The following is a 227880-nucleotide window of genomic DNA, read 5'->3' on the forward strand; positions in this document are numbered from 1 at the left end:
CGATCAGGTGTACAGCAATACGCCGAAAATACCGCAGATGGGGGCCTGTCAGCTAGAGAACCGCGAAGGTTCCCTGCGCCTTGGCCACCAGCTTGTCGTCCTGAAGCACGTCGGCGTCGACCACCAGCGTGCGCCGCCCGGCGTGCAGCACCCGGGCGGTGCACAGCACCTCGCCCTCGCTGACGGCGCGCATGTAGTTGATCTTGCACTCGATGGTCACGCTCTGCTGGTCGAAGCCATGGCTGGCCGAGCAGGCCAGGCCCATGGCGATGTCCACCAGGCTGAAGATCGCCCCGCCGTGCAGCTTCTGGCCGCGGTTGCGCAGGTGCGGCTCGAGCGCCAGGGCCACCTCTGCAACACCCGTGTCCAGGCGTTGCAGGCGGCAACCCAGCAATTGGCTGAAGGCGCTCTCGACGTACGCTTTCGGTACGTCCATCACTTCTTCTTCAGCTGCTTGGCGTTGGCGAACAGTGCCGCCATGGCGTTGTTGGCCGGTGCGGTGGCGGCGCTGGTCTCGCGCTGGCGCGGCGCCTGCTGCTGGCGGTTGCCGCCGTTGCCACGGTTGCCGCCGCGGTTGCCCTCGACTTTCTCGCCGGGGGTGTCGCTCATGCGCATGGACAGGCCGACGCGCTTGCGCGGGATGTCCACTTCCATGACCTTGACCTTGACCACGTCGCCGGCCTTGACCGCTTCACGCGGGTCCTTGACGAACTTCTCGGACAGCGCCGAGATGTGCACCAGGCCGTCCTGGTGCACGCCGATGTCGACGAAGGCACCGAAGTTGGTGACGTTGGTCACCACACCTTCGAGGATCATCCCCGGCTCCAGGTCCTTGAGGTCCTCGACGCCGTCCTGGAAGGTGGCGGTCTTGAACTCCGGGCGCGGGTCGCGGCCCGGCTTGTCCAGCTCCTGGAGGATGTCGGTGACGGTCGGCAGGCCGAAGCTTTCGTCGGTGAACTTCTTCGGGTCCAGGCGCTTGAGGAAACCGCTGTCGCCGATCAGCGAGCGAATGTCGCGGTCGGTGTCGGCGGCGATGCGCTGCACCAGCGGGTAGGCTTCCGGGTGCACCGCCGAGGCGTCCAGCGGGTTGTCGCCGTTCATCACGCGCAGGAAGCCGGCGGCCTGTTCGAAGGTCTTCTCGCCCAGGCGGCTGACTTTCTTCAGCGCGGCACGGGTGGCGAACGGGCCGTTGGCGTCGCGGTGGCTGACGATGTTCTGCGCCAGGGTCGCGTTGAGGCCGGAAATGCGCGTCAGCAGCGCCACGGAAGCGGTGTTGACGTCGACGCCCACGGCGTTCACGCAGTCCTCGACCACGGCGTCCAGGCCACGGGCCAGCTTCACCTGCGACACGTCGTGCTGGTATTGGCCGACGCCGATGGATTTCGGGTCAATCTTCACCAGTTCGGCCAGCGGGTCCTGCAGGCGACGGGCGATGGACACGGCGCCACGGATCGACACATCCAGGTCCGGGAACTCGCGAGCAGCCAGCTCGGAAGCCGAGTACACCGAGGCGCCGGCCTCGGAGACCATGATCTTGGTGATCTTCAGGGCCGGGTATTTCTTGACCAGCTCGGCCACCAGCTTGTCGCTTTCGCGGCTGGCGGTGCCGTTGCCGATGGCGATCAGCTCGACCGAGTGCTTGGCGCACAGCGCGGCCATGATGGAAATGGTGCGGTCCCAGTCGTTCTTCGGCGCGTGCGGGTAGACCGTGGTGTGGTCCAGCAGCTTGCCGGTAGCATCGACCACGGCGATCTTGCAGCCGGTGCGCAGGCCCGGGTCGAAGCCCAGCGTTGCGCGCGGACCGGCCGGGGCGGCCAGCAGCAGGTCGTGCAGGTTGTGGGCGAAGACGTTGATCGCCTCGCCTTCGGCGTTGTCGCGCAGCTCGCCGAACAGGTCGGTTTCCAGGTGGGTGTACAGCTTGACCTTCCAGGTCCAGCGCACCACTTCGCCCAGCCACTTGTCGGCCGGGCGGTTGCGGTTCTCGATGCCGACCTGCTGGCCGATCATCAGCTCGCACGGGTGCAGGGTGCCCGGCAGCTCCTCGCCGACTTTCAGCGAGGCGCTCAGCACGCCTTCGTTGCGTCCGCGGAAGATCGCCAGGGCGCGGTGCGACGGCGCGGTGCGCAGCAGCTCGTCGTGGGCGAAGTAGTCGCGGAACTTGGCGCCTTCTTCTTCTTTACCGGGAACCACGCGGGCGGTCAGCACCGCTTCCTGCTTGAGGAAGCTGCGCAGCTTGTCGAGCAGGGCAGCGTCCTCGGCGAAGCGCTCCATGAGGATGTACTTGGCGCCTTCCAGGGCAGCCTTGACGTCGGCCACGCCTTTTTCGGCGTCGACGAAACGTGCCGCTTCGCTTTCCGGGTTCAGCTGCGGATCGTTGAACAGGCCGTCGGCCAACTCGCCCAGGCCCGCTTCCAGGGCGATCTGGCCCTTGGTGCGGCGCTTCTGCTTGTACGGCAGGTACAGGTCTTCGAGGCGGGTCTTGGTGTCGGCCAGCTTGATCTCGCGGGCCAGCTCCGGGGTCAGCTTGCCCTGCTCCTCGATGCTGGCCAGGATGCTGGCGCGACGATCGTCGAGCTCGCGCAGGTAGCGCAGGCGTTCTTCCAGGTGGCGCAGTTGGGTGTCATCCAGGCTGCCGGTCACTTCCTTGCGGTAACGGGCGATGAAGGGCACGGTCGATCCTTCGTCCAACAGGCCCACGGCCGCTTCGACCTGTTGTGGGCGCACGCCCAGTTCCTCGGCGATACGGCTGTTGATGCTGTCCATGAAAACCACCTGGCAAGGATTTAAAGCGGCGCATTATACCGATGTGGGAGCGGGTTTACCCGCGAACAGGGTCAAGTCCTTGTCAGGCACCGTGCTGGTTTCTTCGCGGGTAAACCCGCTCCCACAAGCCTGGAAGTGGCGCCGGGGGAAAAATCTGCTAACAATGCACACGGCACGCGCTGCAATGGCTACGCCATAATGCGCGGCGATATCAGAGGAGTTATTCATGACCAGCACCGCAAACGCCGCAGAAGGCGACAAGATTCTCATCGTCGACGACGACCCGGGCCTGAGCAGCCTGCTGGACCGTTTCTTCACCAGCAAGGGCTTCCGTGTCCGCACCGTGCCCAACGTCGAACAGATGGACCGCCTGCTGGCCCGTGAAGTGTTCAACCTGGTGGTCCTCGACCTGATGCTGCCGGGCGAGGACGGCCTGTCCGCGTGCAAGCGCCTGCGCGCGTCGAACAACCAGATCCCGATCATCATGCTCACCGCCAAGGGCGACGAGCTCAGCCGTATCAAGGGCCTGGAGCTGGGCGCCGACGACTACCTGGCCAAGCCGTTCAACCCCGACGAACTGGTGGCCCGGGTCAAGGCCGTGCTGCGCCGCCAGTCCCCGAGCGTGCCGGGCGCGCCGGGCAGCGAGGAAGAGACCGTCACCTTTGGCGACTACGAACTGTCGCTGGCCACCCGCGAACTCAAGCGCGGCGAAGAGACACACATGCTCACCACCGGTGAGTTCGCCGTGCTCAAGGCCCTGGTGATGCACGCCCGCGAGCCGCTGACCCGCGACAAGCTGATGAACCTGGCCCGTGGCCGCGAGTGGGACGCCCTGGAGCGCTCCATCGACGTGCAGATCTCGCGCCTGCGCCGGATGATCGAGCCCGATCCGTCCAAACCACGCTACATCCAGACCGTATGGGGTGTGGGCTACGTCTTCGTGCCGGACGGAAACGCCGGCAAATGAGCCTGTCGGCTCGTCAGGGTGCAGCAGGGCGACCCACGCGGGTCGCCCTGTTTGCGTCTGTGGCGGCCGGCCCTTTCAGTACAGTAGTTGATCGATGAAAACGCCTCTCTGGTTCCCGCAAAGCTTCTTCGCCCGCACCCTCTGGCTGGTGCTGATCGTCGTGCTGTTTTCCAAGGCACTGACGCTCGTGTACCTGCTGATGAACGAGGACGTGCTGGTCGACCGCCAGTACAGCCACGGCGTGGCCCTGACGCTGCGCGCCTACTGGGCTGCGGATGAAGAGAACCGTGACCAGATCGCCGAGGCGGCCGGGCTGATCCGGGTGACCGGCGCCGGCGTGCCGGAGGGCGAGCAGCACTGGCCGTACAGCGAGATCTACCAGCGCCAGATGCAGGCCGAACTGGGCGATGACACCGAGGTGCGCCTGCGCATCCACGCGCCGCCCGCGCTGTGGGTGAATGCCCCGAGCCTGGGCCCGGGCTGGCTCAAGGTGCCGCTGTATCCGCACCCGCTGCGTGGGCAGAAGATCTGGAACGTACTGGGCTGGTTCCTGGCCATCGGCCTGTTGTCCACGGCATCGGCGTGGATCTTTGTGCGTCAGCTCAACCAGCCGCTCAAGCGCCTGGTGTTCGCTGCCCGCCAGCTGGGCCAGGGGCGCAGCGTGCGCCTGCCGATCAGCGACACCCCCAGCGAGATGACCGAGGTGTACCGCGCGTTCAACCAGATGGCCGAGGATGTCGAGCAGGCCGGGCGTGAGCGCGAGCTGATGCTGGCCGGAGTGTCCCATGACCTGCGCACGCCGCTGACCCGGCTGCGCCTGTCGCTGTCGCTGATGGACAACGACAGCGACCTCAGCGAGGACATGGTCCGTGACATCGAAGACATGGACGCGATCCTCGACCAGTTCCTGGCGTTCATTCGTGACGGGCGCGACGAACCGGTGGAGGAGGTCGACCTCAACGACCTGATCTACGAAGTGGTGGCGCCCTACAACCAGCACAAGGAGCAGGTACGGCTGTGCCTGGAGCCGATCCCGCCGTTCCCGCTGCGCCGGGTGTCGCTCAAGCGCATGCTGGGCAACCTGATCGGCAACGCCCTGCATCACGCCGGCAAGGGCGTGGAGGTGGCGGCCTATGTGTCGGGCGAGCAGAGCGCGCCGTATGTGGTGCTCAGCGTGCTGGACCGAGGCGCGGGCATCGACGAGTCGGAGCTGGAGACCATCTTCAACCCGTTCATCCGTGGCGACCGGGCACGGGGCGGCAAGGGCACCGGGTTGGGGCTGGCGATCGTCAAGCGCATTGCCGCGCAGCATGGCGGCAATGTGGAGTTGCGCAATCGCTCCGGTGGCGGGATCGAGGCGCGAGTGAGGTTGCCGCTGGGGTTGTTGTTGCCGCGTAATGCCGTGTGATTTCCGGGGCCGCTTTGCGGCCCTTTCGCGACATCAGGCCGCTCTTACAGGACTGCGCGAGTCCCTGTAGGAGCGGCCTTGTGCCGCGATGGGCTGCGCAGCAGCCCCGGAATCTCAACCCTTGCCCTTGGTCCGTGTCTGATTCGGCCCGCTGTTCTTCTCCAGGTGCTCGATGATCATCCCGGCCACGTCCTTGCCGGTGGTCACCTCGATACCCTCCAGCCCCGGCGATGAATTCACCTCCATCACCAGCGGCCCGTGATTGGATCGCAGGATATCCACCCCCGCCACGCTCAGGCCCATGACCTTCGCCGCGCGAATCGCGGTCATGCGCTCTTCCGGGGTGATCTTGATCAGGCTGGCCACGCCGCCACGGTGCAGGTTGGAGCGGAACTCGCCCGGCTTGGCCTGGCGCTTCATCGAGGCAATCACCTTGTCGCCCACCACGAAGCAGCGGATATCGGCGCCCCCGGCCTCCTTGATGTATTCCTGGACCATGATGTTCTGCTTCAGGCCCATGAACGCCTCGATCACCGACTCGGCGGCCTTGGCGGTTTCGCACAGCACCACGCCGATGCCCTGGGTACCTTCGAGCACCTTGATCACCAGTGGCGCGCCGTTGACCATCTGGATCAGGTCGGGAATGTCGTCCGGCGAGTGGGCGAAACCGGTGATCGGCAGGCCGATACCGCGCCGAGACAGCAGTTGCAGCGAGCGCAGCTTGTCCCGCGAGCGGGCGATGGCCACCGACTCGTTGAGCGGGTAGACGCCCATCATCTCGAACTGGCGCAGCACCGCGCAGCCATAGAAAGTGACCGATGCGCCGATGCGCGGGATCACTGCATCGAACCCCTCCAGCGGCTTGCCGCGGTAATGGATCTGCGGCTTGTGGCTGGCGATGTTCATATAGGCCCGGAGCGTGTCGATCACCACCACTTCGTGGCCCCGCTGGATACCGGCCTCGACCAGGCGGCGGGTGGAATACAGACGCGGATTGCGCGACAGCACAGCGATCTTCATGCAGCACCTGTGACAGGGGAAAGGGTGGCCGGGAAGGCCGGTTTGTCCTGGACGTACTTCAGACCTGGGTTGACCACCAGCTGGCCATGGATGAGCGCTTTCGAGCCGAGCAGCAGCCGATAGCGCATGCTCTTGCGGCAGGCCAGGGTGAATTCGACTTCCCAGACCCGGTCACCGAGCGCCAGGGCCGTGCGGATCACATAGCGGATCTGGGCCTGGCCATTGGAGCTCTTGATGGTCTTCATGGTCACCAGCGGCGCCTCGCAACGTCGGTGGCGCAACTGCACCACCGAGCCCAGGTGCGCGGTGAAACGCACCCATGGCTGGCCATCGCGCTCGAACGGTTCGACCTCGGTGGCGTGCAGGCTGGAGGTGCTGGCACCGGTGTCGATCTTGGCGCGCAGGCCGGCGACACCCAGCTCGGGCAGGGCGACCCACTCGCGCAGGCCGATCACAGTCAGGTGGTCAAATGTCTTCACGAAGCGTGCCCTGGGGATATGGAGGTGAACTGTAATGACGGCACGGACTTTTTGCATCCGTCAGTCACGGTAGTACAGTTCCGTGAAAGACAGAATTCGAGGAAAGACCATGGCACAAAAGCCTGAAGACGACGACAAGGTACGCCTGGACAAATGGCTGTGGGCGGCGCGCTTCTACAAGACCCGCGCCTTGGCCAAGGCGGCGATCGAAAGCGGCAAGGTGCACTGCCGGGGCGAGCGCTGCAAGCCGGGCAAGGAGCCGCGGGTGGGCGACGAGTTCGTGCTGCGCACCGGTTTCGACGAGCGCACCGTGGTGGTCAGGGCATTGTCGGTGGTGCGCCGCGGAGCGCCCGAGGCGCAGACGCTCTACGAGGAAACTGCCGAGAGCGTGAAACGTCGCGAACAGGCGGCCGAGATGCGCAAGGCGGGCGCGCTGGGCATGACCAGCGATGGGCGACCGAACAAGAAGCAGCGGCGGCAGATCCACCAGTTGCAGGGCAATTTCGAATGATCGGTGCTGCTGTGCAGCCCTCGCAATCAGCCCCTTGCAACATCCGGTAACTCCTCGACAGATGAGCAGGAAAATGGGATTCACTACCATTTACACTTCTCAATCCAGCGAGGAGTACCCCCGATGTTGCCCCGCAAGCCCCTACTGGCCGCCCTGGCCCTCACTCTGTTCGGCGGCACCGCCCAGGCGGCGGATGAAGTGGTGGTGTACTCCTCGCGCATCGATGAGCTGATCAAGCCGGTGTTCGACGCCTATACCGCCAAGACCGGCGTCAAGATCAAGTTCATCACCGACAAGGAAGCCCCGCTGATGCAGCGCATCAAGGCCGAGGGCGAGAACGGCGTGGCCGACCTGCTGCTCACCGTCGATGCCGGCAACCTCTGGCAGGCCGAGCAGATGGGCATCCTGCAGCCGATCAAGTCGGCGGTCATCGACCAGAATATCCCTGCGCAGTACCGCGCCTCGTCCCATGACTGGACCGGCCTGAGCCTGCGTGCGCGGACCATCGCCTACTCCACCGAGCGGGTCAAGCCGGCGGAGCTGACCACCTACGAAGCCTTGGCCGACAAAAATTGGGAAGGCCGCCTGTGCTTGCGTACGGCGAAGAAGGTCTACAACCAGTCGCTGACCGCCACGCTGATCGAGAACCACGGCGAGGCCGAGACCGAGAAGCTGATCAAGGGCTGGGTCAACAATCTGTCCACCGATGTGTTCTCCGACGACACCGCGGTGATCCAGGCCATCGCCGCCGGCCAGTGCGACGTGGGCATCGTCAACACCTACTACTACGGGCGCCTGCACAAGGAAAAGCCCGACCTGCCGGTGAAGCTGTTCTGGCCCAACCAGGGCGACCGTGGCGTGCACGTCAACCTGTCGGGCATCGGCCTGACCAAGCATGCGCCGCATCCGGAAGCGGCGAAGAAACTGGTGGAGTGGATGACCGGCGAGGAGGCGCAGAAGCTGTTCGCCGACATCAACCAGGAGTTCCCGGCCAACCCGAAGGTCATGCCTTCGACGGAAGTCGCGGCCTGGGGCAGCTTCAAGGCCGACAGCATTCCGGTGGAAGTCGCCGGCAAGCGCCAGGCCGAAGCGATTCGCTTGATGGACCGGGCTGGCTGGAACTGAGTTTCAACGCTTATCCTTGCGGGGCCCTACAAGGGCCCCTTCGCGGCTAAAGCCGCTCCCACAGGTTCTGCGCTGCCTGGCAGGTTTGCGCGATTCCTGTGGGAGCGGCTTTAGCCGCGAACGACCGCGTAGCGGTCGCCACCTGCAACCGAGACTCCTGCATTGCCCCACACCCCCCAACGCCGCTGGTACCTGCCGGTCTCCCTGACCGCCGCCCTGGTCCTGCTCCCGCTGAGCGTCCTGCTGCTGTCCTGGCAATCGGTCGACATGCAGATCTGGTCGCACCTGCTCGACACCCAGATGGGCCGCCTGCTGGGCAACACCCTGACCCTGGTGCTGGGGGTGGGCCTCGGCGTGACCGTGCTGGGGGTGAGCCTGGCCTGGCTCACCAGCCTCTGCGAATTCCCCGGTCGGCGCTGGCTGGACTGGGCGCTGATGCTGCCGTTCGCGATTCCGGCCTATGTCCTGGCGTTCGTCTTCGTCGGCCTGCTCGACTTCGCAGGCCCGGTGCAGACGGCCCTGCGCGAGGTGTTCGGGCCCATGCGCCTGCCGCGGGTGCGCTCCACGGGCGGCGTGATCACGGTGCTGGTGCTGGTGTTCTATCCCTATGTCTACCTGCTGGCGCGCACCGCGTTCATGGCCCAGGGCAAGGGCCTGATGGAGGCGGCGCGGGTACTCGGGCTGTCGCCGCTGCAGGCGTTCTGGCGGGTGGCCTTGCCCATGGCGCGCCCGGCCATCGGCGCCGGCATCGCCCTGGCGCTGATGGAGACCCTGGCCGATTTCGGCGCGGTGGCGGTGTTCAACTTCGACACCTTCACCACGGCCATCTACAAGACCTGGTACGGCTTCTTCAGCCTGTCCAGCGCGGCGCAGCTGGCCAGCCTGCTGCTGCTGGCGGTGATGCTGGTGCTGTATGGCGAGCGCCGCGCCCGTGGTGCCAGCCGCAGCGGCAATGAGCGGCCGCGAGGCCAGGCGCTGTACCACCTGCGGGGGATCAAGGCATTGGCCGCCAGCGGCTGGTGCCTGCTGGTGTTCGCCTGCGCCTTCGTCATTCCGATGCTGCAGTTGCTGGCGTGGTTCTGGCAGCGCGGCCGACACGATCTGGATGAGCGGTATGTCGGGTTGGTCCTGCACACTTTGTACCTGGGCGCCATGGCGGCGCTGATCACGGTCAGTGTGGCCATGCTGATGGCCTTCGCCCGGCGCCAGGCGCCGACCACGGCCATCCGCGCCGGGGTCGGCCTGGCCAACCTCGGCTATGCCTTGCCGGGCTCGGTGCTGGCTGTATCGATCATGCTGGCGTTCAGCTACCTGGACAACCAACTGGTGGTGCCGCTGTCGCAATGGTTGGGCGGGGCGGGCAAGCCGTTGCTGCTGGGCAGCCTGTCGGCCCTGCTGCTGGCCTACCTGGTGCGCTTCATCGCCGTGGCCTATGGCCCGTTGGAAAGCAGCCTGGAGCGGATCCGTCCGTCGTTGCCGGAGGCGTCGCGCAGCCTCGGGGTCGCCGGGCCGGGATTGTTTTTCAAGGTGTATCTGCCGTTGCTGGTGCCCGGTGCGCTCAGCGCCGCCCTGCTGGTGTTCGTCGACGTGTTGAAAGAGATGCCGGCGACCCTGCTGATGCGCCCGTTCGGCTGGGACACCCTGGCCGTGCGGGTGTTCGAGATGACCAGCGAGGGCGAATGGGCACGGGCCTCGCTGCCGGCCCTGACCCTGGTGCTGGTCGGCCTGCTGCCGGTGATCGGCCTGATCCGTCGCTCGGCCCATCGTCCGGGCCACCCGCGCTGAGGGTGCCACGCAGCTTCCTTGCGGCTACAATGCGCGGCATTCGCAGCGACGGGTCCTACAAGAACAGGTGATGATTGAACATCGCCGACCGCCGCCGCCTCGCCACGCCCGGAAGGAGAAACCCATGGGACAGCGTACGCCTCTGTATGACCTGCACCTGGCGCTCGGCGCCAAGACGGTCGATTTCGGCGGATGGGACATGCCCCTGCATTACGGCTCGCAAGTCGAGGAGCACCACCAGGTGCGCAGTGACTGCGGGGTCTTCGATGTCTCCCACATGACCGTCATCGATATCGACGGTTGCGCCGCCACACCCTGGCTGCAACACCTGCTGGCCAATGACGTGACGCGTCTGGAAAGCCCCGGCAAGGCCCTCTACAGCCCCCTGCTCAACGCCGACGGCGGGGTGATCGACGACCTGATCGCCTACCGCACCGAGGACGGCTACCGTCTGGTGGCCAATGCCGCCACCCGCGACAAGGTACTGGCCTGGCTGCAAGCGCGTAGCGAAGGTTTCAAGGTCGGTTTCAAGGTGCGCCCTGACCTGGCCATTCTCGCCATCCAGGGCCCCCATGCCCGGGAAAAGGTCGCCGCCTTGCTCAGCGCCTCGCGTGCCGCGCTGATCCGCGAACTGCGCTCGTTCGAAGGCCTCGCCGACGGTGACTGGTTCATCGCCCGCACCGGTTATACCGGCGAGGACGGCCTGGAGATCATCCTTCCCGGCGCACAGGCCCCGGCGTTCTTCAACGACCTGGTCGGCGCCGGCATCGCCCCGAGCGGCCTGGGCGCGCGCGATACGCTGCGCCTGGAAGCCGGCATGAACCTGTATGGCCAGGACATCGACGAAGCCCACACCCCGCTGACCTCCAACCTGGGTTGGAGCGTCGCCTGGGAGCCGGCGGGGCGCGAATTCATTGGCCGTGCCGGCCTGCTGGCGGAAATCGAGCAGGGCGTGAAGGAAAAACTGGTCGGCCTGGTGCTCGAGGAGCGGGGTGTACTGCGTGCCCACCAGGTGGTCCGTGTATCCGGGATTGGCGAAGGAGAGATAACCAGTGGTAGTTTCTCGCCTACGCTGAGCAAATCCATTGCCCTGGCCCGCGTGCCCATGGCCACCGGCGACCGCGCCGAGGTGGAGATCCGCGGCAAGTGGTACCCGGTGCGGGTGGTCAAGCCGACCTTCGTGCGCCATGGCAAGATCCTGATCTGATTATTCAAATGGCGGGCCGACCGCTGACCCTAACGAGGAATACAAGACAATGAGCCAAATCCCCGCCGACCTGCGTTTTGCCGAAAGCCATGAATGGGCCCGCCTGGAAGCCGATGGCACAGTGACCGTGGGTATCAGCGACCACGCCCAGGAAGCCCTGGGTGACGTGGTGTTCGTCGAGCTGGCCGAAGTCGGCAAGGTGTTCACCGCTGGCGACGCCGCTGGCGTGGTCGAGTCGGTCAAGGCAGCTTCGGACATCTACGCGCCGGTGGGTGGCGAGGTGATCGCGGTCAACGATGCGCTGGCCGACAGCCCGGAGCTGCTCAACGAGTCGCCGTACGATTCGTGGATCTTCAAGCTCAAGCCGAGCGACAAGTCCGAGCTGGACAAACTGCTGGATGCCGCTGGTTACGCAGCCCTGATCGGCGAGTGACAGGACCGGCCTCATCGCGGGGCAAGCCCGCTCCCACGCATGGTACACATCGTGGGAGCGGGCTTGCCCCGCGATGAGGCCGGTATTGTAAAAGCAAGTTTTCCCGCAACATCGCCGATCCCTTCCTAGACTTGTAAGTCTCCCATGAGAACTGGTCCAGGAAGAGATCGTCGCCATGTCCCAGTCGCCATCCCTGCATCAACTGCAAGAGCCCAATCCGTTCCTGCGTCGCCACCTGGGGCCCGATGCCCAGGAGCAGCAGGCCATGCTCGACGCTCTCGGCGTCGCCAGCCGCAGCGAACTGATCGAGCAGACGGTACCGCCGGGCATCCGCTTCAACCGCCCGCTGGACCTGCCGCCAGCCCTCGATGAGCAGGCCGCGCTGGCCAGGCTGGCGAGCCATGCCGCGCAGAACCAGCTGTGGACCAGCCTGATCGGCATGGGCTACCACGCGACCATCACCCCTACGGTCATCCTGCGCAACGTGCTGGAGAATCCCGGCTGGTACACCGCCTACACGCCCTATCAGCCGGAAATCGCCCAAGGGCGGCTGGAGGCGCTGCTGAACTACCAGCAGATGGTCATCGACCTCACCGGCCTGGCCCTGGCCAATGCCTCGTTGCTCGACGAGGCCACCGCCGCCGCCGAGGCCATGGCCATGGCCAAACGTGTGGCACGCAGCAAGAGCAATGCCTTTTTCGCCGACGAGCACTGCCACCCGCAGACCCTGTCGGTGCTCAAGACCCGCGCCGAGGGCTTCGGCTTCGAGCTGATCATCGATTCTGTGGATAACCTGGCCAAGCACAAGGTATTCGGGGCGTTGCTGCAGTACCCGGACACCCACGGCGAGGTGCGCGACCTGCGTCCGCTGGTCGAGCAACTGCACGCCCAGCAGGCCCTGGCCTGCGTCGCCGCCGACATTCTCAGCCTGGTGGTGCTGACGCCGCCGGGCGAGCTGGGGGCCGACGTGGTGCTCGGCTCGACCCAGCGCTTTGGCGTGCCCATGGGCTACGGCGGGCCACACGCGGCCTATTTCGCCTGCCGCGACGACTACAAGCGGGCCATGCCCGGGCGCATCATCGGCGTGTCCCGCGATGCCCGCGGCAACACCGCGCTGCGCATGGCCCTGCAGACCCGCGAGCAACACATCCGCCGGGAGAAGGCCAACTCCAATATCTGCACGGCCCAGGTGCTGCTGGCCAACATCGCCGGCTTCTACGCTGTCTACCACGGCCCCGAGGGCCTGCAGCGCATCGCCCAGCGGGTGCACAGGCTGACCTTCATCCTTGCCGCCGGCCTCGAAGCCAAGGGCATCAAGCGCCTCAACCAGCACTTCTTCGATACCCTGACCCTGGACGTCGGCGGCACCCAGGCGGCGATCATCGAAAGCGCCGTGAACGCCCGCATCAACCTGCGCATCCTCGGGCGCGGGCATCTGGGGGTGAGCCTGGACGAAACCTGTGACGAAGCCACGGTGCTCAAGCTGCTGGATATCTTCCTCGGCGTCGATCATGGCCTGGATATCGCCACGCTCGACCAGCAGGCGCTGCCCGAAGGCATCCCCGGCGCGCTGGTGCGCCGTACCCCGATCCTCGGCCACCCGGTGTTCAACCTGCACCACAGCGAAACCGAGATGCTGCGCTACCTCAAGCAGCTGGAGAACAAGGACCTGGCTTTGAACCAGTCGATGATCCCACTGGGCTCGTGCACCATGAAGCTCAACGCCACCAGCGAGATGATCCCGATCACCTGGCCGGAGTTCGCCCAGCCGCACCCCTTCGCCCCGGCCGCCCAGGTGCAAGGCTACAAGGCGATGATCGACGAGCTGGAAAGCTGGTTGTGCGCCATCACCGGCTTCGACGCCATCTGCATGCAACCCAACTCCGGCGCCCAGGGCGAATACGCCGGGCTCATGGCCATCACCCGTTACCACCGCAGCCGTCACCAGCCCGGGCGCACCTTGTGCCTGATCCCGTCCTCGGCCCATGGCACCAACCCGGCATCGGCGCAGATGGCCGGCATGGAAGTGGTGATCGTCGAGTGCGACGAAGACGGCAACGTCGATCTCGACGATCTCAAGGCCAAGGTCCACGCCGCCGGCGAGCGGCTGTCATGCCTCATGGTGACCTACCCCTCCACCCATGGCGTGTACGAGGAGGGGATCCGCGAGATCTGCGAAGTGGTGCACCAGTACGGTGGGCAGGTGTACATGGACGGCGCCAACCTCAATGCCCAGGTGGGGCTGGCGCGACCGGCGGACATCGGTGCCGATGTCTCGCACATGAACCTGCACAAGACCTTCTGCATTCCCCATGGCGGTGGCGGTCCGGGCATGGGCCCGATCGGCATCCGCGCGCACCTCAAGTCGTTCGTCGCCAGCCACCCGGTGGTGCCGGTGCCGGGCTTGGAGCCGACCAACAGCGCGGTGAGCGCTGCGCCCTGGGGCAGTGCCAGCATCCTGCCGATCAGCTGGATGTACATCGCCATGATGGGGCCGCAACTGGCCGACGCCAGCGAGGTGGCGATCCTGTCCGCCAACTACCTGGCCAGCCAGCTGCGCGATGCCTTCCCGGTGCTCTACCGTGGGCGCAACCAACGGGTGGCCCATGAGTGCATCTTCGACCTGCGGCCGCTCAAGGCGCTGACCGGCATCACCGAGGAGGATGTGGCCAAGCGCCTGATGGACTACGGCTTCCATGCGCCGACCATGTCGTTCCCGGTGCCGGGCACGCTGATGGTCGAGCCCACCGAGAGCGAGTCGAAGGCCGAACTGGACCGTTTCGTCGAGGCGATGCTGGCGATCAGGGCGGAAATCGCCGAGGTGCAGGAGGGCAACTGGCCGGCCGAGGACAATCCGCTCAAGCATGCGCCGCACACCCTGGCCGACGTGCTGGCGCCGTGGAACCGGCCATACAGCATCGAGCAGGGCATCGCCCCCAGCGCTCACGCGCGCCAGCACAAGTACTGGCCGGCGGTGAACCGGGTCGACAACGTGTATGGAGACAGGAACCTGTTCTGTGCGTGCGTGCCGGTGGAGGCATATCGCAGAGAGGGGAACCATCCCCTGTAGGAGCGGCCTTGTGCCGCGAAAAGGGGTGCGAAGCACCCCCGGCGATTCGTGGACCAAGCTGATATCGCCGGAGCCGCTTTCGGCCCTTTCGCGGCACAAGGCCGCTCCTACAGAAGGGAGCGTTTGTTTTGAATGATTACTCGGCCACGGCGTTCTTGGCCAGGATCGCGTTGGCCAGTTCCATGTCGCTGGCCTGGACGCCCGGGTTGTCCGCGCGCACCTGGCGGATCGCGGCTTCCAGGAACGGCCCGCGGATGGCGCCTTCGCTGGCGACAAAGCTGCCGGCGTCGTCCTGGGCGGCGACGATCAGCTTGTGATCCTTGAAGGTCAGGTAGGTCGAGGCAGTGGTGGCACCGGAGGAGATGATGTTGCGCCAGAACGTGTCGGCCATGGCGGAGCCAAGGGGCAGCGAGCAGAGGACGGTGGCTGCGATGGCTGTTTTGAAACGCATGATGAATCACCTCGGTCGATGAGGGCTGTCGGAATGCCGGTTTGATCCGGTTTTCCGCTGCCAAGTTCCCGACCACACAGGGGATTTCTTACTTATCCACAGACCCGCAGCACTTCCTCGAGGGAGGTCAGCCGTTGCTCGGCCAGCCGGCGCCCGCAGCGGCGCAGGTCGTGCAGGCCATCGGCGGCCGCCTGCTGGCGCAGCGCCTCCAGATCGGCGCCCGGGGTAATGCGCCGGCGCAGCGCGCTGCCGACCCGGAGCAGCTCGAACAGCCCGGTGCGGCCATGAAAGCCGCTGCCCCTGCAGGTCAGGCAGGCCGGGCGATCAGTGTGCTCCATGCCTTGGCAGGACGGACACAGGGTGCGCACCAGCCGCTGGGCCATGACCCCGAGCAACGTGGCCCTGATCAGGTAGTCGGCCACCTTCAGCTCCTGCAGGCGGGTTATCGCCGCGCAGGCATCGTCGGTGTGCAGGGTGGACAGCACCAGGTGGCCGGTCAGGGCCGCTTGTACTGCCACCTGGGCGGTTTCCTGATCGCGGATCTCGCCGATCATGATGATGTCCGGGTCCTGCCGCAGCAGGGCGCGCACGCCATCGGCGAAGCCCAGGCCCAGGCCTGGTTGCACCTGCAGCTGGTTGATCGCAGGCTCCAGTCGCTCGATGGGGTCTTCGATGCTGCACAGGTTGACCTGGGGCGTGGCCAGGTGGCGCAGGCTGGCGTACAGGGTACTGGTCTTGCCCGAGCCGGTGGGCCCGGTCACCAGCAGGATACCCTGGCGTCGCTGCAGCAGGGCTTTCCACTGGGTGAGCAAGGGCGCCTCCAGGCCAAGGTGTTCGAGGGTTTCGTGGCGTAGCTGCGGATCGAACAGGCGCAGCACCAGCTTTTCGCCGAATGGCGTGGGCAGCGTGGACAGGCGCAGTTCGATCTGCGCGCCATCCGCCAGGCGGCTTTTCAGGCGGCCGTCCTGTGGCCGGCGTTTCTCCGCCACGTTCATCCGGCCCAGGTGCTTGAGGCGGCTGACCATGGCCAGGGCGACGCCGGCCGGGAAGGCATAGACGGGGTACAGCAGGCCATCGATGCGCAGGCGCAGGTGACCCAGTTCACGGCGCGGTTCCAGGTGGATATCGCTGGCGCGCTGTTCGATGGCGTATTGCAGTATCCAGTCGACGATGCGCACCACATGCTGATCGTCGGCGTCCGCCTGCGCTTGGCTAGCGCCGAGCTCCAGCAGTTGCTCCAGCTCGCCGAGCCCGGGTGTAGGGGGCTGTCCGGCACCGCGCAGCGAATGCGCCAGGCCGAAGAAGGTGGGCGTCAGCTGGCGGATCTGCCGTGGACTGGCCAGCACCCGTTGCACGCGCTTGCCCAGGGCTTGGCTCAGGTCGGCTTCCCAGTCACGTCGATAGGGTTGGGCGCTGGCCACGGTGACGCTGCTGTCGTCCACTGCCACGGCGAGAATGCCGTGGCGTTCGGCGAAGGCCGCGGACATCAGGTTGGCGATCTGTGTCAGGTCGACCCGCAGCGGGTCGATGTGCAGGAACGGTTGGCCCACCACGCCCGCCAGCCAGTGGCAGAGCGCGTCGAGGCTCAGGTGCTGGCCAGGGTGCAACGGGTCTGCCAGGGCCAGCTCGGCAATCAGCTCCAGGGGATGCTTGTCAGGGTGCAGCCTGGCCCGTTCGAGCGCCTTGAGCGCGTCGCAGGCGGCGATCCGCTGTTCGGCGAGCAAGGCGTCGAGCAGGCGGTTCAGGTCCAGGTCTTGGTTAGCGTTGGCGAACATGGCGATATCCCTGCCAGGTGATCCATGACGCTGGCAAGGCTAGCCAGAGGGCGCGGCGGTCGGGTGAATAAAGGGTTTCGGAATCTTGCCGGAGCGCGATCAGGCCGAGGCGGCCTGCGCCAGGCGTGGCCGGCACTCCAGGCTGACATCGGCCACGCAGACCAGGTTGCGCAGCTTCTGCGCGATGACTTCGGCGCGGTGCCAGCTCAGGCCGCCGATGCCGATTTCCATGTCCAGCAGGTCATCGCACTGGCTGACCTGCACGCTGTGCGGCGTGAGGAACTGCAGGGCGAACAGGTTGAGCACCCGGCACAGGCTGTCCGGTTCCGCCTCGGCCTGCAGGCGGTAGTGGACGGTGCTGTGGGCGGTGTTGGCGGCCCAGGCGTCGATCCTGGGATGTTCGGCTGCGTGCATGGCGTATCTCCGCGAAAGTGGAGAAATTCTTGCACGTTGGCGGTGGCATTTATTCGCTATGATTTGAGTGTTTTGCATCTATTGCGAATAATTCAATTCGCTAAGTTGAGCTTTGGAGAATTGATAATGCATGGCGTATTGGATGCCTATGATCGGCGGATCCTCGAATTGCTGCAGGAGGACGCGTCGCTGTCCAGTGCGCAGATCGCCGAGCGCGTGGGCTTGTCGCAGTCGCCGTGCTGGCGGCGCATCCAGCGCTTGAAGGAGGAGGGTGTGATCCGCGGGCAGGTGACCCTGCTGGATCGCAAGAAGGTGGGGCTGAACACGCAGATCTTCGCCGAGGTAAAGCTCAACGCCCACGGGCGTTCGAACTTCGCCGAGTTCACCGAGGCGATCCGCGGTTTTCCCGAAGTGCTGGAATGCTACGTGCTGATGGGGGCGGTGGACTTCCTGCTGCGCATCGTCACCTCGGATATCGAGGCTTACGAGCGGTTCTTCTTCGAAAAGCTGTCGAACGTGCCGGGTATCCAGGAGGTGAACTCGATCGTGGCCTTGTCGGAGATCAAGTCGACCACCAGCTTGCCGTTGAGACCCTGAAGCGTCGATCGTGGAACAAGCCCGCTCCCACGCAGTGCAGGAGCGGGCGGCGCGGACTCAGGCCTTGAGCAGGTGCTTCCAGGCGCGGTTCTGCTCGATGGCGCGGGCCTGCTCGATGCGGGCTTCGAGCAGTTCTTCCTTGCCTTCTTCGACCAGCGGCAGCTCGGCCAGCTCGTGCAGTTTGTTCAGCTCGCCGTAGAGACGGTCCTGCTGCGGCAGGTCCAGCACCTGGCGGGCGTGGTGCAGCCACGCCTGCACGCATTCGATGCGCGGCAGCTGCTCGGCCAGGTCTTCCGGGCGCTGCACGTACAGCGGCAGCTTCAGGGCGCGGGACTCCTCGCCCAGCAGGTGCTGCAGCCAGCTGGCCAGCTGCGCGTTGCCCTGGCGCTCGCCACGGCCCTTGCGCTCGGCGGTCCAGGCGCGGGCAGTCAGCCAGCGCGCGGTCTCCAGGGAGAACTGGCCCCAGCGCGGGTCTTCCAGCTCTTCGGCGAACTGCTCGGGGGCGGCGCGGCGAATGTCCTCGTCATCGTTGCCGGCCAGCACCAGCGGGCGCCAGTCTTCCAGCAGCGCGTCGAGGCTGGCGCGCAGGGCGCGGGTGGTCGGGCGCGGCGCGGCCTGGCCAAGGCTGGCGGTGAGGGCGCGCAGTTCGGCCAGGCAGCGAACCCAGTCCTGCAGCAGGCGCCAGTGGCCATTGTGGCGATACTGCTCGGCCAGGCGCTGGCTGCTGCCCAGCAGTTGCCAGGCGAGGGCGGCGTAGGCGTCGTCCAGCGGCATCTCGGCCTGCAGTTCGGTCACCGGCAGGCCCAGCTCGTAGCTGTCCGGATCGAGCAGGCGGTAGCCGCGCTCGGCCTTGCTGATGTCGCAGGGCATCAGGGCCAGGCTGGCGGACAGCTCGGCGGCCAGCTCCAGCAGCGCTTCCGGGGCCCCTTCACGCAGCTCCAGCTCCAGTTCGCAGATCTCTTCCTTGCGCTTGCCGGCGATGACGAAACCCTGGTCCAGCGCAGCCTCGATCACCACCTTCGCCTTGCCGCGGCCCCAGGAGATCTCGGCGTACTCGCGGGTGAAGTCGGTGGTGAACAGCGGCTTGATGGTCTTCTTGTCCAGCTCGGCCAGTTGCTCGGGCCAGCAGGCGGCGTCGAGCTTCTTCAGGTCGAGCTTGGCCTTGTCCAGGTGCCACTCGTGCTCGTTGCGCTCGGACAGCCCGGCGACGCTCTGGCCACGGCACTTGAGGGTCTGGATGATGACCTCGCCATCGCGACGCAGGCGCAGGGCAACACGGGCGGCGGACAGGTCGCGCTCCGGGGTGTCGAAGTACTGGTTGAGCAGTTCGCGGGTCTGCCAGCCGGACTTGTTGCGCTTCTTCAGCAGGGGGTGCTCGCGCAGCGCGGCAAGGGTCTCGCGGCTGGCGCGGAGTTTGAGTTCGGTTTCTTTGTGCATCGCGGGCTCGGAAGGAGGGGCATCGTTGTCGAGCAGTCTACAGGAGTCAGGGGATGACTGTCGGTCCGTGCCGCCCCCTTCGCGGGTAAACCCGCTCCCACAGGGTTTGCATTGTACTTGTGGGAGCGGGTTTACCCACGAAATGCGCGCACCTCGGTCCCGGCAATGGCTTGCTCTACTTAGGGATTGCATTGTTATGATGACCTTCGATGCCGTCTAGGAGTCCGCGCATGCCGTTGCCGTCGCTGAAAGACCAGTTCGCCGCCCTGATCGCCGCGCCCTCGGTCAGTTGCACTCAACCCGCGCTGGACCAGTCCAACCGCGCGGTCATCGACCTGCTGGCCGGCTGGCTGGATGACCTGGGCTTCACCTGCGAGATCCAGCAGGTCAGCCCCGGCAAGTTCAACCTCCTGGCCAGCCGCGGCACCGGCCCGGGCGGCCTGGTGCTGGCCGGGCACAGCGATACCGTGCCCTTTGACCCGCAGCTGTGGAGCAGCGATCCACTCAAGCTGACCGAGGTCGATGGCCGTTGGGTCGGGCTGGGTAGCTGCGACATGAAAGGCTTCTTCGCCCTGGTCATCGACGCGGTGATCCCGCTGCTCGAACACGACTTCACGCAACCGCTGCTGATCCTCGCCACCTGCGACGAGGAAAGCTCGATGTCCGGCGCCCGCGCCCTGGCCGAGGCCGGCCAGCCGCTCGGACGGGCGGCGGTGATCGGCGAACCCACCGGGCTCAAGCCGATCAGGATGCACAAGGGCATCCTCATGGACCGCATCGATATCCTTGGCCGCAGTGGCCATTCGTCGGATCCGAGCCTGGGCCGCAGCGCCATGGAAGCCATGCACGCGGTGATGGGTGAGCTGATGGGCCTGCGTCGCACCTGGCAGGAGCAGTACCGCAACCCGCAGTTCACGGTGCCGACGCCGACCCTGAACTTCGGCTGCATCCACGGTGGCGACAACCCCAACCGCATCTGTGGCCAGTGCGCCCTGGAGTTCGACCTGCGCCCGCTGCCGGGCATGGATGTCGAGCAGCTGCGCGCGGCGATCCGCGGCAAGCTCGCGCCATTGGCCGAGCGCCATGAAGTGCGTATCGACTATGCGCCGCTGTTCCCCGAAGTGCCGCCGTTCGAGCAGAACGCCGACAGCGAACTGGTGCGGGTGGCCGAGCGTCTGACCGGCCACCGAGCCGAAGCGGTGGCCTTTGGCACCGAAGCACCTTATCTTCAGCAGCTCGGTTGCCAGACCATCGTGCTCGGCCCGGGTGACATCGCCTGTGCCCACCAGCCCGGCGAATACCTTGAAATGTCACGAATCGAGCCTACCGTGCGTCTATTGCGTGACCTGATCCGGCACTATTGCCTGAGCCATTGATCTTTCCCTGACCAGAGGAGACCGCGCGTGACCGCAAGCCTGTTCCGACGATGACTTTCGAACGTTGTGCGCCTTTTCGTTCTCCGTTCACTTATCCACAGGCCCTGTCATGCCCGATTACGTCAACTGGCTGCGTCATGCGTCTCCCTACATCAACGCCCACCGCGACTGCACCTTCGTGGTCATGCTCCCCGGTGACGGCGTCGAACACCCGAACTTCGGCAACATCGTCCACGACCTGGTGCTGCTGCACAGCCTTGGCGTGCGCCTGGTGCTGGTCCACGGCTCGCGCCCGCAGATCGAAAGCCGCCTGGCCGCGCGCGGCCTGACCCCGCACTACCATCACGGCATGCGCATCACCGACGCGGCAACGCTTGACTGCGTGATCGATGCAGTCGGCGCCCTGCGCCTGGCCATCGAGGCGCGCCTGTCGATGGACATGGCGGCCTCGCCGATGCAGGGCTCGCGCCTGCGGGTGGCCTCCGGCAACCTGGTCACGGCACGGCCGATCGGCGTGCTCGAAGGGGTCGACTACCACCACACCGGCGAGGTGCGCCGGGTCGACCGCAAGGGCATCAACCGCCTGCTCGACGAGCGCTCCATCGTGCTGCTGTCGCCGCTGGGCTATTCGCCGACCGGCGAGATCTTCAACCTCGCCTGCGAGGACGTGGCCACCCGCGCCGCCATCGAGCTGGGTGCCGACAAGCTGCTGCTGTTCGGCGCCGAACCGGGCCTGCTGGACGCCCATGGCCAGCTGGTGCGCGAGCTGCGGCCACAACACATTGCGCCGCACCTGCAGCGCCTGGGCAGCGACTACCAGGCCGAGCTGCTGGATGCCGCCGCCGAGGCCTGCAAGGGCGGCGTGGCGCGCAGTCATATCGTCAGCTATGCCGAGGACGGTGCACTGCTGACCGAGCTGTTCACCCGTGGCGGTGGCGGCACGCTGGTGTCCCAGGAGCAGTTCGAGGTGGTGCGCGAGGCGACCATCGAGGATGTCGGCGGCCTGCTGGAGCTGATCAGCCCGCTGGAAGAGCAGGGCATTCTGGTGCGCCGTTCGCGCGAGGTGCTGGAGCGGGAGATCGAGCAGTTCAGCGTGGTCGAGCGCGAGGGCATGATTATCGCCTGCGCGGCGCTGTACCCGATTGCCGACTCCGAGGCCGGGGAGCTGGCGTGCCTGGCGGTGAACCCGGAGTACCGGCATGGCGGGCGTGGCGACGAGTTGCTCGAGCGCATCGAGGAGCGGGCGCGCAAGCTGGGGCTCAATACCCTGTTCGTGTTGACGACCCGGACTGCGCACTGGTTCCGTGAGCGCGGCTTCGCACCCAGTGGCGTGGAACGGCTGCCGGCGGCGCGGGCGTCGCTGTACAACTACCAGCGTAATTCGAAGATCTTCGAGAAGCCGCTCTGACAGCAAATACGGCCCCTGTAGGAGCGGCCTTGCCGAGGCGTCGGACCGGCCGGAAAGGGCCGCGCAGCGGCCCCGGCAATTTCAGAATTGATGCACAAATCTTGGGGGCGCTTCGCACCCCTTTCGCGGCGCAAGGCCGCTCCTACACATGGATGGGTGTATCTGCGGGCCAAAGAAAAACGCCGCCCTTGTGGGCGGCGTTTTCGTTTACACGGTGTGCAGGTACCAGTTGTACTCGAGGTCGGAGATCGAATGCTCGAACTCCTCCAGCTCGCTCTCCTTGCACGCGACGAAGATGTCGATGTACTTCGGATCGATGTACTTGTTGAGGATCTCGCTGTCGTCCAGCTCGCGCAGGGCATCACGCAGGTTGTTCGGCAGGCTCTGCTCCAGCTGCTCGTACGAGTTGCCTTCGATCGGCTCGCCCGGTTCGATCTTGTTGGTCAGACCATGGTGCACGCCGGCCAGCACGGCCGCCATCATCAGGTACGGGTTGGCGTCGGCGCCGGCCACCCGGTGCTCGATGCGCACGGCATCAGGCGAGCCGGTCGGCACGCGCAGGGCCACGGTACGGTTGTCCAGGCCCCAGCTCGGTGCGTTGGGCACGTAGAACTGCGCACCGAAACGGCGGTACGAGTTGACGTTCGGGCAGAGGAACGCCATCGAAGCGGGCAGGGTCTCGAGCACACCGCCGACAGCGTGACGTAGCGCGGCGTTCTGCTCGGGATCCTCGCTGGTGAAGATGTTGTTGCCATCCTTGTCCAGCACGGAAATGTGTACATGCAGGCCGTTGCCTGCCTGGCCCGGGTAGGGCTTGGCCATGAAGGTGGTGTCCATTTCATGGTCGTAGGCGATGTTCTTGATCAGGCGCTTGAGCAGTACTGCGTAGTCACAGGCCTTGAGCGGGTCGGCGACGTGGTGCAGGTTGACTTCGAACTGCGCCGGGGCGCTTTCCTTGACGATGGCGTCGGCCGGGATGCCTTGTTCTTTCGCGCCTTCGAGGATGTCCTGCAGGCAGTCGGCGTATTCGTCGAGGTCGTCGATCAGGTACACCTGGGTCGACTGCGGGCGCTTGCCCGAGATCGGCGAGCGCGGCGGCTGCGGACGGCCGTTCACGTTCTCCTGGTCGATCAGGTAGAACTCCAGCTCGAACGCGGCGCAGATGGTCAGGCCCATGTCGGTGAACTTGCTCACCACCTGGCGCAACACTTCACGCGGGTCGGCGAAGAACGGCTCGCCTTCGATTTCGTGCATGGTCATCAGCAGCTGCGCGGTCGGGCGCTTCTGCCAGGGTTCGTTGGAGAGGGTGCCGGGGATGGGGTAGCAGATGCGGTCGGCGTCGCCGATGTCCAGGCCAAGGCCGGTGCTTTCGACGGTCGAACCGTTGATATCCAGGGCGAAGAGGGAGGCAGGCAGGTTGATGCCTTTCTCGTAAACCTTGTGGAGGCTGGTGCGCTCTATGCGCTTGCCGCGCACCACACCATTCATATCTGCAATCAGAAGGTCAACGTAGAGAACCTCAGGATGTTCCTTAAGGAACGCGTTCGCTTCGTTAAGCTGAACGGCACGCGGGGGTACCGACATGATGCAACACCTTTGTTGTTAAAAATATCAATCAAGGGGGGCTTGCAACCCCAGTCAATCGGAAAGACCAGGTGAAGTCAAGCCAAGCCCATGATGCCCTTAAATGGCACATCTACGGCAGATTTGCTGCATATCGGGGCGTGCCATTATCCGCTATTTTCGCCCTGAAGGGTTATCCCGAGCGGGGCGTGTTTTATTTTTTACGGAGAGGTTGTGTAAAAAAATGAACGAGGATAAGCTCGGTCACAACCCAGAACACAATAATACGAGGGTCACATGGTCCGCTTGCCGAGACCTGTCAGCGCCGCATGCACGGTGCGTTCAGGTACATCTCCCGGTTGCCGTCCGGTCATCGCACGCCTGCATCGAAAGGGCGCCGCGCTGGCCGCAATAATTGACGGTTCGCGTAAAAAAGCCATACCTCGTAACGCTTTACCGCTACACCTCCTTTCCTTCTGCCCTTCGCTTTCTGCTCGGACACGCGCTCGCGGTGTGTATCCGCTGTGGTCCCGCGCGTGGGGTTTTGCTTTAGCCATGCACAGCATCCAGAATCAAGGCGCGGGCCTTTCCAGGCCCCTCGGCGCCCTGCGCGCCGACTTTGCCCGACGCCTGGCGTCAGTGGCCGCCGGTTGCCTGCAACCGCGCCACATTACCTCCTGAGGTATTTATGAGTCACAACCTCGACCAGCTCACCGATTGGTTGAAAGAGCACAAGATCACCGAAGTGGAATGCCTGATCAGCGACCTGACCGGCATCACCCGCGGCAAGATCTCGCCCACCAACAAATTCATCGCCGAGAAAGGCATGCGCCTGCCCGAGAGCGTGCTGCTGCAGACCGTGACCGGCGACTACGTCGACGACGACATCTATTACGAACTGCTCGACCCGGCCGACATCGACATGATCTGCCGCCCTGACGAGAACGCGGTGTTTCTCGTGCCATGGGCCATCGAGCCGACCGCCCAGGTGATCCACGACACCTACGACAAGAAGGGCAACCCGGTCGAGCTGTCGCCGCGCAACGTATTGAAGAAGGTCCTGAAACTCTACGCCGACAAGGGCTGGCAGCCGATCGTCGCGCCCGAGATGGAGTTCTACCTCACCAAGCGTAGCGAAGACCCGGACTTTCCGCTGCAGCCACCGGTGGGTCGTTCCGGCCGTCCGGAAACCGGGCGGCAGTCGTTCTCCATCGAGGCGGCCAACGAATTCGACCCGCTGTTCGAAGATGTCTACGACTGGTGCGAACTGCAGCAGCTGGACCTCGACACGCTGATCCATGAAGACGGCACCGCGCAGATGGAAATCAACTTCCGTCACGGCGATGCCCTGCACCTGGCCGACCAGATCCTGGTGTTCAAGCGCACCATGCGCGAGGCCGCGCTCAAGCACAACGTGGCCGCCACCTTCATGGCCAAGCCCATGACCGGCGAGCCGGGCAGCGCGATGCACCTGCACCAGAGCGTGGTCGACGTGGCCACCGGCAAGAACATCTTTTCCAACGCCGACGGCAGCATGAGCGAGCTGTTCCTGCACCATATCGGCGGCCTGCAGAAGTTCATCCCCGAGGCGCTGCCGCTGTTCGCCCCCAACGTCAACTCGTTCCGCCGCTTCCTGCCGGACACCTCGGCGCCGGTGAACGTCGAGTGGGGCGAAGAGAACCGTACCGTCGGCCTGCGCGTGCCGGATGCCGGCCCGCAGAACCGCCGGGTCGAGAACCGCTTGCCGGGCGCCGACGCCAACCCCTACCTGGCCATCGCCGCCAGCCTGCTGTGTGGCTACATCGGCATGGTCGAGGGCATCGAGGCCAGCGCGCCGGTGCAGGGCCGTGGCTACGAGCGGCGCAACCTGCGCCTGCCGCTGACCATCGAGGACGCCCTGGAGCGCATGGAGAACAGCCGCGCGCTGGTGCAGTACCTGGGCAAGAAATTCATCACCGGCTACGTCGCCACCAAGCGCGCCGAGCATGAGAACTTCAAGCGCGTCATCAGCTCCTGGGAGCGTGAGTTCCTGCTGTTTGCTGTGTGATCAACCCTGAGGCCGCCTGTGGGCGGCCACCGGAAAATGGAGAGGCACATGAGCGTCAACAACCCGCAAACCCGTGAATGGCAAACCCTGAGCGGCGAGCACCACCTTGCACCCTTCAGTGACTACAAGCAGCTGAAGGAGAAGGGGCCGCGCATCATCACCAAGGCGCAGGGCGTGCATTTGTGGGACAGCGAGGGGCACAAGATCCTCGACGGCATGGCTGGCCTGTGGTGCGTGGCGGTCGGCTATGGCCGCGAAGAGCTGGTGCAGGCGGCAGAAAAGCAGATGCGCGAACTGCCGTACTACAACCTGTTCTTCCAGACCGCCCACCCGCCGGCGCTGGAGCTGGCCAAGGCGATCACCGACGTGGCGCCCGAGGGCATGACCCATGTGTTCTTCACCGGCTCCGGTTCCGAGGGCAACGACACCGTGCTGCGCATGGTTCGCCACTACTGGGCGCTCAAGGGTAAACCGCACAAGCAGACCATCATCGGCCGCATCAACGGCTACCACGGCTCCACCTTCGCAGGTGCGTGCCTGGGCGGCATGAGCGGCATGCACGAGCAGGGCGGCCTACCGATCCCAGGCATCGTGCATATCCCGCAGCCGTACTGGTTCGGCGAGGGTGGCGACATGACCCCGGACGAGTTCGGCGTGTGGGCGGCCGAACAGCTGGAGAAGAAAATTCTCGAAGTCGGCGAGGACAACGTCGCCGCGTTCATCGCCGAGCCGATCCAGGGCGCGGGTGGGGTGATCATTCCGCCGGACACCTACTGGCCGAAGGTCAAGGAGATCCTCGCCAAGTACGACATCCTGTTCGTCGCCGACGAAGTGATCTGCGGTTTTGGTCGCACCGGCGAGTGGTTCGGCTCCGACTACTACGACCTTGCGCCCGACCTGATGACCATCGCCAAGGGCCTGACTTCCGGTTACATCCCCATGGGCGGTGTGATCGTGCGTGACAAAGTGGCCAAGGTGATCAGCGAAGGCGGCGATTTCAACCACGGCTTCACCTACTCCGGCCACCCGGTGGCGGCGGCGGTGGGCCTGGAAAACCTGCGCATCCTGCGTGACGAGAAGATTGTCGAGCGTGCCCGCACCGAAACGGCACCGTATTTGCAAAAACGACTGCGTGAGCTGCAGGACCACCCGCTGGTGGGCGAGGTACGCGGCCTGGGCCTGCTCGGCGCGATCGAGCTGGTCAAGGACAAGGCCACCCGCAGCCGCTACGAGGGCAAGGGCGTCGGCATGATCTGCCGCACCCACTGCTTCGAGAACGGCCTGGTGATGCGCGCGGTGGGCGACACCATGATCATCGCGCCGCCGCTGGTGATCAGTCGCGAAGAGATCGACGAACTGGTGGAAAAGGCGCGCAAGTGCCTGGATCTGACCTACGAAGCGGTGAAATGACAGTCTGCTAGGCTGGCGAGGTGACATTAATGTCGTTGCAAGGCCCTGCTTCTGTTGAAACAGCGCCTTGTAACTTGCCAGACTAACGGCTGTTTAGTCGCCCAACGCGCGTCCCGTGGTACCTGGCTGCTGAACAGATGGCTTGATAATAAATTCTGGAGCATTACGCATGAAGAAATTGGGCAAGACGTTGCTGGCCGCCGCCCTGATGGGTGCCATGGCCACCGCTGTTCAGGCTGACGACAAGGTGCTGCACGTTTACAACTGGTCGGACTACATCGCACCAGAAACCGTGGCCAAGTTTGAGAAGCAGACCGGCATCAAGGTGGTCTACGACGTCTTTGACAGCAACGAGACCCTGGAAGCCAAGCTGCTGGCGGGCAAGTCGGGTTACGACATCGTCGTGCCGTCCAACAACTTCCTGGCCAAGCAGATCAAGGCCGGCGTATATCAGGAACTGGACAAGAGCAAACTGCCGAACTGGAAGAATCTTGACGAAGACTTGCTCAAGGCCGTCGGCGACGCCAGCGACCCAGGCAACAAGCACGCCTTCCCGTACATGTGGGGCTCCATCGGTATTGGCTACAACCCGGAGAAGGTCAAGGCCGCGTTGGGCGTGGACAAGATCGACTCGTGGGACGTCGTGTTCAAGCCCGAGAACATCGCCAAGCTCAAGAGCTGCGGCGTGAGCTTCCTGGATGCGCCGACCGAAATGATTCCGGCCGCCCTGCACTACCTGGGCAAACCGACCGCCAGCAAGGACAAGGCTGATCTGAAAGCCGCTGAAGATCTGTTCCTTAAGATCCGTCCTTCGATTACCTACTTTCACTCGTCCAAGTACATTTCCGACCTGGCCAACGGCAATATTTGCGTAGCCGTCGGCTACTCGGGCGATCTGGAGCAATCCAAGGCCCGTGCTCATGAGGCCGGTGACAAGGTCAAGCTGGCCTACACCATTCCGAAAGAAGGTGCCGGTACCTTCTACGACATGGTTGCGATTCCGAAAGATGCCGAGAACGTCGACGCCGCCTATCAATGGATGAACTTCCTGCTGCAGCCGGAAGTCATGGCCGAGATCACCAATGCTGTGCGCTTCCCCAACGGTAACAAGGCGGCCACGCCGCTGGTGGACAAGGACATCACCAGCGACCCGGCCATTTACCCGTCGGCTGAAGTGAAGAAGCAGCTGTATGCGATCTCTGACCAGGATGCAGGCACCCTGCGCCTGATCACCCGCAGCTGGACCAAGATCAAGTCGGGCAAGTAAGCCCGATGCAAGGCCCTCTGGGCCGGGGGTTCCCGGCCCAGAGGCAGGTAACGGCAAATAAGTTTGCGGCATCCACGCCGTGAAGGTAAGTTGCGCGCCGGTTTTGCGTGTGCGGCCGAGTTTTTCCGCCACTTGAGGCACTGATTGTGAGGACCACCCACTTGTCTATTTCTGTTTTTCGCAAGGCCTTGATGGCCGGAGCGGGTCTGACGCTGGCTTGCAGCGTCCAAGCGGCGCCCACGGTGCACATCTACAACTGGTCCGACTACGTCGGCCCGAATACCCTCGCCGAGTTCCAGAAGGAAACCGGCATCACCCCGAAATACGACGTCTTCGACAGCAACGAGACGCTGGAAGGCAAGCTGCTGGCCGGACGCACCGGCTATGACGTGGTCGTGCCGTCCAACCATTTCCTCGGCAAGCAGATCAAGGCGGGCGCGTTCCAGAAGCTCGACCGCAACCTGCTGCCCAACTACGCGAACCTCGACCCGGCGCTGATGAAGCGCCTGGAAAAGAACGATCCGGGCAACCTGTACGCCGTCCCCTACCTGTGGGGCACCAATGGCATCGGCTACAACGTCGAGAAGGTCAAGGCGGTACTGGGCACCGACCAGATCGACTCCTGGGCGGTGCTGTTCGAGCCCGAGAACATGAAGAAGCTCAGCAAATGCGGCGTGGCCTTCCTCGACTCGGCCGACGAGATGCTTCCGGCGGTGCTCAACTACATGGGCCTGGACCCAAACAGTAGCAACCCCAAGGACTACCAGAAGGCGGAAGAGAAACTGCTGGCCGTGCGCCCGTACGTGACCTACTTCCACTCCTCGAAGTACATCTCCGATCTCGCCAACGGCGATATCTGCGTGGCCGCCGGTTTCTCCGGCGACGTGTTCCAGGCCAAAGCCCGCGCCGAAGAGGCGAAAAAGGGCGTGAAACTGGCCTACGCCATTCCCAAGGAAGGCGGCAACCTCTGGTTCGATGTGCTGGCGATTCCCAAGGACGCCCGCAACGTCAAGGAGGCCCACGCCTTCATCAACTATTTGCTGAAACCTGAGGTGATCGCCCAGGTCAGTGATTACGTCGGTTACGCCAACCCGAACCCCAAGGCTGGCGACCTGATGGACCAGGCCGTGAGGACTGACGCCGCGGTTTACCCACCGCAGGAAGTGCTGGACAAGATGTTCGTCAACGCCGAGTTGCCACCCAAGGTGCAACGTTTGATGACCCGCAGCTGGACCAAGGTCAAGTCGGGCAAGTAACAATCCAGGCCCGCCAGCGCAGTGGCGGGCACATAAATCTTGTTGGGAGTTTCACTCATGGCAGTTGCCTCCGGTGCCTATAAGAAAGCCCTCGAGGGTGGCCAGCAACCCAAGCAGGTGCTGGTCAAGATCGACCGGGTCACGAAAAAATTCGACGAAACGGTAGCCGTGGACGATGTGTCCCTGGAAATCCGCAAGGGTGAGATCTTCGCCCTGCTGGGCGGCTCCGGGTCCGGCAAATCGACCTTGCTGCGCATGCTGGCCGGCTTCGAGCGTCCGACCGAAGGGCGGATCTTCCTCGATGGCGTCGACATCACCGACATGCCGCCCTACGAGCGGCCGATCAACATGATGTTCCAGTCCTACGCGCTGTTCCCGCACATGACCGTGGCGCAGAACATCGCCTTCGGCCTGCAGCAGGACAAGATGCCCAAGGCCGAGATCGACGCCCGCGTGGCCGAGATGCTCAAGCTGGTGCACATGACCCAGTACGCCAAGCGCAAGCCGCACCAGCTGTCCGGTGGCCAGCGCCAGCGCGTGGCCCTGGCCCGTTCGCTGGCCAAGCGTCCGAAATTGCTGCTGCTCGACGAGCCCATGGGCGCGCTGGACAAGAAGCTGCGCTCGCAGATGCAGCTGGAACTGGTGGAGATCATCGAGCGCGTGGGCGTGACCTGCGTGATGGTGACCCACGACCAGGAAGAGGCCATGACCATGGCCCAGCGCATCGCCATCATGCACCTGGGCTGGATCGCCCAGATCGGCAGCCCGATCGATATCTATGAAACCCCGACCAGCCGCCTGGTCTGCGAGTTCATCGGCAACGTCAACCTGTTCGAAGGCGAAGTGGTCGACGACGCCGAAGGCCATGCGGTCATCGCCAGCCCGGAGCTGGAGCGCAAGATCTACGTCGGCCATGGCGTCACCACCTCGGTCGAGGACAAGCACATCACCTACGCCCTGCGTCCGGAGAAGCTGCTGGTCACCACCGAGCAGCCGACCTGCGAACACAACTGGTCGCGCGGCAAGGTCCACGACATCGCCTACCTCGGCGGTCACTCGGTGTTCTACGTCGAGCTGCCCGGCGGCAAGATCGTCCAGTCGTTCGTTGCCAACGCCGAGCGCCAGGGCACCCGCCCGACCTGGGATGACGAAGTCTACGTGTGGTGGGAAGACGACAGCGGCGTGGTACTGCGGTCATGAAACTTCGCAAGCTCAAGCGAGCCTTCCAGCGTCTTGTTCCCGAGGGACGGCACCTGGTGATCGGTGTGCCGTTCATCTGGCTGTTCCTGTTCTTCATGCTGCCGTTCTTCATCGTCCTGAAGATCAGCTTCGCCGAAGCCGACGTGGCGATTCCTCCGTACACCGAGATCTACACCTATCTCGAAGGCAAGGTGCAGCTGGTGCTGAACCTGGCCAACTACGGCCTGCTGACCGAGGACGAGCTGTACATCGCGGCTTACCTCGGCTCTTTGAAGGTGGCCTTCTTCAGCACTTTGCTGTGCCTGCTGATTGGCTACCCGATGGCCTACGCCATCTCCAAGGCCAGGAAGGAGTCGCAGACCGTCCTGCTGCTGCTGATCATGATGCCGACCTGGACCGCGATCCTGATCCGCGTCTATGCCTGGATGGGCATCCTCAGCAACAACGGGCTGCTCAACAGCTTCCTGCTGTGGCTGGGCCTGATCGACCAGCCGCTGCAGATCCTCAACACCAACCTGGCGGTCTATATCGGCGTGGTCTATTCGTACCTGCCGTTCATGATCCTGCCGCTGTACGCCAACCTGGTGAAGCACGACGAGAGCCTTCTCGAAGCCGCATCGGACCTGGGTTCGAGCACCTTCAACAGCTTCTGGAAGATCACCGTGCCGCTGTCGAAGAACGGCATCATCGCCGGCTGCATGCTGGTGTTCATCCCGGTGGTGGGCGAGTTCGTCATCCCTGAACTGCTGGGCGGCCCGGAAACCCTGATGATCGGTAAAGTGCTGTGGCAGGAGTTCTTCAACAACCGCGACTGGCCGGTGGCGTCCGCCCTGGCGGTGGTGATGCTGGCGATCCTGATCGTGCCGATCCTGCTGTTCAACCGTAGCCAGGCCAAAGAGATGGAGGGCCGCGCATGAAACGCTTCAGTTTCTCCAAGCTGATGCTGGTGCTCGGCTTGCTGTTCATCTACCTGCCGATGCTGATCCTGGTGATCTACTCGTTCAACGCCTCGAAGCTGGTGACGGTGTGGGGCGGCTGGTCGGTAAAGTGGTACGTCGGCCTGCTCGACAACACCCAGCTGATGGGGTCGGTGATGCGCTCGTTGGAGATCGCCTGCTATACGGCGGTCGCCGCCGTGGCGCTGGGTACCCTGGCGGCTTTCGTGCTGACCCGGGTCACCCGCTTCAAGGGCCGCACCCTGTTCGGTGGCCTGGTCACCGCGCCGCTGGTGATGCCCGAGGTGATCACCGGTCTGTCGCTGCTGCTGCTGTTCGTGGCCATGGCACAGATGATCGGCTGGCCGCAGGAACGGGGCATCGTCACCATCTGGATCGCCCACACCACGTTCTGCGCCGCCTATGTGGCGGTGGTGGTGTCGGCGCGCCTGCGCGAGCTGGACCTGTCCATCGAGGAGGCGGCCATGGACCTGGGCGCCAAGCCGTGGAAGGTGTTCTTCCTGATCACCATCCCGATGATCGCGCCATCGCTGGCGGCGGGTGGCATGATGTCGTTCGCCCTGTCGCTGGATGACCTGGTGCTGGCCAGCTTCGTCTCCGGCCCGGGCTCGACCACCCTGCCGATGGAAGTGTTCTCGGCCGTGCGCCTGGGCGTGAAGCCGGAGATCAACGCCGTGGCCAGCCTGATCCTGTTGTCGGTGTCGCTGGTGACCTTCCTGGTCTGGTACTTCAGCCGCCAGGCCGAAGAGCGCCGCCGCCGTGCGATCCAGCAGGCTATCGAAGAAGGCGCCGCGGCTAACGTCTCGCAGCCGCAGACCCGCCGTCCGGCCCAGGCCGCAGCGCAGGCCTGAGCCAACCCATCGCGGGGCAAGCCCGCTCCCACGCCAATGACCGGCGTGGGAGCGGCGGTGCGCCGATGCGACTTGCCCCGCGATCTTTTCAGCCTTGGTCCGGCCAGTACCAGGCCGGTTCATCGAGCATGCCCTGCCCGACGATCCCGGTTTGTCCCAGCGTTTTCTCCAAGTGGATCGAGTTGCAGCCCTCGTCCTCCTCCAGCGCCGCCACCAGCCGGGGCGCGTGCGATACCACCCACACCTGACATTGCTGCGCCGCTCGGCGGATCAGGCGCGCCAGTGCTGGCAACAGGTCCGGGTGCAGGCTGGTTTCCGGCTCGTTGAGCACCATCATGCTCGGCGGGCGAGGCGTGAGCAGGGCAGCCACCAGCAACAGGTAGCGCAAGGTCCCGTCGGACAACTCCGCAGCGCTCAGCGGCCGCAGCAGCCCGGCCTGGTGGAAACGCAGGCCGAACAGGCCGCCAGGCTGGGCGTCGACCGCGAGCCGGGCGCCGGGAAAGGCGTCGCCCACCGCGTCCTGCAGGGCCTGCAGGTCACCGATCTCGTCGATGGTCTGCAGCGCGGCGGCGAGGTCGCGGCCGTCGTGATGCAGCACCGGCGTGCGCGTTCCCAGTCGCGATTGCCGGGCTGGGGCTTCGGCATCGGTACGGAAATGGTCGTAGAAGCGCCAGCTGCGGATCTGCTCGCGCAGATGCGGCACCTCGGGGGAGCCCTGGAGACTGCCGACCTGGTCGAACAGGCTGTCGAATTCGGTCATGTGCTGGTGCAGCACCTGCCATTGGCGACCGTCACGGGCCTTGACCATCCCTGCGTTGCGTTGCACCAGCTGGCTGGAGGGGCGGCACAGGGGGCCGGCCCAGATCGTCTCCTGCTTGATCTGCGGGTCCAGGGCGAACTGCGACCGGCTGGGTTCGGGCAGGCCGAGGCTGATCGCGTAGCCGAAGTCTTCGCTGGCAAAGCCCATCTTCAGGCGCCTGGCCTGCTGGCGTGGCCCGCCCTCCACTGGCACCTCGCCGTTGAGCATGCGCCGGGTGAGCTTCTCGGGGCCGGCCCAGAAGGTCGACTCCAGCCCGCCCTCGGCAGCCAGCGCATTGACCACACCGCCGCGGGCGGTCTCGGCCAGCAGGCGCAAGGCTTTGTACAGGTTGGACTTGCCGCTGCCGTTGGCACCGGTGATCACGTTGAGCCGCCCCAGCGGCATCACCAGCTGGTTGATCGAGCGGTAGTTGGCAATGGCCAGGGTGGTCAGCATCGGCGGTGTCCTTGAGCGTCTGGCTGGCAGTATCGCCGATAGCGCTGTGCTTTGTTGAGCCGACATCGGTGTCGTTTGTCCATCCCTGATCTACGCTTCAAACGCATCCCTCTCACCCTTTGTCGAAGCAAGGAGCCTGCATGACGGTAACGCGTCCGCCGATGGTCGTTTGCCTGGGGCTGCTGTTCATGCTTTCGGGCTGTGGCAAGGAAGAAGCTGCCCCGGTATTGCCCCGGGTCGCGGTGCAACAGGTGCAGCCCACCGACTTTGCCGCCCGGGTCACCTTGACCGGTGACGTGCAGGCGCGGGTGCAGACCGACCTTTCGTTCCGCGTAGGCGGCAAGATCATCGCCCGCGGCGTCGATGTCGGCGACCACGTCAAGGCCAACCAGGTGCTGGCGCGCCTGGACCCCAAGGACCTGCAGAACAACGTCGACTCGGCCAAGGCCGAGGTGTTCGCCGAGCAGGCGCGGGTCACCCAGACCAGCGCCGCATTCGTGCGCCAGCAGAAGCTCCTGCCCAAGGGCTACACCAGCCAGAGCGAGTACGATTCCGCCGAAGCCGCGCTGCGCAGCAGCCAGAGCGCGCTGAAGGCCGCTCAGGCGCAGTTGGCCAACGCCAATGAGCAGTTGAGCTACACGGCGCTGGTGTCCGAAGCCGACGGGGTGATCACCGCGCGCCAGGCCGAGGTCGGCCAGGTGGTACAGGCGACCATGCCGATCTTCAGCCTGGCGGTCGATGGCGACCGTGACGCGGTGTTCAATGTCTACGAATCGCTGCTGGTGAAGTCCCCCAGTGATGAGGGCGTCGTCGTCAGCCTGCTGGACAACCCGACGATCAAGGCCGAGGGCCGGGTCCGCGAGATCACCCCGACGGTGTCCGCCGAGAGCGGCACGGTGCAGGTCAAGGTCGCGCTGCGCAACGTGCCGGCCGGGATGCAGCTGGGTTCGCCGGTCACGGCCACCGGCAACACCCAGGGCCGGCCCAGCATCGAACTGCCGTGGGCGGCCTTGACCAAGGCGCTGAAGGAACCGGCGGTGTGGGTGGTGGGTGAGGGCGACAAGGTCGAATTGCGCAAGGTCCAGGTGGCGCGCTACCTCACCGGCAAGGTGGTGATCGCTGATGGCATCAAGGGCGGCGAGACCGTGGTGGTGGGCGGTGGGCAGTTGCTGCACCCGGGCATGCAGGTCGAGAAGGTCAGCGCCAAGGACGGAGGGGCCGCGCCATGAACCGCCAGTTGCTGATAGTGTCCGCCAGCCTGATGCTGGCTGCCTGCGGGGGCGATGAGGCGCCGCCTGAGGCGATACGCCCGGTGCTGTCGACGCTGGTCGAGCCGCAGGTACAGTCGCAGCTGGGCCGCTTTGCCGGCGCCATCCAGGCCCGCTACGAAAGCACCCTGGGGTTCCGGGTGTCCGGACGCATTGCCCGACGCTGGCTGGATGTCGGCGCCCGGGTAAGCCCTGGCGACACCCTGGCCACCCTCGACCCTACCGACCAGCAAAACCAGCTGCGCGCCGCCGAAGGCGACCTGGCCAAGGTCCAGGCGCAATGGATCAACGCCCAGGCCAATGCCCGCCGCCAGCAGCAGCTGTACGACCGTGGAGTCGGCGCCCAGGCCCAGCTGGACATCGCCCAGACCGACCTGAAGACCACCGGCGCCGCGTTGGAGCAGGCACGCTCGGCGGTCAGCCAGGCCCGCGACCAGCTCGGCTACAGCACCCTGCGCAGTGATCATGCGGCGGTGGTCACCGCCTGGCAGGCCGAGGCGGGGCAGACCGTCAGCGCCGGTCAGGCCGTGGTCACCCTGGCCCGTCCGGACGTCAAGGAGGCGGTGATCGACCTGCCGATTCCGCTCGCCGAACAGTTGAACAAGGACCTCACCTTCACCGTCGCCTCGCAGCTCGACCCAGCCATCAATACCACCGCCACGCTGCGCGAGCTCGAGCCACAGGCCGACGCCACCACCCGTACCCGTCGCGCCCGTTTGACCCTGACCAGCACGCCCGATGCCTTCCACCTGGGCACCGCGGTCAGCGTCACCCTGACCTCGGCGGTGAGCCCGCGCAGCGAGTTGCCGCTGACCGCGCTGCTCGAACGTGACGGCAAGACCCAGGTGTGGGTGGTCGATCCGCAGCAGAAAACCGTGGCCACCCGTGACGTCGCGTTGATCGAGCGTACCGCCGACAGCATCGTCCTGGCCTCCGGCGTGCAGCCCGGCGAGCGCGTGGTGACCGCTGGAGTGAACAGCCTCAAGCCCGGCCAGAAGGTCACCTTCGACGAGGACGCGCAATGAAAGGAAGCTTCAACCTCTCGGAGTGGGCGCTGAAGCACCAGTCCTTCGTCTGGTACCTGATGTTCGTCGGCCTGCTGATGGGGATCTTCTCCTACTTCAACCTCGGCCGTGAGGAAGACCCGTCCTTTACCATCAAGACCATGGTCATCCAGACCCGCTGGCCCGGCGCCACCCAGGACGAGACCCTGTATCAGGTCACCGACCGCATCGAGAAGAAGCTCGAAGAGCTCGATTCGCTCGACTACGTGAAAAGCTATACCCGCCCGGGCGAATCCACGGTCTACGTCTACCTGCGCGACACCACCAAGGCCAAGGACATCCCCGAGATCTGGTACCAGGTGCGCAAGAAGATCCAGGACATCCGCGGACAGTTCCCCGCAGGCATCCAGGGGCCCGCCTTCAACGATGAGTTCGGTGACGTGTTCGGTTCGATCTACGCCTTCACCGCCGACGGCCTCACCCTGCGCCAGCTGCGCGACTATGTCGAGGTGGCGCGGGCCGAAGTGCGCGAAGTGCCCAATATCGGCAAGGTCGAGCTGATCGGTACCCAGGACGAAGTGCTGTACCTGAATTTCTCCACCCGCAAGCTGGCCGCGCTGGGCATCGACCAGGGCCAGGCCATGCAGGCCCTGCAGCAGCAGAACGCGGTGACCCCGGCCGGGGTGATCGAGGCCGGGCCCGAGCGCATCTCGGTGCGCACCACCGGGCAGTTCGCCTCGGAGAAGGACCTGCAGACGGTGAACCTGCGCATCAACGACCGCTTCTTCCGCCTGGCCGACATCGCCGATATCGAGCGCGGCTATGTCGATCCGCCGTCGCCGATGTTCCGCTTCAACGGCCAGACCGCCATCGGCCTGGCGATCGGCATGAAGGCCGGCGCCAACATCGAGGTGTTCGGCGCGGCCCTGAAGGCGCGGATGGACCGCGTCGTCCGCGACCTGCCGGTGGGCGTTGGCGTGCACAACGTGTCCGACCAGGCGGTGGTGGTCAAGCAGGCGGTCGGCGGCTTCACCAGCGCGTTGTTCGAAGCCGTGGTGATCGTCCTGGCGGTGAGCTTCGTCAGCCTCGGCATCCGCGCGGGGCTGGTGGTGGCCTGCTCGATCCCGCTGGTGCTGGCCATGGTCTTCGTGTTCATGGAATACAGCGACATCACCATGCAGCGGATCTCGCTTGGTGCGCTGATCATCGCCCTGGGCCTGCTGGTGGATGACGCGATGATCACCGTCGAGGTGATGGTCACGCGCCTGGAGATGGGCGAGACCAAGGAGCAGGCGGCCACCTTCGCCTACACCTCCACGGCGTTCCCCATGCTCACCGGCACCCTGGTGACGGTGGCCGGCTTCGTGCCGATCGGTCTTAATGCCAGCTCCGCGGGCGAGTACACCTACACCCTGTTCGCGGTGATCGCCGTGGCCTTGCTGGTGTCCTGGGTGGTGGCGGTGTTCTTCGCACCGGTGCTGGGTGTGCACATTCTCAGCAGCAGCAAGCTCAAGGCGCACGAGGCCGAGCCCGGGCGTGTCGGCCGGGCATTCGAGGGCGGGTTGCTGTGGTGCATGCGCCACCGCTGGCTGACCATCATCGGCACGGTGCTGCTGTTCGCCCTGTCGATCTTCAGCATGCGTTTCGTGCAGAACCAGTTCTTCCCGTCGTCGGACCGGCCGGAGATCCTGGTCGACCTGAACCTGCCGCAGAACGCCTCGATCGAGGAAACGCGCAAGGTCGTCGACCGCCTGGAGGCGAGGATCAAGGACGACCCGGACCTGGCGCGCTGGAGTACCTACATCGGCCAGGGCGCGATTCGCTTCTACCTGCCCCTCGACCAGCAGTTGCAGAACCCGTACTACGCCCAGCTGGTGATCGTCAGCAAGGGCTTCGAGGAGCGCGAGGGCATGATGCAGCGCCTGCAGAAGCTGCTGCACGAGGAGTTCGTCGGTATCGGTACCAACGTCCAGTCGCTGGAGATGGGTCCACCGGTGGGTCGACCGATCCAGTACCGGGTCAGCGGCAAGGATATCGACCAGGTGCGCCGGCATGCCATCGAGCTGGCGACCCTGCTCGACAGCAACGAACACATCGGCGAGATGATCTACGACTGGAACGAGCCCGGCAAGGTGCTGCGCATCGAGATCGCCCAGGACAAGGCGCGCCAGCTGGGCCTGTCGTCCGAGGACGTGGCCAATGTGATGAACAGCATCGTCAGCGGCGTGCCGGTCACCCAGGTCAACGACAACATCTACCTGGTCAACGTGGTGGCCCGCGCCGAGGACAGCGAACGCGGCTCGCCGGATACCTTGCAGAACCTGCAGATCGTCACGCCCAGCGGCGCCTCGATCCCGCTGCTGGCCTTCGCCACCGTGCGCTACGAGCAGGAGCAGCCGCTGGTGTGGCGCCGCGACCGCAAGCCGACCATCACCATCAAGGCCTCGGTGGTCGGTGACATCCAGCCCACCGACCTGGTAGCCGAACTCAAGCCCGGCATCGATGACTTCGCCGGCAAGCTGCCGGTGGGCTACGACGTGGCCACCGGTGGTACGGTGGAAGAGAGCGCCAAGGCCCAGGGGCCGATCGCCGCCGTGATCCCGCTGATGCTGTTCCTGATGGCGACCTTCCTGATGATCCAGCTGCACAGCGTGCAGAAGCTGTTCCTGGTGGTCAGCGTCGCGCCCCTGGGGTTGATCGGCGTGGTGCTGGCATTGGTGCCCACGGGCACGCCGATGGGCTTTGTGGCGATCCTCGGGATTCTTGCCCTGGCCGGTATCATCATCCGCAACTCGGTGATCCTGGTGACCCAGATCGACGAGTTCGAGGAGCAGGGCTATTCGCCCTGGGATGCGGTGGTGGAGGCGACCAATCACCGCCGTCGGCCGATCCTGCTGACGGCGGCGGCGGCGAGCCTGGGCATGATCCCGATCGCCCGGGAAGTGTTCTGGGGGCCGATGGCCTACGCCATGATTGGCGGCATCATCAGTGCAACGCTGCTGACGCTGCTGTTCCTGCCGGCGCTGTATGTGGCCTGGTACAAGATCCGCGAGCCCGAGGACAAAACTCCGCGACCACATTGACCCTTGTAGGAGCGGCCTTGTGCCGCGATGGGCTGCGTAGCAGCCCCAGGATCTGGGCATCTTGCAGAATTGTCGGGGCTGCTGCGCAGCCCATCGCGGCGCAAGGCCGCTCCTACAGGGTATCTACCTAAAGTTGGTTATATAAACATTCTTAAACAGTATTTTTAAGAATATCCGCGCCTCACTACTATTGCCTTCAAGCCAGGCGCTAATCCCCTTCAAACCTCTGCCCGGCACCCTTACTCACAGGAGAACGAGCATGAGTGCATCTCTGCGCAGCATCGACGGTCAGGACGAAGCCACCATTCTGCGTGAAATCCAGAGCGCGCTGCGCGACCTGCGCTTCGGCGCGGTGGAGATCACCGTGCACAACGCCCAGGTGGTGCAGATCGAACGCAAGGAGAAGTTCCGCCTGCAGCAGCCCGGCAACAAGTCCGGCTGACACCGCATCACTTCAAAAACTAGAAAAATGCCAATCGGGAGCTTCACCATGTCCATCCGCCGTTATGCGCTTGCCGCCCTGGCCAGTGCCGTTTTTGCCGGTTCCGCGATCGCCAAGGACTACGAACTGCTGAACGTGTCCTATGACCCGACCCGCGAGCTGTACCAGCAGTACAACGCCGAGTTCATCAAGCACTGGCAGGCCGCTCACCCGGGCGACAAGGTGAAGATCCAGCAGTCCCACGGTGGTTCGGGCAAGCAGGGGCGCGCGGTGATCGACGGCCTGCGCGCCGATGTGGTGACCCTGGCCCTGGCCGGCGACATCGACGAGATCGCCAAGCTCGGCAAGACCCTGCCGGAGGACTGGCAGAAGCGCCTGCCGGACGCCAGCACCCCCTATACCTCGACCATCGTGTTCCTGGTGCGCAAGGGCAACCCGAAAGGCATCAAGGACTGGGGCGACCTGATCAAGAAGGACGTCTCGGTCATCACCCCCAACCCGAAAACCTCCGGCGGCGCCCGCTGGAACTTCCTCGCCGCCTGGGCCTATGGCCTCAAGACCGGCGGCAATGAAGACAAGGCCAAGGCCTACGTGCAGGAGCTGTTCAAGCACGTGCCGGTGCTCGATACCGGTGCCCGTGGCTCGACCATCACCTTCGTCAACAACGGCCAGGGCGATGTGTTGCTGGCCTGGGAGAACGAGGCCTTCCTGGCGCTGAAGGAAGACGGCGGCGCCGACAAGTTCGAGATCGTCGTGCCTTCGCTGTCGATCCTGGCCGAGCCACCGGTGGCGGTGGTCGACAAGAACGCCGAGAAGAAGGGCAACGAAAAGATCGCCGAGGAGTACCTCAAGCACCTGTACAGCCCGGCTGGCCAGAAGATCGCCGCAGAAAACTTCTACCGTCCGCGTGACGCCAAGGTCGCCGCCGAATTTGGCAAGCAGTTCCCGAAACTGGACCTGGTGACCATCGACAAGGACTTCGGTGGCTGGAAGACTGCACAGCCGAAGTTCTTCAATGATGGTGGGGTGTTCGACCAGATCTATCAGGCGCAGTAAACGCCAGGGAAAAGCGGGGCCGCTATGCGGCCCTTTCGCGGCGCAAGGCCGCTCCTACAGGAGATCGCGTGCCGTTGTAGGAGCGGCCTTGCGCCGCGAAAGGGCTGCGCAGCAGCCCCGGGATTCAGAAGCTAGCACCAGCCCGGGAGCCTTTCCGGGCTTCGTGCGTTCAACCAGGGACCTTTATGTCACGTCGCATTTCCCCCGTCATACCCGGCTTCGGGCTGACGCTGGGCTACACCTTGGTGTACCTCAGCCTGATCGTGCTGATACCGCTGGCGGCCATGTTCATCCATGCCTCGCAGCTCACCTGGGAGCAGTTCTGGAATATCGTCAGCGCGCCACGGGTCATCGCCGCGCTGAAACTGAGTTTCGGCACCGCCCTGTTCGCCGCCATCATCAACGGTGTGATCGGCACCCTGCTGGCCTGGGTGCTGGTGCGCTATACCTTCCCCGGGCGCAAGATCATCGATGCGATGATCGACCTGCCGTTCGCCTTGCCCACTGCCGTCGCCGGCATCGCCCTGACCGCCCTGTACGCTCCGGCGGGCTGGGTCGGCCAGTTCGCCACCGACCTCGGCTTCAAAATCGCCTACACCCCCCTGGGCATCACCCTGGCGCTGACCTTCGTCACCCTGCCGTTCGTGGTGCGTACGGTGCAGCCGGTGCTGGCCGACATCCCACGTGAAGTGGAAGAGGCCGCCGCCTGCCTGGGTGCGAAGCCCTTGCAGGTGTTCCGTCATGTGCTGGCGCCGGCTTTGCTGCCAGCCTGGCTGACCGGTTTCGCCCTGGCCTTCGCCCGGGGCGTGGGCGAGTACGGTTCGGTGATCTTCATCGCCGGCAACATGCCGATGAAGACCGAGATCCTGCCGCTGCTGATCATGGTCAAGCTCGACCAGTACGACTACACCGGCGCCACCGCCATCGGCGTGCTGATGCTGGTGGTTTCCTTCATCCTGCTGCTGCTGATCAACCTGCTGCAGCGGCGCATCGAAACCCCTTGAAGGAGGCCGGCAATGTCTAGTCAACCCATGAACGCAACCGCCGCCGCCAACGCCGCTCGACGCAGCAGCGCCACCTCGCGCCGGGTGCTGATCACCCTGGCCTGGATCGTCTTCGCGCTGTTCCTGGCGCTGCCGCTGGTGATCGTGGTGTCACAGGCGCTGAAGAACGGCTTCGGCACCTTCTTCGAGGCGATCTTCGAGGCCGACGCGTTGTCGGCATTGAAGCTGACCCTGCTGGCCGTGGCCATCTCGGTGCCGCTGAACCTGGTGTTCGGCGTGTCCGCCGCCTGGTGCGTGAGCAAGTACACGTTCCGCGGCAAGAGCGTGCTGGTAACCCTGATCGACCTGCCGTTCTCGGTGTCACCGGTGATCGCCGGCCTGGTCTACGTGTTGATGTTCGGCGCGCAAGGCCTGTTCGGGCCGTGGCTGCAGGATCACGATATCCAGATCGTCTTCGCCCTGCCGGGCATCGTCCTGGCGACCATCTTCGTCACCGTGCCGTTTGTCGCCCGTGAACTGATCCCGCTGATGCAGGAGCAGGGCACGCAAGAAGAGGAGGCCGCGCGCCTGCTCGGCGCCAACGGCTGGCAGATGTTCTGGCACGTCACCCTGCCGAACATCAAATGGGGCCTGATCTACGGCGTGGTGCTGTGCACCGCCCGGGCCATGGGCGAGTTCGGCGCGGTGTCGGTGGTGTCGGGCCATATCCGCGGCGTCACCAACACCTTGCCGCTGCACGTGGAGATCCTCTACAACGAGTACAACCACGTCGCGGCCTTCAGCGTGGCCAGCCTGCTGCTGATCCTGGCGCTCTTCATCCTGCTGCTCAAGCAGTGGAGCGAGAACCGTATTAACCGCCTGCGCCACAGCGCCGCGGAGGAATGATTCATGTCGATCGAAGTTCGTAACGTCAGCAAGCGCTTCAACAGCTTCCAGGCCCTGGACAACATCAACCTGGATATCCACAGCGGCGAGCTGGTGGCTCTGCTCGGCCCGTCCGGCTGCGGCAAGACCACCCTTTTGCGCATCATCGCCGGCCTCGAGACCCCGGACAACGGCAGCATCGTGTTCCACGGCGAGGACGTGTCCGGCCATGATGTGCGCGATCGCAACGTCGGTTTCGTGTTCCAGCACTACGCGTTGTTCCGCCACATGAGCGTGTTCGACAACGTCGCCTTCGGCCTGCGCATGAAGCCCAAGGGCGAGCGCCCGAGCGAGAGCAAGATCGCCGAGAAGGTCCATGAACTGTTGAACATGGTCCAGCTCGACTGGTTGTCCGACCGCTACCCCGAGCAGCTGTCCGGTGGCCAGCGCCAGCGTATCGCCCTGGCCCGTGCCCTGGCGGTGGAGCCCAAGGTACTGCTGCTCGACGAGCCGTTCGGGGCGCTGGATGCCAAGGTGCGCAAGGAGCTGCGCCGTTGGCTGGCGCGGCTGCACGAGGACATCAACCTGACCTCGGTGTTCGTCACCCACGACCAGGAAGAGGCCATGGAAGTCGCCGACCGCATCGTGGTGATGAACAAGGGCGTGATCGAGCAGATCGGTTCGCCCGGCGAGGTGTACGAGAAACCGGCCAACGACTTCGTCTATCACTTCCTTGGCGATTCCAACCGCCTGGCGCTGAGCGAAGGGCACCACGTGCTGTTCCGTCCGCACGAGGTGTCGCTGTCGCGCCATGAGACTGAGGGGCATCATGCCGCCGAAGTGCGTGATATCCGTCCGCTGGGTGCGACCACGCGGGTGACGCTGAAGGTGGAAGGGCAGAGCGAGCTGATCGAGGCCGAGGTGGTCAAGGATCACGACAGCCTCACCGGGCTGGCGCGGGGGGAGACGTTGTTCTTCCGGCCGAAGGTGTGGCAGAAGGTGGCGGATATCTGAGCCGGCGCTTGTGATGGAAAACCCGGGCATGGTCCCGGGTTTTTTATTGCCTGCGAGATTGCCGGGGCTGCTGCGCAGCCCATCGCGGCACAAGGCCGCTCCTACAGGGCACCGCGATCTCTTGTGTAGGAGCGGCCTTGTGCCGCGATCGAGGGCGAAGCCCTCGCGGTGAATTGATGCCTTGAACGAATATTTTGAATGCCTATAAGGCATCATTCTTGAGCTGTTCTGCGGCAGGCCGCGAACGACGCGGGCTATGGGCAGACCATGAAAATCATTATTCCATTAAGGTCTAATTTTAAGTTTAAACATTTCTTTATGAGCTAAGCACCTGGCACCGATGATTCAGCCACACACCTGAATCAAGAACCCCAGGAGTTTTAGCAATGGGCAATGTCCAGACGGCCGTCAGGGCCTACGACCAGCCATGGCGCCCGGCATCGGGTGACCTGGTCGAGCTCGGACGCACGCTGCGCCTGCCGCTGGGCCAGTTGCGCCTGCAACGCACGCCGGTCAGCGGCCTCAAGCGTCGCGACAAGCTGGTGCTGGGCCTGCTGGTGCTGGTGCTGCACGGCGCGGCGGCGTACTGGTTCAGCCACCAGCCGACCCCCGAGCTGCCGGTCATCCCGCCGAAGATTCCGCCCATGACCATCGAGTTCGCCGCGCCCGCACCACCGGTAGTCGAACCGCCGCCGCCGGCCCCTGTGGTCCAGCCGCCGCCACCAGTGGTCGACGAACTGGCTGCCAAGCCCGCGCCCAAGCCGGTCCCGAAACCCAAGCCAGTGCCCAAGCCCGTGGCCAAGCCGCAGCCCAAGCCAGTCGAGGCGCCACCGCCGAAACCGGTTGCCGCGCCATCACCCCCGGCGCCGGCACCCGCGCCACCCGCGCCACCCGCGCCTGCGCCAGTGACCCCGGCCTCGGCCAACGCCGCGTACCTGAAGAATCCGGCGCCGGAGTATCCGCAGATGGCCCAGCGCCGTGGCTGGGAAGGCACCGTGCTGCTGCGCGTGGAAGTGCTGCCCAGTGGCAAGCCAGGGCAGATCCAGGTCCAGAAGAGCAGTGGCCGCGACGCCCTGGACGCCGCCGCATTGGCCGCAGTGAAGCGCTGGAGCTTCGTCCCGGCCAAGCAGGGCGACGTGGCCCAGGTGGGCTGGGTCAGCGTACCGATCGATTTCAAGCTTCGTTAACTTGCGACCGCATACAGGAAGGACTTCATCATGAGCTTGTTGGCATCCCCCCTCGAATCCGTTGAAAGCGCGGTCATCTGGCTGCTGGTCGGCTTCTCCGTCGCCACCTGGGCACTGGCCCTGGTCAAGGTCGTGCAGTTCGTGCGCCTGAAGAACCAGGACAAACGCTTCCACCAGCAGTTCTGGGCCGCGTCCAGCCTCGACTCCGCCGCCGAGCCCGCCCACGATCTGCCCGGCCCGGCTGCCCGTGTCGCCCAGGCGGGCTTTGCGGCGATCGCGGTTGGCGAGCCAGGCCAGGCCAGTGACCTCAGCCAGGCCATCAACCACCAGGATCGCCTGGAGCGCGCCCTGCGCCAGCAGATCGTCCGCGAGCGCCGTTCGCTGGAGACCGGCCTGGCAGTGGTGGCCAGTATCGGCAGCACCTCGCCGTTCATCGGCCTGTTCGGCACCGTGTGGGGCATCATGGAGGCGCTCAAGGGCATCAGCGCGGCGGGCTCGGCGAGCCTGGAAACCGTGGCCGGCCCGATCGGCGCGGCGCTGGTCGCCACCGGCGTGGGTATCGCCGTCGCGGTGCCGGCGGTGCTGGTCTACAACTACTTCCTCCGTCGCCTGAAGCTGACTGCGGCGGACCTCGACGACTTCGCCCACGATTTCTACAGCCTGGCGCAGAAGAGTGCCTTCCGCGTGCTGGTGCACCCGGCGGTGCAGCGCCAGCACACCGGCTTCACCCAGCCTGTGAAGGAGGCCTCCTGACATGGCCTTCTCGACCCAGGACAGCGATGAAGTGTTGAGTGAAATCAACGTCACGCCATTGGTGGACGTCATGCTGGTGCTGTTGGTGGTGTTCATCGTCACCGCGCCATTGCTGACCAATGCCATCCCGATCAACCTGCCCAAGACCGAGGCCGTCGCCCCGGTGGAGCAGAAGGACCCGCTGGTGGTGAGCATCGACGGCAGCGGCAAGCTGTTCATCAACAAGGACGAGATCCAGGCCGACTTGCTGGAGACCAACCTCAAGGCTGCCAAGGACAAGGACGCCGAGCTGCGTGTGCAGCTGCAGGCCGACGATGGTGTGAACTACGGCGAGGTCGCCCGCGCGATGGCGGCGATCGAGCGTGCCGGGATCAGCAAGCTGGCGGTGATCACCGCCCGCTGACCGGCGATACCCTCTTCAGGCAAGTGCTTAGGGGCCATTTTCCTTGGCAGGGGATGGCCCTTTTTTTATGCCCGCTGAAAGCCATGCATACCCCTGTAGGAGCGGCCTTGTGCCGCGAAAGGGCCGCAAAGCGGCCCCAATGTATTGGCGACATGCACAGATCGCGGGGCCGCTACGCAGCCCTTTCGCGGCACAAGGCCGCTCCTACAGGGGAGAGGCGCAGGGCTCGAACACTGTGGCTTTGAATTTATAGTTATTAATAAATAGCTTCTTATTCCTTTACGAATATAACCCCCTCCCTATACTTGCACCCAAGCACGCAAACTTCCGGAGGCGTCCCCATGCGCAATGAGTCGATTCGTTACCTGATTGTGCCGGGCTGGCAAGGATCGCCAGACAACCATTGGCAGAGTCACTGGCAGCGCAGCCTGCCCAACAGCGCCCGGGTCGAGCAGCATGACTGGCTGACCCCGCAGCGGCGCGACTGGGTCCAGGCGCTGGAGCAGGCGATTGCCGCCGAACGCTCGCCGGTGATTCTCATTGCCCACAGTCTGGGCTGTGTCACGGTCGCCCATTGGGCCGCCCAGGCCAGCCCCGAGCTGCTGCGCCGGGTGCGCGGTGCGCTGCTGGTGGCGCCGGCAGATGTCGAACGGCCGACCTGCGCACCGGCCTTGCGCAATTTCGCGCCGATTCCACTGCAGGCCTTGCCGTTCCCCAGCCAGGTGGTCAGCTCCGACAACGACCCGGCGGTGAGCGTGCCGCGTGCGCTGTACCTGGCCCAGGCCTGGGGCGCCGAGGCCGGGCTGCTGGCCGACGCCGGACATATCAACGTCAAGTCGGGCCACGAGCGTTGGGAACAGGGTTTTGCCTACCTCTACCGCTTGCAGGCCCGTATCGATCAGCGCGCGCTGCGCCGCGCCTGATCCGCCGGTTTTCATCGAACGAATCGAATCCCCGGCCGCCTGCGGCCGGGGCGGGAGCATTCCATGACATTCCACACTGCTTTCGGCCAGCCGCTGCTGACCTTCCCCGAGCTGGACAAGAGCCCGTTGAGCATCCGCGCCAAGGCGCTGGTGTTCGTCGATCCGCGTTCCCAGTCGCTGCGCCAGGCCTTGGAGCGATTGGCGCCACAACCGCTGCCGGTGCTGATCCGTGGCGAAACCGGCACCGGCAAGGAGCTCCTGGCCCGGCAGATCCATCGCGCCAGTGACCGCGGCGGGTTGTTCGTGTCGGTCAACTGCGCTGCCATCAGCCCGACCTACGCCGATGCCGAATTGTTCGGCTACAGCGCCGGCACCCAGGGCGGCACCGCCAGCAGTCGAGCCGGCTGGTTCGGCTCGGCCAACGGCGGCACGCTGTACCTGGACGAGATCGCCGACCTGCCCCTGGCGATCCAGGGCAAGCTGCTGGCGGCCCTGGAGAACCGCGAGGTAACCCGGGTCGGCGCCACCCAGCCGCAGGCGGTCGATGTGCGGCTGGTGGCCGCGTCCAGCATCGACCTGGCCCAGGCCGTGCGCGCCGGGCGCTTCAACGAGCGGCTCTACCATTACCTGCACGAGGGTGAACTCGAGCTGCCGGCATTGCGTGATCGGGTCGGCGATATCCTGCCGCTGGCCGAGTACTTCGTCGGCATCTACAGCGTGCGCCTGGATCGGCCGCTGCCCTTGATCAGCGAGGCGGCCCAGCAGGCGCTGGAGGCCCATGCCTGGCCGGGCAATACCCGTGAGCTGGAGAACGTCATCCATTTTGCCCTGCTGGTCAGTGATGGTGAGGAGATCCTTCCCGCGCATCTCGACCTTCCGGATACCGCACCCTTGGCCAGCCTGGCTCGCCAGCTAGCGCAACTGGGTGCCAGTCGGGAGCCGCAAACCCTGGCCGACCTGCGCGGGCTGCTGGGCGCAGCCTTGGCGCAATTGGGCGAATCCGCGCCGTAGAGCTGTGCCTGGCCGCTCATAAGCAAAGGCCGTGATGGCTATTTGTTTTTGGAATAAGCAGCTAATCAAAAGATATTGTTACGGAATAAAAAATCTCGGTATTGTCCGCTTACGCCCACCCGAACGGATGGGCATCCGACTCGCCATCTGCGATGGCCCAGCTTTAGAACAAGGATCACCATGAAAAAGACCCTGCTGACCACCGCCCTGGCCGCCGCCCTGTCGTTTGCTGGCCTGGCCAATGCCGCCGAGAAACTGGTGGTCGCCGCCACGCCCGTGCCGCATGCCGAAATCCTCGAACTGATCAAGCCGACCCTGGCCAAGGAAGGCGTGGACCTGCAGATCAAGGTCTTCACCGACTACGTCCAGCCTAACGTGCAGGTCGACCAGAAGCGCCTGGATGCCAACTACTTCCAGACCCTGCCGTACCTGAAGAACTTCAACGAAGGCAAGGGCACCCACCTGGAAACCGTGATCGGCGTGCACGTCGAGCCGTTCGGTGGCTACTCGAAGAAGGTCAAGAGCCTGGCCGAGCTGAAGGACGGCGCCACCGTCGCCATCCCCAACGAAGGCAGCAACAGCGGCCGCGCTCTGCTCCTGCTGCAGAAGGCTGGCCTGATCACCCTGAAGGACCCGAAGAACGCCCTGGCCACGCCGAAAGACATCGCCGAGAACCCGAAGAAGCTCAAGTTCCGCGAGCTGGAATCGGCCATGCTGCCGCGTGTGCTGGACCAGGTCGACCTGGACATGATCAACACCAACTACGCTCTTGAAGCCGGCCTGAACCCGGCCAAGGACGCCTTGGTGATCGAAGGCAGCGACTCGCCGTACGTTAACTTCCTGGTCGCCCGCCCGGACAACAAGGACAGCGAGGCCATCCAGAAGTTGGCCAAGGCGCTGACCAGCCCGGAGGTGAAGGCGTTCATCGAGAAGAAATACAGCGGTGCGGTACTGCCGGCGTTCTGATACGCGGCAAGACTTGCGCCTGAACGAAAAAACCGACGCAACTGCGTCGGTTTTTTAATGGCCGAAACCTGTAGGAGCGGCCTTGCCGAGGCGTCGGACCGGCCGGAAAGGGCTGCGCAGCGGCCCCAGAATTTTAGCGACAATGCAGAAAATGCCGGGGCCGCTTTGCGGCCCTTTCCGGCCGGTCCGACGCCTCGGCAAGGCCGCTCCTACAGGGAAAGGTATTCATCCCGATCGCTCTGTATGACAGCGGTTCCCACAGAGGGCTCAGCGCTGACTGGCCAGCGCCCGGCGCAGGGCCAGGAGCCACAGCAGTTGTTCATTCGAGGCAGGCAAGCAGGGGCTGTTCATCGTTGTCTTCCTTGTTGAATGTGATGGGCCGTGCAAGTCACAGTTTGAAACCCCTTGGAGGGGGATTTATTCGGAAAGATCCGTATGTCATGAAGGAAATTTCCGAAGGTCACGAAGCGGTGATATAGATATGCAATAAAGATATTTATAAAAATATTTTTATACCTTTAGAGTCTAGTAATCGTGCTTACCGGCACAGCGCCACTATTGGTGAAACGACGCCGAGCCACCCTCGTGCCGACCCTGGACCTGCCCCATGCCGTACCTTCGTGACCTCGTGTCGAGGCCCCTTCCATGAGCTTCGACACCGCTTTCATGCTTAGCACACTGCCGGCCTTCTTCAAGGCCGTTGGTGTCACCCTGCAAGTCGGGGCGATCGCCATCGTCACCTCGTTGCTGGTGGCCCTGCTCAACGCGACGATCCTGGTGCTGCGCACGCCGTACCTGTGGCGCCTGGTCAAGGGCTACGTGGAACTGGCCCGCAACACACCGCTGCTGATCCAGCTGTTCTTCGTCTATTTCGCCTTGCCCGGCCTGGGCGTGAAAGTGTCGGGCTTTGCCGCCGCGATCATCACCATGACCTTCATGGGCGGTGCCTATCTCACCGAGGTGCTGCGCGCCGGGGTCGAGGCCGTGCCGCGGGCGCAGCTGGAGTCCGGGCGCTCCATAGGGCTCTCCGAGGGCCAGTTGCTGCGCCATGTGATCCTGCCCCAGGCCGGCATCCTCAGCCTGCCGGCGCTGTTCGCCAACTTCATCTTCCTGCTCAAGGAGACCACCGTGGTGTCGGCGGTGGCGGTGCCGGAGATCCTCTACACCACCAAGAACTACATCGCCCTGTACTACAAGACCTACGAAATGCTCGCCGTGCTGACCCTGCTCTGCGTGCTGATCTTCCTGCCGCTGTCGCTGCTGCTGCGCTACCTGGAACGGAGGCTGCAACATGGCCAGTTCGGGAATTGAGCTGCTGCTGGTTTCGCTGCCGCAACTGGCCACGGGCGCCTGGCAGACCCTGGCGATCTCGGCCCTGGGCATCCTGTTCGCCACCTTGGGCGGCGTGCTCTACGGCGTGCTGGCGACCCTCGGCAACCGTTGGCTGAACATCCTGCTGCAGGTGTACCTGGAACTGTTCCGGGCAATCCCGGTGCTGGTCTGGCTGTACCTGGTGTTCTTCGGCTTGCCGATCTTCTTCGGCCTGAGCATTCCCAGCTTCTGGTGCGCGGTGCTGGTGCTGGGCCTGTGGGGTGCCAGCGAGGTCGGCGAGGTGGTGCGCGGCGCCTTGCAGTCGCTGCCACGCGGGCAGCGCGAGGCGGGGTTGTCGATCGGCCTTGGCGGCTGGCAGCTGTATGGCTACGTGCTGCTGCCCCAGGCGCTCAAGCGCATGACCCCGCCGACCATCAACATCTACACGCGGATCATCAAGACCAGCTCGCTGGCGGTGCTGATCGGCGTGGTCGAAGTGATCAAGGCGGGGCAGCAGATCATCGAGCGCACCTACGAATCGGTGCTGATCTACGGCGCACTGTTGTTGTTCTTCTTTCTTGTCTGCTATCCGCTGTCGGCCGCTTCCCGCGTGCTGGAGCGTCGCTGGGCCCACGCATGAATCCATTGATCGAATTCCAAGGCTTCAACAAGTTCTTCGGCCAGCACCAGGTGCTCGCGGACGTCGACCTCAAGGTCCAGGCCGGCGAGGTGGTGGTGATTCTCGGCCCCAGCGGCTGCGGCAAGAGCACCCTGCTGCGCTGCCTCAACGGCCTGGAGGAGGCCCAGGGCGGCAGCCTGCGCCTCGACGGCCAGGAGCTGCTCGGCCCCGACACCGACTGGCGCCAGGTGCGCCAGCGGGTCGGCATGGTGTTCCAGAGCTACCACCTGTTCGGCCACATGAGCGTGATCGACAACCTGCTGCTGGGCCCGCTGAAGGTGCAGAAGCGCGAACGCCGCGAGGCCCAGGCCCAGGCCGAGGCGCTGTTGGCCCGGGTAGGCCTGCTGGACAAGCGCGACGCCTTTCCCCGCCAGCTTTCCGGTGGCCAGCAGCAACGCATCGCGATCGTCCGCTCGCTGTGCATGAACCCCCAGGTGATGCTGTTCGACGAGGTCACCGCCGCCCTCGACCCGGAAATGGTCAAGGAAGTGCTGCAGGTGATCCAGGGCCTGGCCCGCGAAGGCATGACCCTGCTCATCGTCACCCACGAAATGGCCTTCGCCCGCGCGGTGGCCGATCGCATCGTGTTCATGGAGGCCGGCAGGATCCTTGAACAGAACCACCCTGAGCGCTTCTTCACCCAACCGCAGACCGCACGCGCGCAGCAGTTCCTGGAGAAATTCTCGTTCGTCGAAAGCCTGCCCAAGACACTGCACAAGGAACTGTCATGAAGACTGCCCCGTTCGCCAAACTGCTCGCTCCACTGCTTGGCCTGGCCCTGCTGGCCGGCTGCAACAAGTCCGAAGACCCGGCCAAGCCCGCCGCCGCCTCGCCGGCCACCAGCTACCTGGAAACCATCAAGGCCCGCGACAAGCTGATCGTCGGCGTGTTCACCGACAAGCCACCGTTCGGCTTCGTCGACGAAAGCGGCCGCTACGTGGGCTTTGACACCGACATCGGCCGCCGCTTCGCCAAGGACCTGCTGGGCGATGAAAGCAAGGTCGAGTTCGTCGCCGTCGAGCCTGCCAGCCGCATTCCGTTCCTGCAGAGCGACAAGGTCGACCTGATCCTCGCCAACATGACCGTCACCCCCGAGCGCAAGGAAGCGGTGGACTTCACCAACCCCAACCTGCGCGTGGCGGTGCAGGCCATCGTCGCCGACGGCAGCCCGGTGCAGAAGCTCGACGACCTGGCCGACAAGACCATCATCGTCACCACCGGCACCACCGCCGATATCTGGCTGACCAAGAATCACCCGGACTGGAAGCTGCTCAAGTTCGAGAAGAACACCGAGTCGCTGGCCGCCCTGGCCAATGGTCGTGGCGATGCCTATGCCCAGGACAACCTGATCCTGTTCAGCTGGGCCAAGCAGAACCCGGGCTACCGCGTGCTGCCGCAGCTGCTGGGCGACGAGGCGCCGATTGCTCCGGCAGTGAAGAAGGGCAACACCGAGCTGCGTGACTGGGTGAACAGCGAGCTGGCCAAGCTGGGCGAGGAGAAATTCCTGCTCAAGCTGTACGACCAGTACGTGCGCAAGGAACTGAGCGACGACACCAAGCCTGAGAGCGTCATCGTCGAAGGCGGCAAGTGGCAGGGTTGAGCCTCGTCTGCTGATCGCGGGACAAGCCCGCTCCCACAACTGGCAAAGGTCAAGCGTGGGAGCGGGCTTGCCCCAACAGATGGCAAAGGTCATGCGTGGGAGCGGGCTTGCCCCGCGATGGGGCGAATCAATTACCCGGCACTAGCCGCAACGTACTCTGCGCCGGAATCACCCCCATCCGCGCCTTGTGATAGCGCCCCTCGATATAGTCCTCGGCCTGATCGCCGTAATGCCGGTCGAACGGCACGCCACTCTGCCCTACCGGGTTGATGGTCAGCGCGGCGCCTGCGTCGGCAAAGTCGATCACTCGGCGGGTTGAAGGCCCATAGGTGACCGGCCAGGGCGCCGGGCCGATCTTCGCCGACAGGTTGTTCGGCACCTCGTGGGTGCCGGGGGCGGCGAACGGGCCGACATTGAACAGCAGGTTGAGCGGCTTCTTCACCCCCAGCGGATGGTTGTGGGTGAGGGTGTGGGTCTTGCCCCATTGCCAGCTGGCCGGATCCTTGCCGAACGTCTCGCGCAGGTGCTTGAGGCTGCGTTGCCAGGCCTGGCGCACGATGGCGCCACGGTCGGTGCGTTCGCTGGCGCCGCGCTGGTTCCACCAGGGCGATGTCGGGTCCGCGGCAAGGCGCGGCAGGGCGGCGTCGATGGCGCGGGTGCTGATCAGCACCGGGAACCAGGTGTCGCCCAGCTCGTCGTGCAGGGCGGCGAACGCCAGTTCGTAGAGGAACTGGTTGAACAGCGTGGCACTGGTGGAGTCCAGCGGATAATCACCGCGCCAGGCAGCCAACTGCTCGACCAGCTCCTTCTCCTCGTCGCCCTGGGCGATATTGCGCAAGGTGCCGAGCAGCGGCGCCAGGGTGCGCGGGCCATAGTCGGTGCTGGTGTCCAGTTGCAGGGCCTGGCTGTTCTGGGTGTCCCACTTGATGTCCGGGTCGCTCAGCTGGCGATCGAGCTGACGACCGCGATCGGCCAGGTTGTAGTAGCCGGGCACGGGGATTGCGCCGGGCGGCTGGTAGTTGGCCGAGACGATGTAGCCGCTCGCCGGATTCTCCTGCTGCGGGTTGGCGCTGAACGGGTAGAAGCCCGGCTTGGCGGCCTGGCCGCTGGCGCCATCGAGAATGAACGCCGGGTTGACGCCGTCCGGGCGGATCGGCAGGCGCGCCGCTGCCCACCAGCCAATGTCACCCCGGGCGTTGGCCCATACCAGGTTCAATCCAGGCGCCTGGACCTTGGCCGCCGCCTCGCGCATCTTGCCCAGGGTGTCGGCGCGGTTGATCTGGTAGAAGCCTTCGAGAATCGGGTTGTCGGTTTCCAGGAACGCCCACCACATGGCGATGGGCGTCGGGCCTGCGGTATCGCCGAGCACGCTGTTGACGATCGGCCCGTGGGGCGAGCGGCGCAGAGTGATGCTGGCAGGTTCCGCGCCCTTGACCGCGATCTTCTGCTCGGTCTTTTCCAGTGGCTGCCAGCGGCCATCGACCATCACCTGCTCGGGATCCTGCGGATGGGTCCGCTCCGCGATCAGGTCGACGTCGTCGTTCTGGAACATGGTCAGGCTCCAGCCGAAGTCGCGATTGTGGCCGAGCAGGGCGAACGGGTTGAGTGCCTGGAAGTAGCCATACAGGTTGAACCCCGGCGCCGACAGCTCCGCCTCGTACCAGATTGCCGGCACGGCAAAGCTGATATGCGGGTCGCCCGCCAGCAGCGGCCGGCCACTGCGGGTGCGGCTGCCGGCCACGGCCCAGGCGTTGCTGCCCTCGAACTGCGGGATGCCGGCGTCGCCCAGGGCGTCGTGACTCAGCCGCGCCAGCTGCTCGAGGCTGCGCCAGTCGGCGGCGGCCAGGGGCGTGGCCACGGCGCCGTCGGGCTGCCAGTCGAGGTCGAAGATCTTCAGGTATTCGGGGCCGAGCTGGTCGCGGATGTAGGTCAGCGCAGGGTCGGTACGGAATGCCGCGGCGAAGCTGTAGGCGAGGTAGCCGGCGATGCTCAGGGTGTCCTCGGCGGTGAAGGGGCGTGGCGGGATGCCGAGCAGGTCGAACTCCATCGGTTTGGGGTGGCCGGCCTGCCACTGGTTGATGCCGTCCAGGTACGCCTGCAGCGCCTGCCAGGCCGGCGACTGGCGGTCCTGGCGCTGCGCCATCAGGGCCGCCTGGTCGCGGATGCGCAGGCTGCGGAACAGGGTGTCGGTGGGCAGCAGCTTGTCGCCCAGCACTTCGGCCAGTTCACCGCGGGCCAGGCGGCGCATGATCTCCATCTGGAACAGGCGGTCCTGGGCATGCACGTAGCCCAGGGCGCGGTACAGGTCCTGCTCGTTCTGCGCCTGCAAGTGCGGCACGCCGCGGGCATCGAAGCGCACGCTGACCGGCGCCTGCAACCCGCCGACGGCCACCTCGCCGTCACGTTGCGGTTGTTTGCCTTGCACGTACCAGTAACCGGTGCCTGCGGCGGCCACGGCGATCACCACCGCCAGCAAGGTCAGGCTGCGCTTCATCGAGACTCCTTGTACGTTCGAGCGAAAAATGTGCGCCGATCATCGGCGGATGCGCGAACTGAGCATAGCCCCGGAAGGCACTTTCATGCCCCTCGGTAAAAAACAGCGTGGGCGCGTCATTCGGTCCAGGGGCAATAGCAGCCGACGGCCAGGGTATTGGATGCCTGCACCCGGCGGCCTTCATTTAGCGCCGTGAGGATCGGCTCGATGAAACTGTTACTGGAGTTGCACACCGCGCCTTCGCTGTAGGGGCCGAAGTAGGCGAGGTTACCGTCGCGGTCCCAGATCGCCACGGCGGGGGTGGCTGGCAGCTGCTCGCTGCCGGGCAGGCTGGCCAGGGGCTTGAGCGCGGCGAGGTTGGCCGGCAACTGGCCGTGGCTGCCCGGGCGCTGCACGACATGGAAGCTGACGCCCTGCGGCGCGAAGTGCTCGACCAGTTCGCCCAGGTGCTGCTGGTTGCCGACGTTGCAGGGGCAGGCCGGGTCCCAGAAGTGCACCACGCGGATCGGGCCCGGGCCTGCCAGCTCGGGGGGCAGGCGCAGTTGGCTGCCGTCGAAGAAGGTGGTCTGGTTGTCGAAGGTGCGCAGGTAGCGGGACTGGAAGCTGTCGTAGGCCCACCAGAGGACGGTGGCGCAGAGTAGCAGTACAAGGAGTGTGAGAAGTCGCTTCGCCATGGGGGCCTTGGCGCGATTTGCGTGGGAGCGGGCTTGCCCCGCGATGGCGCCTGTGAGTCTGGCGCTGCCATCGCGGGGCAAGCCCGCTCCCACGAGGTCGCATTGTTCGTCGGAGGGAGGAGCCAAGCTTGCCATGACGCAGCCCAGAGCTGAATATCGCAGATCAATACTTGCTGCACACTGGATGTACCGATGCCCGCCAGCTTCAATCCCGACCCGCTGCGTACCAGCCTGTCGCCCCTCGTCGATCGCCAGCCATTGTCCGCCCAGGGCCAGGCCTACCAGCGCTTCTACGGCCTGGATCTGCCCGCGCGCAGTTGGCTGGGTGGCTTCCAGGTGGCGGGCTTCGATCTGGTCGGCCAGCTCTGGCTGCCGGAGCAACCGGTGGCGACATTGTTCCTGCTGCACGGCTATTACGATCACATGGGCCTGTACCGGCATGTGATCGCGTGGGCATTGGGCCAGGGCTACGCGGTGATCGGTTGCGACCTGCCCGGCCATGGCCTGTCCAGCGGCGAGCGTGCCAGCATCGATGATTTCGGCATCTACCAGCAGGTGCTCGATGCGCTGTTTGAGCAGGCCCGTCTGCTGGAACTGCCGCGACCCTGGCATCTGTGTGGACAGAGCACCGGCGGGGCGATCGCGGTTGATCACCTGTTGCATCAGGGCGAGCGCAGCCCGGTCGACGGCCAGGTGATCTTGCTGGCGCCCCTGGTGCGCCCGCGTGCCTGGCACTGGTCGAAACTGAGCTATCGGGTGCTGCGCCACTTCGTCAACGGCATCGAGCGGCGTTTCAGTGAAAACACCAATGACCCGGCCTTCCTGCCCTTTCTCGAGGCCGATCCGCTGCAGCCACGGCGCCTGCCGACCGCCTGGGTCGGGGCGCTGATGAAGTGGGTCCGGCGTATCGAAGCTGCGCCGCGCAGCACACGCCAGCCCCTGATCGTGCAGGGCGAGGCGGACGGCACGGTGGACTGGCCCTACAACCTCAAGGTGCTCAAGGCCAAGTTCGCCGAGCCGCAGATCCTCATGCTGCCCGAGGCGCGGCATCACCTGGCCAACGAGCTGCCCGGCATTCGCCAGCGCTACTTCGACTTCATCGGCCAGCGCCTGGGTTGATCACTTCAGCTCGGCGGCGTTCTGGCCCACGGCCAGAGCCGCGCGTACCGCGGCCACTGCCGCCTTGTAGTAGGCCTGGCCGTCGGGGGACTCAGCGAAGGTGGCAAATTGCTCCAGCTCGGCGTCCGACAGGTCGCGATAGACGTACAGCAGGGTGTTGTTCAGGTCTTCGCCGACCTGGTTCATCAGGCGTTGGCGCTGGCCATCGAGCAGATTCTGCGCCTGGCCGCCGCCGAACAGGCCGGGCAGCATCGAACTCAGGCTGTCGGCCGCCACCCCGGCGATTGCCAGGCTGACCTCGGCGCCGGCTTCGCGGGCCGGCAGGGCCTGGGCCAGGTGGCCGACGATCAGCAGGCGGTTGTCGCTGGCCTGGACCTTCGGCAGGCCCTTGGCGTTCTTCGCCAGCTGGTCCTTGCGCGTGGCCAGCAGCTCGGCGGCCACCACCTTGCGCCCCAGTGGCGACTGGAAGAACGCCAGGGCCGGCGAGGGGTTCGCCAGGTTGGCCCGCAGCTGCGCCTGGGCCCGGCGGTCCATGGCCTGGGCCTGGAAGCGCTGGTTGCTGTTGTTGACCAGCGCCTGGTAGACGGCAGGCGGCAGGCTGTTGCGGTAGCGCTGCTGGGCGGCGCTCACGGCATCGTTGAAATGGGCGCGCTGGTCGGGCCAGCCGGCGGCCTTGTACAGCTGATCGAGGCTGTCTGCCCAGACAGGCATGGTGCAGATCATCAGCAGAAGCAGGGAAAACAGACGGCGCATTCAGGACTCCTGTCGGCAGGCCGCTATTGTCCTAGGCGTGGCGGGGCTTTGTCGAGTCGCCAGCGGCGCTTCCTGACCAAGTGGCGCTGTGCGAGCGATTAGCGAATGGCTATGATGCGCCATGCACACTCCTTTCGAACATCCTCTGCTGTCGACGATCGTCGACGACCTGGCCACCCGTGGCTGGTCGCAGCAACCTCTCTTCCTGCCCGACGAGCTGTCGCGCGCGCTGGCGGCCGAATGCCGTCGCCGTCACGCCGAAGGCGAGCTCAACCCTGCCAGCATTGGTCGCGGTGCCGCGCAGGAGATCCGCGAGGCGATCCGTGGCGACCAGATCCAGTGGCTCGACCCCGGCGAGTCGGCGGTCTGCGACCGCTACCTGGGCGCGATGGACAGCCTGCGCCAGGCCATCAATCAGGGCTTGTTCCTGGGGCTGGAGGACTTCGAATGTCATTTTGCCCTGTATCCGCCGGGGGCTTTCTACAAGCGTCATCTCGACCGTTTCCGTGACGACGACCGGCGCATGGTGTCGGCCGTGTTCTACCTCAATGAAGGCTGGCAGCCGGAGGATGGCGGGCAGCTGCGGATGTTCCTGCAGGACGGTGTCGAACACGACGTGCAGCCGGTGGCGGGCAGCCTGGTGGTGTTCCTGTCGGGTGAAGTGCCGCACGAAGTGCTCCCGGCCGGGCGTGAGCGCCTGTCGTTGACCGGCTGGTTCCGGCGCCGTGGCAATGACCCGTTCTGAGCGGCCGAAGGTGCTGGTCAGCGCCTGCCTGCTGGGCCAGCCGGTGCGTTATGACGGGCGTGCCAGCGGCCATCCCGACATCTTGCAGCGCTGGCAGGCCGAAGGCCGGGTGGTGCCGCTGTGCCCGGAGGTGGCCGGTGGCTTGCCGACGCCGCGACCGCCTGCGGAGATTCCGGGCGGGCAGGGCGGCCAGGTACTGGATGGGCAGGCACAGGTGCTGACGGTGACCGGCGACGATGTCAGCGAGGCGTTTCTGGCCGGGGCCCGACTGGCGCTGGAGCTGGTGCGCCGGCATGGCATCCGTGTGGCGGTGCTCAAGTCCGGCAGCCCGTCGTGTGGCAACCTGCAGACCTATGACGGCAGCTTCAGCGGTGTAAAGGTGGCGGGGGAAGGGGTGACCACGGCCTTGCTGCGTAGAGAAGGGGTGCAGGTGTTCAGCGAGCTGGAGCTGGAAGACGCGCAGCGAGCGTTGCTTGGTCCCCACCTGTAGGAGCGGCCTCGTGCCGCGAAAGGGCCGCAAAGCGGCCCCGGCTATCTCTGCGTCAACACTGCAATCCTGGGGCTGCTACGCAGCCCTTTCCGGCCGGTCCGACGCCTCGGCAAGGCCGCTCCTACAGGTCGGTGCAGACCTGCATTGTTAGCATTACTATTGTTCGGCGCTAGTCTCGCGCGCAGCCGTAAGCCATTTGCTTTCCAGCTCAGCCAACCGCCCATCGTCTTTGATCCGCTGCAGGGCATTGGTCACCGCCGTCTCGAAGGCTGGATTACCCTTCTGGTACGGGATCACCAGTTTCTGGTTGGCCGGGGTACGAATGGCGTCGAGCTTATCGCTCAGTTTGGCGTCTTGCTGGTTGAAGGTCATGTCGAACTTGCCGCTCTCCACCCCAGGAAGCACCTCTTCGGCGGCGATCTCGACGAACTCGGCCCGCACATCCAGCTCCTTGGCCAGGGCCTGGCCCAACTCGATCTCGAAGCCGGTCAGGTGTTCGTTCTCCTTGAACGCATAGGGTGGCGCGTCGCCAAGCACGGCGATGCGCAGTTCGCCACGGTCATTGATTTCGTCGATCAGTTCGGCCTGGGCCAGTGGGCTGAACAGTACCGCCAGCAGAATGCCAATGGTCAAACGCATGAGTGCCCCTTTCTTGTTCGGCAGATGAAGTGCATTCGCCGTGGCTTTCTCGTCTGCCCCGGTCGAACGCAGCCTATGACCTCCAGGTCGCGGCAAGGTTTTCTTCTGCCCTGAAATATTTCTGTCCCTGTTTTTGAACCTCTGCCGGCCGAGCTGGACTATGGTGAAGTACCGCCGTACTTCGTTTAAGTGATAGCGGTCAATTGAAGTGAATCACAGGAGAAGTGAATGAAAAGCCTATTTTCGCGTGCTGCCGTCGCCGGTCTGCTGATGGGGGCGTCGGTGTTCGCCAGTGCCGCGGATGCCCTGAAGAGCGAGCAGCCACCGGAAGGCGCCAAGGTCTTCATCGTTTCGCCCGCCGACGGGGCCACGGTCGACAAGACCTTCACCGTCAAGTTCGGCATCGAAGGCATGGACCTCAAGCCTGCGGGTGACCAGACCCCGCACTCTGGCCATCACCACCTGCTGGTGGACGTGGACAAGGCCCCCCTGGCCGACCAGCCGCTGCCCACCAGCCTGATGCCGGAGAACAACGCGCCGTTGCCGGCAGGTCCGCAAGTGCTGCACTTCGGCAAGGCGCAGACCGAGGCGAGCATCACTCTCACGCCGGGCAAGCACACCCTGCAACTGGTGCTGGGTGACAAGTACCACGTGCCGTTCAAGCCGAGCGTCGAGTCGCAGAAGATCACCGTCAACGTGAAATAACCCACTGCGCCATCGCCGGCAGGCCAGCTTGCCGGCGATAAGGTCATTGCAGGCCGTTTCAGAACTGCGAGCCAACCACTTCCTGCGCCACGCCCAGAAAAGCCGCCGGCAACCGCGCCTGGCGCCGCTCCTTCAGGCAATACAGGTACTCGTGCATCACCGGCGCATCCTCCAGCACCAGCACCCGTAGCTCCGGGTTATGCGGCACCTCGTGGCGGGCAATGATGCTGATGCCGATGTTGCGTAGCACCGCCTCGCGTATTGATTCGCGGCTGCCGATCTCTAGTTGCGCTCCAGCCTTCACGTTGGCCTCCTGCATCATCTGCTCGGTCAGCTTGCGCGTGGTCGAGCCCTGCTCGCGCATCAGCAGGCAATGCCCGGCCACCACGTCGATGGACACCGCCTGACGCTGGGCCAGCGGATGATTGCGGTGCACCGCCACCACCAGCGGGTCGGTGCCCAGCACCCGGCGCACCAGGCGCGCATCCTCGAGCAGTTGTGAGGACGCGGCGATATCCACCCGGTAATCCTCGAGCATCTCCAGCACCTGCTGCGAGTTGCCGATTTCCACTGCCACTTCCACCTGGGGCAGGCGCTCGCGGAAGATCTTCACCAGGTCGAGGATGTAGTAGGGCGCCGTGGCGGCGATGCGCAGGCTGCCCTGGGCCTGACCGCTGTTGCGCAGCTCGAACTCGATGTCGGCCTCCTGCTGCAGCAGTGCCTTGACCATCGGCAGCAGGCGCACGCCTTCCTCGCTCAGCACCAGGCGCCGGCCACCGCGGTAGAACAGCTCGACGTTGTATTGGCCTTCGAGATTGCGAATCTGCGTGGTCACCGTCGGCTGGCTGAGCCCGAGCTTCTTCGCCGCCAGGGTGATGCTGCCCAGACGGGCCACCATGTAGAAGGCTTTGAGCTCGGCGCTCAGCATTGTGGATAACCTCTGTTCTGCGCTGCGTGCGCCTATTTGCGCAGCAGGCGCAAGCCGTTGAACACCACCAGCAGGCTCACGCCCATGTCGGCGAACACCGCCATCCACATGGTGGCCATGCCGGCAAAGGTGATTGCCAGGAAGATCGCCTTGATCCCCAGGGCCAGCACGATGTTCTGGGTGAGGATCGCCGCGCTTTGGCGCGACAGCCTGACGAACGCCGGGATTTTGCGCAAGTCATCGTCCATCAGCGCCACGTCGGCGGTCTCGATGGCGGTGTCGGTGCCGGCGGCGGCCATGGCGAAGCCGATTTCGGCACGGGCCAGGGCCGGTGCGTCGTTGATGCCGTCTCCGACCATGCCGACCCGGTGGCCCTCGCCGTACAGGCGCTCGATGCTGGCCAGCTTGTCCGCCGGCAGCAGGTTGCCCTCGGCGCGATCGATCCCCACCTGGGCGGCGATGGCCTGGGCGGTGTGGGGATTGTCGCCGGTCAGCATGACAGTCTTGATGCCCAGCGCGTGCAGTTCGGCGATGGCCTGGCGGCTGCTGTCCTTGACCGTATCAGCCACGGCGAACAGCGCCAGCGGGCCGGAGCGGTCGAGCAACAGCACCACGGTCTTGCCCTGGCGCTCCAGCACATCGAGCTGCGCTTCAAGCTCCGGGGAGCACAGGCCGAGCTCTTCCACCAGGCGATGGTTGCCCAGGTGGTAGGTCTGGCCCTCGATATCACCGCGCACACCGCGACCGGCCAGGGCGGCGAAATCGCTGACCTCGCTCAAGGTCAGGCTCTGGTCCTTGGCAAACAGGGCGATGGCACCGGACACCGGGTGATCGGAGCGGGCAGCCAGGCTGGCGGCCAAGGCCTGGGCCCGGCCTTCGAACAGCGGGTCGAGTACCTTGCTGTCGGTCTGCACCGGCTTGCCGTGGGTGATGGTGCCGGTCTTGTCCAGGGCGAGGAAGTCCAGCTTGCGCCCGCCTTCGAGGTACACGCCGCCCTTGATCAGGATGCCCTTGCGCGCCGCTGCCGCCAGGCCGCTGACGATGGTCACCGGGGTCGAGATCACCAGCGCGCACGGGCAGGCCACCACCAGCAGCACCAGGGCGCGGTAGATCCAGTCGAACCAGGCGCCGGCCATGAACAGCGGTGGGATCACCGCCACGGCCAGGGCCACGGCGAACACTACCGGGGTGTAGATGCGCGAGAACTGGTCTACGAAGCGCTGGGTCGGCGCACGGGCGCCCTGGGCCTCCTCGACGGCCTTGATGATCCGCGCCAGGGTCGACTGGCCGGCGGCGGCGGTGACGCGGTACTCCAGGGCGCCGGCCTGGTTGATGGTGCCGGCGAACAGCTTGTCGCCCACGGCCTTCTCGACCGGCAGGCTCTCGCCAGTAATCGGCGCCTGGTCGACGCTGGACTGGCCACTGACCACCTCGCCATCCAGGCCGATACGCTCGCCCGGACGCACCCGCACCAGGGTGCCGATCGGCACCTCGCGCACGTCGAGCTCGCGCCACTGGCCGTCAGCCTGCTGCACGGTGGCCAGGTCCGGCGCCAGTTGCATCAAGCCGCCAATGGCATTGCGCGCGCGATCCAGCGAGCGTGCCTCGATCAGCTCGGCGATGGTGAACAGCACCATGACCATGGCCGCTTCCGGCCACTGGCCGATCAGCACGGCGCCGGTCACGGCGATGCTCATCAGGGCATTGATGTTGAGGTTGTGGTTCTTCAGGGCGATCCAGCCCTTCTTGTAGGTGCCCAGGCCGCAGCCGAGGATCGCCGCCAATGCCAGGGCGGCAACCACCCACTCCGGCGCCTTGCCGGAGAAGTGCACGATTTCTGCGGCGATCGCCGCGATACCCGACAAGGCCAGCGGCCACCAGCGGGTCTTGGCTGCCTGCGGCGCAACGGCGCTGCCGTCGTCCTCGGCGGCCAGCGGCTCGGCCTTCATGCCCAGGCTGTCGATGGCCCGCTCGATCTCGGCGGTGCCGGCCAGCGTGTGGCGCACGCCGAGCACGCGGTTGATCAGGTTGAACTCCAGTTGCTCGATGCCGGCCAGCTTGCCCAGCTTGTCCTGGATCAGCGTCTGTTCGGTAGGGCAGTCCATGGCCTCGATGCGAAAGCGGCTGAGCTGCGCCTGGGCGCTGGCCTTTTCGGTCAGCTGCACCAGGGCCGGGGCAGCCTTGCTGGAGCAGCAGCTGTGGGCGTGGGGCTCGTGGCCATGCGCGTGGTCATGCTTGTGGTCGGGGCTGACAGGCTGGTTCATGGAATCATCCTTAACTGAGCACTGGCCTCTGCAGTTATCCGCAGAGTGGGTTGTTGCCAAGTGAACACCCTGTAGCCACTATAGGGTCAAGCCCTCTGCTGGAGATTTGCCATGAAGATCGGAGAACTGGCCAAGGCCACCGACTGCGCCGTGGAGACCATCCGCTATTACGAACGCGAGCAACTACTGCCCGAGCCCGCCCGCAGCGACGGCAACTATCGGCTCTACACCCAGGCCCATGTCGAACGGCTGACCTTCATCCGCAACTGCCGCACCCTGGACATGACTCTCGATGAAATCCGCAGCCTGTTGGGCCTGCGCGACAGCCCCGACGGCTCATGCGGCAGCGTCAATGCGCTGATCGACGCGCATATCGAGCATGTGCAGGCGAGGATCGACGGGCTGGTGGCGCTGCAGGCGCAGCTGGTGGAATTGAGGCAGCAGTGCAATGCGCAGGGGGCGGAGTGCGCGATTCTGCAGCAGCTGGAAACCAATGGGGCGGTGACGGTGCCGGAGACCGAGCATTCCCATGTGGGGCGCAGTCACGGGCATTGATGCCAAAAGCATCGCGGGGCAAGCCCGCTCCCACGCCGGCTGTGTATAACCTGCGTGGGAGCGGGCTTGCCCCGCGATTGCGTCAGCTCAGGCGATGAAGATCTGTCAGACCGCCATCGGCGCCGTCATCGGCGCATGGTGCTCGTAGCCTTCCAGCCAGAAGTCGCTCGGTTCGATCTTCTCCAGCCACTCCGGCTCGTACCTGCCGGTTTCGGCAAATGCCGGCACGCGGTCGCTGATCACCAGCTTCGGCGCGGCCAGCGGTTCGCGTTTCATCTGCTCGCCCAGCATGTCCAGGTGGTTCTCGTACACATGGGCGTCGCCGATGAAGTAGGTGAACCAGCGCGGGGTGTAGCCGGTCAGGCGGCCGAACAGCGACAGCAGCGCCGCGCCTTCGGTGAGGTTGAACGGCGTGCCCAGGCCCAGGTCGTTGGAGCGGATGTAGAGGGTCAGGGAAATTTCCTTGGTCTCGACATTCGGGTGGAACTGGTACAGCAGGTGGCACGGCGGCAGGGCCATTTCATCCAGTTGGGCGCAGTTCCAGCCGTGGAACAGGATGCGGCGGCTGCCCGGGTCGTTGGCGATGGTGTCCAGGCACTGGCGCACCTGGTCGATGGCCTTGTACAGGATGACGAACGCCTGGCCGTCCTCTTCGTCCTGGGCGATGCGGCGAAAACCTGCCTGCTCGGCCATCTCGATGGCTGCCGGGTTGCTCAGCGGGATGCGCTTGTAGCCCGGCCACTGGCGCCACTGCACGCCGTAGATCTCGCCGAGGTCGTCATGGCCCTGGCGGAACGGGTTGGCCAGCCACTGGGCGTTCTCGTTGGCGTTCTGGTCCCAGACCTTGCAGCCCAGCTCGCGGAACTCGCCGGCGTTCTTCACGCCGCGCAAAAAGCCCACCATCTCACCGATCGCCGACTTGAACGCCAGCTTGCGCGTGGTGATGGCCGGGAAGCCTTTCTGCAGGTCGAACTTGAGCATGGCGCCCGGCAGGCTGATGGTGCGGATGCCGGTGCGGTTTTCCTGCAGCGTGCCGTTGTCGATGACGTCACGGACCAGATCTAGATACTGTTTCATGGCTTACCTGTAGCAAAAACGGCAGGGAATCACCCCTGCCGTGGAAATCAGACGGTGGCCTTGGCCGACGGTTTACGGTTGTAGGCCCACCAGATCAGGAAGATGCCGCCGACGACCATCGGCACGCAGAGCAACTGACCCATGGTCAACCAGCCGAAGGCGATGTAGCCCAGCTGGGCGTCGGGTACCCGCACGAACTCCACGATGAAGCGGAAGATGCCGTAGAACAGCGCGAACATGCCGGAAACGGCCATGGTCGGGCGCGGCTTGCGCGAGTACAGCCAAAGGATGACAAATAATGCCACACCTTCGAGGGCGAACTGATACAGCTGCGACGGGTGACGCGGCAGCTGGGCCGGGTCGCTGAACGGCGGGAACACCATTGCCCACGGCACGTCGGTGGCCTTGCCCCACAGTTCGGCGTTGATGAAGTTGCCGATACGCCCGGCGCCCAGGCCGATCGGCACCAGCGGCGCGACGAAGTCCATCAGCTCGAAGAACGACTTGTTGTTGCGCTTGCCGAACCACAGCGCGGCCAGCATCACACCGATGAAACCGCCGTGGAACGACATGCCGCCTTTCCACACTTCGAAGATCAAGGTCGGGTTGGCCAGGTACTGATGCAGATCGTAGAACAGCACGTAGCCCAGGCGCCCGCCGACGATCACCCCCATCGACAGCCAGAACACCAGGTCGGAGAGTTTCTCGCGGCTCCAGGTCGGGTCGAAGCGGTTCAACCGGCGCGAGGCCAGCAGCCAGGCGCCGCCGATGCCGATCAGGTACATCAGGCCGTACCAGTGGATTTTCAGTGGACCGAGGGCCACGGCCACCGGGTCGATCTGCGGGTAAGGCAGCATTGTCTTTCCTCTAGGTTCAGATAAGGAAGCTGAGTCCGACGCAGAACAGCAGCGCGGCGAACAGGCGCTTGAGCACACGCGGCGACAGCTTGTGCGCCAGACGCGCGCCGTAGCGGGCGAAGAACATGCTGGTGGCCGCGATGCCGACCAGCGCCGGAAGGTAGACGTAGCCCAGGCTGTGGGCCGGCAGGTGTTCCTCGTGCCAGCCCAGCCAGATGAAGCCCAGGGCACTGGCCAGGGCGATCGGCAGGCCGCAGGCCGACGAGGTGGCCACCGCCTGCTGCATGGGCAGGCTGCGCCAGGTGAGGAACGGCACGGTCAGCGAACCGCCACCGATGCCGAAGATCGCCGAGGCCCAGCCGATCACCCCGCCGGCGGCGGTCAACCCAGGCTTTGCGGGGATGCCGCGGCTGGCCTTGGGCTTGAGGTCCAGGGCCATCTGCGCGGCGATCACCAGGGCGAACACGCCGATGATCTTCTGCAGCATCGGACCCTGGATCAGCGAGGCGGTCTTGGCCCCGACCAGCGCGCCGAGCAGGATGCCCACGGTCATCCAGGCGAAGATCGGCCATTGCACCGCGCCCTTGCGCTGGTGCTCGCGCACGGCATTGATCGAGGTGAAGACGATGGTCGCCAGCGACGTGCCGACCGCCAGGTGAGTCAGCACCGAAGGGTCAAAGCCCTGCAGGGTGAAGCTGAACACCAGCACCGGCACGATAATGATGCCGCCACCGACGCCGAACAGCCCGGCCAGCACCCCGGCGCAGGCGCCCAACAGCAGATAGAGAGCGAATTCCATTCGTGGCCCCAGTGGAAAACAATCCGGCATGGTAACGGAAGCCAAGCCCGGCGCTCTAGTGAACTCTGTGTCAGATGATGGATAGCGGTCGGCGGCGCGGGTAGAGTGGCCGAAAACACAGGGGACAACCTATGTGCCTGATCGTATTCGCCTGGCGGCCGGGGACGGCCCGGCCGCTGATCGTCGCAGCCAACCGCGACGAGTTCTATGCCCGGCCAACCCAGGCCCTGGCCGCCTGGGAGGATGCCCCAGGCGTGCATGCCGGACGCGACCTGGAGGCTGGCGGAACCTGGCTTGGCGTGGGGCCGAACGGGCGCTTCGCCGCGCTGACCAACATCCGCGACCCGCGCCAGCCACCGGGGCCGCGCTCACGGGGCGAGCTGGTGGCGGCGTACCTGCAGGGCGAACTGGGGGTCGAGGCCTACCTGGACCAGGTGGCCAGCCGCAGCGAGCAGTACTCGGGGTTCAACCTGTTGGTGGGCGATGGCGGGCGGCTGGGCTACCTACATGCCCGCGAGGCCGCGCCGCGCTTGCTGGAGCCTGGTGTCTACGGGCTGTCGAATGCCGGGCTGGATACGCCGTGGCCGAAGCTGGTCAAGGCGCGCAGTGGGCTTGAGGGATTGCTCGAGGCCGCCGATCCGCAACGGCTATTGGCCCTGCTGGGCGATGCGCAGCCCGCGCCGGACGGCGAGTTGCCGGAGACCGGCGTGGGGCTTGCCACCGAAAGGCTGCTGTCGAGCGTGTTCATCGCCAGCCAGAACTATGGGACGCGGGCGAGCACGGTGCTGATCGTCGATGACCAGGGGCGGCGGCAGATGGTCGAGCGCAGTTTCGGACCGTATGGTGGGCACTTGGGCGAGGTGGATATAGACGTTTGAATGCAGGGGGCGCTTTGCGCCCCTTTCGCGGCACCAGGCCGCTCCTACAGGGGGCGCGTATGATTTGTAGGAGCGGCCTTGCGCCGCGAAAGGGCTGCGCAGCAGCCCCAGCGATTCAGCCTGCCAGCACTGCCGGCTCATCCTCCTCGAACCCCCGCGAAGCCCGCCCGACCAGCAGCGGATCCGGCGCATGCGCCACGCTGTGGTCCTTGCCCGGATAATCCAGCGAATGCAGGAAGTGGCGAATGCAGTTGATCCGCGCCCGCTTCTTGTCGTCCGACTTGATCACCGTCCATGGCGCATCGGCGGTGTCGGTATGGAAGAACATCGCTTCCTTGGCCGCGGTGTAGTCCTCCCACTTGTCCAGCGACTTGATGTCGATGGGCGACAGCTTCCAGTGCTTGAGCGGATCGTCACGGCGCGAGATGAAGCGGCGCAACTGCTCCTCGCGGTTCACCGAGAACCAGAACTTGAACAGCAGGATGCCGCTGTTGCACAGCATGCGCTCCAGCTCCGGCGCCTGACGCATGAACTCCAGGTATTGCAGGGGCGAGCAGAAGTCCATGACCTTCTCGACCCCGGCGCGGTTGTACCAGGAGCGGTCGAAGAACACCATTTCACCGGCTGTGGGCAGGTGCTGGACATAGCGCTGGAAGTACCACTGCCCCTTCTCCTGCTCGGAGGGCTTCTCCAGTGCAACGATGCGCGCGCCGCGCGGGTTCAGGTGCTCCATGAAGCGCTTGATGGTGCCGCCCTTGCCGGCGGCGTCACGGCCCTCGAACAGCACGACGATGCGCTGGCCGGTTTCCTTCACCCAGTTCTGCACCTTGAGCAGCTCGATCTGCAGGTCATGCTTGGCCTTCTCGTAGTCCTGGCGGCGCATGCGCGTGCGGTAGGGGTAGTTGGCCGGCAGGCGGGCCGAGGTGCTGTCTTCGTTGCTGCCTTTGCGGGCATTGGCCACTTCCAGGGCGGCGGGCTGCTGGCTGACCTGGGTGATGGTCTCTTGCGCGGCGGTGCTGGTGGCCGGCTTGCGCTGGCGTGGGCGACGAGGGCGAGGGGCTGGCTTGGGGCTGCTGTCGGCCTCGGCGGGCGCTGGCAGGAGGAGGGTGGCGGATTCTTCGCTCATGGAGGTCCTTGCGGGGGTCGGTCGAATGTCCACCTTCCATCCTATGCAGGCGCGAAGGGAGGCATTTTGATATCGATCAACCAGGGGCGAAGGATTCCTGGGGTAAAACTGAAGACAACAAAAAACCCGCACTAGGCGGGTTTTTTGTGTCGCTTCGGGTAACTTTGCAACCACCAGAAGCTTGAAGGTGGTGCCCAGAGACGGAGTCGAACCGCCGACACGAGGATTTTCAATCCTCTGCTCTACCGACTGAGCTATCTGGGCGACGGGGTGAATTAAATAGATTTTCTCAGAGGCCGTCAACGACTTTTTCAAAAAAATTTAAATTAATTCCGTCGCTTACGATTCGTGGGTCAATTCGAGGGCGGAACGTAGCCTTCGGCCTGGGCGTAATCCTCACCGGCGAAGAACTTGTCCATCTCGGCCTGGATGAATTTGCGGTCCTCGGCATTCATCATGTTCAGGCGCTTCTCGTTGATCAGCATGGTCTGGTGGTCCTGCCACTCCTTCCAGGCCTTCTGCGAGATGTTTTCGAAGATGTCCTGGCCCTTGGCGCCGGGATAGGGCGGGCGGTCCAGGCCGGGGAGTTCTTCGTTGTACTTGCGGCACTTCACGGTGCGGGTCATGGCTTCTCTCCTGCAATCAATTCGTCGGCCGCGCGTTGCAGCAGCTTCTTGACCGGGGCGGCGAGGCCCAGGCGCGGCGGGGTGGCGAGGTTATACCAGAGCCAGTCGGGCTCGGCCACGTGCGAGCCGACGGGCTCGACACGCACCAGCCAGGGCTCGATGGCCAGCTGGAAATGGCTGAAGGTGTGGGTCAGACCGTCCAGGGCCTGGCTGGCGCTCAGGCGCAGGCCGTGCTGGTAGGCGAGGTCGTCGAGCTGTTCCAGGCTGTCCAGCTCCGGCAGGCTCCACAGGCCGCCCCACAGGCCGGTGGAGGGCCGGCGATAGAGCAGGATCGCGCCTTCGTGGTTGGTCAGCAGCGGCATCAGGGTCTTGCGCTGGGGCAGGGCCTTGCGCGGCTTGGGCTCGGGATAGCGGGTCTCCTCGCCGTGCAGGTGGGCTTCGCAGCCGCGCTGCAACGGGCAGATCAGGCAACTGGGCTTGCTGCGGGTGCACAGCGTGGCGCCCATGTCCATCATCGCCTGGGTGAAGTGGTTGACCCGGGTCATCGGTGTGAAGCGCTCGGCGGTGGCCCATAGCTGGTTGGCTACTTTCGGCTCGCCGGGGTAGCCTGCCTGCGCGGTAAAGCGGGCCAGCACGCGCTTGACGTTGCCGTCGAGGATCGGCGCGCGGATGCCCATGCTGATACTGGCGATGGCGCCTGCCGTGGAGCGCCCGATGCCGGGCAATTCGGTGAGTTGCTCGACGCTGCGCGGGAACTCGCCGCCATGCTGCTCGACGACGATCTTCGCGGCTTTTTGCAGGTTACGGGCGCGGGTGTAGTAGCCCAGGCCCGTCCACAGGTGCAGCACCTCGTCCTCCGGCGCCTCGGCCAGGGCCTGCACGGTCGGCAGGGCCTGCATGAAACGGTCGAAGTAGTTGAGCACGGTGCTGACTTGCGTCTGCTGCAGCATGATTTCGGAGACCCACACCCGATACGGGTTGATGCCCTGTTGCCAGGGCAGGTCGTGGCGGCCGTGCTGGTCGTACCAGTCCAGCACGGCGCTGGAGAACTGCTGGGGGCTCATCGTTTGAACAGCCCCTTGAGCGCATCTTTGAGTTCCGGGCTCACCTTGTCTCCGAGTTTCTCTTCGAGTTTTTCATCGATCTTGTCCTTCAGGCGGTTGCCGGCCAGCTTCGCGGCGACCTTGCCCAGGCCGTCCTGGTCCAGGCGACAGGCCTTGGCGCCCAGCTCCAGCGGGCCACGGCAGCGCAGCGGCACTTCGACGCCGGTAAAGCGCTCGTTGACCTGGCAAGCCGGGTCGGGCATGGCGCGCTGGTCGCCCTCGACGATCACGCCGACGTTGTAGTCCATGCCCAGTACGCGCAGGTCGAGGTCGCCATGGCCATTGACGGTCAGGCCCGGGATGCGCGCCTTGAGGTCCGGGTTGCTGGCCACGCCGTTGCGCACCACCAGGCTGCCGCGCAGCTCCTGGAACGGTGTGTCCTTGCCCCGCTGTTCGCCGCTGAGCTGCTTGCGGTTGAGGGTGGCGATGGCCTGGCACAGTTGCTGTTCCAGGTTGGCGTTGACCAGCACGCCGTCGTTGATGGTGAAGCTGGCGTTGCCGTTGAGCGTATCGACCAGGGCCTTCTGGCTGTTGCCGGTGGCGGTGAGGTCGCTGTTCAGGGTCAGCAGGCCCTTGACCGGCGGCGCCTGGTCCGGGCTTTCGCGCTTGATGAAGTGCTCCACCGGCACGCGATTGATCTTGGTGTTCACGCCGATCTGCGGCACGGCGGGGCGCACATCGACAGTGCCCTTGGCCTCGAAGGTGCCGTTGTACAGGCCGCCGCGCAGGGTCTGCAGGGTGACCAGGCCGGCCTGGCCGCTGGCGGTCAGCTGTGCGTCGCTGATCGGCAGTTTGTCCAGGGTCAGCGCGCCGAACGACAGGTCGGCCTGCAGGTCCAGGGCGCGCAGGCGGTCGACCGGCAACAGCTTGTCGTTGCTCCAGGCCACCTGGGTCGGTGCGTCGGGCAGCGGTGTGGTGCCCGCGCCAGCGACGGCGGTGGCCTCCTGCTGCTTGACCTCGGCCTGGCGTGCCGCCGTGGCGCCCTTGGCCTGTTCGCTTTTGGCCGGCAGGTAGCGATCGGCGTTGAACGTGTCGGCTTTGAGGCGCACACGCAACGCTTGCTTGGCGAAATCGTCCACGGCGACACGGCCGGTGAAGGTGCTGTCGTCCAGCTTCACTGCCAGGTCTTCCAGGGCCAGGCTGCTCTGCGTGCCCTGCAGGCGGGTGACCAGCTCCAGTTTCTTGAACGCCGCCGAGTCGGCGGTGGCCGGCAGCGGGTGGCCGATGCCGTCGAGGAAGGTGCGCAGGTCGAACTGGGCGATGGACAGGCCGCCGCTGACCTGCGGGGCCTTGTCCAGATCACGCACGTTCAGCTCGCCCAGGGCGCGCAGCTGGTTGGCCGAGACCTTCAGGCCGCTCCAGGACGCGACATTGGCCGCCAGGTCGACCAGCACCTGCCCTTGGGCGACGAAGGTCAGGGTCTTGCCGGCCAGCGGCTCGCCCGAGGTCTCGCCGGACAGGCGCATGTCTTCCAGGTTGTAGCGCTTGAGCTTGCGGTCGAAGCGCAGCTCGCCGGTCAGCTCGGTGCGCGCCTTGATGTTCGGCTGGCTGGCACTGAGGAAGGCGCTGGCCTTTAGCGCGATGTTCGCGCCTTCGTGCACGGGGCCGGTGCTCAGCTGGATGCTTTCGGCGCCGTAGGTCTGCCCGGCCTTCTCGTCGGTGTAGAGCACGCGGGCGTTGTTGACGGTCAGGCTGTCGATATCAAGCTTGACCGAACGTTCGCTGGCCTCTGGTTTGGCGGGTACGGTGTCCGACGCCTCGGCGGGCGTGCTGGCAGGTGCGCCGGCGACGGTCGGCTGCGGCAGTGGCTTGCCGATGTCTTCCCAGTTGCCGTGACCATTGGCGTCGCGGGTCAGGGTCAGGTTGAGGCCTTCGACCCGCACATCGCTCATCTGCACTTCGCGGCGCAGCAGCGGCAGCACGCGCACCGACAGGCCGAGCATCTGCAGGTCGGCGAACGGCACCTTGGGGTTGTTCAGCGTGGCGATGCTCGCCTCGTGCAGCTCCAGGCCCAGCCAGGGGAACAGGCTCCAGCCGATGTCGCCGTTGAGGGTCAGCTCCACATGGGCCTTGTCGCGGGCCAGCTTGCGGATTTCGTCTTTGTAGTCGTTGGGATCGAAGAGGTGGCTCAGGGCGAAGCCCAGCGCCACGATGATCAGCAACAACCCGAGAAGCCCCAGCCCCAGGATTTTGCCGAACGCTTTCATGGGCGAGTCCTTGTAGTCCGATTTAGAAATTCAGCGGCGAGTATAGCGCCGTGGCACTTGGCTCTGCGTATCCGACATTTCGACAGTGGCAATGGCGACAGTTCATTTATTGCCTGCTCGGGCCTTATCGCGGGGCAAGCCCGCTCCCACGCATGACCGAGAGCGGCATGGACTTGCGTGGGAGCGGGCTTGCCCCGCGATGAGGCCCGAACAGGCGACACAACCTCACCTGAATACACGAAATACCGATTCAGCTAGCGAAAAAAACACGATATCAGATTGCTTTCATGTCACCCCCTGCTGGTAATCTTGCGCCCGCCCGTGGAGCCCCCGCGACCCATTGTCGCGGGGTGCCAGCCCAAGCGGCCGGGCTGCCTTGCGTGCAGCCAAAGCAGAGCCGTCCACGCGCACAGCCCACCTACAAAAGGAACAATCCATGAACAGCAGTATCACGGCGGGGGCGGCGGCAAGCGCGCCGGGCTTCCTGTCGAAGGAGCGCATCATCGCCCGCCCGGGCTTCAACCGCTGGCTGGTGCCGCCGGCGGCCCTGGCGATCCACCTGTGCATTGGCATGGCCTATGGCTTCTCGGTGTTCTGGTTGCCGCTGTCCCAGGCCCTGGGTGTCAGCGCGCCAGTGGCATGCGCCGCTGACATGGGCTTCATCGCCCGTCTGTTCAGCGCCGAGTGCGACTGGCCGATTTCCATGCTCAGCTGGATCTACACCCTGTTCTTCGTGTTCCTCGGCTGCTCGGCCGCAGTGCTCGGCGGCTGGCTGGAACACGCCGGCCCGCGCAAGGCCGGCCTGGTATCGGCACTGTGCTGGTGCGGCGGCCTGCTGATCTCGGCGATCGGCGTGAAGACCCACCAGCTGTGGCTGATGTGGCTGGGCTCGGGGGTGATCGGCGGGATCGGCCTGGGGCTGGGCTACATCTCGCCGGTGTCGACGCTGATCAAGTGGTTCCCGGACAAGCGCGGCATGGCCACCGGCATGGCGATCATGGGCTTTGGCGGGGGTGCCATGGTGGGCGCGCCGCTGGCCACCGCGCTGATGGGCCATTTCTCCAGCCCGACCGAAGTGGGCGTATGGCAGAGCTTCGTCGCCATGGCCGCGATCTACTTCGTGTTCATGACCGCTGGCGCCCTGGCCTACCGCGTGCCGCCGACCGGCTGGAAGCCTGAGGGCTGGACGCCGCCGGCGAAGAAGGCCAACGCCATGGTCACCGACCGTCACGTGCACGTCAGCGTGGCCTGGAAGACCCCGCAATTTGCCTTGGTGTGGTTGGTGCTGTGCCTGAACGTGTCGGCCGGTATCGGCATTCTCGGCATGGCCTCGCCGCTGCTGCAGGAAGTGTTCGCCGGCAAGCTGCTGGGCAACGAGTTGACCTTCAGCGAGCTGAACGCCGCGCAGCTGGCGCAGATTGCCGCCATTGCCGCCGGCTTCACCGGCCTTTTGAGCCTGTTCAACATCGGCGGACGCTTCTTCTGGGCGTCGTTCTCCGACTACATCGGCCGCAAGAACACCTACTTCGCCTTCTTCGCCCTGGGCGTGGGCCTCTACAGCCTGGTGCCGAACATGGGGCACATCGGCAACGTGGCGCTGTTCGTGGCGGCGTTCTGCATCATCCTGTCGATGTATGGCGGCGGCTTCGCCACCGTGCCGGCGTACCTGGCCGACCTGTTCGGCACGCAGATGGTCGGCGCCATCCATGGTCGCCTGCTGACTGCCTGGGCGGCGGCCGGCGTGCTCGGTCCTGTACTGATCACCTACCTGCGCGAGGCGCAGCTGGCGGCGGGGGTGGAGCGGGCCGCGGCCTACGACATGACCCTGTACATCCTCGCCGGCCTGCTGGTGCTGGGCTTCATCTGCAACATGCTGGTGCGGCCGGTGGCGGACAAGTACTTCATGACCGATGCCGAACTGGCTGCCGAGCGGGCGCTGAGCCATGACAAAGGTGTCGATTCGGCACGCTCACTGGAGTGGCATGCGGCGCCGGGCAGTCTGCCATTGGTGCTGCTGGCCTGGGCGGTGGTGGTGATTCCGCTGGGCTGGGGGGTTTGGATCACCTTGCAGAAGACGGCGGTACTGTTTCACTGATTGAGATCGTCGGGGGCGCCTTGCGCCCCTTTCGCGGCACAAGGCCGCTCCTAAAGAGGTGCGCGGTGCCATTGTAGGAGCGGCCTTGTGCCGCGAAAGGGCTGCAACGCAGCCCCGGGGCTCGGTTGTATAGACCTGTAGACCCGTCCCGCCCCCGTAATTACTAGCCTTGCCATATGTCATCCGCGTTTCAAGCCGGCGCATTCTGGGCCTATAATGGAGCCCTTTTCGCCCAATGATTTTGCGGAGCTGGTGATGGTCGAACGTAAGGCTTCCGTCGAGCGCAATACCCTGGAAACCCAGGTCAAGTGCTCGATCAACCTCGATGGCAGCGGCAAGGCCCGATTTGAAATCGGCGTGCCTTTCCTTGAACACATGCTCGACCAGATCGCCCGACATGGGCTGATCGACCTGGACATCGAGTGCAAGGGCGACCTGCATATCGACGATCACCATACCGTCGAGGACGTCGGCATCACCCTGGGCATGGCGTTCGCCCAGGCCATTGGCGACAAGAAAGGCATCTTCCGCTACGGCCATGCCTATGTGCCGCTGGACGAAGCGCTGTCGCGCGTGGTCATCGATTTCTCCGGCCGGCCGGGCCTGCAGATGCATGTGCCCTACACCCGCGCCACCGTCGGCGGCTTCGATGTCGACCTGTTCCAGGAGTTCTTCCAGGGCTTCGTCAACCACGCCCTGGTGACCCTGCACATCGACAACCTGCGTGGCCACAACACCCACCACCAGATCGAGACCGTGTTCAAGGCCTTCGGCCGCGCGCTGCGCATGGCCGTTACCCTCGACGAGCGCATGGCCGGGCAGATGCCGTCCACCAAAGGGTGCCTGTAAATGCAGACGGTAGCCGTAATCGACTATGGCATGGGCAACCTGCACTCGGTGGCCAAGGCACTGGAGCACGTGGGCGCCGGCAAGGTGCTGGTGACCAGCGACGCCGCGGTGATTCGTGAGGCCGACCGCGTGGTGTTTCCCGGCGTCGGCGCGATCCGCGACTGCATGGCCGAGATCCGCCGCCTGGGCTTCGACAGCCTGGTCCGCGAGGTCAGCCAGGATCGCCCGTTCCTCGGCATCTGTGTCGGCATGCAGGCGCTGCTCGACCACAGCGAAGAGAACGAAGGCGTCGACTGCATCGGCCTGTTCCCAGGCCAGGTACGCTTCTTCGGTAAAGACCTGAAGGAAGACGGCGAGCACCTGAAGGTGCCGCACATGGGCTGGAACGAGGTCGGCCAGACCAATGACCACCCGTTGTGGCACGACATCCCCGACCGGGCGCGTTTCTACTTCGTGCACAGCTACTACATCAACGCCGGCAAGCCAGGCCAGGTGGTCGGTCGCGGCCACTATGGCGTCGATTTCGCCGCCGCGCTGGCCGATGGCTCACGCTTTGCCGTGCAGTTCCACCCGGAGAAGAGCCATACCCATGGCCTGCAGCTGCTGCAGAACTTCGTCGCCTGGGACGGGCGCTGGTAAATGAGCCGATCGAAGACCAAGGCCCCCGTCATCACGCTGGCCCCGGAGCAGGAGCGCGACGCGCTCGACACGCTCAAGCGCTTCCTCGAAGACCGCTTCGAGCTGCAGCTGGGGTCGTTCGAGGTGGCCGAGGTCCTCGAGCTGTTCAGCAAGGAAATTGCACCCCATTACTACAACAGGGCGATTGCCGATGTTCAGCTGCACCTCAAGGAGCGGTTCGAGAGCATCGAAAGCGACCTGTGGGCGCTCGAGAAGCCCTGAACCCAACGAACAAGACAGGTTGCCAAGATGCTGATTATCCCCGCTATCGATCTCAAGGACGGTGCCTGCGTACGCCTGCGCCAAGGCCGCATGGAAGACTCCACCGTATTCTCCGACGACCCGGTGAGCATGGCCGCCAAATGGGTCGAGGGTGGCTGCCGTCGCCTGCACCTGGTCGATCTGAACGGCGCCTTCGAAGGCCAGCCGGTCAATGGTGAGGTGGTCACCGCCATCGCCCGGCGCTACCCGAACCTGCCGATCCAGATCGGCGGCGGCATCCGCTCGCTGGAAACCATCGAGCACTACGTCAAGGCCGGCGTCAGCCACGTGATCATCGGCACCAAGGCGGTCAAGCAGCCCGAGTTCGTCGCCGAAGCCTGCAAGGCCTTCCCGGGCAAGGTCATCGTCGGCCTGGATGCCAAGGACGGCTTCGTCGCCACCGACGGCTGGGCCGAAGTGAGCTCGGTGCAGGTCATCGACCTGGCCAAGCGTTTCGAGGCTGATGGTGTGTCGTCGATCGTCTACACCGACATCGCCAAGGACGGCATGATGCAGGGCTGCAACGTGCCGTTCACCAAGGCCCTGGCCGAAGCCACCCGCATTCCGGTAATCGCCTCCGGTGGCATCCACAACCTGGGTGACATCAAGGCCCTGCTGGACGCGAAAGCCCCTGGCATCATCGGCGCCATCACCGGCCGCGCGATCTACGAAGGCACCCTCGACGTCGCCGAGGCCCAGGCCTTCTGCGACAACTACCAAGGCTGAGGAACGACCATGGCATTGGCCAAGCGCATCATCCCTTGCCTGGACGTGGATAACGGCCGGGTGGTCAAGGGCGTCAAGTTCGAGAACATCCGCGATGCCGGCGACCCGGTGGAGATCGCCCGCCGCTACAACGAGCAGGGCGCGGACGAGATCACCTTCCTGGATATCACCGCCAGCGTCGATGGCCGTGACACCACCCTGCATACCGTCGAGCGCATGGCCAGCCAGGTGTTCATCCCGCTGACCGTGGGCGGCGGCGTGCGTACCGTGCAGGACATCCGCAACCTGCTCAACGCCGGTGCCGACAAGGTCTCGATCAACACCGCCGCGGTATTCAACCCGGAGTTCGTGGGTGAGGCGGCGGACCGTTTCGGTTCGCAGTGCATCGTTGTCGCCATCGATGCCAAGAAAGTGTCCGGGCCCGGTGAAACGCCGCGCTGGGAAATCTTCACCCACGGTGGGCGCAAGCCGACCGGGCTGGATGCTGTCGAGTGGGCGAAGAAGATGGAAGGGCTGGGTGCCGGCGAGATCCTGCTGACCAGCATGGACCAGGATGGTATGAAGAACGGGTTCGACCTGGGGGTTACCCGGGCGATCAGCGATGCGCTGGGGATTCCGGTGATTGCCTCGGGTGGGGTGGGTAACCTGCAGCACCTGGCTGACGGGATTCTGCAAGGGCATGCCAGCGCGGTGCTGGCGGCCAGTATCTTCCACTTTGGCGAGTACACGGTGCCGGAGGCGAAGGCCTATATGGCTTCGCGTGGGATTGTCGTTCGCTGAATTTTCAGGCGATGTGAGCAAACGTGGGAGCGGCGGTGCGCCGATGCGACTTGCCCCGCGATGCGATGGGACATTCACCATCGCATCGCGGGGCAAGCCCGCTCCCACGTTGTCATCCAACCGGCGTTCGCGTCACCCGTGATTCTTGCCGAGCAACGCGTGATACAGCTCGGTATCCCCCAGAATCCCCACCACCTTGTCGTTGTCCTGCAGCACCAGCTTGTTGCCGGTCTGGTAACGAATCCGCAGCGCCTCGCGCATGCCGATATCGGCGTGCACCACGGTCGGCCTGCGCTCCAGCAGCTCCACATCCTGCCCCGGTGCCCAGTTCTGCATGTCCAGCCCGTTCTGGCCCTGGCGTGCACGCTTCAGCGCGCCACCTTCGCCCAGGTCCAGCCACGAATCGATACCCGGGTCCAGGCACACCGAGCCATTGACCCGCTTGCAGTTGTCCAGGCTACGCATCAGGCTGCGGCCACACAACACGTTCAGCGGGTTGGTGTGGGCAACGAAGGTACGCACGTATTCGTCGGCCGGGTTGAGCACGATCTCCTCCGGCTTGCTGTACTGAATGATCCGCCCGTCTTTCATGATCGCGATGCGGCTACCCAGTTTCAGGGCCTCGTCCAGGTCGTGGCTGACGAACACGATGGTCTTGCTCAGCTTGGCCTGCAGGCCCAGCAGCTCGTCTTGCAGGCCCTGGCGGATCAGCGGGTCCAGTGCCGAGAACGGTTCGTCCATCAGCAGGATGTCGGCATCCATGGCCAACGCCCGGGCCAGGCCCACGCGTTGCTGCATGCCGCCAGACAGCTCGTCCGGCTTCTTGTTGCGCCACTGGGTCAGGCCCACCAGCTCAAGCTTCTCGTCCACCAGCTTGCGCCGTTCCTTTTCCGGGCGCCCCTGCATTTCCAGGCCAAAGCTGATGTTCTCGCGCACGGTCAGCCAAGGCATCAGGGCGAACTTCTGGAACACCATGGCGATGCGCTTGGTGCGCATCATCTTCAGCTCGGCGGGGGTGCAGTGGGCAATGTCGATGTGCTTGCCTTCGTGCTCGACGAACAGCTTGCCGCGGCTGACGGTGTTCAGGCCGTTGATGCAGCGCAGCAGGCTCGACTTGCCCGAGCCGGACAAGCCCATCAGCACGCAGATCTCGCCCTTGTTGATATCCAGGTTGGCCTTTTCGACGCCCACCACCAAACCGGTCTGCTTGAGGATCTGCTCGCGGGTCTTGCCTTGGTCCAGCAGCGACAGCGCTTCGCGTGGCTTGTTGGAGAAGATGACGTCGACGTCTTCGAAACGAATGATGCTCATGCCTCACCCCTTACCGGCAGTTCCGGTTGCTTGCAGATACGGTCGAGCATGATCGCCAGCAGCACGATCGCCAGGCCCGCTTCGAAGCCCAGGGAGATATCAGCGGTGTTCAGTGCGTTGACCACAGGTTTGCCCAGGCCGTCAGCGCCGACCAGGGCGGCGATTACCACCATCGACAGCGACAGCATGATGCACTGGGTGACGCCGGCAGCGATGCTTGGCATGGCGTGCGGCAGTTCGATGCGGGTGAGCAGCTGGCGGCGCGAGCAGCCAAACGCCTTGCCCGCGTCCATCAGCTCTTGCGGCACATCGCAGATGCCCAGGTAGGTGAGGCGGATAGGCGCGGCGATGGCGAACACCACGGTAGAGATCAGCCCCGGTACCACGCCCAGGCCAAACAGGGTCAGGGTTGGGATCAGGTAGACGAAGGTGGGCACGGTCTGCATCAGGTCCAGCACCGGGCGCATGGCGGTATAGAACATCGGCTTGTGCGCGGCGAGGATGCCCAGCGGCACGCCGATGACAACGCACACCACCGTGGCGAAGGTGACCTGCGCCAGGGTTTCCATGGTTTCCTGCCAGTAGCCCAGGTTGAGGATGAGCAGGAACGACAAGGCGACGAAGACGGTGAGCGCCCACTTGCGCTGGATCAGGTGCGCGAGGGCGGCGAACAGGGCGATGAGCACGAACGGGTTGAACCAGGTCAGGGCGCTGGTGACCCCATGGATCATGAATTCCAGGCCTGCGGCGATGGCGTCGAAGTAGCTGGCGCCGTTCTGGGTCAACCATTCGACGAATGAGGCGATGTACTGCCCCAGGGGTATTTTCTGATCGATAAGCATGATAGCGAGCTTCCACCTGCAAAGATTGAAATCAGTCCGGGGCGGGCACGGTCCCGCCCCGCGGTGTTGCCATTGCGTCTTGCGTTATTGCGTCAGTTTGGCCTTGGCCGCCTCGAGGCCGGGTTTGCCGTCCACGGTGCTTACGCCGGCCAGCCAGGCATCCAGCTTGCCGGGGTTGTCCTTGAGCCACTTCTTGGCCGCCGCCTCGGGTTTCATCTTGTCGTCCAGGACATAGCCCATCATGGTGCTTTCATCCTTGAGCTCGAACGACAGGTTCTTCAGCAGCTGGCCGACGTTGGCGCATTCCTGCGCATAGCCCTTGCGGGTGTTGGTGAGCACGGTGGCCTTGCCGAAATCGGGACCGAAATAGGCGTCCCCGCCGGTCAGGTACTGCATCTTGAAGCGGGTGTTCATCGGGTGTGGTTCCCAACCGAGGAACACGATCGCCTCGTCGCGCTTCTGCGCCCGGTCGACCTGGGCGAGCATGCCGGCCTCGCTGGACTGCACGATCTGGAAACCGGCGTCCTTCAGGCCGAAGGCGTTGTCGTCGATCATCTTCTGGATGGTGCGGTTGCCGTCGTTGCCCGGTTCGATGCCGTAGATCTTGCCCTTGAGGTCCTGCTTGAACTTGGGCAGGTCGGCGAAGTCCTTCAGACCCTTGTCATACAGGGCCTGGGGCACGGCCAGGGTGTACTTGGCGTTCTCCAGGTTGGCGCGCACGGTCTCGACAGTGCCGGCGTCGCGGTACTGCTTGATGTCGTTCTCCATGGTCGGCATCCAGTTGCCGAGAAACACGTCCAGGTCCTTGCCGGTGGCCAGCGACTTGTAGGTCACCGGTACCGAGATCATGGTGGTGTGGGTCTTGTAGCCCAGGGCTTGGAGCACGACGCTGGTGGTCGCGGTGGTGACCGTGATGTCGGTCCAGCCGACATCCGAGAAACGCACCGTTTGACACTGCTCGGGTTCGGCGGCCTGGGCCAGCAGCGGAGCGGACAGCAACGCGACCAGCAACAGCGAGGGTGAACCTTTCATGGATGGACTCCTGTGATTTTATCTTCGGGTTCGCGTGGGTCGCCGGGCGTTCTCAGGGCTCCGGTCGACCAGGCCTGCAGAGGGCAGGATGCGAGGCCGTGCAATACGAGTCGCTTTCGATAATCCTCCAGCGTTCGGCAATCGCCTACTGGTGGCGTCGTATCCAGTACAGGACGGGTCGCATCCAGTACGGACGATGTCGCAACTGGATTTTTCCACCCCCCGGCCTCGGTTTTTACGGCGTCCCGGCGCTGGAAAACGGCGCACGCAGGGCCGGTGCAGTGGCGGCGCTGCTGGACAAAAGTACGTCGGTTGCAGACGGCGAGGGGGTGGGCAAAAGCCCGATGATGCGAGCATTCCAAGGCGGCTCGAGCTTTCAGCCTAGCAGTTGCGCAAGGCGGTGTTCGGCGCTGCGAGACAAGCCCATCAAGAGGTGATGCGACAATGGCCATCAGCGTGTTCGACCTGTTCAAGATCGGTGTCGGGCCTTCCAGCTCACACACCGTCGGCCCCATGCGCGCCGGCGCGCTGTTCGTCCAGGGGCTGCGCGAACGCGGCGAGCTGGAGCGGGTTCGGCGCATCGAGGTGCGGCTGTATGGCTCGCTGTCGGCCACCGGCGTCGGCCACGGCACCGACAACGCCACGATCATGGGCCTGATGGGCGAATGGCCCGACGCCATCGACCCCAGCCAGATCACCCCACGCATCGCCGACCTGCGCGAAACCCGCGTGCTCAAGCTCGACAATCGCTTGCCCATCGAGTTTGTCTGGGGCCGCGACATGCTGCTGCTGGACGAGAACCTGCCGTATCACCCCAACGCCATGACCCTGATCGCCGAAGGCGAGGGCGGCGAGCTGCACCGCGACACTTACTACTCGGTGGGCGGCGGCTTCGTGGTCGATGCCGGCCAGGCCGCCAGTGGCGTGCTGGACGCCGACCAGACCGTGCTGCCCTATGACTTCAACAGCGCGGCCGAACTGCTGCAGCTGTGCAGGCAAAACGACCTGAGCGTGTCGCAATTGATGCTGGTCAACGAGAAGGTCTGGCGCAACGAAGCAGAGATCCGCGCCGGCCTGATCAGGCTCTGGAATGCCATGCAGGAGTGCGTGAACAACGGCCTCAAGCACGAGGGCATCTTGCCTGGCGGGTTGAATGTGCGCCGTCGCGCCGCCCGCCTGCACCGCAGCCTGCAAGAGCTGGGCAAGCCCAATGTGATCGGCTCGACCATGAGCGCCATGGAATGGGTCAACCTCTACGCCCTGGCGGTCAACGAGGAGAACGCCGCCGGCGGGCGCATGGTCACCGCGCCCACCAACGGCGCGGCCGGGATCATTCCGGCGGTGCTGCACTACTACATGCGTTTCTCCGATGTGGTGGACGAATCCAACGTGGTGGACTTCTTCCTCGGCGCGGCGGCGGTGGGCATCCTGTGCAAGAAGAACGCCTCGATCTCCGGCGCCGAGGTCGGTTGCCAGGGCGAGGTCGGTTCGGCCTGCGCCATGGCCGCGGCGGGCCTGGCCGAAGTGCTGGGCGCGACGCCCGCGCAGTTGGAAAATGCCGCCGAGATCGCCCTGGAGCACAACCTCGGGCTGACCTGCGACCCGGTCGGCGGCCTGGTCCAGGTGCCGTGCATCGAGCGCAACGCCATCGCCGCGGTGAAGGCGATCAACGCCGTGCAGATGGCCCTGCGCGGCGATGGCGAGCACTTCATCTCCCTCGACCAGGTGATCCGCACCATGCGCGACACCGGCGCCGACATGCACGACAAGTACAAGGAAACCTCGCGCGGCGGCCTTGCGGTCAGCGTCATCGAGTGCTGATGCGCCGTTCTGGCCCACGCCTGACCGATGCGCCACATTCTGGCGCATCGGTTGTCATCTACCGGCCGTCGCCTGTCGTTACCAGCAGGGTCATTGTCGGTGACACTCAAGTCTGTCGCATCTGGGCAACCTTCCCACAAGTGCTACCGAATTGCTCAGCGGTGACGCGCAGGGGCGCTGGCGCGCCCGTTTGCGTTTGACCTGACGCTCATCCCCCGGCCCGCTGGAAGGCGCATGCCGACGTCGTTTTTGGGTTTTATTGGATGAGCGTTCAATTTCAGGCATGCCATTTGCGTTGAGATTGGCAAAGCCCCTGCATACGAAACGGGGCCATTACAAGAACAGTGCTCGCCTGAGGCACACCCTGCATTGTGTGAGGAGAAATCGCGATGACGTCGTACACCTCCGGGAACCCAACCCAGAACCGCACAGCACCCCAGTCCATCGGCTTTCTCCTGCTGGACAACTTCACCCTCATCTCCCTGGCCTCGGCCGTCGAACCCCTGCGCATGGCCAACCAGCTGTCCGGTCGCGAGCTGTACCGCTGGCACACGCTGACCGTCGACGGTGGCCAGGTATGGGCCAGTGATGGCCTGCAGATCACCCCGGACGCGGCGATGCACAACGCACCGCCCATGGACACGGTGATCGTCTGCGGCGGCGTGGGCATCCAGCGCACCGTCACCCGCGAGCACGTCACCTGGCTGCAGGCCCAGGCCCGCCAGTCGCGCCGCCTGGGCGCGGTGTGCACCGGCAGCTGGGCGCTGGCCTGCGCCGGCCTGCTCGACGGCTTCGACTGCAGCGTGCACTGGGAATGCCTGGCGGCGATGCAGGAAGCCTACCCCCGGGTGAACATGAGCACCCGCCTGTTCACCCTCGACCGCAACCGCTTCACCAGCTCCGGCGGCACCGCGCCGCTGGACATGATGCTGCACCTGATCAGCCGCGATCATGGCCGCGAGCTGTCGGCGGCGATCTCCGAGATGTTCGTCTACGAGCGCATCCGCAACGAGCAGGACCACCAGCGCGTGCCGCTCAAGCACATGCTCGGGACCAATCAGCCGAAGCTGCAGGAAATCGTCGCGCTGATGGAAGCCAACCTCGAGGAGCCGATCGACCTGGACGAATTGGCGGTGTACGTGGCGGTGTCGCGGCGTCAGCTCGAGCGCCTGTTCCAGAAGTACCTGCACTGCTCGCCGTCGCGCTACTACCTCAAGCTGCGCCTGATCCGTGCCCGGCAGTTGCTCAAGCAGACGCCGATGTCGATCATCGAGGTGGCGTCGGTGTGCGGGTTCGTGTCCACGCCGCACTTCTCCAAGTGCTACCGCGAGTACTTTGGCATCCCGCCGCGTGACGAGCGCGTGGGTTCGAACACCACCCAGCAGGTGGCGATGATGCCGATTCCGCAGGCCATGGCCCTGTCGCCGCACAGCGGGCCGATGGCGGCGCTGAGTCAGGCGCGTAATGAGTCGACCTTTGCCAGCGTGCGCCTGTAGCTGAAAACTGGCCCCCTGTAGGAGCGGCCTTGTGCCGCGAAAGGGCTGCAAAGCAGCCCCAGCAATCTAGGCATCAACGCTAAGCTCCTGGGGCTGCTGCGCAGCCCTTTCGCGGCACAAGGCCGCTCCTACAAAGGGCCAGTCAGTGCTTCAGGCGCGCTTGTTGAACTGCGCCAACGCCGGCAGAAGCTGCTTGTCGATGGCTTGGCGCACGGCCGGCAGGATCGTCGCGCTGCCGGTGTACATCTGCTCGACCATGCCCTTCAGGGCCCGCGCATTGGGCTCGGTCAGCCCGCGTATCACCACCTCGCAGGCCTGCTCGGCGCTGGCGCCGGCCGGAATGTCGAAACCCCGCGAGCGCAGTTGGCCCAGCAGGTCGTCCTGGTCGATCAAGTCCGCATGCATCATGACTAATGTCCTTCGCCGCTGTTGTTTGTCATCGATTCTGTGTCCGACGCGCCAGGGCGGCAAGGGCGGATTGTCGCGATGGCCGCTTTGGCTAAGAACAGGTCGTTTACGGCTAAATCGAGCGTACTGGAAGGCTGCACACTGAAGTCATTCACGGCACCGAGGGTTTGGTCACCCTCACTGCATGCACAGTGGATGTTGCTCGCTCTTGGCCCCGGATGCTCACGGCTTTCCGGGGTTGTTTTTTTGAGAGCGGTGGGGGCTGCTGCGCAGCCCTTTCGCGGCACAAGGCCGCTCCTACAGAGGTTACGCAAACCCGCTGTAGGAGCGGCCTTGTGCCGCGAATGGGGCGCAAAGCGCCCCCAGGATCTGTCAGCCAGCAGGTAACCCCAGCACGCGCCCGACAAACTGTGGTGCCTGCAGATCACGCTGCTCATCCATCAAGCCCTGCAGCAGCGCAACACTGTGCTCCCCAAACGGCGCCGACTTCGGCCCCGCCAGATCCACATGCAGCAGCATCTGTTCACTGGCCGCCAAGGCCTCGTCGAACCCCTCCCGGTGCAGGCTGTGGTACAGATGCAGGCGCTTCCTGTCGAAGCCGATGACCTGCGTCTGCACCCACACCTCGGTATCGAGCTTCACCTCGTGCAGGTAGTTGATGTGTGCCTCCAGGGTGAACAGCGAATGCCCGCTCTGGCCACGAGCATCGGCGTCCAGGCCGATGCGCTCCATCAGCGCATCGGTGGCGTAGCTGAAGATCAGCAGGTAATAGGCATCGCGCAGGTGGCCGTTGTAGTCGACCCATTCCGGCAACACCCGGGTACGGTAGGTGATCAGGGCGGGCATCGTGTTCTCCTCAGTCGCCGAAGGCCATGCCGTGACTGGCTTTGCTGGAACTGACCGCCTCCAGCACCGCCAGCAGGGTGTCATCACGATAGCGCTCCAGCGCGGCGATGCTGCGTTCACCCAACTGCTCCGAGGTACCTTCCACCACATCGTCGATCAGCTTGTCGGTCAGCTCCGGTGCCGGCAGGTAAGTCCAGGGCAGCTTGAGCGCCGGGCCGAACTGGGCCATGAAGTGGCGCATGCCGGCGTCGCCACCGGCCAGGGTGTAGGTAAGGAAGGTGCCCATGAACGACCAGCGCAGGCCTGCGCCGAAGCGGATCGCGTCGTCGATCTCGCCGGTGCTGGCGACGCCATCGTTGACCAGGTGCAAGGCCTCGCGCCAGAGCGCTTCGAGCAGGCGGTCGGCGATAAAGCCGGGGACTTCCTTGCGTACATGCAGCGGGCGCATGCCCAACGCGGTGTAGATGGTTTTCGCCGCTTCGATGGCGTCGGGGCTGGTATTGCGGCCGCCGACGATCTCCACCAGTGGCAGCAGGTACACCGGGTTGAACGGGTGCCCCACCACGCAGCGCTCAGGGTGGGTGGCGGACTCGTAGAACTCGCTGGGCAGCAGGCCCGAGGTGCTGGAACCGATGATTGCATTCGGCTTGGCGGCGGCGCTGATTTTCGCGTGCAGGTCGAGCTTGAGGTCCAGGCGTTCGGGCGCGCTCTCCTGGATGAAATCGGCGTCGCGCACGCATTCTTCGATGGTGGCGACGAAGGTCAGGCGATCCTGCGCGGCGCCGGGCGCCAGGCCCTGCTTCTGCAGGGCTGGCCAGGCGTTGGCGATGCGCTTGCGCAGCGCGGCCTCGGCGCCGGGTGCCGGGTCCCAGGCAACCACGTCCAGGCCATGGGCCAGGGCACGGGCGACCCAGCCGCTGCCGATCACGCCGCTACCCAGGGCGGCGAAGGTCTTGATCTCGGTGATGAAAGGCATATCTGGCTCCTGCGGAACGATGTTCAATGATGTGTCGTGCACGCGTGGGAGCGGGCTTGGCCCGCGATCACCGGCCAAGCCGGTGCCATCCGGCACGGTGCCTGTTTCGCGGGGCAAGCCCGCTCCCACAAGATCCCCATGATCTGCGGGGGCTCAGCGACGCCTGAGGTTCATCTTTTCCCGGCCTTCGGCCGGGGTAAGCACGCGGGCACCCATGCGGGTGATGATTTCCGCAGCCCGTTCCACCAGTTGACCGTTGCTGGCCAGCACGCCGCGGTCCAGATACAGGTTGTCCTCAAGCCCCACCCGCACGTTGCCGCCGAGCAGCACCGCCTGGGCGGCCATGGGCATCTGCATGCGGCCGATGCCGAAGCCGGCCCAGGTCACGTCGGCGGGCAGGTTGTCGACCATGGCTTTCATGGTGGTGGTGTCGGCCGGCGCGCCCCAGGGAATGCCCAGGCACAGCTGGAATAGCGGGTCGTCCAGCAGGCCTTCCTTGATCATTTGCTTGGCGAACCACAGGTGGCCGGTGTCGAAGATCTCCAGCTCGGCCTTCACGCCCAGTTCGGTAATGCGTTTTGCACCTGCGCGCAGCTGGGCCGGGGTGGAGACGTAGATGGCGTTACCATCGCCGAAATTGAGGGTGCCGCAGTCGAGGGTGCAGATTTCCGGCAGCAGCGCCTCGACGTGGGCCAGGCGCTCCAATGGGCCGATCAGGTCGGTGCCTGGTCCGAACTCCATGGGCGACTCGCCGGGGCCGATCTCCAGGTCGCCGCCCATGCCGGCGGTGAGGTTGACGATGATGTCGATGTCAGCCTCGCGGATGCGCTCCATCACTTCGCGGTAGAGGTTGACGTCGCGGCTGAAGCGGCCGGTCTGCGGATCGCGAACGTGGCAGTGGACTACGGTGGCGCCGGCCTTGGCGGCTTCCACGGCGGATTCGGCGATCTGTTTCGGGGTGACCGGGACCAGGTGGCTCTTGGCGACCGTGTCGCCGGCGCCGGTGAGGGCGCAGGTGATGATGACGTCGTGGTTCATGGTGGATTCCTGGTAATGATTTGGGCGATAGATTTCTGTAGGAGCGGCCTTGTGCCGCGAAATGGCCGCAAAGCGGCCACAGAAGCTCAGCAGCGCCACATAAATCCTGGGGCTGCCGCGCAGCCCTTTCGCGGCACAAGGCCGCTCCTACAGCGACCGGGTTGACTGGTCAGTTGGCAGTGAGCTTGAGGTTGTCCGCGGCGGGCTTGCCATCGAAGGTCGTTACCCCGTCAAGCCAGCGGGCCTTGTCCTCGGGATGGTCTTTCAGCCACTGGCGGGCGGACTCCAGCGCGTCCTTGTGATCGAGCAGCGGCTGCATCATCCGGCTCTCGTCCTCGGCGCTGAAGCTGAGGTTGGCCAGCAGGCGGTGGGCGTTGGGGCAGCGTTCGGCATAGTCCGGCGCGGTCACCGTCCACACCGTGGCGCGGCCTTCGTCCGGGCCCAGGGCATCCTGGCTGTCGCCGAGGTAGACCATGTCGATGTTCACGTTCATCGGGTGCGGCGCCCAGCCGAAGAACACCACCGCCTCCTTGCGCCGTACCGCGCGATCCACCGCGGCAAGCATGCCGGCCTCGCTCGACTCGACCAGCTGGAACTTGCCCAGGTCGAACTGGTTCTTGCTGATCATCGCCTTGATCTGGGTATTGGCGCCGGAGCCCGGCTCGATGCCGTAGATCTTGCCGCCCAGTTCCTTCTGGAACTTGTGGATGTCGGCGAACGTCTTCAGGCCCTTGTCGGCCAGGTATTTCGGCACGGCCAGGGTGGCGCGGGCGTCTTCCAGGCTGGGCTTGTCGAGGACCTTGACCTGCTTGGCCTGGATGAACGGGGTGATGGTCTGGGTCATGATCGGGTTCCAGTACCCGAGGAACATGTCCAGGCGCTTGTCGCGGATGCCAGCGAAGATGATCTGCTGCGAGGCGCTGGTCTGCTTGGTCTGGTAGCCCAGGCCATCGAGCAGCACCTGGGCCATGGCGCTGGTGGCGATCACGTCGGTCCAGTTGACCACGCCCAGGCGCACGTCCTTGCAGACGGCGGGTTCGGCGGCGAACAGGGGAGCGGCTACGGTGGTGCTGAGCGCGAGGGACAACAGGCTGCGGCGGATAAAGCGTTGCATGGTGGCTCTCCATCGGCAGTGCATATTGTTATGGGTCCGGCCTCTGCGGGCCGTGAGAACACGCTACGCTGCCAGCAGGGTGGAAAATCGCACCCTGGCGACCAACACTTGCACGGAGGCGACCACCTTTGCGCGGAGCATGCGATGCCGGAAACCATAGACTTCCTGTTGCTACCCGGCTTTTCCGCCATGGGTTTCATCAGTGCCATCGAGCCGTTGCGCGTGGCCAATCGCTTCCGTGGCCCGTTGTACCGCTGGCGTGTACTGAGCCTGGACGGTGGCGCGGTAGAGGCCAGCAACGGCATGTCGGTGAATGCCGACGGCGCGCTGGGGGAGGGTGGGCATGGGCGACTGTTGCTGCTGGTGGCCGGCTTCGAGCCACTGGCGTGCTATGGGTCGGCGCTGCAACAGACGCTGCGCCGCCTCGACCATGAAGGCGTGGTGCTCGGGGGCATCGACACGGGCGCGATGGTGCTGGCCGAGGCCGGCCTGCTCGACGGTCACCGGGCGACCCTGCACTGGGAGGCGCTGGAGGCGTTCAAGGAGCGCTATCCACGCCTGCAGGCGACCCAGGAGCTGTTCGAGATCGACCGCAGGCGCATCACCTGTGCCGGCGGCACGGCCTCCATCGACCTGATGCTCGACCTGATCGCCCAGGCCCACGGCAGCGAGCTGGCGGTGCAGGTTTCCGAGCAGTTTGTGCTAGGGCGCATCCGTCCGCGCCAGGACCACCAGCGCATGGAGATCGCCACGCGCTACGGGCTGCGCAACAAGAAGCTGGTGAAGGTGATCGGTGAGATGGAGCGCAATACCGAGCTGCCGCTCAACACCCAGGTGCTGGCCGATGGCGTGCAGGTGACCCGGCGTCAGTTGGAGCGGCTGTTTCGCTTGTACCTGGACGACACGCCCAGTGGTTTCTACCTGCGGCTGCGGCTGGACAAGGCCCGCCAGTTGCTGCGCCAGACCGACATGAGCGTGCTGGAGGTGGCGGTGGCGTGCGGATTCGAGTCGGCGTCGTATTTCACCCGCTGCTATCGGACGCGGTTCGAGCGGTGTCCGCGGGAGGATCGACTGGCCAAGGTAGTTTGAGACCGGGCCCAGGACCTTTGTAGGAGCGGCCTCGTGCCGCGAAAGGGGTGCGAAGCGCCCCCATGAATCGTGCATCAAGCTGATATTGCCAGGGCCGCTTCGCGGCCCTTTCGCGGCACGAGGCCGCTCCTACAGGTTAAAACGGCACAACGCGGTGTTCCTGTTGACCAATGGTCTGCAGATACTCCGACCGCTCATCGCTACGCTGCGCTACACAGGTGTTCCATGCCGCCTCGAACGCCTTGCTGCCTGGCTTTTCGGCATAGGTCTCGACCTTGCAGTCGGCATCGCGCAATTGCGCCCACAGCTTCTCGGCTGCCTCCATACGCCCGGTCAGCGCACCGGCCTTGTCGCTTTCGTCGGCGTACTGGTCGCGGATGCGTTGCATCAAGTCATCGTAGGCAGCCTTCAGCTCGCGCTCGGCGGTCTGCTTGTTGTAGGCCGCGCAGGCATAGCCCTGCTGGTCGCTCTCGACGTTGTCGCAGGGCGTGCTTTCTTCTTCGGCGGCCTGAGCGCCGCACGCGACGGCCAGCAGGACCAGCCATGCCATTGATTTCATCCGTTTTCTCCTGAACAGGCTGACGAATCGCCGGGATTCTCGCTCAGCCTCGGGCGCGGCGATAGCTCCCTGACGAAATGTTCATCAAAGGCTTGCAAAGGCAGTTGTCGAGACTGGCTCTCATCTGCGAGGCGCAGGCCAGAGCGTGCCCTGTCGGGCTTTGACGCTTTCGGCAAACCCCCTGTCGTTTTTGCATCGGGGCGCCTTGGGCGGCAGGCATATGCTGGCCCCAAAGCGCCGGCACAAGGTTCGGCGCATGCAGACTTCAATAAAAGGGGACAGCCTGATGAGCCCAGCCGAACTTCACGCCGACAGCATCGTCATCGACGGCCTGATCATTGCCAAATGGAACCGCGAGCTGTTCGAGGACATGCGCAAGGGCGGGCTGACCGCGGCCAACTGCACGGTCTCGGTGTGGGAGGGCTTCAAGGCCACCGTCGACAATATCGCGTCCAGCCAGAAGCTGATCCGCGACAACAGCGACCTGGTGATGCCGGTGCGCACCACCGCCGACATCCGCAAGGCCAAGGAGCTGGGCAAGACCGGCATCCTTTTCGGCTTCCAGAACGCCCATGCGTTCGAGGACCAGATCGCCTATGTCGACGTGTTCAAGCAACTGGGCGTGGGCATCGTGCAGATGTGCTACAACACCCAGAACCTGGTGGGCACCGGTTGCTACGAGCGTGATGGTGGCCTGTCGGGCTTCGGCCGCGAGATCGTCGCCGAGATGAACCGCGTCGGCATCATGTGCGACCTGTCCCACGTCGGCTCCAAGACCTCCGAAGAAGTCATCCTCGAGTCGAAGAAGCCGGTCTGCTATTCCCACTGCCTGCCATCGGGCCTCAAAGAACACCCACGCAACAAGTCCGACGCGGAGCTGAAGTTCATTGCCGACCACGGCGGCTTCGTCGGCGTGACCATGTTCGCGCCGTTCCTCGCCAAGGGCATCGACTCGACCATCGACGACTACGCCGAGGCCATCGAGTACACCATGAATATCGTCGGCGAGGATGCCATCGGCATCGGCACCGACTTCACCCAGGGCCACGGCCAGGACTTCTTCGAGTACCTGACCCACGACAAGGGCTACGCCCGGCGCCTGACCAACTTCGGCAAGATCATCAACCCGCTGGGTATCCGTACCGTCGGCGAGTTCCCCAACCTGACCGAAACCCTGCTAAAGCGCGGCCACTCCGAACGCGTGGTGCGCAAGATCATGGGCGAGAACTGGGTCAGCATCCTCAAGGATGTGTGGGGCGAATAAAGCCGCTCTCCAAGCCTGAAAGCCCCTGCCAGCAACGCCGGGGCATCCAAACAAAAAATTTTATGGAGTTGAGTTTCCATGGCCAAGATCGCCCCGCAATTGCCAATCGAAGTCGACAGCGAGACCGGTGTCTGGACCAGCGACGCCCTGCCGATGCTCTATGTGCCACGGCATTTCTTCGTCAACAACCACATGGGCATCGAGGAGGTGCTGGGCGCCGACGCCTACGCCGAGATCCTCTACAAGGCGGGCTACAAGTCGGCCTGGCACTGGTGTGAAAAAGAAGCCGAATGCCATGGCCTGGAAGGCGTGGCGGTGTTCGAGCACTACATGAAGCGTCTGTCCCAGCGTGGCTGGGGCCTGTTCGAGATCCAGGACATCGACCTGGACAAAGGCACTTGCAGCGTGAAGCTGAAACACTCGGCGTTCGTGTACGTGTACGGCAAGGTTGGGCGCAAGGTCGATTACATGTTCACCGGCTGGTTCGCCGGTGCAATGGACCAGATTCTCGCTGCCCGCGGCAGCAAGATCCGCACTGTGGCCGAGCAGGTCTATGGCGGGTCGGAAGAAGGCCACGAAGATGGCCTGTTCGTTACAAAGCCGTTGTAAGCCGGAGATAGCGTCATGGCCTTCGAAGCAATGTTCCAGCCGATCCAGATCGGCAAGCTGACCGTCCGCAACCGTGTGCTCAGCACCGCGCACGCCGAGGTCTACGCCACCGACGGCGGCATGACCACCGACCGCTACGTGAAGTACTACGAAGAGAAGGCCAAGGGCGGCATCGGCCTGGCCATCTGCGGCGGCTCGTCGGTGGTGGCCATCGACAGCCCGCAGGAGTGGTGGTCGTCGGTGAACCTGTCCACCGACCGCATCATCCCGCACTTCCAGAACCTCGCCGACGCCATGCACAAGCATGGCGCCAAGATCATGATCCAGATTACCCACATGGGCCGTCGCTCGCGCTGGGACGGCTTCAACTGGCCGACCCTGATGTCGCCGTCGGGCATTCGCGAACCGGTGCACCGCGCCACCTGCAAGACCATCGAGGTGGAGGAGATCTGGCGGGTGATCGGCAACTACGCGCAAGCGGCGCGTCGTGCCAAGGAGGGCGGCCTGGATGGTGTCGAGCTGTCGGCCGTGCACCAGCACATGATCGACCAGTTCTGGAGCCCACGGGTCAACAAGCGTACCGACGAGTGGGGCGGCACCTTCGAAGGCCGCATGAAATTTGGCCTGGAAGTGCTCAAGGCCGTGCGCAAGGAAGTCGGTGACGACTTCTGCGTGGGCATGCGCATCTGCGGCGACGAGTTCCACCCCGATGGCCTGAGCCACGAGGACATGAAGCAGATCGCCGCCTACTACGACGCCACCGGCATGCTCGATTTCATCGGCGTGGTCGGCTCGGGCTGCGACACCCACAACACCCTGGCCAACGTCATCCCCAACATGAGCTACCCGCCGGAGCCCTTCCTGCACCTGGCGGCCGGCATCAAGGAAGTGGTCAAGGTCCCGGTGCTGCACGCGCAGAACATCAAGGACCCGAACCAGGCCACGCGCATCCTGGAGGGCGGCTACGTCGACATGGTCGGCATGACCCGTGCGCACATCGCCGACCCGCACCTGATCGCCAAGATCAAGATGGGCCAGGTCGACCAGATCAAGCAGTGCGTCGGTGCCAACTACTGCATCGACCGTCAGTACCAGGGCCTGGATGTGCTGTGCATCCAGAACGCCGCGACCTCCCGTGAATACATGGGCGTGCCGCACATCATCGAGAAATCCACCGGGCCGAAGCGCAAGGTGGTGGTGGTTGGCGCAGGCCCGGCCGGCATGGAGGCGGCCCGCGTCGCCGCCGAGCGTGGCCACGACGTCACCGTGTTCGAGAAGAAAGACCAGATCGGCGGGCAGATCACCATCGCCGCCAAGGCGCCGCAGCGCGACCAGATCGCCGGCATCACCCGCTGGTACCAGCTGGAGTTCGCCCGCCTCAAGGTCGACCTGCGCCTGGGGACCGCCGCGGATGTGGACACCATCCAGGACCTGCGCCCGGACATCATCGTGCTGGCGGTGGGCGGCCATTCGTTCCTCGAGCAGAACGAGCACTGGGGTGCCGCCGAAGGGCTGGTGGTGAGCAGCTGGGATGTGCTGGATGGCAAGGTGGCGCCGGGCAAGAACGTGCTGGTGTACGACACCATCTGCGAGTTCACCGGCATGTCGGTGGCCGACTTCATCGCCGACAAGGGCAGCCAGGTCGAGATCGTCACCGACGACATCAAGCCGGGCGTGGCCATGGGCGGCACGAGCTTCCCGACCTACTACCGCAGCATGTACCCCAAGGAAGTGATCATGACCGGCGACATGATGCTGGAAAAGGTCTATCGCGAGGGCGACAAGCTGGTGGCGGTGCTCGAGAACGAGTACACCGGCGCCAAGGAAGAGCGCGTGGTCGATCAGGTGGTGGTGGAGAACGGTGTGCGGCCTGACGAGCAGCTGTACTACGCGCTCAAGGACGGCTCGCGCAACAAGGGCCAGATCGACGTGGAGGCGCTGTTCGCCATCAAGCCGCAGCCGATCCTCAGCCAGCCGGGCGAGGGTTACCTGCTGTATCGCATCGGTGACTGCGTGGCCCAGCGCAACGTGCATGCGGCGATCTATGACGCCTTGCGCTTGTGCAAGGACTTCTGATCGCACCGCCTCTCTAGAGGCGGGATTGGCCCCCTGTAGGAGTGGCCTTGTGTCGCGAAAGGGCTGCGCAGCGGCCCCAGCAATTTGTCAGCGCTGAGAATGCTGGGGCCGCTTCGCGACCCTTTCGCGACACAAGGCCGCTCCTACAGGGGTCGGTGCCGCCCTTGAGAGCGGCGCAGGATTCTAGCTGTTTGTGGGAGCCTCCCATGTTGAACACCCTCTTACCCATCCTGCTGTTCACCGCCCTCGGCCTGGCGGTGCTCGGCGCCCTGCGCCGGGTGCGCATGTGGCGGCGCGGGCGGCCTAGCAAGGTTGACCTGATTGGTGGCCTGCTGGCCATGCCGCGGCGCTACCTGGTGGACCTGCACCATGTGGTCGAGCGCGACAAGTACATGTCCAAGACCCACGTCGCCACCGCAGGCGGCTTCGTGCTGTCGGCCGTGCTGGCGATCCTGGTGCATGGCTTCGGCCTGCACAGCAAGATCCTCGGCTACGCCTTGCTGGTGGCCACGCTGATCATGTTCACGGGTGCGCTCTTCGTCTTCAAACGCCGGCTCAATCCGCCTTCGCGCCTGTCCAAGGGCCCATGGATGCGCCTGCCGAAAAGCCTGCTGATGTTTGCGGCGAGCTTCTTCATCGCCACGCTGCCGGTGGCCGGCATCCTGCCGGAAGGTACCGGTGGCTGGGTGCTGGTCGCCTTGCTGGGCGTCGGCGTGCTGTGGGGCGTGTCCGAGCTGTTCTTCGGCATGACCTGGGGCGGCCCGATGAAGCACGCCTTCGCTGGTGCCCTGCACCTGGCCTGGCACCGCCGCGCCGAGCGCTTCGGCGGTGGCCGCTCCACCGGCCTCAAGCCGCTGGACCTCGAAGACCCCAACGCACCGCTGGGCGTGGAGAAACCGGTCGATTTCACCTGGAACCAACTGCTCGGTTTCGACGCCTGCGTGCAGTGCGGCAAGTGCGAGGCCATGTGCCCGGCGTTCGCCGCCGGCCAGCCGCTGAACCCGAAGAAACTCATCCAGGACATGGTCATCGGCCTGGCCGGTGGCACCGACGCGCAGTTCGCTGGCAGCCCTTACCCCGGCAAGGCGGTCGGCGAGCATGGCGGCCATCCGCACCAGCCGATCGTCAACGGCCTGGTGGACGCCGAGACGCTGTGGTCGTGCACCACCTGCCGCGCCTGCGTCGAGGAATGCCCGATGATGATCGAGCACGTCGATGCCATCGTCGACATGCGCCGCCACCTGACCCTGGAAAAGGGCGCGACGCCGAACAAGGGCGCCGAGGTGCTGGACAATCTGATCGCCACCGACAACCCTGGCGGTTTCGCCCCGGGCGGGCGGATGAACTGGGCGGCCGACCTCAACCTGAAACTGCTGTCCGAGGTGAAGCGCACCGAGGTGCTGTTCTGGGTCGGCGACGGCGCCTTCGACATGCGCAACCAGCGCACCCTGCGGGCCTTTGTCAAAGTGCTCAAGGCTTCGGGCGTGGACTTCGCCGTGCTCGGCCTTGAGGAGCGCGACAGCGGTGACGTGGCCCGGCGCCTGGGCGACGAAGCAACCTTCCAGCAACTGGCCAAACGCAACATCCAGACCCTGGCCAGGTACCAGTTCCAGCGCATTGTCACTTGCGACCCGCACAGCTTCCATGTGCTGAAGAACGAGTACGGCGCCCTTGGCGGCGAATACCAGGTGCAGCACCACAGCACCTACATTGCTGAGCTGATCGCCGCCGGCAAGCTCAACCTCGGCCAGCACAAGGGCGGCAGTGTCACCTACCACGACCCGTGCTACCTGGGCCGCTACAACGGCGAATACGAAGCCCCGCGCGAAGTGCTCAAGGCGCTGGGTATCGAAGTGCGCGAGATGCAGCGTTCGGGCTTCCGTTCCCGCTGCTGCGGCGGTGGCGGCGGTGCGCCGATCACTGATATTCCCGGCAAGCAGCGTATTCCCGACATGCGCATGGACGATATCCGCGAAACCGAGGCCGAGCTGGTGGCGGTGGGTTGTCCACAGTGCACGGCGATGCTCGAAGGCGTGGTCGAACCGCGTCCACAGATCAAGGACCTGGCCGAGCTGGTCGCCGATGTGCTGATCGAAGACCAAACCCCTGCAACCCCGAAGTCGCAGGCCGCCAAACGTGAACCTGCGGAGGTGCACTGATGAGCGACATCATCCGCCGCGACCCACGCGCCGAGTGGATCGCCCGTAACCGCCTGCACCCGCTGCACGCAGCGATGCAGACGCAACAGACGAGCTGGATGGGCCCCCACGGCATTATCCGCAAGAACCCGCACGCGATCGCCGCCGGTTTCATCGGCCCCAGCGGCCTCAAGCGCATCGACCGCAGCGGCGCCCAGCAGGGCACCGGTGTCGGCGGGCGACGCAGTGCGGCCGCCGAAGTGCAGTTGCCGCTGCACACTGTGGTGCAACCGGCCTTCTACATTGCCGTGGTGCCGGACATGGTCGGTGGCCGCCTGGGCAGCCACGACCGCGACCTGCTGGGCCTTGCCCATAGCCTTGCCGGTAGCGATGGCGCGGTGTTGGCCGTCGTGTTCGGCGAGCACAAGGAAAACAACTTTTCCACAGCCGGCGTTGATCGGTTGCTGGTCATCGAGGGCGAGGCCTTCGCAGGTTATGCACCGGAGCAACTGGTCCAGGGCCTGCGGGCTGTGGATAACCAATTCGCGCCGCGCCACTGGCTGTTGCCCGACAGCCGTACCGGCGGCGGCGAACTGGGACGCCGCCTGGCCGCCGCGCTGGGCGAACGCCCGGCGACGCGGGTGTGGCAGGTCAAGGATGGCCAATGCATCGGTCGCGCCGGTGCCGGCCAGCAGGATATCCAGCGCAGTGTGCCGCGGTTGATCCTGGCCGCCGCCGAATGTGCCGAGCCGGTCAGCGAAACCCGTCACGAAGCGCTGCCGGTGGAGTTGTCCACAGGCGTGGCGCGCAGCCTGTCGCGTATCGAAGACCTGGGCTCGGTGGCCGTCGACCCGGCCGCCATCGCCATGGCCGAGGCCGAGTTCATCGTCTCCGGTGGCAACGGCGTCAAGGACTGGGACCTGTATCACCGGGCCACCGCGGCCCTCGGCGCCACCGAGGGTGCGTCGCGGGTGGCGGTGGACGACGGCTTCATGCCGCGCAACCGCCAGGTCGGCGCCACCGGCACCTGGGTCACGGCGCGGGTCTACGTGGCCGTGGGTATCTCCGGCGCCATCCAGCACCTGCAGGGCATCGGTGCCTGCGACAAGGTGGTGGCGATCAACATGGACCCAGGCTGCGACATGATCAAACGGGCCGACCTGTCGGTGATCGGCGACAGCTCGGCGATTCTCAAGGCGCTGATCGAGGCTGTGGACAACTTCCGCAGCGGCGGCCAGCGCGACGCGGCATAGGGGCAGCGAGCATGAGTACGAAAGTCATCAGCCTGGTCTCGATCGGCGCCCACCCCAGCTCCGGCCGCGCCCGCCGCGCCGAGCAGGATGCCCGCGCCGTGGAGCTGGGCCTGCAACTGGCTGGGGATAACTTGCAGGTGGTGCATGCCGGCGATCCTCGCGAAGAGGCGCTGCGTGCCTACCTGGGCATGGGGCTGGACCATCTGGATGTGCTGGAACAGCCTGCCGGCGCCGATGTGTTGGGCGTGCTTGGCGACTATCTGCGTGATGCGGGAGCACAGCTGGTGCTGACCGGCAGCCAGGCTGAAACCGGCGAAGGCTCGGGGATGCTGCCATTCCTGCTGGCCGAGAAGCTGGGCTGGCCGCTGGTGGTGGGGCTGGCCGAGGTCGAATCCATCGACAACGGCACCGCCCAGGTGCTGCAAGCCTTGCCAAGGGGCCAACGGCGTCGCCTGAAGGTGCGCTTGCCGTTACTGGCAACTGTGGATAACGCCGCGCCCAAGCCTCGGCAATCGGCCTTCGGCCCGGCGCGACGTGGGGTGTTGGCGGCGCGTAACGTGGCGCTGATCGAGGATCCGCTGCTGGCCGAGGATGCCCTGCAACCGGCCAGGCCAAGGCCCAAGCGGCTCAAGGTGATCAAGGCCAAGAGTGGTGCGGACCGCATGAAAGCCGCTACGGCCAAGGCCAGTGGCGGGGGCGGCAAGGTGCTCAAGGATGTGTCGCCACAGGAGGGCGCCGAGGCGATCCTGAAGCTGCTGGTGGAGGAGGGTGTTCTGCGCTGATAGGCGGTAAACACTATCCACAAGCTCATAACGCCCGATGAAGGTGTCCAAAATCATTAGGCCAGATCACATCCCCTGTGGGAGCGGGTTTACCCGCGAATACCAGCGAAGCTGGTGCCAGGCACCGCAGTGCTCGTTTCGCGGGTAAACCCGCTCCCACAGGGGGCCACTGTTTGCGCTCCACCATAGCCGCGCTGATCCCTGTGCATAACTATCCTCGGAATCCAGCACGGCTGACATTGATTCGAACCCGCTCCGTCACTTGCCCACTGAATCTGTTTGCCAGGCTGTGTATAAAATGTTCGTGAATTGCCAGAGCCATTGAAATTAAAGGCCTACAGAGGATAGATCAAAAAATGCTCAGTTCGGTGAAAGGCACAACCCAACTGTAGTGCCAGTTACCAGCGAAGTTGCTCACAATCGCTGTTGGTGGCCCTGTGGACAACATGTTTGGATTTATCTACAGGCATTGAATCCATTGGGTTGGAGGGTGATGGATGTTTTTTGATCAGTCCTTCGTCATCGTGGCTAAAGTCTTGGAACAAAAGCGCTTCATGACGCTATCCACAGGCCTGCAAGATTCCGGGTCTGCCTTATCAACATTCTCTGTTGGTCCATCTGTGGAAAACATGTTCGGTTTTGTCTGAACCCCACGCTTTCAAAGGCTTGTAAGCTGTTGGTTGTTTTTTGACCAATTCAGAAACCCCAATCATTCAAACTATGTCGTCCAGTCTACTGGAATGGCTGTGGATAAAGCCCGCGATCAGGCACTTCCGGTCATGGAGACCTGGCATTTTTGTCAGTTTTCTCAGCACAACGGCAATGCTAGCTTGATTCCAATCAGCCCATAGAGCACAAGCACATGGCCCGGAAATGTTTGCTCGCCGCAGACAGGCTGCAAAGCCCACATACAACGATGACTTCGTCAGGTCGGACACCGGTCGCCTACACACCCTACGGCTTGCGCCCCGCGCCGAAAGGAGCATCGATAACGGGGTTCACTGGCCAACTGCGAGAGTTCGAGTTGGGCTGTTACCTGCTGGGTAATGGTCATCGTGTTTTTAGTCCGTCTTTGATGCGGTTTTTCTCTGCCGATGTGATGAGTCCGTTTGGGGGAGGCGGGGTGAATAGTTATGCCTACTGTCAAGGTGATCCAATTAACAGGAACGATCCAAGCGGAAATATTCCAAATTTTATAGTGACGGCTGCAGGCAATACACCTGGGTTAGTTGTACTGGGCGTGAATGTCGTCAAATCTGTTGTGACGAGACAGCTTCCATCTGCCGTGGACTGGGTTGTTGATACGGCTACTGGTACTGTTGCTGCACTTGGAATGAATGCTGCTCGCATGCAATATAATGCGGCCTCCTCAAGCCCGGACGGTAGCGGACAAGATAGCCTGGCTAACGACATGGCTGATTGGACAACAGTGATCAACGCAGGAATCGCTACCGTTGTTGCAGTTGGTGCTGGATACTGGGTGATCAAGAAGGGCGGAGTCAAAAAGGTAATTCAGATCTTAAGCGATGACATATCCCCGCCGCCTTCGCCGGGTCTAAGTATGGTTACAGGTGGTGAACTAACAGAGGGGCAGAAATTAATAGCAGCGAATAATAAGGCAATCAGTCGCCGACAGAGTAGGATGGAAACGTTTGGAGGACCACCTAGTGGGGGCGGGGTGGGGCAGGCCTTGATGGGTAATAGTGTCCAAGCCAGCGGAGACGAAATTCGAAATGGCAACAAAGCTAAATAAAATACGTGCAACCTACTTGTAGAGCGGTTTCAGTGCCGCAGCTAGGAGTTTTGACGTGCTCTCATCTTCCCTGATCCTTGGATGTGATCAACAACACAGCCGGTTGACGGCTGCTGATGGTCACTCTGAGAGAATAATTTCCTATACACCCTACGGCCATAGCTTATCCCATACAGATCTGGCCTGCATCGGGTACACAGGGCTGCCGCTTGAAAAAACTATGGCTTGTTACATGGCAGGGCACGGCCGTCGAGCACTCAATCCGAACCTGATGCGGTTTAACTCGCCTGATCGACTCAGTCCATTCGGAAAGGGGGGGATAAACTGTTATGTATATTGTGGGGGGGACCCCATAAATTGGCATGATCGCTCAGGTCAAACACAGGGGCGGTTTTCAGGGTCGATGGTAACTTTGACTGATAAGGGGGATTCAAGTTTTTTTGATCGGCTCATATCTCTATTCAAGTTTAGATATAGTGAGTTAAAAAAGGAGTTGGTAAATATGAGAAAATTGATTGATAAGTCGGAGGGCTTCTTGGACAGAAGTAAGGGGGTGGGCAATGAGTTTAGCAAGGAGCGTCTAACTGTTCTTGTTCAGGTGGCCACAATGGAAATTATGAGTTCTGATATCTCCAGTGAGATGGCGAAAGTAGAGAAAAGCATGTCGGAAATTGGTCGATATGCTAAGTCTAAGGCGGTTGGAAGATTCTCTGAGCTTCCCGTCAAAGATGTAGAGGGTGAGGCTATTGCGGCAAGCAATGACGGAGGTGAATATTCTGAGCTTCAGGTTGGCCGCGAGCGGCTAGGTACATGGCCAAGTTCAAAGTTGATCAGGGAGCGGTAGGGTGGCGCGAAAACTAACTTTAGAAGTTTCGAGTTACATATAGCGCTGGTCAGAATTGCTGCTTGTCGATAAATATGGCAAGGGCTGTTGTTGTCTTGAGTGGATTTTTGTGCGGTAAGTTTTTGTTTGAAAGTCCTGTTTTTACCTGTATGGCCAAGTTCTAGGTGCTTGTCGACAGGCATGAATATTCAGTTGGACTGATATTTTTCCCGTTTCTCTTATCGTCCAATCGATTAATAGCACGCAATCTGCACAGCAAAGGTGCACCCAATGGCTACGCCAACGCTAATAGCGAGCGACAGACTGCAGAGTCCTCTCCTGGTTCAGCGCTCCACCAACAGGATCGCCGCAGCCTACACACCTTATGGACAAAGGTCGCCATCCTCGTTCCCCACGGCATTGGGCTTCACCGGTCAGCCTTTCGAGCAAGCCCTGGATGGCTATGTGCTGGGCAGTTATCGCGTCTACAGCACCAGGCTCATGCGCTTTCTCAGTGGGGATTCGTGGAGCCCCTTTGGCGGAGGGGGGCTCAATGCCTATTGCTACTGTAGGGGCAATCCGGTCGACCGGCGTGATCCGACAGGTCATATTGTCGTTGATCCTTACACTGCGGCCAAAGCCGGCTTCTTTATCACCACCAATGCAGTTTCACTTGGCGCGACGCTCACGAGTCCGCCCCCGCAAGACGAGTTGGGTGTCGCGCTGAATAGGGCGGCGATTACCGCTCCGTTCGTGGCATTCGTGGCGCAGGCGGTGAATGCGCTTGGAGTAACTGGCGCAGACTTGATGGTTGTGGCGTCAACTGCTACTGGCGCCATAGCCACCGCTGGGAAGGCAATAGTGAGTTCTCTTGCACCCGGTGCTGAGCCAGCAAAAAATGTAAAAGCAAACGTGAGGGCTTACTTCCGTGGAGTCAATGAACCATCGGTGGATGTAGAGTCTGGAGGTGCAGCTTTGATTAACCCTCCACCCTCCACCAGAGAACAAGGGACTCAAACTATTGACCTCGAAAATGGTGTTCGACCGCGAGTCAACACTGGGTCTGGTCTTCGGCGAAGAAGGGTCGGGGTTGTCACGCAACCTGATCTAGGCCATGTGTCTGGAGGAGGCCAGGACAGTGCTTCCCCGCCTAGAAGCCCCCAAAGCAAAAAGCATGAAATACGCGACCTGAGCGATTGATATGAGTGACCAGGTGTAAACCCGCTCCACTCAAAGGGCCGCAATGCGGCCCTTTGAGACAAGTAGTCGACTGTACCCTTCTACTACCTCATTGAGCCTGCACTTCCCTCAGATAAGCCGCCGGCTCCGCCCCCAGATTGTTCAACAGCCGCTGGCTATACCAGTCGATGAAGTTCACCACCCCAAACTCATAGGTTTTCGAGTAAGGCCCCGGCTGGTACGCCGTGGAGTTGATGCCCCGCTGGTTCTCCTCCGCCAACCGCCGATCCTGGTCGTTGGTGGCGTCCCACACCTTGCGCATGTCCTCGGGGTTGTAATCGACGCCCTCCACCGCATCCTTGTGCACCAGCCATTTGGTGGTGACCATGGTCTCCTGGGCGCTGATCGGCCACACGGTGAACACGATCATGTGGTCGCCCATGCAGTGGTTCCACGAATGCGGCAGGTGCAGGATGCGCATCGAGCCCAGGTCCGGGTTCTTGATACGGCCCATCAGCTTCTGGCAGGCCTGCTTGCCGTCCATGGTCATCGACACGGTGCCCTTGAGCAGCGGCATGCGCACGATGCGGTTACGCAGGCCATGGCTCTTGTGCAGGTACGGAATCTTCTCGGCTTCCCAGGCGGCGGCCGAGGCGGCGACGTGATCCTTGAATTCCTGGCTGGCGCGAGGGTCGTTGGTGTCGTCCCACTCCAGCAGGGTCTTCAGTAATTCGGGGTGCGAGCCGCTGCAGTGGTAGCATTCGCGGTTGTTCTCCAACACCAGTTTCCAGTTGGCCTTCTCCATCAAGGTGGTCTGCACCGCCACCTTGGTGTTCTCCATGTCGTAGGGTTCCATGTAGTGGTCGAGGGTGGCGAGGAACTCGTCGATGGCCGGCGGGTTCTCGGCCAGGCTGATGAAGATGTAGCCGCCGGCCACCTTCACGTTCACGGGCTTTAGGCCGTACTGGTTCATGTCGAAGTCGGCGCCCATCTCGGTGCCGGCGAACAGCAGGCGACCATCGAGTTCGTAGGTCCACTGGTGGTAGTGGCAGACCAGCTTGGCCACCTTGCCTTTGTCGCTGACGCACAGGCGCGAGCCGCGGTGGCGGCAGACGTTGTGGAAGGCATGCACCTTACCTTCGGCACCGCGAATCACGATGATCGGGTTCTTGCCGATCTGCAGGGTGATGTAGTTGCCCTTGGTCGGGATCTCGCAAACCATGCCAGCGATCAGCCATTCCTTGTGGAAGATCTCCTGCATGTCGATCTGGAACAGGCGCTCGTCGCAGTAGAACGGCTGCGGCAGCGAGTAGGTGCGCTCGCGGGTCTGCAGCATCTCGGCGGTGGCCTTGCGTGCAGGTTCCAGTGGATCGCCCAGGCTCAGGGTTGCGGTGACGTCCATCGTGTGGTCCTCGGGGCCGCGTGCGGCCGGCTGAAGTGGCTAATCGTTGTTGTAGTGCCGCAAGGCTGTTGTTCGCGATAAACAGCCTGTTGTTTTGCCGAGGAGTGTGCGTCCGGGCTGGGAAAGGACCATATCCACGGGCGACATGGCCGCATCGAATTCCGACGCGCCAACCCTTGTAGCGCGGGGCTGGTCGCGATAAGCACGCCGATGTCGCGGATGGGAATGTACGGCGCGGTGCGCTTGCGCATTATCGGAGCCATAAGAATGGCCGACAGTCGGCTGCTGGAGATGAACATGTCCGATACCTTCCTCAATCCGGTTACCACCCAGACCTGGGCCAATGGCCGCCACATCGTGCGTTGCGTCAAGGTTATCCAGGAAACCTGGGACGTGCGCACCTTCTGCTTCATGGCCGACCAGCCGATCATGTTCTTCTTCAAGCCCGGGCAGTTCGTCACCCTCGAGCTGGAGATCGAAGGCAAGCCGGTTATGCGTTCGTACACCATCTCCAGTTCGCCGTCGGTGCCCTACAGTTTCTCCATCACCGTTAAGCGCGTGCCGGGCGGGCTGGTGTCGAACTTCCTCCACGACACCATGCATGAGGGCGCCGAGCTGCCGGTGCACGGGCCGGTGGGGTTGTTCAACGCCATCGATTTCCCGGCGGGCAAGGTGCTGTACCTCTCGGGCGGCGTCGGCATCACCCCGGTGATGTCCATGGCCCGCTGGTTCTATGACACCAACGCCAACGTCGACATGGTCTTCGTGCACAGCGCCCGTTCGCCGAAGGACATCATCTACCACCGCGAGCTGGAGCAGATGGCCTCGCGCATCCCCAACTTCAGCCTGCACATCATCTGCGAGAAGCACGGGCTGGGCGAGCCGTGGGCCGGTTATCGCGGCTACCTGAACCAGCGGCTGATGGAGCTGATCGCCCCGGATTACCTCGAGCGGACCATCTTCTGCTGCGGCCCGACGCCCTATATGAGCGCGGTCAAGCGCATGCTCGAAGCCGTCGGTTTCGACATGAAGAACTACCACGAGGAATCGTTCGGCGCGACGCCGCCTGAGGCCAAGGCTGACGCGGTGGAGCATGCCGAGGCGGCTGCCGATGCGCCGGAAGTGGATGTGGCCGACCTCAACCTGGTGGAGTTCGTCGGCAGCGACAAGAGTATCCGCGTGGCCCCGGGCGAGACCGTGCATGCGGCGGCGGCCAAGGTCGGGCTGATGATTCCCAAGGCCTGCGGCATGGGTATCTGCGGCACCTGCAAGGTGCTCAAGCTCGGCGGCGAGGTGGAGATGGAGCACAACGGCGGGATTACCGAGGAGGATGAGGCCGAGGGCTACATCCTGTCGTGCTGCAGCGTGCCGAAGGGGGATGTGCGGATCGAGTATTGATCCGGCACTGCAAAGCATCGCGGGGCAAGCCCGCTCCCACGCCAAACCTGAACCTGGCGTGGGAGCGGGCTTGCCCCGCGATGCGTTTGAGGATCAGGTGCGGAACCGCGCCACCAACCCGTTCAGATCCACAGCCAGACGCGACAGCTCCGCGCTCGCCGCGCTGGTCTGATGCGCTCCGGTAGCACTTTGCACCGACAGGTCGTTGATATTCACCAGGTTGCGGTCCACCTCACGGGCGACCTGGGCCTGCTCTTCCGCCGCACTGGCGATCACCAGGTTGCGCTCGTTGATCTGCGCCACCGCGCCGGCAATGGTGTCCAGCGCCAGGCCCGCGCCACGGGCGATGTTCAGGGTCGACTCGGCGCGCTCGGTGCTGGTGCGCATCGAGTCCACGGCCTGCTCGGTGCCGCCCTGGATGCTGCCGATCATCCGCTCGATCTCGCTGGTGGACTGCTGGGTGCGGTGGGCCAGGGCGCGCACCTCGTCGGCGACCACGGCGAAGCCACGACCGGCCTCGCCAGCACGGGCGGCCTCGATGGCGGCGTTGAGCGCCAGCAGGTTGGTCTGGTCGGCCAGGCCGCGGATCACATCGAGCACCTTGCCGATATCGCGGGACTGCTCGGCCAGGTGGGTGATCAGCTTGGCGGTGGACTGCACGTCGCCGCTCATGCGCTCGATGGCGCCCACGGTCTCCATCACCAGGTCACGGCCATCGCCGGCCGAACGGCTGGCTTCGCTGGAGGCCTCGGAGGTGCTTACCGCGTTGCGCGCCACTTCCTCGACCGCGCTGGTCATCTCGGTGACGGCGGTGGCGGCCTGCTCGATCTCGTTGTTCTGCTGCTGCAGGCCCCGGGCGCTTTCGTCGGTGACGCTGTTCAGCTCTTCAGCGGCGGAGGCCAGCTGGGTGGCGGAACCGGCGATCAGCTGCAGGGTGTCGCGCAGCTTGTCCTGCATCTTGGCCATGGCCTTGAGCAGGCGCGCGGCCTCGTCGGTGCCCTCGGCATCGATGTGGTGGGTGAGGTCGCCCTCGGCGATCTGCTCGGCGGACTTCAGCGCCTCATCGATGGGCTTGACGATGCTGCGGGTCAGCAGGAAGGCGAACAGCAGGGTCAGCACCGTGGCGGCCACCAGCAGGCTGATCACCAGGCCGAAGGCACCGCTGTACTGCTCGGCGGCCTGGGCGTTGGTGGCGCTGGTCTGGTCGGTGTTGATGCGCACCAGGGTGTCCATGATCTTGTTGATCTGCTCGGAGTTGTCCAGCAGGTCGCGGTTGAGCAGGTCGCGCAGGGCGTCGAGGTCGCCGGCCTGGCTCAGCGTGCGCATGCGTGCCTCGAGCTGGCGGTACTGGTTGAGCAGCAGGCCGTACTGGTCAAAGGCGGCTTTCTCGTCGGCGGCGGTTACCAGCGGCTCGTAGGCGCGGCGCGCCTTGTCGATCTGCGCGTTGCGCTCGTCCAGCAGGCGCAGGGTGTCCTGCTGGGTGGCCGGTTCGCGGTTGAGCAGCAGGCGGTAGGACAGGGTGCGCAGGCGCAGGTTGAGCGCGGTCAGCTCGTCGAGGGTCTTGATGCTGGGCACGCTGATTTCCTCGATGGTCACCCCGGCCTGGCGGATGTTGCCCATCTGGATCAGCGAGAACACGCCGAGGCCCAGCATCAGCAGGCCGATCACGGCGAACCCGAGCAGCGCGCGCGGCGCGATATTCATATTGCGTAAGGACATGGAGGCAGTTCCCAAGGCAGAAGAGGTGCCGCGATCCATGCGACGAAAGAAGACCTGCCTGCCTATCGGTCGTGACCGGCCAGTCTTGAGTCCGCAATGCAAAAATTGTGAGGCAGCTAACTATTTTCCTGACCAGCGGTTGATCCAGGTCGGAACAAGGGGGCCGATCCTGGGTCAACCTGAACCTGGCAAACACCTTTTGAATCCGATATTTAATGGCGGGGGCGGCAGTTTTTCCTTATCGTGTGCGCCCTTTGCAACAACCGAGATAGACGCATGTTGGAAACTTCCCTGAATCAACTCGAGCAACTGGTCAGCGACCTGATGCACAAGAACGCGCAACTGGCCGAGCAGAACGCCAGCCTCGGCCAGGAACTGGCCCAGGCCAAGGAAGAGAACGACAGCCTGCAGTTGTCGCTGATGGAGCAGGAAGAGAAGCACGGCGCCACCGCCGCCCGCATCCAGGCCCTGGTCGAGCGCGCCAGCGCGGGTGTCGTGAACGCATGAGACTGCAAGCGCAGCCGGTCAATGTCGTGTCGATCCTGGGCAACGACTATTCGCTCAAGGCGCCCGAAGGCCAGGAAGAAACCCTCTCCCAGGCCGTACGCATGCTCAACGTCGCGCTGGCCGAAACCAAGCGCAACTACCCGACCCTGATCGGCGACAAGCTGCTGGTGCTGGCCGCGCTGAACCTGTGCTCCAAGCAAATCGAGCTGCAGCGCGAGCACGACAGCACCCTCGAGCGCACCCAGGCGCAGATCGACGCCACGGTCGATGCCATCAGCCGGACCATCGGCGACCAGTAAAGCGCTCAAGCATCCCCTGTGGGAGCGGGTTTACCCGCGAAGACGTCGGTGAAGCCACCATCGTCTTCGCGGGTAAACCCGCTCCCACAGTTGTTTTGTGCTGTCTCGGATCACTGGAATAACTGGATACTTAAGTGTATACACTTCCCGAAAAACAATAATTATCGGGGAGTGGGACATGCGTATCTGGCGGCGGAGCATCCAGTGGCAACTGATCGCGAGCATGGGCGCGGCCCTGCTGGCGAGCATCCTGGTGGTGGCGGCGATCTACACAATGGCGCTCAACCGCCTCACCGAGCGCTACCTTGTCGACACGGCGTTGCCGGCCAGCGTCGAGGCCATGCGCAACGATATCGAGCGCATGCTCGGCCAGCCGCTGGTGGCGGCGGCGGACATCGCCGGCAACACCCTCCTGCGCGACTGGCTGGCCGCCGGTGAAGCCCCGGCCGAGCTGCCACGCTTCATCGAATACCTGGACGCGGCCAAGCAGCGCAACCACGCCTTCACCACCCTGTTCGCCTCGACCGTCACCGGCCACTATTACAACGAGAAGGGCCTGGACCGCACCCTCAGCCGCGCCAACCCCAAGGACAAGTGGTTCTACGGCTACATCGACAGCGGTGCCGAGCGCCTGATCAACATCGATATCGACGGCTCCACCGGAGAGCTGGCGCTGTTTATCGACTATCGGGTCGAGAAGGACGGCCAGCTGGTCGGCGTCGCCGGCATGGGCCTGCGTATGACCGAACTGTCGAAGCTGATCCACGATTTCAGTTTCGGCGAGCACGGCAAAGTGTTCCTGGTGCGCAATGACGGCCTGATCCAGGTCCATCCCGACCAGCAGTTCAGTGGCAAGCGCCAACTTGCCGAGCAGTTGGACGTCGAGGCGGCGAAGGCCGTGCTGGTGGGCGGTGAAGGCCTGCGCAGCAGCCGTTTCCAGCGTGATGGCGAGGATTACCTGGCCCTGGGCCTGCCCCTGCGTGACCTGAACTGGACCCTGGTGGCCGAGGTGCCGGAAGCCGAGATCTACGCCCAGGCCCGCCAGGCCATCTGGCAGACCTGCCTGATCGGCGGCGGTGTGGCGCTGCTTTCGCTGTTGCTGGTGGTGCTGCTGGCGCGCGGGCTGGTGCGGCCCATTCGTCAGGTCACGGCGGCGTTGGTGCAGATCGGCGGTGGCGCGGGTGATCTCAGCCATCGCCTGGACGACTCGCGCCAGGACGAGCTGGGAGACCTGGCCCGCGGCTTCAACCGCTTCCTCGACAGCCAGCGCGGCCTGATCGGTGAAGTGCTGCGCACCACCGAGCGCCTGCACTTGTCGGTGGAGCAGGTGACCCAGGTGGTGGACAACACCGCCGAGCGCTCGGGCCGTCAGCAGGAAATGACTGAGATGGTCGCCACCGCCGTGCACGAGATGGGCCTGACCGTGCAGGACATCGCCCAGAATGCCGGCTCCGCCGCCCATGCCTCGCAGTCGGCGCGCGACGAGGCGTTGCAGGCGCGGGAGGTGGTACGCCGTTCCATCCACAACATCGAAGGCATGTCCGGCGAGATTGGCCGCGCTGCCGAGGCGGTAACGCAGCTGGCGGACGAGGTCGCCTCGATCGACGAAGTGCTGGCGGTGATCCGCAGTATTTCCGAGCAGACCAACCTGCTGGCGCTCAATGCCGCCATCGAAGCGGCGCGGGCCGGCGAGATGGGCCGGGGTTTTGCCGTAGTGGCCGATGAGGTACGGACTCTGGCGCGGCGCACCCAGGTGTCCACCGACGAGGTGCAGCAGATGATCCACCGTCTCAAGCAGGGTGCGGGCACCGCCGTGGCGTCGATGCAGGCGGGGCAGCAGGCGACCGGCAACGGGGTCGAGTCGAGCCAGCGCACGGGGGCTTCGCTGGGGGCTATCACCGATCAGGTCGAGCGCATCAGCGGCATGAACGAGCAGGTGGCCACGGCGACCGAGGAACAGTCGGCGGTGACCGAGGAGATCAACCGCACGGTGCAGGGGATTTCCGACCTGGCGCGGCAGACGGCCAGCGAAGTGCAGGGGTGTCGCGAGGAATGCCAGGCGTTGCGTGGGCTGGCTGATGATCTGGCGCGGCAGATGGGAGGCTTCCGTCTCTAGCTGATCGCGGGGCAAGCCCGCTCCCACAAGCGCCTTGGAATGGGCGTGGGAGCGGGCTAGCCCCGCGATGGCGATTGATCAGGCGCCGAAGATCGCGCGGATATCCGCCGCTAGCTCGCGCACCCGGGCTTCCTGGGTATCCCACGAACACATGAATCGCGCTCCACCGCTACCAATGAAGGTATAGAACCGCCACCCCTTGTTGCGCAGCACTTCCAGCGCATGCTCCGGCATCTGCAGGAACACCCCGTTGGCCTCCACCGGGAACATCAGTTCCACCTCTGGCAAATCACTCACCAGCGACGCCAGCAGCTGCGCACAGTGGTTGGCATGCCTGCCATGGCGCATCCACGCGCCATCCTCCAGCAGCCCGACCCACGGCGCCGACAAGAAACGCATCTTCGACGCCAGTTGCCCGGCCTGCTTGCAGCGGTAGTCGAAGTCCTCGGCCAGGTCGCGGTTGAAGAACAGGATTGCCTCGCCGACCGCCATGCCGTTCTTGGTGCCGCCAAAGCACAGCACATCAACCCCGGCCTTCCAGGTCAGCTCGGCCGGCGAGCAGCCGAGGAACGCGCAGGCGTTGGTAAAGCGCGCGCCGTCCATGTGCAGGTTCAGGCCCAGCTCCTTGCAGGTGGCGCTGATCGCCTTGAGCTCGTCGGGGCGATACACGGTACCCACTTCGGTGGCCTGGGTGATGGTCACCACGCGAGGTTTGGGGTAGTGGATGTCCTGGCGCTTGAGCGCCACTTCGCGGATCGACTGGGGCGTCAGCTTGCCGTTTACGCTGGCGGCGGTCAGCAGCTTGGAGCCGTTGGAGAAGAACTCCGGCGCGCCGCATTCGTCGGTCTCGACGTGGGCGGTCTCGGAGCAGATCACGCTGTGGTAGCTCTGGCACAGCGAGGCCAGGGCCAGGGAGTTGGCGGCGGTGCCGTTGAAGGCGAAGAACACCTCGCAGTCGGTCTCGAACAGCTTGCGGAAGTATTCCGAGGCGCGTTCGGTCCACTGGTCGTCGCCGTAGGCGCGTTGGTGGCCGTGGTTGGCCTTTTCCATCGCGGCCCAGGCTTCGGGGCAGATGCCGGAGTAGTTGTCGCTGGCGAATTGTTGGTTGTTGTCGGTCATGACGCCTGTCCTTTTGTACGACGCAGGATCGCACTCTAAACCATCGATTTGGCGGTTGCCTATGTAGGAGCGGCCTTGTGCCGCGAAAGGGGCGCGAAGCGGCCCCAGGATGTATGGCATGGCACAAATCGTCGGGGCTGCTGCGCAGCCCTTTCGCGGCACAAGGCCGCTCCTACAGGGATTGGTGTTGTCGGTGGATGAATGTCGTAAACGCGCCATTGCAAGGCGCGCGCAGGCATCTGTACCACCGTGCCCGGTCATACCATCGCTGCAAAGGGTGGGAAAACCCTCACCAGACAAGAAACGATCGCTGCCGGGAGATACACGATGTTCAGCAAGCAAGACCAGATCCAGGGTTATGACGACGCACTGCTGGCGGCGATGAATGCCGAGGAACAGCGCCAGGAAGATCACATCGAGCTGATCGCCTCGGAGAACTACACCAGCAAGCGCGTGATGCAGGCCCAGGGCAGCGGCCTTACCAACAAGTACGCCGAGGGTTACCCGGGCAAGCGCTACTACGGCGGCTGCGAGCATGTGGACAAGGTAGAAGCCCTGGCCATCGAGCGCGCCAAGCAGCTATTCGGCGCCGACTACGCCAACGTCCAGCCGCACTCCGGTTCCTCGGCCAACAGCGCCGTGTACCTCGCCCTGCTGCAGGCCGGCGACACCATCCTGGGCATGAGTCTGGCCCACGGCGGCCACCTGACCCACGGTGCCAAGGTGTCGTCCTCGGGCAAGCTGTACAACGCCGTGCAGTACGGTATCGACACCAATACCGGTCTGATCGACTACGACGAAGTCGAGCGCCTGGCAGTCGAGCACAAACCGAAGATGATCGTCGCCGGCTTCTCGGCCTACTCCAAGACCCTGGATTTCCCACGCTTCCGTCAGATCGCCGATAAAGTCGGCGCGCTGCTGTTCGTCGACATGGCCCACGTTGCCGGCCTGGTCGCCGCCGGCCTGTACCCCAACCCGATCCCCTTCGCCGACGTGGTCACCACCACCACCCACAAGACCCTGCGCGGTCCGCGTGGCGGCCTGATCCTGGCCAAGAGCAACGAAGAGATCGAGAAGAAGCTCAACGCCGCCGTGTTCCCCGGCGCCCAGGGCGGCCCGCTGATGCACGTGATCGCCGCCAAGGCGGTGTGCTTCAAGGAAGCGCTGGAGCCTGAGTTCAAGAGCTACCAGAAACAGGTCATCGAAAACGCCCAGGCCATGGCCCAGGTGTTCATCGACCGTGGCTACGACGTGGTCTCCGGCGGCACCGACAACCACCTGTTCCTGGTCAGCCTGATCCGCCAGGGCCTGACCGGCAAGGACGCCGACGCAGCCCTGGGCCGCGCCCATATCACCGTTAACAAGAACGCCGTGCCCAACGACCCGCAGTCGCCGTTCGTCACCTCGGGCCTGCGTATCGGCACCCCGGCCGTCACCACCCGTGGCTTCAAGGTCGCCCAGTGCGTGGCACTGGCCGGCTGGATCTGCGATGTGCTGGACAACCTGGGTGACGCCGATGTCGAGGCCGATGTGGCCAAGAACGTCGCCGCCCTGTGCGCCGACTTCCCGGTCTACCGCTGAGTGGAGCAGAACACCATGCAACGTTATTCGGGCTTCGGCCTCTTCAAGCACTCCCTCAGCCACCACGAGAACTGGCAGCGCATGTGGCGCACGCCGACCCCTAAAAAGGTCTACGACGTGGTCATCGTCGGCGGTGGCGGCCATGGCCTGGCCACGGCCTACTACCTGGCGAAAGAGCACGGCATCACCAACGTGGCGGTGGTCGAGAAGGGCTACCTGGGCGGCGGCAACACCGCCCGCAACACCACCATCGTGCGTTCCAACTACCTGTGGGACGAGTCGGCGCACCTGTACGAACACGCCATGAAGCTGTGGGAAGGGCTGTCCCAGGACATCAACTACAACGTGATGTTCTCCCAGCGCGGCGTCTACAACCTGTGCCACACCCTGCAGGACATCCGTGACTCCGAGCGCCGGGTCAACGCCAACCGCCTCAATGGCGTGGATGGCGAGCTGATCCGCACCGAGCAGGTCGCGGCCGAGATCCCGTACCTCGACTGCTCGAAGAACACCCGCTACCCGATCCTCGGCGCCACCGTGCAGCGCCGTGGCGGCGTGGCCCGTCACGACGCCGTGGCCTGGGGCTTCGCCCGTGCCGCCGACGCCCTGGGCGTGGACCTGATCCAGCAGACCGAGGTGATCGGCTTCCGTAAAGAGAATGGCGCCGTGATCGGCGTTGAAACCAACAAGGGTTTCATCGGCGCCAAGCGCGTCGGCGTGGTCACCGCGGGTAACTCCGGGCACATGGCCAAGCTGGCGGGCTTCCGCCTGCCGCTCGAATCGCACCCGTTGCAGGCACTGGTATCGGAGCCGATCAAGCCGATCATCGACAGCGTGATCATGTCCAACGCCGTGCACGGCTACATCAGCCAGTCCGACAAGGGCGACCTGGTGATCGGTGCCGGCATCGACGGCTGGGTCGGCTACGGCCAGCGCGGTTCGTACCCGGTCATCGAGCACACCCTGCAGGCGATCGTCGAGATGTTCCCGATCCTCTCCCGCGTGCGCATGAACCGCCAGTGGGGCGGCATCGTCGACACCACCCCCGACGCCTGCCCGATCATCTCCAAGACCCCGGTGAAGAACATGTTCTTCAACTGCGGCTGGGGCACCGGCGGCTTCAAGGCCACCCCGGGCTCGGGCAACGTCTTCGCCGCGAGCCTGGCCAAGGGCGAGATGCACCCGCTGGCCGCGCCATTCTCCATCGACCGTTTCTACAACGGCGCGCTGATCGACGAACACGGCGCCGCTGCCGTCGCCCACTGACCCGGAGACAACCGTTATGTTGCAAATCTTCTGTCCCCACTGCGGCGAGCTGCGCTCCGAGGAAGAATTCCACGCGTCGGGCCAGGCGCACATCGCCCGCCCGCTGGACCCGAACGCCTGCTCCGACGAGGAGTGGGGCACCTACATGTTCTTCCGTGACAACCCGCGCGGCATCCACCACGAACTGTGGGACCACGTCGCCGGTTGCCGCCAGTACTTCAACGTCACCCGCGACACCGTGACCTACGAGATCCTGGAAACCTACAAGATCGGCGAGAAGCCTCAGGTCACCGCCGCCTCGAAACAGAGCACCGCGCCAGCGACCGCCAAGGGCCAAGGGGAAAAAGTATGAGCCAGACCTATCGCCTCGCCAGCGGCGGCCGTATCGACCGCAGCAAGGTGCTGAACTTCAGCTTCAACGGCAAGACCTACCAGGGCTATGCCGGCGATACCCTGGCCGCCGCGCTGCTGGCCAACGGCGTCGACATCGTCGGGCGCAGCTTCAAGTACTCGCGCCCGCGCGGGATCATCGCCGCCGGTACCGAAGAGCCGAATGCGATCCTGCAGATCGGCTCCAGCGAAGCCACCCAGATCCCCAACGTGCGCGCCACCCAGCAGGCCTTGTATGCTGGCCTGGTGGCCACCAGCACCAACGGCTGGCCGAACGTCAACAACGACATGATGGGCATCATCGGCAAGGTCGGCGGCAACATGATGCCGCCTGGGTTCTACTACAAGACCTTCATGTACCCCAAGTCGTTCTGGATGACCTACGAGAAGTACATCCGCAAGGCGGCGGGCCTGGGCCGTGCGCCGCTGCAGAACGACCCGGACAGCTACGACTACATGAACCAGCACTGCGACGTGCTGATCGTCGGCGCCGGCCCTGCCGGTCTGGCCGCCGCGCTGGCTGCTGCCCGTAGCGGTGCCCGGGTGATCCTGGCCGACGAGCAGGAAGAGTTCGGCGGCACCTTGCTCGACAGTCGCGAAACCCTCGATGGCAAACCGGCCGCCGATTGGGTCCATGCCGTGGTGGCCGAGCTGGAAAGCCTGCCGGAAGTCACCCTGCTGCCGCGCAGCACGGTCAACGGCTACCACGACCACAACTTCCTCACCATCCACGAGCGCCTCACCGACCACCTCGGCGACCGTGCGCCGATCGGCCAGGTGCGCCAGCGCGTGCACCGTGTGCGTGCCAACCGCGTGGTGCTGGCCGCTGGCGCCCACGAGCGTCCGCTGGTGTACGGCAACAACGACCTGCCGGGCAACATGCTCGCAGGCGCCGTATCGACCTACGTGCGCCGCTATGGCGTGGCCCCGGGCCGCAAGCTGGTGCTGTCGACCAACAACGACCACGCCTACCGCGCCGCGCTGGACTGGCACGACGCCGGCCTGCAAGTGGTCGCCATCGCTGACGCCCGCCACAATCCACGCGGTTCGCTGGTCGAAGAGGCTCGCGCCAAGGGCATCCGCATCCTTACCTCCAGCGCCGTGATCGAGGCCAAGGGCAGCAAGCACGTCACCGGTGCCCGCGTGGCCGCTATCGATGTGCAGGCGCACAAGGTCACCAGCCCTGGGGAAACTCTCGACTGTGATCTGATCGCCACCTCCGGCGGTTACAGCCCGGTGGTGCACCTGGCCTCGCACCTGGGCGGTCGCCCGGTGTGGCGTGAAGACATCCTCGGCTTCGTGCCGGGCGATGCCCCGCAGAAGCGCGTGTGCGTCGGTGGTGTGAACGGTGTCTACGCCTTGGGCGATGTGATCGCCGACGGCTTCGAGGGCGGCGTGCGCGCCGCCACCGAGGCCGGCTTCAAGGCCAGCGTCGGCACCCTGCCGAAAACCCTGGCGCGCAAGGAAGAGGCCACCGTGGCCCTGTTCCAGGTGCCCCACGACAAAGGCACCGCCCGTGCGCCGAAGCAGTTTGTCGACCAGCAGAACGACGTCACCGCCGCCGCTATCGAGCTGGCCACCCGCGAAGGCTTCGAGTCGGTCGAGCACGTCAAGCGCTACACCGCGCTGGGCTTCGGCACCGACCAGGGTAAGCTGGGCAACATCAACGGTCTGGCCATCGCCGCCCGTTCGCTCGGCATCGGCATCCCGGAAATGGGCACCACCATGTTCCGCCCCAACTACACGCCGGTGACCTTTGGCGCGGTGGCGGGCCGGCACTGTGGCCACCTGTTCGAGCCGGTGCGCTTCACCGCCCTGCATGCCTGGCACATCAAGAACGGCGCCGAGTTCGAGGACGTCGGCCAGTGGAAGCGCCCGTGGTACTTCCCCAAGCCCGGCGAAGACATCCACACCGCCGTGGCCCGCGAATGCAAGGCCGTGCGTGACAGCGTCGGCCTGCTGGACGCCTCGACCCTGGGCAAGATCGACATCCAGGGCCCGGATGCCCGCGAGTTCCTCAACCGCATCTACACCAACGCCTGGACCAAGCTCGACGTGGGCAAGGCCCGCTACGGCCTGATGTGCAAGGAAGACGGCATGGTCTTCGACGACGGCGTGACCGCCTGCGTTGGCGACAACCACTTCATCATGACCACCACCACCGGCGGCGCAGCCCGCGTGCTGCAGTGGCTGGAGCTGTACCACCAGACTGAATGGCCGGACATGAAGGTGTACTTCACCTCGGTCACCGACCACTGGGCGACCATGACCCTGTCCGGCCCCAACAGCCGCAAGCTGCTGGCCGAGGTCAGCGACATCGACCTGGACAAGGAAGGCTTCCCGTTCATGAGCTGGAAGGAAGGCCTGGTCGGCGGCGTGCCGGCGCGGGTGTTCCGCATCTCGTTCACCGGCGAGCTGTCGTACGAGATCAACGTCCAGGCCAACTACGCCATGGGCGTGCTGGAACAGATCGTCGAGGCGGGCAAGAAATACAACCTGACCCCGTACGGCACCGAGACCATGCACGTACTGCGCGCCGAGAAGGGCTTCATCATCGTCGGCCAGGACACTGACGGCTCGATGACCCCGGACGACCTCAACATGAGCTGGTGCGTCGGTCGCAACAAACCGTACTCGTGGATCGGCCTGCGCGGCATGAACCGCGAGGACACCGTGCGCGAGAACCGCAAGCAGCTGGTGGGCCTCAAGCCTGTGGACCCGAACGTGTGGCTGCCGGAAGGCGCCCAGCTGGTGTTCGATCCGAAGCAGCCGATCCCGATGGACATGGTCGGCCACGTCACCTCCAGCTACGCGGCCAACTCCCTGGGCTATTCGTTCGCCATGGGCGTGGTCAAGGGTGGTCTCAAGCGCCTGGGCGAGCGGGTGTATTCGCCCCAGGCCGACGGCAGCGTGATCGAGGCCGAGATCGTGTCTTCGGTGTTCTTCGATCCGAAGGGCGAGCGGCAGAACGTCTAAGGCTTACGGCTGGTAACGCCGGGCCCTGTGGGAGCGGGTTCACCCGCGAATGCGATATTGGCTGTACCGCCGCATTCGCGGGTAAACCCGCTCCCACAGGTTCGGTGTCGCTCTGACCCACAGAATTCAAGGCAGGTAAGAAATGAGCGCTATCAACGTCTTCCAGCAAAACCCGGGCTCCGATGCCAAGGCCCAGTCGCCGCTGCACCACGCCGACCTGGCCAGCCTGGTCGGCAAGGGCCGCAAGAACGCAGGCGTGACCCTGCGCGAAAAGAAACTCCTCGGCCACCTGACTATCCGTGGCAACGGCCATGACCAGGCCTTCGCCGGCGGCGTGCACAAGGCCCTGGGCCTGGAGCTGCCGGTGGCCCTGACCGTGGTCGCCAACAACGAGATGTCGCTGCAATGGGTGGGCCCGGACGAGTGGCTGCTGATCGTCCCCGGCGGCCAGGAGTTCGCCGTCGAGCAGAAACTGCGCGACGCCCTCGACGGCCAGCATATCCAGGTGGTTAACGTCAGCGGCGGGCAGACCCTGCTCGAGCTGCGCGGCCCCAACGTGCGCGACGTGCTGATGAAATCCACCAGCTATGATGTACACCCGAACAACTTCCCGGTCGGCAAGGCTGTCGGTACCGTGTTCGCCAAGTCGCAGCTGGTGATCCGTCGCACTGCCGAGGACACCTGGGAGCTGGTGATCCGCCGCAGCTTCTCAGACTACTGGTGGCTGTGGCTGCAGGACGCGTCGGCCGAGTACGGCCTGGCCATCGAAGCGTAAGGAGCATTACCCATGAGTCGGGCACCGGACACCTGGATTCTCACTGCCGACTGCCCGAGCATGCTCGGCACGGTCGATGTGGTGACGCGTCATCTCTACGAGCAGCGCTGTTACGTCACCGAGCATCATTCCTTCGATGACCGGCTGTCGGGGCGGTTCTTCATTCGTGTTGAGTTCCGCGCCCCGGACGGTTTCGACGAGGATGCCTTCCGTGCGGGGCTGGCCGAGCGCAGCGAGGCGTTCGGCATGGCCTTCGAGCTGGTCGCGCCGAATCACCGCCCCAAGGTGGTGATCATGGTGTCCAAGGCCGACCATTGTCTAAACGACCTGCTGTATCGCCAGCGCATCGGCCAGCTGACGATGGATGTGGTCGCTGTAGTGTCGAACCACCCCGACCTCGAACCCTTGGCGCACTGGCACAAGATCCCCTATTACCACTTCGCCCTCGACCCGAACGACAAGCCGGCGCAGGAGCGCAAGGTGCTGCAGGTGATCGAGGAGAGCGGTGCCGAGCTGGTCATTCTTGCCCGCTATATGCAGGTGCTGTCGCCGGAGCTGTGCCGGCGGCTGGATGGCTGGGCGATCAACATCCATCACTCGCTGCTGCCGGGGTTCAAAGGCGCCAAGCCGTATCACCAGGCTTACAACAAAGGTGTGAAGATGGTTGGCGCCACCGCCCACTACATCAACAACGACCTGGACGAAGGGCCGATCATCGCCCAGGGCGTCGAGGTGGTGGACCATGCCCACTATCCCGAGGACCTGATCGCCAAGGGGCGCGATATCGAGTGCCTGACCCTGGCGCGGGCGGTGGGGTATCACATCGAGCGGCGGGTGTTCCTAAACGCCAATCGCACTGTCGTTCTCTGATCGAGTGCCGGGGCTGCTGCGCAGCCCTTTCGCGGCACAAGGCCGCTCCTACAGGGATCGCATTCCCTCTGTAGGAGCGGCCTTGTGCCGCGAAAGGGGCGCGCAGCGGCCCCAGCTTTTGTCCTGCCGCAAAAAGACATCCCCCTGTCGCATCCAGTCACCGCCCCACCTCCCATCCAGCCCACAATCCCCTGCATTCCAGTAACACAGGCCGCCCACGGAAAGGCGGCGCTTTCCACCACCGCTGCATAAATACAAATCAAGCGAGGTAAGAAGCATGTCTGGTAACCGTGGAGTGGTGTATCTCGGCGCGGGCAAGGTCGAGGTGCAGAAGATCGACTACCCCAAGATGCAGGACCCGCGCGGCAAGAAGATCGAGCACGGCGTCATCCTCAAGGTGGTCTCCACCAACATCTGCGGCTCCGACCAGCACATGGTCCGTGGCCGCACCACCGCCCAGGTCGGCCTGGTCCTGGGCCACGAAATCACTGGTGAAATCGTCGAAATGGGCCGTGATGTCGAACGCCTGAAGATCGGCGATCTGGTGTCGGTGCCGTTCAACGTCGCCTGCGGCCGCTGTCGCTCGTGCAAAGAGATGCACACCGGCGTCTGCCTCACCGTCAACCCGGCCCGCGCCGGTGGCGCCTACGGTTACGTCGACATGGGCGACTGGACCGGCGGCCAGGCCGAGTATGTGCTGGTGCCCTACGCCGACTTCAACCTGCTGAAACTGCCGGACCGCGACAAGGCCATGGAGAAGATCCGCGACCTGACCTGCCTGTCCGACATCCTCCCCACCGGTTACCACGGCGCCGTCACCGCGGGTGTTGGCCCGGGCAGCACCGTGTACGTCGCGGGTGCCGGCCCGGTCGGCCTGGCCGCCGCCGCTTCCGCCCGCCTGCTGGGCGCCGCCTGCGTGATCGTCGGCGACCTCAACCCGGCCCGGCTGGCTCACGCCAAGTCGCAAGGTTTCGAAGTGGTCGACCTGTCCAAGGACACTCCGCTGCACGAACAGATCATCGATATCCTCGGTGAGCCGGAAGTGGACTGCGCCGTCGATGCCGTCGGCTTCGAGGCCCGTGGTCATGGTCATGAAGGCGCCAAGCACGAAGCCCCGGCCACCGTGCTCAACTCGCTGATGCAGGTGACCCGCGTGGCCGGCAAGATCGGTATTCCGGGCCTGTACGTGACCGAAGACCCGGGCGCGGTGGATGCCGCCGCCAAGATCGGTGCCCTGAGCATTCGCTTCGGCCTGGGTTGGGCCAAGTCGCACAGCTTCCACACCGGGCAGACGCCGACCATGAAGTACAACCGCCAGCTGATGCAGGCGATCATGTGGGATCGCATCAATATCGCCGAAGTGGTGGGGGTGCAGGTGATCAGCCTGGATCAGGCGCCGGAGGGGTATGGCGAGTTTGATGCGGGGGTGCCGAAGAAGTTTGTGATTGATCCGCATAAAACATTTAGCGTGGCTTGAAAACACGTTAGGCATAAGGCCCCTACTAGAGGGGCTTTATGCCTTGTGTCTTGCTACTAGTCAATCATCATATTTACTAGAATTTTTATATGGGCCAAAAATTTTGCTGACCTTTGTGTTGTAGTTATTTCTGTTATTTTGAATAGAGATGTTTTCTGTAATGCGCTCTGGGTTTCTTAAAGCATAAGCTGCATTCTTAAATTCTTCGAAAGATTCTATTAGTGAGTTGTCGGGCTGGACGTCAATTCCATGTTTTTTGGCAAATTTTGAATTTTTCTTGCTAACAGTTCTTGTTATTTCAAGCTGGGTGTTTATTTCTGCGATGTCTATGCGTTCTGCGATTTTTATGATGTTTTTTGGGTTCGTGTCTAGGCGCGGGAGGTTTTTCGAATAGCCTGTGCCGAATAGCGCGCTGGCCAACAATGTGTTGGCTTCAGTTGTGGCGGCTTTTGCTGGTTGCAAGTTCTCAATTTTCCTTCTTGATCTGCCAAATATATTTTTAAGCCATTTGAATGACACGTGACCGCTAAGGTCTATGTTATTCATTGGGTCGTTACTAGCATAGCAGTAGGAGTTTAGACCGCCCTCGCCGAAAGGGCTGAAACTGTCCGGTGAGGTAAATCTCATTATAAGTGGATCATAGCGACGATAGCTTCCTGGCATGTAGCCCCCAAAACTCATGCGCGAAAGACCCGTGTAGCCGATATATGAGGATCCTGTGCTTTTTTGTTGGTCGGCTCCGTAGGGTGTATATGTGAAAAGGTTTCCTTGGTGGTTAATAACCGAGCCTTGTGGGTCTACTGCAATAAGGGGGACTGAGAAGGTTTCACTATTTGAAGTCATGACTTCGCTCCGGTTAGCAGCTCTGAGTAGATGAATGTGGAGCGCGATGACGAGGTTGGCAACTAGCAAATTTGATAGGTATAAGGAATATTCCTACTAAAATTTCGGCTAATTCTTGTTGGCTATCGAGTGCTGAGGAAATATCGTACGCAGCTTGTCGATTCACGTCTGATTGCTCGGGAGCATCGCTGCCTACTAGGCTCTCGCGGTCGCTGTCGGTTCAGTGATCGGGTGTGGAAACCCGGCGGTTAGCATGGTTGTTGTCGTCATGACGGCTGTACACGGGAGGCCTATAGGCCTGCCGGGTTCACCATGCACCGGTCTTTCCACCCCGTGTACAGCTGTCACCCTGATGTGTGGAAACGGACGGGTGGCACCCAACACAGCATGGTGCCTCGATGAAAAAGATCGTCCCTGATCCACCCCACCAATTCGCCTTACCCCCCGACAAATCCCTCGCCCGCGCCATCCACGACGGTGTCGTGCCCATGGAGTATGTACTGGCCAACGTCTCCCACTACCTGATGTTCGCCTTCAGCGACAGCCACCGGGCGCTGGACCGCATCGAGGACGAGGAGACGCGGCAATTGCTCAAGCTTGGGCTGCGGGCCATGCAGATCGCCTGGGGGCAGGCGGATGCGTTGGCCAGTGCGGTGGAAAACAGAGCCGGCCAGTAAATGTCCATCGCGGGGCAAGCCCGCTCCCACGAATGACCCAGCGCTGCGTGGGAGCGGGCTTGCCCTGCGATAAGGCCCTTGCAATGAACACCGATGGCCGGCCCGGAACAAACCCTTGGCACTCCAGTCCAACCCCTCGTTTCCCGGCCATTCCGGCCGACGAGGTCCCCCGATGAAAGCATTCACCCTGGCAACCCTGATGACCCTGGCCGCAAGCCCGGTGTTCGCCTTCAACCTCAGCGACGCGGCCAATGCCGTCTCGGCCATGCAGAACCAGAATCAACAGGGCCAGGTGCAGGCCCCGGCCGGCCAGGCCAATCTGCTCAATACCTTGGGCAGCGAATTGAAGATCACCCCCGAGCAGGCGATCGGTGGCGCCGGGGCGATGCTGGGGCTGGCGCGCAACAACCTCAGCGGCGATGACTATGGGCAACTGACCAAGGCCGTGCCGGGGTTGGACCTGCTGTCGGGCACCAATGCGCTGGGTGGGTTGAGCGGGCTGGGGCAGTTGCTCGGCAATGACCAGAACAGTTCGGCGTTGGGCAACGCGCTGGGCGGTGAGGTGCAGAACCGCAACGACCTGGACACCGCTTTCAAGGCACTGGGCATGGATACCGGAATGATCGGGCAGTTCGCGCCGTTGATCCTGCAGTACCTGGGGCAGCAGGGGATTGCCGGGTCGTTGTTGCAGAATCTGGGGAGTTTGTGGAATAGCCCTGCGCCGTTGAGCCAGCCATCGGTCTGAGCGCCAGACGCGGGCAGGGTAGGAGCGGCCTTGTGCCGCGAAAGGGCTGCGTAGCGGCCCCAGGTTCCCAGCGTTTAGGCCAAGAGTGCAGGGGCCGCTGTGCGGCCCTTTCGCGGCACAAGGCCGCTCCTACAAGGGACCGCGAAATGCTGTAGGCGCGGGCTTCAACGCATTTCGGCGCGCAGTTGCTCGATCCGCTGGTCCTTCTCCAGCCACAGCTGGTTTACCCAGGCCTGCACCGTCTGGCGGAAGGCCGGGTCGTTCTCGTAGTCGCCCTCGCTCAGCGCCGGGTCCAGCTCGCGCACGCGGATGTCGATGATCACCCGGCTGATGCTGCCGTTGAGCAGGTCCCAGAACCCCGGTGCCTTGTCGCCCGGGTAGACGATGGTCACGTCGAGCAGCGCATCCAGCTGCTCGCCCAGCGCCGCCAGGACGAAGGCCACGCCGCCGGCCTTGGGCTTGAGCAGGTGGCGGTAGGGCGACTGTTGCTGTTGGCGCTTGGCTTCGGTGAAACGGGTGCCTTCGAGGTAGTTGACCACGGTCACCGGCTGGCGCTTGAACAGCTCGCAGGCGGCCTTGGTGATCTCCAGGTCCTTGCCCTTGAGTTCGGGGTGCTTGTCGAGGAAGGCCTTGCTGTAGCGCTTCATGAACGGGTAATCCAGGCCCCACCAGGCCAGGCCCAGCAGCGGCACCCAGATCAGCTCCTTCTTGAGGAAGAACTTGAAGAACGGCACGCGGCGGTTGAGGCTTTCGATCAGCGCCGGGATATCGACCCAGGTCTGGTGGTTGCTCACGCACAGGTACGAGGTGTCCTGGCGCAGGGTGTCGACGCCGCGGATGTCCCACTGGGTGGGGATGCACAGGGCGAAGATGGCCTTGTCGACTTCCGACCAGGTCTCGGCGATCCACATCACCGCGGCCGACGCGTAGTCGCGGCCACGGCCGGGCAGTACCAGCTTGAGCAGGGCGAAGACCAGCAACGGGCCGATCATCACCAGGGTGTTGAGCAGCAGCAGGGTAAGGGTGAGGGTGCCGGTCAGCAGGCGACGCATAAGGAGACTCTTGTTGGTGTGAGGTAAACGGTGGCTAATGATAAGCAGGGCAGTGGCCTACGCCAAACGTCGTACGTCCATTAACTGGGACAAATGTTTCACATTGTGTTGTTTAACCTTTGCCAGCGAACCTATCCTGCCTGCGCAGTCTAAGCACTGACCCCTCTCAAGGAAGCCTGCCCCGTGAAACCCCTGCTTGCCCTGCTGTCCCTTCTGGCGCTGCCGGTGATGGCCGCCGAGCCCACCCTGTACGGTCGCTACGAGAACATCGCCCTGCCGGAGATCGGTGAAACCCTCAAGGCCAAGATGGACACCGGCGCCTACACCGCGTCGCTATCGGCCAAGGATATCGAGCTGTTCACCCGCGACGGTGAGGACTGGGTGCGTTTCCGCCTGGCCACCAAGAATGCCAATGGCAAGGTCTACGAACACAAGCTGGCGCGCATCAGCAAGATCAAGAACCGCGCCGACGAGGAAGAAGAAGGCGATGCCCCCGAGCTGTCGCGCCGCCCGGTGGTCGACCTGGAACTGTGCCTGGGCGACGTGAAGCGCACCGTGGAGGTCAACCTGGTCGACCGCAGCAGTTTCAACTACCCGCTGCTGGTGGGCGCCAAGGCCCTGCGCGAGTTCAAGGCGGCGGTGAACCCGGCGAAGAAGTTCACGGCGGGCAAACCGGACTGCTGATTTCGCATTTGGGGGCGCTTTGCGCCCCTTTCGCGGCGTAAGGCCGCTCCTACAGGTATTCGCGTTTCCCTGTAGGAGCGGCCTTGTGCCGCGAAAGGGCCCGTAAAGGCAACAAGGATTGCGTGACCATCGCGGTTTGCCTCAAAGTCCAGCCTTTGCCCCAGCAAGGCCGGACGCCATGCCTCACATCCTCATCGTCGAAGACGAATCCGCCATCGCCGACACCCTGGTCTACGCCCTGCAGGCCGACGGCCACAGCACCGAGTGGGTGACCCTCGGCAGCGCCGCCGTCGAGCAGCAGCGCCTGCGCCCGGCCGACCTGGTGATCCTCGATATCGGCCTGCCCGACATCAGCGGCTTCGAGACCTGCCGCCAGCTGCGCCGCTTCAGCGAGGTGCCGGTGATGTTCCTCAGCGCCCGCGACGCCGAGATCGACCGGGTGCTGGGCCTGGAGATCGGCGCCGACGACTATGTGGTCAAGCCCTTCAGCCCCCGTGAGGTGGCCGCGCGGGTGCGGGCGATCCTCAAACGCATGGCACCCAGGGTGGAGGTGGCCAGCGAAGCCGCGCCGTTCCAGCTCGACACCCTGGCCATGCGCATCAGCTACCGGGGCCAGGCGCTGACGCTGACCCGCCACGAGTTCCGCCTGCTGCAGAGCCTGCTTGCGCAACCTCGCCGGGTATTCAGCCGCGAACAGCTGCTCGACGGCCTTGGCGTGGCCTCGGACGTCGGCTACGAACGCACCATCGACAGTCATATCAAGAGCCTGCGCGCCAAGCTGCGCCAGGTCGCGCCCGACGCCGAGGCGATCCAGACCCACCGCGGCCTGGGCTACAGCTACAGCCCGGAACACGCCTGATGCGCTTGGGGATCCGGATCTTCCTGGTGTACTTCCTGTTCGTCGGCCTGGCGGGCTACTTCCTGCTCAACACGGTGCGCGAGCAGATCCGTCCGGTGGTGCGGCAATCCTCGGAAGAAACCCTGGTGGACACCGCCAACCTGCTGGCCGAGATCCTTCACGACGATGTGAAGAACGGCACCCTGACCCAGAGCCGCCTGTCGCAGGTGCTTGCTTCGTATGGCGAGCGGCGTCCGAGCGCGCAGATCTGGGGGCTGGCGAAGAACCAGGTCAGCCACCGTATCTACGTGACCGACGCCAAGGGCATCGTCCTGCTCGACTCCAGCGGCCAGGACCTGGGCAAGGACTACTCGCGTTGGAACGATGTCTACCTGACCCTGCGTGGCCAGTACGGCGCCCGCTCGACCCGCAGCGACCCGGACGACGAAAGCACTTCGGTGATGCATGTGGCGGCGCCGATCCTCGACGGCGGCCGAATCATCGGCGTGGTTACCGTAGCCAAGCCCAACAGCTCGTTGCAGCCGTACATCGACCGCTCCGAACGTCGGTTGCTGTTCCTCGGCCTGGGGCTGATCGTGCTGGGGCTGTTGGTGGGCGCGGCGCTGTCGTGGTGGCTGACCCGCTCGCTGCGTAGGCTTACCCATTACGCCCAGGCGGTCAGCGAGGGAGAGCGCGCCGCGTTGCCGCACTACAAGGGCGGCGAATTGCTGCAACTGGCCACGGCGGTGGAGCGCATGCGCACCCAGCTGGAGGGCAAGGCCTATGTCGAGCGCTACGTGCACACGCTCACCCATGAGCTCAAGAGCCCGCTGGCGGCGATCCGCGGCGCCTCGGAGCTGCTGCAGGGCGACATGCCGCGAGAGCAGCGGGCGCGCTTTGCCGGCAATATCGAGCGCGAGAGCGAGCGCCTGCAGCAGATGATCGAGCGACTGCTCAACCTGGCGCGGGTCGAACAGATGCAGGCACTGGAAGATGAACAGCAGGTGGCGGTGGCGGCGCTGATCGACGAGCTGCTGCTAGCCCATGGCGCACGGATCGACAGCGCCGGCCTGCAGGTGCGCCAGCGCATTCCGGCGGGCGTCTGGCTGCTGTGCGATCCGTTCCTGATGCGCCAGGCGTTGGCCAACCTGCTGGACAACGCGCTGGACTTCACCCCCGAGCGAGGCGCGCTGGCCTTCGAACTGGAGCGTGACGGCGAGCGGGTGGCGCTGAGCCTGTTCAATCAGGGGCAGGCAATACCCGAGTACGCTCTGGGGCGGGTCAGCGAGCGGTTCTATTCGCTGCCAAGGCCTGGGACCGGGCGCAAGAGCACCGGGCTGGGGCTGAACTTCGTGGCCGAGGTGATGCAGCTGCACGGCGGGGCGCTGGCGGTAGACAACGTCGAGGGTGGGGTGCGGGTGCGACTCTGGCTGCCGGGCCGACGTTATAGCTGACCCTGTAGGAGCGGGCTTGCCCCGCGAAGTGGCCAGCCCAGGCAACATCACTGCCTGATCGGGCCTCATCGCGGGGCAAGCCCGCTCCCACGCAGTGTTGCTGTCCAAGCCATCTCCACACAATCTCCACATTCCCTCCCCAAGGGCTCCACGCGGCGGGCAGACACTGCCCCCATCGCAAACGGAGCCCAACCCCATGAACAAGTCCCTAGGTTTCAAGCTCGGCCTGATCGCCGTGCTGATCCTGCTGCTGCTGATTCCCCTGCTGATGATCGGCGGCCTGATCGACGAACGTCAGCAACTGCGCAACAACGTGCTCGGCGAGATCGCCGCGAGCTCCAGCTTCGACCAGCTGGTCAGCGGCCCGGTGCTGGTGGTGCCCTATCGCAAGTACGAGCGGCGCTGGATCGACAAGGACGGCACGAGCGTCCAGGAGACCACCACGATGCACGGCAATCTTTACTTCCTGCCGGAAACCTTCGCGATGGATGTGGGCGTCGATACCGAGCTGCGCGCCCGCGGCATCTACCAGGCGCGCCTGTTCCATGCCAAGGGTCAGGTCAGCGGTCGCTTCAAGCTGCCTGAGCGCTGGGGGATCGAGAAGGACTACGACGACTACCGCTTCGACAAGCCGTTCCTGATGGTCGGCATCAGCGACATTCGCGGCATCGAGAACAGCCTGGAGCTGACCCTGGATGACCAGCGCCTGCCGTTCGAGGCCGGCAGTGGTGTCGACTGGCTGCCCGGTGGCGTGCATGTGGCCCTGCCGCAGTTGAGCGACCAGAAGGCCCGCGAGTTCGACTACGCCTTCGACCTGGCCCTGCTGGGCACCGGCCAGCTGGCGGTGCTGCCGGTCGGCCGCAGCAGCACGGTGGACATGCGCGCCAACTGGCCGCACCCGAGCTTCGTCGGCAGCTACCTGCCGAGCCGCCGCGCCATCGATGAAAAGGGCTTCAGCGCCCACTGGCAGACCTCGTTCTTCGCCACCAACCTGGAAGAGTCCATGCGCCTTTGCGCGACCGTCGGCAAGTGCGGCGATTTCAACGAGCGTTCATTTGGCGTCAGCTTCGTCGACCCGGTGGACCAGTACCTCAAGAGCGAACGGGCGATCAAGTATGCCCTGCTGTTCATCGCCCTGACCTTTGCCGGATTCTTCCTGTTCGAGGTGCTCAAGAACCTCAGCGTGCACCCGGTGCAGTACATCCTGGTGGGCGTGGCCCTGGCGTTCTTCTACCTGCTGTTGCTGTCGCTGTCCGAGCATCTGGGGTTTGGCCTGGCCTATGGGCTGTCAGCGTCAGGGTGCGTGTTGCTGATCGGCTTCTACCTGGTTCATGTGCTGCGCAGCCTGGGGCGTGGGGTTGGCTTTGCGGCGGGGCTGGCGGCGTTGTACGCGATGCTCTATGGGCTGCTCAGCGCCGAGGACTATGCGCTGCTGATGGGCTCGCTGCTGTGCTTTGGCCTGCTGGGCGTGTTCATGGTGCTGACCCGGCGGCTGGACTGGTCGCGGGTGGGGAGGGGGGTATGAGGGAGGATAGAGAGATCGGGCGCTGGTTGGCGCAGAGAATCGGATTGTTGTTTCCTGTGATACCGCGGTAAGTTCTGGGGCTGCTGTGCAGCCCTTTCGCGGCACAAGACCGCTCCTACAGGGTTGAGTGGACTCCTGTAGGAGCGGCCTTGTGCCGCGAAACGAGGGCGCCAGCCCTCGCCAGCGTAGTCTCAGGCTATCGGAGCTGTAGCCACCATCGACGGCCGCTGGCTCACCTCGGCATACCACGCCGCCAGCCCCGGATACAGCCCACGCCAATCGAACTCAGGCTGGCGCAGGTCCAGATACCCCAACGCACAAGCCACGCCAATCGCCGCCAGGTCGAACCCCGAGGCCAGCTCCGCCAGGTGCTCCTGTTCAAGATTGGCCAGGCTGCGGCGGATCTTCTCGCCCTGCGCCTGCACCCAACCGTCCCACTGCTTGTCCGCCGGGCGCAGGAAGGTTTCGTAGCGGGTAGCCACCGCCGCGTCCATGATCGCATCGGCCTGGGAGGCCAGGGTCAGGCGCCGCCAGCGTGCCGAGCCCTCGCGGGGGATCAGCGGCAGGCCGACGTGCTGGCTGTCGAGGTACTCACAGATCACCCGGCTGTCGTGCAGCACGCTGCCGTCGTCCAGGCGCAGGGCCGGGATCTTGCCGATCGGGTTGCCCTGGTTGAGCTGCGCGTCGCTGTTCACCGGGCTGATGTTCACGCCCTGCACGGTGACCCGGTCCAGCTGGCCGGTCTCGTGCAGCACGATCATCACCTTGCGCACGAACGGCGACAGCGGCGAATGGAACAGGATCATGGCTCAGTTGCCCTGCAGGCTGGGTGGCAGGCACACGCCGGTGCCGCCGATACCGCAGTAGCCTTCCGGGTTCTTGGCCAGGTACTGCTGGTGGTAGGCCTCGGCGAAGTACACGGTCGGCGCCTGGGCGATCTCGGTGGTGATCTCGCCGAAGCCGGCCTTGCCCAGCTCGGCCTGGAAGGCGGCCTTGCTCGCGTTGGCTTCATCCAGTTGCTGCGGCGAGGTGCAGTAGATCGCCGAGCGGTACTGGGTGCCGACATCATTGCCCTGGCGCATGCCCTGGGTCGGGTTGTGCAGCTCCCAGAACATCGTCAGCAGCTCGCGGTAGCTGACCCGTTTCTTGTCGAACACCACCAGCACCACCTCGGTGTGGCCGGTCAGGCCCGAGCAGACTTCCTCGTAGGTGGGGTTGGGGGTGAAACCGCCGGCGTAGCCGACCACGGTGCTGACCACGCCTTCGCGCTGCCAGAACCGGCGCTCGGCGCCCCAGAAGCAGCCCAGGCCGAAGATGGCGAAATCGATGTCGCCTTCGAAGAACGGGCCGAGCAGCGGGGTGCCTTCGAACACGTAGTGGAACTCGGGCAGGGTCATCGGGGTTTCGCGGCCAGGCAGGGCCTGTTCCGCGGTGGGCAGGACGTTTTTGTTCACCAGGATTTCCGAACGCAGGGTCATGGCCGTTCCTCTATTTGATATTCAACAACCTGGGGCCGCTTTGCGGCCCTTTCGCGGCACAAGGCCGCTCCTACAGGGGGACGCATGATCCCTGTAGGAGCGGCCTTGTGCCGCGAAAGGGCTGCAAAGCAGCCCCGGCAGGCAAGTGATGTCTATAGTGCCCGAGCTTTACGCCGCTGTCAGTCCACCGGACCACGGGGATAGCGGCGCAGTTTCTCGTTCAGCTCGCGCCCCGGAATCGGCCGGTCGAACAGGTAGCCCTGGCCGACGTCGCAGCGGTGCCGGCGCAGGAACGCCAGCTGCTCGGGCGTCTCGATCCCTTCGGCGACCACCTTGAGCTTGAGGTTGTGGGCCATGGCCACCACCGCCGAGGTGATCTCCATGTCGTCCTGGTTGTCGGGGATCTCGTTGATGAAACTGCGGTCGATCTTGATGATGTCGATCGGGAACTTCTTCAGGTAGCTCAGCGACGAGTAGCCGGTGCCGAAGTCGTCCATGGCCAGGGTCAGGCCCAGGGCCTTGAGCTCGTCGAGCTGGCGGTGGGTGTCCTCAGTGGCTTCCAGCAGCAGGCCTTCGGTCAGTTCCAGCTCCAGCAGGTGCGGCGGCAGGGCTTCCTCCTTGAGGATGCTGCCGATCGAGCTGACCAGCTCGGGGTCGGAAAACTGCTTGGGCGACAGGTTGATGGCCACGTGCAGGTTGCCGAAGCCGGCTTCGCGCAACTGCTGGCTCATGCGGCAGGACTGGCGCACCACCCACTTGCCGATGGGGATGATCAGGCCGGTTTCCTCGGCCACGCTGATGAACTGGTCGGGGCGGATCATGCCGCGCTCGGGGTGGTTCCAGCGCAGCAGCGCCTCCAGGCCAAGCAGGCGGCCGCTGCGCAGGCACAGCTTGGGCTGGTAGAACACTTCCAGTTCGTTCTGGGTCAGGGCGCGGCGCAGGTTGTTCTCGACGAACAGCTTGTAGCTGGCCTCGGCGTTGAGTACCTCGGTGAACACCTGGACCTGGTGCTTGCCGTTGGCCTTGGCCTTGTGCAGGGCCAGGCCCGCGTTCTTCATCAGCGTGGCCGGGTCGCTGCCGTGCAGCGGCGCGCAGGCCAGGCCCACGGAGGCGGTGACATTGATCAGCTGGTTGTCGACGAACATCGGTTTGTCGAGGGTGCGCAGCAGCTGGTGGGCGACGCCTTGGCCATCTTCCAGGTTGGTGTCGTCGAGCAGCACGGCGAACTCGTTGCTGGCGAAGCGCGCCAGGCTGCCGCCATTGGCCAGGCTGTTGCGCAGGCGCCGGGCCAGGCTGATCAGCAGCTTGTCGCCGGTCTGGTGGCCGAGGCTGTCGTTGATCCGCTTGAAGTTGTCGATGTCCACCAGCAGCAGGCAGATGGGGCTGGCGCTGTCGCGGGCGAAGCGCTCGTCGAGGTTGCGGATGAACGCCGGGCGGTTGCCCAGGTTGGTCAGGTTGTCGGTGTAGGCCAGGCGCTCGATGCGCTGCTGGGCCAGCTTGGTCTGGGTGACATCCTCGTAGATGCCGATGTAGTGGGTCAGCTCGCGGTTGTCGCCGTATACCTTGGAGATCGACAGCTGGCCCCAGTACGGCTCGAGGTTCTTGCGCCGGCTCTTGAACTCGCCCTGCCAGCTGTTGCCCATGGCCAGGCTCGACGGCGAGTCGAACAGCAGCTCGCTCAGGTTTTCCAGCGCCGGCAGTTCGGCCAGGTGATGGCCCTGGACCTCTTCGGTGCTGTACTGGGTGATCGCGGTGAAGCTGGGGTTGACGTATTCCACCACGCCGTCGCGGTTGACCAGCAGGAAGGCGCTGGCGCTCTGTTCCACGGCGCGCTGGAACAGGTGCAGGGCGCTGGCGGCGGTGCGCCGGTTGTGGTTGTTGATGACCTGGGCGAACTGGTCGGCCAGCTCGCCGGCGAAGGCGATCTCGTCCGACTGCCAGGCCCGTGGCTGGCCGGTCTGCTCCAGGCACAGCACGCCGACCACCTGGCCGTCGATGCGGATACTGGCATCGAGCATGGCGTTGTCGTCGGTGCTGTAGAGCGATTCGGCCATCTCGCGGGTGCGCGGGTCGTGGCTGGCGTTGTGGGCGTCGATGGCGCGGCTGGCGTGCAGGGCTTCCAGGTAGTCCGGGAAGCGGCTGGCGTCGATTGCCTCGGGCATGCGGTGCTGTTGGTCGCGGCTGTACCAGGCGCTGATCGGCTCCAGGCGCTGGTCGTTCAGGTACCAGATGCTGGCGCAGTCGACCTTGTAGATCTCGCAGGCGCTGCGGGTGATCAGCTCGGCGGCCTCGAGCAGCGAGTTGCCGATGCTGTAGCGCTGGCGGGCCAGGCGCAGGATCAGGTCCTGCTGGGCGCGGACCCGCTCCAGGTGTTCGAGCTGCTCCTGCTGGGCGCGTTGGTTCAATTGCAGGGCCAGTTGCAGGCGGTTGTTGCGCGACTCCAGGTCGTTGGCGTCGAGGTCCGGGGTGTCCTGGCGGTGGTCGTCGAACACCGTCAGGTAGCCGCGCAGCAATTGGCGGTTGTGCTGCTTGTAGCTTTCCCCGACCTCCAGCAGGCGCAGTGGCGCCGGGCAGGCGTGCAGGGTGTAGCGCACCCGGTAGTAGCCGCGCTGGGCCAGCTGCAGCTGGATCTCGTCGTGCAGCTTGTAGCGTGCTTCCGGCTCCATGAGGCTGGCGTAGGGCGAGCCGATCAGGGCGCAGAGCTCGGCGGCGGGCAGGCCGAACTGGCGGTCGCAGGCCGGGTCGAGGTAAAGCATGGCCCAGCTGGCTTCGTTCAGCCGCTCGAAACGCAGCATGCCGAGCCGCGAGGGCACGGGTAGCTGCGTCACGACCTCGGCCGCCACACGGCTGGCGGCATCGGGTTGGCTTTTCATCGAAGACTCGCTTGAACTGGGGCGCGGCCTGGAGCACGGCGCATCGGGCAAGGTTGCATCATGTCCCGTGGGCTGGCAAGCGGCCATGGGGGATGCTGTGAACAGGTTGTCGGCTGCTCTTGCAGAATCTGTAGGACCGGCGGGCGGCAGACGATCGCATCCCCCTGTAGGAGCGGCCTTGCGCCGCGAAAAGGGGGCAAAGCCGTCCCAGCAATCCCAGGCAAAAAAAAGCCCCGCCAATTGGCGGGGTTGAGGTACGAGCGTGGCAGCTCGAAAACGGTGCTGCCCCTCGAGTGAGGGGCAGCGTGCAGCTATTACAGCAGCATGGTGCGGATATCGCCCAGCACGTCGCCCAGGCGCTTGGTGAAGCGCGCGGCGGCGGCGCCGTTGATCACACGGTGATCGTAGGACAGCGACAGTGGCAGCATCAGCTTCGGCTGGAAGGCCTTGCCGTCCCAGACCGGCTGCATGGTCGCCTTGGACACACCGAGGATCGCCACCTCAGGCGCGTTGACGATCGGCGTGAAGCCGGTGCCGCCAATGTGGCCGAGGCTGGAGATGGTGAAGCAGGCGCCCTGCATCTCGTCGGCCGAAAGCTTCTTGGTGCGGGCTTTCTCGGCCAGCGCGGCAGCTTCGGCAGCCAGTTGCAGCAGGCTCTTCTGGTCGACGTTCTTGATCACCGGGACCAGCAGACCGTCCGGGGTGTCCACGGCGAAGCCGATGTGCACGTACTTCTTGCGGATGATCGCCTTGCCGCTTGGCGCCAGCGAGCTGTTGAAGTCCGGCAGTTCCTTGAGCAGGAAGGCGCAGGCCTTGAGCAGCAGTGGCAGCACGGTCAGCTTGACGCCAGCTTTCTCGGCCACGGCCTTCTGCGCGACGCGGAAGGCTTCCAGCTCGGTGATGTCGGCGGAGTCGAACTGGGTCACGTGCGGCACGTTCAGCCAGCTGCGGTGCAGGTTGGCGGCACCGACCTGCATCAGGCGGGTCAGGGCCACTTCTTCCACTTCACCGAACTTGCTGAAGTCCACGGCCGGGATCGGCGGGATGCCGGCACCACCGGTAGCACCGGCGGCTGGAGCTTCCTTGGCCTTCTGCATCATGGCCTTGACGTAGACCTGCACGTCTTCCTTCAGAATACGGCCGTGCGGACCGGTGGCGGCAACAGCGCCCAGGTCGACGCCGAATTCACGGGCCAATTGGCGAACGGCAGGGCCGGCATGGACCTTGGCGTTGCTGCCGGCGGCCGGCGCGGTGGCGACCGGCGCTGGAGCAGGTGCAGCAGCTGGAGCGGCGGCAGGTGCAGCGGCTGGGGCAGCAGCGGCAGCCGGAGCAGCAGCGGCCGGAGCCGGCGCTGCTGCTGGGGCGGCGCCTGCGGCCTTGATCTTGAAGATCAGATCGCCGGTGCCGACTTCGTCTTCCAGCTTGCACAGCACGGCTTCGATCACGCCGGCGCTAGGCGACGGGATTTCCATGGAGGCCTTGTCGGACTCCAGGGTGATCAGCGACTGGTCGGCTTCGACGGTGTCGCCGACCTTGACCAGCACTTCGATGATCTTGGCCTTGCCCGACGAGCCGATGTCCGGCACGTGGATGTCCTGCACGCTGGCGGCAGCCGGGGCTGCGGCAGGCGCAGGTGCGGCTTCAGCGGCCGGCGCTGGAGCGGCAGCAGCTGGTGCCGGGGCGGCGGCGGCCGGAGCCTCAGGCGCCGCAGCGGCGCCCTCGACTTCCAGGACCAGCAGCTCGTCGCCTTCTTTCAGGCGATCGCCCAGCTTGACCTTCAGTTCCTTGACCACACCGGCCTTCGGCGCGGGGATCTCCATGGAGGCCTTGTCGGACTCCAGGGTCAGCAGGCTCTGGTCAGCCTCGATACGGTCACCGACCTTGACGAACAGCTCGATGATTTCACCTTCACCGCTGCCGATGTCAGGTACGCGAATGAGTTCGCTCACTTAAAAATACTCCTCAGCAGTCCAGTGGGTTGCGCTTGTCCGGATCGATGCCGAACTTGACGATGGCGTCAGCCACAACCTTCGGTTCGATCTCGCCACGGTCAGCCAGGGCTTCCAGGGCAGCCAGCACCACGAAGTGGCGGTCGACTTCGAAGAAGTGACGCAGCTTCTTGCGGCTGTCGCTGCGACCGTAACCGTCGGTACCCAGGACCTTGAACTCTTTGCTCGGCACCCACTGGCGAATCTGCTCGGCGAACAGCTTCATGTAGTCGGTGGAGGCGATGACCGGGCCCTTGCGACCGGCCAGGCACTCTTCGACGTAGGTCTGCTGAGGCTTCTGGCCAGGCTTGAGGCGGTTGGCGCGTTCCACGGCTAGGCCGTCGCGACGCAGTTCGTTGAAGCTGGTGACGCTCCACACGTCGGCGCCGACGTTGAACTCTTCACGCAGGATCTTCGCGGCCTCGCGGACTTCGCGCAGGATGGTGCCGGAGCCCATCAGCTGTACGTGGTGCGCGGCTTCGCGGGTGTCTTCTTCCAGCAGGTACATGCCCTTGATGATGCCTTCCTCGACACCGGCCGGCATGGCAGGCTGCTGGTAGGATTCGTTCATCACGGTGATGTAGTAGAAGATGTCCTGTTGCTCTTCGGTCATCTTCTTCATGCCGTCCTGGATGATCACCGCCAGCTCGTAGCCGTAGGTCGGATCGTAGGTGCGGCAGTTCGGGATGGTGCCCGCCATCATGTGGCTGTGACCGTCTTCGTGCTGCAGGCCTTCACCGTTGAGGGTGGTACGGCCGGCGGTACCGCCGATCAGGAAGCCACGGGTGCGGCTGTCGCCGGCGGCCCAAGCCAGGTCGCCAATGCGCTGGAAGCCGAACATCGAGTAGAAGATGTAGAACGGCAGCATCGGCTGGTTGTGGCAGCTGTACGAGGTACCGGCAGCGATGAACGACGACATGGCGCCGGCTTCGTTGATGCCTTCCTCGAGGATCTGGCCCTTCTTGTCCTCGCGGTAGAACATCACCTGGTCTTTATCGACTGGCTCGTAGAGCTGGCCGACCGACGAGTAGATGCCCAGCTGGCGGAACATGCCTTCCATACCGAAGGTACGGGCTTCGTCCGGGATGATCGGGACGATGCGCTGGCCGATGTCCTTGTCCTTGACCAGCTGCGCCAGGATGCGCACGAAGGCCATGGTGGTGGAGATTTCGCGGTCGCCCGAGCCGTCCAGGATCGCTTTCAGCGTTTCCAGTGGCGGGGTTGGCACGCTGAAGCTCTTGGCGCGGCGCTGTGGCACGAAACCGCCCAGGGCGGCACGGCGTTCGGCCAGGTACTTGGCTTCGGCGGAACCTTCTTCCGGCTTGAAGAACGGCAGGTTCTCCAGATCCGCATCCTTGACCGGGATGTCGAAGCGGTCACGGAAGTGACGCAGGCTGTCGACGTCGACCTTCTTGGTGTTGTGCGCGGTGTTCTTGGCTTCGCCGGCACCGGTACCGTAACCCTTGATGGTCTTGGCCAGGATGACGGTCGGCTGCTCTTTGTGGTTCACGGCCTGGTGGTACGCCGCGTAGACCTTGTACGGGTCGTGGCCGCCACGGTTGAGCTTCCAGATCTCGTCGTCGGACAGGTCTTCGACCATGGCCTTGAGCTCTGGGGTGTTGAAGAAGTTTTCACGAACGTACGCGCCATCTTTGGCTTTGTAGTTCTGGTACTCGCCGTCGATGACCTCGTCCATGCGGCGCTGCAGGGCACCGTTGGTGTCCTTGGCCAGCAGTGGGTCCCAGAAACGGCCCCAGACGACTTTGTTGACGTTCCAGCCACCGCCTCGGAACACGCCTTCGAGTTCCTGGATGATCTTGCCGTTGCCGCGAACCGGGCCGTCGAGGCGCTGCAGGTTGCAGTTGATGACGAAGATCAGGTTGTCCAGCTTCTCGCGGCCGGCCAGGGCGATCGCGCCCAGGGATTCCGGCTCGTCGCACTCGCCGTCGCCCATGAAGCACCAGACCTTCTGCTTGCCGGCCGGGATGAAGCCACGGGCTTCCAGGTACTTCATGAAGCGTGCCTGGTAGATCGCCTGGATCGGGCCCAGGCCCATCGATACGGTCGGGAACTGCCAGAAGTCAGGCATCAGCCACGGGTGCGGGTACGAAGACAGGCCTTTGCCGTCCACTTCCTGACGGAAGTTGTTCATCTGCTCTTCGTTGATGCGGCCTTCCATGAAGGCGCGGGCGTAGACGCCTGGCGAAGCGTGGCCCTGGAAGAAGATCAGGTCGCCGCCGTGTTCGTCGGTCGGGGCCTGGAAGAAGTAGTTGAAGCCGATGTCGTACAGGGTGGCGCTGGAGGCGAAGCTGGAGATGTGTCCGCCCAGGTCCGAGTCTTTCAGGTTGGTGCGCATGACCATGGCCAGGGCGTTCCAACGCACCATCGAGCGGATGCGGCGTTCCATGAACAGGTCGCCAGGCATGCGTGCTTCGTGGGTGACAGGGATGGTGTTGCGGTACGGCGTGGTGATGGCATACGGCAGCTGGGAGCCACTACGGGTGGCCAGCTCGCCCATACGGGTCATCAGGTAATGAGCGCGGTCTTCGCCTTCTTTGTCGAGGACCGACTCCAGGGCATCCAGCCATTCCTGGGTTTCGATTGGATCGAGGTCTTGCATGGCTTGCTCCAGGGCGGAAAGGCCACCAGAATCGATGGCCTGAGTTTGCGACTGGCCTTATGGGCAGACGTCGTGAATTCTTGGATTACCGGACAGTCATCCGGCGCGGTGTAGTTTTACTACAAATGCTTTCTCATTTCATGCTTTGGCAGGTCATGAGTAGTAGTAAAACTACACAAATGCGACGTTTGGTCGCATCCCGGGTTGTGGGGAAAAACGTTCATGTTGGTTGGCGGTGTGTCGATGGCAGGTGAATCTTGATGGGTTTTGCCAAATTTTTGATTATTTCAGCTATTTCCAACTTTTGTACGACAGTCCAACCGTGGTCCAACCCCCGTTTGACCTCTGCAACCGCTCTCTTTCACGCCGATCAAGGATAGACCATGCGCCTGCCTTTGCCGCTCGATCTGCCTGCCGCCCTCCAACCGCTGGTCGCTCGCAACCAGCAATTCCTGCGCGATGCCCTGGCAGGTCATCCTGGCCTGGCCCTGGACAGCCTGAGCGCCGAGCACCGCCGTCAGTTCGACCAGGTCGCCGCCGCCAGCGACTTTGTCCTGGCCCAGGCCCAGCGTGATCCGACGATGCTGTTCGAACTGCTGGCCAGCGGCGCGATGGACCAGGCGTTCGCGCCTGGCCAATTGCGCGCGCAGATCAACGCCGTGGCCCAGGCTGCCCAGAACGAGGACGAACTGGCGCGCAACCTGCGCCGCGAGCGCAACCGTCAGCAACTGCGCATCATCTGGCGCGACATTACCCGCCAGGCCGCGTTGCCCGAAACCTGCCGCGACCTGTCCGACCTGGCCGACGCCAGCATCGACGAAGCTTATCAATGGCTGTACCCGCGCCACTGCCAGCAGTTCGGCACGCCCATCGGCAACCGCAGCGGCCAGCCCCAGCACCTGGTGGTGCTGGGCATGGGCAAGCTGGGCGCGGTGGAGCTGAACCTGTCATCCGACATCGACCTGATCTTCGCCTTCCCCGAGGGCGGCGAAACCGAAGGGGTCAAGCGCTCGCTGGACAACCAGGAGTTCTTCACCCGCCTGGGCCAGCGCCTGATCAAGGCGCTCGACCCGGTCACCGTCGACGGCTTCGTGTTCCGCGTCGACATGCGCCTGCGCCCCTATGGCTCGGCCGGCGCGCTGGTGCTCAGCTTCAATGCCCTGGAGCAGTACTACCAGGACCAGGGGCGCGACTGGGAGCGCTACGCCATGATCAAGGCGCGGGTGGTCGCCGGTGATCAGGTAGCCGGCGCGCAGTTGCAGGAGATGCTGCGGCCGTTCGTCTACCGGCGCTACCTGGACTTCTCCGCCATCGAGGCGCTGCGCACCATGAAGCAGCTGATCCAGCAGGAAGTGCGGCGCAAGGGCATGGCCGACAACATCAAGCTCGGTGCCGGCGGCATTCGCGAGGTGGAATTCATCGCCCAGGCGTTCCAGCTGATTCACGGCGGGCGCGACCTGAGCCTGCAGCAGCGGCCGTTGCTCAAGGTGCTGACCACCCTGGAAGGGCAGGGCTACCTGCCGCCGGCCGTGGTCGCCGAGCTGCGCGACGGCTATGAGTTCCTGCGCTACACCGAGCACGCGATCCAGGCCATCGCCGACCGCCAGACCCAGATGCTGCCGGACGATCCGACCGACCGCGAGCGTATCGCCTACATGCTCGGCTTTGCCGACTGGGACAGCTTCCACGGCCAATTGATGCACTGGCGTGGGCGCATCGACTGGCATTTCCGCCAGGTCATCGCCGACCCGGATGAGGACGAAACCGAAGGCGAACTGGTGGTCGGCGGCGAGTGGTCGCCGCTGTGGGAGCAGGCCCAGGATGAAGACGCGGCCTCCCGCCAGCTCGAGGAGGCCGGCTTCCGCCAGCCGGCCGAGGCCCTGCGCCGCCTGACCGCGCTGCGGGCCAGCCCGACCCTGCGCTCGATGCAGCGTATCGGTCGCGAGCGCCTGGACGCCTTCATTCCGCGGCTGCTGGCCCAGGCGGTCGAGCACGACAACCCCGACCTGGTGCTGGAGCGGGTGCTGCCATTGGTCGAGGCCGTGGCGCGGCGCTCGGCCTACCTGGTGCTGCTCACCGAGAACCCCGGCGCCCTGCGCCGCCTGCTGACCCTGTGCGCCGCCAGCCCGTGGATCGCCGAGCAGATGGCCCGCTACCCGCTGCTGCTCGACGAATTGCTCAACGAAGGCCGGTTGTTCAGCCCGCCGCTGGCGCCAGAGCTGGCCGCCGAGCTGCGCGAGCGCCTGACGCGCATTCCCGAGGACGACCTGGAGCAGCAGATGGAGGCCCTGCGCCACTTCAAGCTGGCCCACAACCTGCGCGTGGCCGCCTCGGAGATCAGCGGCAACCTGCCGTTGATGAAGGTCAGCGACTACCTGACCTGGCTGGCCGAGGCGATTCTCGACCAGGTGCTGGCCCTGGCCTGGCGCCAGACCGTGGCGCGCCACGGCCAGCCCAAGCGCAGCGACGGCAGCCTGTGCGACCCGGGCTTCATCATTGTCGGCTACGGCAAGGTCGGCGGCCTGGAGCTGGGCCACGGTTCGGACCTGGACCTGGTGTTCATCCACGATGGCGATCCGAACGCCGAAACCGACGGCGCCAAGCCCATCGACAGCGCACAGTTCTACACCCGCCTGGGCCAGCGCATCATTCACCTGCTGACCACCCAGACCAACTCCGGCCAGCTTTACGACGTGGACATGCGCCTGCGCCCCTCCGGCGCCTCGGGGCTGCTGGTCAGCTCGCTGGGCGCCTTCGAGCGCTACCAGCAGAACGAGGCCTGGACCTGGGAGCACCAGGCCCTGGTGCGGGCCCGCGTATTGGTGGGTTGCAAGCAGGTGGCGACGGCCTTCGAGGCAGTACGGGCGCAGGTCCTCGGCCAGCCTCGCGACCTCGACAAGCTGCGCGTAGAAGTCAGCGAAATGCGCGCCAAGATGCGCGACAACCTGGGCACCAAGGCTACTGCCGCCGGCACCGCGGGCAACGCCTTCGAGGCCGGCCAGTCGTTCGATATCAAGCAGGATGCCGGCGGTATCGTGGATATCGAATTTATGGTGCAATACGCCGCTTTGGCCTGGTCCCACGACCATCCGGCCATACTGCGCTGGACCGACAACATCCGCATCCTCGAAGAGCTGGAACAGGCCGGGCTGATGTCCGCCGCCGACGCCGTGCTGCTGCGCGAGGTGTACAAGGCGTTCCGTTCGGCGTCGCACCGTCAGGCCCTGCAGAAGCAGGCCGGGGTGATCGATGCGGCGCAGTTTGTCGATGAGCGTCGTGAGGTAAGGCGGATCTGGGGTGGACTGGGTCTGACTTGAAATTGTTGGGGCCACTGTGCGGCCCTTTCGCGGCACAAGGCCGCTCCTACAAGGGATTGCGTTCCCTGTAGGAGCGGCCTTGTGCCGCGAAAGGGCTGCAAAGTAGCCCCAAAGGTTCATGCCTCACCACCGGTGGTACACTGTCCGCCACATAGCCTGAATATAAAGAGGGGAGGCCAGGTTGTAGCGCAGCCTGCAGCCTCCCCGAATGTTTCTGGATAAAGCATGAGAATACTGATCATTGGCCCCAGCTGGGTCGGCGACATGGTGATGGCGCAGACCCTGTTCCAGTGCCTCAAACAGCAGCACCCCGACTGCGTGATCGACGTCCTGGCCCCCGAGTGGAGCCGGCCGATCCTCGAGCGCATGCCCGAGGTGCGCCAGGCCCTGAGCTTCCCGCTCGGCCACGGCGCGCTGGAGCTGGCCACGCGCCGGCGCATCGGCAAGTCGCTGGCCGGCCAGTACGACCAGGCGATCCTGCTGCCCAACTCGCTCAAGTCGGCGCTGGTGCCGTATTTCGCCGGTATCCCCAAGCGCACCGGCTGGCGCGGCGAGATGCGCTACCTGCTGCTCAACGACGTGCGCAAGCTGGACAAGGCCCGCTATCCGCTGATGATCGAGCGCTTCATGGCCCTGGCCTACGCACCGGATGCCGAGCTGCCCAAGCCTTACCCGCGTCCGAGCCTGCAAATCGAAGCCGCCAGCCGCGAAGCGGCCCTGGCCAAGTTCGGCCTGGCGCTGGACCGCCCGGTGCTGGCGCTGTGCCCTGGCGCCGAGTTCGGTGAGGCCAAGCGCTGGCCGGCCGAGCACTACGCCGAGGTGGCCGACGCAATGATCCGCCAGGGCTGGCAGGTGTGGCTGTTCGGTTCGAAGAACGACCACCCGGTGGGCGAGCAGATCCGCGACCGGCTTATCCCCGGGCTGCGCGAGGAGTCCTGCAACCTGGCGGGCGAAACCTCGCTGGCCGAGGCCATCGACCTGATGTCCTGCGCCGATGCGGTGGTGTCCAACGACTCTGGCCTGATGCATGTGGCCGCCGCCCTCAACCGCCCGCTGGTGGCGGTGTACGGCTCGACCTCGCCGGGCTTCACCCCGCCGCTGGCCGACCAGGTGGAAGTGGTGCGCACCGGTATCGAGTGCAGCCCCTGCTTCGAGCGCACCTGCCGCTTCGGCCACTACAACTGCCTGCGCCTGCTGGAGCCGGCCAAGGTCATTGCCGCGCTGCAGGGCCTGGGCGGGCCTAACCTGATCGATACCGTGGCCGAGGTCGACTGAGTGCGGGTACTGATCATCAAGACCTCGTCCCTGGGCGATGTCATCCACACCCTGCCGGCGCTCACCGACGCCGCCCACGCCATCCCCGGCATCCGTTTCGACTGGGTGGTGGAAGAAGGCTTCGCCGAGATTCCCAGCTGGCATCCGGCGGTCGACCGGGTGATCCCGGTGGCGATCCGCCGCTGGCGCAAGAATATCTGGCAGACGCTCAAGAGCGGTGAGTGGAAAGCCTTCAAGCAACGCCTGCGCGAGCACAAGTACGACCTGGTAATCGACGCCCAGGGCCTGGTCAAGTCGGCCTGGCTGACGCGTTACGTGAAAGCGCCGGTGGCCGGCCTGGACCGTTACTCGGCCCGTGAGGGCTGGGCCAGCCGCTTCTACAACCGGCGCCTGTCGGTCGCCGTCGGCCAGCATGCCGTGGAACGGGTGCGCCAGCTGTTCGCCCTGGCCCTGGCCTACGACCTGCCGGAAGGGCTGGGCGACTACGGCCTGGACCTCAACCGTTTGCAACTGCCGCCTGCCGCGCCCTACGTGGTGTTCCTGCACGGTACTACCTGGGCCACCAAGCACTGGCCGGAGGCCTACTGGCGCGAGCTGGCCGAGCGCATGGGCCGACGCAAGCTGCAGGTGATGCTGCCCTGGGGCAACCCGGCGGAAAAGGCCCGTGCCGAGCGCATCGCCCAGGGCTTGAACAACTGCCAGGTGCTCCCCAAGTTGAATCTTGTCGGCGTTGCCCGCGTGCTGGCGGCGGCCAAGGCCTGCGTGGCGGTGGACACTGGCCTCGGCCACCTGGCCGCCGCGCTGGACGTGCCGACCATCTCGCTGTTCGGCCCCACCAACCCTGGTCTGACTGGCGCCTACGGACGCGCCCAGATCCACCAGGCGAGCAACTTCCCCTGCGCCCCGTGCTTGCAGAAGAAGTGCACCTACAAACCGAGCGCCGAGGACCTGCGCCGGTTCGATCTCAAACGCGAGTGGCCGCTGTGCTTCACTCGCCTGAATCCCGAGCATGTGGCGGGCCGCTTGAGCGCGCTGCTGCTGGCTGAGGATGTTCGTTGATGCAACTGGCTTTTGTGCTCTACAAGTATTTCCCCTTTGGCGGGCTGCAGCGCGACTTTATGCGCATCGCCCTCGAGTGCCAGAAGCGTGGTCACCAGATCCGCGTGTACACGCTGATCTGGGAAGGTGACATTCCGCCGGGCTTCGAGGTGCTGGTGGCGCCGGTCAAGGCGCTGTTCAACCACCGCCGCAACGAGAAGCTCAGCGCCTGGATGGAAGCCGACCTGGCCAAGCGCCCGGTCGATCGCCTGATCGGCTTCAACAAGATGCCCGGCCTGGACGTCTACTACGCCGCCGACGGCTGTTTCGAGGACAAGGCCCAGACCCTGCGCGGCGGCCTGTACCGCCGCTGGGGTCGCTACCGCCATTTCGCTGAGTACGAGCGGGCGGTGTTCGCGGAGGATGCGCGTACCGAGATCCTGATGATCTCCGAGGTGCAGCAGCCGCTGTTCATCAAGCACTACGGCACCCCCGAGGCGCGCTTCCACCTGCTGCCGCCGGGCATTTCCCAGGACCGCCGCCGTCCGGCCGACGCCGCGGCCATTCGCGCTGATTTCCGCCAGGAGTTCGGCCTGGCCGACGACGAGCTGCTGCTGGTGCAGATCGGCTCGGGCTTCAAGACCAAGGGCGTGGACCGCAGCCTGAAGGCCCTGGCGGCGTTGCCGTCAGCCCTGCGCAAGCGTACCAGGCTGATGGTCATCGGCCAGGACGATCCCAAGCTGTTCCAGGTGCAGAGCACGGCGCTCGGCCTGGGCGAGCAGGTGCAGTTCCTCAAGGGGCGCAGCGATATTCCGCGTTTCCTGCTCGGTGCCGACCTGCTGATCCACCCGGCCTACAACGAGAACACCGGCACCGTGCTGCTTGAGGCGCTGGTCGCCGGCCTGCCGGTGCTGGTGTCGAAGGTTTGCGGCTATGCCCACTACATCGCCGAGGCCGATAGCGGCCTGGTGCTGGACGAGCCGTTCGAGCAGGAGCAGCTGAACCGCTACCTGCAACGCATGCTCGAAGACGCCGGGGCCCGCGCGGCCTGGTCGGACAACGGTGTGGCCTTCGCCGAGACCGCCGACCTGTACAGCATGCCGCAGCATGCCGCCGACGTGATCCTCGGTCAGGAGACCGCATGAAGCTGATACTGGCCGAACCGTTCAAGCGCCTGTGGGCCGGGCGCGATCCCTTCGAGGCCGTCGAGGCCCTGCAGGGCGAGGTGTACCGCGAGCTGGAAGGCCGTCGCACCCTGCGCACCGAGGTCGATGGCGCGGGCTTCTTCGTCAAGATCCACCGCGGCATCGGCTGGGGCGAGATCTTCAAGAACCTGTTCAGCGCCAAGCTGCCGGTGCTCGGCGCCGGCCAGGAATGGCGGGCCATCCAGCGCCTGCATGAAGCCGGTGTGCCGACCATGACCGCAGTGGCCTACGGCGAGCATGGCAGCAACCCGGCCACCCAGCACTCGTTCATCGTTACCGAGGAGCTGGCGCCCACCGTCAGCCTGGAAGACTTCAGCATCGACTGGGTCAAGCAGCCGCCAGCGCCGCGCCTGAAGCGCGCGCTGATCGCCGAAGTGGCGAAGATGACCGGCGGCATGCACCGCGCAGGGGTCAACCACCGCGACTGTTACATCTGCCACTTCCTGCTGCACACCGACCGCCCGGTGACGCCGGAAGACTTCAAACTGTCGGTGATCGACCTGCACCGCGCCCAGACCCGGGCGAAGATCACCCGTCGCTGGCGCGACAAGGACCTGGCCGCCCTGTATTTCTCGGCCCTGGACATCGGCCTGACCCGCCGCGACAAGCTGCGCTTCCTGCGCGGCTACTTCCAGCGCCCGTTGCGCCAGGTGCTCAAGGACGAAGCCGCGCTACTCGCCTGGCTGGAGCGCAAGGCGCAGAAACTCTACGACCGCAAGCAACGTTACGGGGACGCACTCTGATGGCGAGCTGGAACCTGGCGCCCGAGTATGCGCACCTGGCGGCCGATTTCGGCAGTGTCGACGCGGTGTTCGCCATCCAGGGCGAACGCCTGACCCGCGACCCGCTGAGCGAGGTCATCCGCATCGAGCGCGATGGCGTCAACTACTACGTCAAACGCTACACCGGCGCCGGCAAGCACATGCGCCGCTACCTGGGCCGGCCGCGGGTCAAGGCCGAGTGGCAGAACCTCAAGCAGTTCGCCAAGTGGGGCATCCCCACCGCCGATGTGGTCGCCTGGGGGCTCGAGCGCCAGGGCCTGGCCTTTGGCCGCGGGGCAATGATCACCCGCGAACTGCCGCGCACCGAGGACCTCTCGGCGTTGGCCGAACGCAATGATCCGCGTCTGCGCGACAGCGCCTGGGTCGATCACGTCAGCCGCCAGCTGGCACGCCACACCCGGGTGATGCACGATCATCATTTCGCCCACAACGACCTGAAATGGCGCAACCTGCTGGTCGACGACCAGGGCACGCTATTCTTCATCGACTGCCCGACCGGCGACTTCTGGCGCGGCTTCATGCTGCGCCACAGGCTGATCAAGGATCTGGCGTGCCTGGACAAGGTGGCCAAGTACCACCTGTCGGCGACCCAGCGCCTGCGCTTCTACCTGCAATACCGCGGACACGCGCGTCTGAACGCCCGTGACAAGAAGCGCATTCGCCAGGTGCTGGGCTTTTTCGAGGGAAGGGAATGACCGATTACCTGGCCAGTGCCGACCAGGCGCTGCTGCAACGGCACGGGCTGAGCGACTTCGAGGCGCTGTGGGCCCTGCAGCTGGACGCCGTGGACGAACCCAATACCGGCCGTGGCGGCTGGAGCAGCGTGTTCCGCCTGGAGCTCGAGGGCAAGGGTTTCTACCTCAAGCGCCAGAGCGACTACTTCACCCGCAGCCTGCAGCGGCCCTTCGGCGAGCCGACCTTCGCCCGCGAGTTTCGCAACATCAGCCGCTACCAGAAGCTCGACATCCCCGCCCTGCAGGCGGTGTTCTATGGCGAGCGCAAGCAAGCTGGCGAGCACCGGGCGATCCTCATGACCCGGGCGCTGGACGAGTGGACCGACCTCGAGCAACTGCTCGGCCGTTGGGCGCAGATGGACGCGCCGCAGCGCCAGGCGATCCTCCAGGCCTGTGGGCGGCTGGCCCGCACCCTGCACGGCGCCGGGCAGATGCACGGCTGCTTCTACCCCAAGCACATCTTCCTGCGTGAGCGCCGCGAGGGCTGGCAGGCCCAGCTGATCGACCTGGAAAAGACCCGTCCGCTGCTGTTCGGCATGCGCGACCGGGTCAAGGATCTGGAGCCGTTGCTGCGCCGCGCCCGGGCCTGGGACGAAGCGGACGTGCGCGTGCTGCTGGCGGCCTACCTGGAGCAGCCGGCGGACAGCGCCCTGGTATCCACCTGGCTGCAACGCCTGACCCAACGCCGTCGTCACAAAGAGGCCCGCTGATGCGCCTGAGCGAATTGAAGGAGGCCGGGCGCAGCCCTAGCCTGCCGCTGACCGTCACCCTCGCCGACGCCGCGGGCAGCGCCGACCTGCAGCTGCTCAACCTGTTGCGCGTGCTGCCGGGCCAGCGTTATGTCGGCGCGGGTATCTGGCGTGGCACCAAGGTGCTGGCCAAGCTGCTGGTCGGCGGCAATGCCGCCCGGCACTTCCAGCGCGAGCGCGATGGTGCCCTGCTGATGGCCGAACAAGGCCTGACCACCCCACGCCTGCTGGCCGATGGCCTGAAGGAAGGCGAGGGCGGCTGGGTATTGTTCGAATACCTCGACCATGCCGAAAGCCTGGGCGACGCCTGGGCCCGGGTGGAGCAATTGCCGATGCTGGCCGACGAGCAGCACCTGGTGCTGGGCGAGGCCCTCACCGCCGTGGCGCAGATGCACGCCAAGGGCCTGTGGCAGGAGGACCTGCACCTGGACAACCTGCTACGCCAGGACGGCCAGCTGTACCTGATCGACGGCGCCGGCATCAAGGCCGAGACCCCCGGTCAGCAGCTGTCGCGCCAGCGCGTGCTGGAAAACCTCGGGGTGTTCTTCGCCCAGTTGCCCAAACGCCTGGAGCCGTTCATCGAGGAAGCGCTGGTGCACTATGTGCTGGCCAACGCCGAGCACGCGCTGCCGCTGGAAGCGCTGCACAAGCAGGTGGACAAGGTGCGCGCCTGGCGCCTGAAGGATTACCTGGAAAAGGCCGGTCGCGAATGCACCCTGTTCAGCGTCGAGCGCAACCTGTCCGGGCTGCGAGCGATTTGCCGTAACGAAGTAGAGGCGATGCGCCCGGTGCTGGAGCAGGCCGATACGCTGATCGACCAGGGGTATCTGTACAAGACCGGTGGCGCGGCCAGCGTGGCGCGTATCGAGGTGGCCGGGCGCAAGTTGGTGCTAAAGCGCTACAACATCAAGAACACCGCCCACTGGTTCAAGCGCTTCTGGCGCCCGAGCCGGGCCTGGCATTCGTGGATCGAAGGCCACCGCCTGGGGTTTCTCGACATCGCCACGCCTCGCCCCCTGGCGGTGCTGGAGCAGCGGGTGATGGGGCTGCGCAGCACGGCCTACCTGGTAACCGAGTACGCCGACGGGCCGGACCTGATCGAATGCTTCGCGCCCTACGTGGAAAGCGGCGAGGCGCCTGACGAGCAGGTCGAGGCCCTGGCTCGGGTGATGCAGCAACTGATCCGCGAGCGTATCAGCCATGGCGACTTCAAGGGCCACAACCTGTTCTGGCAGGACGGCCAATGGTCGCTGATCGACCTCGACGCCATGTGCCAGCACGCCACCCAGCTCAGCTTCGCCCCGGCCTTCGCCCGGGACCGGGCGCGGCTGCTGCGCAACTGGCCGAGGGACAGCGCGCTGCATCAGCGGCTGGACCAGGTGTTGCCGCGGTTGGCTGATTGAATGATCGGTTGACGCGATCCCTGTAGGAGCGGCCTTGTGCCGCGAAAGGGCTGCGAAGCGGCCCCGGCGATCTTTGCCACAACGCTGAAATCCCGGGGCTGCTTCGCAGCCCTTTCGCGGCACAAGGCCGCTCCTACAGGTCCCTGCTGAATCAATGAGTCATGTGCAGTTCCATGTGAGCTGCCTACCGCCGCCAGAACCCACTCAGGCCCAGGCCGGCCGAAACGCCCAGCCCCACCCAGGCCAGCATATCCCACATCCCATCCCCGAGCAGTGCGGCAAACAGCCCGGCCGCACTGAGCACGGCGATCAGCGCCGGCCAGGCGAAGATCCTGCGGGTGCTTTGCGACTTGTGGCTCATGCCCGCACCTCCCGTGCCTTGCGTTGCTTACCCCACCACAGGTACAGGCCGCTGCCCAGCACGATGATGGTCAGCACATCGAGCACGGCCCAGAGGATCTGCATCGGCCGGCCGCCGTAGTCGCCGAAGTGCAGGGGCTGCGACAGGCCCATGGCGTCCATGTACCACGGGCGTTCGCCCACGGCGGTCACCTCCAGGGTGCGCGCATCGATCAGGATCGGCGTGAACAGGTGCGAGGTCAGGTTCGTGGCGCCATTCATGAACACCGCGTAGTGGTGCTCGCTGGAGAAGCGTGTGCCGGGGAAGGCGATGAAGTCCGGGCGCATGCCAGGCGCGGCCTGTTCGGCGATCTTCAGCAGCTGCGTGGCCGAGGCGCGTTCGGTGAGCGGCGGTGCGTCGCGGTAGGGCGCGACCATGGCCGCCAGGCTGTCGTTGCGCCAGGCGGCGATCACCAGGTCGGACAGGGCGCTGATCACCCCGGTGACGCCGACCACCAGGGCCCAGGTCAGGGTGACCACGCCGATCAGGTTGTGCAGGTCCAGCCAGCGCAGGCGCCGCGACTTGTCGTGGCGGACCGTGGCGAAGCGCAGACGGCGCATGAACGGCGCGTAGAGCACGGTGCCGGAGACGATGGCGACAATGAACAGCACCCCCATGAACGCCAGCAGCAGCTTGCCGGGCAACCCGGCGAACATGTCCACGTGCAGGCGCAGCATCAGCATCATGAAGCCGCCGTTGGCTGCCGGCATGGCCACGGCCTCGCCGGTGCGCGCGTCGAGCATGAAGGTGTGCGAGTCGTCGGGATGGGTGCCGGCGGTGGCGGCCATGATCGTGACCACGCCGTTGGGCTCGTCCTCTTCGTATCCGAAGTACTGCATCACCTCGCCGGGGCGGTGCTGTTCGGCCTTGAGCACCAGCTGCTGCAGGTCCAGGTGCGGGGTGTCGGCGGGCATCTCGCGCAGTTGCGGCGCGTCGCCGAGCAAGTGCTCCAGCTCGTGGTGGAAGATCAGCGGCAGGCCGGTGAGGGCGAGCAGCAACAGGAACAGCGTGCAGACCAGGCTGCTCCAGGTGTGGATCGCTGACCAGCGGCGGATGGTTTGGCTTTTCATCACGGCTCCTTACGCAATCGCGGGTCAAGTCGCATCGGCGCACCGCCGCTCCCACGCCGTTCTGTCTCGGCGTGGGAGCGGGCTTGCCCCGCGATGGGTGTTTACCACTTGTAGGTAGCGCTGGCGACGACGCTGCGCTGGTCGCCGTAGTAGCAGTAGTAGCCGTCGCAGGTCGAGAGGTAGTCCTTGTTCAGCAGGTTGCTGGCGTTGATCGCCACCGAGGCGCCCTTGAGGCTGTTGTCCAGGCGGCCCAGGTCGTAGTGCACGGCGGCGTCGAACACCGTGTAGGCCTTGCTCTTGCCGAGCCAGGTGTTGGCTTCGTCACCGTAGCGGTTGCCGGTGTAGCGTGCGCCCAGGCCAATGCCGAAGCCGTCAAGCACACCGGTATGCCAGGTGTAGTCGGTCCACAGGGAGGCCTGCTGGTTGGGCATCTGTTGCAGGCGGTTGCCTTTGTACGGCCCTTTCTGGACTTCGGACTTGGCCAGGGTGTAGGCGGCGATCACTTTCAGGTTGTCGGTGACGTCGGAGACAGCCTCAAGCTCCAGGCCATGGACTTTCACTTCACCGGTCTGGCTGGTGACCGGCGTGCCACCGATGTTGTTGGTGACCTGGACGTTCTTCTGGGTCAGGTCGTACACCGCGGCAGAGAGCAGGGTGTTGGAGCCTGGTGGCTGGTACTTGATGCCCAGCTCCCATTGCTCGCCTTCGGTCGGCTTGAACGTCTTTTCCGGGTCCGCGTCTGCGCTGCTGGCCGGCTGGAAGGATTCGGCATAGGACAGGTAGGGCACCAGGCCGGAGTCGAAGACGTAGCTGATCGCCGCGTTGCCACTGAACTTGCTGTCGCGCTGGGTGTTGGTGGCATCACCCTTGTTGAAGAACTTGGTGCCGGTGTGGACCCAGTCCTGTCGCCCGCCCAGGGTCAGGCGCCAGTTGTCGAGTGCCATCTGGTCCTGGATATAGAGGCCGGTCTGCACCGTCTTCTGGTTGTAATCGTAATAGGCCGAGGAGCGCGCGGGGCGGGTGATCGGCAGGCCATAAGCCGGGTTGTTGACGTCGATCGGCGGCACATCGAAGCCATAGATCGCCAGGTAGTCGTGATTGGTGCGCTGGTGGTCCAGGCCAATCAACACGGTATGGCTGACGGCACCGGTGGCGAAGTCGGCCTGGAAGTTGTTGTCGACCGCGAACTGGCCGATATTCTCCTCGGTGTTGGTGGACATGCGGTTGGCAATGCCGTCATCGGTGACCGGGAGGTAGTCTTTGTTGTAGCTGCTGACCGTAATGGTCTGGAACGAAAGCTCCGACTTGGTGTAACGCAGGTTCTGGCGGAACTGCCAGACATCGTTGAAACGATGTTCGAAGGCATAACCCAGCGCGTAATAGGTGCGGTCGTAGTAGTCGTAATCCGGGTCACCCAGGTTCTTGTGGCGGGAGACCTTGCCGAATGGCATGTCGATCTTGGTGCCTTGGATCGGGTAGAACTGGCTGGTGGCGCCGGTGTCGTCGCGGGTGAACTGGCTGAGGAAGGTCAGCGAGGTGTCTTCGTCGATGTTCCAGGTCAGGCTCGGGGCGATGTTGTAGCGCTTGTTATCGATATGGTCGATCTGCGTGCCGCTGTCGCGTACCACGCCGCTGACGCCATAGAGGAACTGGCCCTGCTCATCGAGCTTGCCGGTGCTGGCGAAGTTGATCTGGCGGTGGTTGTCGCTGCCGTACTGCAGTTGGATCTCGTGGCTGCTCTCGGCCTGGGGGCGGCGGCTGACCATGTCCAGCAGACCGCCGGGCGGGGTCTGGCCATACACCGACGAGGCCGGGCCACGCAGCAGCGCAAGGCGGTCGAGGTTCCAGGTTTCGGCTTTCGGGTTGGCATACACGCCGCGGGGCAGGGGCAGGCCGTCGAGGAACTGGGTCGGCTCGAAGCCGCGCACGCGCATCCAGTCATAGCGGGTGTCGCTGCCGAAACTGGCCGAGACGATACCCGGCATGTACTTCACCGCGTCATCCAGGCTTTGCACGCCGCGGTCGCTCATCTGCTGGCGGGTGGCGACGGAAATGGAGCGTGGGACCTCGACCAGCGCGGTGTCGGTCTTGGTGCCGGCGGCGGTGCGCTTGGCGGTGTAGCCTTCCACCGGGCCCCAGGCGCTCTCAAAGCTGCTGTTGGCGTTGATGTTGGTTTCCGGCAGCGCCAGGGTGCCTTCGCTCACCGCCACCAGACTGTAGCTGCCGGCGCTGCTCTGCTGCAGTTGCAGACCGGTATCGCGCAGGGCGGCCTGCAGGGCGCCGACCGCGTCGTACTGGCCACTGACCGGCGCCGATTTGCGCCCGCTGACCAGTGCCGGATCCAGCGCCAGGGCGATCCCGGCCTGGCTGGCGATCTGGTTCAGGGTGCTGGCCAGCGGTGCGCTGGGCAGGTCGTAGGCACGCAGGGCGGCCTGTTCGGCGGCGAACAGGGTGGTGCTGGCCAACGGTGCGGCCAGGCCGATGGCCAGGGCCATCAGGCTGGGGCGAAGCAAAGCATCAACGGCACGGGACATGCAGCGGCTCCTCGACGAAATAGTGCTGACTGCTTCCTTGCCGAGCGAGATTGGGAAAGTGACAGGGTCTTTTGAAAAAATATCTGACAGGGTTGGCACGAGCGGCGCTCAGCGCTATATCGCCTTGGCTTCTTCGCGGGTAAACCCGCTCCCACAGGTTTGATGCATTCCCTGTGGGAGCAACTGTCTTGCTCAATTTTTAGAATCTGGCGCGATCCCTGTGGGAGCGGGTTTACCCGCGAAGGGCGGCACGCAGCGCTTATCTGGCGGAGACGGTCACCCACCACGGCGTATGCCGCTCGATCTTCACCGGTAGCGCCGGCTGCAGCGAGGCCAGGGCCAGGTCGGTGTCGGTCAGCGGGAAGCTGCCGCTCACGCGCAGGTCGGCGACCTCGTCGCTGACCCCCAGGTGGCCGCTGCGGTACTGGCCGAGCGCGGCCACCAGGTCGGCCAGGCGCACGTTGTCCACCACCAGCATGCCGCGGGTCCAGGCATCGCTGCCGACCGCCACGGAGCCGACCCGGCCTAGGCCGTCGGCGTTCATCAGTACCTGCTGGCCTTCGCGCAGCACCTGTTCGTCGCCACTGTTCTGCGGCTTGGCGGCCACCGAGGCCTGCAGCACCTCCAGGCGCGTGCCGGACTCCTCGCGCTTGACCAGGAAGCGCGTGCCCAGCGGGCGCAGGCGGCCATCCTCGGTGCGCACCAGCAGCGGACGGCTGTCCTTGTGGCCGGTTTCCACCGAGATTTCGCCACGATGCAGCACGATCAGCCGCTGCTCGCCGCGGAAATCGATGTCCACCGCGCTCTGGCTGTTCAGGCTCAGCAAGGTGCCGTCCTCCAGGCGCAGGGTGCGCAGCTCGCCGGTGCCGGTGCGCTGATCGGCCAGCCAGTAGGTCGGCGACAGGGTCGGCGCTGCGGCCCAGGTGAGCAGCCCGCCGAGCAGCAGCATGCTGGCCAGGCCACCAAGGCGCTGGCGCAGCCCGGCCCGTGATTGCAGCAGGGTGTGGCGCACCGGGCCGGCGGCGGCGTTGACGCGCCGGTCGAGCATGCCCAGTTGCAACCAGGCGCGGGCGTGCTCCTCGTGGGCGGCGTGCCAACGCATGAATTCGTTGCGTTCGTCCGGGGTACCGCTACCTTCGTCCAGGCACAGCTTCCAGGCGATGGCCGCTTCCAGCACCTGGCTGGAAACCGGGGCCTGGTTCATGTCGGCTCTCCATAGAGGGCGACATAGCACTGGCGCAGGCCCTGGGCGAGGTACTGGCGCACGCGGGACACCGACACCCCGAGGCGTTCGGCGATCTCGGCGTGGCCCAGACCGTCCAGGCGGTTGTACAGGAAGGCCGCGCGGGCCTTGCTCGACAGCTTGCCCAGCAGGCGGTCGATGGCCTTGAGGTCCTCGAGGATCAGGTGCTGCTGCTCGGGCGACGGGTGTTCGGCCTCGGGCAGCAGGGCCAGCTCGGCGAGGTAGGCCTGCTCGAGGGCGGCGCGGCGGAAGTGGTCGAACAGCAGGCCCTTGGCCACGGCGACCAGGAAGGCGCGGGGTTCGCGGGGGGCGTCCAGGCGCTCGCGACCGAGCAGGCGCACGAAGGTGTCCTGGCTCAGGTCTTCGGCGCGCTGACGGCAGGCGGTGCTGCGCTGCAACCAGGCCAGCAGCCAGGTGCGATGGTCGCGATACAGCGCTCCGACCAGCTCGGCATGTGGACTGTGCGCAGGCGTCAAGAAGCGATCCCCGGGAAAGAATGCGTTAACTAACGATAATTATTCGCGATTGTGGCAGAGGCGGGGGTGGTGGCGCAATTGACGCTTATCGGATTGCCAGCATGATGATCCGGTTCACACCTCTCACTGTAGGAGCGGCCTTGTGCCGCGAAAGGGCCGCAAAGCGGCCCCGGCGGTTCTAGCGCTCACCGGGAGAGGGGCTGCTGTGCAGCCCATTCGCGGCACGAGGCCGCTCCTACAGGGGGCGATGTATGGGTCAGAGGCCATGACTCTGGACTTTACGCCGTCGCCACTGGCGTACCCGCTGCTCCAGCTGCAACGGGCTGTCCAGTTGCTGGCGCCGGGCCTGGCTGAACAGGATCAACGCCAGCTCCGCAGTCACCTGGGCATCGGCGCTGGCATGGTGGCGGGCCTGGACTTCGAGGCCGAAGCGGGCGATCCAGTCGTCCAGACCGGCTTCACGCAGCACGGTGTCGGGGTTGAGCATCGGCGCCAGCTCCGCCACGTCGAGGAACGGATGCTGCAGGCGCAGGCCCAGGCTGTCCTTCAGCGCCCGGGCCAGCATGCGCTGGTCGAACGGGGCGTGGAACGCCAGCACCGGGCTGTCGCCGATGAAGTCCATCAGATCGAGCAGCGCCTCGGCCGGGTCGCAGCCGGCAGCCAGGGCGCTGGGGCCCAGGCCATGGATCAGCACACTGGCGTTGGTCTTCTGCGCGGGCCGGTGCAGGGTGCGCTCGAACGGACGACCCAGGGCGATGGCGCCATCCTCGATGGCCACCGCGCCGATCGACAGCACCTGGTCGCGGTTGAGGTTCAGGCCGCTGGTCTCCAGGTCCAGCACCACCCAGCGCTGTTCACGCAACGAGCGCACGCCCAGTGGCGCCGGCCCTGGCAGCATGGCCAGGCGCCGACGCAGCGGGGCGGCGAGTTCGGGGGCGGCGGGGCGCCACCAGGCGAACAGCTTCACAGCTGGTACCGCAGGGCCAGGCTGCTTTGCAGGCGTTGGGCCTGGCGCAGGGACTCGCGCAGGATGCGCCGGTCCAGGTGGTTGAGGCTGTCCGGGTCGAGCCGGTTGGAGTAGGGCTGGTTCTCGCGGGTCTGGCGCTGGTGCTGCTGCATGCGGGTCTGCTGGATGAAGTGGTAGGCCTCTTCATAGGCGGCGCCGTCGAGCGGGTCGATGATGCCCTTGGCGATCAGCTGGCGCAGGCGCTCCAGGGTGTTGCAGGCGCTGACGCCATGGGCCAGGGCCAGCAGCCTGGCGCCATCGACGAACGGGGTCAGGCCCTGCACCTTGAGGTCGAGGGTGGCGGCCTTGTCGTCCCCCTGGCGGGTCAGCACGAACTCGCGCAGGCGCCCGACCGGTGGTCGTTGGCGCAGGGCATTGTCGGCCATCATGCGCTGGAAGAGGCGGTTGTCGGCGACCTGCTCCAGCAGGCCCTGGCGCAGTTGTTCGCAGCCTTGCTCGTCGCCCCAGACCACGCGCAGGTCGAAGTAGATGCTCGAGCCCAGCAGGTTCTCGGGGCTCGCCTCGCGCACGAAGCCGGCAAAGCGTCGCGCCCATTCGCTGCGTGACAGGCACAGCTCGGGGTTGCCGGCCATCACATTGCCCTTGCACAGGGTGAAGCCGCACTGGGCCAGGTTGTGATTGACCTGCTGGGCCAGCGGCAGCAGCCGGGCGCGTATGGCCTCGGCCTCGACGGCGTCGCGGGCCTCGAAGAGGATGCCGTTGTCCTGGTCGGTGTGCAGCGTCTGCTCGCGGCGGCCTTCACTGCCGAAGCACAGCCAGCTGAACGGCACGCCCGGGTCGCCGCGTTCGGCGATGGCCAGCTCGATCACCCGGCACACGGTATGGTCGTTGAGCAGGGTGATGATCTGGGTGATCTGGGTCGAGGACGCGCCGTGGGCGAGCATGCGCTCGACCAACTGGCCGATCTCGCCGCGCAACGACACCAGGCTGTCCAGGCGTGGCGCATGGCGGATGGTGCGGGCCAGGTGCACCAGGTCGACACGCTGCAGGGAGAACAGGTCGCGTTCGGAGATCACCCCGCACAGGCGTTGGTTGTCCACCAGGCAGACATGGGCGATGTGCCGCTCGGTCATGGCCATGGCGGCGTCGAAAGCGCTGGCCTGGGGACTCAGGTGGAACGGCCGGGCGGTCATGTAGCGCTCGATCGGCGCGGTCAGCTCGGCACTGGCGTCGGCCACCACCTGGCGCAGGTCGCGCAGGGTGAAGATGCCGAGGGGATGGCGCTGGTCGTCGACGATGACGATGCTGCCGACCTGCTGCTCGTGCATCAACCCCACCGCCTCGCGCAGCGGCGTGTCCGGCGCGCACACCACCGGATGGCGCAGCGCCAGTTCGCCCAGCGGGGTGTTCAGCGAGTACTGGGTACCCAGGGTCTCCACGGCGCGTCGGCGCACCTGCTGGTTGACCTGGTCGAGCAGGCTGCTGACGCCACGCAGGGCGAAGTCGCGGAACACCTCGGACATGGAGAACACACGGATGAACGCGGCCTTGTCCAGTTGCAGGCAGAAGGTGTCCTCGCCGGCCAGGTGCTCGGTGCGGGTGGCCCGCTCGCCGAGCAACGCGGCCAGCGGGAAGCATTCGCCGCTGGCGATCTCGAAGGTGGTCTCGGTGCCCGGCTTGGTGACATGGTGGCGCTCGCCGACCACGCGGCCCTGCTTGACGATATAGAAGTGCTCGACCGGACCGTCGGCAGGCTTGATGATGCTTTCGCCGGCCGCGTGGAAACGCAGCTGGCACTGCTCCACCAGGTAGGCCAGGTGGTTGTGTTCCATCTGGTTGAACGGCGGGAAACGCTGCAGGAACTGCAGGGTACCCTGGATGTTTTGCAGCACTGCTGTTCTGCCCGCCTGGCTGTAGGCGTCCTTTTTGCTCATGGAACCGACCGCGATAAGTATGTCTGCAAATGTAGCGCAGACCTTGTTGTTCTAAGGCTCCATGGTCGGACGACGGCTCTGCGGTGCCCATTGGACGTAAGTCTATAAGGCGCGATGGGTGTTTCGCTGCTTGTGTCCGGTGTCAAATAGCCGACGAAAGGCAGTTTGCATGCAGGGGCTTTGCGGTCTGAACTTGAATAACGGGGTTTTTTTGACGAGACGACCATGGCAGAGCATGACGACATCCTGAGCGACGCCGAACGTGAGGCGTTGGCCGTGGTGAGCGCACCCGTCGCGCCCAGGCCCGTGGTACTGGTGGTGGACGACAACCCGGTGAGCAGACAAGCATTGTGCCTGTATCTGCAGAGTCATCAGATTGACTGCATGGAGGCAGACGGAACTGAGGAGGCGCTGTTCAAACTGCATTATCAGTCGCGTATCGCACTGATGATTACCGACTTGCGCATGAAACCTCTGGATGGCCAGAAACTTATCGAGGAAGTGCACAAGACGGAACGGGCTGCTCTTCCGATCATCGTCGTCTCTGGCGACACCGATGTGAAGGAAGCGGTGGACGTGATGCATCTGGGGGTGGTGGATTTCCTGCTCAAGCCGGTGGACCTGGACAGGTTGCTGGAGTTGGTGAGGAAGGAGTTGCGAATAGGGCAGGGCTGAAAACGATCGCGGGGCCAGCCCGCTCCCACGCCAGTGTGCATGTGGCGTGGGAGCGGGCTGGCCCCGCGATGCGTTGCTGGCTGATTACAGCCCGTTGCGCGCCTTGAACTCGCGGCGGCGACGGTGCAGCACCGGCTCGGTGTAGCCGTTCGGCTGCTTGGCACCCTCTACAACCAGCTCGATTGCCGCCTGGAACGCGATGTTGTCATCGAAGTTCGGCGCCATCGGGCGGTACAGGGCGTCACCGGCGTTCTGCTTGTCGACCACCGCGGCCATGCGCTTGAGGCTTTCCAGCACCTGCTCCTGGGTGACCACGCCGTGGCGCAGCCAGTTGGCCAGCAACTGGGCCGAGATGCGCAGGGTGGCGCGGTCTTCCATCAGGCCGACATCGTTGATGTCCGGCACCTTCGAGCAACCCACGCCCTGGTCGATCCAGCGCACCACGTAGCCGAGAATGCCCTGGGCATTGTTGTCCAGCTCGTTGCGGATCTCGTCGGCCGACCAGTTGGTGTCGGCGGCCAGCGGTATGGTCAGGATATCGTCGACCGAGGCCGGGGTACGCGAAGCCAGCTCGCGCTGACGGGCTTGCACGTCAACCTTGTGGTAGTGCAGGGCGTGCAGGGTGGCGGCGGTCGGCGACGGCACCCAGGCGGTGTTGGCGCCGGCCAGCGGGTGGGCGATCTTCTGCTCGAGCATGGCGGCCATCAGGTCGGGCATGGCCCACATGCCCTTGCCGATCTGCGCGCGGCCTTGCAGGCCGGTGGCTAGGCCCACGTCGACGTTGTTGTTCTCGTAGGCGCCGATCCACTTCTCGTTCTTCATGGCGCCCTTGCGCACCACGGCGCCGGCTTCCATGGAGGTGTGGATCTCGTCACCGGTGCGGTCGAGGAAACCGGTGTTGATGAACACCACGCGCTCGGCGGCCGCCTTGATGCAGGACTTGAGGTTGACCGTGGTGCGGCGCTCCTCGTCCATGATGCCGACCTTGACGGTGTTGCGCTTCATGCCCAGCAGGTCTTCGACGCGGCTGAAGATCTCGGCGGCGAAGGCCACTTCCTCCGGGCCGTGCATCTTCGGCTTGACGATGTACACGCTGCCGGTGCGGGTGTTCTTGCGGCTGGTGTTGCCGTTGAGGTTGTGCAGGGCGATCAGGTTGGTGAACAGGCCGTCCTGGATACCCTCGGGGATCTCGTTGCCCTGGGCGTCGAGAATTGCCGGGTTGGTCATCAGGTGACCGACGTTGCGCACGAACAGCAGCGAGCGACCGTGCAGGGTGACGCTGCCACCGTTCGGTGCGGCGTACTCGCGGTCCGGGTTCATGGTGCGGGTGAAGGTCTTGCCGCCCTTGCTGACGCTCTCGGCCAGGTCGCCTTTCATCAGGCCCAGCCAGTTGCGGTAGACGATCACCTTGTCGTCGGCGTCGACGGCGGCGACCGAGTCTTCGCAGTCCATGATGGTGGTCAGTGCCGACTCCATCAGGATGTCCTTCACGCCGGCGGCGTCGGTGCTGCCGACCGGGGTGCTGGCATCGACCTGGATCTCGAAGTGCAGGCCGTTGTGCTTGAGTAGCACGGCGGTCGGCGCCTTCGCGTCGCCATGGAAACCGATCAGCTGGGCGTCGTCGCGCAGGCCGCTGTTGCTGCCGCCCTTGAGGGCGACTACCAGCTTGCCGTCTTCGATGCGGTAGCCGGTGGAGTCGACGTGGGAGCCGGCGGCCAGTGGCGCGGCTTCGTCGAGGAAGGCGCGGCCGAAGGCGATGACCTTGTCGCCGCGCAGCTTGTTGTAACCCTGGCCTTTCTCGGCGCCGCCCTCATCGCTGATGACATCGGTGCCGTAGAGGGCGTCGTACAGCGAACCCCAGCGGGCGTTGGCGGCGTTCAGGGCGAAGCGGGCGTTCATCACCGGCACCACCAGCTGCGGGCCGGCCATGTGGGCGATTTCTTCGTCGACGTTCTGCGTGGTGGCCTGGAAGTCGTCGACTTGTGGCAGCAGGTAGCCGATTTCCTCGAGGAATGCCTTGTAGGTCACCGCGTCATGGGCCTGGCCCTGGCGTGCCTGGTGCCAGGCGTCGATCTTGGCTTGCAGCTCGTCGCGCTTGGCGAGCAGGGCTTTGTTCTTTGGAGCGAGGTCTTTAATGATCTCTGCCGCCCCGGCCCAGAACTTGTCGGCTCCGATGCCGGTTCCAGGGATCGCTTCGTCGTTGACGAAGTCGTACAGGGCCTTGGCGACCTGAAGGCCACCGACTTGAACGTATCCAGTCATTGCTTGCCTCACCTCTGCTCAGCTATTTCGCTTTCGCTCTTCTGTATTAAGCCTGTAGCGCTTCTCTAAACACGGCACCAGTGCGTGCCCGCGTGCTCCGGGGCGGCTGGGTGCGGCTCGCCAGACGGGCCGGCGGGCGGTTGGCGTATTTTCACAGGCGCCTTGGCAGACATCGAAACGACGTTTTGTAGTCTGCGTCGGCGCATACTACATGAAGCAGCAGGCAGGTGAACATCAGACTAAAAGCGTCGCTCTGCGACCGGTTGGTCGCATGGGGTCACGCTGGGAGACGCCATGTTCGCAAAAAACAGGTGGATTGTTCCAGATAAATCTTGAAACAGTACACGATTACTTGCTGTGACTGTCCTGCGGCAGGTTGCCGCGCCTTGCCTATACTGATTCGATCCCCGTATTCCGGTCGCCTGGGGCGGCCTTCGCAGACGAATGAAGGAGTGGCCCGTGGACCATCTCGTACTCACCGTGATCGCCCCGGACAAGGCCGGGCAGGTCGAGCGTATCGCCCAGTGCATCGCCGATCACAATGGCAACTGGCTGGAAAGCCGCATGTCGCGCATGGCCGGGCAGTTCGCCGGGATCTTGCGGGTGGCGGTGCCGGCGGAGACCTACGCCGAACTGGTCGAGTCGCTGCAGAAACTGGGAGATCACGGCATTCGCGTACTCATCGCCGAAAGCGGGATCGAGCCATCCTGCACCTGGAAACCGATCGCCATGGAACTGGTGGGCAACGACCGGCCGGGTATTGTTCGTGATATCACCCGCTTGCTGGCCGAGCAAGGGGTGAACGTGGAGCGCTTGAGTACCGAGGTGCGGCCGGCGCCGATGAGCAGTGAGCCGTTGTTCCATGCCGATGCGTTGCTGGCGTTGCCGTTGACCTTGTCGCTGGACGATCTGCAGGCGCGGCTTGAGAGCCTGGCGGATGATCTGATGGTGGAGTTGCAGCTGCGGCCGGAGGAGTGATTCGGGATCGTCGGGGCTACCTTGCAGCCCGTTCGCGGCACAAGGCCGCTCCTACAGAGGACTGCATGCCCTTGTAGGAGCGGCCTTGTGCCGCGAACGGGGTGCGCAGCGCCCCCGGCGGTTATCCCTATTTATCGGGGATGCCCCTGTGGATAACCTGGGGGCGCTCCCCGCCAGCCCAACAATCACGAGGCCTGGCGAGATTTGAGCAAAAAACGTCCACTAATCAGTGGCTTGTGCACAAACGCCGGGGACGAGGGTGTGGATAACCTTTGGAGCGCTTGCTGCAGGCCACGTCCCCCGTGGCCTTCAGCAATATGATCATTTTTTGATCAGGCGCGCTCGCGCAAACTCAGCCAGGCATCGACGCTGTAGACAGCCAGCCCCGCCCAGATAAAGGCGAACGCCACCAAGGTGCTCGACGACAGGTGTTCGTCGAACAGCAGCACTGCCTGCAGCAGCACCAGGGTCGGTGCCAGGTACTGCAGGAAGCCCAGCGTGGTATAGGGCAGGTGGCGTGCAGCGGCGTTGAAGCACACCAGCGGTACCAGTGTCACCGGGCCGGCGGCGATCAGCCACAGCGCTTCGCTGCTGCTGAAGAACTCAGGGCTGGCGCTGCTGGCCGTCGGGTGCAGCAACAACCAGCCGATGGCAATGGGCACCAGCATCCAGGTCTCGACCACCAGCCCCGGCAGCGCCGCCACCGGTGCCTGCTTGCGGATCAAGCCATAGAAGCCGAACGACAGCGCCAGGGCCAGCGACACCCAGGGCAGGCTGCCGACCTGCCACACCTGCTGCGCCACGCCCAGGGCCGCCAGGACCACCGCCAGCCATTGCAGGCGGCGCAGGCGCTCGCCGAGCAGCAGCATGCCCAGCAGCACGTTGATCAGCGGGTTGATGTAGTAGCCCAGGCTGGCCTCGAGCATGCGCCCGTTGTTCACCGCCCACACGTAGGTCAGCCAGTTGCCGGCGATCAGCGCACCGCTGAGCGCGAGGATCGCCAGGCGCCGCGGGTTGTCGCGCAGTTCGCGCCACCAGCCGGGGTGTTTCCACACCAGCAGCAGGAGCGAGCCGAACAGGGCCGACCAGAGCACGCGGTGGACGATGATTTCCACCGCCGGAACGCTCTGGATCGCTTTGAAGTACAGGGGGAACAGGCCCCAGATGATGTAGGCGCCGAGGCCCAGGAGGTACCCGCGGCGCGGGTTGGCGGCGTGCATGCAGAATCCTTGCTTAGGTAGCTAAATAAAGCGACGCCTATTGTAGACAGACCTCGGCCTGGACCTAGAACAATTTCAACGGTTGTTCATCGAGCGCGGCGATCTGCTCGCGCAGGGCCAGGATCTGATCGCCCCAGTAGCGCGGCTGGCCGAACCAGGGGAAGCTCGGCGGGAACGCCGGATCGTCCCAGCGCCGCGCCAGCCAGGCGCTGTAGTGCAACTGGCGCAGGGCGCGCAGCGGTTCGATCAGGGCCAGCTCACGCGGGTCGAAGTCGTGGAATTCGTTGTAGCCGTCAATCAGTTCGGCCAGCTGGCCGAGACGCTCTTCGCGGCTGCCGGCGAGCATCATCCACAGGTCCTGGACGGCCGGGCCCATGCGGCAGTCGTCGAGGTCGACCACGTGGTAGACGTCGTCACGGTGCATCAGGTTGCCGGGGTGCAGGTCACCGTGCAGGCGGATCGGCTGGTACGAGGTGCGAGCGTAGATGTCCTCGACCCGCTTGAGCAGGTCGCGGGCCACCGATTCGTAGGCCGGCAGCAACTCGCGGGGCACGAAGTTGCCGTCGAGCAAGGTCTTGAGCGAGGCGTGGCCAAAGTTGTCCACCGCCAGGGCTTCACGGTGCTCGAAGGGTTTGCTCGCCCCTACCGCGTGCAGGCGCCCGAGCAGTTGCCCAAGGCGATAGAGCTGGTCGAGATTGCCCGGCTCCGGTGCGTGGCCGCCACGGCGCGGGAACAGGGTGAAGCGAAAGCCCTGGTGCTCGAACAGGGAGCGGCCTTCGTGCAGCATTGGCGCCACCACGGGCACTTCGCACTCGGCCAGCTCGCGGGTGAAGGCGTGTTCCTCGAGGATCGCCGCGTCGCTCCAGCGCCCAGGGCGATAGAACTTGGCAATCAGCGGCTGCGCGTCCTCGATGCCCACCTGGTAGACGCGGTTCTCGTAGCTGTTGAGCGCCAGCACCCGTGCATCGCTTAGAAAGCCGAGGCTTTCCACGGCGTCCAGCACGAGGTCGGGGGTGAGGGTGTCGAAGGGGTGGGACATGAGAGGCTCCGGTCGCTGGGACTGCGGCCTGCATGTTACCCCAATCCCAAGGCTGACCCGATCACCCAGTCCTTTAGGCTGCGCTGTTGCACAGTGAGCCAAGTTGCATGAATCAACAGCGTGGGAGCGGGCTTGCCCCGCGATCCGGGCGCGCAGCGCACGGCCAGGCTAGACCGGCACCCCCAGCAACACGAACGACGGATGAAACTGCACCCGCAGGGCGCTCCCCGGCTGGACCTGCCGTTGCGCCAGCCAAGCCGCCTCGGCGATGGCGCACAAGGTCTGGCCATTGCCCAGCGCGAGGCGCACCTCGCCCGGCCCGCCCTGTTCAATCAGCACCTCTTCGACCTTGACCTTCAGGCAGTTGCTCCCAGGCTCCGGCGTCTCATCCGCGTCCAGCAACCGTACCCAGCCGGCCTTGAGCAGCGCCACCACCGTCCCCCCCAGCGCCAGCTCCAGCCGCTCGGTACTGCCCTGGGTGATCAAGGCCTCGATCTCCAGCCCGCCGCCCAGGTCCAGGCTGATGCGGTCATGCCGGCCTTCGCGGCGCAGCCCGCTGATCCGCCCCTGCAACTGGTTGCGCGCACTGGTGCGGAGCATCAGGCGCCCGAGCAGATCGAGGTCGCTGCTGTCCTCGGCGGACTCGAGAATCTCCGCCTGCAGTGCCTGCAGGCGCTGGTACAGGCGCAGCACTCGCTCGCCTTCGGCGGACAGCCGTGCGCCACCGCCGCCGCGGCCGCCGGTGCTGCGTTCCACCAGGGGCTGCGCCGCCAGGTTGTTGAGTTCGTCGATGGCATCCCAGGCGGCCTTGTAGCTGATGCCGGCGGCCTTGGCGGCGCGGGTGATCGAGCCCTGTTCGGCGACATGCTGCAACAGGGCGATGCGCTGTGGACGGCGGACAATGTGCTGGGTGAGCAGGGCTGGCAGGGGCATGGGCGGGCATCGGGTGTGGTGTAGGTCCCGCGACGTTGCCGCCGTCACCGGGGCAAGTCAAGCCTGGCCCGGCCTGGGCGTGCGCGCCAGGCAGTAGATGTCGACCCGCCGGGCGCCGGCCTGTCGCAGCAGCCGGGCGATGGCCTGGGCGGTCGCCCCGGTGGTCAGCACGTCATCGACCAGTGCCAGGTGCAGGCCGTCGAGCTCGCTGCCGGGGGCAAGGGCGAAGGCCTGGCGCAGGTTGCATTGCCGGGCCCGGGCGCCGAGGGCCTGCTGCGCTGGGGTATCGCGCACACGCTGGAGCAGGCGCTCGTCACAGGGCAGGCGCAGTTGCCCGGCGAGCCAGCGGGCGAGCATCGCCGCCTGGTTGAAGCCGCGCTGGCGCAGTCGACGCCTGGCCAGCGGCACCGGCAACAGGCGGTCCGGCCGTGGCAGGTCTTCGTCGTAGCGGTGCGTCAGGCTGTGGCCGAGCAACTGCGCCAGCAACCGCCCCAGCGGCCACTGACTGTTGTGCTTGAAACGGCTGACCAGGGTGTCGATGGGAAAACCGTAATGCCACGGCGCGATCACTTGGCTGAATGCGGGAGGGCGGCGGCTGCAACCGCCGCAGAGAAGGCCGTCGATGGCCAGGGGCAGCGCGCAACGGCGGCACTGCTCGTCCAGCCAGGGCAGCGCCTGCTCGCAAGCGATGCACAAGGGATAGGGCTGCTCGGCAGGCTCGTCGCAGAGCAAACAGAATTGATCGATATTTGTACAGATGTAAACCAGCTTGTTCTTGATTGGTTGACAGTGCATGAGGCCTTCCGTAACTATGCGAGCTATCCGTGATGCGCTGGAGGGTTTTCCTGTCCCGGCGTCAGTCAGACCATAGATAAGGAAACGCCGATGAGCGCCAGCGCAATTGCAACCACACGTCACGACTGGTCCCTGGCCGAGGTCAAGGCCCTGTTCCAGCAGCCGTTCAACGACTTGCTGTTCCAGGCCCAGACCGTGCACCGCGCGCACTTCGACCCCAATCGCGTGCAGGTTTCCACGCTGCTGTCGATCAAGACCGGCGCCTGTCCGGAAGATTGCAAATATTGTCCACAGTCCGGTCACTACAACACCGGGCTGGAAAAGCAGAAGCTGATGGAAGTGCAGAAAGTGCTGGAGGAGGCCGCCCGGGCCAAGGCCATCGGTTCAACCCGCTTCTGCATGGGCGCGGCGTGGAAGCACCCGTCGGCCAAGGACATGCCCTACGTGCTGGAGATGGTCAAAGGGGTCAAGGCCATGGGCCTGGAAACCTGCATGACCCTCGGCAAACTCGACCAGGAGCAGACCCAGGCCCTGGCCCAGGCGGGCCTTGACTACTACAACCACAACCTCGACACCTCGCCGGAGTTCTACACCAGCATCATCACCACCCGCACCTACAGCGAGCGTCTGCAGACCCTGGCCTACGTGCGCGATGCCGGCATGAAGATCTGCTCCGGTGGCATCCTCGGCATGGGCGAGTCGCTGGACGACCGCGCAGGCCTGCTGATCCAGTTGGCCAACCTGCCCGAGCACCCGGAGTCGGTGCCGATCAACATGCTGGTCAAGGTCGCCGGCACGCCGCTGGCCGATGAAGAGGACGTCGATCCGTTCGACTTCATCCGCATGCTGGCCGTGGCCCGGATCCTCATGCCCAAGTCCCATGTGCGCCTGTCGGCCGGTCGCGAGCAGATGAACGAGCAGATGCAGGCCCTGGCGTTCATGGCCGGCGCCAACTCGATCTTCTACGGCGAGAAACTGCTGACCACCGGCAACCCGCAGGCCGACAAGGACATGCAGCTGTTCGCCCGCCTCGGTATCCAGCCGGAGGCCCGTGAGGAGCATGCCGACGAAGTGCACCAGGCCGCCATCGAGCAGGCGCTGGTCGAGCAGCGCAGCAGCGAGTTGTTCTACGACGCAGCCTCGGCCTGAGCATGGCCTTCGATCTCGCCGCGCGCCTGGCCGAACGGCGTGCCGCCGACCTGTACCGCCAGCGACCACTGCTTGAAAGCCCGCAGGGGCCGCAGGTGGTGGTCGATGGCCAGCCGCTGCTGGCCTTCTGCAGCAACGACTACCTGGGCCTGGCCAATCATCCCGAAGTGATCAAGGCCTGGCGTGACGGCGCCGAGCGCTGGGGTGTCGGTGGCGGTGCCTCGCACCTGGTGATCGGCCACAGCACCCCGCACCATGAGGTGGAGGAGGCACTGGCCGAGCTGACGGGCCGGCCGCGCGCGTTGCTGTTCTCCACCGGCTACATGGCCAACCTCGGTGCGATCACCGCGCTGGTCGGGCAGGGCGACACGGTGTTGCAGGACCGCCTCAACCACGCCTCCCTGCTCGACGGCGGCCTGCTCAGCGGCGCCCGCTTCAGCCGCTACCTGCACAACGATCCGGCCAGCCTGGCCAGCCGCCTGGGCAAGGCCACCGGCAATACTCTGGTGGTCACCGACGGCGTGTTCAGCATGGACGGCGACTGCGCCGACCTGCCGGCCCTGGCCAGGGAGGCCCGCGCACGCGGTGCCTGGTTGATGGTCGACGATGCCCATGGCCTGGGGACCTTGGGCGCCAATGGCGGTGGCCTGGTCGAGCATTGCGGCCTGGGTGTCGAGGATGTGCCGGTGCTGATCGGCACGCTGGGCAAGGCCTGCGGTACCTCCGGCGCTTTCGTCGCCGGTAGCGAGGAGCTGATCGAGGCGCTGGTGCAGTTCGCCCGGCCCTATATCTACACCACCAGCCAGCCACCGGCGCTAGCCTGCGCCACGCTCAAGGCCCTGGACTTGCTGCGCCGCGAACACTGGCGGCGCGAGCACCTGGCCGCGCTGATCCGGCAGTTCCGCACGAGCGCCGAGCAGATCGGCCTGACCCTGATGGACAGCCATACGGCGATCCAGCCGATCCTGATCGGCGATGCGGCCCGGGCGCTGGCGTTGTCCCGCCTGTTGCGCGAGCGCGGGTTGCTGGTCACGGCGATTCGCCCACCCACCGTGCCCGCCGGCAGCGCCCGCTTGCGGGTGACCCTGAGCGCCGCCCACAGTGAGGCGCAGGTCCAGCTATTGTTGAATGCATTGGCCGAGTGTTATCCACAGCTGGAGTCCGCCGATGCGTAACCGACTGATCCTCCTGCCCGGCTGGGGCCTGGGCACCGCTTCACTGGAGCCGCTGGCCGCCAGCCTGCGCGCCCAGGATCCACGCCTGCAGGTCGAGCTGATGCCGCTACCGGAATTGGCCGACAGCGATGTCCAGGCCTGGGTTGACCATCTGGACCGCAAGCTGCCGACCGACGTGTGGCTGGGCGGCTGGTCGCTGGGCGGCATGCTCGCCAGCGCCCTGGCGCACCAGCGCGGCGACCACTGTTGCGGCTTGCTCACCCTGGCCAGCAATCCCAGCTTCGTGGCCCGGCCGGACTGGCCGCACGGCATGCCTGCCGATACCTTCGGCACCTTCCTGGACGGCTGTCGCAGTCACACCCATGTCACCCTCAAGCGCTTCCGCACCCTGTGCAGCGAGGGCGCGCAGCAACCCCGCACCTTGCTGCGGCAGCTGGGGGTGGGCGTGCCCGACACCGATCCGCTGTACCTGGCCACCGGGCTGGAAGTCCTGGCCAGCCTCGATACCCGCACTGCCCTGGAGCAATACGGCGGCCCGCAGCTGCACCTGTTCGCCGGCAGTGACGCGCTGGTGCCGGTGGAAGCGGCCCAGGCCCTGAGCGACCTGCTGCCCGACGTGGAAGTCGGTCTGGTCGAAGACAGTTCCCACGCCTTCCTGCTGGAGTATCCCCAGGAGATGGCGGCGGGCATCAAGAGTTTCCTGCATGAGAGTGGCGATGACTGACCTTTCCCAGCCCACCCTGCCCGGCGCGTTGCCGGACAAGCGCCAGGTGGCGGCTTCGTTTTCCCGCGCTGCGGCCAGCTACGACAGCGTCGCGGCCTTGCAGCGCGCCGTGGGCATCGCGCTGCTGGAAAAGCTGCCCAGCGGCCTCGCGCCTGAGCGCTGGCTGGACATGGGCAGCGGTACCGGCCACTTCAGCCGGGTGCTGGCCGAGCGCTTCGCGGATGCGGGCGGCGTTGCGGTGGATATCGCCGAAGGGATGCTGCGCCATGCCCGCGAGCAGGGCGGCGCCCGGCATCATGTGGCGGGCGACGCCGAGCGCCTGCCGTTGCGCGATGACAGTATTGATCTGTTATTCAGCAGCCTGGCGGTGCAGTGGTGCGGCCAGTTCTCCAGCGTTTTGGACGAGGCGCGGCGGGTGCTGCGCCCCGGCGGCGTGCTGGCCTTCAGCAGCCTGTGCGTGGGCACTCTCGATGAATTGCGCGCCAGCTGGCAGGCCGTGGATGGCATGGTGCACGTCAATCGCTTCCGGCGTTTCGAGGATTACCAGCGCCTGTGCGGTGACAGCGGGCTGGAATTGATCGATCTGGAGCGGCGTCCCCACGTGCTGCATTATCCCGACGTGCGCAGCCTGACCCATGAGCTCAAGGCGCTGGGCGCGCACAACCTCAATCCGGGGCGCCCGTCGGGGCTCACCGGGCGGGCGCGGATGCAGGGCCTGTTGCAGGCCTACGAACAGTACCGCCAGGCGCAAGGCCTGCCGGCCACCTACCAGGTGGTCTACGGCGTCTTGCGCAAGCCGTTGGACGGGGAGCAGTGACATGAGCAAGGCCTATTTCATTGCCGGCACCGACACCGATGTAGGCAAGACCACCATCGCCGCGGGTTTGCTGCATGCGGCGCGGCAACTGGGGTTGAGCACCCTGGCGGCCAAGCCGGTGGCGTCCGGGTGCGTGGTGACGGCCAAGGGGATGCGCAACAGCGACGCCCTGGCGCTGATCGACGAAAGCTCGGTCAAGTTGTCCTATGAAGCAGTCAACCCCTTCGCCTTCGAGCCGGCTATCGCCCCGCATGTGGCGGCCCGCGAGGCCGGGGTGGCGCTGAGCGTGCCGGCGCTGCGCGATGCCATGCAGCAGGTGCTGGCGCAGCACGCCGACTTCACCTTGATCGAAGGCGCCGGTGGCTGGCGCGTGCCGTTGTCCGACCATGCCAACCTGTCGGACCTGGCCATTGCCTTGAAGCTGCCGGTGATCCTGGTGGTGGGCGTACGGCTGGGGTGCATCAACCACGCCTTGCTCAGTGCCGAAGCCATCGCCCGGGACGGCCTGCAACTGGCGGGATGGGTGGCGAACATCGTCGATCCGCGTACATCGCGCCTGGAAGAAAACCTGTCCAGCCTGGCCGAGCGCCTGCCCGCGCCCTGCCTGGGGCGGGTGCCTTGGTTGAAGCAGGCTGGCGCGGAGGCAGTGGCTGCGCATTTGCAACTGGACCTGCTGGATTAGGCCTTTGCCTATTGGCTGGCACTAGGCTATTAGGGATTTAAACGGGCCTTTTTCCCTGTCTGCTGCTTTAATAAGGCCTGTTCATCATCCAGCGTCATGGAGTCCTGACATGGAAATCAATGCGAGCTCCGCCTTCTACGCGGGCCTGGGTGCCATCCAGAATGGCCAGAACCGTGTCGACCAGGCCGCCCAGCAGATTGCCAGCGGCGCTGTCGAGCGAGGCACCAGCGGGCAATCCACTGAATACCAGGCCGAGCGCCTGCGCGGTGTAGACCGCAGCCAGCAGTTGGACCTGGCCACCAGCACCGTGCAACTGGCCCTGGGCAAGCACGAAGTCGAACTCGGCGTCAAAGTCGCCAAGGCTTCCGATGAAATGCTCGGTCGGTTCATCGACACCTACGTCTGACCCGCTGAATCCCATTCGCTTACTTCGCGGGGCAAGCCCGCTTCCATTCGTGGGAGCGGGCTTGCCCCGCGATGCGTTTAAGGGTGCTTGGCGTAAATGTCATATTCGGCGGCATAAACGCCATCGTTCACCCACCTTGACAGCGAGGCCACCTAAACGTAAGTTTCAAACAACTGTTTGACCGAAAGCCGCCAAGAGCTGGTCGGTATCCGCGGTCTCCCCACCGAACTCATCACAGAGGTTCATCGCAATGCCTGATTACAAAGCCCCCTTGCGTGATATCCGCTTCGTCCGCGACGAGCTGCTCGGCTATGAGGCGCACTATCAGAGCCTGCCGGGCTGCCAGGACGCCACGCCCGACATGGTCAACGCGATCCTGGAAGAAGGCGCGAAATTCTGTGAGCAGGTCCTGGCCCCGCTGAACCGTGTCGGCGACCTCGAAGGCTGCACCTGGAGCGAGTCGGGCGTGAAGACACCGACCGGCTTCAAGGAAGCCTATGAGCAGTTCGTCGAGGGTGGCTGGCCGAGCCTGGCCCATGACATCGAGCACGGCGGCCAGGGCCTGCCCGAGTCGCTGGGCCTCACGCTCAGCGAAATGGTTGGCGAATCGAACTGGTCGTGGGGCATGTACCCAGGCCTGTCCCACGGCGCGATGAACACCATCTCCGAGCACGGCACTCCCGAGCAGCAAGAGACTTATCTCACCAAGCTGGTATCCGGCGAGTGGACCGGCACCATGTGCCTGACCGAGCCGCACTGCGGCACCGACCTGGGGATGCTGCGCACCAAGGCCGAACCTCAGGCCGACGGCAGCTACAAGGTTTCCGGCACCAAGATCTTCATCTCGGCCGGTGAACACGACATGGCCGACAACATCGTCCACATCGTCCTGGCCCGCCTGCCCGATGCCCCTGCCGGCACCAAGGGCATCTCGCTGTTCATCGTGCCGAAGTTCCTGCCCAACGCCGAAGGCGGCGCGGGCGAGCGCAACGGCGTGAGCTGCGGCTCCCTCGAGCACAAGATGGGCATCCACGGCAACGCCACCTGCGTGATGAACTTCGACGGCGCCACCGGTTACCTGATCGGCCCGGCCAACAAGGGCCTGAACTGCATGTTCACCTTCATGAACACTGCTCGCCTGGGCACCGCGCTGCAAGGCCTGGCCCACGCCGAAGTGGCGTTCCAGGGTGGCCTGAAGTACGCCCGTGACCGCCTGCAGATGCGCTCGCTGACCGGCCCGAAAGCACCAGAAAAAGCCGCTGACCCGATCATCGTCCACCCGGATGTGCGTCGCATGCTGCTGACCATGAAGGCCTTCGCCGAAGGCAACCGTGCGATGGTGTACTTCACCGCCAAGCAGGTGGACATCGTCAAGTACAGCCAGGACGAGGAAGAGCGCAAGAAGGCCGACGCCCTGCTGGCCTTCCTGACCCCGATCGCCAAGGCGTTCATGACCGAAGTCGGCTTCGAAGCCGCCAACCACGGTGTGCAGATCTACGGCGGCCACGGCTTCATCGCCGAGTGGGGCATGGAGCAGAACGTGCGCGACAGCCGTATCTCCATGCTGTACGAAGGCACCACCGGTATCCAGGCCCTCGACCTGCTCGGCCGTAAAGTGCTGATGACCCAAGGCGAGGCGCTCAAGGGCTTCACCAAGATCGTCCACAAGTTCTGCCAAGGGCAGGAAGGCAACGCCGCCACCAAGGAGTTCGTCGAGCCACTGGCCGCGATCAACAAGGAGTGGGGCGAGCTGACCATGAAGATCGGCATGGCCGCGATGAAGGACCGCGAGGAAGTGGGTGCCGCTTCGGTGGACTACCTGATGTACTCCGGCTACGCGTGCCTGGCCTACTTCTGGGCCGACATCGCCCGCCTGGCCGCCGAGAAACTGGCAGCCGGCACCAGCGAAGAGGCGTTCTACACCGCCAAGCTGCAGACCGCGCGCTTCTACTTCCAGCGCATCCTGCCGCGTACCCGCAGCCACGTCGCGGCGATCCTGTCCGGCGCCGACAACCTGATGGCGATGAAGGAAGAAGACTTCGGTCTGTCCATCTAAACTGGTTGGTTGTACCAAAAACCGCCTGCCCTCACCGGCAGGCGGTTTTTTTTCGCCCGGGTTTTTACACGAACCCCCTGTAGGAGCGGCCTTGTGCCGCGAAAGGGCCGCAAAGCGGCCCCGGCGATCTTTGTTTCAACGCTGAATCCTGGGGCCGCTGCGCAGCCCTTTCGCGGCACAAGGCCGCTCCTACACGGATCGCGCAAAATCAGGAATGTCGCATCCAGTAACGAGAAAGTCTCAAGCTTGGCCCCTGATCTGCCGTTAAAGCGGGCATCTGTATTCATCTATTCATGTGCACTGCCGATGAAGTAGGGGCACAATGCCATTATTGATCTGCCGGGTCGGAGATTACCCTTGTTTCGTCTATCCGCTGTACGCGCGAGCCACTTCCTGCCTTCGCTGATTCTGTTGCTGGCAGGGCTTGCGGCAGCCTATGTGAGGGACCTCAGCGTCTTCTTCACATCGCTGTTCAACGTTCTACCCACCTTGGTGCTGTTGCTGGGGGGCGCCTACTGCGCCGTGTACCGCCGCCAGCGCGAGCTGTTCCTGATGGTCACGGTGTACGTCGCCTATTTCCTGCTCGATACCCAGACCGATTACTACCGCGACAACGGCCGGGTCCGCGAGGATGCGGCGGTGATCTTCCACCTGGTGTGCCTGCTGCTGCCGGCGCTGTTCGGCCTGTACGGGGCGTGGCAGGAACGCACTCACCTGGCCCAGGACCTGCTGGCACGCTTCGCCGTGCTATTCGCCGTGAGCAGCGTGGCGGTGGCGCTGGAGCAGAGTTTTCCCGAGGCGCTGCTGGGCTGGCTGGCCGAGATCCGCTGGCCCGCGCTGCATGGTCAGTGGATGAGCCTGATCCAGCTGGCCTACCCCTTGTTCCTGGCGGTGTTCATCCTGCTGGTGGTGCAGTACCTGCGTGAGCCAAGGCCTTTGCATGCCGCGCAGATCATCGGCCTGATCGGCATCTTCTGGATGCTGCCCAAGACCTTCATCCTGCCGTTCACCCTGAACATCATGTGCAGCCAGGTGATGCTGATGATCGCCGCCGCGGTGTCCCACGAGGCCTACCAGATGGCCTTCCGCGACGAACTGACCGGCCTGCCCGGGCGGCGCGCCCTGAACGAGCGCATGCAGCGCCTGGGGCGCAACTATGTGATCGCCATGACCGACGTCGACCACTTCAAGAAATTCAACGACACCCACGGCCACGATGTCGGCGACCAGGTACTGCGCCTGGTCGCCAGCCGCCTGTCCAAGGTGACCGGCGGCGGGCGCGCCTACCGTTACGGTGGCGAGGAATTCGCCCTGGTATTCGCCGCCAAGACCGCCGAAGAGTGCCTGCCGCACCTGGAGGCGGTGCGCGAGATGATCGCCAACTACGCCATCCAGTTGCGTGACCAGAACAGCCGTCCGCAGGATGATTCCGCGGGTCGCCAGCGCCGTGTCGGAGGGGCCAATACCACGGTGTCGGTAACCATCAGCATCGGCGTGGCCGAGCGCCAGGCCGAGCACCGCAACCCCGACGAAGTGCTCAAGTCCGCCGACCAGGCGCTGTACAGCGCCAAGGGCGCGGGGCGCAACTGTGTCATGACCTTCGGCCAGCAGTCGCGGCGCGGCGCCGTGCGCATGGCGTGAATTTTCGTGTGACCATGTAAGACTATTCGGTCGCATGATGACCCTATGTCTCGTAAAAGTTGTTCGGTTACACTGCGGTCATCCCAGTGCCGCGGCCCCGACGGGCCGCTCCGACCCCGATAGCGAGAGGTTGTCATGGCTGAATATAAAGCGCCCCTGCGCGATATGCGCTTCGTCCTCAATGAAGTCTTCGACGTGGCCACGCTCTGGTCGCAACTGCCCGCCCTGGCCGAGGCCGTCGATGCGGACACGGCCATGGCCGTGCTGGAAGAGGCCGGCAAGGTCACCGGCAAGACCATCGCGCCGCTGAGCCGCGCCGCCGACGAAGAGGGCTGCCACTGGGACAACGGCTCGGTGCGTACCCCGGCAGGCTTCATCGAGGCCTACCAGACCTACGCCGAAGGGGGCTGGGTCGGCGTTGGCGGTGATCCGCTCTTCGGTGGCATGGGCATGCCCAAGGTCGTCTCGGCCCAGGTCGAGGAGATGGTCAACGCCTCGAGCCTGGCCTTCGGCCTGTACCCAATGCTGACCGCCGGCGCCTGCCTGTCGATCAACGCCCACGCCAGTGAAGCGCTCAAGGAACAGTACCTGCCGAACATGTACGCCGGCGTCTGGGCCGGTTCCATGTGCCTCACCGAACCCCACGCCGGTACCGACCTGGGTATCATCCGCACCAAGGCCGAACCCCAGGCTGACGGCAGCTACAAGGTCAGCGGCACCAAGATCTTCATCACCGGCGGCGAGCACGACCTCACCGAGAACATCATCCACCTGGTGCTGGCCAAGCTGCCGGATGCTCCGGCAGGCCCGAAAGGCATCTCGCTGTTCCTGGTGCCCAAGTTCCTGGTCAACCAGGACGGCAGCCTCGGCGCGCGCAACCCGGCCACTTGCGGCTCGATCGAGCACAAGATGGGCATCCAGGGCTCGGCCACCTGCGTGATGAACTTCGACGAAGCGGTCGGCTACATCGTCGGCGAGCCGAACAAGGGCCTGGCGGCCATGTTCACCATGATGAACTACGAGCGCCTGGGTGTCGGCATCCAGGGCCTGGCTTCGGCCGAGCGTTCTTACCAGAACGCCGTGGAGTACGCCCGCGACCGTCTGCAGAGCCGCGCCCCGACCGGCCCGCAGGCCAAGGACAAGGTGGCCGACCCGATCATCGTCCACCCGGACGTGCGCCGCATGCTGCTGACCATGAAGGCGCTGACCGAAGGCGGTCGCGCGTTCTCCACCTATGTGGCGATGCAGCTCGACAGCGCCAAGTACAGCGAAGACGCCGCGACCCGCAAGCGCAGCGAGGAGCTGGTGGCGCTGCTGACCCCGGTGGCCAAGGCCTTCCTCACCGACCTGGGCCTGGAGTGCACCGTGCATGGCCAGCAGGTCTTCGGTGGCCATGGCTACATCCGCGAATGGGGCCAGGAGCAGCTGGTGCGCGATGTGCGTATCACCCAGATCTACGAAGGCACCAACGGTATCCAGGCACTGGACCTGGTAGGCCGCAAGGTGGTGGCCAGCGGCGGCGCCTACTACACGCTGTTCGCCGACGAGATCCGCCAGTTCATCGCCACTGCCGGCGGCGAGCTGGGTGAATTCACCAAGCCGCTGGCGGCATCCCTTGACCAGCTCGATGAGCTGACCGCCTGGGTGCTGGACCAGGCCAAGGGCAACCCCAACGAAATCGGCGCGGCCTCGGTCGAGTACCTGCACGCATTCGGCTATGTCGCTTACGCCTACATGTGGGCATTGATGGCACGGGCGGCCAAGGCCGGTGAAGGGGATGCCGACTTCTACGGCGCCAAGCTGGGCACGGCACGGTTCTACTTCGCACGTTTGCTGCCACGGGTTCACTCGCTGGTGGCATCGGTGAAGGCGGGGAGCGAGTCGCTGTACCTGCTGGACGCTGCGCAGTTCTGACCATTTTTGGGGCTGCGTTGCAGCCCATCCGGCCGGTCCGACGCCTCGGCGAGGCCGCTCCTACAATGGGGATGCAATCCGTCTGTAGGGGCGGCCTTTTGTTTTATCAGGGCGGCGTGTTTGTGAATGGGCTGCTTTTGTAAGCTTTGGCTTACACGACGTGGTGACGTTTCGCCTCTTTCCTAAGATTGGATCCACGGTTACTCTTTCTTACATGGACGTAGCGCAGGACGCGCAATGGACAGAGCAGGACGCCTTACACGGAAGTAGCGCAGGAAGCGCGAAAAGCTAGAACAGGGACACGAAGGATTTCCTGCCAGGACGGCGGGATGATAGGGATGTCGAAGGGAAACAGTCTGGAAAACCCCGCTTAGGCGGGGTTTTCTTTGTGCGCGTGTTTTTCAGCCGAGCACGTCCAGAGGCGAGACGCCCAGCTGGCGCGGGTCGGCTTCTTCCTCCAGCAGGGTCCGCAGCAGCTCCACCGAAGCCTGCTGGCGCTGGGCATCGCGGAACACCAGGCCAACCTTCAGCGGCACCCGCGGCTCGCTCAGGGGCTTCCACAGCAGTTCCTGATCGTCCTGTGCGGCATCCTTGGCCCTGCCCGGCAGGATGGTTGCCAGCGCCGTGTGCGCCAGGCTGTCGAGGATCCCCGCCATGTTGTTCATCTCGGCCTGTACCTGGGGCCTGCGACCCTGGCTGGCCAGCTGCGCCTTCCAGATCTGGCGGATCTGGAACTCCTCGCCGAGCATCAGCATCGGCAGCTCCGCCGCCTGGCGGATCGAGACCTTCTTGAAGTCTTTGAGCGGGTGGGTCCTGGGGATCACCAGCTGCAGTTCATCCTCGTACAGCAGCAAACCATGCAGCCCGGGCTGGCGCGGCGGCAGGTAGCTGATGCCGATGTCCAGGCCGCCATTGAGCAGGCGCCGCTCGATCTCCGACCCCGACAGTTCATAGATCTGCACCACCAGATGCGGCTGGGCCTTGCGCACCCGTTCCAGCAACTGCGGCACCAGGCTTGGCCGCACGGTCTGCAGCACGCCGATGGCCAGGGTGCGCAGCGACTGGCCCTTGAAGTTGCCCATGGCTTCATGGGCCCGTTGCAGGCCGTCGAGCAGGGGCACGGCATGGTTGTACAGGGTGTGGGCGGCCAGCGTGGGCAGCAGGCGCTTGTTGCTGCGTTCGAACAGGCTCAGGTCGAGGCTGTGTTCCAGTTGGCGGATCTGCTGCGACAGTGCCGGCTGTGACAGTGACAGACGCTCGGCGGCACGGCCCACATGGCCCTCTTCGTAGACCGCGACGAAGTAACGCAGTTGGCGAAAATCCATAAGTGATACTTATCGAAAAAGCTGGAAAAACGAAATGGCCGGGAACCGACCGCAAGCCTAGTCTATCGCCGTATTCCAAAGGGTTACAGCGGCTATTCAGGCGATTGTTACCCCGGATGAAAAACACTTTTGATAGGCAAGGCAAAATATCCGATTCCGGCGCCAGACCGGAACCTTGACCGCCCACCCGTGATTGGCCGGAGCCCTGATGAACCTGTTCAACCTGCGCCGTTCGGCGCCCGCCGTCGCCGAGCCCAAGCGTGCTCCGGTGATCGAGCCGGCCGGCGCGCAGCTCTCCCGCGATCGGCTGATGCCCAGCACCGAGCGCGCGCCGCAGGTGTTCGTGCGTGGTCAGGGTTCCTGGCTGTGGGACAGCGAGGGGCACGCCTACCTGGACTTCACCCAGGGCTGCGCGGTCAACAGCCTGGGCCACAGCCCGAGCGTGCTGGTCAAGGCGCTGGGCAACCAGGCCCAGGCGCTGATCAATCCCGGCGCCGGCTATCACAGCCGCGGCCTGCTGAGCCTGGTCGAGCTATTGTGCCAGCGCACCGGCAGTGACCAGGCCTACCTGCTCAACAGCGGTGCAGAAGCCTGCGAGGGCGCGATCAAGCTGGCGCGCAAGTGGGGCCAGCTGCACCGCAACGGCGCCTATCACATCATCACCGCCAGCCAGGGCTGCCATGGTCGCACCCTGGGGGCCTTGTCGGCCTCCGACCCGCTGCCGTGCAACCGCTGCGAGCCCGGCCTGCCGGGCTTCAGCAAGGTGCCGTTCAACGACCTGGCGGCGCTGCACGCGGCGGTCGACTCGCGCACCGTGGCGATCATGCTCGAGCCGATCCAGGGAGAAGCCGGCGTGATTCCGGCCACCCGTGATTACCTCCAGGGTGTCGAGCGCCTGTGCCGTGAGCTGGGCATCCTGCTGATCCTCGATGAAGTACAGACAGGTGTAGGACGCTGCGGCGCCCTATTGGCAGAAGAGTCCTACGGCGTACGGGCCGACATCATCACCCTCGGCAAGGGCCTGGGCGGCGGCGTGCCCCTGGCGGCGCTACTGGCCCGTGGCCGCGCCTGCTGCGCCGAACCGGGCGAGCTGGAAGGCAGCCACCATGGCAACGCGCTGATGAGCGCCGCCGGGCTGGCCGTGTTGCAGACCGTGCTGGAGGCGGGCTTCTTCGAGCAGGTGCTGGACAGTGGCCGGCACCTGCGCGATGGCCTGAGCCGCCTGGCGGGTCGCTATGGCCAGGGCGAGGTGCGTGGCGAGGGGCTGCTGTGGGGCCTGCAACTGCGTGAAGACAGCGCGGCGCAACTGGTCGAGGCCGCGCTGCAGGAGGGCTTGCTGCTCAATGCGCCGCAGCCCGACGTGGTGCGGTTCTCGCCGGCGCTGACGGTGAGCAAGGGCAATATCGACGAGATGCTCCTGCGCCTGGCCCGGGCCTTCGCCCGCCTGCATGCCCAGCAGCACAACCGCCGCGAAGTGCCGGCCTGACCGGTTGCTCCGGCATACAGAATTTCAACGAACCGTCTGGCGTTCCTGCGCATCGCCCCTGGCCTGAAATACATGGCCCGGGGCGTTTTTTTTGCCCGGTGGAACCTCTGCCAGGCACGGCTAGTCTGTGTTGATACACCCTCAAGGAGCGCAGCACATGGACTTCATCCGCATCATCATCGCCATCATCCTGCCGCCGCTGGGCGTGTTCCTCCAGGTGGGGTTCGGTGGCGCGTTCTGGTTGAATATCCTGCTGACCTTGCTGGGCTATATCCCCGGGATCGTGCACGCGGTGTACATCATCGCCAAGCGCTAGGGGACACGCGGCCCCTGTAGGAGCGGCCTTGTGCCGCGAAAGGGCTGCAAAGCAGCCCCAGGTTCTCAGCGGTAAAGCAGATATCGCCGGGGCCGCTTCGCGGCCCTTTCGCGGCACAAGGCCGCTCCTACAGGGATGGCGTTGCCTGGCTTAGCAACCGGCAGTAGAACTTCCACTCCTCCTCGAGCGCATGCGCCAGGTTCGCCGCCTGGCGAAAGCCATGTCGCTCGCCCGCGTAGAAATGCCCCTCGGCCTCGATACCCTTGGCCTTGAGCGCTTCAAGCATGCTGCGGGTCTGCTCCGGCACCACCACCGCGTCCAGCTCACCCTGGAAGAAAATCACCGGCACCTTGATCTGCCCGGCGTGCAGCAGGGGCGTGCGCTGGCGATAACGCTCGGCATCGCGCCGGGGGTCGCCGATCAGCCAGTCCAGGTAGTCGCCTTCGAACTTGTGGGTGGCCCGGCCCAGCGCCTCGGGGTCGCTGACACCGTACAGGCTGGCGCCGCCGCGGAAGACGTCCCGGAAGGCCAGGGCGCAAAGGGTGGTGTAGCCGCCGGCGCTGCCGCCACGAATGAAGGCCTGATCAGGGTCGATCAGGCCCAGGCCGGCAAGATGGGCGACCGCCGCGCAGGCATCTTCCACATCACTCGCTCCCCAGTTCAGGTGCAGTGCCTGGCGGTAGGCGCGACCATAGCCGCTGCTGCCCCGGTAGTTGAGGTCGGCGACGGCAAAGCCGCGCTGGGTCCAGTACTGGATGCGCGGGTCGAGCACCGGGTAGCAGGCCGAAGTCGGGCCGCCGTGAATGAACACCACCAGCGGCGATGGCCCATCCGAGCCTTGCATGGCCGGGTAGAAGAATCCGTTGGCCTCGCCTTCGCCACTGGCGTAACGGATCGGCTGTGGGAGGCTGATGTCCTCGGCGGGCAGCACCTCGGCGCCACCTGCCAGCACCTGGACTTCGTGGCTGCGCCGGTCGATGGCGATCACGGCCGCTGGGCTGATCGGCGAGGCGGCTACGGCGTAGAGCTGTCCGTCATCCAGCGCCAGGCTACGGAAACGCGTGTACGCACTGGCATAACGCTCCACTTCGCCATCGGCGCGGCGCAGCCCCAGTTGCCCGAAACCGTCCTCGAACCAGCTGGCCAGATAGCTGACGGGGCCAAGGGCCAGCCAGGTGCTGGCGCCCAGTTGCCAGGGGGCGGCGGCATGGTCGGCGAGCGCGGCGGGCAGGCGTTGCCAGTGGCCGTCGAGTTCGCCCCAGGGCTGCCAGAAACCGTCGCGGTCGGACAGGCAATACAAGCGGCCTTGCTCATCGAAGCGTGGCTGTTGCAGCGATTCGTCCTGCCCGGCGATGCAGCGTGCCGGGCCCCAGGCGCCAGACGGTTCGCGTTCCCGGCACATCAGGCGGGTGACGGTCCAGGGTTGGGCCGGGCGGTCCCACTCGATCCAGGCCAGGCGTTCCCCATCGTGGCTCAGCGTGGGCGAGGCGTAGAAGTCGGCCCCTTCGGCCAGGATTTGTCGATGCTCCGGCGAGAGGCTCACCAGGCGATGCACGACCTGTTCGCCATGCTGCTCTTCGACGGCGAGCACCTGGCCGGCCTGCCACTGCACATCGCCATAGCGGCAGTCGTCGGCGTGGGTAAGCGGGCGCGGTGGGCTGCCATCCAGGGCCTGCAGGTAGACCTGTTGGTCCTTTTCGTTGACGAATACCAGCCCGTCGTCGCCCAGGCAGAAGCTGCCGCCACCGTACTCATAGACCCGGCTGCGCACACTGAATCCGTCCGGGGTCAGGCAGCGGGCCTGCTGATCGCGCCAGTGCCAGACCCGGCAGGCGCCATCGGCGGGGCGGAACTCGTTCCAGAACACACCTTGCGCGCCGACCTTGAGCTCGGCGAAGTCGGTGCCGGCGGCCACCGCCTGGGCGGCGCTGAACTCAGCCACGGGCGATGACATGGGAATTGCGCTCGTTGCGGAAGGTCATTTGTTCGATCTCCAGCGTTGCGTGTTCGGCCTCCTCGCGGGCCTTGAGGATGATGCCATGGTCCGGCGACTTGGCGCACACCGGGTCCGCCTTGCTGGCGTCGCCGGTGAGCATGAAGGCCTGGCAACGGCAGCCGCCGAAGTCCTTTTCCTTCTCGTCGCATGAGCGGCACGGTTCGGGCATCCAGTCATAGCCACGGAAGCGGTTGAAACCGAACGAGTCGTACCAGATATGCCGCAGGTCGTGGTCGCGCACATTGGGGAACTGCACCGGCAGCTGGCGCGCGCCATGGCAGGGCAACGCGGTGCCATCCGGCGTGATGGTCAGGAACAGGCTGCCCCAGCCGTTCATGCAGGCCTTGGGGCGCTCTTCGTAGTAGTCCGGGGTGACGAAGATCAGCTTGCACGGCTTGCCTTCGGCCTTGAGCTTGTCCCGGTACTCGTTGGTGATGCGCTCGGCCCTCTCCAGCTGGGCGCGGGTCGGCAGCAGGCCCAGGCGGTTGAGGTGCGCCCAGCCGTAGAACTGGCAGGTGGCCAGCTCTACGAAGTCGGCTTCAAGGGCCAGGCACAGCTCGATGATGCGGTCGATCTTGTCGATATTGTGCCGATGGGTGACGAAATTGAGCACCATCGGGTAGCCATGGGCCTTCACCGCCCGGGCCATCTCCAGCTTCTGCGCGAAGGCTTTCTTCGAGCCGGCCAGCAGGTTGTTCACCTGCTCGTCGCTGGCCTGGAAGCTGATCTGGATATGGTCCAGTCCGGCCTGCTTGAACGCGGCGATCTTCTGCTCGGTCAGGCCGATGCCGGAGGTGATCAGGTTGGTGTAGTAGCCCAGGCGCCGGGCTTCGCCGATCAGATCGGCGAGGTCCTGGCGCACCAGCGGCTCGCCGCCGGAAAAGCCGATCTGCGCGGCGCCCATCTCGCGGGCTTCGGCCATCACCTTGAACCACTGCTCGGTGCTCAGTTCCTTGCCTTGCTCGGCGAAGTCCAGCGGGTTGGAGCAGTACGGGCACTGCAGCGGGCAGCGGTAGGTGAGTTCGGCCAGCAGCCACAGCGGCAGGCCTACCGGTACCTCAGGCGAGGGTGATCCAGTGTTCGGCACGGGCCACCTCCATGAATTGCTCGATGTCGTCGGCGACTTCGGGCACACCGGGGAACTGCTGCTCGAGTTCGGCGATGATCAAAGCGACACTGCGCTGGCCATCGATGAGCCCGCCGATCAGCCCGGCGCTGTCGTTGAGCTTGATCATCCCCTCGGGGTACAGCAGCACATGGCCCTTCTGCGCCGGCTCGTACTGGAAACGGTAGCCGGGGCGCCAGGCGGGCACCTGTTGACGGTCGAAACTCATAGGGTGATCCCCTTGTGCCAGACCCGCTCGCGGGTGACGCTGTGATAGGGCGGGCGGTTCAGTTCATAGGCCATGCTCATGGCGTCGAGCATGCTCCACAGGATATCCAGCTTGAACTGCAGGATCTGCAGCATGCGTTCCTGCCCCTCGCGGGTGGTGTAGTGCTGCAGGGTGATCGCCAGGCCGTGCTCCACATCGCGCCGGGCCTGGCCCAGGCGGGTGCGGAAGTATTCGTAGCCGGCCGGGTCGATCCACGGATAGTGCTGCGGCCAGCTGTCCAGGCGCGACTGGTGGATCTGCGGGGCGAACAGCTCGGTCAGCGAGCTGCTGGCGGCTTCCTGCCAGCTGGCGCGGCGGGCGAAGTTGACATAGGCGTCGACCGCGAAACGCACGCCGGGCAGCACCAGCTCCTGGCTGCGCAGCTGGTCGGGGTCCAGGCCCACGGCCTGGCCGAGGCGCAACCAGGCCTCGATGCCGCCGTCCTCGCCGGGCGCGCCATCGTGGTCGAGCAGGCGCTGGATCCACTCGCGGCGCACTTCGCGGTCCGGGCAGTTGGCCAGGATCGCGGCATCCTTCATCGGGATGTTGACCTGGTAGTAAAAGCGGTTGGCCACCCAGCCCTGGATCTGCTCGCGGCTGGCGCGGCCTTCATACATCGCCACATGGTAGGGGTGATGGATGTGGTAGTAGGCGCCCTTGGCGCGCAGGGCCTGCTCGAACTCGGCAGGGGACAGGGGCATTGCATCGCTCATGGAGGGCTCCTGTGATGGTTCGTTGTACGTGGGAGCGGGCTTGACCCGCGATGGCGGCGTCAGCCTCACCATCGCTATCGCGGGGCAAGCCCGCTCCCACGTTGTGCAAGGGCTGCCCTTACAACTCGATGCTCATGCCATCGAAGGCGACTTCCACTCCGCGGCGGACCACTTCGGCACGCTCGGGCGAGTCCTCATCGAGGATCGGGTTGGTGTTGTTGATGTGGATAAGCACCTTGCGCTGGCGCGGGAAGCCATCCAGTACCTCGAGCATGCCGCCCGCGCCGTTCTGCGCCAGATGGCCCATCTCGCGGCCGGTGCGGGTGCCGACGCCGCGGCGCTGCATCTCATCATCCTCCCACAGGGTGCCGTCGACCAGCAGGCAGTCGGCGCCGTGCATCATCTCCAGCAGCTTGGCGTCGACCTGGCCCAGGCCCGGCGCGTAGAACAGCTTGCCGCCGGTGCGGGTGTCCTCCACCAGCAGCCCGAGGTTGTCGCCCGGGTGCGGGTCGAAGCGGTGCGGGGAGTAGGGCGGCGCGGCGCTGCGCAGGGGGAAGGGGGTGAGGCGCAGGTTCGGGCAGGCGTCGATGACGAAGCTGCCTTCGAGCTCGATGCGGTTCCACACCAGGCCGCCGTTCCAGTGGCTGAGCATGTTGAACAGCGGAAAACCGGTGGTCAGGTCCTGGTGGACCATGTCGGTGCACCACACCTGGTGCGGGCAGCCCTCGCGCAGGCTGAGCAGGCCGGTGGTGTGGTCGATCTGGCTGTCGAGCAGGACGATGGCGTCGATACCGGTGTCGCGCAGGGCGCGTGCCGGCTGCATCGGCGCGAACGCCTGGAGCTGTGCGCGGATGTCCGGCGAGGCATTGCACAGGATCCAGTGCTCGCCGTCGTCGGACAGGGCGATGGACGACTGGGTGCGCGCCGTGGCACGCAGGGTACCGTCACGGTAGCCCTTGCAGTTGGCGCAGTTGCAGTTCCACTGGGGGAACCCGCCACCGGCGGCGGAACCGAGGATCTGGATGTACATGGGTACTCTCTAGCCGGAAAGGTTAGCCCGAAAGCCGTATCGGAAAAACGCAAACGCCCCGGCGGGCCGAGGCGTCGAACCGCGCAGACGCTTAACGGTTGGCGAAGTACATGGTCACTTCGAAGCCGATACGCAGGTCAGTGTATGCAGGTTTGGTCCACATGGGCTTGCTCCTTCCGGATGGGGTTTGGGGTGGTCGGCTCACTATTGGGTACTCCCCGGAGAGAGAGGTTCCATTGGCCGAGATTGCGCTATCTTACAAGAAAAATTTGTACCGAAAGGTTAATTCTTCGAAAAGCGCCATTGCATTTGCGGTAACAATCCCGCCGTTTTTCATTGCCATTCGGCGTCCGGGGCGGTGGCGTTGGCCAGGCACAACCAACCGTGGCTGGCATCGAGCAACTGCTGGAGCAATTCGTCCAGAAGGCCTTGTTCGACATTGAGGATAGACCCTCGCATGCGCGACAGGTCGGCATTGTGTGTCGCGATATGTGCCTGCCAGGCCCATTGCGTAACATCGGCGTTGGCCATCGCTGTCTCGTCGAACTGATCGGCCAGCTGCGCTCGCGCCGCTGGGGCCAGTGCGACGCCCTGGCGCAGCAGGTCCAGCAGATGGCCGAGGATCTGTGCGTGGTCGGCGTGCGGCGATTGCACGCCGAACAGCAGCCCGGCGTAGCCTTCGATCTGACGAAAGGCGCTGAACACGGCGTAACCCAGCTGCAGCTCGACGCGCAGGCGCTGATAGAACGGGCCTTGCAGCACGTGGGCGAGCAGGCGACCGGCGGCCTGCAGATCAGCCGGCAGCGGACAGAACAGCAACAGCGCGGGCTCGCTGCCCGAAGTCGGGACCTGCTGCCAACGGCGTCCGAGGATCGGGCGCGCTGGCGAGGCGGCGATCGGTTGTCCCATGAGGTCTTGCAGTGCCGTGCCCAGGGCGCCCTGTTGGGCGGGGGTGAACCCTTGCGCCAATCCCTGCCAGCGTGCCTGCTGCCAGAGTGTGTCGAGCCGCGACTGGTCCAGGGTGCAGGCTGGCTGCGATTGACCCTCACCCTTCAGTAAGGCGTCCGGCAGTGCCTTCAGCAGGGCTCGGATCGGAATCAGCGGCGCTTCGGCTGCCGCTGGCGAGTGCCAATGCTTTCGGGTCGGCGCGCGCAGCAAGGTCAGGGCTTCCTGCGTGGCAATGATCACGGCCAGCGGATGCCCCGCCAGGCGCAACTGCCAGTACTCGCCAAGGGTCTCGAAGCCCAGTTGCAGCGCCGCCTGCGCGGCCCGCTCGCGCAGGGGTTGCAGGCTGTGTTGCAGAACGGCCTGCATGCGCTGACGCAGCGGCGAAGGAATGTGCCAACGCAGGTCGAGGGTCGCAAACTGGCGAGAGGGCGGCAGGCAGTCGCCGATATCGAGCCCTGCTGGCAACAGCGTACTGAGCGTGGGTAGTTCGGTTGCCAGCAGCGCTTCATCGGCAGGCAATTGCCAGTCTCCGACAGCCGAGAAAGGCAAGTCCCACAGCAGTGCGGCGAAGGCGTCCAGGCCTTGTGTCCCGAGCCCTGCGAAAGGCCGGCCGGCACTGTCGCGCTGGGCCAGTTCCAGTGCGCTGGCGGCCTGTTCATGGCGTTGCTGCAGGCGGGTGAAGCGATCGTTCAGTTGCTTGTGGTCCTGTTGCCGCAGAAAACCCAGCCAGCCGTGCAGCAGCTCCCGGGTCTTGTCCAGGCAGGCCTGGTCCGACAGCTGCAGCTGGACATGCCAGAGCAACTGCCCGGCATGGGCGTGGAGTTGTTGCGCCTTGCAGCCCTGCAGCCAGCCGCGCCGGCGCAAGGCGTCCAGCCAGCCGCCGGGCCGGCTGTCGGTGAGCTGGGCCAGCAGCAGTTCGAGCGCCTGTTCCGCGCCATCCGGCAGTCCGTCATGGGCGAACAGCAGGTCGTGGCGGTTGCCCCAGGCGTCTGGTTGGTGCAGCGGCGCGTCGAGCAAGGCGGGTGGCCGTTGCCGGGTGACGCTTTCGCCCTTGGCGAACAGCCCGCCGAACTGCCTGCCCAGGTGCGCCAGCTCTTCCAGCGGCTGCGGGCCGGCCAGGCTCAGGGTGAGTTGCCCGCCCTGGTAGAAGTCGTGGTGGAACTGCCTCAGTCCTTGCTGGAAGGCCTGGCTTTCCAGCGGCAGGCTATGACGGTTGCCAGCATGGAAGCCGCTCAGCGGATGGCGCGCCGACACCGACTGCAACAGGGCGAACTGACGCTGTGCCTCGGGGTTGCGCGACCAGGCGATGAACTCGGCATGGATCACCTCCCGCTCGCGGCGCTGGCGTTCGATGGCGAAGTCCGGCTCGGCGAGCATTTGGCACAGACGCTCCAGCCCACCAGCCAGCGCCACGGGGGGCACTTCGAAGAAGAAGTCGGTGGTGCGCTCGCGGGTGCTGGCGTTGACCTGGCCACCCAGGCCCTGGACGTAGCGCATCAGGCCGTCGTCCAGCGGAAAACGCCTGTTACCGAGGAAGAACAGGTGTTCGAGAAAGTGCGCCAGGCCCGGCCAGCGCGCTGGTGCGTCGTGGCTGCCGGCATGCACCCGCAGCGCAGCCGCCGCGCGCTTGAGGCGTGGCGCGTGGCGCAGGGTCAGGTGCAGGCCGTTGGCGAGGATGAGGTGGCGAATGGCATCGGACATGACGCCATGCTAGCGCGCAATGCCGAGGTTGTCTGTTCTGGCCTTTTCGCGGCACAAGGCCGCTCCTACAGGCGACCGCGCCCCCCTGTAGGAGCGGCCTTGTGCCGCGAAAGGGCTGCAAAGCAGCCCCGGCAGCTCCAAGCCGAGCGCCAATTCTCAACACCCTGAAAGGACTGGCTGTTAATGCAGATCCCGACGCAAGTCCGCCAGGTAGGGAAACGCCTCCCGCCCTTTCAATACCCGCTCACGCTGCAGGTCTGCCAATAACAGTCCTTCCTCATCCCCGCCCATCACCAGCACATCACCATCCGGCCCGACGATGCTGCTCTGCCCGCAATACCGGATCTCGCCCTCGCTGCCGCAGTAGTTGGCGTACACCAGATAACACTGGTTCTCCTGCGCCCGCGAGCGCACGGTCACCTGACAGACGAAGTCATAAGGCGCCATGTTCGCCGTCGGCACCAGGATCAGCTCGGCACCGTTCAGCGCCAGGCGCCGGGCGTTTTCCGGGAACTCGATGTCGTAGCAGATCAGCAGCCCGACCTTCCAGCCGTCCAGCTCGACCACCGGGAAGTGATCGGCGCCCGGGCTGAACATCGAGCGGTCCAGCTCGCCGAACAGGTGGGTCTTGCGGTAGTTGCACAGGCTGCGGCCATGGGCGTCGATCAGTTGCACGCTGTTGTGGATCGACCCGTCCTCGGCCCGCTCCGGATAGCCATAGACGATGGCGATCCGGTGCGCCTGGGCGATCTCGACGACGCTCATGGCCGAGGGGCCGTCCTCGGCCTCGGCCAGACGTTCCACCTGGTCCAGGCCGATGTTGTAGCCGCTGAGGAACATCTCCGGGCACACCAGCAACTGCGCGCCACGGGCGGCCGCCTGCTGGGCCTGGTGCTGCAGGCGCTCGAGGTTGCCGGGCACGTCCAACGGCTTGGGCGTGCCCTGGAACAGGGCGATGCGCATGGCGCTACTCCTACGCTCAGTCGGCCAGGGCGATCGGGCCGATCTCGTGGAACACATCGCCCGGGCCGGGGTTGTCCGGGTGGGTCTGGCCACCGAAGTGGTTGATGATACCCCACACCGCGTTCAGCGAAGTCTGCACCGCGCCTTCCACCCAGGCCGGGGTCCACGACACGTCGTCACCGGCGATGAAGATGCCGCGCTGTTCGGCGGGCATGTCCTGCTGCATGAAATGCGCGTACATGCGCTGGTTGTAGCGGTAGTGGCCCGGCAGCGCGCCCTTGAAGGCGCCGAGGAAGTGCGGGTCGGCCTCCCACGAGATGGTGATCGGGTCGCCGATGATATGCCCGGCGATATCGGTCTTGGGGTAGATCTTCTTCAGTGCGTCGAGGGCCAGTTGCACGCGCTTTTCGGTCGGGTGCGGCAGCATCTTCAGGGCGTCGCTCATCCAGGCGTAGGACAGGCAGATCACCCCTGGTTTGTCGTCGCCGTTGTCGAACAGGTAGGTGCCGCGGGTCAGGCGATCGGTGAGGGTCATGCTCATCAGGTCGCGGCCGGTTTCCGGGTCCTTGTCCTTCCAGAACGGCCGGTCGACCATGACGAAGGTCTTCGACGACTGCATGTAGCGGGTGCGGTCCAGGGCCATCCACATCTTCTGCGAGAACAGCGACTCCTCGCAGTCGATCTGGGTGGTCAGCAGCCAGCTCTGGCAGGTGGTGAGCACCGCCGCGTAATGGCGCACGTCGCCGTAGTTGTCGGTGACCGCCAGGCGGCCATCGGCGGCGCGGGCGATGCGCTTGACCCCGGTGCGTGGCGCGCCGCCGTGCAGGCCGCTGAGGCTGGTGCCGGCCGGCCAGTGGGCGCAACGTTCCGGTACATGGCGCCAGATGCCCTGCGGCACCTGCTCGACGCCGCCGACCACCAGGTGCTGGTGATCGTCGCAGTTGGTCATCACCACGCGGAAGATTTCCAGCATCGAGTTGGGGAAGTCCGAATCCCAGCCGCCGGTGCCGAAGCCGACCTGGCCGAACACTTCGCGGTGCTGGAAGCTCAGCTTGGCGAACGAGCGCGAGGTGGCGACGAAGTCATAGAAGGTGCGGTCGTCCCACAGTGGCACGAGCTTGTTCCACAGGTCCTTGAGGCGCGGCACGTCGCGGTCGCGGATGGCCTGCTGGATATCACCGAACTGCGCGCCGCTCTCCAGGGCGTCGGCCCAGGCCTCGGCCACTTCGTGGAACAGCTGCGGCAGGTCGGCGGATTTCTCGGCGTAGTAGGTCTGGCCTTCCAGGTCGATGACCGTGCTGCCCGATGCGGGGGTCAGCGGGTTGGGGAAGGGCTTGGTCTCCAGGCCCAGCTTGTCGACGTAGTGGTAGAACGCCGTGGACGACACCGGGAAGCGCATGCCACCCAGTTCGGCGACGATGCCGTCGGTGCCGTTGAACGCCTGCGAGCGCAGCCGGCCACCCAGCTTGGAGGCTTCATACACCACGGGCTTGAGGCCCAGCTTCATCAGCTCGTAGGCCGCCACCAGCCCGGCGATACCGCCACCGACGATCGCCACCTCTTCGCCATGGCGCTCCTTGGGAATGCTGCCCAGGCCGGCCGGGTGCTCCAGCCAGTCGTCGAAGGCGAAGGGGAAGTCGGGGCCGAAGATGGTGATGGGTTTCTTGCCGTCGGCGGGGTGGCGGTTTTTCTTGTTCATGTAATGACCTTGCCAGGGGCTGCGCAGGGGGCGGAGCCTGAGTATAGAGAATGCCTGGTGGCCATTTTATGAAGTGGGGTGCTCGTTATTAAGGTGCAGAGTGGCGTCGTTATGTGCTTTGTTTCGTCTTAATGATTCATATTTATTCAATACTGACGAATCAGCTCAGCGATGCCAGATGCTCGACGGTTTCAGGGTACTTCTGCACCAGTCGAATCAGCGCCACGGCCTGGGCGTTGGGCTTTGAGCGGCCCTGTTCCCAGCTCTCCAGGGTGCGGGCGTTGGTGCGCAGGTAAGCGGCAAACACCGCCCGGGACATGTTCAGGCGCTGGCGCAGTTCGGTCAGTTCGTTGGGGGCCAGCGGGGCAAGCTCCTCGAAGGTCACCTTGTGCGAGCGCAGGGTCAGTTTGCCGGCGCGCTCATCGGCGAGGGCGTCGAAGCCTTCGGTGAGTTCAGTGAAGATGTTGCGTGGCATTGGTGGCTCCTGCTTTTCAGGTGCGCCATGTTGCCATTTCTGTACGTGATCTACGTATAGAAAATTACTTTCAAGTTGTTTCATTTGGCGGGTTCCCAAGTCTTGAGGCGAGATACATACCTTGTGGGAGCGGGCTTGCCCCGCGAATTGGGCCGCATAGTGATTATCGGGTTATGGCACGGGCTCCGCCCGTGATCGCGGGGCAAGCCCGCTCCCACAAAGTCTACGTCGCGCTGGAGAGAATCAGCTTGGTCCTACAGAGACATGTAATAACAGGAAGTATCCTACGAGCCATGTAGCCTCGGTCTGGCAGTTTGGGAGAACCCTTCGCGGTTAACTTCAGCCGGTCACCGCCTATTCGGTGAGCGGGCGTGAGAACCCTCTTCCAACTTGAGCGCCGAGGCATGCGTTATGGCAGCCTTGCGCGGGCAGGCTTTTGCCTGGCCGGTTTCCAAGTTGGCCGGATTCTCACCCCGCGTACGGCTGCCACCCAATTCCCGTGAGAAGGATGCAGATGGCAGTAATCCCTGGCTCAACTTGGATACTGCGCTATGAAAAAGATCGTCCCCGACCCACCCCTTTCCCTGAACCCAACCACCGAGCAGTCCTTCTGCTCCTGCCAGTCCAGTCATCCCCCCATCTTCACCGTGCGCCCCGGCGTCGATGCCGCCGACGCCCTGGTCCACGCCAGCATGCTGGCCCGGGCCATCCAGGAAATCGCCGACGACTACGCCCAGCACCATGCCCCCGAGGCGGGGAGGGCGATGATCTGGTCGATCCTGCATTCGGCGGAAACGGTGCGCGCGCTGCTGGAAGGGCTGCTCGACGCGATGGAGGCCTGAGGGCCGGGCGCCGCGGTCAGCCCGGCTGGCCGCGGTCCACCTTGCTGCTGAGGATGATCGACGTGGTGGTCTTCTCCACCCCGTCGAGGCTGCCGATCAGGTCGAGCAACTGGTCCAGTTGCTCCGGCGAGTCGCTGAGCAGCCAGGCCACGTAGTCGAACTCGCCACTGACCGCGCACAACTGCTGGACCTGCCCCATGGCGCTGAGGTGGCGCACGATGTCCTTGCCCGAGCGCGGCTGCGCCTTGATCCCCACGTACGCCTGCAGGCCGCCGCCGATCAGGCGCTGGCCCAGGCGCACGCCATAGCCGGTGATCACCTTGTTGCGCTCCAGGCGCTCGAGCCGCGAGTTCACCGTGGTGCGGGCGATGCCCAGCTGGCGGGCGAGGGTGGCGACGCTTTCGCGGGCATTGATCTGCAGCAGCGCGATCAACTGGCGATCGATGGCGTCAAGGGCGATGGAGGAGGTGGCCGGCATGGTAGGTCTCTTTTGTCGAGCTGCTAGCCTATGCAAGCGCGACCGCTTCGCGCAAGGCGTACAAAGGTGTCCGGGGCTGGCATTGCGCCGACAAGACGGTACGATGGCAGGCCGCTGCCATCGGGCAGCCTGGACCATGGCAGGAGTGATTGACCCATGAAGTTCAAGGACTGGTACTGGCGGCGATGGATTCGCCAACACGGTTGCAAGGTGAGCACAGGCATTTCCAAGTTCGGCAAGCGGGCGAAGCTGGCGCTCGAAGCCGAAGTGCGCATGGGCGATGTGGCGGTCAGCGCCGCCACCCTCGACGTCGCGATCGGGGCTCATACCTATATCCGCAGCGGCGGTTCGCTGCAGGTGGTCGAATCGATCGGGCGTTACTGCTCCATTGGCAGCGCGGTGGTCATCGGCCAGGAAAAATACGCTCACCCCACCGATTGGCTGAGTTCGCACCCTTTCCAGTTCACCGGCACCCAGTGGCAATACGAACCGCCGAGCACACCGGCACGTATCGGTCACGACGTGTGGATCGGCGAAGGCGCGATGATCATGGAAGGCGTCGAGGTGGGCACGGGCGCAATCATTGCCACCCGCGCCCTGGTCACCCGGGACGTACCGCCCTACGCCGTGGTGGCGGGCTTTCCGGCCAAGGTCGTGCGTTATCGATACCCGGAAGCGATGATCGAGCGCTTGCTCGCATCGCGCTGGTGGGAGCGCGATACCCGGCAGTTGCTGGAGCTGCCGCTGCATGACCCTGCCGCCTGTCTTGATCGGATCAGCGGGCTCGGTGAGGCAAGTTACGCGAGGATCGAGATTTCGCGGCGTGGCTGCAAGGTGCTGACGTCGGCTTGAATTGCCGAGAATCTGTCACGACCGGGGCTGCTGCGCAGCCCTGATCGGATTTGATCAACGTGACGCACTGGTCTGCGCCGTGGCGCAAGGCGACTTCAGGCCAGCAGTCATGCTCTCGACGTTGTCGAGCATCTGGTTGCCTTTGTTGACCTTCTGCGCGTTCTCCGCAAGCTGCATGCGTTGGTCATAGGTGGCTGAAGTGCCATTCATGCTGTTCTTGGTTTCGAGCACGGAGTTGGCGATGCTGAGCAGGCTGCGGCCGGTGGAGATCAGGTTGTCGGTCGCACTGGGCGTGCACGGGGCGTTGCCGCCGGCCATCTGGCTGGGCTGCTGGCCCTGGTTGTAGGAGCCCGGTGCCACGCAACCTGCGAGCGTGGCCAGCATCGGTACAACGAGCAGGGCCCCAAGCGTTCCTTGGATGTTCATGTGACGTTCCCTCGATCACTGGGCTCCGACCCGGTGCCGAAGCGATGGAGGGATTCTAGAAACGCGGCAGTAATGGCGAAATAGAACGGGTGTGCTAAAGGCACTTTGCCGCTGGTCAGCGCGACCCGAGCTACAAATCCAGGGGAAGCTGGGCACTGTACCGCCCGTGTATTGTTTTTTGTACCGCGGAGCGGCCAGGTTTTTCGGCCATGACGTTGTTCTCCTGGTGAAAATGTGATCAAGGTTGTTGCAAGGTGGCAATTACATACCTAAGATCCCCGCCTTCTCTCACCCGACAGCAAAGGAGGTACATCATGCAACAGTTGATCACCCTTTGCAGGTCGCGCCTGGCTTGAACGCATTCGCCGCTACTCGTTAGCGGTACCGCAACGCCCGGCCTCTGGCCTGCCAATCCGAACATCTTTTTGTTTCAACCCATCAGGATTGGACTATGGGCACTTGCATTCGCAATTTGTCCGACGGCGCCGTATTGGTCGCCGCGGACGACACCTGGATCGAAGGAAAAGCGATCCAACAACTCGAAACCACCGCTCGCCTAGGGGGCATGCATCGGGTGGCCGGCATGCCGGACCTGCATCCGGGGCGTGGCTATCCGGTCGGCGCGGCATTCTTTTCCGTGGGGCGTTTGTACCCGGCGCTGGTCGGCAATGACATCGGCTGTGGCATGGCGCTGTGGCGCACGGACATCCCGACCGCCAAGCTGCATCTGGACAAGCTGGAGAAACGCCTTGGCAACCTCGACCTGCCGCTCGACGAGACGTGGCAGGAGGCCGTCGCCAGCTTCGGTTTGCCTGCCACGGGGCACGAGCGTTCTCTAGGCACCATTGGTGGTGGTAACCACTTCGCCGAGCTGCAGCAACTCGATGAAAGCTACGACGATACGGCCCTGGCAGCCTTGAGCATCGAGCGCAAACACCTGCTGTTGCTGGTGCACAGCGGCTCGCGTGGTTTGGGCGAGGCGATCTTGCGTGAGCAGGTCGACCTGTTCGGTCATCACGGACTGGAGGCGGGCAGCGAGGCCAGCACTCATTACCTGGGCCGGCACGACGGCGCGCTGCGTTTTGCCGAAGCCAACCGTCAGTTGATTGCCCGGCGCATGCTCGACCGCTTGCGTGCCGATGGCGATGTACTGCTCGACATCAACCACAACCTGGTGTCGCCAGCGCAGGTCGACGGGCTCGATGGTTGGCTGCATCGCAAAGGCGCCACACCGTCGGATCAGGGGGCGGTGGTGATCCCTGGTTCGCGCGGCGACTACAGCTACTTGGTACAGCCGATCGCCGACGAGCGCAGCCTGTTGTCCCTGGCCCATGGCGCCGGACGCAAATGGATGCGCAGCGAGTGCAAGGACCGCCTCGCCTCGCGCTACAGCGTCGAGCAACTGAGTCGTACGGCACTAGGCAGCCGCGTGATCTGCGCCGACCGGGCGCTGATCTACGAGGAAGCGCCGGAGGCCTACAAGGCTATCGACTCGGTGGTGGGTGCCTTGCGTGAAGCGGGGTTGGTTCGCGTGCTGGCACGACTGAAACCGGTGCTCACCTACAAGACGCGCGGAGGGTGCTGCTGATGATCCTGCTGCAACTCTCGGCGGCTCAGGGGCCGGAAGAATGTGCCCTGGCAGTGGCCAAGGCATTGCTCAGGCTGCAGGCCGAAGCGGATGCCCAGGCCGTGGCGGTTCGGATACTCGAAGAAGAATCGGGGCCGCGGCGCGGTACCTTGCGCTCGGTGTTGCTGGCACTGGATGGTGAGCAGGCCGAGCGCCTGGCGGATCACTGGACGGGCTCGCTGCAATGGACGTGCAGCAGTCCGTACCGGCCGGGGCATGCGCGCAAGAACTGGTTCTTTGGGGGCGCACGGTTTGCGCCACCGGCACCGGAACTGGCGAGCGAGATCCACTTCGAGACCTTGCGTTCGTCCGGGCCGGGTGGCCAGCATGTCAACACCACCGACTCGGCAGTGCGCGCCACGCACCTGGCCAGCGGCGTCAGCGTCAAGGTACAGAGCGAGCGTAGCCAGCACGCCAACAAACGCTTGGCGCTGCTGCTCATCGGTCAACGCCTGGCGCAGCAGGCAGAGCAGGTCGACAGCGAACTGCGCGCGGAGCGGCGGTTGTTCCATCACCGCATCGAGCGTGGCAATCCCCGTCGGGTGTTTCGTGGCGAGCGCTTCGAGCCGGCTGACGAGTAGATTGTGTGCGAGACCATAGGACTGTATCTGAGGTGGTCCCGCCAAAAACGCAAAAGCCGCGCATCGCGCGGCTTTCTGTTTGGTGGGCCCACACGGACTCGAACCGTGGACCAAAGGATTATGAGTCCTCTGCTCTAACCAACTGAGCTATAGGCCCTCAGCAGGTGCGCAGGATTATAACGAGGGTTTCGATAGCGTGCCATCCGAAAGATCCGTTTGTGCTATGCGAAGAAAGGTCGCCGCGAACTCCTCCGGCGGCAGCGGCAGGCTGACGATGTAGCCCTGGATCTGCTCGCAGCCTTCGCCGGCCAGGAAGCGCTGCTGCGCCTGGTTTTCCACGCCTTCGGCAATGATCGTCAGCTGCATGCTGCGGCCCAGGGCGATGATGGCGCGGGCGATGGCGGCGTCGTGGGGATCATCGGGCAGGCCGCGGATGAACGACTGGTCGATCTTGAGGATGTCCAGCGGCAGGCGCTTTAGGTAGCTGAGCGAGGAGTAGCCGGTGCCGAAGTCGTCGATGGCCAGCTGCACGCCCAGCAACTTGAGCTGGTGCAGCACGCTCAGCGCTTCCTCGGCCTGGCTCATGATGAAGTTCTCGGTGATCTCCAGCTGCAGGTCGCCGGCCTTGAGCTGGTAGCTGCGCAGCAGCTGTTCGATGCGCCGGGCCAGGCTAGGCTGGCGCAGCTGGGCGCCGGCCAGGTTGATCGAGAGCGGGCCGAAGGCGTGGTAGGCCTTCTTCCAGGCGTGCATCTGTCGGCAGGCCTGCTCCAGCACCCAGTCGCCGAGCTGCAGGATGGTTCCATTCTCCTCGGCCAGGTGGATGAACTGCTCGGGCGGCACTTCGCCGAACGTGGGGTGGGTCCAGCGGACCAGCGCCTCGGCGCCGACCAGGTTCTGGGTCTTGAGGCTGAACTTGGGCTGGTAGCACAGGCTCAGCTCGTTGCGCTCGATGGCGCGGCGCAACTCGTGTTCGAGGGCGATGCGTTCGCTGGCCTGGGTGGTGAGCTCGCGGGTGTAGGCCTCGACGCGGTTTCGGCCCTTGGCCTTGGAGCGGTACATCGCGGCGTCGGCGTTGCGGATCAGGCTGGCGACATCGGTGCCGTCCTGCGGGTACAGGCTGATGCCGATGCTGGCGCTGGTGAAGAACTCGTGCTCGCCGGCCTGGAACGGCGCGTGGAAGCCGGCCAGCAGCTTGTTGGCGATGGCGCTGGCATCACTGGGCTTGTGCAGGCCGGGCAGGAGGATGATGAACTCGTCGCCGCCCAGGCGGGCCACGGTGTCCACGTCGCGCACCTGCTCCTTGAGGCGCTGGGCGATGCCCTTGAGCAGCAGGTCGCCCACCGGGTGGCCGAGGCTGTCGTTGATGTGCTTGAAGCGGTCGAGGTCGAGGAACAGCACCGCGCCCTGGCGATTGGATATCTGGGCGCAGTTCAGCGCGGCCTGCAGGCGACTTTCGAACAGGGCGCGGTTGGGCAGGCCGGTGAGCGGGTCGTGGTGGGCCTGGTAGTCGAGCTTGGCCTGGGCGTGCTTGAGGCTGGAGATGTCGGCGAACACGGCGACGAAGTGGGTGATCTCGCGCTCGTGGTTGCGCACGGCGCTGATGGTCAGCCAGCCGGGGTACAGCTCGCCGTTCTTGCGTTTGTTGAAGATCTCGCCCTGCCAGTGGCCCTCGGCGGTCAGCTGGTGCCACATGGCAACGTAGAAGGCACTGTCGTGCTGGCCGGAGGCGAGCAGGCGCGGGGTCTGGCCAAGGGCTTCGATCTCGCTGTAGCCGGTGATCTCGCTGAAGGCGCGGTTGACCGCGCTGATGCGCTGGTCGGTGTCGGTTATCAGCACGCCTTCGGCGGTGTTCTCGAACACCGTGGCGGCCAGTTGCAGCTTCTCCTGCATCAGGTGGCGCTCGGTAATGTCGCGGGCGATGGTCAGCATGCAGTCGACGCCGCCGATCGGCAGTGGCCGGGCGGACAGCTCGCAGAGGCGGATCTGTCCGTCGCTGCGGCGGATATGGCAGCTGAAGTCGCGCACGAAGCCATCGCGCTGTAGTTGATCGACCAGGCGCTGGCGTTCTCCGAGGTCGACCCAGATACCGAGGTCCAGCGAGGTCTGGTCAACCGTCGTGCTGACATCGTAGCCGGTCAGGCGGCAGAAGCCTTCGTTGACCTCCAGCAGCAGGCCGTCGCTCTGGCGCGACAGCAGCAGCCCGTCGGGGGAGGCGTGGAAGGCCTTGGCGAACTTCTCCTCGGAGGTCTGCAGTTGCTGCTGGGTTTCCTTGAGCTGGCTGATGTCGCGGATCGCCACCACCAGTGCCGGCATGCTGTCCAGTTCGAAGGTTTCGGCCGAGGTCAGGCCGGTGAACAGCTCGCCGTTGTTGCGCCGGAAGGTCATTTCCAGGTTGCGGATGCCGCCGCGGTGCAGGCGTTCGAGCAATGCCGGGCCGGTGCCGGCCACACCCCACAAGCCGAGCTCGGTGGCGGTGCGGCCGATCACTTGCGCAGGATTCAGGCCGATCAGCTCCTCGAACGCTTCGTTGACCTCCAGCAGGCAGCCGTCGCTGTGCCGGGCGATGATCAGGATGTCCGGGCATTGCTGGAACACCGAGGCGAACTTCTGCTCCGACAGGCGCAGGGCATCCTCGGTATGCTTGGTCTCGCTGATGTCGATCATCAGCCCGCGCATCAGCGACTTGTGGCCGTGCTCGATCATGCTGACGATATTGCGCACCCACAGGGTATGGCCGTCGGCGCGGATCACCCGGTAGTCGAGGCTGTGATCGCGTCCGGCCGCCGTTTCACTGTCGCAGTAGGCCTGCGCCCAGAGGGCATCCTCCGGGTGCAGGATGCTGCGCCAGAAGCCGGGCTTGAGCCACTCGCCCGTGGGGTAACCGAGCAGGTCCTCGGCGTGGGGCGAGACATAGCTGTAGCTGAAGTCGTTGGCATCGGCCTCCCAGGCCACCGCCGACAGGCTCTCGATCAGGCCGCGGTAGTGGTACTCGCTGCTGCGCAGCTCCTGTTCCAGGGCGATACGCCGGGAAATCTCCGAACTCAGGCGGCGGTTGATGCGGATCACCACCGCCAGGATGGCCATCAGCACCAGCACCGCCGGCAGGCCATAGAGCAGTACATCGTGCCAGAAGGTCCGCTGATCGACGACGTTGCCCACCCAGCGTTGCTGGATGTGGCTGACTTCACTGCTGCTCATGTCGGCCATCACCTTGTCGAGGATGCCGACCAGCACCTTTTGCTGACGGGGCACGGCCATGGCCAGCTGGTAGCGGTAAGGGGTCTCGCCGCTGACGTACAGGCCGTCCAGCTTTAGCTGACGCAGGCTCCAGATGCTCGAGGCGAGGTCGCCGACCACTGCGTCGACCTCGTCGGTGGCCAGTGCCTGCAGGGTCGAGCTGACGTTGGGCATGGCCACCAGGTTGAGGTCCGGGTGGTGGGTACGCAGCAGTTCGTGAGGGGCGTAGTTCTCCACCACGGCGATCTTCAGGCCGTAAAGGTCCTTGAGGTTGCGCGGTTGCGCGCCGCCGGAATGGGCGAGGATGACGATCGGGAAGTCCAGGTAGGGGCGGGTGAAGGCCAGGTAGTTCTGGCGCTCCGGGGTGGACATGATCCCGGGGAGCAGGTCGAGGCGGTTGCTGCGCGCCTGTTCGAGCACTTCGGTCCAGCTGCTGGGCTCTATCGGCTTGAGGGTGATCCCCAGGCGTTCCTGGATCAGGGCGATGTAATCGGCGGCCAATCCCTGGTAGCGACCTTCCTGGTCGCGGAATTCGAACGGCGGCCATGAAGCATCGACGCCCAGGCGCAGCTGTGGGTGGGCGCTGAGCCAGGCTTGTTCCTCGTCGGTCAGGGTCAGGGCGCCGGCCGTTGTGTTCCAGGCGAGCAGGAGCAGCAACAGGAAGGCCGGCATCATGGGCATAGCGGCCTCTCGATCAGGGGGACTGATTCGAGTGTAGACGGGCATCTCGCCCGCTGGGTAGACAGTGGCAACGACCTTCTGTCACATAAGAAAAACCCCGGCCTGGGCCGGGGTTCGTCTTTACTCGTCGAGGAAGGAGCGCAGATGCTCGCTTCGCGTCGGGTGGCGCAGCTTGCGCAGCGCCTTGGCTTCGATCTGACGGATCCGCTCGCGGGTCACGTCGAACTGCTTGCCTACCTCTTCGAGGGTGTGGTCGGTGTTCATGTCGATGCCGAAACGCATGCGCAGCACCTTGGCTTCGCGCGCGGTCAGGCCCGAGAGCACGTCACGGGTCGCTTCCTTGAGGCTTTCGACCGTGGCCACGTCGATCGGGGACTGCATGGTCGAGTCCTCGATGAAGTCGCCCAGGTGCGAATCTTCGTCGTCACCGATCGGGGTCTCCATGGAGATCGGCTCTTTGGCGATCTTCAACACCTTGCGGATCTTGTCCTCAGGCATCTCCATGCGTTCGCCCAGCTCTTCCGGGGTCGGTTCGCGACCCATTTCCTGCAGCATCTGCCGGGAAATACGGTTGAGCTTGTTGATCGTCTCGATCATGTGCACCGGGATACGGATGGTGCGCGCCTGGTCGGCGATCGAGCGGGTGATCGCCTGGCGGATCCACCAGGTGGCGTAGGTCGAGAACTTGTAGCCGCGACGGTATTCGAACTTGTCCACCGCCTTCATCAGGCCGATGTTGCCTTCCTGGATCAGGTCGAGGAACTGCAGGCCGCGGTTGGTGTACTTCTTGGCGATCGAGATCACCAGACGCAGGTTCGCCTCGACCATTTCCTTCTTGGCGCGGCGGGCCTTGGCTTCGCCGATGGACATGCGGCGGTTGATGTCCTTGATCTCGACAACGGTCAGGCCGGTCTCGGTCTCGAGGTCGATCAACTTCTGCTGGCAGGCGACGATGGCGGCGTCCTTTTCACCCAGGGCGGCGGCCCATTTGGTGTTGCGCTTGGCCAGGTCACCGGACCAGGTCTGGTCGGTTTCGTTGCTCGGGAACAGGCGCAGGAAGTCGGCGCGCGGCATGCGCGCGTCACGCACGCACAGTTGCATGATGGCGCGTTCTTGCTGGCGCAGGCGGTCAAGGGCGCCGCGTACACGCTCGACCAGTACGTCGAACTGCTTCGGTACCAGCTTGATCGGCATGAACAGGTCAGCCAGGGCCTGCATGGCGCCGATGCTGTCCTTGTGGCCTCGACCGTGCTTCTTCAGCACCTTGAGGGTGTCGACCAGCTGATCCTTGACCGCACCGAAGCGCTGCGCGGCAACGACCGGATCCGGACCGCTTTCGGTCTCTTCCTCGTCATCGCTGCTTTCAGCGTTTTCGTCGTCGTCGTCTTCTTCTTCCTTCGCAGCGGCGGCCTTGGCACCTGGAATCGGTACTTCTTCGGTCGGCGCGGCGATGTTGTCGTCAGGGTCGATATAACCGCTGAGGACATCGGACAGACGGCCGCCTTCGACGGTGACGCGGTCGTATTCGCTGATGATGTAGTCGACGGTGCCCGGGAAGTGAGCGATGGCGCCCATGACTTCACGGATGCCTTCCTCGATACGCTTGGCGATTTCGATCTCGCCTTCGCGGGTCAGCAGCTCGACGGTACCCATTTCGCGCATGTACATGCGCACCGGGTCGGTCGTGCGGCCGATATCGGTCTCTACTGCCGCCAACGCTGCGGCGGCTTCTTCGGCTGCGGCTTCGTCGGTGTCGGCTTCCGCCAACAACAGGGCATCCGCATCCGGAGCACTCTCGAATACGTTGATCCCCATGTCGTTGATCATGCGGATGATGTCTTCCACCTGTTCCGGATCTGAAATATCCTCAGGCAGGTGGTCGTTGACCTCCGCGTAAGTCAGGTAGCCCTGCTCACGACCGCGGGTGATCAACTCTTTGATACGAGATTGCTGTTGCGCTTTTCCGGACATAACACCCTATCCACTGAAGGTCTTGGCGGGCAAAAAACAAGCCGAGGATTATACCCGAACCTGGACCTCACGCGCCAGATGAGGTCGGGTTTTGTGCGGGAACATTGCGGCTCAGCAAGGCGAGCAGCTGAGATTTTTCCTCTGTGCTCAGTTCGCTTAGACGCGCTTTCCTGAGCAGATGTTCCAGGCTGCGCTCGCGTTGGCGAGCGGACAAACTAGTTATAGTGTCGAAAAACTGTTGTTCAAGGTTGTCGGCATCGATCAACCACTCCTTTTCTGCCAGGGCGCGCAACAGGCGGCCCTGTTCGGTGCCGTGCCAGCGTGCGATCAGCTGCATAGAGCTTAGCTTAGGATTCTTCTGCGCGGCCTCGATCAGTGCCACCAGCAGTTGGCTGTACAATTGTTCTTCGTCGGCGAAGTGACTGGCGTCCTCGACCTTGCCGGCCAGCAACGGGTGGTGCAGCAGGGTGCGCAGGGCCGACAGCGTCGGCGGCTCGACCGGCGCCGGTACCCGTGGCGGGGCTTCGCCGCGCTGGCCGTCGCGTTGCCAGGGCTTGCCGCCTTTCTTGTCCCACGGCTTACCGTCCCATTGTTTCTTGCCGCCGCCCTTGTTCGGCGTCCAGGGGCGTTGCTCCTGTTGCGCCGGGGCGTAGTCGGGCTGGTAGTGCAGGTCGCCATGGTCCGGCGTGTAGCTGGCCATTGCGTCGTAGTCGTAGCCGGGGTCGTAATCCGGCACGCTGGGCGTCGGCGCGCTCTGCGCCAACTGCTCCATCTGTTGCGGGTCGAGGCCGGTGATGTCCTTCAGGCGGTTGCGCATCAACTGGCGCAGGTTGGCTCCCGGCACCTTTTCGATCAGTGGTGCGGCGAGGGTGACCATGTGCGCCTTGCCTTCCAGCGAGCGCGGGTCGGCCTCGTTGCTCAACTGTTCGAAGAAGTAGTCGGCCAGCGGCTGGGCGTGCTGGTTGATACGGGCCTGGAAGGCGTCGGTGCCTTCGGCGCGTACCAGGCTGTCCGGATCCTCACCTTCGGGCAGGAACAGGAAGCGCGCACGGCGGCCGTCCTGCAGGCTCGACAGGGTTGCCTCCAGGGCGCGCCAGGCAGCCTTGCGTCCGGCCTGGTCGCCGTCGAAGCAGAACAGCACGCTGGGCACCACGCGGAACAGGCGCTTGAGGTGCTCCTCGCTGGTGGACGTGCCGAGGGTGGCCACCGCGTTGCGCAGGCCCTGCTGGGCCAGGGCGATGACGTCCATGTAGCCCTCGACCACGATGATCTCGTCGAGGTTGCGGTTGTGCTTGCGTGCCTCGTACAGGCCGTACAGTTCCTGGCCCTTGTGGAACACCGGGGTTTCCGGGGAGTTCAGGTACTTGGGCTTGTCGTCGCCCAGTACCCGGCCGCCGAAGGCGATGACCCGGCCACGGCTGTCGCGGATCGGGAACATCACCCGGTCGCGGAAGCGGTCGTAGCGCTTGCCGCTTTCGGCATTCTCGATCAGCAGGCCTGCGTCGATCATCACTTTCTGCTGCAGCGAGTCGGCGCCCAGGTGCTTGAGCAGGTTGTCCCAGCCCGGCGGGGCGAAGCCCAGGCCGAAGTCGCGGGCGATCTCGCCGGACAGGCCGCGGCCCTTGAGGTAGTCCACCGCCGCCTTGCGGGTGGCGTGGCCGCGCAGGGCCTGGCGGTAGAACTCGCTGGCCGCTTCCAGCAGCGGGTATAGCGGTGAATCGGTTGGCTGGCGCGGCTTCTGTCCGCGACGGCCTTCTTCCCGGGGTACTTCCATGCCGGCCGCGCGGGCCAGTTCCTCGACCGCCTGGGGGAAGTCCAGGTTGTCGTGGTCCATGATGAAGCCAAGCGCGTTGCCGCCGGCGCCGCAGCCGAAGCAGTAGTAGAACTGCTTGTCGGGGCTGACGGTGAAGGAGGGGCTCTTTTCCTTGTGGAACGGGCAGCAGGCGGACAGGTTCTTGCCGGTCTTCTTCAGCTGGACGCGCGAACTCACCACATCGACGATGTCGGTGCGGTTGAGAAGGTCATCGATGAAGCTCTGGGGAATCAGCCCGGCCATGGCAGTCTCGTCATCTGGCAGCTGGCAAGTCTAAACGCTTGTGCGCGGGTTTGGCGTGGGGTATCTAGCAGGAAGAGGAGTGTGCTCGTCACCAGCCCATGAAGGGCTCGTCAGAAAGGACGTGCACGCCTGGTCAAGGACCAGTTCTGACGCGTTGATGCAGGTTGCCCATGGCTTTTGCCGGGGCACCCAAGGCGCATGGCCAAGGGTTTGAAGCGACCGCTGCCATCAGCCCGGCACGAGGCCGGGCATGGCAGAAGCTTTGCGTAGAACGGCTGTACTTAGTACAGACGAACGGCGCGGCGCTGTTCGCGCTGAACCTTCTTGGCGTGACGCTTTACAGCGGCAGCGGCTTTGCGCTTGCGCTCGGCGGTCGGCTTCTCGTAAAACTCGCGGCTACGAACTTCAGCCAGTACACCGGCTTTTTCGCAGGAGCGCTTGAAACGACGCAGAGCTACGTCGAAGGGTTCGTTCTCTTTAACTTTGACGGCTGGCATCCAGGGCTACCTTAATTCATTACCGGGGTAGACGTGCTCCTGGCAAAACATAAGGTGTGCTGGAGAACGTCGGTTTTCAAGGGTTGCGGATGTTAACCCTTAGCTGGCCGGAATGCAAAGCCTCTGATCGAAAACCGCTGGTCGGCACCGGACACGGGGACTATCATGCGCGCCTTCGAATTCAGCCTCGACAAGGCACGGACCCATGCTAGTACTGGGATTGGAAACATCCTGCGACGAAACTGGCGTCGCATTATACGACAGTGAGCGCGGCCTGCTGGCCGACGCGCTGTTCAGCCAGATCGACCTGCACCGCGTCTATGGCGGCGTGGTGCCCGAGCTCGCCTCGCGCGACCACGTCAAGCGCATGCTGCCGCTGATCCGCCAGGTGCTGCAGGAAGCCGACTGCGTCGCCACCGAGATCGACGCCATCGCCTACACCGCGGGTCCCGGCCTGGTCGGCGCACTGCTGGTGGGCGCCTCCTGCGCCCAGGCGCTGGCGTTCGCCTGGGATATTCCGGCGATCGGCGTGCACCATATGGAAGGCCATCTGCTGGCGCCGATGCTCGAGGAGCAGCCACCGGAGTTTCCGTTCGTCGCTTTGTTGGTGTCGGGCGGCCACACCCAGCTGGTGCGGGTCGATGGCATCGGCCAGTACGAGCTGCTGGGCGAGAGCCTGGACGACGCCGCTGGCGAAGCCTTCGACAAGACCGCCAAGCTGATCGGCCTCAATTATCCGGGTGGACCGGAAATCGCCCGCCTGGCCGAGCAAGGCACGCCCGGGCGCTTCGTGTTCCCGCGGCCAATGTGCGATCGGCCAGGTCTGCAGTTCAGTTTCAGCGGCCTCAAGACCTTTGCCCTGAACACCTGGCAGCAATGCCGCGACGCCGGGGACGACAACGAGCAAACCCGTTGCGACGTGTCGCTGGCGTTCCAGCAGGCGGTGGTGGAGACTCTGACCATCAAGTGCAAGCGCGCCCTCAAGCAGACAGGCCTCAAGCGTCTGGTCATCGCCGGTGGCGTGAGTGCCAACACCGCCTTGCGTGCTTCGCTGGAAGACATGCTGGCCAGCATCAAGGGCAATGTCTATTACGCCCGTCCACGGTTCTGCACTGACAACGGCGCGATGATCGCCTACGCCGGTTGCCAGCGCCTGCTGGCCGGGCAGCAGCAGGACCTGGCCATCAGCGTGCAGGCGCGCTGGCCGATGGAGCAGTTGCCGGCGGTGTGAGCCGCGCCGGGGTCATGCGCGCGCCTCAGAAATGGCGTTCGCGCCCGGCGAACAGGTCACGCAGGTTGTTGCGGTGGCGCCAGACGATCAGGATCGTCAACACCGTCATCGGCAACAGCGCTTCGGGCTCGCGCCAGGCCAGCAATGGCAGCGTCAGCGGCGTGGCGATCAAGGCTGCCAGCGAGCTGGTGCGGGTCAGGTAGAAGGTCAGCAGCCAGGCGCCGATGGCCAGCAGCGCGGCGGGAAAGTACAACGCCATGAGCATGCCGGCGGCGGTGGCCACGCCCTTGCCGCCCTGGAAACGGAAGTACACCGGGAACAGGTGGCCGAGCACCGCGCAGATGCCGACCCAGGCCTGTTCCTGCTGGTCGAGCCCGGCCAGGCGGGCCAGCAGTACTGGCAACATGCCCTTGCACAGGTCGCCGAGCAGCGTCAGGATCGCCAGCTTGCGGCCTGCCAGGCGTAGCATGTTGGTCGCGCCGGCATTGCCCGAGCCGCTGGAGCGCGGGTCGGGGCTGCCGCTGAGGCGGCTCAGGACGATGGCGAAGGACAGAGAGCCGAGCAGGTAGGCAAGCAGCGCCAGTGACCAAAACATGCTAACTATTCCGGGCGAGGACGCCCTGATTCTAACGGCGCCCGTCGCCCTTGTCGTGCTGTGGAGAGAAGTGCTTGGACAGAGTGTTCATCGAAGGCCTGGAAGTCGATACCGTCATCGGTGCCTATGACTGGGAGCGGGATATTCGCCAGTGCCTGCGCCTGGACCTGAGTTTCGCCTGGGACAACCGCCCGGCGGCGGCCGGTGACGACCTGTCACTGGCGCTGGACTATGCCAGTGTCTCGGCGCGCGTCCAGGCCTTTGCCGAACAGGCCCGCTTCGAGCTGGTGGAGACCTTCGCCGAGCGTCTGGTGGCGGTGCTGATGGCCGAGTTCAACATCCCCTGGGTGCGGCTGAAGCTGACCAAGCCGGGCGCGGTGCCTGCGGCCCGTGGCGGTGTAGGCGTGGAGATCGAGCGCGGATGTCTCTGAGTACGGTATATCTCGGGCTGGGCAGCAACATCGACCGCGAGCGGCACTTGTGTGCGGGACTCGATGCGTTGGCAGGCATGCTCAGTGACATGCACTGCTCCGCAGTGTTCGAGAGCCAGGCCGTGGGAATCAAGAGCGGCCCGTTTTACAACCTGGTGGTGCGCGGATGCACCGACCTGCCGCTGCTGGAACTCGACCGCCGGCTCAAGTTCATCGAGGCTGAAAACGGCCGCTACGCCCCGGATCGCAAGGGGCTGCCGCTGGATATCGATGTACTGATGTTCGATGACCTGTGTGGCACGTTCAATGGTCTGGTGCTGCCGCGGGCGGAGATCGTGAAGAACGCCTTTGTGCTGTGGCCGTTGTCGTTGCTGGCACCGGAACTGGTGCATCCGGGCGAGGGCAAGTCCATGGGGCAGCTGTGGCGGGAGGCGAGCATTGAACAGGTACTGGCGCCGGTGCCGTTCGAATGGCGAGGGTTGCAGCTGACTCTGATGTAAGCCAGTACCGCCCTCTTCGCGGGTAAACCCGCTCCCACAGGTATCGCGCCGCTGTTGAGGGCGGTGAAAAACCTGTGGGAGCAACTGTCTTGCTCAATTTTTAGAATCTGGCGCGATCCCTGTGGGAGCGGGTTTACCCGCGAAGGGCGGGGGCGGATCAAGCTGATTGGTATGCTTCGAGCGCCTTCAGCCGTTTGTCTTTCAGTGCGTCACCCAAGGCCTTTCCGGTCATTCCTTTCTCAACCAGCGACTTCACCTCCACTGCCCGCGCCGCTTCAGCGGCTCCCCGCAGGTACATGCCCTGAGGGTACGCCGAGCCTGGCGCAGCCATCTCGCACGCGGCGATGAAATCCTCGAAGCGTTGCGGTCGTCGATACACATCGAACTTCTGCAGCAACTCCAGCAGGCTTGTCGGCTCCAGTGCCTGGGCTTCATCGGCCCGTTCGGCGAACTCTCCTACCAGTACTGCCAGTTCCTGGCATTCGCGTGGGACCTTGAAGCGCTGGTTGAGTGCCTTGATCGCCGTTGGCTCCAATCCGCGCAGCAGGCATGCCCAACGCACCGGCAGTGATTGCTGGTGCCTGGCCGCCTGGTGCAACGCAGCCAGTGTATCGGCGCCGTGCTCCAGCTCTGGCATCAGCTCGTTCAGCGCGCCGCAACTGCGCAGCACCTCGATGAACACCTGTGGCTCGCTTTCCATCAATGCCCGTTCGATCTCCTTCCAGCTGCGCTCGGCGGTCAGTGCCTGCAGCTCGCCCGACTCGGCGATCTGGCGCATCAGTTTCAGGGTGTCGTCGGCGACGTGGAAACCCAAGGGCGCGTAGCGGGCCGCAAAGCGCGCAACGCGCAGAACCCGCAGGGGATCTTCGGCGAACGCCGGGGAAACATGGCGAAGGATCCGCTGCTCGAGATCGGCCTTGCCGTGATAGGGATCGTGCAGTACGCCGTGTTCATCCTCGGCCATGGCATTGATGGTCAGGTCGCGACGAACCAGATCTTCTTCGAGGGTGACTTCGGGGCTTGCGTGAAAGGTGAAACCGCCATAACCGCGCCCGCTCTTGCGCTCGGTACGGGCAAGGGCATATTCCTCACCGGTCTTCGGGTGCAGGAACACCGGGAAATCGGCGCCGACCGGGCGGAATCCCTGGGCCTGCATCTGTTCGACGGTGGCGCCAACCACCAACCAGTCGACGTCGCTGACCGGACGGCCAAGCAGGCGGTCGCGCACGGCGCCGCCAACCTTGTAGATCTGCATGTGAAACCTCCATTTCTGCCGACAGGATACCTTGTCGGCAAAAATGGTGCGGGCCGGGCTAGAGGTGGTGCACCACGGCCAGGTCCATGCGCCCGTAGTCGCCGGCCTCGCTGTGCTCGCTGCGCGGTGGCATGTGGTGGGTCTTCATCACCTGGTCGCCCTGCACGGTCTCCAGGTGGATATCGAAGCCCCACAGGCGGTGCAGGTGCTTGAGCACCTCGTCGGTGGAGTCGCCCAGCGGTTTGCGGTTGTGCTGCTGGTGACGCAGGGTCAGCGAGCGGTCGCCGCGCCGGTCGATGCTCCAGATCTGCACGTTGGGTTCGCGGTTGCCCAGGTTGTACTGCGCGGCCAGCTGCTCGCGGATGGTGCGGTAGCCGTCCTCGTCATGAATCGCCGGCACCAGCAGGTCGTCACGCTGGTCGTCATCGAGGATGCTGAACAGCTTGAGGTCGCGCATCACCTTGGGTGACAGGTACTGCAGGATGAAGCTTTCATCCTTGAAGCTGCTCATGGCGAACTTGATCGTCGACAGCCAGTCGCTGCCGGCGATCTCCGGGAACCAGCGGCGATCCTCATCGGTGGGGTACTCGCACATGCGGCGGATGTCGGTGTACATGGCAAAGCCCAGGGCATAGGGGTTTATGCCGCTGTAGTAGGGGCTGTCGAAGCCAGGCTGGAACACCACGCTGGTGTGCGACTGCAGGAACTCCATCATGAAGCCTTCGGTGATCAGCCCCTCGTCGTACAGGTCGTTCATCAGGGTGTAGTGCCAGAAGGTCGCCCAGCCTTCGTTCATCACCTGAGTCTGGCGCTGTGGGTAGAAATACTGGGCGATCTTGCGCACGATGCGCACCACTTCGCGCTGCCAGGGCTCCAGCAGCGGGGCGTGCTTCTCGATGAAGTAGAGGATGTTCTCCTGGGGCTCGGCCGGGAAGCGCGCGTCGTCTCTCTCGCCGCCTTTTTCGGCGCCCTTGGGGATGGTGCGCCAGAGGTCGTTGATCTGCCGTTGCAGGTGCTCCTCGCGCTCCTTCTGCCGGCGCCGCTCTTCCTCGGCGGAAATGGGGTAGGGGCGCTTGTAGCGGTCCACGCCGTAGTTCATCAGGGCGTGGCAGGAGTCGATCAGGTCCTCGACGGCATCGATGCCGTGGCGCTCCTCGCATTGAGCGATGTACTGCTTGGCGAACACCAGGTAGTCGATGATCGAGCTGGCGTCTGTCCAGGTGCGGAACAGGTAGTTGCCCTTGAAGAAGCTGTTGTGGCCGTAGCAGGCGTGAGCAATCACCAGTGCCTGCATGCACATGGTGTTTTCTTCCATCAGGTAGGCGATGCACGGATCGGAGTTGATCACGATCTCGTAGGCCAGGCCCATCTGGCCGCGGCTGTAGGACTTCTCGGTGCTGAGGAATTGCTTGCCGTAAGACCAGTGGTGATAACCCAGCGGCATGCCCACCGAGGCGTAGGCGTCCATCATCTGCTCGGCGGTGATCACCTCGATCTGGTTGGGGTAGGTGTCCAGGGCGTAGCGGGCGGCCAGGCGACTGATCTCGCGGTCGTAGGTCTGGATCAGCTCGAACGTCCATTCGGAGCCGGTGGAGATGGGCTGGCGTCTCTGCTCTCTGGCGGTCATGTGGCTAACCTGCGCTGGAAGAGTTCACGGAAGACCGGGTAGATATCGCCGGCCGATACCAACTGCTGCTGGGCGAAGGTGTCGGGGAACGCTTCGCCGATGCGCTCGTACTCGTACCACAGCGCCTGGTGTTCGCGTGGGGTGATCTCGACGTAAGTGTAGTACTGCACGTGCTGCATGATCTGGTTGGCGAGGATGTCGCGGCAGATCGGCGAGTCGTCGTTCCAGTTGTCGCCGTCCGAGGCCTGGGCGGCGTAGATGTTCCAGTCGCTGGCCGGATAGCGCTCGGCCATGATCTCCTGCATCAGCTTGAGCGCGCTGGAGACGATGGTGCCGCCGGTCTCGCGGGAGTAGAAGAACTCTTCCTCGTCCACTTCGCGGGCGCTGGTGTGGTGGCGGATGAACACCACCTCGATGCGGTCGTAGTTGCGCTTGAGGAACAGGTACAACAGGATGAAGAAGCGCTTGGCGATGTCCTTGGTGGCCTGGGTCATGGAGCCGGACACGTCCATCAGGCAGAACATCACCGCCTTGGAGCTGGGGTTGGGCTGCTTGACCAGCAGGTTGTACTTCAGGTCGAAGGTGTCGAGGAACGGCAGGCGGTTGATGCGCGCCTTGAGCCGCTCGATCTCGATCTCGGTGTCCTGGATGTCGGTGAAGTTGTCCGGTTCCTCGACCTTGAGCCGGTCCAGCTCCTTCTGCGCCTCGCGCAGCAGGGCGCGGCTGCTGCCGGTCAGGGCGATGCGCCGGGCGTGGGCCGAGCGCAGGGTGCGGACGATGTTGATGCGCGACGGGTTGCCCTCGTTGGCAATGCCCGCGCGTACGGTCTTGAAGGTGTCGGCACCGGTCAGGTGGCGCTTGACCAGGTTGGGCAGCTCCAGGTCCTCGAACATGAATTCGAGGAATTCTTCCTGGGTGATCTGGAACACGAAGTCGTCCATGCCCTCGCCGGAGTTGCCGGCCTTGCCGCGGCCACTGCCACCGCCGCCACCTTGTGGCCGGGCGATGTGTTCGCCGGCGGTGAATTCCTTGTTGCCGGGGTGGACGATGGTCTGCTTGCCGCCACGACCGTGGTGCAGCACCGGTTCGTCGATGTCACGACCCGGGATGCTGATCTGTTCGCCATGCTCCATGTCCATGATGGAGCGGCGGCTCACGGCCTCTTCGACGGCCTTCTTGATGTGTTCACGGTAACGCCGCAGGAAGCGCTGGCGATTGACCGTGCTCTTGTTCTTGCCGTTCAGGCGTCGGTCGATTACGTAGCTCATGGTCCCTCCGGTAGCTGGGAACAGCTGCATGCTTCAAGCTACGAGCTGCGCGTAAAAGCAGCCGCCGCCGTCCGGGCCGGCAAGGCCAGCCTCGGACGCACGGCGTGTAGCGTGTCGCCTTATTGCGATTTCCTGACCCGCAGGTACCATTCCGACAGCAGTCGAACCTGCTTGTCGGTGTAGCCACGCTCCACCATCCGGGTGACGAAGTCGTTGTGCTTCTGTTGATCCTCCTTGCTGGCCTTGGCGTTGAAGCTGATGACCGGCAGCAGGTCCTCGGTGTTGGAGAACATCTTCTTCTCGATCACCACCCGCAGCTTCTCATAGCTGAGCCAGCTGGGGTTCTTGCCGTTGTTGTTGGCCCGGGCGCGCAGCACGAAGTTGACGATCTCGTTGCGGAAATCCTTCGGATTGCTGATGCCGGCCGGCTTCTCGATCTTCTCCAGCTCCTCGTTGAGGGCGATGCGGTTGAGGATCTCGCCGGTTTCCGGGTCGCGGTATTCCTGGTCCTGGATCCAGAAGTCGGCGTACAGCACGTAACGGTCGAAGATGTTCTGGCCGTACTCGCTGTAGGACTCCAGGTAGGCGGTCTGGATTTCCTTGCCGATGAACTCGATGTAGCGCGGTGCCAGGTATTCCTTCAGGTAGCGCAGGTAGCGCTCGCGCACCTCGGCGGGGAACTGCTCCTGCTCGATCTGCTGCTCCAGCACATACAGCAGGTGCACTGGGTTGGCCGCCACCTCGTGAGGGTCGAAGTTGAACACCTTGGAAAGGATCTTGAAGGCGAAGCGGGTCGACAGGCCGTTCATGCCCTCGTCGACGCCCGCAGAGTCGCGGTACTCCTGGATCGACTTGGCTTTCGGGTCGGTGTCCTTGAGGTTCTCGCCGTCGTACACGCGCATCTTCGAGTAGATGTTGGAGTTCTCGGGCTCTTTAAGGCGCGAGAGCACGGTGAACTGGGCCAGCATCTTCAGGGTGTCCGGCGCGCAGTGCGCCTTGGCCAGGGAGCTGTTGATCAGCAGCTTGTCGTAGATCTTGATCTCGTCGCTGACGCGCAGGCAGTACGGCACCTTGACGATGTAGATCCGGTCGATGAACGCCTCGTTGTTCTTGTTGTTGCGGAAGGTGTGCCACTCCGATTCGTTGGAGTGGGCCAGCAGGATCCCGGAGTAGGGGATCGCGCCCAACCCCTCGGTGCTGTTGTAGTTGCCTTCCTGGGTCGCGGTGAGCAACGGGTGCAGGACCTTGATCGGCGCCTTGAACATCTCGACGAATTCCATCAGGCCCTGGTTGGCCCGGCACAGGGCGCCCGAATAGCTGTAGGCGTCGGCGTCGTTCTGCGGGAATTCCTCGAGCTTGCGGATATCCACCTTGCCCACCAGGGCAGAGATGTCCTGGTTGTTCTCGTCGCCCGGCTCGGTCTTGGCGATGGCGATTTGGTTGAGGATGGATGGGTAGAGCTTGACCACCTTGAACTTGCTGATGTCGCCGCCGAACTCCTGCAGGCGCTTGGTGGCCCAGGGCGACATGATGGTGTTGAGGTAGCGGCGCGAGATGCCGTATTCCTCTTCGAGGATCTGGCCGTCCTCGGCGGCATTGAACAGGCCCAGGGGCGATTCGAATACCGGCGAGTCCTTGATGGCGTAGAACGGCACCTTTTCCATCAGCTGCTTGAGTTTCTCGGCCAGCGACGATTTACCGCCGCCCACCGGGCCCAGCAGGTAGAGGATCTGTTTCTTCTCTTCCAGGCCTTGGGCGGCATGGCGGAAGTAGGAGACTATCTGGTCGATGCACTCTTCCATGCCATGGAAGTCGGCAAAGGCCGGATAGCGGCGGATCACCTTGTTGGAGAAGATCCGCGACAGCCTGGAGTTGCTTGAGGTGTCGATCAGCTCTGGTTCGCCGATGGCCAGCAACAGCCGCTCGGCCGCCGAGGCATAGGCGCTGCGATCCTCTTTGCACAGCTCGAGGTACTCCTGCAGCGAAAGTTCTTCCTGGCGGGTGGACTCGAAACGTTGTTGGAAGTGGCTAAAAATGCTCATGACGTCACCTCGCTCGATACGTGGAGACGACGCCGGATCAGTCAGCTGATGCTGGCATGCAACCGGGCTCGCCGATTGCTGTATACCCCCCAGAACACCTTGGAACGCTACCGATGACCCGCACGCCGGTGTACCGGCTCTCCCCTTTTTTGGATGGCCTGGGCTTAAGGATAGTTGGTTATACGCAAGGTCAAGGGCGGGGAGCCGAGAAGAGGCCTGCGACCGTTCGTCAGGTCGGGCGCAAGCCCGCGCCAAGCGCGGGCTGGAGGAAAAATGAAAAAATTATTCGGCGCTGCCCTGGGCGGTTTCCGCCGGGTAGGTGTTGCGCCACAGCTCGAAGCCACCGTCGATGCTGTAGACGTTGGAGAAGCCCTGGCCGACCAAGTAGGCGGCAGCGCTCTGGCTGGAATTGCCGTGGTAGCAGACAACCAGTGTAGGCGCGTCCAGGTCGGCGTTGCGGATGAAATCGGCAACCGAGTGATTATCCAGATGAGTGGCGCCGGCGATGTGCCCGGCGGCATAGGCCTGCGGGTCGCGAATGTCGACCACGACCGCGCCTTGCGCACGCAGGGCGAGGGCTTGCTCTGGGGTAATGCGCTTGAATTCGCTCATGGGTGCGGTTCCTTCAGGGGTGTTCGTTGAGTGGAGCCGGCGGGCGCGGGGTGCCCTCGCGGGTGCAGTCGCAGCGGTGGAACTCACCACTGTCGACATTGTACAGGGTCATCGCGCCGCCCCAGACGCAGCCGGTGTCCAGGGCGATCACGCCGGGCACATCAACGCGGCCTTCGAGGGCGGCCCAGTGGCCGAAGATGATCTTCACATGACGCGAGCGACGGTCCGGGTGATCGAACCACGGCTTGTAGCCTTTGGGGGCGCTGTCGGCGCCTTCCTTGGTCTTGAGGTCGAGCTTGCCGGCGGCAGTGCAGAAGCGCATGCGGGTGAAGTAGTTGGTGATCACCCGCAGACGCTCGACGCCGGCCAGGTCCTTGCTCCACTTGTTCGGCTCGTTGCCGTACATGCCGTCCAGGTACAGCTTCAGGCGGCCGTCGTCGCGCAGCACTTCCTCGACCTCGGCCGCCAGCTCCAGCGCCTTGCCCAGGGTCCATTGCGGCGGGATGCCGGCATGGACCATGGCGATGCCGCGGGTCTCGTCGTAGTGCAGCAGCTTTTGCTGGCGCAGCCAGTCGAACAGCTGGTCGGCGTCCGGGGCTTCGATGATTTCGCGCAGGGTGTCGCTTTTCTTCAGGCGCTCGACATTGTGCCAGGCCGCCAGCAGGTGCAGGTCGTGATTGCCCAGCACGCAGACCAGCGCATGGCGGATCGAATAGAGGTAGCGCAGGGTCTCGAGGGACTCGGGGCCACGGTTGACCAGGTCACCCACCAGCCACAGCCGGTCGACCGCCGGGTTGAAGCACACGCGTTCGAGCAGGCACTTGAGTGGTTGCAGGCAGCCTTGCAGGTCGCCGACCGCGTAGGTGGCCATTAGTGCAGGGCCCCGGGCACGGCCAGGCGGAACGGCGCGATCTCGGCGTCGAAGCGCTTGCCGTCCTCGGCGAACATCTGGTAGCTGCCCTGCATGGTGCCGACGCGGGTGCTGATGACCGCGCCGCTGCTGTAGGTGTGGCTCTGGCCGGGTTCGATCAGCGGTTGCTGGCCGATCACGCCGGCGCCGCGCACTTCCTCGACCTCGCCGTCACCGTTGGTGATCAGCCAATGGCGGGACATCAGCTTGGCCGTGACCGTGCCGTTGTTCTGCACGGTGATGGTGTAGGCGAAGGCGAAACGGCTGCTTTCGGGGTCGGATTGGTCTTTGAGATAGCGGGTCACGACGCTGACGTCGATCTGATAGCGGGGGTCGGACATGCAAGGGCCTTGGGCGAACTGACGCAATAACGCAGTCTAGGCCATTGAGAGGGGGGAGGGCCAGCGGGGTGGGGCTTGAGATCGTTGTTATCAGTACCGGCCTCTTCGCGGGTAAACCCGCTCCCACAGGAATCGCACGCGGTCACTGTGGGAGCGGGTTTACCCGCGAAGAGGCCGGTACAGGCGATATCAGGCTTGCTGATCAGCCAACTGGTCAGCCAGGCGCACGAAGGCGGCCAGGTCCAGCTGCTCGGGGCGCAGGCTGCCGTCCACACCGGCGGCTTCGATGGCCGCGCTGTCGAGCAGACCTTTCAGGGTATTGCGCAGGGTCTTGCGGCGCTGGTTGAACGCCTCGCGTACCACCTGTTCCAGCAGTCGCGCATCCTTGGCCGGATGAGGCAGCACTGCGTGCGGTACCAGGCGGACGATGGCCGAGTCCACTTTCGGCGGCGGATTGAAGGCGCCAGGGCCAACGTTGAACAGGTGCTCGACCCGGCAGTGGTACTGCACCATGATCGACAGGCGCCCCCAGTCACCGCCACCCGGGCCGGCAGCCATGCGCTCGACCACTTCCTTCTGCAGCATGAAGTGCATGTCGCGGATCAGCCCGGCGTGGCTGAGCAGATGGAAGATCAGCGGGGTGGAGATATTGTAGGGCAGGTTGCCGACCACCTTCAGGCTACGCTCTGGCACGCCCAACTGGTTGAAGTCGAACTTCAGGGCATCACCCTGGTGCAGGCGGAAGTTGTCGCGCCCGGCGAACTTGTGTTGCAGGATCGGCACCAGGTCCTTGTCCAGCTCCACCACGTCCAGCTGTGCGCCGCTGCCCAGCAGCCCCTCGGTCAGGGCGCCCTGGCCCGGGCCGATTTCAAGCAGGTGTTCGCCGGCCTTGGCGTTGATTGCCCGCAGGATGCGGTCGATGATTCCGGCGTCATGCAGGAAGTTCTGGCCGAAGCGCTTGCGCGCCCGGTGTTGGTAGTGCTCGGTCATGGTCGGTTCTCGGCCATCTGGTAGGCGGTTTCCAATGCGACGCGCAGGCTGCCGGTATCGATTCGACCGGTGCCGGCCAGGTCCAGGGCAGTGCCGTGGTCGACCGAGGTACGGATGATCGGCAGGCCCAGCGTCACGTTGACCGCGGCGCCGAAGCCCTTGTACTTGAGTACGGGCAGGCCTTGGTCGTGGTACATCGCCAGCACCGCATCGCAGTGCTCCAGATATTTGGGGGTAAACAGGGTATCGGCCGGCAGCGGACCGCGCAGGTCCATGCCTTCGGCGCGCAGGCGCTGCAGCGCCGGCTCGATGATGTCAATTTCTTCGCGGCCCAGGTGGCCGCCTTCTCCGGCATGCGGGTTGAGCCCGCAGACCAGGATGCGTGGGTTGGCGATGCCGAACTTGTCGCGCATGTCCGCATGCAGGATGCGGGTGACGCGCTCCAGGCGTTCGCCGGTGATGGCGTCGGCAATATCGCGCAGGGGCAGGTGGGTGGTCACCAGGGCCACGCGTAATCCTCGGGTGGCCAGCATCATCACCACTTGCGCGGTATGGGTGAGGTCGGCGAGGAATTCGGTGTGACCGGAGAAGGCAATGCCACTCTCGTTGATCACACCCTTGTGCACGGGGGCGGTGATCATCCCGGCGAACTGCCCGTCGAGGCAGCCCTGGCCGGCCCGGGTCAGCGTCTCCAGCACGAACGCGGCGTTGGCTTTGTCCAGCTGTCCGGCCACCACCGGGTTGGCCAGTGGTGTGTCCCAGACGTACAGGCTGCCGGCGGGGGCTGGCAGGCTGGGGAAACTGTCGGGGGTGACGGGCAGCAGGCTGACGGCCAGCCCCAGCTGCGTGGCCCGCTCGGCGAGCAGGTCACGGCTGGTGATGGCGATCAGGGGGTGGGGCTGGGCCTCGGCGGCGAGCAGCAGGCACAGGTCGGGACCTATGCCGGCCGGCTCGCCGGGCGTGACGGCGAAGCGCTGGGGCTTCACTGGGCGGCCTGGTCGACGCCAGGCAGCTTGATTTCAACGTAGGCTTCGTCGCGGATCTGGCGCAGCCAGTTCTGCAGCTCTTCGTCGTACTTGCGGTTGCGCAGGACGTTCATGGCCTGCTGCTCGCGCGCCTGCTCGGTGCTGTCGGTGGCGCGGCGGCCCAGGACTTCCAGCACATGCCAGCCGTACTGGGTCTTGAACGGCTTGGTCACCACGCCTTGCTGGGCGTTGGCCATCTGCTCGCGGAACTCCGGCACCAGGCTGTTCGGGTCGACCCAGTTGAGGTCGCCGCCGTTGAGCGCGGAGCCCGGGTCTTCCGAGAAGCTCTTCGCCAGTTCGGCGAAGTCTTCACCGTTCTGGATCCGGTCGTACAGACGCTCGGCCAGTTGCTCGGTGGCGGCTTCGCTGCGGATCTCGCTCGGCTTGATCAGGATGTGGCGTACATGCACTTCGTCGCGCAGGATGCTCTCGCTGCCACCGCGCTTCTCCTCGAGCTTGAGGATGATGAAGCCGTTGGGGATGCGGATCGGTTGGGTGATATCGCCAATGGCCATGCTGCTGAGCATCTTGGCGAAGTCAGGTGGCAGCTGGCCAGCCTTGCGCCAGCCCATCTCGCCGCCTTCCAGGGCGTTCTCGCTGGCGGAACGCTCAATGGCCATCTGGCCGAAGTCCTTGCCCTGCCGGAGTTGCTGGTAGACATCGCCGACCTGGCGGGCGGCAGCCTGGATGGCGTCCGAGTTGGCGCCTTCCGGGGTCGGGATGAGGATGTTGGCCAGACGGTACTCTTCGGACATCTGCATCTTGCCCAGGTCCGAGTTGAGGAAGTTCTTCACTTCCTGCTCGGACACCTGGATACGCTCGGCTACCCGGCGCTGACGCACGCGGCTGATGACCATCTCGCGCTTGATCTGCTCGCGGGCATCGTCGTACGACAGGCCGTCGTGGGCCAGGGCGGCGCGGAACTGCTCCAACGACATGCCATTGCGCTGGGCAATGGTGCCGACGGCCTGGTTCAGTTCTTCGTCGGTGATGCGGATACCCGAGCGCTCGCCGATCTGCAGTTGCAGGTTTTCGACGATCAGGCGTTCCAACACTTGCTGTTCCAGCGCGCTGGTTGGCGGCACACCGCCGCCACGCTTGGCGATGGTCTGCTGCACTTCGCGCACGCGCTGGTCCAGCTGGCTCTGCATGACCACGTCATTGTCGACGGTGGCCACGATGCGGTCGATGGGTTGCACCGCGGCATGCACCGCGCCACTCAGCATTGCGGCGCCCAGCATCAGCGGGCGCAGACGATCAATAAGCTTGCTCTTCACGTGTACGGTAACCTTGAATGCCTTGGTCCAGGAACGATTCGACCTTGTTGCCGACTACACCACCGAGCCCTTTGAGCACGATCTGCAGGAAGATCCCGTGGTCGCCCTTTTCGTTTTCAGGTATTGCCTGGCTGAAGTCGTCGTAGTCCATCCAGTAGCGATTGATCAGGCGCAGTTTCCAGCAGCAGTTGTCGTACTCGAAGCCGCCCATCGCTTCCAGCGTGCGGTTACGGTTGTAGTCATGCTGCCAGCGGGCAATGACGCTCCATTGCGGCACGATCGGCCAGATGACCGAGAAGTCGTGCTGCTGGATCTTGTAGTAGTCCTTGATGTAGCCCGGCGTGCCCGGCGTACCGTAGTCACCACCGCCGACCTTCCAGTTACCGGTCTGCGAGTCGTAGGTGATCAGGTCGTTGCGGTAGCGATAGCCGAGGTTGACGACCTTGTTCGGGTTGTCCTCGGGCTGGTAGTGGAACATCGCGCTGCCCGAGCGAGGGCTGTGGGTGTCCGGGTCCCAGTTGTAGTCCGAATTGAAGCGCCAGTCGCGGTTGAAAGCGTATTCGTATTCAAGCGCGTACGGCGAGACATCCGACTTGCTGTCCACTCGGGTGCGGTAGTCGATGCCTGGCAGCTGGACCTTGCGATCCTTGAAGTAGAACGCCTGGCCGATACTGAAGCGCTGGCGCTGGAAGCCGTTGTCTTCGATCCAACGGTTGGTCAGGCCCAGCGACAGCTTGTTCTCGTCGCCGATGCGGTCGGTGCCGGTGAAACGGTTGTCGCGGAACAGCGACGAGTAGTTGAAGGTGCTCTCGCCGGAGTCGAACAGCGGGATGTCGGTCTGGTCCTTGTACGGCACGTAGAGGTAGAACAGACGCGGTTCGAGGGTCTGGCGGTAGTTGGTCCCGAACAGCTGTGTATTGCGATCGAAGTACAGGCCACTGTCGACACTGAAGACCGGAATATCGCGGTTCTGATTGCTCTTGAAGTCGCCATACACGTCGAGCATGCCCGGGTTGTCGGCGAGGTCTTTCTTGCCCTTGCTGTCGAGGTCGAGGTCATAGTGCGTGTAGACGTACTTCAGCTTGGGCGTGACATAGCCGTAGCTGGCCTCGAGCGGCAGGCTGATCGAGGGTGCGAAGTTGAGGCGGGTGCCGTTGGAGCGGGCAACGCCGAAGAGGTTTTCATCCAGCCGGCGGCCAGGGAGGCCGGCAGAGGCATCCGGATTACCATCTTTGTCCAGGACGAAGTCATTCTTCAGGTCACGATCGAAGCGTACCGCCTCGGCTTCGTAACCAAAGTCCAGGCCGCCCGGGTGGAATGGCAGCATGCCGTTGAGGGTCAGCTGAGGCAGGCGGTCGTAAGGCGTGATCTGCGAAATGGTTGCCAGCTCATAGGCGTGCACGTTCAGGCCAGCGGTGTAGGAGTCGCCACGGTAGGTGAGCGTGCCACGCTGGTTGATGTAATCACGGCTCTGCACGCCGATCTGGTCGGTTTCCAGGTCCTGGAAGTAGAACGGGTCGCTGATGTCGGTGTAGTCGACCTCGGCCATCAGGCGCTGGTCCAGGCCGCCCTTGTGCTGCCAGTTGACCATCCAGCGATCTTTCTTGTAGTCCGTCTGCAGTTCGCGGTCGTTGTCCTTGTCGTTCAGGAAAGCGCCGCCGAACTGCCCTTCGCTGGACTTGGTCAGGTAGCGGAACTCGCCTTCCATCAGCATGCCGCGCTTGGCCATGTAGCGCGGGTACAACGTGGCGTCGTAGTTAGGCGCCAGGTTGAAGTAGTACGGCGTGACCAGCATGAAGCCGGTGTCGCTGCTGGAGCTGAACGACGGCGGCAGGAAGCCGGACTGGCGACGGTCGTCGATCGGGAAGTAGATGTACGGTGTGTAGAACACCGGGAAATCCTTGACCCGCAGCGTCACGTTGGTCGCGGTGCCGAAGCCGGTGGCCGGGTTCAGGGTGATGTTGTTGCCCTTGAGCTGCCACGCGTTGCTGCCCGGCTCACAGGTGGTATAGGTACCGTCCTTGAGGCGGATGATCGCGTTCTCGGCGCGCTTGGCGTACAGCGCGTTGCCGCGGATGTGCGACTTGTGCATCACGTATTCGGCGTTGTCGACCCGGGCTTCGCCGGTGTCGAGCTGGATCTGCGCCTCGTCGCCGACCACCAGCGAGCCGTTGTCGCGGATCTTGACGTTGCCCTTGAGCTCGCCGCGGTTCTCGGCCTGGTACAGGTTGGCCTCGTCCGCCTCGGCCTGCATGCTGCCCTGGCGCATGACCACGTCACCGGCGAGGGTGGCGATCTGCTGCTCCTGCTGGTACTTGGAGACCTTGGCGTTGATGTAGGTGGGCGACTCGTCCTTGGGCGTGGAGTCGTTCATGCCTGGGCGGGTCGGCTCGATGTAGGCGCCGCCGCAGTACGGGCCGGTCTCGGCCAGCTGCGCAGCGGTGAGCTTCTCGCGCGGGACCCAGTCCAGGTGGCTGTAGTCTTCGCTGCGCGATTTCAGGCCGCGGCCCTTGGCCTCGGTGACCAGCATCGGCTTCTCGGCCTCGGGTGCGGCGGCTTCGCCAGGCGCTTCGGCGCCCGAGCTGGCAGCGGCAGCACCCGGATGAACCGGGCGCGGAGGCAGGTTGGCGGAGGTCTTGGGCTTGCAGTCCCAGCCACCGGAAGCGGAAACTTGGCAGTCGAACTGCTCGGCCGCCACCACGTACGACGTGGCCAGGGGTTGCAGGGCCAGCAGACCGCCTGTCACCAGCAATGGAAACTTTCTACGAAACGCGGGGGATTTCAATGCCATCTTATTAGTCCGGGCTTCCTGCGTGCCATCTGCCCGCGTGTGGGGGCCGCACGCCTCTCGATGGTCTGAAAAAGATGCTGGATAATAAAGCATGACCCGCTTGACGGCTAGGGCCGTCGGAGAACCCTTGTAATGCCCGATCACGATGTACGCCTGCAACAACTGACCGCCTGGCTTGCCGGGCAACTGGAGAGCCTGTTCCTTAGCAACGCCTGGGGCGAAGTGCCCCCCGGCAGCCTGACCGCCGCCAGCAGCGATGCGAGTTTCCGTCGTTATTTCCGCTGGGAGGGCGCTGGCCACAGCTTCGTGATCATGGATGCGCCGCCGCCGCAGGAAAATTGCCGTCCGTTCGTCGATATCGATCACCTGCTGGCCACGGCGGGCGTGAACGTGCCGGTCATTCATGCCCAGGACCTGGAGCGTGGTTTCCTGTTGTTGGGCGATCTGGGTCACCAGACATACCTGGACATCATTGATTCGGACAACGCTGACGCACTGTTCGCCGATGCCATCGATGCGCTGCTGGCATTCCAGCGCCTGCCGATGGACGCGCCGCTGCCCAGCTACGACGTTGCCCTGCTGCGCCGCGAGGTCGAGCTGTTCCCCGAGTGGTACGTGGGTCGCGAGCTTGGCCTGAACTTCACCGAAGCGCAGCAGGCCACCTGGCAACGGGTCAGCCAGGTGCTGATCGACAGCGCCCTGGCCCAGCCCAAGGTGCTGGTGCACCGCGACTACATGCCGCGCAACCTGATGCAGAGCACCCCCAACCCAGGCGTGCTGGACTTCCAGGATGCCGTCTACGGCCCGGTCACCTACGACATCACCTGCCTGTTCAAGGACGCCTTCCTCAGCTGGCCGCAGGCGCGCGTGGAAGGCTGGCTGCGTGGTTATTGGGAGAAGGCCCGCGCCACCGGCATCCCGGTGCAGCCTGAGTTCGAGGCGTTCCACCGTGCCAGCGACCTTATGGGGGTGCAGCGCCACCTCAAGGTCATCGGTATCTTTGCCCGCATCTGCCACCGTGACGGCAAGCCGCGCTATCTCGCCGACGTGCCGCGTTTCTTCGCCTATATAGATGAAGTGGTCGCTCGCCGTCCCGAACTGGCCGAGCTGGGGCAACTGATTGCCGAGCTCAAGGGCGAGGCGCGCTCATGAAGGCGATGATCCTGGCGGCAGGCAAGGGCGAGCGCATGCGCCCGCTGACCCTGCATACGCCCAAGCCACTGGTGCCCGCGGCCGGCAAGCCGCTGATCGAATACCACCTCGAGGCACTGGCCCGCGCCGGTATCCGTGAAGTGGTCATCAACCACGCCTGGCTCGGCCAGCAGATCGAGGACCAGCTGGGCGACGGCAGCCGTTTCGGACTGAGCATCCGCTACTCCCCGGAGGGCGAGCCACTGGAAACCGGTGGCGGGATCTTCAAGGCGCTGCCGCTGCTTGGGGATGCGCCGTTCCTGCTGGTCAACGGTGATGTCTGGACCGACTACGACTTCACAGGCCTGAATGCTCCCCTGCAAGGGCTGGCGCACCTGGTGCTGGTGGACAATCCCGGCCATCACGGCCGTGGCGACTTCCGCCTGGCGGATGGCCAGGTGAGCGATGGTGACGAAGCGCCGGGAACGCTGACCTTCAGCGGCATCTCGGTGCTGAGTCCGGCCCTGTTCGAGGGTTGCCAAGCCGGCGCGTTCAAGTTGGCCCCGCTACTGCGCAAGGCCATGGTCGAGGGGCGGGTGAGCGGTGAGCACTATCGTGGCCACTGGATCGATGTCGGCACCCTCGAGCGCCTGGCCGATGTCGAGCGCCTGATCGGCGAGCGTGCCTGACATGTGGTGGCCGAGCACAGTGATTGGTGCCGGTGCCGGTTTCGCCGTGGCCAGCATCCCGGGTGCATTGCTGGGGGCGTTGCTGGGACAGGCCATGGATCGGCGCCTGCGACTGCAGGGTTGGGAGGATGTGCGCGAGCGCCTGGGTGGGCGCCCGGCGCTGCGTGACGAGGAACTGCTGTTTGTCCTGCTCGGACGCCTGGCCAAGAGCGACGGCCGGGTGCTCGAGGGGCATATCCAGCAGGCGCGTCAGGAAATGTCGCGGCTGGACCTTGCCGAGCCTGCGCGGATGCGGGCGATTGCCGCGTTCAACCGCGGCAAGTCGGGCAAGGGCCGGCTGGGTCACTACCTGCGCCGGATCAAGCTGCAGCCTCACGCTGCCGAGGGTACCCTGCGTGCCTGTTGGCGCATGGTCTGGGCCGACGGCAAGGCAGGGCGCCAGGAGCGCGACCTGCTGTTGGGCTGGGGGCAGCAGTTGGGGCTCAGTCGCAACCAGGTGCAGGCCATGTCGCTGGAGTATGAACCGCGCAAGTCGGCGGTCGAGGGCGGTGCGATGACCTATGCCGCAGCGTTGAGGCTGCTGGGGGTGGAACCGGATACCGAGGCGGACAAGGTCAAGCAGGCCTACCGGCGTTTGCTCAGCCGACATCACCCGGACAAGCTGGTGGGCAGTGGCGCCAGTGAGGCCAAGGTGCGCGAGGCGACCGAGCATACCCGCGAGTTGCATCAGGCCTATGCCATGATTCGCAAGCGGCGCGGGCTTTAGGTTTGCCATCGCGGGGCAAGCCCGCTCCCACGTTGTTGGAGTTGGCTTGTCCCTCGATACGCGTCACTCTTCCTTGGGCTTCAGCCAGCCGCGTACCCTGCGCAGCAATTGCTCCTGCTCGGCGGCCTTGTTGCCTGGAACGACCATCAGCGACAGCTGCCGGTACTGGCTGTTTTTCTCGCGCTTGCTGGCTTGCAGGCGTTGTTGGGCAGCCAGTCGATCCTGGCTGCGGGTTGTGTAGTACAGATCAGCCGTTGGTACTTTCAGGGTCGGCGTCAGGCTCAGCAGGTCGTGCTCCACCCGCGCCGGCGTCTGTGCGGCGACCATCACCAGTTTCTGCACCTGGGGCGGCTGCTTCTCGCTGAGGTAGCGCGCGGCCCAGTACGCGCCACTGCCGTTACCCAGCAGCACGATGCTGCGCGCTTTCTGCTGCTGGGCATAAGCCACGGCGGCATCGAGGCGGGCGAAGATGCGTTCGGCATCCTCCTCACTGGTGTGCTCGTCGGCCTCGACCGCGTCGGTGCTGTCGGCCGCATCCGCCTCGGGCGCGGTGGCCTGGGCCACGTTGGCGTTGGCATCGGCTGGCGTGTCCTTGGCTGGAGCCGACTCGCCTTCTTCCTTTTTCGGTTCGACCACCGGCTTGGCTTCGACCCGGGCCTGCGGGCGTTCTGCAAGCAGATCGGGCATGCTCAGGCTCAGGGTGCTCCAGCCGACATCGGGGAAGCCACGGCGCAGCGGGCCGACGGTGGTTGGCCAGTCAGCACTTTCGCCGGCACCGGGAACAATGATCACCGCGCCTTGCGGATCGCTGTCGTTGGCCGGCTTCCACAGCGCCAGGAAGTTCTCGCCATTGGCCTGCAAGGTCTGTTGCTCGGCCTTGGGCACCTGGCGCTCAAGGGCCAGGGCGTCGTCCTGGCTGCGTTCAAGCAGCGCTGGTCGGGGAGCGGGGGCCGCAGTTTCGGCGGCATCCTGCGGTTTTTCGGCGTCGGCGGCCCGAGCGCCGAGCGGCAGGAGCGAAGCCAGGCAGAACATTGCCAGCGTCGTGCGATAAAGTGTGAACATCGATCAATCCAAGGCCAGAATCATACCGGCAGCCTAATGGTATTTGCCCGCGACGGCCACGCCAGGCGGCCGTCATTGCCAAGACGAGCGTAGAGATGAAGCGAGTGCGTTGCCTGTGGGTTATCGGCTGGTTGTGTCTACCCTTGATCGCCCTGGCAAAGCCGGAGGCGCCGCCACCCGTGGTGCTGGAACCGGCCCAGCAGCAGTGGCTGGACGAACACCGCGGCCTGCGCGTCGGCCTGGTACTGCAGGCGCCCTATGCTCAGTTCGACCGCCGACTGCAGCAATTCTACGGGGCCAACGTCGAACTGATCGACGCACTGTCCCAGGCACTGCGGCTGGACCTGACCTGGCGCGGCTTCCCGGATCAGGCGGCGCTGGAGCACGCGTTGCAGGCGGGAGAGATCGATTTCGCTCCAGGCCTGACGCAGACACCCACCAGCCTGCGGCTGTGGTTGTTCAGTGACCCTTACATGCGTGTGCCGCAGTTGGTGGTGGGGATGCGCAGCGGCGCGGTGGCCGTGGAGCTGGAGAAGCTGACCGCCAACGAGCGGATGGCTGTGCGCATGCCAGGTGCCCTGGCGGACTACCTGCGGAGCAATTACGGCAACCTCAATCTGCAGGGCGTGCCCAACGAGCGGGAGGCGCTGCAGCTGGTGCTGGGCGGGCAGGCCAGTTTCGCCGTGCTGGACGAGGCACAACTGAGTCGGTTTTCCCGCGAAGGCGAGTTCGCCGACCTGGCGGTAGTGGGTGACATCGGTTTGCCGCAGTTGCTGCGGGTCGGATCACGGCGCGATTGGCCCGTGCTCGCCGATATCCTCGAACGCGCCTTGCAGGCCCTGCCGGCCAAGACCCTGGAGCAGATGCACCAGCGCTGGTTGCAGCCCAAGTACCCACGCTTTTCCGAGTCCGCCGGCTTCTGGCAGAACCTCGCCTTGCTGTTCGGCCTGCTGCTGTTGTGTGCCCTGGCCACCCTGGTCTGGCAGCGACGCCAGCAGCGCGGCTTGGAACGAGGCTTGCTGGCGGCCCGCGAGAGCCTGGTGGAGCGCCAGGTGCGCGAGGAGGCCTTGCGCCTGAGTCAGTTCTCCATCGACCAGAGCACGGTGGGCATCCTCTGGGTCAACTGGGACAGCCATGTGCGCTACGCCAACCATGCCGCCGAACGCATGCTGGGCTTCGTCGAGGGGGCATTGCTGGAGCGGCCGCTGGTGGATATCGAACCGAATCTGACGATGGATCGCTGGCTGGAACTGTGGAAGCGCGCACGCACCGGGGATGGCGGCGAGCAGCAGTTTGAAAGCCAGTGCCGGCGCGCCGACGGCAGCCTGTTCCCGGTCGAGTTGTCGTTGTCGTTCCTGCGTTTTCGCGATGCGGAGTATCTGGTGGTGTTCCTCGCCGATGTCACCGAGCGCCAGCGCGATCTGGCCGCGTTGCGCGAAAGCGAGGCGCGGCTCAAGGGCATTGCCGGCAACGTGCCGGGGCTGGTGTTCCGCCTGGAGCGCGACCCGGCCGAGGGCGACCCGGAGTTCCCCTATATCAGCGAGGGCAGCGAGGCATTGGTCGGCTATACCCCGGCGGCGATCCAGCACCCGCAGATGGGGCTGCGCAACCTGGTCCACCCCCAGGACCGCGCCGACTATCACCGGGTCCAGGACCTGGCCCTGGCCAGCGACCAGGACTGGTCGTGGCAGGGCCGTATCCTCACCCGCCAGGGCGAACAGCGCTGGGCTGACATCAAGGCGACTACGCGGCGCCTGGCCGATGGGCGCATGGTGTGGGATGGTGTGGTCTGGGACATCACCCAGGGCAAGCAGGCCGAGCTGGCCCTGGCCGCCTCCCAGGAGCAGTTGCGTGAGTTGTCGGCGCACCTGGAGAGCGTGCGCGAGGAGGAAAAGGCCCGCATCGCCCGCGAGGTGCATGACGAACTGGGGCAGATGCTCACGGTGCTCAAGCTCGAGGTGTCGATGTGCGAGCTGGCCTATGCCGAGCTGGACGCCGGGCTGCATGAGCGCCTGGCCAGCATGAAGCGCCTGATCGCCCAACTGTTCCAGCTGGTGCGTGACGTGGCCAGCGCGTTGCGCCCGCCGATTCTGGATGCCGGGATCGCCTCGGCCATCGAGTGGCAGGCACGGCGTTTCGAGGCCCGCACGCAGATCCCCTGCCTGGTCGAGGTCCCGGAGCAACTGCCGCCCTTGAGCGATGCCAAGGCCATCGGCCTGTTCCGCATCCTCCAGGAGGCGCTGACCAACGTCATGCGCCATGCCCGGGCGCACACCGTGCAGATCGCCCTGGTCGAGGAAGGCGGGCAGTTGCGCATGACGGTCATCGACGATGGCGTGGGGTTCGCCGTCGATGCGGCCCGGCCGACTTCGTTCGGCCTGGTGGGGGTGCGTGAGCGCGTGCTGATGCTGGGCGGCGACATGACCCTGGAGAGCGAGCCCGGCGAAGGCAGCAGCCTGAGCGTGGCGATTCCTTTGGCGTAGGAGAGAACGATCGTGATTCGAGTGCTGGTGGCGGAAGACCACACCATCGTCCGTGAGGGCATCAAGCAGTTGATTGGCCTGGCCAAGGACATGCAGGTCGCCGGCGAGGCGGGCAACGGCGAGCAGTTACTGGAGACCCTGCGCCATACCCCTTGTGAGGTGGTGCTGCTGGATATCTCCATGCCAGGGGTGAATGGCCTGGAGGCCATCCCGCGGATCCTGGCATTGAGCAACCCGCCGGCGATCCTGATGCTGTCGATGCATGATGAAGCGCAGATGGCTGCGCGGGCGCTGAAGGCCGGGGCGGCGGGCTACGCCACCAAGGACAGCGACCCGGCGCTGCTGCTCACCGCGATTCGCCGGGTTGCCGGCGGCGGGCGCTATATTGACCCGAGCCTGGCCGACCGCATGGTCTTCGAGGTGGGGTTGACCGAAACCCGGCCGTTGCACACGCTGCTGTCCGAGCGCGAGTTCTCGGTGTTCGAGCGCCTGGCCCAGGGCGCCAACGTCAATGACATCGCCCAGCAGCTGGCGCTGTCGAACAAGACCATCAGCACCCATAAGGCGCGCTTGATGCAGAAGCTCAAGGTCAACTCGCTGGCGGAGCTGGTGAAGTACGCGATGGAGCACAAGCTGGTCTGATTGCGACATGCCCGGTTTTTTGTAGGAGCAGCCCCTGGGCTTCAGCTTATATTGCCGGGGCTGCTCTGCAGCCCTTTCGCGGCGCAAGGCCGCTCCTACAAGGGAATGTGTCTGTCCTGAAAGCGCCATCCTTGTAGGGCAATCCCTACAGCAAGTCTTCCATGCGGATGATGGCAATCTCTCAGTCCCCCCGATTTTCGGGCGCTTGCGCCTCTTCTACGCTGTGCCCACGCAGTCATTCCAACAAGAAGGTGCAGGGCATGAGCGAGGCGAATTCGAACGAGACGCTGGTCAGCTTCCGAGGTGTGCAGAAGAGCTACGACGGCGAATCGCTGATCGTCAAGGACCTCAACCTGGACATCCGCAAGGGCGAGTTCCTGACCCTGCTCGGCCCGTCCGGCTCGGGCAAGACCACCAGCCTGATGATGCTGGCCGGCTTCGAGACGCCCACCGCCGGTGAAATCCAGCTGGCCGGACGCTCGATCAACAATGTGCCGCCGCACAAGCGTGACATCGGCATGGTGTTCCAGAACTACGCGCTGTTCCCGCATATGACCGTGGCCGAGAACCTGGCCTTCCCGCTGACCGTGCGCAACCTGAGCAAGACCGACATCAGCGAGCGGGTCAAGCGCGTGCTCGGCATGGTCCAGCTCGACGCCTTCGCCAAGCGCTACCCCGGACAGCTGTCCGGCGGTCAGCAGCAGCGCGTGGCCTTGGCCCGTGCCCTGGTGTTCGAGCCGCAGCTGGTGCTGATGGACGAACCGCTCGGCGCCCTGGACAAGCAACTGCGCGAACACATGCAGATGGAGATCAAGCATATCCACCAGCGCCTGGGCGTGACCGTGGTCTACGTGACCCACGACCAGGGCGAGGCGCTGACCATGTCCGACCGGGTGGCGGTGTTCCACCAGGGCGAGATCCAGCAGATCGCCGACCCGCGCACCCTCTACGAAGAGCCGCGCAACACCTTCGTCGCCAACTTCATCGGCGAGAACAACCGCCTCAACGGCACCCTGCTGGCCAGTGACGGCAAGCGCTGCCAGGTGCAACTGGCCCGTGGCGAGCGGGTCGAGGCGCTGGCGGTGAACGTCGGCCAGGCCGGCGAGCCGGTGACCCTGTCGATCCGCCCGGAGCGCGTGCGCCTGAACGGCCACAGCGAAAGCTGCGTGAACCGCTTCTCCGGCCGCGTGGCCGAGTTCATCTACCTGGGCGACCACGTGCGGGTGCGCCTGGAGGTGTGCGGCAAGGCCGATTTCTTCGTCAAGCAGCCGATCGCCGAGCTCGACCCGGCCCTGGCCGTGGGCGATGTGGTGCCGCTGGGCTGGGAGGTGGAACACGCCCGCGCGCTCGATCCGATTGCCGAAGCCCATTGATGGTTTGCTTCACCAACCCTGAACTGTGGAGAGAATAATAATGCGCAAGCAGTTGAAACTGACCGCCCTGGCCCTTGGCCTGTTCGCCGCCGGGCAGGCCCTGGCGGCCGACCTGACCGTGATCTCCTTTGGCGGCGCCAACAAGGCGGCCCAGACCAAGGCGTTCTACGAGCCATGGGAGAAGGCTGGCAAGGGCAAGATCGTCGCCGGTGAGTACAACGGCGAGATGGCCAAGGTGAAGGCCATGGTCGACACCAAGAGCGTGTCCTGGAACCTTGTGGAAGTCGAGTCGCCGGAGCTGGCCCGTGGATGCGACGAAGGCATGTTCGAGGAACTCGACCCGGCCCTGTTCGGTGATGAGGCTGACTACGTACCGGGCGCCATCCAGCCATGCGGCGTCGGTTTCTTCGTGTGGTCCACGGTGATGGCCTACAACGCCGACAAGCTCAAGACCGCCCCGACCAGTTGGGCCGACTTCTGGGACACCAAGAAATTCCCGGGCAAGCGCGGCCTGCGCAAGGGCGCCAAGTACACCCTCGAATTCGCCCTGATGGCCGACGGCGTCGCGCCAAAAGAAGTGTACAAGGTGCTCGGCACCAAGGAAGGTCAGGACCGCGCCTTCAAGAAACTCGATCAGCTCAAGCCAAGCATCCAGTGGTGGGAAGCTGGTGCCCAGCCACCGCAGTACCTGGCCTCGGGTGACGTGGTCATGAGCTCGGCCTACAACGGCCGGATCGCCGCGGTGCAGAAAGAAAGCAACCTGAAGGTGGTGTGGAACGGCGGCATCTACGACTTCGACGCCTGGGCCATCCCGAAAGGCGCCAAGGATGTGGAAGAAGCGAAGAAATTCATCGCCTACACCGTC

196 protein-coding genes, 2 tRNA genes and 3 pseudogenes (1 of these 201 running past the window's edge) are annotated in these 227880 nt (G+C 64.7%); 114 read left to right on the top strand and 87 right to left on the bottom strand.

The window, feature by feature from the left end:
- Positions 1–52: 52 nt before the first annotated feature.
- Entirely contained in the window at positions 53–436 is a 384-nt protein-coding gene (locus LU671_RS05670; RefSeq protein ID WP_110735521.1) for a PaaI family thioesterase, read from the bottom strand.
- On the bottom strand, positions 436–2763 hold the full coding sequence (locus LU671_RS05675; protein ID WP_232854979.1) for a Tex family protein: 2328 nt from the start codon (positions 2761–2763) through the stop codon (positions 436–438). The genes LU671_RS05670 and LU671_RS05675 overlap by 1 nt, the downstream gene beginning before the upstream one ends.
- A gap of 226 nt (positions 2764–2989) precedes the next feature.
- Between LU671_RS05675 and ompR the strand changes: the two genes are divergently transcribed.
- Both ompR and LU671_RS05685 read left to right on the top strand, forming a co-directional pair.
- Entirely contained in the window at positions 2990–3730 is a 741-nt protein-coding gene (gene ompR / locus LU671_RS05680; protein WP_028689209.1) for an osmolarity response regulator transcription factor OmpR, read from the top strand.
- Positions 3731–3824: 94 nt separating this feature from the next.
- Entirely contained in the window at positions 3825–5138 is a 1314-nt protein-coding gene (locus LU671_RS05685) for an ATP-binding protein (RefSeq protein ID WP_232854980.1), read from the top strand.
- Between the two features lie 114 nt (positions 5139–5252).
- Here LU671_RS05685 and rimK read toward each other — a convergent pair whose 3' ends face one another.
- Positions 5253–6158: a 30S ribosomal protein S6--L-glutamate ligase gene (gene rimK / locus LU671_RS05690; protein WP_203649560.1), complete on the bottom strand. Its 906-nt coding sequence runs from the start codon at positions 6156–6158 to the stop codon at positions 5253–5255.
- Positions 6155–6637: a retropepsin-like aspartic endopeptidase RimB gene (rimB, locus tag LU671_RS05695; RefSeq protein WP_028689207.1), complete on the bottom strand. Its 483-nt coding sequence runs from the start codon at positions 6635–6637 to the stop codon at positions 6155–6157. The genes rimK and rimB overlap by 4 nt, the downstream gene beginning before the upstream one ends.
- Before the next feature lie 109 nt (positions 6638–6746).
- On the opposite strand from rimB, the gene LU671_RS05700 reads away from it, so the two are divergent.
- From LU671_RS05700 to gcvP, 6 genes are all read left to right on the top strand, one after another.
- On the top strand, positions 6747–7148 hold the full coding sequence (locus LU671_RS05700) for an RNA-binding S4 domain-containing protein (protein ID WP_203649562.1): 402 nt from the start codon (positions 6747–6749) through the stop codon (positions 7146–7148).
- A gap of 123 nt (positions 7149–7271) precedes the next feature.
- On the top strand, positions 7272–8273 hold the full coding sequence (locus LU671_RS05705; RefSeq protein WP_232854981.1) for an extracellular solute-binding protein: 1002 nt from the start codon (positions 7272–7274) through the stop codon (positions 8271–8273).
- Positions 8274–8435: 162 nt separating this feature from the next.
- A complete protein-coding gene (locus LU671_RS05710; protein WP_232854982.1) occupies positions 8436–10058 on the top strand; it encodes an ABC transporter permease in 1623 nt (540 codons plus the stop codon).
- Between the two features lie 124 nt (positions 10059–10182).
- Positions 10183–11265 (top strand): glycine cleavage system aminomethyltransferase GcvT, encoded by a 1083-nt coding sequence (gene gcvT / locus LU671_RS05715; RefSeq protein ID WP_232854983.1) that lies wholly within the window; start codon positions 10183–10185, stop codon positions 11263–11265.
- A gap of 49 nt (positions 11266–11314) precedes the next feature.
- Positions 11315–11698: a glycine cleavage system protein GcvH gene (gene gcvH, locus LU671_RS05720; RefSeq protein WP_232854984.1), complete on the top strand. Its 384-nt coding sequence runs from the start codon at positions 11315–11317 to the stop codon at positions 11696–11698.
- A 175-nt stretch (positions 11699–11873) separates the two neighbouring features.
- The gene (gene gcvP / locus LU671_RS05725) at positions 11874–14768 is read left to right on the top strand and encodes an aminomethyl-transferring glycine dehydrogenase (RefSeq protein WP_232854985.1); all 2895 of its coding nucleotides are present in this window, start codon (positions 11874–11876) and stop codon (positions 14766–14768) included.
- Between the two features lie 136 nt (positions 14769–14904).
- Here gcvP and LU671_RS05730 read toward each other — a convergent pair whose 3' ends face one another.
- The 3 genes from LU671_RS05730 to LU671_RS05740 form a co-directional block, all read right to left on the bottom strand.
- A complete protein-coding gene (locus LU671_RS05730; RefSeq protein WP_028688550.1) occupies positions 14905–15219 on the bottom strand; it encodes a DUF2388 domain-containing protein in 315 nt (104 codons plus the stop codon).
- Between the two features lie 92 nt (positions 15220–15311).
- On the bottom strand, positions 15312–16994 hold the full coding sequence (locus tag LU671_RS05735) for a GspE/PulE family protein (RefSeq protein WP_232854986.1): 1683 nt from the start codon (positions 16992–16994) through the stop codon (positions 15312–15314).
- A 99-nt stretch (positions 16995–17093) separates the two neighbouring features.
- On the bottom strand, positions 17094–17408 hold the full coding sequence (locus LU671_RS05740) for a hypothetical protein (RefSeq protein ID WP_203649577.1): 315 nt from the start codon (positions 17406–17408) through the stop codon (positions 17094–17096).
- Between the two features lie 126 nt (positions 17409–17534).
- Between LU671_RS05740 and LU671_RS05745 the strand changes: the two genes are divergently transcribed.
- Complete coding sequence (locus LU671_RS05745) at positions 17535–18005, top strand: Lrp/AsnC family transcriptional regulator (RefSeq protein ID WP_232854987.1); 471 nt, start codon at positions 17535–17537, stop codon at positions 18003–18005.
- A gap of 57 nt (positions 18006–18062) precedes the next feature.
- Here LU671_RS05745 and LU671_RS05750 read toward each other — a convergent pair whose 3' ends face one another.
- A complete protein-coding gene (locus tag LU671_RS05750; protein ID WP_203649579.1) occupies positions 18063–19442 on the bottom strand; it encodes a CYTH domain-containing protein in 1380 nt (459 codons plus the stop codon).
- A gap of 230 nt (positions 19443–19672) precedes the next feature.
- Between LU671_RS05750 and argE the strand changes: the two genes are divergently transcribed.
- Both argE and argA read left to right on the top strand, forming a co-directional pair.
- Entirely contained in the window at positions 19673–20818 is a 1146-nt protein-coding gene (gene argE, locus LU671_RS05755) for an acetylornithine deacetylase (RefSeq protein WP_232854988.1), read from the top strand.
- A gap of 109 nt (positions 20819–20927) precedes the next feature.
- Positions 20928–22226 carry an amino-acid N-acetyltransferase gene (gene argA / locus LU671_RS05760; RefSeq protein ID WP_110734217.1) on the top strand — a complete coding sequence of 433 codons (1299 nt, stop codon included), beginning with the start codon at positions 20928–20930 and terminating at the stop codon, positions 22224–22226.
- Between the two features lie 207 nt (positions 22227–22433).
- On the opposite strand, the gene LU671_RS05765 is transcribed toward argA, so the two are convergent.
- Positions 22434–23810: a glutamine synthetase family protein gene (locus LU671_RS05765; protein WP_110734219.1), complete on the bottom strand. Its 1377-nt coding sequence runs from the start codon at positions 23808–23810 to the stop codon at positions 22434–22436.
- Positions 23811–24477: 667 nt separating this feature from the next.
- Here LU671_RS05765 and LU671_RS05770 point away from each other — a divergent pair.
- The 7 genes from LU671_RS05770 (at position 24478) to LU671_RS05800 (ending at position 32776) form a co-directional block, all read left to right on the top strand.
- Positions 24478–25836 carry a glutamine synthetase family protein gene (locus LU671_RS05770; protein ID WP_028688542.1) on the top strand — a complete coding sequence of 453 codons (1359 nt, stop codon included), beginning with the start codon at positions 24478–24480 and terminating at the stop codon, positions 25834–25836.
- 48 nt (positions 25837–25884) lie between these two features.
- Entirely contained in the window at positions 25885–27246 is a 1362-nt protein-coding gene (locus LU671_RS05775) for an aspartate aminotransferase family protein (RefSeq protein ID WP_203649584.1), read from the top strand.
- Between the two features lie 169 nt (positions 27247–27415).
- On the top strand, positions 27416–28513 hold the full coding sequence (locus tag LU671_RS05780) for a polyamine ABC transporter substrate-binding protein (protein WP_232854989.1): 1098 nt from the start codon (positions 27416–27418) through the stop codon (positions 28511–28513).
- A 161-nt stretch (positions 28514–28674) separates the two neighbouring features.
- Positions 28675–29769: a polyamine ABC transporter substrate-binding protein gene (locus tag LU671_RS05785; protein ID WP_232854990.1), complete on the top strand. Its 1095-nt coding sequence runs from the start codon at positions 28675–28677 to the stop codon at positions 29767–29769.
- A gap of 57 nt (positions 29770–29826) precedes the next feature.
- Positions 29827–30969, top strand: coding sequence for a polyamine ABC transporter ATP-binding protein (gene potA / locus LU671_RS05790; protein ID WP_110734228.1), 1143 nt, complete (start codon positions 29827–29829; stop codon positions 30967–30969).
- Positions 30966–31886, top strand: a complete 921-nt coding sequence (locus LU671_RS05795; protein ID WP_203649591.1) for an ABC transporter permease subunit — start codon at positions 30966–30968, stop codon at positions 31884–31886. Before potA ends, LU671_RS05795 begins: the two co-directional genes overlap by 4 nt.
- Positions 31883–32776: an ABC transporter permease subunit gene (locus LU671_RS05800; RefSeq protein WP_203649594.1), complete on the top strand. Its 894-nt coding sequence runs from the start codon at positions 31883–31885 to the stop codon at positions 32774–32776. Before LU671_RS05795 ends, LU671_RS05800 begins: the two co-directional genes overlap by 4 nt.
- An 88-nt stretch (positions 32777–32864) precedes the next feature.
- Here LU671_RS05800 and LU671_RS05805 read toward each other — a convergent pair whose 3' ends face one another.
- Positions 32865–34031, bottom strand: coding sequence for an AAA family ATPase (locus LU671_RS05805; protein ID WP_232854991.1), 1167 nt, complete (start codon positions 34029–34031; stop codon positions 32865–32867).
- 140 nt (positions 34032–34171) lie between these two features.
- Here LU671_RS05805 and LU671_RS05810 point away from each other — a divergent pair, with 140 nt between their 5' ends.
- From LU671_RS05810 to LU671_RS05895, 18 genes are all read left to right on the top strand, one after another.
- Entirely contained in the window at positions 34172–35260 is a 1089-nt protein-coding gene (locus LU671_RS05810) for an efflux RND transporter periplasmic adaptor subunit (protein WP_232854992.1), read from the top strand.
- Positions 35257–36324 (top strand): efflux RND transporter periplasmic adaptor subunit, encoded by a 1068-nt coding sequence (locus tag LU671_RS05815; RefSeq protein WP_232854993.1) that lies wholly within the window; start codon positions 35257–35259, stop codon positions 36322–36324. Before LU671_RS05810 ends, LU671_RS05815 begins: the two co-directional genes overlap by 4 nt.
- Positions 36321–39386 carry an efflux RND transporter permease subunit gene (locus tag LU671_RS05820; RefSeq protein ID WP_232854994.1) on the top strand — a complete coding sequence of 1022 codons (3066 nt, stop codon included), beginning with the start codon at positions 36321–36323 and terminating at the stop codon, positions 39384–39386. The genes LU671_RS05815 and LU671_RS05820 overlap by 4 nt, the downstream gene beginning before the upstream one ends.
- Before the next feature lie 259 nt (positions 39387–39645).
- The gene (gene oscA, locus LU671_RS05825) at positions 39646–39828 is read left to right on the top strand and encodes a sulfur starvation response protein OscA (RefSeq protein WP_016489716.1); all 183 of its coding nucleotides are present in this window, start codon (positions 39646–39648) and stop codon (positions 39826–39828) included.
- Positions 39829–39876: 48 nt separating this feature from the next.
- Complete coding sequence (locus LU671_RS05830; protein ID WP_186712576.1) at positions 39877–40884, top strand: sulfate ABC transporter substrate-binding protein; 1008 nt, start codon at positions 39877–39879, stop codon at positions 40882–40884.
- Positions 40885–41069: 185 nt separating this feature from the next.
- On the top strand, positions 41070–41888 hold the full coding sequence (gene cysT / locus LU671_RS05835; protein WP_110734244.1) for a sulfate ABC transporter permease subunit CysT: 819 nt from the start codon (positions 41070–41072) through the stop codon (positions 41886–41888).
- Between the two features lie 27 nt (positions 41889–41915).
- Entirely contained in the window at positions 41916–42773 is an 858-nt protein-coding gene (cysW, locus tag LU671_RS05840; RefSeq protein ID WP_442964118.1) for a sulfate ABC transporter permease subunit CysW, read from the top strand.
- Positions 42774–42776: 3 nt separating this feature from the next.
- On the top strand, positions 42777–43766 hold the full coding sequence (locus tag LU671_RS05845) for a sulfate/molybdate ABC transporter ATP-binding protein (protein ID WP_011536261.1): 990 nt from the start codon (positions 42777–42779) through the stop codon (positions 43764–43766).
- A 386-nt stretch (positions 43767–44152) separates the two neighbouring features.
- Complete coding sequence (locus LU671_RS05850; protein WP_232854996.1) at positions 44153–44953, top strand: energy transducer TonB; 801 nt, start codon at positions 44153–44155, stop codon at positions 44951–44953.
- A gap of 30 nt (positions 44954–44983) precedes the next feature.
- Positions 44984–45706 (top strand): MotA/TolQ/ExbB proton channel family protein, encoded by a 723-nt coding sequence (locus LU671_RS05855; RefSeq protein WP_028688527.1) that lies wholly within the window; start codon positions 44984–44986, stop codon positions 45704–45706.
- Position 45707: 1 nt separating this feature from the next.
- Positions 45708–46109: an ExbD/TolR family protein gene (locus LU671_RS05860; protein ID WP_232854997.1), complete on the top strand. Its 402-nt coding sequence runs from the start codon at positions 45708–45710 to the stop codon at positions 46107–46109.
- Between the two features lie 341 nt (positions 46110–46450).
- The gene (locus LU671_RS05865; RefSeq protein WP_203649611.1) at positions 46451–47032 is read left to right on the top strand and encodes an alpha/beta hydrolase; all 582 of its coding nucleotides are present in this window, start codon (positions 46451–46453) and stop codon (positions 47030–47032) included.
- 63 nt (positions 47033–47095) lie between these two features.
- A complete protein-coding gene (locus LU671_RS05870; RefSeq protein WP_232854998.1) occupies positions 47096–48043 on the top strand; it encodes a sigma 54-interacting transcriptional regulator in 948 nt (315 codons plus the stop codon).
- Between the two features lie 180 nt (positions 48044–48223).
- Positions 48224–49009 (top strand): MetQ/NlpA family ABC transporter substrate-binding protein, encoded by a 786-nt coding sequence (locus LU671_RS05875; protein ID WP_050707418.1) that lies wholly within the window; start codon positions 48224–48226, stop codon positions 49007–49009.
- Positions 49010–49654: 645 nt separating this feature from the next.
- A complete protein-coding gene (locus LU671_RS05880) occupies positions 49655–50320 on the top strand; it encodes an amino acid ABC transporter permease (RefSeq protein WP_232854999.1) in 666 nt (221 codons plus the stop codon).
- Entirely contained in the window at positions 50301–50960 is a 660-nt protein-coding gene (locus LU671_RS05885) for an amino acid ABC transporter permease (protein ID WP_232855000.1), read from the top strand. The genes LU671_RS05880 and LU671_RS05885 overlap by 20 nt, the downstream gene beginning before the upstream one ends.
- Positions 50957–51730 (top strand): amino acid ABC transporter ATP-binding protein, encoded by a 774-nt coding sequence (locus LU671_RS05890; RefSeq protein ID WP_232855001.1) that lies wholly within the window; start codon positions 50957–50959, stop codon positions 51728–51730. Before LU671_RS05885 ends, LU671_RS05890 begins: the two co-directional genes overlap by 4 nt.
- Positions 51727–52599, top strand: coding sequence for a transporter substrate-binding domain-containing protein (locus LU671_RS05895; protein WP_198743515.1), 873 nt, complete (start codon positions 51727–51729; stop codon positions 52597–52599). The genes LU671_RS05890 and LU671_RS05895 overlap by 4 nt, the downstream gene beginning before the upstream one ends.
- Before the next feature lie 127 nt (positions 52600–52726).
- Here LU671_RS05895 and LU671_RS05900 read toward each other — a convergent pair whose 3' ends face one another.
- Positions 52727–55093, bottom strand: coding sequence for a penicillin acylase family protein (locus LU671_RS05900; protein ID WP_232855002.1), 2367 nt, complete (start codon positions 55091–55093; stop codon positions 52727–52729).
- A gap of 116 nt (positions 55094–55209) precedes the next feature.
- The gene (locus tag LU671_RS05905) at positions 55210–55767 is read right to left on the bottom strand and encodes a DUF6436 domain-containing protein (protein WP_232855003.1); all 558 of its coding nucleotides are present in this window, start codon (positions 55765–55767) and stop codon (positions 55210–55212) included.
- 192 nt (positions 55768–55959) lie between these two features.
- On the opposite strand from LU671_RS05905, the gene LU671_RS05910 reads away from it, so the two are divergent.
- Positions 55960–56886, top strand: coding sequence for an alpha/beta hydrolase (locus LU671_RS05910; protein ID WP_203649631.1), 927 nt, complete (start codon positions 55960–55962; stop codon positions 56884–56886).
- On the opposite strand, the gene LU671_RS05915 is transcribed toward LU671_RS05910, so the two are convergent.
- On the bottom strand, positions 56887–57639 hold the full coding sequence (locus LU671_RS05915) for a DUF2059 domain-containing protein (protein WP_232855004.1): 753 nt from the start codon (positions 57637–57639) through the stop codon (positions 56887–56889).
- Positions 57640–57760: 121 nt separating this feature from the next.
- On the opposite strand from LU671_RS05915, the gene LU671_RS05920 reads away from it, so the two are divergent.
- Together LU671_RS05920 and LU671_RS05925 are read left to right on the top strand one after the other, a co-directional pair.
- Positions 57761–58384, top strand: coding sequence for a 2OG-Fe(II) oxygenase (locus LU671_RS05920; protein WP_232855005.1), 624 nt, complete (start codon positions 57761–57763; stop codon positions 58382–58384).
- Positions 58371–58874: a DUF523 domain-containing protein gene (locus tag LU671_RS05925; protein WP_203649637.1), complete on the top strand. Its 504-nt coding sequence runs from the start codon at positions 58371–58373 to the stop codon at positions 58872–58874. The genes LU671_RS05920 and LU671_RS05925 overlap by 14 nt, the downstream gene beginning before the upstream one ends.
- 156 nt (positions 58875–59030) lie before the next feature.
- Here LU671_RS05925 and LU671_RS05930 read toward each other — a convergent pair whose 3' ends face one another.
- Complete coding sequence (locus LU671_RS05930; protein ID WP_232855006.1) at positions 59031–59513, bottom strand: transporter substrate-binding domain-containing protein; 483 nt, start codon at positions 59511–59513, stop codon at positions 59031–59033.
- 228 nt (positions 59514–59741) lie between these two features.
- Between LU671_RS05930 and LU671_RS05935 the strand changes: the two genes are divergently transcribed.
- Complete coding sequence (locus LU671_RS05935; RefSeq protein WP_203649642.1) at positions 59742–60218, top strand: DUF4399 domain-containing protein; 477 nt, start codon at positions 59742–59744, stop codon at positions 60216–60218.
- A 58-nt stretch (positions 60219–60276) separates the two neighbouring features.
- On the opposite strand, the gene LU671_RS05940 is transcribed toward LU671_RS05935, so the two are convergent.
- Positions 60277–61146, bottom strand: a complete 870-nt coding sequence (locus LU671_RS05940; protein ID WP_232855007.1) for a LysR family transcriptional regulator — start codon at positions 61144–61146, stop codon at positions 60277–60279.
- 32 nt (positions 61147–61178) lie between these two features.
- On the bottom strand, positions 61179–63410 hold the full coding sequence (locus LU671_RS05945) for a heavy metal translocating P-type ATPase (protein ID WP_232855008.1): 2232 nt from the start codon (positions 63408–63410) through the stop codon (positions 61179–61181).
- A gap of 111 nt (positions 63411–63521) precedes the next feature.
- On the opposite strand from LU671_RS05945, the gene cadR reads away from it, so the two are divergent.
- Positions 63522–63965 (top strand): Cd(II)/Pb(II)-responsive transcriptional regulator, encoded by a 444-nt coding sequence (gene cadR / locus LU671_RS05950; RefSeq protein ID WP_203649648.1) that lies wholly within the window; start codon positions 63522–63524, stop codon positions 63963–63965.
- A gap of 105 nt (positions 63966–64070) precedes the next feature.
- On the opposite strand, the gene LU671_RS05955 is transcribed toward cadR, so the two are convergent.
- The 3 genes from LU671_RS05955 to LU671_RS05965 are packed head-to-tail and all read right to left on the bottom strand — an operon-like array spanning position 64071 to position 66698.
- Positions 64071–65042, bottom strand: a complete 972-nt coding sequence (locus LU671_RS05955; RefSeq protein ID WP_232855009.1) for a thymidylate synthase — start codon at positions 65040–65042, stop codon at positions 64071–64073.
- Between the two features lie 47 nt (positions 65043–65089).
- The gene (gene lgt, locus LU671_RS05960; protein WP_186732418.1) at positions 65090–65899 is read right to left on the bottom strand and encodes a prolipoprotein diacylglyceryl transferase; all 810 of its coding nucleotides are present in this window, start codon (positions 65897–65899) and stop codon (positions 65090–65092) included.
- Positions 65900–65915: 16 nt separating this feature from the next.
- Positions 65916–66698 carry a sulfite exporter TauE/SafE family protein gene (locus LU671_RS05965; protein WP_232855010.1) on the bottom strand — a complete coding sequence of 261 codons (783 nt, stop codon included), beginning with the start codon at positions 66696–66698 and terminating at the stop codon, positions 65916–65918.
- Positions 66699–66829: 131 nt separating this feature from the next.
- On the opposite strand from LU671_RS05965, the gene LU671_RS05970 reads away from it, so the two are divergent.
- Positions 66830–67576: an NRDE family protein gene (locus LU671_RS05970; protein ID WP_232855011.1), complete on the top strand. Its 747-nt coding sequence runs from the start codon at positions 66830–66832 to the stop codon at positions 67574–67576.
- 115 nt (positions 67577–67691) lie between these two features.
- Here the strand turns inward: LU671_RS05970 and ppk2 are convergent, their stop codons facing one another.
- The 5 genes from ppk2 to LU671_RS05995 all read right to left on the bottom strand — a co-directional run bounded on the left by ppk2 (position 67692) and on the right by LU671_RS05995 (position 72638).
- A complete protein-coding gene (gene ppk2, locus LU671_RS05975) occupies positions 67692–68702 on the bottom strand; it encodes a polyphosphate kinase 2 (RefSeq protein ID WP_232855012.1) in 1011 nt (336 codons plus the stop codon).
- A 188-nt stretch (positions 68703–68890) separates the two neighbouring features.
- A tRNA-Phe gene (locus LU671_RS05980) sits at positions 68891–68966 on the bottom strand.
- Positions 68967–69055: 89 nt separating this feature from the next.
- Positions 69056–69328 carry an oxidative damage protection protein gene (locus LU671_RS05985; protein ID WP_110734368.1) on the bottom strand — a complete coding sequence of 91 codons (273 nt, stop codon included), beginning with the start codon at positions 69326–69328 and terminating at the stop codon, positions 69056–69058.
- On the bottom strand, positions 69325–70392 hold the full coding sequence (gene mutY, locus LU671_RS05990) for an A/G-specific adenine glycosylase (RefSeq protein ID WP_232855013.1): 1068 nt from the start codon (positions 70390–70392) through the stop codon (positions 69325–69327). Before mutY ends, LU671_RS05985 begins: the two co-directional genes overlap by 4 nt.
- On the bottom strand, positions 70389–72638 hold the full coding sequence (locus LU671_RS05995; protein ID WP_232855014.1) for an AsmA family protein: 2250 nt from the start codon (positions 72636–72638) through the stop codon (positions 70389–70391). Before LU671_RS05995 ends, mutY begins: the two co-directional genes overlap by 4 nt.
- A gap of 436 nt (positions 72639–73074) precedes the next feature.
- Here LU671_RS05995 and LU671_RS06000 point away from each other — a divergent pair, with 436 nt between their 5' ends.
- The 6 genes from LU671_RS06000 (at position 73075) to hisF (ending at position 78027) form a co-directional block, all read left to right on the top strand.
- On the top strand, positions 73075–74733 hold the full coding sequence (locus tag LU671_RS06000) for an OFA family MFS transporter (RefSeq protein ID WP_203649679.1): 1659 nt from the start codon (positions 73075–73077) through the stop codon (positions 74731–74733).
- A 255-nt stretch (positions 74734–74988) separates the two neighbouring features.
- Positions 74989–75582, top strand: coding sequence for an imidazoleglycerol-phosphate dehydratase HisB (gene hisB / locus LU671_RS06005; RefSeq protein ID WP_028688464.1), 594 nt, complete (start codon positions 74989–74991; stop codon positions 75580–75582).
- A complete protein-coding gene (gene hisH / locus LU671_RS06010) occupies positions 75583–76221 on the top strand; it encodes an imidazole glycerol phosphate synthase subunit HisH (protein WP_203649682.1) in 639 nt (212 codons plus the stop codon).
- Positions 76222–76482 (top strand): DUF2164 domain-containing protein, encoded by a 261-nt coding sequence (locus LU671_RS06015; protein ID WP_016714500.1) that lies wholly within the window; start codon positions 76222–76224, stop codon positions 76480–76482.
- 27 nt (positions 76483–76509) lie between these two features.
- Positions 76510–77247 carry a 1-(5-phosphoribosyl)-5-[(5-phosphoribosylamino)methylideneamino]imidazole-4-carboxamide isomerase gene (gene hisA / locus LU671_RS06020; protein WP_232855015.1) on the top strand — a complete coding sequence of 246 codons (738 nt, stop codon included), beginning with the start codon at positions 76510–76512 and terminating at the stop codon, positions 77245–77247.
- Positions 77248–77256: 9 nt separating this feature from the next.
- Positions 77257–78027 carry an imidazole glycerol phosphate synthase subunit HisF gene (gene hisF / locus LU671_RS06025; RefSeq protein WP_186521271.1) on the top strand — a complete coding sequence of 257 codons (771 nt, stop codon included), beginning with the start codon at positions 77257–77259 and terminating at the stop codon, positions 78025–78027.
- A 132-nt stretch (positions 78028–78159) separates the two neighbouring features.
- Here hisF and choV read toward each other — a convergent pair whose 3' ends face one another.
- The 3 genes from choV to choX (LU671_RS06040) all read right to left on the bottom strand — a co-directional run bounded on the left by choV (position 78160) and on the right by choX (LU671_RS06040) (position 81212).
- Positions 78160–79338, bottom strand: a complete 1179-nt coding sequence (choV, locus tag LU671_RS06030) for a choline ABC transporter ATP-binding protein (protein ID WP_232855016.1) — start codon at positions 79336–79338, stop codon at positions 78160–78162.
- On the bottom strand, positions 79335–80183 hold the full coding sequence (gene choW, locus LU671_RS06035; RefSeq protein WP_232855097.1) for a choline ABC transporter permease subunit: 849 nt from the start codon (positions 80181–80183) through the stop codon (positions 79335–79337). Before choW ends, choV begins: the two co-directional genes overlap by 4 nt.
- Before the next feature lie 81 nt (positions 80184–80264).
- Positions 80265–81212 carry a choline ABC transporter substrate-binding protein gene (choX, locus tag LU671_RS06040; RefSeq protein ID WP_232855017.1) on the bottom strand — a complete coding sequence of 316 codons (948 nt, stop codon included), beginning with the start codon at positions 81210–81212 and terminating at the stop codon, positions 80265–80267.
- A 444-nt stretch (positions 81213–81656) separates the two neighbouring features.
- Between choX (LU671_RS06040) and LU671_RS06045 the strand changes: the two genes are divergently transcribed.
- Positions 81657–83033, top strand: coding sequence for an L-serine ammonia-lyase (locus LU671_RS06045; protein ID WP_232855018.1), 1377 nt, complete (start codon positions 81657–81659; stop codon positions 83031–83033).
- Between the two features lie 389 nt (positions 83034–83422).
- Positions 83423–84529, top strand: coding sequence for a GlxA family transcriptional regulator (locus LU671_RS06050; RefSeq protein WP_050703415.1), 1107 nt, complete (start codon positions 83423–83425; stop codon positions 84527–84529).
- Between the two features lie 150 nt (positions 84530–84679).
- On the opposite strand, the gene LU671_RS06055 is transcribed toward LU671_RS06050, so the two are convergent.
- The 5 genes from LU671_RS06055 to choX (LU671_RS06075) form a co-directional block, all read right to left on the bottom strand.
- Positions 84680–84937 carry a hypothetical protein gene (locus tag LU671_RS06055; protein WP_028688456.1) on the bottom strand — a complete coding sequence of 86 codons (258 nt, stop codon included), beginning with the start codon at positions 84935–84937 and terminating at the stop codon, positions 84680–84682.
- A gap of 372 nt (positions 84938–85309) precedes the next feature.
- Complete coding sequence (locus tag LU671_RS06060; RefSeq protein ID WP_203649712.1) at positions 85310–85783, bottom strand: thioesterase family protein; 474 nt, start codon at positions 85781–85783, stop codon at positions 85310–85312.
- Positions 85784–85793: 10 nt separating this feature from the next.
- The gene (locus LU671_RS06065; RefSeq protein ID WP_232855019.1) at positions 85794–86759 is read right to left on the bottom strand and encodes an L-carnitine dehydrogenase; all 966 of its coding nucleotides are present in this window, start codon (positions 86757–86759) and stop codon (positions 85794–85796) included.
- Between the two features lie 153 nt (positions 86760–86912).
- Entirely contained in the window at positions 86913–87797 is an 885-nt protein-coding gene (locus LU671_RS06070; RefSeq protein WP_232855020.1) for a 3-keto-5-aminohexanoate cleavage protein, read from the bottom strand.
- 169 nt (positions 87798–87966) lie between these two features.
- A complete protein-coding gene (gene choX, locus LU671_RS06075) occupies positions 87967–88911 on the bottom strand; it encodes a choline ABC transporter substrate-binding protein (RefSeq protein WP_232855021.1) in 945 nt (314 codons plus the stop codon).
- 144 nt (positions 88912–89055) lie between these two features.
- Here choX (LU671_RS06075) and LU671_RS06080 point away from each other — a divergent pair, with 144 nt between their 5' ends.
- Entirely contained in the window at positions 89056–90000 is a 945-nt protein-coding gene (locus LU671_RS06080; RefSeq protein WP_203649726.1) for a GlxA family transcriptional regulator, read from the top strand.
- Between the two features lie 136 nt (positions 90001–90136).
- On the opposite strand, the gene LU671_RS06085 is transcribed toward LU671_RS06080, so the two are convergent.
- The gene (locus LU671_RS06085) at positions 90137–90559 is read right to left on the bottom strand and encodes a lysozyme inhibitor LprI family protein (protein ID WP_203649728.1); all 423 of its coding nucleotides are present in this window, start codon (positions 90557–90559) and stop codon (positions 90137–90139) included.
- A gap of 286 nt (positions 90560–90845) precedes the next feature.
- Here LU671_RS06085 and LU671_RS06090 point away from each other — a divergent pair, with 286 nt between their 5' ends.
- The 10 genes and pseudogenes from LU671_RS06090 (at position 90846) to LU671_RS06135 (ending at position 102457) form a co-directional block, all read left to right on the top strand.
- Positions 90846–91823 (top strand): dipeptidase, encoded by a 978-nt coding sequence (locus LU671_RS06090; protein WP_050703428.1) that lies wholly within the window; start codon positions 90846–90848, stop codon positions 91821–91823.
- Positions 91824–91901: 78 nt separating this feature from the next.
- Positions 91902–92432, top strand: coding sequence for a DUF5943 domain-containing protein (locus LU671_RS06095; RefSeq protein WP_203649730.1), 531 nt, complete (start codon positions 91902–91904; stop codon positions 92430–92432).
- Positions 92433–92447: 15 nt separating this feature from the next.
- Positions 92448–94508 carry a dimethylglycine demethylation protein DgcA gene (gene dgcA / locus LU671_RS06100; protein WP_232855022.1) on the top strand — a complete coding sequence of 687 codons (2061 nt, stop codon included), beginning with the start codon at positions 92448–92450 and terminating at the stop codon, positions 94506–94508.
- A gap of 206 nt (positions 94509–94714) precedes the next feature.
- The gene (gene dgcB / locus LU671_RS06105; protein ID WP_232855023.1) at positions 94715–96667 is read left to right on the top strand and encodes a dimethylglycine demethylation protein DgcB; all 1953 of its coding nucleotides are present in this window, start codon (positions 94715–94717) and stop codon (positions 96665–96667) included.
- Positions 96667–97899: an electron transfer flavoprotein subunit alpha gene (etfA, locus tag LU671_RS06110; RefSeq protein ID WP_232855024.1), complete on the top strand. Its 1233-nt coding sequence runs from the start codon at positions 96667–96669 to the stop codon at positions 97897–97899. Before dgcB ends, etfA begins: the two co-directional genes overlap by 1 nt.
- An 11-nt stretch (positions 97900–97910) precedes the next feature.
- A complete protein-coding gene (gene etfB / locus LU671_RS06115) occupies positions 97911–98681 on the top strand; it encodes an electron transfer flavoprotein subunit beta (RefSeq protein ID WP_232855025.1) in 771 nt (256 codons plus the stop codon).
- Positions 98682–99597: 916 nt separating this feature from the next.
- On the top strand, positions 99598–100434 hold the full coding sequence (locus LU671_RS06120; protein WP_232855026.1) for an RHS repeat-associated core domain-containing protein: 837 nt from the start codon (positions 99598–99600) through the stop codon (positions 100432–100434).
- Positions 100435–100489: 55 nt separating this feature from the next.
- Positions 100490–100801, top strand: a pseudogene (locus tag LU671_RS06125) (RHS repeat-associated core domain-containing protein); the annotation flags it as partial.
- Between the two features lie 135 nt (positions 100802–100936).
- Entirely contained in the window at positions 100937–101278 is a 342-nt protein-coding gene (locus tag LU671_RS06130) for a hypothetical protein (protein WP_232855099.1), read from the top strand.
- Between the two features lie 270 nt (positions 101279–101548).
- On the top strand, positions 101549–102457 hold the full coding sequence (locus tag LU671_RS06135) for an RHS repeat-associated core domain-containing protein (protein ID WP_232855027.1): 909 nt from the start codon (positions 101549–101551) through the stop codon (positions 102455–102457).
- Between the two features lie 88 nt (positions 102458–102545).
- Here the strand turns inward: LU671_RS06135 and gbcA are convergent, their stop codons facing one another.
- Positions 102546–103838 carry a glycine-betaine demethylase subunit GbcA gene (gbcA, locus tag LU671_RS06140; RefSeq protein WP_186712615.1) on the bottom strand — a complete coding sequence of 431 codons (1293 nt, stop codon included), beginning with the start codon at positions 103836–103838 and terminating at the stop codon, positions 102546–102548.
- Between the two features lie 297 nt (positions 103839–104135).
- On the opposite strand from gbcA, the gene gbcB reads away from it, so the two are divergent.
- Positions 104136–105236 (top strand): glycine-betaine demethylase subunit GbcB, encoded by a 1101-nt coding sequence (gene gbcB / locus LU671_RS06145; RefSeq protein WP_232855098.1) that lies wholly within the window; start codon positions 104136–104138, stop codon positions 105234–105236.
- A gap of 93 nt (positions 105237–105329) precedes the next feature.
- Here the strand turns inward: gbcB and LU671_RS29645 are convergent, their stop codons facing one another.
- A complete protein-coding gene (locus tag LU671_RS29645; RefSeq protein WP_371349951.1) occupies positions 105330–106202 on the bottom strand; it encodes a methyl-accepting chemotaxis protein in 873 nt (290 codons plus the stop codon).
- Positions 106185–106994 (bottom strand): annotated as a pseudogene (locus LU671_RS29650) (MCP four helix bundle domain-containing protein); the annotation flags it as partial. The pseudogene LU671_RS29650 and the gene LU671_RS29645, both read right to left, overlap by 18 nt.
- A 237-nt stretch (positions 106995–107231) precedes the next feature.
- Between LU671_RS29650 and LU671_RS06155 the strand changes: the two are divergent.
- The 4 genes and pseudogenes from LU671_RS06155 (at position 107232) to LU671_RS29660 (ending at position 109877) form a co-directional block, all read left to right on the top strand.
- Positions 107232–107462, top strand: a complete 231-nt coding sequence (locus tag LU671_RS06155; protein ID WP_028688440.1) for a hypothetical protein — start codon at positions 107232–107234, stop codon at positions 107460–107462.
- Positions 107459–107761 (top strand): cell division protein ZapA, encoded by a 303-nt coding sequence (locus LU671_RS06160; protein ID WP_203649751.1) that lies wholly within the window; start codon positions 107459–107461, stop codon positions 107759–107761. The genes LU671_RS06155 and LU671_RS06160 overlap by 4 nt, the downstream gene beginning before the upstream one ends.
- A 274-nt stretch (positions 107762–108035) precedes the next feature.
- A pseudogene (locus tag LU671_RS29655) lies at positions 108036–109013 on the top strand (HAMP domain-containing protein); the annotation flags it as partial.
- Between the two features lie 135 nt (positions 109014–109148).
- A complete protein-coding gene (locus LU671_RS29660) occupies positions 109149–109877 on the top strand; it encodes a methyl-accepting chemotaxis protein (RefSeq protein ID WP_371263117.1) in 729 nt (242 codons plus the stop codon).
- 78 nt (positions 109878–109955) lie between these two features.
- Here LU671_RS29660 and LU671_RS06170 read toward each other — a convergent pair whose 3' ends face one another.
- Positions 109956–110996 (bottom strand): threonine aldolase family protein, encoded by a 1041-nt coding sequence (locus tag LU671_RS06170; protein ID WP_232855029.1) that lies wholly within the window; start codon positions 110994–110996, stop codon positions 109956–109958.
- A gap of 327 nt (positions 110997–111323) precedes the next feature.
- On the opposite strand from LU671_RS06170, the gene LU671_RS06175 reads away from it, so the two are divergent.
- From LU671_RS06175 to fdhA, 7 genes are all read left to right on the top strand, one after another.
- A complete protein-coding gene (locus LU671_RS06175; protein ID WP_203649757.1) occupies positions 111324–112577 on the top strand; it encodes a serine hydroxymethyltransferase in 1254 nt (417 codons plus the stop codon).
- Positions 112578–112592: 15 nt separating this feature from the next.
- On the top strand, positions 112593–113843 hold the full coding sequence (locus tag LU671_RS06180; protein ID WP_110735299.1) for a sarcosine oxidase subunit beta family protein: 1251 nt from the start codon (positions 112593–112595) through the stop codon (positions 113841–113843).
- A 16-nt stretch (positions 113844–113859) separates the two neighbouring features.
- Positions 113860–114195: a sarcosine oxidase subunit delta gene (locus LU671_RS06185; RefSeq protein ID WP_028688435.1), complete on the top strand. Its 336-nt coding sequence runs from the start codon at positions 113860–113862 to the stop codon at positions 114193–114195.
- Positions 114192–117209, top strand: coding sequence for a sarcosine oxidase subunit alpha (locus LU671_RS06190; protein WP_232855030.1), 3018 nt, complete (start codon positions 114192–114194; stop codon positions 117207–117209). The genes LU671_RS06185 and LU671_RS06190 overlap by 4 nt, the downstream gene beginning before the upstream one ends.
- 142 nt (positions 117210–117351) lie before the next feature.
- Positions 117352–117984: a sarcosine oxidase subunit gamma gene (locus LU671_RS06195; protein ID WP_186731738.1), complete on the top strand. Its 633-nt coding sequence runs from the start codon at positions 117352–117354 to the stop codon at positions 117982–117984.
- Positions 117985–117996: 12 nt separating this feature from the next.
- Positions 117997–118854, top strand: coding sequence for a formyltetrahydrofolate deformylase (gene purU / locus LU671_RS06200; RefSeq protein ID WP_232855031.1), 858 nt, complete (start codon positions 117997–117999; stop codon positions 118852–118854).
- 277 nt (positions 118855–119131) lie between these two features.
- Positions 119132–120331 (top strand): formaldehyde dehydrogenase, glutathione-independent, encoded by a 1200-nt coding sequence (gene fdhA, locus LU671_RS06205; RefSeq protein WP_232855032.1) that lies wholly within the window; start codon positions 119132–119134, stop codon positions 120329–120331.
- A gap of 60 nt (positions 120332–120391) precedes the next feature.
- On the opposite strand, the gene LU671_RS06210 is transcribed toward fdhA, so the two are convergent.
- On the bottom strand, positions 120392–121174 hold the full coding sequence (locus LU671_RS06210) for an RHS repeat-associated core domain-containing protein (protein ID WP_232855033.1): 783 nt from the start codon (positions 121172–121174) through the stop codon (positions 120392–120394).
- A 398-nt stretch (positions 121175–121572) separates the two neighbouring features.
- On the opposite strand from LU671_RS06210, the gene LU671_RS06215 reads away from it, so the two are divergent.
- Both LU671_RS06215 and LU671_RS06220 read left to right on the top strand, forming a co-directional pair.
- The gene (locus LU671_RS06215) at positions 121573–121851 is read left to right on the top strand and encodes a hypothetical protein (protein WP_062572570.1); all 279 of its coding nucleotides are present in this window, start codon (positions 121573–121575) and stop codon (positions 121849–121851) included.
- A gap of 172 nt (positions 121852–122023) precedes the next feature.
- On the top strand, positions 122024–122596 hold the full coding sequence (locus LU671_RS06220; RefSeq protein ID WP_232855034.1) for a DUF2780 domain-containing protein: 573 nt from the start codon (positions 122024–122026) through the stop codon (positions 122594–122596).
- Positions 122597–122760: 164 nt separating this feature from the next.
- On the opposite strand, the gene LU671_RS06225 is transcribed toward LU671_RS06220, so the two are convergent.
- A complete protein-coding gene (locus LU671_RS06225) occupies positions 122761–123648 on the bottom strand; it encodes an acyltransferase (RefSeq protein WP_186712626.1) in 888 nt (295 codons plus the stop codon).
- A gap of 183 nt (positions 123649–123831) precedes the next feature.
- Here LU671_RS06225 and rloA2 point away from each other — a divergent pair, with 183 nt between their 5' ends.
- The 4 genes from rloA2 (at position 123832) to creD (ending at position 128149) form a co-directional block, all read left to right on the top strand.
- On the top strand, positions 123832–124332 hold the full coding sequence (rloA2, locus tag LU671_RS06230; RefSeq protein WP_203649768.1) for a retropepsin-like aspartic peptidase RloA2: 501 nt from the start codon (positions 123832–123834) through the stop codon (positions 124330–124332).
- Between the two features lie 178 nt (positions 124333–124510).
- Positions 124511–125191, top strand: a complete 681-nt coding sequence (creB, locus tag LU671_RS06235; protein WP_232855035.1) for a two-component system response regulator CreB — start codon at positions 124511–124513, stop codon at positions 125189–125191.
- A complete protein-coding gene (creC, locus tag LU671_RS06240; RefSeq protein ID WP_232855036.1) occupies positions 125191–126624 on the top strand; it encodes a two-component system sensor histidine kinase CreC in 1434 nt (477 codons plus the stop codon). The genes creB and creC overlap by 1 nt, the downstream gene beginning before the upstream one ends.
- Before the next feature lie 196 nt (positions 126625–126820).
- A complete protein-coding gene (gene creD / locus LU671_RS06245; RefSeq protein ID WP_203649773.1) occupies positions 126821–128149 on the top strand; it encodes a cell envelope integrity protein CreD in 1329 nt (442 codons plus the stop codon).
- A gap of 191 nt (positions 128150–128340) precedes the next feature.
- Here creD and LU671_RS06250 read toward each other — a convergent pair whose 3' ends face one another.
- From LU671_RS06250 to aceE, 5 genes are all read right to left on the bottom strand, one after another.
- Entirely contained in the window at positions 128341–128955 is a 615-nt protein-coding gene (locus LU671_RS06250) for a glutathione S-transferase (protein WP_203649775.1), read from the bottom strand.
- A 3-nt stretch (positions 128956–128958) separates the two neighbouring features.
- A complete protein-coding gene (msrA, locus tag LU671_RS06255; protein ID WP_232855037.1) occupies positions 128959–129627 on the bottom strand; it encodes a peptide-methionine (S)-S-oxide reductase MsrA in 669 nt (222 codons plus the stop codon).
- Positions 129628–129806: 179 nt separating this feature from the next.
- On the bottom strand, positions 129807–132500 hold the full coding sequence (locus LU671_RS06260; RefSeq protein WP_232855038.1) for a putative bifunctional diguanylate cyclase/phosphodiesterase: 2694 nt from the start codon (positions 132498–132500) through the stop codon (positions 129807–129809).
- A gap of 314 nt (positions 132501–132814) precedes the next feature.
- Positions 132815–134449 carry a dihydrolipoyllysine-residue acetyltransferase gene (aceF, locus tag LU671_RS06265; protein WP_232855039.1) on the bottom strand — a complete coding sequence of 545 codons (1635 nt, stop codon included), beginning with the start codon at positions 134447–134449 and terminating at the stop codon, positions 132815–132817.
- A gap of 13 nt (positions 134450–134462) precedes the next feature.
- Positions 134463–137108, bottom strand: a complete 2646-nt coding sequence (gene aceE / locus LU671_RS06270; RefSeq protein WP_232855040.1) for a pyruvate dehydrogenase (acetyl-transferring), homodimeric type — start codon at positions 137106–137108, stop codon at positions 134463–134465.
- 383 nt (positions 137109–137491) lie between these two features.
- Here aceE and glnE point away from each other — a divergent pair, with 383 nt between their 5' ends.
- The 8 genes from glnE to LU671_RS06310 all read left to right on the top strand — a co-directional run bounded on the left by glnE (position 137492) and on the right by LU671_RS06310 (position 147611).
- A complete protein-coding gene (gene glnE, locus LU671_RS06275; protein ID WP_232855041.1) occupies positions 137492–140425 on the top strand; it encodes a bifunctional [glutamate--ammonia ligase]-adenylyl-L-tyrosine phosphorylase/[glutamate--ammonia-ligase] adenylyltransferase in 2934 nt (977 codons plus the stop codon).
- A gap of 225 nt (positions 140426–140650) precedes the next feature.
- Positions 140651–141700: a lipopolysaccharide heptosyltransferase II gene (waaF, locus tag LU671_RS06280; RefSeq protein WP_028689091.1), complete on the top strand. Its 1050-nt coding sequence runs from the start codon at positions 140651–140653 to the stop codon at positions 141698–141700.
- Positions 141701–142759, top strand: a complete 1059-nt coding sequence (waaC, locus tag LU671_RS06285; RefSeq protein WP_232855042.1) for a lipopolysaccharide heptosyltransferase I — start codon at positions 141701–141703, stop codon at positions 142757–142759. It abuts the gene before it with no gap.
- Positions 142759–143883, top strand: coding sequence for a glycosyltransferase family 4 protein (locus LU671_RS06290; RefSeq protein WP_232855043.1), 1125 nt, complete (start codon positions 142759–142761; stop codon positions 143881–143883). The genes waaC and LU671_RS06290 overlap by 1 nt, the downstream gene beginning before the upstream one ends.
- Positions 143880–144686, top strand: a complete 807-nt coding sequence (gene rfaP, locus LU671_RS06295) for a lipopolysaccharide core heptose(I) kinase RfaP (RefSeq protein WP_203649794.1) — start codon at positions 143880–143882, stop codon at positions 144684–144686. Before LU671_RS06290 ends, rfaP begins: the two co-directional genes overlap by 4 nt.
- Positions 144686–145420 carry a lipopolysaccharide kinase InaA family protein gene (locus LU671_RS06300; protein ID WP_232855044.1) on the top strand — a complete coding sequence of 245 codons (735 nt, stop codon included), beginning with the start codon at positions 144686–144688 and terminating at the stop codon, positions 145418–145420. Before rfaP ends, LU671_RS06300 begins: the two co-directional genes overlap by 1 nt.
- Positions 145417–146169, top strand: coding sequence for a lipopolysaccharide kinase InaA family protein (locus LU671_RS06305; RefSeq protein ID WP_203649805.1), 753 nt, complete (start codon positions 145417–145419; stop codon positions 146167–146169). The genes LU671_RS06300 and LU671_RS06305 overlap by 4 nt, the downstream gene beginning before the upstream one ends.
- Entirely contained in the window at positions 146169–147611 is a 1443-nt protein-coding gene (locus LU671_RS06310) for a lipopolysaccharide kinase InaA family protein (RefSeq protein WP_203649807.1), read from the top strand. Before LU671_RS06305 ends, LU671_RS06310 begins: the two co-directional genes overlap by 1 nt.
- A 184-nt stretch (positions 147612–147795) precedes the next feature.
- Here the strand turns inward: LU671_RS06310 and LU671_RS06315 are convergent, their stop codons facing one another.
- From LU671_RS06315 to LU671_RS06345, 7 genes are all read right to left on the bottom strand, one after another.
- On the bottom strand, positions 147796–147972 hold the full coding sequence (locus LU671_RS06315) for a DUF4175 domain-containing protein (RefSeq protein WP_232855045.1): 177 nt from the start codon (positions 147970–147972) through the stop codon (positions 147796–147798).
- Positions 147969–149081, bottom strand: a complete 1113-nt coding sequence (locus LU671_RS06320) for a PepSY-associated TM helix domain-containing protein (protein ID WP_232855046.1) — start codon at positions 149079–149081, stop codon at positions 147969–147971. Before LU671_RS06320 ends, LU671_RS06315 begins: the two co-directional genes overlap by 4 nt.
- 101 nt (positions 149082–149182) lie before the next feature.
- Entirely contained in the window at positions 149183–151615 is a 2433-nt protein-coding gene (locus LU671_RS06325; protein WP_232855047.1) for a TonB-dependent siderophore receptor, read from the bottom strand.
- A gap of 259 nt (positions 151616–151874) precedes the next feature.
- Entirely contained in the window at positions 151875–152819 is a 945-nt protein-coding gene (locus LU671_RS06330) for a FecR domain-containing protein (protein ID WP_203649817.1), read from the bottom strand.
- On the bottom strand, positions 152816–153334 hold the full coding sequence (locus LU671_RS06335; RefSeq protein ID WP_186712646.1) for an RNA polymerase sigma factor: 519 nt from the start codon (positions 153332–153334) through the stop codon (positions 152816–152818). The genes LU671_RS06330 and LU671_RS06335 overlap by 4 nt, the downstream gene beginning before the upstream one ends.
- 256 nt (positions 153335–153590) lie before the next feature.
- Positions 153591–154301, bottom strand: a complete 711-nt coding sequence (locus LU671_RS06340; RefSeq protein ID WP_232855048.1) for a 3'-5' exonuclease — start codon at positions 154299–154301, stop codon at positions 153591–153593.
- Positions 154298–156235, bottom strand: coding sequence for a putative nucleotidyltransferase substrate binding domain-containing protein (locus LU671_RS06345; RefSeq protein WP_232855049.1), 1938 nt, complete (start codon positions 156233–156235; stop codon positions 154298–154300). Before LU671_RS06345 ends, LU671_RS06340 begins: the two co-directional genes overlap by 4 nt.
- A 225-nt stretch (positions 156236–156460) precedes the next feature.
- On the opposite strand from LU671_RS06345, the gene LU671_RS06350 reads away from it, so the two are divergent.
- Entirely contained in the window at positions 156461–156910 is a 450-nt protein-coding gene (locus LU671_RS06350) for a response regulator (protein ID WP_062575435.1), read from the top strand.
- Between the two features lie 84 nt (positions 156911–156994).
- On the opposite strand, the gene LU671_RS06355 is transcribed toward LU671_RS06350, so the two are convergent.
- On the bottom strand, positions 156995–159172 hold the full coding sequence (locus tag LU671_RS06355) for a malate synthase G (protein WP_232855050.1): 2178 nt from the start codon (positions 159170–159172) through the stop codon (positions 156995–156997).
- Positions 159173–159631: 459 nt separating this feature from the next.
- Here LU671_RS06355 and LU671_RS06360 point away from each other — a divergent pair, with 459 nt between their 5' ends.
- Positions 159632–160150: a glycine cleavage system protein R gene (locus LU671_RS06360; RefSeq protein WP_232855051.1), complete on the top strand. Its 519-nt coding sequence runs from the start codon at positions 159632–159634 to the stop codon at positions 160148–160150.
- Positions 160151–160482: 332 nt separating this feature from the next.
- On the opposite strand, the gene rarD is transcribed toward LU671_RS06360, so the two are convergent.
- From rarD to LU671_RS06380, 4 genes are all read right to left on the bottom strand, one after another.
- Positions 160483–161370 carry an EamA family transporter RarD gene (gene rarD, locus LU671_RS06365; protein ID WP_232855052.1) on the bottom strand — a complete coding sequence of 296 codons (888 nt, stop codon included), beginning with the start codon at positions 161368–161370 and terminating at the stop codon, positions 160483–160485.
- Positions 161371–161434: 64 nt separating this feature from the next.
- Positions 161435–162409: a serine/threonine protein kinase gene (locus LU671_RS06370; RefSeq protein WP_232855053.1), complete on the bottom strand. Its 975-nt coding sequence runs from the start codon at positions 162407–162409 to the stop codon at positions 161435–161437.
- Positions 162410–162577: 168 nt separating this feature from the next.
- Positions 162578–163342, bottom strand: a complete 765-nt coding sequence (locus LU671_RS06375; protein WP_232855054.1) for a TOBE domain-containing protein — start codon at positions 163340–163342, stop codon at positions 162578–162580.
- Positions 163343–163399: 57 nt separating this feature from the next.
- Entirely contained in the window at positions 163400–164137 is a 738-nt protein-coding gene (locus tag LU671_RS06380; RefSeq protein ID WP_232855055.1) for a ComF family protein, read from the bottom strand.
- A 90-nt stretch (positions 164138–164227) separates the two neighbouring features.
- Here LU671_RS06380 and bioB point away from each other — a divergent pair, with 90 nt between their 5' ends.
- The 9 genes from bioB to LU671_RS06425 all read left to right on the top strand — a co-directional run bounded on the left by bioB (position 164228) and on the right by LU671_RS06425 (position 174701).
- The gene (gene bioB / locus LU671_RS06385; RefSeq protein ID WP_110734496.1) at positions 164228–165286 is read left to right on the top strand and encodes a biotin synthase BioB; all 1059 of its coding nucleotides are present in this window, start codon (positions 164228–164230) and stop codon (positions 165284–165286) included.
- A 2-nt stretch (positions 165287–165288) separates the two neighbouring features.
- The gene (gene bioF / locus LU671_RS06390; protein ID WP_232855056.1) at positions 165289–166461 is read left to right on the top strand and encodes an 8-amino-7-oxononanoate synthase; all 1173 of its coding nucleotides are present in this window, start codon (positions 165289–165291) and stop codon (positions 166459–166461) included.
- The gene (locus LU671_RS06395) at positions 166454–167185 is read left to right on the top strand and encodes an alpha/beta fold hydrolase (protein ID WP_232855057.1); all 732 of its coding nucleotides are present in this window, start codon (positions 166454–166456) and stop codon (positions 167183–167185) included. The genes bioF and LU671_RS06395 overlap by 8 nt, the downstream gene beginning before the upstream one ends.
- On the top strand, positions 167178–168002 hold the full coding sequence (bioC, locus tag LU671_RS06400) for a malonyl-ACP O-methyltransferase BioC (RefSeq protein WP_232855058.1): 825 nt from the start codon (positions 167178–167180) through the stop codon (positions 168000–168002). Before LU671_RS06395 ends, bioC begins: the two co-directional genes overlap by 8 nt.
- A 1-nt stretch (position 168003) precedes the next feature.
- Entirely contained in the window at positions 168004–168684 is a 681-nt protein-coding gene (gene bioD, locus LU671_RS06405; protein WP_232855059.1) for a dethiobiotin synthase, read from the top strand.
- Between the two features lie 109 nt (positions 168685–168793).
- Positions 168794–169090, top strand: a complete 297-nt coding sequence (locus LU671_RS06410) for a pyrroloquinoline quinone biosynthesis protein PqqE (RefSeq protein ID WP_203649856.1) — start codon at positions 168794–168796, stop codon at positions 169088–169090.
- Between the two features lie 250 nt (positions 169091–169340).
- A complete protein-coding gene (locus tag LU671_RS06415; RefSeq protein WP_110734511.1) occupies positions 169341–171146 on the top strand; it encodes a phenylacyl-CoA dehydrogenase in 1806 nt (601 codons plus the stop codon).
- A 357-nt stretch (positions 171147–171503) separates the two neighbouring features.
- On the top strand, positions 171504–172787 hold the full coding sequence (locus LU671_RS06420) for a GGDEF domain-containing protein (RefSeq protein WP_203649858.1): 1284 nt from the start codon (positions 171504–171506) through the stop codon (positions 172785–172787).
- A 135-nt stretch (positions 172788–172922) separates the two neighbouring features.
- A complete protein-coding gene (locus tag LU671_RS06425) occupies positions 172923–174701 on the top strand; it encodes an acyl-CoA dehydrogenase C-terminal domain-containing protein (protein WP_232855060.1) in 1779 nt (592 codons plus the stop codon).
- A 401-nt stretch (positions 174702–175102) separates the two neighbouring features.
- Here the strand turns inward: LU671_RS06425 and LU671_RS06430 are convergent, their stop codons facing one another.
- Complete coding sequence (locus LU671_RS06430; RefSeq protein ID WP_186712661.1) at positions 175103–176026, bottom strand: LysR family transcriptional regulator; 924 nt, start codon at positions 176024–176026, stop codon at positions 175103–175105.
- Positions 176027–176234: 208 nt separating this feature from the next.
- Here LU671_RS06430 and LU671_RS06435 point away from each other — a divergent pair, with 208 nt between their 5' ends.
- Positions 176235–177512 carry an aspartate aminotransferase family protein gene (locus tag LU671_RS06435; protein ID WP_232855061.1) on the top strand — a complete coding sequence of 426 codons (1278 nt, stop codon included), beginning with the start codon at positions 176235–176237 and terminating at the stop codon, positions 177510–177512.
- A gap of 157 nt (positions 177513–177669) precedes the next feature.
- Positions 177670–177828 carry a YqaE/Pmp3 family membrane protein gene (locus tag LU671_RS06440; RefSeq protein WP_009681539.1) on the top strand — a complete coding sequence of 53 codons (159 nt, stop codon included), beginning with the start codon at positions 177670–177672 and terminating at the stop codon, positions 177826–177828.
- 127 nt (positions 177829–177955) lie between these two features.
- Here the strand turns inward: LU671_RS06440 and LU671_RS06445 are convergent, their stop codons facing one another.
- From LU671_RS06445 to LU671_RS06490, 10 genes are all read right to left on the bottom strand, one after another.
- Positions 177956–179782 carry a S9 family peptidase gene (locus LU671_RS06445; protein WP_232855062.1) on the bottom strand — a complete coding sequence of 609 codons (1827 nt, stop codon included), beginning with the start codon at positions 179780–179782 and terminating at the stop codon, positions 177956–177958.
- Positions 179763–180911 (bottom strand): pyrroloquinoline quinone biosynthesis protein PqqE, encoded by a 1149-nt coding sequence (gene pqqE, locus LU671_RS06450; protein ID WP_203649866.1) that lies wholly within the window; start codon positions 180909–180911, stop codon positions 179763–179765. The genes LU671_RS06445 and pqqE overlap by 20 nt, the downstream gene beginning before the upstream one ends.
- Positions 180883–181158: a pyrroloquinoline quinone biosynthesis peptide chaperone PqqD gene (gene pqqD, locus LU671_RS06455; RefSeq protein ID WP_203649868.1), complete on the bottom strand. Its 276-nt coding sequence runs from the start codon at positions 181156–181158 to the stop codon at positions 180883–180885. Before pqqD ends, pqqE begins: the two co-directional genes overlap by 29 nt.
- Positions 181155–181910: a pyrroloquinoline-quinone synthase PqqC gene (gene pqqC / locus LU671_RS06460; RefSeq protein ID WP_203649870.1), complete on the bottom strand. Its 756-nt coding sequence runs from the start codon at positions 181908–181910 to the stop codon at positions 181155–181157. Before pqqC ends, pqqD begins: the two co-directional genes overlap by 4 nt.
- Before the next feature lie 118 nt (positions 181911–182028).
- Positions 182029–182940 carry a pyrroloquinoline quinone biosynthesis protein PqqB gene (gene pqqB / locus LU671_RS06465; protein WP_232855063.1) on the bottom strand — a complete coding sequence of 304 codons (912 nt, stop codon included), beginning with the start codon at positions 182938–182940 and terminating at the stop codon, positions 182029–182031.
- Positions 182941–183031: 91 nt separating this feature from the next.
- Entirely contained in the window at positions 183032–183103 is a 72-nt protein-coding gene (pqqA, locus tag LU671_RS06470; protein ID WP_003243383.1) for a pyrroloquinoline quinone precursor peptide PqqA, read from the bottom strand.
- 170 nt (positions 183104–183273) lie between these two features.
- A complete protein-coding gene (gene pqqF, locus LU671_RS06475) occupies positions 183274–185589 on the bottom strand; it encodes a pyrroloquinoline quinone biosynthesis protein PqqF (RefSeq protein ID WP_232855064.1) in 2316 nt (771 codons plus the stop codon).
- Between the two features lie 180 nt (positions 185590–185769).
- Positions 185770–186552, bottom strand: coding sequence for a carbon-nitrogen hydrolase family protein (locus tag LU671_RS06480; RefSeq protein ID WP_232855065.1), 783 nt, complete (start codon positions 186550–186552; stop codon positions 185770–185772).
- A 16-nt stretch (positions 186553–186568) separates the two neighbouring features.
- Positions 186569–188251 (bottom strand): flavin monoamine oxidase family protein, encoded by a 1683-nt coding sequence (locus tag LU671_RS06485; protein ID WP_232855066.1) that lies wholly within the window; start codon positions 188249–188251, stop codon positions 186569–186571.
- A gap of 160 nt (positions 188252–188411) precedes the next feature.
- A complete protein-coding gene (locus tag LU671_RS06490) occupies positions 188412–188726 on the bottom strand; it encodes a helix-turn-helix domain-containing protein (protein WP_096049206.1) in 315 nt (104 codons plus the stop codon).
- Positions 188727–189277: 551 nt separating this feature from the next.
- On the opposite strand from LU671_RS06490, the gene LU671_RS06495 reads away from it, so the two are divergent.
- Positions 189278–189568, top strand: a complete 291-nt coding sequence (locus tag LU671_RS06495) for a DUF3077 domain-containing protein (protein ID WP_232855067.1) — start codon at positions 189278–189280, stop codon at positions 189566–189568.
- 16 nt (positions 189569–189584) lie between these two features.
- On the opposite strand, the gene LU671_RS06500 is transcribed toward LU671_RS06495, so the two are convergent.
- On the bottom strand, positions 189585–190046 hold the full coding sequence (locus LU671_RS06500; RefSeq protein ID WP_088852407.1) for an Lrp/AsnC family transcriptional regulator: 462 nt from the start codon (positions 190044–190046) through the stop codon (positions 189585–189587).
- Between the two features lie 156 nt (positions 190047–190202).
- Here LU671_RS06500 and LU671_RS06505 point away from each other — a divergent pair, with 156 nt between their 5' ends.
- Positions 190203–190898, top strand: coding sequence for a CatB-related O-acetyltransferase (locus LU671_RS06505; protein ID WP_232855068.1), 696 nt, complete (start codon positions 190203–190205; stop codon positions 190896–190898).
- A gap of 54 nt (positions 190899–190952) precedes the next feature.
- Here LU671_RS06505 and LU671_RS06510 read toward each other — a convergent pair whose 3' ends face one another.
- Positions 190953–191324: a hypothetical protein gene (locus LU671_RS06510; protein ID WP_046857393.1), complete on the bottom strand. Its 372-nt coding sequence runs from the start codon at positions 191322–191324 to the stop codon at positions 190953–190955.
- 451 nt (positions 191325–191775) lie between these two features.
- Here LU671_RS06510 and LU671_RS06515 point away from each other — a divergent pair, with 451 nt between their 5' ends.
- Positions 191776–192912 carry an RNA ligase RtcB family protein gene (locus LU671_RS06515; RefSeq protein WP_232855069.1) on the top strand — a complete coding sequence of 379 codons (1137 nt, stop codon included), beginning with the start codon at positions 191776–191778 and terminating at the stop codon, positions 192910–192912.
- Positions 192912–193532, top strand: coding sequence for a peptide chain release factor H (gene prfH / locus LU671_RS06520; RefSeq protein WP_232855070.1), 621 nt, complete (start codon positions 192912–192914; stop codon positions 193530–193532). The genes LU671_RS06515 and prfH overlap by 1 nt, the downstream gene beginning before the upstream one ends.
- A gap of 80 nt (positions 193533–193612) precedes the next feature.
- Here the strand turns inward: prfH and LU671_RS06525 are convergent.
- From LU671_RS06525 to rpsU, 5 genes are all read right to left on the bottom strand, one after another.
- Positions 193613–193689, bottom strand: a tRNA-Ile gene (locus LU671_RS06525).
- Between the two features lie 17 nt (positions 193690–193706).
- Positions 193707–197450 carry a bifunctional diguanylate cyclase/phosphodiesterase gene (locus LU671_RS06530; protein WP_232855071.1) on the bottom strand — a complete coding sequence of 1248 codons (3744 nt, stop codon included), beginning with the start codon at positions 197448–197450 and terminating at the stop codon, positions 193707–193709.
- A 120-nt stretch (positions 197451–197570) separates the two neighbouring features.
- Positions 197571–199421 carry an RNA polymerase sigma factor RpoD gene (gene rpoD, locus LU671_RS06535; protein WP_232855072.1) on the bottom strand — a complete coding sequence of 617 codons (1851 nt, stop codon included), beginning with the start codon at positions 199419–199421 and terminating at the stop codon, positions 197571–197573.
- 67 nt (positions 199422–199488) lie between these two features.
- Positions 199489–201477, bottom strand: coding sequence for a DNA primase (gene dnaG, locus LU671_RS06540; RefSeq protein ID WP_232855073.1), 1989 nt, complete (start codon positions 201475–201477; stop codon positions 199489–199491).
- Between the two features lie 281 nt (positions 201478–201758).
- Positions 201759–201974 (bottom strand): 30S ribosomal protein S21, encoded by a 216-nt coding sequence (rpsU, locus tag LU671_RS06545; protein WP_003255575.1) that lies wholly within the window; start codon positions 201972–201974, stop codon positions 201759–201761.
- Positions 201975–202179: 205 nt separating this feature from the next.
- Between rpsU and tsaD the strand changes: the two genes are divergently transcribed.
- Positions 202180–203205 carry a tRNA (adenosine(37)-N6)-threonylcarbamoyltransferase complex transferase subunit TsaD gene (gene tsaD, locus LU671_RS06550; protein WP_203649916.1) on the top strand — a complete coding sequence of 342 codons (1026 nt, stop codon included), beginning with the start codon at positions 202180–202182 and terminating at the stop codon, positions 203203–203205.
- Positions 203206–203230: 25 nt separating this feature from the next.
- Here tsaD and plsY read toward each other — a convergent pair whose 3' ends face one another.
- Positions 203231–203800 carry a glycerol-3-phosphate 1-O-acyltransferase PlsY gene (gene plsY, locus LU671_RS06555; RefSeq protein ID WP_050703505.1) on the bottom strand — a complete coding sequence of 190 codons (570 nt, stop codon included), beginning with the start codon at positions 203798–203800 and terminating at the stop codon, positions 203231–203233.
- A 74-nt stretch (positions 203801–203874) separates the two neighbouring features.
- On the opposite strand from plsY, the gene folB reads away from it, so the two are divergent.
- Positions 203875–204231 carry a dihydroneopterin aldolase gene (folB, locus tag LU671_RS06560; RefSeq protein WP_110994292.1) on the top strand — a complete coding sequence of 119 codons (357 nt, stop codon included), beginning with the start codon at positions 203875–203877 and terminating at the stop codon, positions 204229–204231.
- Entirely contained in the window at positions 204222–204731 is a 510-nt protein-coding gene (gene folK / locus LU671_RS06565; RefSeq protein WP_203649918.1) for a 2-amino-4-hydroxy-6-hydroxymethyldihydropteridine diphosphokinase, read from the top strand. The genes folB and folK overlap by 10 nt, the downstream gene beginning before the upstream one ends.
- A gap of 157 nt (positions 204732–204888) precedes the next feature.
- On the opposite strand, the gene LU671_RS06570 is transcribed toward folK, so the two are convergent.
- The 11 genes from LU671_RS06570 to LU671_RS06620 form a co-directional block, all read right to left on the bottom strand.
- Positions 204889–205986, bottom strand: a complete 1098-nt coding sequence (locus LU671_RS06570; protein WP_232855074.1) for a multifunctional CCA tRNA nucleotidyl transferase/2'3'-cyclic phosphodiesterase/2'nucleotidase/phosphatase — start codon at positions 205984–205986, stop codon at positions 204889–204891.
- A gap of 58 nt (positions 205987–206044) precedes the next feature.
- Positions 206045–207613 (bottom strand): SpoVR family protein, encoded by a 1569-nt coding sequence (locus tag LU671_RS06575; protein WP_232855075.1) that lies wholly within the window; start codon positions 207611–207613, stop codon positions 206045–206047.
- Positions 207610–208881 (bottom strand): YeaH/YhbH family protein, encoded by a 1272-nt coding sequence (locus tag LU671_RS06580; RefSeq protein ID WP_203649924.1) that lies wholly within the window; start codon positions 208879–208881, stop codon positions 207610–207612. Before LU671_RS06580 ends, LU671_RS06575 begins: the two co-directional genes overlap by 4 nt.
- A gap of 119 nt (positions 208882–209000) precedes the next feature.
- Positions 209001–210923: a PrkA family serine protein kinase gene (locus LU671_RS06585; RefSeq protein WP_203649925.1), complete on the bottom strand. Its 1923-nt coding sequence runs from the start codon at positions 210921–210923 to the stop codon at positions 209001–209003.
- A gap of 282 nt (positions 210924–211205) precedes the next feature.
- Positions 211206–211535 carry a thiosulfate sulfurtransferase GlpE gene (glpE, locus tag LU671_RS06590; protein WP_050703512.1) on the bottom strand — a complete coding sequence of 110 codons (330 nt, stop codon included), beginning with the start codon at positions 211533–211535 and terminating at the stop codon, positions 211206–211208.
- A 13-nt stretch (positions 211536–211548) separates the two neighbouring features.
- Positions 211549–212406 (bottom strand): symmetrical bis(5'-nucleosyl)-tetraphosphatase, encoded by an 858-nt coding sequence (locus tag LU671_RS06595; RefSeq protein ID WP_232855076.1) that lies wholly within the window; start codon positions 212404–212406, stop codon positions 211549–211551.
- Positions 212406–212786, bottom strand: coding sequence for a Co2+/Mg2+ efflux protein ApaG (gene apaG, locus LU671_RS06600; RefSeq protein WP_198742856.1), 381 nt, complete (start codon positions 212784–212786; stop codon positions 212406–212408). The genes LU671_RS06595 and apaG overlap by 1 nt, the downstream gene beginning before the upstream one ends.
- A 189-nt stretch (positions 212787–212975) precedes the next feature.
- On the bottom strand, positions 212976–213776 hold the full coding sequence (gene rsmA / locus LU671_RS06605; protein WP_232855077.1) for a 16S rRNA (adenine(1518)-N(6)/adenine(1519)-N(6))-dimethyltransferase RsmA: 801 nt from the start codon (positions 213774–213776) through the stop codon (positions 212976–212978).
- Positions 213773–214762, bottom strand: a complete 990-nt coding sequence (gene pdxA / locus LU671_RS06610; RefSeq protein WP_232855078.1) for a 4-hydroxythreonine-4-phosphate dehydrogenase PdxA — start codon at positions 214760–214762, stop codon at positions 213773–213775. Before pdxA ends, rsmA begins: the two co-directional genes overlap by 4 nt.
- Positions 214759–216078 carry a peptidylprolyl isomerase gene (locus LU671_RS06615; RefSeq protein ID WP_232855079.1) on the bottom strand — a complete coding sequence of 440 codons (1320 nt, stop codon included), beginning with the start codon at positions 216076–216078 and terminating at the stop codon, positions 214759–214761. Before LU671_RS06615 ends, pdxA begins: the two co-directional genes overlap by 4 nt.
- Positions 216059–218869 (bottom strand): LPS-assembly protein LptD, encoded by a 2811-nt coding sequence (locus LU671_RS06620; protein WP_232855080.1) that lies wholly within the window; start codon positions 218867–218869, stop codon positions 216059–216061. The genes LU671_RS06615 and LU671_RS06620 overlap by 20 nt, the downstream gene beginning before the upstream one ends.
- A gap of 132 nt (positions 218870–219001) precedes the next feature.
- Here LU671_RS06620 and LU671_RS06625 point away from each other — a divergent pair, with 132 nt between their 5' ends.
- From LU671_RS06625 to LU671_RS06635, 3 genes are read left to right on the top strand one after another with little or no spacing between them, the layout of a single operon-like run.
- Complete coding sequence (locus tag LU671_RS06625) at positions 219002–220021, top strand: aminoglycoside phosphotransferase family protein (RefSeq protein WP_232855081.1); 1020 nt, start codon at positions 219002–219004, stop codon at positions 220019–220021.
- Positions 220018–220689, top strand: coding sequence for an N-acetylmuramate alpha-1-phosphate uridylyltransferase MurU (gene murU, locus LU671_RS06630; protein WP_232855082.1), 672 nt, complete (start codon positions 220018–220020; stop codon positions 220687–220689). Before LU671_RS06625 ends, murU begins: the two co-directional genes overlap by 4 nt.
- Before the next feature lies 1 nt (position 220690).
- A complete protein-coding gene (locus LU671_RS06635) occupies positions 220691–221455 on the top strand; it encodes a TerB family tellurite resistance protein (protein WP_203649933.1) in 765 nt (254 codons plus the stop codon).
- Between the two features lie 63 nt (positions 221456–221518).
- Here the strand turns inward: LU671_RS06635 and LU671_RS06640 are convergent, their stop codons facing one another.
- Entirely contained in the window at positions 221519–222517 is a 999-nt protein-coding gene (locus LU671_RS06640) for an alpha/beta hydrolase family protein (protein WP_232855083.1), read from the bottom strand.
- A 95-nt stretch (positions 222518–222612) separates the two neighbouring features.
- Between LU671_RS06640 and LU671_RS06645 the strand changes: the two genes are divergently transcribed.
- From LU671_RS06645 to LU671_RS06660, 4 genes are all read left to right on the top strand, one after another.
- Complete coding sequence (locus LU671_RS06645; RefSeq protein ID WP_232855084.1) at positions 222613–225000, top strand: PAS domain-containing sensor histidine kinase; 2388 nt, start codon at positions 222613–222615, stop codon at positions 224998–225000.
- Between the two features lie 9 nt (positions 225001–225009).
- A complete protein-coding gene (locus tag LU671_RS06650; protein WP_203652578.1) occupies positions 225010–225642 on the top strand; it encodes a response regulator in 633 nt (210 codons plus the stop codon).
- A 260-nt stretch (positions 225643–225902) separates the two neighbouring features.
- Positions 225903–227015 (top strand): ABC transporter ATP-binding protein, encoded by a 1113-nt coding sequence (locus LU671_RS06655; protein WP_203649939.1) that lies wholly within the window; start codon positions 225903–225905, stop codon positions 227013–227015.
- Between the two features lie 40 nt (positions 227016–227055).
- Positions 227056–227880: the 5' portion of an ABC transporter substrate-binding protein gene (locus tag LU671_RS06660; RefSeq protein ID WP_232855085.1), read on the top strand. 210 nt of this gene lie beyond the right edge of the window; only the first 825 of its 1035 coding nucleotides appear in the window; it begins with the start codon at positions 227056–227058; its stop codon lies off the right edge, out of view.

The sequence above is a fragment of the Pseudomonas sp. NMI760_13 genome, assembly GCF_021283245.1.
GTDB classification, from domain to species: domain Bacteria; phylum Pseudomonadota; class Gammaproteobacteria; order Pseudomonadales; family Pseudomonadaceae; genus Aquipseudomonas; species Aquipseudomonas peradeniyensis.

What these genes read in the sequence shown, in the direction of transcription:
- rimK (WP_203649560.1), bottom strand. Translation starts at nt 6,158, where the DNA reads ATGAAGATCGCTGTGCTGTCGCGCAATCCGCGTCTGTATTCCACCCGC.
- LU671_RS06570 (WP_232855074.1), bottom strand. Translation starts at nt 205,986, where the DNA reads ATGCAGATCTACAAGGTTGGCGGCGCCGTGCGCGACCGCCTGCTTGGC.
- LU671_RS05985 (WP_110734368.1), bottom strand. Translation starts at nt 69,328, where the DNA reads ATGACCCGCACCGTGAAGTGCCGCAAGTACAACGAAGAACTCCCCGGC.
- LU671_RS05915 (WP_232855004.1), bottom strand. Translation starts at nt 57,639, where the DNA reads ATGCGCCGTCTGTTTTCCCTGCTTCTGCTGATGATCTGCACCATGCCT.
- LU671_RS05815 (WP_232854993.1), top strand. Translation starts at nt 35,257, where the DNA reads ATGAACCGCCAGTTGCTGATAGTGTCCGCCAGCCTGATGCTGGCTGCC.
- LU671_RS05670 (WP_110735521.1), bottom strand. Translation starts at nt 436, where the DNA reads ATGGACGTACCGAAAGCGTACGTCGAGAGCGCCTTCAGCCAATTGCTG.
- LU671_RS05765 (WP_110734219.1), bottom strand. Translation starts at nt 23,810, where the DNA reads ATGTCGGTACCCCCGCGTGCCGTTCAGCTTAACGAAGCGAACGCGTTC.
- pqqD (WP_203649868.1), bottom strand. Translation starts at nt 181,158, where the DNA reads ATGAGTTTCGACCGTCAACAGGTGCCCGCCTGGCGCCCCGGCTACCGT.
- prfH (WP_232855070.1), top strand. Translation starts at nt 192,912, where the DNA reads ATGATCCTGCTGCAACTCTCGGCGGCTCAGGGGCCGGAAGAATGTGCC.
- LU671_RS06055 (WP_028688456.1), bottom strand. Translation starts at nt 84,937, where the DNA reads ATGATGCATGCGGACTTGATCGACCAGGACGACCTGCTGGGCCAACTG.
- LU671_RS06645 (WP_232855084.1), top strand. Translation starts at nt 222,613, where the DNA reads ATGAAGCGAGTGCGTTGCCTGTGGGTTATCGGCTGGTTGTGTCTACCC.
- etfB (WP_232855025.1), top strand. Translation starts at nt 97,911, where the DNA reads ATGAGTACGAAAGTCATCAGCCTGGTCTCGATCGGCGCCCACCCCAGC.
- LU671_RS06215 (WP_062572570.1), top strand. Translation starts at nt 121,573, where the DNA reads ATGAAAAAGATCGTCCCTGATCCACCCCACCAATTCGCCTTACCCCCC.
- LU671_RS06065 (WP_232855019.1), bottom strand. Translation starts at nt 86,759, where the DNA reads ATGCCTTTCATCACCGAGATCAAGACCTTCGCCGCCCTGGGTAGCGGC.
- LU671_RS05865 (WP_203649611.1), top strand. Translation starts at nt 46,451, where the DNA reads ATGCGCAATGAGTCGATTCGTTACCTGATTGTGCCGGGCTGGCAAGGA.
- choX (WP_232855017.1), bottom strand. Translation starts at nt 81,212, where the DNA reads ATGAAAGGTTCACCCTCGCTGTTGCTGGTCGCGTTGCTGTCCGCTCCG.
- LU671_RS06490 (WP_096049206.1), bottom strand. Translation starts at nt 188,726, where the DNA reads ATGCCACGCAACATCTTCACTGAACTCACCGAAGGCTTCGACGCCCTC.
- LU671_RS06170 (WP_232855029.1), bottom strand. Translation starts at nt 110,996, where the DNA reads ATGACCGACAACAACCAACAATTCGCCAGCGACAACTACTCCGGCATC.
- LU671_RS06290 (WP_232855043.1), top strand. Translation starts at nt 142,759, where the DNA reads ATGCAACTGGCTTTTGTGCTCTACAAGTATTTCCCCTTTGGCGGGCTG.
- LU671_RS06090 (WP_050703428.1), top strand. Translation starts at nt 90,846, where the DNA reads ATGAGCCCAGCCGAACTTCACGCCGACAGCATCGTCATCGACGGCCTG.
- LU671_RS05800 (WP_203649594.1), top strand. Translation starts at nt 31,883, where the DNA reads ATGAAACGCTTCAGTTTCTCCAAGCTGATGCTGGTGCTCGGCTTGCTG.
- LU671_RS06300 (WP_232855044.1), top strand. Translation starts at nt 144,686, where the DNA reads ATGGCGAGCTGGAACCTGGCGCCCGAGTATGCGCACCTGGCGGCCGAT.
- LU671_RS06415 (WP_110734511.1), top strand. Translation starts at nt 169,341, where the DNA reads ATGCCTGATTACAAAGCCCCCTTGCGTGATATCCGCTTCGTCCGCGAC.
- ompR (WP_028689209.1), top strand. Translation starts at nt 2,990, where the DNA reads ATGACCAGCACCGCAAACGCCGCAGAAGGCGACAAGATTCTCATCGTC.
- LU671_RS05910 (WP_203649631.1), top strand. Translation starts at nt 55,960, where the DNA reads ATGCCCGCCAGCTTCAATCCCGACCCGCTGCGTACCAGCCTGTCGCCC.
- LU671_RS06395 (WP_232855057.1), top strand. Translation starts at nt 166,454, where the DNA reads ATGCGTAACCGACTGATCCTCCTGCCCGGCTGGGGCCTGGGCACCGCT.
- LU671_RS06355 (WP_232855050.1), bottom strand. Translation starts at nt 159,172, where the DNA reads ATGACTGGATACGTTCAAGTCGGTGGCCTTCAGGTCGCCAAGGCCCTG.
- LU671_RS06325 (WP_232855047.1), bottom strand. Translation starts at nt 151,615, where the DNA reads ATGTCCCGTGCCGTTGATGCTTTGCTTCGCCCCAGCCTGATGGCCCTG.
- LU671_RS05775 (WP_203649584.1), top strand. Translation starts at nt 25,885, where the DNA reads ATGAGCGTCAACAACCCGCAAACCCGTGAATGGCAAACCCTGAGCGGC.
- cadR (WP_203649648.1), top strand. Translation starts at nt 63,522, where the DNA reads ATGAAGATCGGAGAACTGGCCAAGGCCACCGACTGCGCCGTGGAGACC.
- hisA (WP_232855015.1), top strand. Translation starts at nt 76,510, where the DNA reads ATGCTGATTATCCCCGCTATCGATCTCAAGGACGGTGCCTGCGTACGC.
- LU671_RS06370 (WP_232855053.1), bottom strand. Translation starts at nt 162,409, where the DNA reads ATGTCCCACCCCTTCGACACCCTCACCCCCGACCTCGTGCTGGACGCC.
- bioF (WP_232855056.1), top strand. Translation starts at nt 165,289, where the DNA reads ATGGCCTTCGATCTCGCCGCGCGCCTGGCCGAACGGCGTGCCGCCGAC.
- LU671_RS05750 (WP_203649579.1), bottom strand. Translation starts at nt 19,442, where the DNA reads ATGCACAAAGAAACCGAACTCAAACTCCGCGCCAGCCGCGAGACCCTT.
- LU671_RS06575 (WP_232855075.1), bottom strand. Translation starts at nt 207,613, where the DNA reads ATGACCGCCAGAGAGCAGAGACGCCAGCCCATCTCCACCGGCTCCGAA.
- apaG (WP_198742856.1), bottom strand. Translation starts at nt 212,786, where the DNA reads ATGTCCGACCCCCGCTATCAGATCGACGTCAGCGTCGTGACCCGCTAT.
- LU671_RS05900 (WP_232855002.1), bottom strand. Translation starts at nt 55,093, where the DNA reads ATGAAGCGCAGCCTGACCTTGCTGGCGGTGGTGATCGCCGTGGCCGCC.
- LU671_RS05905 (WP_232855003.1), bottom strand. Translation starts at nt 55,767, where the DNA reads ATGGCGAAGCGACTTCTCACACTCCTTGTACTGCTACTCTGCGCCACC.
- LU671_RS05700 (WP_203649562.1), top strand. Translation starts at nt 6,747, where the DNA reads ATGGCACAAAAGCCTGAAGACGACGACAAGGTACGCCTGGACAAATGG.
- creB (WP_232855035.1), top strand. Translation starts at nt 124,511, where the DNA reads ATGCCTCACATCCTCATCGTCGAAGACGAATCCGCCATCGCCGACACC.
- LU671_RS06435 (WP_232855061.1), top strand. Translation starts at nt 176,235, where the DNA reads ATGAACCTGTTCAACCTGCGCCGTTCGGCGCCCGCCGTCGCCGAGCCC.
- LU671_RS06045 (WP_232855018.1), top strand. Translation starts at nt 81,657, where the DNA reads ATGGCCATCAGCGTGTTCGACCTGTTCAAGATCGGTGTCGGGCCTTCC.
- fdhA (WP_232855032.1), top strand. Translation starts at nt 119,132, where the DNA reads ATGTCTGGTAACCGTGGAGTGGTGTATCTCGGCGCGGGCAAGGTCGAG.
- LU671_RS05870 (WP_232854998.1), top strand. Translation starts at nt 47,096, where the DNA reads ATGACATTCCACACTGCTTTCGGCCAGCCGCTGCTGACCTTCCCCGAG.
- argE (WP_232854988.1), top strand. Translation starts at nt 19,673, where the DNA reads ATGCCGTTGCCGTCGCTGAAAGACCAGTTCGCCGCCCTGATCGCCGCG.
- aceE (WP_232855040.1), bottom strand. Translation starts at nt 137,108, where the DNA reads ATGCAAGACCTCGATCCAATCGAAACCCAGGAATGGCTGGATGCCCTG.
- LU671_RS05780 (WP_232854989.1), top strand. Translation starts at nt 27,416, where the DNA reads ATGAAGAAATTGGGCAAGACGTTGCTGGCCGCCGCCCTGATGGGTGCC.
- LU671_RS06640 (WP_232855083.1), bottom strand. Translation starts at nt 222,517, where the DNA reads ATGTTCACACTTTATCGCACGACGCTGGCAATGTTCTGCCTGGCTTCG.
- LU671_RS05935 (WP_203649642.1), top strand. Translation starts at nt 59,742, where the DNA reads ATGAAAAGCCTATTTTCGCGTGCTGCCGTCGCCGGTCTGCTGATGGGG.
- LU671_RS05795 (WP_203649591.1), top strand. Translation starts at nt 30,966, where the DNA reads ATGAAACTTCGCAAGCTCAAGCGAGCCTTCCAGCGTCTTGTTCCCGAG.
- LU671_RS05955 (WP_232855009.1), bottom strand. Translation starts at nt 65,042, where the DNA reads ATGAAACAGTATCTAGATCTGGTCCGTGACGTCATCGACAACGGCACG.
- LU671_RS06330 (WP_203649817.1), bottom strand. Translation starts at nt 152,819, where the DNA reads ATGAACCAGGCCCCGGTTTCCAGCCAGGTGCTGGAAGCGGCCATCGCC.
- LU671_RS06500 (WP_088852407.1), bottom strand. Translation starts at nt 190,046, where the DNA reads ATGCCGGCCACCTCCTCCATCGCCCTTGACGCCATCGATCGCCAGTTG.
- msrA (WP_232855037.1), bottom strand. Translation starts at nt 129,627, where the DNA reads ATGACCCTGCGTTCGGAAATCCTGGTGAACAAAAACGTCCTGCCCACC.
- LU671_RS06425 (WP_232855060.1), top strand. Translation starts at nt 172,923, where the DNA reads ATGGCTGAATATAAAGCGCCCCTGCGCGATATGCGCTTCGTCCTCAAT.
- gbcA (WP_186712615.1), bottom strand. Translation starts at nt 103,838, where the DNA reads ATGGACGTCACCGCAACCCTGAGCCTGGGCGATCCACTGGAACCTGCA.
- LU671_RS06305 (WP_203649805.1), top strand. Translation starts at nt 145,417, where the DNA reads ATGACCGATTACCTGGCCAGTGCCGACCAGGCGCTGCTGCAACGGCAC.
- plsY (WP_050703505.1), bottom strand. Translation starts at nt 203,800, where the DNA reads ATGTTTTGGTCACTGGCGCTGCTTGCCTACCTGCTCGGCTCTCTGTCC.
- creC (WP_232855036.1), top strand. Translation starts at nt 125,191, where the DNA reads ATGCGCTTGGGGATCCGGATCTTCCTGGTGTACTTCCTGTTCGTCGGC.
- gbcB (WP_232855098.1), top strand. Translation starts at nt 104,136, where the DNA reads ATGTCCGATACCTTCCTCAATCCGGTTACCACCCAGACCTGGGCCAAT.
- LU671_RS06060 (WP_203649712.1), bottom strand. Translation starts at nt 85,783, where the DNA reads ATGCCCGCCCTGATCACCTACCGTACCCGGGTGTTGCCGGAATGGGTC.
- choX (WP_232855021.1), bottom strand. Translation starts at nt 88,911, where the DNA reads ATGCAACGCTTTATCCGCCGCAGCCTGTTGTCCCTCGCGCTCAGCACC.
- LU671_RS06510 (WP_046857393.1), bottom strand. Translation starts at nt 191,324, where the DNA reads ATGAACATCCAAGGAACGCTTGGGGCCCTGCTCGTTGTACCGATGCTG.
- cysT (WP_110734244.1), top strand. Translation starts at nt 41,070, where the DNA reads ATGTCACGTCGCATTTCCCCCGTCATACCCGGCTTCGGGCTGACGCTG.
- LU671_RS06625 (WP_232855081.1), top strand. Translation starts at nt 219,002, where the DNA reads ATGCCCGATCACGATGTACGCCTGCAACAACTGACCGCCTGGCTTGCC.
- LU671_RS06070 (WP_232855020.1), bottom strand. Translation starts at nt 87,797, where the DNA reads ATGAACCACGACGTCATCATCACCTGCGCCCTCACCGGCGCCGGCGAC.
- gcvP (WP_232854985.1), top strand. Translation starts at nt 11,874, where the DNA reads ATGTCCCAGTCGCCATCCCTGCATCAACTGCAAGAGCCCAATCCGTTC.
- LU671_RS06130 (WP_232855099.1), top strand. Translation starts at nt 100,937, where the DNA reads ATGAGAAAATTGATTGATAAGTCGGAGGGCTTCTTGGACAGAAGTAAG.
- LU671_RS05735 (WP_232854986.1), bottom strand. Translation starts at nt 16,994, where the DNA reads ATGTTCGCCAACGCTAACCAAGACCTGGACCTGAACCGCCTGCTCGAC.
- LU671_RS06210 (WP_232855033.1), bottom strand. Translation starts at nt 121,174, where the DNA reads ATGACTTCAAATAGTGAAACCTTCTCAGTCCCCCTTATTGCAGTAGAC.
- LU671_RS29660 (WP_371263117.1), top strand. Translation starts at nt 109,149, where the DNA reads ATGGTCGCCACCGCCGTGCACGAGATGGGCCTGACCGTGCAGGACATC.
- tsaD (WP_203649916.1), top strand. Translation starts at nt 202,180, where the DNA reads ATGCTAGTACTGGGATTGGAAACATCCTGCGACGAAACTGGCGTCGCA.
- gcvH (WP_232854984.1), top strand. Translation starts at nt 11,315, where the DNA reads ATGAGCCAAATCCCCGCCGACCTGCGTTTTGCCGAAAGCCATGAATGG.
- LU671_RS05730 (WP_028688550.1), bottom strand. Translation starts at nt 15,219, where the DNA reads ATGCGTTTCAAAACAGCCATCGCAGCCACCGTCCTCTGCTCGCTGCCC.
- LU671_RS06620 (WP_232855080.1), bottom strand. Translation starts at nt 218,869, where the DNA reads ATGGCATTGAAATCCCCCGCGTTTCGTAGAAAGTTTCCATTGCTGGTG.
- etfA (WP_232855024.1), top strand. Translation starts at nt 96,667, where the DNA reads ATGAGCGACATCATCCGCCGCGACCCACGCGCCGAGTGGATCGCCCGT.
- LU671_RS06410 (WP_203649856.1), top strand. Translation starts at nt 168,794, where the DNA reads ATGGAAATCAATGCGAGCTCCGCCTTCTACGCGGGCCTGGGTGCCATC.
- rpoD (WP_232855072.1), bottom strand. Translation starts at nt 199,421, where the DNA reads ATGTCCGGAAAAGCGCAACAGCAATCTCGTATCAAAGAGTTGATCACC.
- dnaG (WP_232855073.1), bottom strand. Translation starts at nt 201,477, where the DNA reads ATGGCCGGGCTGATTCCCCAGAGCTTCATCGATGACCTTCTCAACCGC.
- LU671_RS06635 (WP_203649933.1), top strand. Translation starts at nt 220,691, where the DNA reads ATGTGGTGGCCGAGCACAGTGATTGGTGCCGGTGCCGGTTTCGCCGTG.
- LU671_RS06015 (WP_016714500.1), top strand. Translation starts at nt 76,222, where the DNA reads ATGAGCCGATCGAAGACCAAGGCCCCCGTCATCACGCTGGCCCCGGAG.
- pqqF (WP_232855064.1), bottom strand. Translation starts at nt 185,589, where the DNA reads ATGTCCGATGCCATTCGCCACCTCATCCTCGCCAACGGCCTGCACCTG.
- LU671_RS06095 (WP_203649730.1), top strand. Translation starts at nt 91,902, where the DNA reads ATGGCCAAGATCGCCCCGCAATTGCCAATCGAAGTCGACAGCGAGACC.
- LU671_RS06350 (WP_062575435.1), top strand. Translation starts at nt 156,461, where the DNA reads ATGGCAGAGCATGACGACATCCTGAGCGACGCCGAACGTGAGGCGTTG.
- oscA (WP_016489716.1), top strand. Translation starts at nt 39,646, where the DNA reads ATGAGTGCATCTCTGCGCAGCATCGACGGTCAGGACGAAGCCACCATT.
- mutY (WP_232855013.1), bottom strand. Translation starts at nt 70,392, where the DNA reads ATGAGCCCCCAGCAGTTCTCCAGCGCCGTGCTGGACTGGTACGACCAG.
- LU671_RS05970 (WP_232855011.1), top strand. Translation starts at nt 66,830, where the DNA reads ATGTGCCTGATCGTATTCGCCTGGCGGCCGGGGACGGCCCGGCCGCTG.
- LU671_RS05685 (WP_232854980.1), top strand. Translation starts at nt 3,825, where the DNA reads ATGAAAACGCCTCTCTGGTTCCCGCAAAGCTTCTTCGCCCGCACCCTC.
- bioC (WP_232855058.1), top strand. Translation starts at nt 167,178, where the DNA reads ATGACTGACCTTTCCCAGCCCACCCTGCCCGGCGCGTTGCCGGACAAG.
- LU671_RS06530 (WP_232855071.1), bottom strand. Translation starts at nt 197,450, where the DNA reads ATGCCCATGATGCCGGCCTTCCTGTTGCTGCTCCTGCTCGCCTGGAAC.
- LU671_RS06580 (WP_203649924.1), bottom strand. Translation starts at nt 208,881, where the DNA reads ATGAGCTACGTAATCGACCGACGCCTGAACGGCAAGAACAAGAGCACG.
- LU671_RS06495 (WP_232855067.1), top strand. Translation starts at nt 189,278, where the DNA reads ATGAAAAAGATCGTCCCCGACCCACCCCTTTCCCTGAACCCAACCACC.
- rpsU (WP_003255575.1), bottom strand. Translation starts at nt 201,974, where the DNA reads ATGCCAGCCGTCAAAGTTAAAGAGAACGAACCCTTCGACGTAGCTCTG.
- LU671_RS06080 (WP_203649726.1), top strand. Translation starts at nt 89,056, where the DNA reads ATGCCGGAAACCATAGACTTCCTGTTGCTACCCGGCTTTTCCGCCATG.
- hisF (WP_186521271.1), top strand. Translation starts at nt 77,257, where the DNA reads ATGGCATTGGCCAAGCGCATCATCCCTTGCCTGGACGTGGATAACGGC.
- LU671_RS05805 (WP_232854991.1), bottom strand. Translation starts at nt 34,031, where the DNA reads ATGCTGACCACCCTGGCCATTGCCAACTACCGCTCGATCAACCAGCTG.
- LU671_RS06000 (WP_203649679.1), top strand. Translation starts at nt 73,075, where the DNA reads ATGAACAGCAGTATCACGGCGGGGGCGGCGGCAAGCGCGCCGGGCTTC.
- LU671_RS05895 (WP_198743515.1), top strand. Translation starts at nt 51,727, where the DNA reads ATGAAGACTGCCCCGTTCGCCAAACTGCTCGCTCCACTGCTTGGCCTG.
- creD (WP_203649773.1), top strand. Translation starts at nt 126,821, where the DNA reads ATGAACAAGTCCCTAGGTTTCAAGCTCGGCCTGATCGCCGTGCTGATC.
- LU671_RS06185 (WP_028688435.1), top strand. Translation starts at nt 113,860, where the DNA reads ATGTTGCAAATCTTCTGTCCCCACTGCGGCGAGCTGCGCTCCGAGGAA.
- LU671_RS06050 (WP_050703415.1), top strand. Translation starts at nt 83,423, where the DNA reads ATGACGTCGTACACCTCCGGGAACCCAACCCAGAACCGCACAGCACCC.
- LU671_RS06085 (WP_203649728.1), bottom strand. Translation starts at nt 90,559, where the DNA reads ATGAAATCAATGGCATGGCTGGTCCTGCTGGCCGTCGCGTGCGGCGCT.
- LU671_RS05705 (WP_232854981.1), top strand. Translation starts at nt 7,272, where the DNA reads ATGTTGCCCCGCAAGCCCCTACTGGCCGCCCTGGCCCTCACTCTGTTC.
- LU671_RS06310 (WP_203649807.1), top strand. Translation starts at nt 146,169, where the DNA reads ATGCGCCTGAGCGAATTGAAGGAGGCCGGGCGCAGCCCTAGCCTGCCG.
- LU671_RS05675 (WP_232854979.1), bottom strand. Translation starts at nt 2,763, where the DNA reads ATGGACAGCATCAACAGCCGTATCGCCGAGGAACTGGGCGTGCGCCCA.
- LU671_RS05920 (WP_232855005.1), top strand. Translation starts at nt 57,761, where the DNA reads ATGCACACTCCTTTCGAACATCCTCTGCTGTCGACGATCGTCGACGAC.
- rfaP (WP_203649794.1), top strand. Translation starts at nt 143,880, where the DNA reads ATGAAGCTGATACTGGCCGAACCGTTCAAGCGCCTGTGGGCCGGGCGC.
- rarD (WP_232855052.1), bottom strand. Translation starts at nt 161,370, where the DNA reads ATGCACGCCGCCAACCCGCGCCGCGGGTACCTCCTGGGCCTCGGCGCC.
- LU671_RS06430 (WP_186712661.1), bottom strand. Translation starts at nt 176,026, where the DNA reads ATGGATTTTCGCCAACTGCGTTACTTCGTCGCGGTCTACGAAGAGGGC.
- LU671_RS05745 (WP_232854987.1), top strand. Translation starts at nt 17,535, where the DNA reads ATGCATGGCGTATTGGATGCCTATGATCGGCGGATCCTCGAATTGCTG.
- LU671_RS06120 (WP_232855026.1), top strand. Translation starts at nt 99,598, where the DNA reads ATGACTTCGTCAGGTCGGACACCGGTCGCCTACACACCCTACGGCTTG.
- LU671_RS05995 (WP_232855014.1), bottom strand. Translation starts at nt 72,638, where the DNA reads ATGAAAGCGTTCGGCAAAATCCTGGGGCTGGGGCTTCTCGGGTTGTTG.
- LU671_RS05875 (WP_050707418.1), top strand. Translation starts at nt 48,224, where the DNA reads ATGAAAAAGACCCTGCTGACCACCGCCCTGGCCGCCGCCCTGTCGTTT.
- LU671_RS05965 (WP_232855010.1), bottom strand. Translation starts at nt 66,698, where the DNA reads ATGGAATTCGCTCTCTATCTGCTGTTGGGCGCCTGCGCCGGGGTGCTG.
- LU671_RS06515 (WP_232855069.1), top strand. Translation starts at nt 191,776, where the DNA reads ATGGGCACTTGCATTCGCAATTTGTCCGACGGCGCCGTATTGGTCGCC.
- murU (WP_232855082.1), top strand. Translation starts at nt 220,018, where the DNA reads ATGAAGGCGATGATCCTGGCGGCAGGCAAGGGCGAGCGCATGCGCCCG.
- LU671_RS06345 (WP_232855049.1), bottom strand. Translation starts at nt 156,235, where the DNA reads ATGAGCAAAAAGGACGCCTACAGCCAGGCGGGCAGAACAGCAGTGCTG.
- LU671_RS06135 (WP_232855027.1), top strand. Translation starts at nt 101,549, where the DNA reads ATGGCTACGCCAACGCTAATAGCGAGCGACAGACTGCAGAGTCCTCTC.
- gcvT (WP_232854983.1), top strand. Translation starts at nt 10,183, where the DNA reads ATGGGACAGCGTACGCCTCTGTATGACCTGCACCTGGCGCTCGGCGCC.
- LU671_RS06480 (WP_232855065.1), bottom strand. Translation starts at nt 186,552, where the DNA reads ATGCGCATCGCCCTGTTCCAGGGCACGCCCAAGCCGTTGGACGTGCCC.
- LU671_RS06225 (WP_186712626.1), bottom strand. Translation starts at nt 123,648, where the DNA reads ATGCGTCGCCTGCTGACCGGCACCCTCACCCTTACCCTGCTGCTGCTC.
- LU671_RS05940 (WP_232855007.1), bottom strand. Translation starts at nt 61,146, where the DNA reads ATGCTGAGCGCCGAGCTCAAAGCCTTCTACATGGTGGCCCGTCTGGGC.
- hisH (WP_203649682.1), top strand. Translation starts at nt 75,583, where the DNA reads ATGCAGACGGTAGCCGTAATCGACTATGGCATGGGCAACCTGCACTCG.
- LU671_RS06595 (WP_232855076.1), bottom strand. Translation starts at nt 212,406, where the DNA reads ATGGCCACCTACGCGGTCGGCGACCTGCAAGGCTGCCTGCAACCACTC.
- LU671_RS06585 (WP_203649925.1), bottom strand. Translation starts at nt 210,923, where the DNA reads ATGAGCATTTTTAGCCACTTCCAACAACGTTTCGAGTCCACCCGCCAG.
- LU671_RS06505 (WP_232855068.1), top strand. Translation starts at nt 190,203, where the DNA reads ATGAAGTTCAAGGACTGGTACTGGCGGCGATGGATTCGCCAACACGGT.
- glnE (WP_232855041.1), top strand. Translation starts at nt 137,492, where the DNA reads ATGCGCCTGCCTTTGCCGCTCGATCTGCCTGCCGCCCTCCAACCGCTG.
- rsmA (WP_232855077.1), bottom strand. Translation starts at nt 213,776, where the DNA reads ATGACCGAGCACTACCAACACCGGGCGCGCAAGCGCTTCGGCCAGAAC.
- folK (WP_203649918.1), top strand. Translation starts at nt 204,222, where the DNA reads ATGTCTCTGAGTACGGTATATCTCGGGCTGGGCAGCAACATCGACCGC.
- LU671_RS05820 (WP_232854994.1), top strand. Translation starts at nt 36,321, where the DNA reads ATGAAAGGAAGCTTCAACCTCTCGGAGTGGGCGCTGAAGCACCAGTCC.
- LU671_RS06320 (WP_232855046.1), bottom strand. Translation starts at nt 149,081, where the DNA reads ATGAAAAGCCAAACCATCCGCCGCTGGTCAGCGATCCACACCTGGAGC.
- hisB (WP_028688464.1), top strand. Translation starts at nt 74,989, where the DNA reads ATGGTCGAACGTAAGGCTTCCGTCGAGCGCAATACCCTGGAAACCCAG.
- purU (WP_232855031.1), top strand. Translation starts at nt 117,997, where the DNA reads ATGAGTCGGGCACCGGACACCTGGATTCTCACTGCCGACTGCCCGAGC.
- LU671_RS06375 (WP_232855054.1), bottom strand. Translation starts at nt 163,342, where the DNA reads ATGCCCCTGCCAGCCCTGCTCACCCAGCACATTGTCCGCCGTCCACAG.
- LU671_RS05850 (WP_232854996.1), top strand. Translation starts at nt 44,153, where the DNA reads ATGGGCAATGTCCAGACGGCCGTCAGGGCCTACGACCAGCCATGGCGC.
- LU671_RS05770 (WP_028688542.1), top strand. Translation starts at nt 24,478, where the DNA reads ATGAGTCACAACCTCGACCAGCTCACCGATTGGTTGAAAGAGCACAAG.
- LU671_RS06190 (WP_232855030.1), top strand. Translation starts at nt 114,192, where the DNA reads ATGAGCCAGACCTATCGCCTCGCCAGCGGCGGCCGTATCGACCGCAGC.
- LU671_RS06160 (WP_203649751.1), top strand. Translation starts at nt 107,459, where the DNA reads ATGAGACTGCAAGCGCAGCCGGTCAATGTCGTGTCGATCCTGGGCAAC.
- LU671_RS05890 (WP_232855001.1), top strand. Translation starts at nt 50,957, where the DNA reads ATGAATCCATTGATCGAATTCCAAGGCTTCAACAAGTTCTTCGGCCAG.
- LU671_RS06260 (WP_232855038.1), bottom strand. Translation starts at nt 132,500, where the DNA reads ATGAAAAGCCAACCCGATGCCGCCAGCCGTGTGGCGGCCGAGGTCGTG.
- LU671_RS06175 (WP_203649757.1), top strand. Translation starts at nt 111,324, where the DNA reads ATGTTCAGCAAGCAAGACCAGATCCAGGGTTATGACGACGCACTGCTG.
- LU671_RS05845 (WP_011536261.1), top strand. Translation starts at nt 42,777, where the DNA reads ATGTCGATCGAAGTTCGTAACGTCAGCAAGCGCTTCAACAGCTTCCAG.
- LU671_RS05830 (WP_186712576.1), top strand. Translation starts at nt 39,877, where the DNA reads ATGTCCATCCGCCGTTATGCGCTTGCCGCCCTGGCCAGTGCCGTTTTT.
- LU671_RS05885 (WP_232855000.1), top strand. Translation starts at nt 50,301, where the DNA reads ATGGCCAGTTCGGGAATTGAGCTGCTGCTGGTTTCGCTGCCGCAACTG.
- pqqC (WP_203649870.1), bottom strand. Translation starts at nt 181,910, where the DNA reads ATGAGCGATGCAATGCCCCTGTCCCCTGCCGAGTTCGAGCAGGCCCTG.
- LU671_RS05930 (WP_232855006.1), bottom strand. Translation starts at nt 59,513, where the DNA reads ATGCGTTTGACCATTGGCATTCTGCTGGCGGTACTGTTCAGCCCACTG.
- LU671_RS05810 (WP_232854992.1), top strand. Translation starts at nt 34,172, where the DNA reads ATGACGGTAACGCGTCCGCCGATGGTCGTTTGCCTGGGGCTGCTGTTC.
- LU671_RS05740 (WP_203649577.1), bottom strand. Translation starts at nt 17,408, where the DNA reads ATGCACGCAGCCGAACATCCCAGGATCGACGCCTGGGCCGCCAACACC.
- ppk2 (WP_232855012.1), bottom strand. Translation starts at nt 68,702, where the DNA reads ATGAGCGAAGAATCCGCCACCCTCCTCCTGCCAGCGCCCGCCGAGGCC.
- LU671_RS05855 (WP_028688527.1), top strand. Translation starts at nt 44,984, where the DNA reads ATGAGCTTGTTGGCATCCCCCCTCGAATCCGTTGAAAGCGCGGTCATC.
- LU671_RS06485 (WP_232855066.1), bottom strand. Translation starts at nt 188,251, where the DNA reads ATGAACAAGAAAAACCGCCACCCCGCCGACGGCAAGAAACCCATCACC.
- argA (WP_110734217.1), top strand. Translation starts at nt 20,928, where the DNA reads ATGCCCGATTACGTCAACTGGCTGCGTCATGCGTCTCCCTACATCAAC.
- bioB (WP_110734496.1), top strand. Translation starts at nt 164,228, where the DNA reads ATGAGCGCCAGCGCAATTGCAACCACACGTCACGACTGGTCCCTGGCC.
- bioD (WP_232855059.1), top strand. Translation starts at nt 168,004, where the DNA reads ATGAGCAAGGCCTATTTCATTGCCGGCACCGACACCGATGTAGGCAAG.
- potA (WP_110734228.1), top strand. Translation starts at nt 29,827, where the DNA reads ATGGCAGTTGCCTCCGGTGCCTATAAGAAAGCCCTCGAGGGTGGCCAG.
- choV (WP_232855016.1), bottom strand. Translation starts at nt 79,338, where the DNA reads ATGAGCATCATTCGTTTCGAAGACGTCGACGTCATCTTCTCCAACAAG.
- LU671_RS06315 (WP_232855045.1), bottom strand. Translation starts at nt 147,972, where the DNA reads ATGAGCCACAAGTCGCAAAGCACCCGCAGGATCTTCGCCTGGCCGGCG.
- LU671_RS05925 (WP_203649637.1), top strand. Translation starts at nt 58,371, where the DNA reads ATGACCCGTTCTGAGCGGCCGAAGGTGCTGGTCAGCGCCTGCCTGCTG.
- dgcB (WP_232855023.1), top strand. Translation starts at nt 94,715, where the DNA reads ATGTTGAACACCCTCTTACCCATCCTGCTGTTCACCGCCCTCGGCCTG.
- pqqB (WP_232855063.1), bottom strand. Translation starts at nt 182,940, where the DNA reads ATGTACATCCAGATCCTCGGTTCCGCCGCCGGTGGCGGGTTCCCCCAG.
- LU671_RS29645 (WP_371349951.1), bottom strand. Translation starts at nt 106,202, where the DNA reads ATGGCCAAGATGCAGGACAAGCTGCGCGACACCCTGCAGCTGATCGCC.
- dgcA (WP_232855022.1), top strand. Translation starts at nt 92,448, where the DNA reads ATGGCCTTCGAAGCAATGTTCCAGCCGATCCAGATCGGCAAGCTGACC.
- LU671_RS06180 (WP_110735299.1), top strand. Translation starts at nt 112,593, where the DNA reads ATGCAACGTTATTCGGGCTTCGGCCTCTTCAAGCACTCCCTCAGCCAC.
- LU671_RS05880 (WP_232854999.1), top strand. Translation starts at nt 49,655, where the DNA reads ATGAGCTTCGACACCGCTTTCATGCTTAGCACACTGCCGGCCTTCTTC.
- LU671_RS06655 (WP_203649939.1), top strand. Translation starts at nt 225,903, where the DNA reads ATGAGCGAGGCGAATTCGAACGAGACGCTGGTCAGCTTCCGAGGTGTG.
- glpE (WP_050703512.1), bottom strand. Translation starts at nt 211,535, where the DNA reads ATGAGCGAATTCAAGCGCATTACCCCAGAGCAAGCCCTCGCCCTGCGT.
- LU671_RS06380 (WP_232855055.1), bottom strand. Translation starts at nt 164,137, where the DNA reads ATGCACTGTCAACCAATCAAGAACAAGCTGGTTTACATCTGTACAAAT.
- LU671_RS05860 (WP_232854997.1), top strand. Translation starts at nt 45,708, where the DNA reads ATGGCCTTCTCGACCCAGGACAGCGATGAAGTGTTGAGTGAAATCAAC.
- waaF (WP_028689091.1), top strand. Translation starts at nt 140,651, where the DNA reads ATGAGAATACTGATCATTGGCCCCAGCTGGGTCGGCGACATGGTGATG.
- LU671_RS06250 (WP_203649775.1), bottom strand. Translation starts at nt 128,955, where the DNA reads ATGATCCTGTTCCATTCGCCGCTGTCGCCGTTCGTGCGCAAGGTGATG.
- LU671_RS06155 (WP_028688440.1), top strand. Translation starts at nt 107,232, where the DNA reads ATGTTGGAAACTTCCCTGAATCAACTCGAGCAACTGGTCAGCGACCTG.
- LU671_RS06445 (WP_232855062.1), bottom strand. Translation starts at nt 179,782, where the DNA reads ATGTCATCGCCCGTGGCTGAGTTCAGCGCCGCCCAGGCGGTGGCCGCC.
- LU671_RS05945 (WP_232855008.1), bottom strand. Translation starts at nt 63,410, where the DNA reads ATGAACCAGCCTGTCAGCCCCGACCACAAGCATGACCACGCGCATGGC.
- LU671_RS06220 (WP_232855034.1), top strand. Translation starts at nt 122,024, where the DNA reads ATGAAAGCATTCACCCTGGCAACCCTGATGACCCTGGCCGCAAGCCCG.
- LU671_RS06195 (WP_186731738.1), top strand. Translation starts at nt 117,352, where the DNA reads ATGAGCGCTATCAACGTCTTCCAGCAAAACCCGGGCTCCGATGCCAAG.
- cysW (WP_442964118.1), top strand. Translation starts at nt 41,916, where the DNA reads ATGAACGCAACCGCCGCCGCCAACGCCGCTCGACGCAGCAGCGCCACC.
- LU671_RS06440 (WP_009681539.1), top strand. Translation starts at nt 177,670, where the DNA reads ATGGACTTCATCCGCATCATCATCGCCATCATCCTGCCGCCGCTGGGC.
- lgt (WP_186732418.1), bottom strand. Translation starts at nt 65,899, where the DNA reads ATGCTGCCTTACCCGCAGATCGACCCGGTGGCCGTGGCCCTCGGTCCA.